Below are 172081 nucleotides of genomic sequence, written 5' to 3'. Positions count from 1 at the left end.
GTCCCAAGAAACGATGTCAGCCGGCAAACAACCTTGCAAAACCGCAGAAAAACAGGCGTTTATGGATGGGCACTAGTCTAGGAGGCGGACCGCTTTTCAGCGGCCGACCCTGTTCCCTCCATGCGTGATGGCGCGGTCGCCAACGCGCGAAATTCCGTCCCCGTAACCACCTTTTCGGTTCCGCATAGCATGAGCGGGAGGAGGAGATATCGTGCTCCCGCTCCCGCTTCAGCCTTTTCGCCGATCAGTCCGGCCGGCCGACGCTGGCATAGGTGAAGCCGTGCCGGGCGATCTCGTCCTTGCGGTAGATGTTGCGCAGATCGACCAGCAGCGGCGTGCTCATCGTCCGTTTCAGCCGCTTGAAATCCAGCGCCCGGAATTCGTTCCACTCGGTGACGATCACCAGGGCATCCGCTTCCGCCGCCGCATCATAGGGGTCGGTCGCATAGTCCAGGCCCTCGATAACCTTTCGCGCGTTCTCCATGCCCTCCGGATCGTAGCCCGTGACATGGGCCCCCGCATCCTGCAGCGTCTGGACGATGGCGATCGCCGGGCTGTCGCGCATGTCGTCGGTGTTCGGCTTGAAGGTGAGGCCGAGCACGGCGATCTTGCGGCCGCGCACGTCGCCGCCGAGCGCGGTGATCACCTTGCGGCCCATCGCCCGCTTGCGGTTGTCGTTGATGGCGACGGTGGTTTCGACCAGCCGCACCGGACTGTCGTGGTCCTGTGCGGTCTTGACCAGCGCCAGCGTGTCCTTCGGGAAGCACGAGCCGCCGTAGCCGGGACCGGCATGCAGGAACTTGGCGCCGATGCGCCCGTCGAGCCCTATGCCGCGAGCCACGTCCTGGACGTTGGCGCCCACCTTTTCGCAAAGATCGGCCATCTCGTTGATGAAGGTGATCTTCATCGCCAGGAAGGCGTTGCCGGCATATTTGATCAGTTCCGAGGTGCGGCGCGAGGTGAAGACGAGCGGAGCCTGGTTCAGATACAGCGGGCGATAGACTTCGGTCATCACGTCGCGGGCGCGCTGGTCGTCGTCCGCAAGGCCGATGACGATTCGGTCGGGCCGCTTGAAATCATCGATCGCCGCACCCTCACGCAGGAACTCCGGATTGGAAACGACGGCAAAGTCCGCTTCCGGATTGGTCTCGCGGATGATCCGTTCGACCTCGTCGCCGGTGCCGACCGGGACGGTCGATTTGGTGACGATGACGGTGAAGCCATTAAGGTTGGCAGCGATCTCGCGTGCGGCGGCATGGACATAGGAAAGGTCGGCGTGGCCATCGCCGCGGCGCGACGGCGTGCCGACGGCGATGAAGATGACGTCGCTGCCGGATACGGCGGGGGCGAGGTCGGTGGTGAAGTGCAGGCGTCCTGCAGCAACGTTGCTGGCGACCAGATGTTCGAGCCCCGGTTCGAAAATCGGGATCTCGCCCTTCTTAAGCGCCGCGATCTTGCTCTCGTCCTTGTCGAGGCAGACGACGTCGTGGCCGAAATCCGCGAAACAAACGCCGGAAACGAGGCCGACATAGCCGGCGCCAATCATCGTAATCTTCATCCGCTCTTCCTTTGTTGTTGGGTCCTTATTGAGCCTTGGGAGCTACGCATCCATTGATAGGCAAATAGGACCGTTTTTCGACCTGCAAATGACAGGGGAGTTTTCCGATGCGACAAATCGCTCGGTTGTCCTCAGGCAGTGGCCGCTGCAGGGCGATAATATTGCTCATACCATTCGACGAAACGGGCGACGCCTTCCTCGACGTCGATGGTCGGCTTGAAGCCGGTCAGCGCCTCCAGCAGATCTGGCGACGCGTAGGTCCGCGGCACGTCCCCCATCTGCATCGGCAACATGTTGCGCACAGCCGGCCTGCCGACGGCCTTCTCGACAGTCTCGACGAAGGTCATCAACTCCACCGGCTGGCCGCCGCCGACATTGACGACGCGAAACGGCGCCTGTCGGGAAAGCGTGTCCTGCGCCAATTCCGGGCTGACGCGATTGGCTTCGCAGGGCGCCACGTGGGAAAGCCGCAGGATGCCTTCGACCAGGTCGTCGATATAGGTGAAGTCGCGGCTCATCCGGCCCTCGCCATAGATATCGATCGGCCGGCCGTTGAGGATAGCATCCACGAACTTGAAGAGCGCCATATCGGGTCTGCCCCATGGGCCATAGACGGTGAAGAACCGGAAGGCGGTGGCCGGCACCTTGTAGAGATGGGCGTAGCTGTGAGCCATCACCTCCATCGATTTTTTCGTCGCCGCATAGAGCGTCATCGGCTCATCGGTCCGATCGGCCTCGGCAAAGGGTATCTTCTCGTTGGCGCCGTAGATCGACGAGGTCGATGCTAGCATCAGGTGCTTTGGGCCGATCGCCCTGGCAAGCTCGAGGACATTCCAGGAGCCGATGAGGTTGGCGTCCACATAGGCCTTCGGATTTTCAAGGCTGTAGCGGACGCCCGCCTGTGCGGCCAAATGGATGATGACCTCGGGTTCCGCAAGCTCTGCAGCGCGGTCGAGCGCGGCGCGGTCCTCGAGCATCGCCGTGACAGCCTTGAACCCGTTGGAACGCTCCAGGATTGCGTGACGGCGCTCCTTGAGCGTCACGTCGTAATAAGGCGTCATGCCGTCGAAGCCGACCACGAAATGCCCGTCGTCTATCAGCCGCTTGGCGACATGGAATCCGATGAAGCCTGCGGTGCCGGTGATGAGGTAACGCACGGAAATGACCCCAGCTTTCTTGAACTTGATCGTTCATACGAAGAAAGCCTGTCAATGGAAAGACGAAACCGTCACTCCGGCTCACCGTCGAGTTGCTGCTGAAGGGCTGTGAGCACGGACATCGCATGGCCGGAATACTGGCTGATCCACCGGTCGTGAATGGCTTGTATAGGCAAGGCGTTCAGGTGGTTCCATCGTTCCCGCCCTTCGCGCCTGACAAGAACCAGATTTGCCTCCTCCAGCACTTTCAGGTGCTGCATCACGGTGCAGCGGTCGAGATCGGAAAATTGCTCGCACAGCATGCCCGTCGTGCGGGGCGCCTCCTTCAGCGCATCGAGAATCTGTCGGCGCAGGCCATTGGCCAGCGCCTTGAAAACCACCTCATCCTTCGAATCAATTGACATGTTATATTTTTATAACATATTATGCTCGAAGACAATCGAGAGGAGGTCGTCATGGCTTTCGAATTTCGTGTGAACGGGCGGATTGCCCGTCCCGTCGAGGAAGTCTTCGACGCGGTCGTCAATCCCGACAAGCTTAGCCGCTACTTCGTGACGCTCGGCGGCATCAGCGGCCCCCTGGCCGCCGGCGCCACCGTGACCTGGTGGGGAGAAGTCCCGGTCGAGGTGGAGGCCGTCGAGCCCCATGAGCGGATCGTCTTCCGCTGGGGCGCGATGGTTGCGAAGGAAGAGTCCCCATACCAGACGCGCGTGGAAATGCGCTTCCAGCCGCTCGAGGACGGCGCCACCATGGTGACCATCGCCGAAAGCGGCTGGCGCGAAAACGATCAGGGGCAGAAGAGCTCGTACCTCAATTGCGAGGGCTGGTCGCAGATGCTCGCCTGCATGAAGGCCTGGGTCGAGCACGGCATTAACCTCCGAGAGGGCTACTATGTCAGCGAGCTCTCCGGCAAGCCGGCACTCGAGCCGCAGTTGTAGGAGGATCGCGTGATGCCAATGGAGATAAAGGGCGGCATCAACATCGCGATGAAGGTGCCGAGCCATGAATACGAGGCTGTGCTGGCCTTCTACCGTGACGTCGTCGGCCTGCCGCCATTCGATGAGAAGCAGCCCGCCAAGGGCTTCATACTCGGCCCGAACCGACTTTGGATCGACGAGATGCCGCATTTGAGTCAGGCGGAAGTCTGGCTGGAACTGTTCGCGGACGACCACGCAGCGGCATTGAGCCATCTCCTCGCGAATGGTGCGGTGCGCTGCGATGCCGTCGAGGATCTGGGCGAAGGCTTCCGGGGCGGCTGGGTGATGAACCCCGCCAATGTCGTGCATCTCGTGCGCGAGCCGGACGCCTGGTAGCGCTTCAGAATGCCAGCGGCGCCTCTTCGGCGGGCATCTGCATGGAGGCATCGATTGGCGGCATTGCCGGCTCCATTGGCGGCTGCGCCTGGATCACCACGACTCGAGTGCCTTCCGGCACGCGGTTGTAGAGATCAATTACGTCCGGATTGAACATCCGGATGCAGCCGCTCGAAACGGCCTTGCCGATCGACCAGGCCTCGGTCGTGCCATGTATCCGGAACAGCGTGTCCTTGCCATCCTGATAGAGATAGAGCGCCCTCGGCCCGAGCGGATTGGTAAGGCCCGGGTCCAAGCCTCCGGCAAGCGGGCCATAGCGCTCCGGCTCGCGCGCGACCATGTCGGACGTCGGAATCCAGCGCGGCCATTGCGCCTTGCGGCCAATGCGGGCCTCGCCGGCAAATTCCAGCCCCGCCTTGCCGACGCCGATCCCGTAGCGCAGCGCCATCCCGTCGCCCTGGACCAAATAGAGGTATCGGTTCGGCGTGTCGACGACGATCGTGCCCGGCGGCTCGTAGGTGGGATAGGGAACTTGTTGGCGCAGGAAGCGGGGGTCGACCTTGCTGATGTCGGTGGCAGGCAGGGGGAACGCCTCGTCCGGGTGAGGTCCGTACATTGCCGTGAAATAGGGATCCGGTCCCCGCGGCCGGGGCGGCTGCGCGCTGCTCGTCGCACACCCCGCCAGCGAGGCTAGAATTAGAAGGAGCGTGATAGGCTGGGCGAGGCGGGACACACACATACTCCAAACAATCCTGGTGGTTGTCCGTCGAGATCGGCAGCCGGCTTCGGGCCGCGATTCGGCTGGACAATGATAGAATTGTAGTGCGGCGGAGAGGTCGCGGAAAGGGCGACAGTGGCGGGTCCGACGCGGCCGATGACGCGCCATCTTCGCTTGATCCGGTTTCCGGAGCGGGTGTATGCCTTTTCCATGCAATGGAGCGATCAGGCCATCATTCTCGGCATCCGGCGGCACGGCGAGAGTTCTGTCATCGCCGAGGTCATGACGTCCGCGCATGGGCGGCATCTGGGGCTCGTGCGCTCCGGCCGCTCGCGAACGATGCAGCCGGTGCTGCAGCCGGGCAATTCGGTGGAAGTCACCTGGCGAGCCCGGCTCGATGAACATCTTGGCGAGTTCCGCATCGAGCCGCTCGAATTGCGCGCCGCGAGACTGATGGAGGCGGCGACCTCCGTCTACGGCATCCAGGCGCTCGGCGCGCTGTTGCGGCTGCTGCCGGAGCGCGATCCGCATCCGCATCTATACGAGGCGCTCGCCGTCATCGTCGATCACCTCGAGGACCCGGCCGACGCCGGCGAATTGTTCGTGCGCTTCGAACTGGCGGTCCTGAACGATCTCGGCTTCGGCCTCGATCTTTCCGAATGCGCCGCGACCGGCGGCCGGGCCGAACTCGTCTACGTGTCGCCGAAAACGGGCCGCGCCGTCAGCCGTGCGGCGGGCGCCCCCTATGCGGAGCGCATGCTCACACTTCCGGATTTCCTGTCCGGAGGAGTCACGGCGGCCGATCACAACGGCCTCGCCGCCGCCTTCCGCCTCACGGCCTATTTTCTCAACCGCCACGTCTATGAACCGCGCGGGGTCGATGTCTCGTCCGCGCGCGACGGTTTCGTCCATGCGACCTTGAAGGCGCTGAAGCCGGTCCCTCCCTCGACGGCATGAAATCCCACAGGCGCCGCACACGTTCGTGCGGCGCCTGTGTCGGTGAACTGCCTTAGCCGATCTTGCCGCCGCCCTGCTTCGTCACGGCGACTACGGCCGGGCGCACCGGCATGTCGTCACGGAAATCGGGCCAGCGCGTTGCCGGCTTCTCGTAAGTGGCAAGGCCGGCATCGCCCGGATGCTGAACGGCGAGGAAGAAGGTGTCGCTCGTCAGGTTGAAGCTCGGGCCGCACATTTCCGCGCCGACCGGCACCCGGAAGAACAGCTTCGACGTGCCGCGCCCTTCGCCTTCCGTTTCGACCGCCCAGACACCATCGGTGCGTCCCGTCTCCTTCTCGTTGTTGCCGTCGGTCGATACCCACAGGCGGCCGTCGGCGTCGATCGCGCAATTGTCCGGCATGCCGAACCAGCCGTTCTTCGTCGTCGCGGTGGAGAAGGAGGCGCCGACCTCCGCAACGCTGGGATCGCCGCATTTCAGCAAGATGTCCCACTTCGATTTCGTCGAAGCGAAATCGCCATCCGTTTCGGAGATCTCGACAATGTGGCCGAAGGCGTTCTTGGCACGCGGATTGGCAGCGTCCGCCTCTTCCTCCTTGCGCTTGGTGTTGTTGGTCAGCATGACATAGACCTTGCCGGTCTTGGCATTCGGCTGGATGTCTTCCGGCCGGTCCATCTTGGTGGCGCCGAGCGCATCGGCGGCAAGCCGCGTGTTGATCAGCACATCGGCCTGCGAGGCGAAGCCGTTTTCGGCCGTGAGCGGACCTTCGCCATGGATGATCGGCATCCAGGTGACCGTGCCGTCCTCGTCGAACTTCGCCACGTAGAGCGTGCCTTCATCGAAGAGGTCCATGTTTGCGGCGCGGTCATTCGGATTGTAGGTGCCCTTCGTCACGAACTTGTAGACATAGTCGTAACGCTCGTCGTCGCCGCTATAGAGAACGACGCGGCCATCCTTGTTGACGATCGATTCGCAGCCCTCGTGCTTGAAGCGTCCGACTGCGGTGCGCTTCTTCGGCACCGAGGTCGGGTCGAGCGGATCGACCTCGACGACCCAGCCGAAGCGGTTGGCCTCGCTCGGATCCTTCGATACATCGAAGCGATCGTAGAACTTCGACCACTCATATTGGCCGCCGGGCGCGCCGAGACGCTTCAGCTGCTTGAATTCCGGATGATCCTCGGCGAGCTCGCCACCGAAATAGCCGTTGAAGTTTTCCTCGGCCATCATGTAGGTGCCCCAGGCGGTGACGCCGCCGGCGCAATTGTTGATGGTGCCGAAGACTTTCTTGCCGGTCGGGTCGGCTACGGTCTTGACGCGGTCATGGCCGGCCACCGGGCCGGAGAGCTGCATTTCGGTATTGGCCGTAATGCGACGGTTGTACTTGCCGTCGAGAACCGGCTGCCACTTGCCGTCGACCTTGCGGATCTCGATGACCGTACCGCCATGGGCGGCCATTTCAATATCGACCAGTTCCTTGGTGTATTCGCCGAGAACGACCTTGTCCTCTTCCTTGCCGTCCTCCGTCACCTTTTCGACGCGGGCAAAGTTCGGGAACATGATCTCGGCATTGGTGTATTCATGATTGACGACCAGCAGGCCGTGGTCGGGGCTGCCATCGAGCGGAATGAAGCCGACATAGTCGTTGTTGTAGCCGAACTGGCGGCCCTGCGCTTCGGCGGTCTGCTTGAGCGGATCGAAGTCCGGGCTGTCGGCGAAGATCTTGTCGCCCCAGCGCAGCAGGATGTCGGCGTCGTAACCTTCGGCGACGTGATGCTTCTCGTCGACGCCGGCTTCGATCTCCTTGAAGTCGAAGCGCGACGTGCTCTCGGCCCGGGCTTCATCGGCCGAAAGCAGTGCAAACGGGCTGACCGTCGTCGAAATGGCGGCGACCGCAAGGGATCCGCCAAGGAACGACCGGCGCGAGAAGCGGCGGTTGATGATGTCGCCCATGGTCGGGTTGTTGGAACAGTTCTGGCCTATGTCTTCCAGTTCCTCCCTCTGTTCCGTCAGCGTCTTGAATTCGGTTTCTTCCGTCGAGCCGAGATGCTTGTCCATGGTCATTCTCCCCATTTGAACAATCGAAGCGCCGCCTTTGGTCGGCGTCCATTGTCGCTCTATCAGCTAGCCCATGACAGTTCTGCGACAGTTCGATGAAGAGCTTGCTGCTCCTTCTCCGCCGAAAGACATTTTCCCTGCGCAAAGAACCTTCGAGAAAGGGGAAGTTCAAGCGAGATGTCTCCGCTGGCATTCCGCGATAACTTATGCGAATCGTTCACCAGTCGTCGTGGTGTCGGGGGACCCATGCTTGAGCTTATCGCCCTGGTTGCCTTTGTCCTGGCGCTTGCCGCCTTTCTCGGCGGCCGCCGGACCGCAGACCGGCTGGACGCCGAAATCGAGAGTCTGAAGGCGGAGATCGCCCGACTCGCGACGCAGGCCCCTGAAGAGGTTGCGCCCCATCCTGAGGCATCTGCGCGAACGGAGGCCGAGGCAGCGACTGTGCCAGAGGTCGGCGAAGAGGCGGTGCAGGGGCCGTGGTCGCAGGCGCGCGAGGGGGCGCAGATTTTCGGCAGTGCCCCGGCGGGCGCCGAGACGGGCAGCGAGTCTCCCGCTGCAGCGACTGCCGAACCCGCAGCCGCGCGGTCTGCGGAGAGCCTCGAGAGCCGTATCGGCGGACGCTGGCCTGTCTGGGTCGGCGGACTTGCGCTGGCGCTAGGTGGCTTTTTCCTGGTGCAGTACTCGATCGAGGCCGGGCTCCTGAGCCCGGCGGTCCGGCTCACGCTCGCTGCGGTCTTTGGACTTATGCTCGGGGTCGCCGGTGAAGTGATCCGGCGCCGGGCGGTGCCGACGATTGCCGATCGGTTCCGCAATGCGATGATTCCCGGCGTGCTGACCGCAGCCGGTGCCGTTACGCTGTTCGGCGTCGTCTATGCGGCCCATGGCATCTACGACTACATTGGGACGGCGTCGGCCTTTGCGCTGCTAGCGCTCATTTCGCTGGCGACCGTCGGTCTCTCGCTGCTGCACGGTCAGGCGCTCGCCGGTCTTGGTCTTCTTGCCTCGCTGCTGACCCCTCTCTTCGTCTCCAGCGGCGAGCCGCGGCCATGGGTGCTGTTCGGGTTTCTCTCGGTCGCCTGGCTCGCGACGCTTGCCGCCTCGCGCCTGCGCCGCTGGACAATCGTGCCGACGCTCGCAAATGCCGGCCTCGGCCTGTGGGGGCTGGCCTATGTCGCGTTGGCCGCGCCTTTCGAGGCCCCGCCGGTCACCGCCGCACTTTTGATCATGCTCGTCGGCGTCGGCCTGATCTGGCCCGGCGACGCAGAGCGCGAGAGCCGTGCAATGACAGAGACAAGCGGATCGCCAGCCGCGCCTCCGGGCCCTTGGGAGACGCTCTTCACGCCGCCCCACGCGGCGATCTCGCTGTCGGCGGCAATCGTGGCGGCACTCCTTGCGCTTCTCTTTATCAGCCCGGCAGTCGAGGCGGCACGATTCCCGATCATCGAATTCGTCGTCGTCACCGCGGGTCTCGCCGGCATCGGCGCCCTGCGGGCCACTGCGGCCTATCCGGCGCTGCTCGCGTCTCTTGCTGCCGTCGTCGGGACGTGGACGCTGACCGCCCTCAGCGGCGTCCTCGCCTATTTCGACCCGACATTGGCGTCGCCGGAGATCATCGTTCCCGGGCGGGCGGCCATGCTGACGGCGGTGATGCTCGCGGCGCTCTTCCTGCTGCTCGCCTCGGCCGTGCTTTCGCGCCTCGCCGAGCATCGACAATTTGCCATTCTTTGGGCCGGTATCGCTGCCGTCGTGCCCGGCGCTCTCATCGGCATGTCGTTCCTGATGACCGGCAACTTCGCCTTCGACCTGCCGCACGGGCTTTCCGCCTTTGCGGGCGGTCTGTTCCTCCTTGGCCTCGTCGAATGGCTCTCCCGCCGCAACGCCGAGGGACGCGAACTCGATCTTGCGGCGGGACTGCTCGGCTTGGGCTCGCTCGGCCTCTTCGTCATCGGCCTGCATGCCTGGACCGACGGACTGGTGACGACGCTTGCAATCGCGTTCCTTGGCGCCAGCTACACCTTTGCCACCCGCCTTCGCACCTGGCCGGTCCTGCCCTGGGTGACCGTTGCCGCCGCCATCGTCGTCCTGGCGCGGATCGCCTGGGAGCCGACGATCGTCGGCCCCGGCAGCCTTGGAACGACGCCGGTCTTCAATGCACTCCTGCCGGGTTACGGCGTTCCGGCACTGCTGCTTGTCGGCTGCGCCTATTTCCTGCGCGCTTCTGGGGATTTGCGCGTGCGCAACCTTTTGCAGGCGCTCGCGAGCCTCTTCGTGCTGCTGACGCTCGCGATCCTGGTGCGCCATGCGATGAACGGCGGCGTTCTCAACAGCGCCGTTCCGACCCTTGGCGAGCAGGCGATCTACACGCTGCTTGCGATCGGGGCTTCCGGCATCTTCATGACGCTCGACGGCAGATCGCCAAGCCCGGTGTTCCGGTACGGTGGAATGGCGCTCGGCGTGCTGTCGATGCTGTCGGTGCTCTCGGCGCACCTTGTCGGGCTTAACCCCTATTTCAGCGGCGAGCTGCTCGGCGGAATTCCGTTCTTCGACCTGCTCTTCATCGGCTATCTGCTGCCCGCCATCGGCTATGCCGGCCTCGCCTGGTATGCCCGCGGCAGGCGCCCGCAGCCCTATGTCGTGGCGCTTGCCGTCAGCGGCGCCGTGCTTGCCTTCGCCTGGGCCACCTTGAGCGTGCGCCGCTTCTGGCAGGGCGAAAGCGTGGCCGACTGGAAAGGCTTCCTGCAGGGAGAGACCTACACCTATTCGGTGGTCTGGCTGGTGCTTGGCGTTCTGCTGCTCGTTGTCGGCTCACGCTTCAACGCGAAGAGCATCCGCATCGCCTCGGCCGTGCTGGTCTTCATTGCCGTGCTCAAGGTCTTTCTCGTCGACATGTCGAATCTCGAGGGCTTCCTGCGGGCACTCTCCTTCATCGGCCTCGGCGGCGTGCTGATTGGCATCGGGCTCTTCTACCAAAAGATCCTTTCCAGCAGCGGCAACGGTGCGGCTGATCCGCCGGACGCAGTTTCGACTGCGACCAACAATATGGGCGAGGGGGCAACCCGGGCATGACGCACCTCGCCGCCCTGGCCGCCGCTTTCGCGCCGCATGAGGAGCTTGCCGGCGAGCTTCTGCCGCATGCATTCTCCAGCGGCGATGGGTCCCACGACGCCGCTCACCTCATCCGCGTCTGGAAGAATGCGGCCCGCATACAGGCGGAGGAGGGCGGCGACAGTCGGCAACTCGCGGCCGCCGTCCTGCTGCACGATTGCGTCGCCGTCGAGAAGAACTCACCTTTGCGGGCTGGCGCGTCGCGGCTCGCCGCGGAAAAAGCGTGGCAAATTCTCGACGGCCTCGGCTGGCGCACGTCGGAAATTTCCGCCGTCGCCCATGCCATTCTGACCCACAGCTTCTCGGCCAATATTGCGCCCGAGACGCTGGAAGCGAAAATCCTGCAGGATGCGGATCGGCTTGACGCCATCGGCATGGTCGGCGCCGCCCGCTGCTTCTACATTGCCGGCCGGCTGGGAAGCGGGCTCTACGATCCGCTCGACCCCTTGGCGGAGGACAGGTCGCTCGACGATAAGGCCTTTGCGATCGATCATTTCGAGACGAAACTCTTCCGCCTCGCCGACGGCTTCCAGACTCCGGCGGGACGTCGTCTCGCCGTGGAGCGGCAAACCCGGCTGCGCAGCGTGCTTGCCATGCTGCTCGATGAAATCTAGACCGATTTCAGTACGTTGCGGTCGCGCGATGAATCAGATCGCGAACCGTCTGAATCGATCTCTGAACTTGGAAGACGCGATGAAAGTTACCGGTCTCAACATTCATCCCTTGAAAAGCGGTCGCGCCGTGCCGCAGACGGCAGTGACCGTCAGTCTCGACGGGCTAGCGGGCGACAGGCGGTTCATGGTGGTCGAGCCTGATGGCCATTTCATCACCCAGCGCGAATTGCAGGCCCTTGCCCAGGTCGAGGCGACGCCTATCGAGGGCGGCCTGCACCTGAAGATGAACGGCAACGAACTGTCCGTGCGCTTCGATCCGGATAGCCGGCTCGACGTGCGCGTCTGGTCGAGCGACGTGAATGCAGCCGTTGCCGGCGGAGACGTGAACGAGACGCTGTCGGCCTGGTTCGGCCGGCCGGTGAAGCTCGCGCATATGGACGAGGAGGCGGAGCGCTTCGTCGGCGCCGAATGGGCCGGCACCGCCGCGCCGGTCGGCTTTGCCGACGGCTTTCCGGTGCTGATTACCACGACCGGCTCGCTTACAGACCTCAATCGCACGCTTGTCGAGAAGGGCCAGCAGCCGGTCGGCATGGAGCGCTTCCGCACCAACATCCTCATCGATTGTGACGAGCCCTGGGCCGAGGACCTTTGGGAGACCCTGGAAATCGCCGGTATTGCCTTCGATCTCGTCAAGCCCTGCGCGCGCTGCATCATGACCACCCAGGACCAGACAACCGGCGAACGCATCGGCGGCAACCCGATCCAGGGACTGGCGGAAAAGCGCATGTCCGCGGACCGCCGGGTGCCGGGCGTGCTCTTCGGCTGGAACGCCGTGCCAAGGGGCGAGGGAACCATCAGGATCGGCGACGAAGCCAAGGTCGTACGCCGGCGGCGTGAACGCTGGCCGATGAAGCTGCGCGGCGTCGAATGACGCTGCTCCGAGTGGAGAAATGCGCCTGCAGGCGGCCATCAATTCCTGTGAACGGATCGTCAATTTAATTGGCTTGGCTCAAATTGAGAGCCGACATAGCATGCGCCCTCAACAAACGGAGCTTCTATGTCTGCTGCCACTCAGAGCGCCGCTCATTCCGTCCATCACCATCATCATCTGCCGTGGCTGATCATCGCTGCCGGTTCGATGATCGCCATGCTGACCTTCGGTCCGCGTTCGGCAATGGGATTCTTTCAACTGCCCATGCTCGCCGACCGCGGCTGGGATCGAACCACCTTCGGCCTCGCCATGGCCATTCAAAATCTCTGCTGGGGTCTCGGTCAGCCTTTCTTCGGTGCCCTGGCCGATAAATTCGGCACATGGCGCATGCTGGCTCTCTCCGGTCTCCTCTATTCCAGCGGACTGGTCATCATGGCCTTTGCCGACGCGCCGATCTGGCTGCATGTCGGCGGCGGCGTGCTCGTCGGTCTCGGTGTCGCCTCCGGTTCCTTCGGCATCGTGCTGTCTGCCTTCGCGCGCAATGTCGCGCCTCACCAACGCGCACTCGTCTTCGGCATTGGGACGGCGGCGGGTTCGGCCGGCATGTTCCTGTTCGCGCCGCTGAGCCAGGGGCTCATCTCCGCCTATGGCTGGTCCGACAGTCTTGTCTATCTCGGTTTTTTGATGCTGCTGGTGCCGCTCTTCGCCATTCCGTTGCGCGGCAATGCCACCTCCGGACGGCATTCGGAAACACTTTCCAAGCAGACCGTCGGCGAGGCATTGAAGGAAGCATTGGGGCACAGGAGCTATCTATTGCTCGTCTCGGGCTTCTTCGTCTGCGGCTATCAGGTCGCCTTCATCACCGCGCATTTCCCGGCCTACCTCGGCGACATCGGCATCGATGCCCGTTATGCGGTGATCGCGCTCGCGCTCATCGGCTTCTTCAACATCATCGGTTCGCTGTCGGCCGGCTTCATCAGCCAGCGCTATTCGAAGCCTTATTTCCTGGTGTGGATTTACCTCGGCCGCTCCGTTGCCGTTGCCGCCTTCCTGCTTCTGCCTCAGTCACCGACATCGGTCGTCATCTTCTCGGTAGTCATGGGTCTGCTGTGGCTATCCACGGTGCCGCCGACAAACGCCCTTGTCGCGGTCATGTTCGGAACGCGCCACCTTGGCTTGCTCGGCGGCGTGGTCTTCCTCTCGCACCAGATCGGCTCATTCCTCGGCGTCTGGATGGGAGGCTATCTCTACGACCGCCTGGGTTCTTATGATCCGGTCTGGTGGCTTGGCGTCGCGCTCGGCGTCTTCGCGGCGATCGTCCATTGGCCGATCGAGGAGAGGGGCGTCGCGCGTCCGGCCATGGCTTGAACAAGATGTCGCGCCCGGAATGTCTCGGGTGCGACATTCGAGCCTTGAAATCTGTCACAAAACTTTCTAAATCAGTCGCCGCGGCTCAGCCGCTTTTGTTTTGAACCAATTATGCTCACATTGAGCATAATTGGTTAGGCCGGAAGCCCGGCGAGAGAGGAGAGCTCGATGACCAATCTTGACCTTCGCATGAAGGCGTCTGCTGCGCCGGTATTCATTAGCGCCGCGGCACGCTTCGGCGTTATCGAAAAGCCGGACCTCGCCTTCACGCCGGCGATCGCCCGCGAGACCGAGCATCTCTACGAGAAGGTCAAGGACTTCATCCCCCCATTCGAATGGGCCGCCTATGCGCCCTATGTGCATGCGATCAACCGGCTGAAGAAGGAGCGCAACGCCGTCATTCTGGCGCACAATTACCAGACGCCGGACATCTTCCACTGCGTTGCCGACATCGTCGGCGATTCGCTGCAGCTCGCCCGCGACGCCACCAAGGTCGATGCCGAAATCATCATCCAGTGCGGTGTCCACTTCATGGCCGAGACGTCGAAGCTGCTCAATCCGGAAAAGACCGTGCTGATCCCCGACGCCAAGGCCGGCTGCTCCCTGTCCGAATCGATCACCGGCGCCGATGTGCGCCTGCTCAAAGAGCGCTATCCCGGCGTGCCGGTCGTCACCTATGTCAACACTTCCGCCGACGTGAAGGCGGAGACCGACATCTGCTGCACCTCGTCCAACGTGCTGGCCGTTGTCGAGAGCCTCGCATCCGACACGGTGCTCTGCATTCCGGACGAATATCTGGCGATGAACGTCGCCCGCCAGACCAACAAGAAGATCCTGACCTGGAAAGGCCATTGCGAAGTCCACGAGCGCTTCACGGCGGCCGAGCTGCTCGCCTACAAGGAGGCCAATCCGGGCATCGAAATCATCGGCCACCCGGAATGCCATCCGGACGTGATCGAAGTCTGCGACTTCTCCGGCTCCACCTCGGGCATGATCAACTATGTCAAAGACAAGCGGCCGCAGCGGGTGCTGCTCGTCACGGAATGCTCTATGGCCTCCAATATCCAGGCGGAAGTCGAAGGCGTCGATTTCGTCAAGCCGTGCAACCTCTGTCCGCACATGAAGCGCATCACGCTGCCGAAGATCCTCGACAGCCTGCTCAACATGGCGGAAGAGGTTCTGGTCGATCCGGCGATCGCCGACCGCGCCCGCCTCGCGGTCGAGCGCATGGTGAACCTCAAGCAGTAATCGCGCCCGGGCACCCGTGCAGGCCGTTGGAGGAGTTACCGAGCCATGCTGACCGATCATTTCCGCCCGCAGTCTTTCAACGGGATCGATGACATCGTCATCGTCGGCGGCGGCCTTGCCGGGCTTTTCTGCGCCCTGAAGCTTTCGCCGCGCCCCGTAACCATCCTCGCCGCCGCGCCGATCGGCCACGGCGCCTCCTCCGCCTGGGCCCAGGGCGGCATCGCCGCGGCGATGAGCACGGGCGACACTGTCGAAAAACACGTCGCCGACACGGTCGCCGCCGGTGCCGGCATCGTCGACGAGAAGATGACCCGGATGATGGTCGCCGAAGGTCCGGCGCGCATCCACGACCTGCTTGAATACGGCGTGCCCTTCGACCGGGATCTCGAGGGCAAGCTGATCCTGTCGCGCGAGGCTGCGCATTCTGAGCGGCGCATCGTGCGCGTCAAGGGCGACATGGCCGGCAAGGCGATCATGGAGGCGCTGATCGCCGCGGTACGCAACACCCCGTCGATCCGCGTGATCGAAGGCTACGTCGTCGAGGAACTGGTGCGCGAGGGCCGCTTCATCTCCGGCGTCGTGGCTCGGCCGGATGCCGGCCAGTCGAAGACCCGCGTTTCCTTCCCGGCCCGCGCCGTGGTGCTTTGCTCCGGCGGCGTCGGTCACCTTTACGCGGTCACCACCAATCCGTGGGAAGCTTGCGGCCAGGGCGTCGGCATGGCGGCACGGGCAGGCGCCATCATCGCCGATCCGGAATTCGTGCAGTTCCACCCAACGGCGATCAATATCGGCAAGGATCCGGCGCCGCTCGCGACCGAGGCTTTGCGCGGCGATGGGGCGATCCTCGTCAATTCGAAGGGCCGCCGCTTCATGCTCGATATTCATCCGGATGGCGAGCTTGCGCCGCGCGACGTCGTATCCCGCGGCGTCTTTGACGAAGTGAAGGCCGGGCGCGGCGCCTTTCTCGACTGCACCAAGGCGGTCGGCAAGCATTTCCCGGACATGTTCCCGACCGTCTACGCTTCCTGCATGGCGGCCGGCATCGATCCCGTGACGCAACCGATCCCCGTCGCGCCGGCGGTCCATTACCACATGGGCGGCGTGTTGACGGACGGGGAAGGCCGCACCTCGATCGATGGCCTCTGGGCGGCCGGCGAGGTGACTTCGACCGGCGTGCATGGCGCCAATCGGCTTGCCTCCAACTCCCTGCTCGAGGCGGTCGTCTTCGCAGCCCGGATTGCCGAAAACATCAAGGGCACGCTCCCGGCGCCGAAGCTCACGGAATGGGGCGACAATGCCGGCGAGAACGACGACCCGGTGACCGTCGAGGACAGCCCACCCTTCAAACGGCTGCGCGGGCTGATGAGCGAATGCGTCGGCGTCGTGCGCACGCGCGAAAGCCTGCTGCACGCGATCCGCGAGATCGCCGAACTGGAGCGGGTCAATACGCGGCTGCGCTTCGCCAATATCATCACCACCGCGAAGCTCATCGCCGTCGCCGCCCTGCAGCGGGCCGAAAGTCGCGGCGGTCATTTCCGCGCCGATTGCCCGGCCGAACGCCCGGAATGGCAGCGGCGCACCTATCTGACGCTCGCGCAGGCGGAGCGCCTCGCCGCCGAGGCAGCCGAGACGGAGCCGGCTTGAAGCCGCTGCCGTCACTGCCGCGGAAACAACGACGAAACCCGGAAAGAAGATCATGACCGTCGCCCTCCGTCCGGAACTGCCCGCTCTTCTTGTCGAAGAGCAGGTGAAATCAGCGCTTCTCGAAGACCTCGGCCGAGCTGGCGACATCACCACTTTGGCGACCATCGGCCCCGAGCTGACGGCGACAGCAAATATGAGCGTTCGTGAGGCAGGCGTCGTCGCCGGGTTGGAACTGGCGCGCACGGCCTTCCGTCTCGTCGATCCTTCGATCCGCTTCGAAGCGCTGGTTGCCGACGGTGACCGCGTCGCACTGGGCACCGCGGTCGCGCGGATCTCGGGCCGCGCTCGCGGCGTGCTTTCGGCGGAGCGGGTCGCGCTCAATTTCCTCATGCACCTCTCGGGGATCGCCAGCTATACGGCGAAGTTCACCGACGAGATCGCTCATACGAAGGCCAAGGTCTGCTGCACCCGCAAGACCATCCCCGGCCTTCGCGCGCTGGAGAAATACGCCGTTCGCCTGGGCGGTGGGTCCAATCATCGCTACGGCCTCGATGACGCGGTGCTGATCAAGGACAACCATGTCGCGGTCTCCGGCGGCGTCGCCGGCGCCATCCGTGCGGCCCGCGCCTATTGCGGTCACCTGGTCAAGGTCGAGGTCGAGGTGGACGGTCTGGCGCAGATGCGCGAGGCGCTGACCGCCGCCCCCGACGTCATCCTGCTCGACAATATGGGTCCGGATCTCTTGCGCGAGGCGGTGGCACTCAATGCAGAACATTGGCGGCTGGATGCCGCCGCCTATCCCGGCGATCTGCGCCGGACCCGACTCGAGGCATCCGGCAATGTCAGGATCGAGACGATCCGGGCGATCGCCGAGACGGGCGTCGATTTTATCTCGACCTCGAAGATCACCATGGCGGCGCCGACCCTCGACGTCGGGCTGGACATTTCGATCTGACGTTAACAGCCAACGGGCCATCCTCCGAAATTGCCGTTGGAACGAGATGAGCAACCGCGCGTTGCTTCTCGAACCGACAGCGAGGAAGGAAGATGATGATCAGGCTGATAATCGCGCTTGCCGCCACGGGACTAGCGGCCGCCGCCTCGGCGCAACAATCGTCGCAGACAGCGACGGCGGAATTCGTCGGCAAGGACGGCACGGACATCGGACGGGCCACGTTGACGTCAGGTGACAAAGGTGTGCTGATCGAGATGGAGGTCAGCGGTCTTCCCAAGGATACATGGGTGGCTTTCCACGTTCACGAAATGGGACGATGCAACGTGGCGGACGGTTTCGAGTCTGCCGGCAAGCATTTTGTCGACGGAAACGAGGGCGCCGAGCACGGCTTTCTCGCGGCGCACGGCCCGCATGCCGGCGACATGCCCAACCAATATGTCGGTGCGGACGGTGTGCTGCGCACGCAGATATTCAACAGCTTCGTCTCGCTTGACGACAAGGGGACGGCCATTCGCGGCCGCGCTCTGGTTGTCCATGCGCGCTCGGACGACAATCGCAGCCAGCCGGCAGGAGATGCCGGCGACCGGCTCGCCTGTGCCGTCATCAAATAGTGCATGTCGCCCAAAAGTGTGCAGCGGTTTTGGGGTAACGACATGCGCAAAAGCAATTCATCGTCCGCCCACCTTGAGGCCGGGCGCCGGGCGCTCGTCGAGAATCTGCCGGCGGAAGCGGAAGAGCGCGGCCGGCCGGCCACCGGTGGAGGCAAGGGTGCCTCCCGTCGGCTCGACGAGTTCCGCGCCCTCGACCAGCCGGCGGAAATTCTGTTTGTGCAGGTGTCGGCCGGAGATCGCCTCGACCGTCGCCTGAAGGTCGGTAAGGGTGAATTCCGGCGACATCAGTTCGAAGACCACCGGACGGTATTTGATCTTGCCGCGCAATCGGGCGACCGCGGTCGCGACGATGCGGCGATGGTCGTGTCGCATCGCCAGTCCGGCGGCCGGCTTCTCCGACCCGCTGCGATGGCCGTCGATCACCGCTTCACGCACCAAGCCGGCTTCGTAGAGCAGTTCGTAGCGCTCCAGCACGCGTTCCTCGTCCCATGGGAAGTCGTCGAGGCCGAAGGCCAGCCGCACGCGCGACCGGCGCTGCGCGCTCGCAGCCGATCTCTCATCGCCGTCAAGTCCGGCCTCCCAGCGGGCGAGTGCCGGCAGGATCGTCTGGTCGAGCACCTGAGGTCGTCCCTGCCGCCAGTCTTCCCACGGCAGATATCCATACCAGTCCCGCCAATGGGCGCCGGCCTCCGCCAGCCTTTCGTTGTTTTCCGCATCGGTCCGCGTCAGCGCCAGATAGCCGACCGAGACCATGTGCTTGCCTTCTTCACCCGGCAGGCGCTGGCGACCGCGGTCGCCGAAGGTGTAGAGCTGCTCGATATAGCCGAGCTTCAGCGCCGTCCGCTTTTCGACGCGGGCGCGCAGGCTCTCCTCGAAGGTGCGGTGGCGGGCTGGATCGAAGGGGCCGAAGGGCAGGCTGTCGCGTGCGTCGCCGTCTGTTTCGCTGACCGCGAGGATGCGCGGGCTGCGGTGAACGACGGCGACGATCACCGCGTTGAGGCCGATCTCGACGGTATTCGGGACGCCGTCAACCTGCATGACGCTGGTTTTCCGGAAGGAGAGGCAGCAGGAAGGGGGCATTGCCGTCGGCATCCGCGCCGCGGCCGATCGCCCGCACCGCGGCGACGAGCCTCCCCTGTCGCGACAGCGCCTCATCGCCGATCTCGACGATCCGTGCATTCGGCGTGGCGAAGGGCGAGGCGAGCCGCAGGCGCCTGGCCAGCGCATCGTCGTCCTGGTCCGCCTCGACGGCGAGTGCCGCGATCAGCGCCGCGGCGGGCGAGCGCGAGACGCCCATCCAGCAATGGACGAGCAGCGGCCGGGAGCGGTCCCACCTGCGGGCGAAGTCGATGATTTGAGCGACATGCATTTCCTGCGGCGCGATCAGGTCGCCCGTTCCGGCGAAGCTGATGTCGTTGACGCCGATCGTCAGATGCTTGTCCCGATCGATAATGCCGGGGCGGTGAAAATCCTGTCCCTTGGCCACCAGGCTGAGCATTTCCCGGCAACCGTGGCGAACTGCCATTTCCGCAATACGGCCGAGCGGCGAGACGACGATGCCTTCCATGTCAGGCCTCCTGGCTCAACTTGGCGCGCTCCGCCTCGAGAAACGTGAAGCGCTCGGAGAAAAGCCGTTGTGCATCAACCGCCGGCAGCGGGGCGATCAGCAGCGTCTCGCGCGTGACGCCGCGTGGCTGGCCGAAGAACTTGCGCGCTTCCTCCGGCGAGAAGCCGGCAAGTTCGGTCGCTTCGAAATAGGCGGCGACGCGATCGGCTTTCTTGATCCGCTCCTTGAGCTCCTTGGGCGTATGGGGCGGCAGGCCGAAGCGCAGATGGACGGCGCTCTCGAGCCGTTTCTCCACAGCCTTGTATCCGCCGCCGACCACCGCCTTGAAGGGCGAGATCATGTCGCCGATCACATATTCGGGCGCATCATGAAGAAGCGCCATCAGGCAGTCGGCCGCGTTGCAACGATTGGTGCGGCGAAAGATATCCTCGACAAGCAGACTGTGCTGGGCGACGGAAAAGGCGTGGTCGCCGGTCGTTTGACCGTTCCAGCGCGCCACCCGCGCAAGGCCGTGGGCGATATCCGAAAGCTCGACGTCGAGCGGCGAGGGATCGAGCAGATCGAGCCGCCGGCCGGAAAGCATCCGCTGCCACGCGCGCGCATTCATCATACGCTCGCCTCGTCCGCCTCGGCGGGAAAGGTAAGGCCGGTCCACCCGGGCAGTGTCAAGGTAACCGGTACATCGGCGGCGAGGATGGGATCGCCCTTGGCGATCGCTTCGCCGGCCTTGTCGACGCGGACGATCGCCAGCCCCGCCTTGTCCTGGACGGTCCCAAGCGAGCCGATCGGGCGGCCGCCGATCGAAAGGCTCGTGCCCGTCGGCGGGAGTTCGGCTTGGCCGGAAACGATGACGACACGCCGCCGCGCCGTGCCGCGATGCTGCATTCTCGAGACGACCTCCTGGCCGACATAGCAGCCCTTGCGGAAGGAGAGGCCGCCATTCAGATCCATCAGCACGTCGTGCGGAAAGGCATCCTGCAGCGCGTAGTCCCGCTCCGAAACGGCGATACCAGCTTCGATCCGCAGCCGGTCGTAATCAGCGACGCTTGCGTCCGCTCCGGCGACTTCGCGATAGAGGCGGAACACGGACATGCCTGCCTTCTCGAACCGCTGGTCGCGATAGCTGCCCTCGGGCCGTTCCTCCCCGAAGACGACCGCCACCGGGGAGGGAGAGAGGAGAGAGAGTTCCACTGCCGACCGCAGCTTGTACAGCGTCAGTCGCTTCAACAGCGCGTCGGCCTGGCCGCGGGAGGTTTCCAGCCGCAACGTCCCTCCATCGCGCGAGATCAGGAAGTCGAAAAAGATCTTGCCCTGCGGCGTCAGCAGCGCACCTGGTCTCACTTCGTCTGCGGCCAGTGCGCCGAGGTCGGTGGTGACCAGCCCCTGCAGCAATGCTTCAGCGTCCTTGCCGAAAACGCTGATCAGCGCGCGATCGTCGAGGCGAAGTTTGGGCATGGTTTCGAATCCCGTTCTCTTTGACGAAGAGGTAGGATTTCCGCTGTTGAAGGGCAAGCGCGCAAAGCGGGATGAGGAAAAGTGCGAAGCGGTTTTCCGCCCGCATCCCGCGCGTGAGAAATATTCAATCGCCGGCGACGAAGAACTTCCACTGTCCGTCCGGAGCGATCCCGACGCGGTAGAAGTTATAATTGCCCAATTCTTCCATGCCGGCGAAATCACCGGCGGTCACCAGCCGGAAGAGGTCGACCTTTTCCGGAGGGGTCAAGGAAGACAATGGCTTTTCGGCGAAATAGGGCCAGACATAGGCTTCCTCCGAGGTGCCCTTGTCGGCAAGGACGAAGCCGGTCGAAAGGACATCGAGCAGGATCGCGAGGATTTCGACACCATCCTGGTCGCCGGACAAACCCTTCAGAATTGCGATCGGGTCTTCATCGCCGCCGCTGCCACTGACCTGGGTCTGGGTTGGCCCTTTGCCGAGCAGGGGGCGGAGCCGCTCGATGTCGCCGGAGGCGGCTGCCTCGACGATCAGTTCGCGCATGCGGGCGACCGGTGCGGGAATTTTCGAGACATCGGACAGAACCTCGACCGGCTGGACCACTTCCGGCACGGCGTCCTTGGTCTCGGTCGCGGCCTTGTCGACGAGCGGATCCGGCATCGGAATTTCAAGCGGCACTTCCGTTTCGGCCTCGGGCGTCTCGGCCGGCGCCGCGTTTTCAGCGCTGTCGGTCGGAGCAGGAGCGCCATTGAGCTCGCTCAAGGCGAATGCAGCCGGCGCCGCCATCGGGGCACAGAAAGCAGCGCCCGCCAGCAACAGCATGACGAGGCGCACCGCTCTGGCACGGCCTGCAAGGTTCCGGGTCATGGGCAGTCCTGATGCTATTGGATTGACCGCTGTGGCGAGAACTCTCCGGCGAGCATGCGCTCGCGAAGCGAATTCAGCATGGCCTCGGCGCCGTCTTCGCCATGCAGCCGAATGGTTTCTCGCATGGCCAGCGCTATCGCCGCGTCGGCAATGATTTCCGGCTCGATCCCATCCGCCATGCCGTCCGCCCAGGCTTCGTTCTGGTGTTCCAGGGCCGCCTGCATTTTCTCGTGAACGATCATGTCGTCGATGTCGGTCAGGCTTGGTTCCATCATTCGTTCCATGCGGCTTCCATCACGTGCAGTTGGTCAACCTAGCGCCTCTCCGCTGAACCGCAACTGAACGGGCAGACAGGCCGGTTACTTCTTACCACTCTCTTAACGGACTTTAGCAGCCTTTTCCCGAAACGACACGGGCCGGCGGAAAAAGAGGTTAATATCTCCCTAATTTCCAAAGCGCGCGGCGATTTCGGAAGCGAGTGTTGCACCTTCGGCACGGTATCGCTCTTCGGCGAGCGTCGCGGGCTCCGTGCAGGTCGTGTAGACCGAGGCGAAGGTTCTGTACCCGCGGTTGAAAGCGGCCGTCATGCGCTCGCGCCGCTTCGGCTCGTCGGCAGTCTCCTTGTCGATCAATTCCTGCATCGAGCGGCGCCAGCTGTCTTCGGGCTGGTTGAGGCAGAGATTGCGCAGATAGTGGACCGATCCGATGATTTCCGCCAGACGGACGAGGCGCTGCTCATAGGGCGGCTGCTTGTCTTCGACCGGGGGCGGAGCAGCAGTCTGCGTGTCCTGAGGGGCAGGGGCTGCCTCCTGTGCGGCCGCCCCGGCCGCGACCGCGAGGGCGGTGCCGGCCAGGACAAGTCGGAAGATGAAGGGCGCAGGGATCATGGGTCCATCAAATCCGAATCGGCGCCGCTTGCAAGGGCGTCGCGGCTCGGGCGGATCGACGGCCGAATGCCGGGCAGTTTTTCCACACCCAGTTTTTCCACGCAATGGCGGACGCTCTCCGGGATGGGGAGCGCGAAGATCTCCTCCGGCGTGAACCAGCCGACGTCTGCCGCATCGTCCGCGGCAACGGCGTCGCAATCCGGATCGGCCTCGACGGTGAAGACGGAGAGCAGGAAATGCCGGCTTTCCGCGTGGCTCGGAACCAGGTCGTAGGTCTCGAAAAGTACCGGGTCGCGGCCGCAGATACCGGTCTCCTCGGCAAGTTCGCGCAGGGCGGTCTCGGCAGGAGTCTCTCCTGGCTCCGCCCGGCCGCCCGGAAAGGCATACATGTCGGCCGATGGCGGATTGGTCCGGCGGACGAGCAGATAGCGTCCATTCCGTTCGATGATGGCGGAGGAGGCGAGTTGGGGCTGGCGGGTCATCGTGGCAGCTATATTCATATGTCGTTGACCCATACTACGTGAAATGCCACACCCATGTCATGTGCGGACGTTTTGCGCTTACGGCGAGCCCGGAAGAATTGCTGGAACTGTTTGGCCTGCTGAAGGTGGAAGACTTTCCGGCGAGGTTCAACATCGCGCCGACCCAGCCGATCCTCGTCGTCGTTGCTTCCGAGCGGCCGGAGCCGGGCAGCAACCTGCCCGACCGAAAGGCCATGCTTGTCCGCTGGGGCTTCACTCCAGCTTGGGTGAAGGATCCGCGCAGCTTTCCCTTGCTCATCAATGCCCGCGCCGAAACCGCGACGGAAAAGGCCGCCTTCCGCGCCGCGATGCGCCACCGCCGCATTCTGGTGCCAGCCTCCGGCTTCTACGAATGGCATCGCCCGCCGAAAGGCAGCCGTGAAGCCTCGCAAGCTTATTGGGTCCGACCGAAGAAAGGCGGCATCGTCGCCTTCGCCGGTCTCATGGAGACCTGGTCGTCGGCCGATGGATCGGAGGTCGATACGGCCGCCATCCTCACCACCGGCGCGAACAAAACGGTCCGGCAGATCCACGATCGCATGCCCGTGGTGGTCCCGCCGGAGGAATTTTCCCGCTGGCTGGACTGCCGGACGCAGGAACCGCGCGACATTGCCGACCTCATGAGTCCGGCGCCCGAGGATTTCTTCGAGGCGATACCGGTATCCGACCGGGTCAACAAAGTCGCGAATGCCGGACCCGATCTCCAGGAAGAAATCACGCCCGTCGCATCGCTTCCGGCGGTAAGAAATCCTGCCGACGAGCGCGATGGAGACAATGGACAGCTGACGCTCTTTTAGAGCGCGCTCCGCTCTGGCAGGGGACGCTTGGCGGGTTTCTTGCCGGCAGGTTTGGCTTTGGCCTGTAGCGCGGCGGCGAGTACGGCCTTGAGGCCGACCGGCCGGTATTTCGCCACGAGATCGGCTGCCGCTGGTTTGGAGCCGGGTGTCTTGGCGGGTTTCATTTCATGTTCTCCTTGATGCTTCCCTAGATCGGAAACGCTTCGTCTTCCCTTTTGTGCCCGAAAACGGCGTTTCTCCTTGTTCCGCGGGAAACACGCATCCGATGCTGCACGAAGGTGCAGCGCGAATCACGTTTCCCGCCCGATGATCCGGTCGAGCCAAATCGTGACAAATCCATGGCCGCGGTGTTGCGCTCTTGCCCACCTTTGCTTGCATGCGGCTCGCCTCTTGACCGGCGTCATGCGACGCGCGATAAGGATCGCCATGGAAACGGTTATCTGCATTATTTGCCGGAAGATTATTCGCTAGCGATCCGCTGGCCCTGGCCGTTTTCGTCTCCCGAAATCCAAGATGACAAACGTGCGGGCCGGCCCGGGCGTATAGTGTTACGGTTGCATGCAGTCTTGGAGAATTGGGATGGGCGGAATGCCGACTTTGAAGCTGTACAACACGCTGACGCGGGAAAAGGCCGATTTTCGGCCGATCGACCCTCAGAACGTCCGCATGTATGTCTGCGGCCCGACCGTCTACGACTATGCCCATATCGGCAATGCGCGGCCGATCATCGTCTTCGACGTGCTGTTCCGGTTGCTTCGCCATGTCTATGGCGAAAGCCACATCACCTATGCGCGCAATATCACCGACGTCGATGACAAGATCAATGCGCGCGCCCTGCGCGACTATCCCGGCCTGCCGCTAAACGAAGCGATCCGGCGCGTCACCGAGAAGACCGAGACACAGTTCCTCGAGGATGCCGCGGTGCTCGGCTGCCTCGATCCGACGGTTCAGCCGCGCGCCACCGAGAGCATCCCGCAGATGGTCGAGATCATCGAGAAGCTCCTCGCCAAGGGCCATGCATACGAGTCCGAGGGCGAGGTGCTTTTCGACACGAAGTCGATGGCGGACTACGGGCAGCTTTCCAAGCGCAACCTCGACGAGCAGCAGGCCGGTGCCCGTGTCGCGGTCGAGGCGCACAAGAAAAATCCAGGCGACTTCGTGCTCTGGAAGCTCTCGCAGGAGCACGAGCCCGGATGGGAGAGCCCTTGGGGGCGCGGCCGGCCCGGCTGGCACATCGAATGTTCGGCGATGAGCGTCCGCTATCTCGGCGAAGTCTTCGACATCCACGGGGGCGGGCTCGACCTGATCTTCCCGCATCACGAGAACGAGATCGCCCAGTCGCGCTGCGCGCACGGCACGAGCGTCATGGCCAATGTCTGGATGCACAACGGCTTCCTGCAGGTCGAAGGCCGCAAGATGTCGAAGTCCGAAGGCAATTTCGTCACCATCTACCAACTCCTGCACACGGAGACGTTCGGCGGCCGCAAATGGCCGGGCGAAGTGCTGAGGCTCGCAATGCTGATGACGCACTACCGCGAGCCGATCGACTTCTCGATCAAGCGGCTCGAGGAAGCCGAGCACCTGCTCTCCAGGTGGCCCGCGCTGGGCGAGGCGACCGGCGAGGCGGACGCCTCGGTCGTGGCTGCACTGGTGGACGACCTCAACACCGTCGCCGCGATCCAGGCGCTGCATGCGCTGGCGCAGAAGGCGTCGGCGGATGCACAATATCTCGGCGTCTTCGCCGCAAGCGCAGCGCTGATCGGCGTGCTGCCGAAGGAGATCGAACTCGATGAAGCCGTCGTAGAGGAGATCGACGGTCGCGTGCGGGCCCGGCTCGAACTCCTGAAGACGAAGAACTACGCCGAAGCTGATGCGATCCGCGCCGATCTCCTGGCCCGCGGCGTCCAGCTCAAGGACGGCAAGGATCCGGAAACCGGCGAACGGGTGACCACCTGGGAAGTGAAACGATCGCAGGTCTGATCGTTGCCCGGCACCGGCGAACGAGGAGGAAGACATGGCTGACGAAATCCATACCGGCGGATGCCAATGTGGTGCGGTCCGCTTCCGCGTCGAGGGCAAGCTCGGCGATGCCTCGGTTTGCCATTGCCGTATGTGCCAGAAGGCGAGCGGCAACTTCTATCTGCCGCTCGTTTCCGTACGGGGCGCGAAAGTCGCCTGGACACGCGGGCAGCGCAAGCGCTTCCAGTCGTCCAACGCGGTTTGGCGCGGCTTCTGCGGCGATTGCGGTACGCCGCTCACCTTCGAGGCGCCGGACGGGATGGCTTTGGCCATTGCCTCTTTCGATAGCCCGGAAGGCATCGCCCCGACCATTCAGTGGGGGACCGAGGCGAAATTGCCCTATGTCGACCACGTGCCAGCCCTTACCGGCGAGGAGACGATGAACGATCTCGACGAGGCTTCTTACCTCGCCGATCTTGTTTCCTATCAGCATCCCGATCATGACACCGACACCTGGCCTCCGGAGGAGAGACGATGAGTGACGCCATGCGAACTGGAGGCTGCCAGTGCGGTTCGGTCCGTTTCCGCATCCGCGGCAAGCTCGGACGCCCCTCGATCTGCCATTGCCGGATGTGCCAGAAGCAGTTCGGTTCGTTCTTTTCAGCCTTGGTGACCGCGCCGAAGGACGGCGTCGAATGGACGCGCGACGAGCCGAGCTATTTTCAATCCTCGGTCAACATCGATCGCGGCTTTTGCCCGAAATGCGGCACTCCGCTGACCTATCGGCATCCCGGCGGCCTGGAAATCGCGATCGGCGCCTTCGACGACCGCTCCGATCTCGCGCCGCGGATTCAGGTCAACTACCAGGCACGCCTGCCTTGGGTCGAAACGATCTTCGACCAGCCGGTCCATGACGATCAGGACTATTATTCGCGGCAGGAACAGATCATTTCCTTCCAGCATCCCGATCACGAGACGGAGCAGTGGCCGGCGTCCGGGGCCTGGACATGATGATCCGGCGCATCTTCACGGGCGGCTGCCAATGCGGCCAGGTGCGTTACCGCGCCGAGGGCACGCTCGACGATCCGCATATCTGTCACTGCCGCATGTGCCAGAAGGCGGCGGGCAATTATTTCCTGCCGCTTGCCAATATCGCGCGCGAGGATTTCAGCGTCACACGCGGTCAGCCTTCCTGGTTTCGATCCTCCGATCTGGTGCGGCGCGGCTTCTGCCGCAATTGCGGGACGCCGCTGTTCTACGACATGCCGGACGCGGGCTTCCTGAACATCGCACTGGGTTCGCTCGACGATCCCGACGACGTCCAACCCATCTATCAGTCCGGGGTCGAGTCCCGCATGATGTGGTTTGCGCACCTGCAAAAACTTCCCGAAAGGGACACGGACGACGGCAGCGTAGAGGCCGCCGCGCGCCATCTGCGCGTGCTGGGATCGAGCCGCCAGCACCCCGATTTCGACACCGTTCACTGGCCACCCGAGGAAGACCTGCTGTGAGTGCTGCGCTCAGAACTCTCTATCCGGAAATCGAGCCTTATGCCTCGGGTCATGTCGAGGTCGGCGACGGCCATGTGATCTACTGGGAAAGGGTGGGCACGCCCGGGGCGAAGCCGGCCGTCTTCCTGCACGGCGGTCCCGGCGGGACGATTTCGCCGAACCATCGCCGCCTCTTCGATCCGGCGCTCTACGATGTGACGCTGTTCGATCAGCGCGGCTGCGGCAAGTCGACCCCGCATGCCGAGACCGAGGCCAATACCACCTGGCATCTCGTCGCCGATATCGAGCGGCTGCGGGAAATGGCCGGTCCCGAAAAATGGCTGGTCTTCGGCGGCTCCTGGGGTTCAACGCTGGCGCTCGCCTATGCTGAAAAGTTTCCCGAGCGCGTCTCCGAGCTGGTCGTCCGGGGTGTCTATATGCTCACCAGGGCCGAACTCGACTGGTACTATCAGTCCGGTGTCTCGGAGATGTTTCCGGACAAGTGGGAACGCTTCATCGCCCCGATACCGCCGGAAGAACGGCACGAGATGATGCGCGCCTATCACCGCCGCCTGACGAGCAACGATCGCGCGACGCGGCTTGCCGCGGCTAAGGCCTGGAGCATCTGGGAAGGCGAGACGATCACGCTTCTGCCGGAGCCGGCGACCAGTAACCGTTTCGAAGAAGAGGAGTTTGCCGATGCCTTTGCGAGGATCGAGAACCATTTCTTCGTCAATGCCGGCTGGCTCGAGGAAGGGCAATTGCTGCGCGACGCCCACAAGCTCCACGGCATTCCTGGGGTGATCGTCCATGGCCGCTATGATATGCCGTGTCCGGCCAGATACGCCTGGCTGCTGCACAAGGCATGGCCGGAGGCCGAATTCCATCTGCTCGAGGGGGCGGGCCATGCCTATTCCGAACCGGGCATTCTCGATCGCCTGGTCCGCGCGACCGACAAATTCGCCGGAAAGACCGAATAGCGGGATGATTACAACCCGCGCTGTTTTCTAGACTCGCATTTTGGACCGAGCCATGACCAAGGAACGCATCTATCTTTTCGACACGACGCTTCGGGACGGGCAGCAGACGCCCGGCATCGACTTTTCCGTCGAGGACAAGATCGCGATTGCGGCGATGCTCGACGAATTCGGGATGGACTATGTCGAGGGCGGATATCCGGGGGCAAATCCGACCGACACGGAGTTCTTCACGAAAAGGCGTACGCAGCAGGCCGCCTTCGTCGCCTTCGGCATGACCAAGCGTGCGGGCGTCTCCGCCTCCAACGACCCGGGCCTCAATGCGCTGCTGGCGGCGAAAAGCGATGCCATCTGTCTCGTCGCCAAGAGCTGGGACTACCATGTCGAGGTGGCGCTCGGCTGTTCCAACGAGGAGAACCTCGAGAATATCCGCGCCTCCGTCGAGGCTGTGGTCCCCTCCGGCCGCGAGGCGATGGTCGACTGCGAGCATTTCTTCGACGGCTACAAGGCGAACCCGGCCTATGCGATCGCCTGTGCGAGAACGGCGCTCGAGGCCGGGGCGCGATGGGTGGTGCTCTGCGACACCAATGGCGGCACGCAGCCGCCGGAAATCCGTGAGATCGTTTCGGCCGTGATCGCCGCGGGGGTGCCGGGCGCCAATCTCGGCATCCACGCCCACAACGATACCGGCCAGGCGGTGGCCAACTCGCTCGCCGCGGTCGAAGCCGGGGCGCGGCAGATACAGGGAACGCTGAACGGCATCGGCGAGCGCTGCGGCAACGCCAATCTGGTGACGCTGATTGCGACGCTTGCGCTGAAGAAAGCCTATTCGAATCGCTTCGAGACCGGCATCGATGCCGACAAGCTGCAGGAATTGACGACGCTTGCCCATGCCTTCGACGAACTCCTCAACCGTTCGCCGGACCCGCAGGCGCCCTATGTCGGCGCTTCGGCCTTCGCCACCAAGGCCGGCATCCACGCCTCGGCGCTTCTGAAGGATCCGCGCACCTACGAGCATGTCGCGCCCGAGTCGGTCGGCAATCTGCGCAAGGTCATGGTCTCCGACCAGGGCGGCAAGGCAAACTTCATCAACGCGCTCAAACGGCGCGGCATCACTGTCGCCAAGGACGATCCGCGGCTCGACAAGCTGATCGAAATCGTCAAGGAGCGCGAGGCGACCGGCTATGCCTATGAGGGCGCCGATGCGAGCTTCACGCTGCTCGCCAGCCGCATTCTCGGCACCGTGCCGGATTTCTTCCATGTCGAAAGCTTCCGGGTGATGGTCGAGCGCCGCTTCGATGCGAACGGCCATCTGAAGACCGTGTCGGAGGCCGTGGTCAAGGTCATCGTCGACGGGGAAGTGATGATGTCGGTCGCCGAGGGACATGGCCCCGTCAATGCGCTCGACCTTGCTCTTCGCAAGGACCTCGGCAAATTCCAGTCCGAGATCGCCGATCTCGAACTCGCCGACTACAAGGTGCGAATCCTGAACGGCGGCACCGGGGCCGTCACCCGCGTGCTGATCGAATCGACGGACCGCACCGGCGCGCGCTGGTGGACCGTCGGTGTTTCCGACAACATCATCGACGCCTCCTTCCAGGCGCTGATGGACAGTATCGTCTACAAGCTGCTGAAGAACCGCGACCGGGTCGGGCTGATCGCGGCGGAATAGCGTCGCCCCACCTTCAATCCCGTTCACGCATCGGTTCACGGAAATGAATTGGTGCATCACCGTTCGTTGGAGTAGGACGCAGGGAGAGAGACGGCCGATCTCCGCTGATGGCTGGCCGTCGATTGGCACCGGAGTCGCATTGCTCCGGTCGAGTTTTCAGGATCAGGATCATGGCAGAGCCGAATGCGAAGCAGCCCGCCGAGAATACCGATTCCGCGAGAGGCTTCGCCTTCGCGCTGACGGCCTATCTGCTCTGGGGTTTCCTGCCCTTCTTCATGAAGGCGGTGGCACACATCCCTGCGCCCGAAGTCGTCGCCCACCGCATCGTCTGGTCGGTGCCGCTCGCCGGTCTCGTGCTTCTGTGGCTTGGCCGCACGCAGGAGATCAAAACTGCGCTACGCTCGCCGCGAATGCTGAAAATGGCCACACTGACGGCCGCCCTCATCACCGTCAACTGGGGCATCTATGTCTGGGCGATCGGCGCCGGCCGGGCGATCGAGACGGCACTCGGCTATTACATCAACCCGCTGTTTTCGATTTTCCTTGGCGCGCTGCTGCTCAAGGAAAGGCCGAATCGGGCGCAGATGGTGGCGATCGGGCTCGCCGCGCTTGCGGTCGCCGTGCTCGCCTTCGACGCCGGCGGCCTGCCCTGGGTGTCGATCGGGCTCTGCATCTCCTGGGGCTTCTACGCCTTCTTTCGCAAGACGCTGCCGATCGGACCGAACCAGGGTTTCTTCCTCGAAGTGCTGCTGCTCAGCATCCCGGCGGTCGGCTACATCATCTGGCTCGAGGCGACAGGTCAGGGGCATTTCGGCGATACGACCATGGCCGACGTCGTCCTCTTGCTGTCCTGTGGGCTGGTCACCGCCGTGCCGCTGATGATCTATGCCAATGGCGCCAAGCTCCTCAGGCTCTCGACCATCGGCATCATGCAATATATCGCTCCAACGATGATCTTCGTGATCGCCGTCTTCGTGTTTCACGAACCCTTCGGCGTCGCGAAGCTCATCGCCTTTGCACTGATCTGGGCAGCACTCTTCATCTATTCCGGAGCGATGCTGGCCGAAAGCAGGGCGCGTCGCGCCGCACAGCCGACCCCCGCGGAGTAAGTCAGAGTCTGGAGATGATCTCGCTTTCGCCCTCGCGACCGTTCGCGGCGGCGGAGGCGAGGATGCCGGGAACGATGTCTTCGACCCGGTCGATCACCAATGGCTGAACCAGGTGGGCCGTGTGGACGAAACCCTGCTCGCGCATGTGCGTCAGCAGTTCGAGCATCGGCGCCCAGAAGCCGTTGATATTGCCGAACACCATCGGCTTGCGGTGGCGGCCGAGCTGCGCCCAGGTCATGATCTCGACGATTTCCTCGAGCGTGCCGATGCCGCCCGGCAGCGCTATGAAGGCGTCCGCCCGCTCGAACATCGTGTGCTTGCGCTCGTGCATGTCGCCGGTGACGATCAGCTCGTTGAGCTGGCCGAGCGAGTGGCGGGTCGCTTCCTTGTCCATCAGGAATTCGGGAATGATGCCGGTGACGTGACCGCCGGCCGAAAGCACGCCGCTCGCCACGGCACCCATGATGCCGCGCGTGCCGCCGCCATAAACGAGCTGCAATCCGTGATCGGCAATCGATTTGCCAAGAAGACGCCCCGCTTCGATATGTGCGGGATCGCGTCCTGGCTGCGAACCGCAATAGACGCAGACGGATCGAATCGGAATAGGCTGGTTGCTCATCGGGGCAAAAGACATTGCAGCGCAGCACCGGTCAAGGAAAATGCACGAAAATTTGCCGCACAGTTTCTCGCCGGCGCAGTCGAAACTTGTGCTTAACTACAGGAAACGTTAGCAATTTCAGCAATACATTGAAGAATTCGGACGGGCGACCGCCGTTGCGCTATAATGTGGCAATGGCTTGCGTGTTGTAAGTCGACGAAGGGGCATGTGCGGAGCAGCGCTCCGTTCCTGTGGAGAGTGGCATGATCAAGAACAAGGCCAGCTGGGTGGCCCTCGGTGTGCTGGCGATTGCGACCGCATTGATGGTTTTCGTGGTTCAGCCGAACCTCGATTTGAACGACGACAAGGATCAGGCCGCGCAACCGGCGGCAACCGGCACGGAGACCGCGGGGACAGCGCCGGCCGCCAGTGCTCCGGGCCCCGCACAAGATGCGGCCACGAAGCAGGCAGTCGCCACGGCCGGCGGCACCGCACCCGGTGCGGCCGATTTGACTGTCCCTGGCTTCGATCTCCTGCGGGTGGAACCCGACGGGTCGACCGTCGTCGCCGGCCGCGCTGAGCCGGGCACGAAGCTCGAAATTCTGAGCGGCAACGCCGTTGTCGGCACGGCCGATGTCAACGCCGCCGGGGATTTCGCCGCAGTCTTTGACAAGCCGCTTGCCGCAGGCGACCACCAGTTGACGCTGCGAAGCGTCGGCACCGACGGCGCCAGCAAGATCTCCGAAGAGGTTGCGACGGTTTCCGTGCCGAAGGAGCCGGGCGGGCAACTGCTGGCGATGGTGTCGAAACCGGGCGAGGCGAGCCGGGTGATCACCACGCCGAAGGCGGAATTCAAGCCGACCGAAACTGCCGCCGCGCCCGCCACGCAGAACGGCGCGACGGAGGCGGTGCCCGCGACGCCGGCCCCCTCCAATACCGTGCCGGGGCTTCAGGTGACGGCCGTGGAGATCGAAGGCAGCAAGATGTTCGTTGCCGGCAACGCGAAACCCGGAGCGCTGGTGCGCATCTATGCCGACGACACGCTCGTCGGCGAGATGAAGGCGGACGACAAGGGACATTTCGTGGTCGACGGTTCGGTTGACCTCACCGTCGGCAGTCACATCATCCGTGCGGACATGATGAGCGAGGACGCCACCAAGGTGGCGATGCGCGCCTCAGTGCCCTTCGACAGGCCGGCCGGCACGCAGGTCGCCGCGATTGCCGGTTCCTCCTCGGAACACGCTGCGCCAGGTCTCGATAGCCTGAGGACGGAGGCAGGCAAGGCGCTCACCCTGCTGAAGGGGCTTTTCGCCGATGGCAAGCAGCCCTCCGCCGAGCAACTGGCCGCTGCTCGTTCGGCAACGGAATTTGCGCTGAAGTCACTCTCCGAATTCAAGCCGGCCGAGAGTGCGGACGCTGCCCAGACGGCGGCGGCGGCCGAGGCTTCGAAGGCAGCCGCCGAGGCCCTGAAGCTTCTGCGCACTTCGCCGCAGGACCCGCCAGGCATCGTCGCGACGCTTGGCAAGGTCGACGGGGTCATCGGACCTGCCTTGCCGCAACGGCCGGCTGGGACTGGACTGGTGGCCGCCGCCAGGCCCCAGGCGACGGCGAGCGAGGCGTTGGAGCCGCCGAAGCCCGAGAGCGCGGCGAAGGCCGCAACGCCGCCTGCGAACGACCAGGTCGCCGCGTCCTCGCCGGCTGAGGCGCAGCCTGCAACGATCGAGCAGGCGCCGCTCAAGGAAAGCAAAGAATCGGTGATCATTCGTCGCGGCGACACGCTCTGGCAGATTTCGCGTCGCGTCTATGGCGCGGGCGTACGCTACACGACGATCTATCTCGCCAATCGCGAACAGATCGACAATCCCGATCTGATCCGCCCCGGACAGGTGTTCGGGGTGCCCAACGAGGCGCTCTCCGACGACGAGTCGCGCGAGATCCATCGCAAGCGCGTGAGGCGCGAATAATATTCCGTCTTCCAACCGCAGTTCCATTGCGATCGTGCGGGGGTGGACCTATCTGTAAGGAAGGCGGCGTCTTCAAGGACGCCGCTTTTCATTGGTCGGTCAGGGTCGCGGACGAGTTCGCGCGGTATCCTGACCCTTCGGTTGACTGACGTCGGGGGTCGCGTGCATTCGGCATCGCCGCGATCCGGAAGCATCGGAAGCAGATACATTTGACACCTACGCGCCAGAAGAAGACGGTTTCCGCCGATGCCGCCAATCCATTGGGTACGATCGCCAATCTCTGGCCTTATATGTGGCCGGATGATCGTCCCGATCTCAAGTTGCGCGTTGTCTGGGCGACGATCATTCTCGTCGCCGCCAAGATTGTCCTCGTCCTCGTTCCCTATTTCTTCAAGTGGGCGACCGATGCGCTGAACAACAAGCCGGATGCGCTCGGCTTCCTGCCGCAATTCCTGACCGGCGCCGTCATGCTGGTGCTCGCCTACAATCTGGCCCGCCTGCTGCAATCCGGTCTCAACCAATTGCGTGACGCCCTTTTTGCGAGTGTCGGCCAGCACGCGGTTCGGCAGCTGGCCTACCGAACCTTCGTCCACATGCATCAGCTGTCGCTGCGCTTCCATCTGGAGCGGCGTACGGGCGGGCTGTCGCGCATCATCGAGCGCGGCACTAAGGGCATCGAGACGATCGTTCGCTTCACGATCCTGAACAGCGTCCCGACATTGATCGAGTTTCTGCTGACCGCGGTGATCTTCTGGTGGGGTTACGGCTTCAGCTATCTCGTCGTCACCGCCATCACCGTCTGGCTCTATATCTGGTTCACGGTCCGCGCCAGCGACTGGCGCATCGCCATCCGCCGGTCGATGAACGACAGCGATACCGACGCCAACACCAAGGCGATCGATTCGCTGCTCAATTTCGAAACGGTCAAATATTTCGGCAATGAAGACATGGAGGCGAAGCGCTTCGACAAGTCGATGGAGCGCTACGAACGTGCCGCGACGCAGGTCTGGACCTCCCTCGGCTGGCTGAACTTCGGCCAGGCACTGATTTTTGGGGCCGGCACGGCGGTGATGATGACGATCTCGGCGCTTGCCGTGAGAAGCGGCGAGCAGACCATCGGCGATTTCGTCTTCATCAACGCGATGCTCATTCAGTTGGCTATTCCGCTGAACTTCATCGGCTTCGTCTATCGCGAGATCCGCCAGGGGCTGACGGACATCGAACACATGTTCGACCTTCTCGACGTTGAAGCGGAAGTGGTCGATCGGCCGGATGCGAAGGAACTCGCGATCGGGCGCGGCGCGATCCTCTTCAAGGACGTGCATTTCGCCTATGATCCGGCTCGTCCAATCCTCAAGGGAATTTCCTTCGAGGTGCCTGCCGGCAAGACGGTGGCGGTCGTCGGTCCGTCCGGGGCCGGCAAGTCCACTTTGTCTCGGCTGCTCTATCGCTTCTACGACGTTCAGCGGGGATCGATCACCGTCGATGGTCAGGATGTGCGCGACGTTACCCAGAAGAGCCTGCGATCCGCGATCGGCATGGTTCCCCAGGATACGGTGCTCTTCAATGACACGATCGCCTATAACATCCGCTACGGCCGGGTGGCGGCCTCGGATGCCGAAGTAGAGGCGGCCGCCGAAGCGGCGCAAATCGCCGACTTCATCCGCGGCTTGCCGGAAGGCTACCTGGCAATGGTCGGCGAGCGCGGGCTGAAGCTTTCGGGCGGCGAGAAGCAGCGCGTGGCGATCGCGCGGACGATCCTGAAGGCGCCGCCGATCCTGATCCTCGACGAGGCGACCTCCGCGCTCGACACGAAGACGGAGCAGGAAATCCAGGCGGCCCTCGATATCGTATCGCGCAATCGCACCACGCTGGTGATCGCCCATCGCCTGTCGACCGTCATCAACGCCGACGAGGTCATCGTGCTCAAGGACGGCGTCATCGCCGAACGGGGCACGCACGGCGAATTGATCGACCGCGACGGCCTCTACGCCTCGATGTGGAGCCGCCAGCGCGAGGCTACACAGGCCGAGGAGCAGTTGAAGCGGGTGCGCGAACGCGATGATCTCGGCATCGTCGACCGCGGCGCGCCGGCGGCCTGAGCAGGGTCACTGCAGGCCGCGTCGTCGCAACCGCCATTTGCCGTTCGCCGTTGCCGGGTGTGCGAAATCGCGCTAGTTCACGTTCCGCGTCATATCTGGAGTAAGTTGATGAGCTTGATCGAAACGGTCCGCAACACGCTGGTGCCGGTGCACAAGGAAGGCTATCGCTTCATTGCGATCTTCTTCGTCGTTTCCCTGATCCTTGGCTTCCTTTGGGAGCCGCTGATGTGGATTGGCTTTCTGTTGACCGCCTGGTGCGCCTATTTCTTCCGCGATCCGGAGCGCATGACGCCGATCGACGAAGATCTCGTCATCAGCCCGGCCGACGGGCGCGTATCGTCGATCGCCACAGTCGCCCCGCCGGAAGAACTCGGGCTCGGCGCGGAGCCGATGCTCCGCATTACGGTGTTCATGAACGTCTTCGACTGCCACGTGAACCGCGCGCCGATGAGCGGCACCGTCAGGCGAATTGCCTATCGGGCCGGCAGTTTCCTGAATGCCGAACTCGACAAGGCGAGCCTGGACAACGAACGCAACGGCCTTGTCGTCGAAACGAGCCACGGCGCCATCGGCGTCGTCCAGATCGCCGGCCTGGTGGCGCGGCGCATTCTCTGCTGGACGACGGAAAATGCCTCGCTGGAAGGGGGCGAACGCTTCGGCCTCATCCGGTTCGGCTCGCGCCTCGATGTCTTTCTCCCGCAAGGCGCGCAGCCGCGCGTCAGTCTCGGTCAGAAAACCATCGGCGGAGAGACCGTAATCGCTGAATTTGGCTCGTCGAAGGGGCCGGTCATCAGCCGACGCGCGTGAGGAACCGACATGGAAAATCCCCGGCAGGAAGAAACGGCAGAGATCCCCGAAGCGGCGACCGACACGAACGACGGGCATGACAAGGCCCGCGGCCCGCGTCTGCGGGAAATCCCGCTGCGCCTGATGGTCCCGAACACGATCACCGTCCTGGCGATTTGTGCGGGCCTTTCCGGCATCCGCCTGGCCTTCGAGAACCGCTTCGAACTGGCCGTCGCGATGGTTCTGCTCGCAGCCTTCCTGGATGGCATCGACGGGCGCGTGGCGCGGCTGCTGAAGGCGACGTCGAGCTTCGGGGTGCAGATGGATTCGCTCGCCGATATCATCAATTTCGGCGTCGCCCCGGCCCTTGTCCTTTACGTCTTTCTGCTCGACCAGGCGCGTTCGGTCGGCTGGATCGCGGCGCTGATCTATGCGATTGCGGTCGGCTTGAGACTTGCCCGCTTCAACGTCATGGCCGAGCGCCCCGTCAAGGCGGCCTGGCAGTCGGAATATTTCGTCGGCGTGCCGGCTCCGGCCGGCGCCATGCTGGTGCTGCTGCCGGTCTATATCGGTCTCCTGGGGCTGGCGCCCGGCAGGATCTTCGCCTTGATCGCGGCGTTCTATACCGTGCTGATCGCCTTCCTGCTGGTCAGCCGCCTGCCGGTCTGGTCCGGCAAGTCCGAAAACCGCGTTCGCCGTGATCTGGTGCTCCCGGCCATCCTTGTCGTCGTCCTCTACGTTGCGACTTTGATGACCTACACCTGGGAGACGATGGTCGTGACGGCAGTCGGCTATTTGCTTACCCTGCCGTTCGGGGCGCGCTCCTGGCAGCGGAAATATGGTGACTGGCCTGCCGGCCAGGGAAATGATGGCCTGCCAGGGGACACCGACTGACCGCAAATGCGTTTCGAAAAGCCACCGCGAGACACCGCGGTGGCTTTCTTTGTGGGACACGCGCTGAAGCGGATCACTCCGGCAGGCGGTAGTCGACGATCTTCTTTTCTCGAACGATGAAGAGCTTGCCGGTTTCGGTCTGATCCGGACTGAAGAGGGGCATCAGCGCGGCCGCGACCTCGGAGGGGTGCGGCACGGTCGCGGGATCCTCGCCCGGCACGGCCTGGGCCCGCATGGCGGTGCGCGTCGCACCCGGATCGACGCTGAGGATGCGCAGCGGCAGGCGCTGCGTCTCGTAGGCCCAGGTGCGCGCCAGTGCCTCGACAGCCGCCTTGGAGGCGGAGTAGGGGCCCCAGAAGGGTTTGCACTTGTGCGCAGCACTCGATGACAGGATAAGCGCGCGGCCGGCATCGGATTTGACGAGCAGGGGCTCGAGCGAGCGGATCAGGCGCCAGGTGGCGGTGACGTTGATCGTCATCACCGTGTCGAAGACCTTGGCCTCGACATGGCCGATAGGCGAGATCGTGCCGAGCACGCCGGCATTGGCCACCAGGATGTCGAGCTTGCCCCAGCGTTCGTTGATGGCGCCGCCGAGCTTGTCGATCGCGGCCATGTCGGCAAGGTCGAAGGGGACCAGCGTCGCCGATCCGCCCACCGCCTTGATGGCGTCGTCCAGCTCCTCCAGGCCGCCGACGGTGCGGGCGCAGGCGATGACATGGGCGCCGGCCTTGGCAAGTTCGAGGGCGGTGAAATAGCCGATACCGCGCGATGCGCCGGTGACGACGGCGATCCGGTCTTTCAGATTGAGCGTCATGTTGGTGTCTGGTTATCCGTTGCTGGCAAGAACCGAAAGTTTGCGGACGTTACTCGCGCCTTCCTGATCGAGCAGGCGGGTCGGATAGTCGCCGGTAAAGTAATGGTCGGTGAACTGCGGCGCCTGCGGATCGCGCGGGGCGCCGCCGACGGCCTGATAGAGACCGTCGATCGACAGGAACTCAAGCGAATCCGCGCCGATGAAGCGGCACATGGAAGCGAGGTCGGCATGCTGGTTGGCCAGCAGCTTGTCGCGATCGGGAGTGTCGATGCCATAGAAATCGGGATGGAAGATCATCGGGCTGGCGACGCGGATATGCACTTCGCGTGCGCCGGCCTCGCGGATCATCTGGACGATCTTGACCGACGTCGTTCCACGCACGATCGAGTCGTCGACAAGCACGACACGCTTGTCCTTGATCATGGCGCGATTGGCCGAATGCTTCAGCTTGACGCCGAAGGCGCGGATCTGCTGCGTCGGCTCGATGAAGGTCCGTCCGACATAGTGGTTGCGGATGATGCCGTACTCGAAGGGAATGCCGCTCTGCTGCGCATAGCCGAGCGCGGCCGGGGTGCCGCCGTCGGGGACGGGGACGACGACATCCGCGTCGACGGGCGATTCCTTGGCGAGATTTATGCCCATGTTCTTGCGCGCCACATAGACGCTGCGGCCGCCGACGACCGAATCCGGACGGGCGAAATAGACATATTCGAAGAGGCAGAGCCGTTCGGGCCGTGGTGCCTCGGGCTTGCGCGCATCGATCAAGATCGAGCCGTCCGGCTGGATCTCGCAGATGACGACTTCGCCATTCTCGATATCACGGATGTACTTGGCGCCGATGATGTCGAGCGCACAGGTTTCCGAACAGAAGATCGGCTTGCCGTCGAGTTCGCCCATGACCAGGGGGCGGATACCGATCGGGTCGCGCGCGGCGATCAGCTTGGTGCGCGTCATCGCCAGCATCGAATAGCCGCCTTCCATCTGGCGGATGGCGTCGATGAAACGGTCGGAGGAGGAGGTCTGCTTCGAGCGGGCGATCAAGTGAAGGACGACTTCGGTGTCAGATGTCGACTGACAGATGGCGCCGTCGGCAATCAGCTGGCGCCGCAGCGTCAGGCCATTGGTGAAGTTGCCGTTATGGGCGATGGCGATGCCGCCGACTTCGAGTTCGGCAAAGAGCGGCTGGACGTTGCGCAGCGCCACCTCGCCGGTCGTCGAGTACCGCGTGTGGCCGATGGAGACAAAGCCTGGCAGCTTGGCGAGCGTCGCCGGGTCGGTATAGTGGTCGCCGACGAGGCCCATGCGCTTTTCGGTATAGAACTGCTTGCCGTCGAAGGTGACGATACCCGCGGCTTCCTGGCCGCGATGCTGGAGCGCATGCAGCCCAAGAGCCGTCAGCGTGGCTGCATCCGGATGTCCGAGAATGCCGAACACGCCGCATTCCTCATGCAGCGTATCGCCATCGAGTTCGTCGTGGATTTCACTGGATCTGAGATCGTTCATCACAGTCGCCTTTGCTCCGTGCCGGTGCGCATATCGTGATCAGGCTGCCAGACGTCAAGCGATCTTAGCCGAAATGCCTGGCAAGCGTTATTTCCAAATGGACAAAGCCCGCACAGCGGGCTTTGTTGCAAATTTCCTCGTTTCCTTTAGCCGTTCGTCGCCGGCGTTTCCTCGGCGGGCGACTGTTCGGTGGCGGCCGGCGGAGCATCGCTTTCACCTTCGCCCGTCGTGTCCTTGCCGCGCAGGCGGTCGAGAATGGTAGCGTCCGCCTCTTCCGGCAGCAGCGCGACCAGCTTGTTGCCAAGATTGTCGAGCAGCGGCTTCGACTTCGCCTGGGTGACCCAGATCGGCTGCTGCGGCGGCGCCACGAGCCAGTTGAAGAACAGCATGGCGACGACGACGAGGAGGATGCCGCGTGCGGCACCGAAAAGGAAACCGAGCGTACGGTCGAGCGCGCCGATGCGGCTGTCGATGATGAAGTCGGCGATCCGCATGGTGACGAAGGAAATGATGATCAGCGCCACCAGGAAGATCACCGCGGCCGAGCCGATCATCGCGACCGTGTCATTGGTGGTGTATTGCTTCGCATAGGGCAGGAGGTACGGATAGAGGAAATAGGCCGCCGCCGCCGCACCAACCCAGCTCGCGACCGAAAGGACCTCGCGCGAGAAGCCGCGCACCATGGCGAGGATGGCCGAAAACAGTGCGACGCCGAGAACGATACCGTCGAGAATTGTAATGGGCATGTTGTCCTTACTCCGACCCCGTCTTGACTCGGGTCTTACCAAGCTTATCCGCCGCAGGCCCCGTCTGCACGCGCCCGGATCATCTTTCCACCGCTTGTCGACGGCGTCGCGCCGCAAGCGCGTTTCGGTGCCACCCGATCCTTCATTCTGCCTCGTCCGTCTGTTGCAGGGCGCGCCGCGATCCGGCGATGCGCGCCACCAGGTCCGGCAGGCTTTCCATCTCGCTCCAGCGGCCATTGCCGCTCTTCGCCAGGTCGGCTGTTGCAGACGGCAATACGGCCTGGGAAAAACCGAGCTTCTCGGCTTCCTTGAGACGTTGAGCGGTATGCGAAACCGGCCGGACTGCGCCCGACAAGCTGACTTCGCCGAAATAGACGCAATCGGCCGGAAGAGCAAGCCCGGCGAGCGACGAAACCAGCGCGGAAGCGACGGCAAGATCCGCCGCCGGCTCGGAAATACGGTACCCTCCGGCGACATTCAGATAGACGTCGTGCTGCCCGAGCCGGACGCCGCAATGGGCCTCCAGCACCGCAAGGATCATGGAGAGCCGCGCCGAGTCCCAGCCGACGACCGCCCGTCGCGGCGTGCCGAGCGAGGTCGGTGCGACCAGCGCCTGCACCTCGACAAGCAGCGGCCGGGTTCCTTCCATGCCGGCAAAAACCGCGGCACCGGGCGATTTCTCGTTGCGTTCGCCGAGGAAGAGCTCGGATGGATTGGCAACTTCGCGCAGGCCTTGGTCCGACATCTCGAAGACGCCGATTTCATCGGTCGGCCCGAAGCGGTTCTTCACCGTCCGGAGGATACGATAGTGATGGCCGCGGTCGCCCTCGAAATAGAGGACGGCGTCGACCATGTGCTCGACGACCCGCGGCCCGGCGATCTGGCCCTCCTTGGTGACATGCCCGACGAGCACGACCGCCGTGCCCGTCTGCTTGGCGAAGCGGATCATCGCCTGCACGCCGGTGCGCACCTGCGTCACCGTTCCAGGGGCTGAGTCGACCGTGTCGCTCCAAAGCGTCTGGATAGAGTCGATGATGACGAGATCCGGGCGCTTGCCTTCCGAAAGCGTCGCCAGGATGTCCTCGACATTTGTTTCGGCGGCGAGCAGCACGTCGCTGTCGGCGGCGCCGAGCCGCTGGGCACGCAGGCGCACCTGGGCCACTGCCTCTTCGCCCGAGACGTAGATCACTCGATGCTTGCGGCGCGAAAGCGCTGCCGCCGCCTGCATCAGCACGGTCGACTTGCCGATGCCGGGATCGCCGCCGACAAGTAGCGCCGAGCCGCGCACGAAGCCGCCGCCGGTAACGCGGTCGAGTTCGGATATGCCGGTCTCGATGCGCGGAGCCTCCTCGATCTCGCCGGAAAGCGTGGTGAGTGCCACCGGCCGTCCCTTCTTCGGCGCGCGCGTGGGACCGCCGCCGATGCCTCCCATCGGGTCTTCCTCGACGATGGTATTCCACTCGCCGCATCCGTCGCACTTGCCGACCCAGCGGGAGTGCACGGTGCCGCAATTCTGGCAGACGAACTGGGTGCGGGTTTTCGCCATCGGGATCAGCTTTCGGAAAGTTACAAGAGGCAGGGGGGCGGTCCGTCTCCGCCTCGGGAGAATCACTTCGAGCGGTCACATAATGACGCGAAATGCCGATTGAAAGGGTGATTTTCGATGCCGCCTGAAACGACGATCAGGCACCGCACACATAGGTTCGGCAATAGCGGTGTCCGAGGCTCGTCAGCAACTCGTAGCCGATCGTACCGCCGGCCCGCGCCACATCGTCGATGGCGACGTTTCGACCAAAAAGCTCGATATAGTCTCCGGCACGCACCGCCCGTTCCGGCAGGTCGGTGACGTCGAACAGGCTGAGATCCATCGTGACCCGTCCGACATGCGGAACCTTCCTGCCATGCAGGAACCCGAAGGCACCCGACGGCATCGCCTGCCTCAGCGTGACCCCGCCGCCCGACACCGAGCGGTGATAGCCGTCGGCATAGCCGATTGCCACGGTTGCGATGCGGCTGTCGCGCGTGAATCGCGCCGAAGCCCCGTAGCTTGCCGTTCCGCCCGACGGGACAGTGCGCAGCTGCAGGATGCGCGCTTCTGCGGTCACCACCGGCTTCATCGGGTTGACGGCATCGTTGACCGCTTCGCCGCCATAGACCGCGATGCCCGGACGGGTGAGGTCGAAATGGTAGTCTCCGCCGAGGAAAACGCCGCCGGAATTCGCAAGGCTGGCCGGCACGCCTTCGAAGGCTGCCGCCACTTCGCGAAAACGCTGCAGTTGATAGAGGTTCATCGGATGTTTCGGATCATCGCCGCAGGCAAGATGGCTCATCACCAGCACGGGCGAGAAACTCGCCGGGCGCGCCGGATCGTGAGCCAGCGCTACGGCCTCTTCGACCGACAGGCCGAGCCGGTTCATGCCGGTATCGACATGGAGGACGCAAGGATGGTCGCCCCGCTCGGAAAGCGCCGCCATGAAGCCGGCAAGCTGCTCCTCCGAGTTGATGATCGGCACGAGGTCGTTGGCGAAGAAAAGCTCCTCATTGCCGGGCCACATGCCGGCGAGAATATAGATGCGGGCGTCGGGCAGGAGCGGGCGCAGTTCCGCGCCTTCCTCGGCATCCGCGACGAAGAAATCGCGTGCGCCGGCCGCGTAGAGCGTCGGCGCCGCATGCGCGACGCCGATACCATAGGCATCGGCTTTGAGCACGGCGGCGGCACGGGCCTTGCCCGAGCGCTCGTTCATCGCCCGCCAGTTGTCGGCGAGTGCTGTCAGGTCGATGGTGAGGCGGTTCGAGGCAGCGAGGAATTCGGGGCTGTGCATGGGAGAACTCTTGCATGGGCGATATGTGAGCAATACATCCAAGCGCCCCGTGCCGCAAACCTCTTCGGGCTGACCGCCGACCTCGCGAAAGCTGAGCACTTTTGTGCAAGACGAAAAATCTCGGCACCGTTAGGATCGGCCGATGCATACGATTTCCCAGGAAGAGGCCATCGAGGCCATGCCGCTCAAGGGAGCCGAGCAGACCCGTTTCTGGCGGGATGCGCGGTTCAAGGGCATGGAATGCCTGAGCGCGACATTCATCACGCACGAGTTCGCGCCGCATGCGCATGAAACGTTCAGCATTGGTGCCATCGAGGCGGGTTCGCAGATCAGCACCATCAAGGGCGAGCGTTCGCAGACGGGGCCGGGAGACCTCTACCTGATCAATCCCGACGAAACCCATGACGGGCATCCGGGCAATGACGGCTATCGCTACAGGATGATATACCCGTCCGTGGAGCTGTTCGTCGAAATTCTCGAAGATATCACTGGCCGTCCGTTCCGTGGCACGCCGTGCTTCTCGCGTCAGTGGCTGACGGACCTCGAGCTTGCAGCCGCCTTCCGGCATGCACATCAGCTGCTGGAAGGAAAGACAGGCGCGCTCGAGGCGGACGAGGGCATGTTCGGATTTCTGGCGACGCTGTTCGAGCGGCACGGCAGCGCGATTATCGTTCCGGTGCGCAAGCGCGAGAGTTCCGCGGTTCACCGCGCCCGCGACTATCTGCTCGAAAATTATTCGAGCGACATCGGCCTCGACGAGCTTGCGAAGGTCGCCGGCCTCAGCCGCGCCCATCTAATCCGGGCGTTCCGCAAGGAGTTCCACATCACGCCCCATGCCTTCCTGACCGACAAGCGGGTGCGCGAAGCAAGGACGCTCTTGCGAGAGGGCTGGTCGCCGGCCGACACCGCCTATCATTGCGGCTTTGCGGACCAGGCGCACTTCACCCGCCATTTCAAGGCGCGCACCGGCGTGACGCCGGGGGCCTTCCGCATCGGCTGATCACTTTCGTTCAAGACCGGCCGCCGCCGTCCGTTCTATGAGCTCTCCGCAAGTCAATGCGGAGATGACGGACGTGAGAAGTGCATCGATATCTCAGGACTTTCTCGGCGGCATGAGGGCGATGTCGCCGCTGACCGTAGCGGTGATGCCGATCGGCCTGGTGTTTGGTGCCGTGGCCGCAAGCAAGGGCCTGAGCAGCCTTGAAGCGACGCTGATGAGCGCCCTTGTCTTTGCCGGCGGATCGCAATTCGTCGCCATGGACATCTGGACGCATCCGGCCTCCTGGGGCGCGCTCGCCTTTTCGGCGCTGCTCGTCAATATCCGTCACGTGCTGATGAGCGCTTCGCTCGGCACGAAGATGCCGGCGTTTTCCGGCCCGGCGAAATATGCCGCGATGTTGCTGCTCGCTGATGAAATTTGGGCCATGGCCGAGGTCCGCGCCGGTCAGGCACGGCTGACACCCGCCTGGTATGCGGGTCTCGCCGTACCGTTCTATTGCGTCTGGGTTCTTTCGAGCGTGGCGGGCGCTGCCGCCGGCGCGCTCCTCGGCGACCCGAGGGCGATCGGCCTGGATTTCGCATTCCCGGCCGTATTCACTGTCTTGGTGATGGGCTTCTGGAAGGGGCGCGATACCGGCGCGGTGCTCTTTTCCAGCGCCGCGGCGGCGGTCTTTGCTCATCAATTCCTGCCGGGCGTCTGGTACATCGCGGCCGGTGCCGCCGCCGGCGTTGCCGCAACGCTTCTCACGAGCCGGCGCCAGGAGGTCTGCGCATGACGCTCGATCCCGATACGCTCCTCGCCATCATCGCAATGGCCGCAGCTACGGTGCTGACCCGCATCGCCGGGCTCCTCGTCATCCGCTTCGTCGCGATCGGCCCGCAGCAGAAGCGCGCCCTGGAGGCGATCCCTCCTGCCGTGCTGATGGCAGTCATCGCCCCGACGGCTCTCGTGACCGGGCTGGCCGAGACGCTGGCGACCGTTGCGACGGCGCTCGCCGCCATGCGACTGCCGCTGCTTGCGGCCGTAGCCATTGGCGTCTTAGTCGTAGCGATCGCAAGAGCGCTGATCGGGGCGTGAAATCGCCCCTCACGCGCTCTGCCCGCAGTCGGGGAAATGGTCGGGCGGGTTGAGGGGCCCAATACGCTCAATGCTCGTACTGCGTGAACGACGAATCGGCCAGGTCGGTGAAACGGGTGAATTCCGACTGGAAGGCGAGCTTCACCGTGCCGGTCGGGCCGTGACGCTGCTTGGCGATGATCACGTCAGCCGTCCCCTTCACCTGCTCCATCTTCATCTTCCACTCTTCGTATTTAGGGTCGAACTCGTCGCGCGGCTCCATGTTCTTCACATAGTATTCCTCGCGGAACACGAAGAGCACGACGTCGGCATCCTGCTCGATCGACCCCGATTCACGCAGATCCGAAAGCTGCGGGCGCTTGTCCTCTCGGCTTTCCACCGCGCGCGACAGCTGTGACAGCGCGATGATCGGTACGTTTAGCTCCTTGCCGAGCGCCTTCAGGCCGGTGGTGATTTCGGTGATCTCCTGCACCCGGTTTTCGCCCGATTTCTTTGAGCCGCTCATGAGCTGCACGTAGTCGACGACGAGCACGTCGAGACCACGCTGGCGCTTTAGGCGGCGGGCGCGGGCTGCGAGTTGGGCGATCGAGATGCCACCGGTCTGGTCGATATAGAGCGGCACCTTCTGCATCATCTGCGAGCAGGCGACGAGCTTCTCGAAATCGGCTTCGGAGATATCGCCGCGGCGGATCTTCGAGGAGGACACTTCGGTTTGCTCGGAGATGATACGCGTCGCAAGCTGTTCGGAGGACATTTCGAGCGAGTAGAAGCCGACGACGCCGCCGTTTTTCGCCTTGAAGGAGCCGTCCGGCTGCACTTCCGGTTCGTAGGCCGCGGCGATGTTGTAGGCGATGTTGGTCGCAAGCGAGGTCTTGCCCATGCCCGGGCGGCCGGCCAGGATGATCAGGTCCGAGCGCTGCAGGCCGCCCATCTTGCCGTCGAGCGAATGGATGCCGGTGGAGATGCCAGAGAGGTGTCCGTCGCGTTCGAAGGCCTGGCCGGCCATGTCGATGGCGAGCGCCACTGCGTCGTTGAAGGACTGGAAGCCGCCATCGTAACGGCCGGTCTCCGCGAGTTCGAAGAGGCGCCGTTCAGCGTCCTCGATCTGGCTCTGCGGCGGCATGTCGAGCGGCGCATCATAGGCGATGTTGACCATGTCTTCGCCGATGGTGATCAGCGAGCGGCGGAGCGCCAGGTCGTAGATCGCCCGGCCGTAATCTTCGGCGTTGATGATCGAGACGGCTTCCGCGGCAAGACGCGCGAGATATTGCGCGACGGTCAGATCGCCGACCTTGTCGTCGGCCTTGAGGAAGGTTTTGACCGTAACCGGGTTGGCGGTCTTGCCCATGCGGATGATTTCGCTGGCGACCTCGAAGATCTTGCGATGCAGCGGCTCGTGAAGATGCACCGGCTTGAGGAAATCGGAGACACGATAGAAGGCGTCGTTGTTGACCAGGATGGCGCCGAGCAGCGCCTGTTCGGCTTCCAGATTGTTCGGCGCCTCGCGGTAATGCTGGTCCGCCTGATCCTTGGGCAAGGGAGCGAGCTTTCGCGCTGCGTCGTTCATGGTAGGTCCGTATCCGCCTCTGAAATCCGTGAGCCAACCGGTTTGCTGCCTGCCCTCCACCAAGTCTAGTGTAGCTGTGCAACAGTGCCGGAGCTTGCGACTCCGCCTTGGAATTTTGGCGGTTGTGCACACTGATTCACAGGGCGCGCGGGTAGACCCGAAACATGCCGCGCCGGGCGTTGCGCCAAGGCCGAGGGCAGCCGCAAATCTATCTGATTCGCTTTCCCGCGTCGTCCAGCATTACAGCGCCGCGCCTCTATTCAGACGCGCAAAGGTCGCTGTAGCTGGCCCCATGCTGTCGCGTGGCGGCAAAAGAAAAGCCCGGATCGCGGGGATCCGGGCTTCTCGCTCAGCGCTGTCGCTGAAGCTTATTCTTCTTCGCCTGCGAACTCGGCTTCCGGGTTGAAGAAGTCTTCCGGCTTCAGGGCGTCTTCGTCGACGCCGTAGATGGCCTCGGCGGAGGTCAGGCTTTCGCCCTTGGCCTGACGCTCGGCTTCTTCGGCCGACCGGGCGACGTTGATCTCGATGACCACGTCGACTTCCGCGTGCAGGTGCAGCGTTACCTTGTGAACGCCGATCGCCTTGATCGGCTGGTTGAGGTTGACCTGGTTGCGGTTGATGTTGAAGCCTTCGGCAGCCAGGACGTCGATGATGTCGCGCGCGGCAACCGAGCCGTAGAGCTGGCCGGTTTCGCCTGCCGAGCGGACGATCACGAAGGACTTGCCGTCGAGCTTGTCGGCGACCTTCTGGGCTTCCGACTTGCGCTCGAGGTTGCGGGCTTCGAGCGTTGCACGCTCGGATTCGAAGCGGGCCTTGTTGGCGGCGTTGGCGCGCAGCGCCTTGCCGAGCGGCAGCAGGTAGTTACGGGCAAAGCCGTCGCGAACCTTTACGGTTTCGCCCATCTGGCCGAGCCTGGCGATGCGTTCGAGGAGAATGACTTCCATGTTGAGTTTCCTTTTCAGTTTGGCATTGTTCGTTGGTTAGCTTTTCCCCGTCGGCGTGACCGCGATGGTGCGTCGCGTGTCGGTCAATCCGGACAGGAGGAAGAAGACCGCCGGGATCGTGAAAACGAGCACCGACAGATAGGCGATCCACAGCACGGGAAGCCGCCAGGACTTGCCGCGCGTACGGAAATGGAAGGAGGCGAAGCCCGAGAGCAGAAAGCCCGCCCCGAACGTGCCGCAGACGAGGGCGCCGATCGCCGCCGGTGCGCCGCCGAGAAACGTGAGGATCAGGCCGCCGAGGAAGACGAAGATGGCGTTGCGGTGCATCCTCAGCGAAGAGGGGATGTCCTCCCGCGGCCGCAGGGACTTTCCCGACATCTGGACGATCCGGGTGGCAACGTAATAGGCGGCAAACAGCATGACGACCCAGAGCGCGCCCTGCACCAAAGGCAGCGCCAGCGTGAACATCGATTTGAACTGGGAAATCGTGGCCGCGTCAGGATTGTAGAGCGGTTCCTGGGCCTTCACCGCCTCGACGAGCATGTCGACCATCAGGTCAGAGACGCTGGAATCATATCCGACGATCGTGGCGACGATGATCATGCCGAGGGTGACGAGCCCGGCGAGATGGCCGAGGATATCGGAGAGCGGATACCAGGCAAGCGCGCCCTCAGGGCCGCCGAGTTCGGAGGCAGGCCGCGCCAGATTGGCGAGATGGCTGAGCCAGGCCGCCGGAACGAGCGTTACGACGAGGATGAGCAGCGCGAAATAAGGCGAGACCAGACTTGCCGCCGTCGCTCCGGCCACGATGATCGCGGTGAGCGCTGCGGTATTGCCCCAGCCGAGGCCGGCAATCAGGATCGGCAGTGCGGAAGCGGCATAGAGAACGATTGCCAGGGACGACTGCGTGTTCGCGCCCATCGACAGAAGGGCGGCGGTAACGCCGGCAAGCGCGCCGGTGATCAGCGATGTCCTGTTCCAGTTCTTCAACGTTCGCTGTCCTGCTTCAAACGCAGTTAGGGGCGCGCTCATGGCTGCCCCAACATGGGATTTGGCGCATTGCGCGCCGGTTCCGATCCGCGCCCACCGCGGAAGGGAGGCGTCAAGGCACTCACCCGAAGGAAGCGCCTCGACGCAGAGTCCGTTACCGTTGAGTCAGGCGACCAACGGAGAGAGAGGGCCTTACGATACGACGTAGGGCAGCAGGCCGAGGAAGCGTGCACGCTTGATCGCCTGGGCGAGTTCGCGCTGCTTCTTCTGGGAAACGGCCGTGATACGGGAAGGAACGATCTTGCCGCGCTCGGAAATATAGCGCTGCAGGAGGCGAACGTCCTTGTAGTCGATCCGCGGAGCGTTTGCGCCCGAGAAGGGGCAGGTCTTGCGGCGACGGTGGAAGGGGCGGCGTACCGGAGCGGAAGAAACTTCAGCCATTGTCTTTATCTCCTAGGCTTCGGGTTACGCGCGGTCTTCGCGCGGGCGGCGCGGACGGTCGTCGCGATCGCCACGATCCGGACGCGGACCACGGTCACCGAAACCACCACGGTCCGGACGGTCGCCGTCGCGGCGCGGACGGTCGTCGCGGTCGCGCTTCTGCATCATCGCGGACGGGCCTTCCTCGTGCTTCTCGACGGCGATCGTCATGTAGCGCAGGACGTCTTCGTTGATGCGCATCTGGCGCTCGACTTCGTGGACTGCCGGTGCTGGAGCATCGATATCCATGAGGACGTAGTGAGCCTTGCGGTTCTTCTTGATGCGGTAGGTGAGGGACTTCAGGCCCCAGTTCTCGACCCGGCCGACCTTGCCGCCGTTCGATTCGATGACACCCTTGTACTGCTCGACGAGGGCGTCGACCTGCTGCGGCGTGATGTCCTGCCGAGCGAGGAATACGTGTTCATAAAGAGCCATTGTGGCTTGCCTTTCTTGCGTTAATCAGCCCGGACCTCGGCGGCTAAGCCTCAACGACTGTTCTTATGGGCTCGGACGAGCCGGCAAGAAAGTGTTGTATCGAGACGGTCGAGAGCGGAGACACGGGAGGCCGGAACAGCTTGTCGTTCCTGGCGGCCTCCGAGCAAGGAAGCCGGCCCTCCGTTCAGCCACCAGCCAGAAGACCGGGCGTTTCGAACAGCGCGCTTATACGGATTTTCAGCCGAAATGCAAGGCGCGATCGGAAGATCCTGCGTCGGGCCGAAATCTTAGGGAATGTTCGCAGCGCCAAGTTGCGGAACATTCGGCCCACTTCCCTGTTGGCCCGGCAGTCGTAAACTGCAGGAGACGACAATGCACCATACCGATCCGAAGATGCAGGAGTGCATCGAAAATTGCCTGGTCTGCTACCGCGCCTGTCTTTCGACGGCAATGAGCGATTGTCTCGAGGCGGGCGGCAAGCACACCGAGCCCGATCATTTCCGGCTGATGATGGTCTGCGCCGAGATATGCCGGACCTCGGCGCACTTCATGCTGATCGGAACGCCCCATCACCGGCACGTCTGCAGCGAATGCGCGGAGATCTGTGCCGAGTGCGCGGCTGACTGCGAACGCATCGGCGACATGGCCGAATGCGTCGATGCCTGCCAGCGCTGCGCCGAAAGCTGCCGTCAGATGGCCGCCTGACGCGGGATTGCCTGGAATGGGAAGACGGCGTCGCTTAGATCGGCGCCGGATAGAGCCGGTGGAGACGGCGAATTCCATTCAGCACATCCTGCGACAGCGTCACGTCGGCGGCGCCGATGTCGGTCTTGAGCTGCGGGATTGATGTTGCGCCGATGATGACGGACGCCATGAAGGGGCGCGTCAGGCAAAAGGCGAGCGCCATCTGCGCCGGATCCAGGCCATGCTCGCGCGCCAGCGCCACATAGGCGGCGACCGCCGGCTCTTGGTGCGGCGTGAAGCGTCCGCCGAGGTCGCCATTGATCGACAGGCGCGAGCCGGCGGGCCTTGCCCCGTCCAGATACTTGCCCGTCAGCAAACCGGCTGCGAGCGGTGAATAGGCAAGCAGTCCGACATCCTCATGGTGCGAGAGTTCGGCGAGATCGAGGTCGAAGGCGCGGTAGAGCAGGTTGTACTCGTTCTGGATGCTGGCGATCCGCGGCAGGCCATGTCTCTCGGAGAGATCGAGCATCTTCATTGCGCCCCAGGCGGTGTCGTTCGAAAGCCCGATGGCGCGGATCTTGCCCGCCTTCACTAGATCGCCGAGCTTGTCGAGAATGGCCTTCAGATCGGCGGCGACATGCTCCTTGTCCTGCCGCGATGGGTCGTAGGACCAGGCATTGCGGAAGTGGTAGTGGCCACGATTGGGCCAGTGCAGTTGGTAGAGATCGACATAGTCGGTCTTCAGCCGCATGAGGCTGGCGTCGAGTGCTTCGTCTATCCCTTCAGGCGTCATCGGACCGCCGTTGCGGATATAGGGACGGCCGGGGCCGGCGACCTTGGTGGCAAGCACCACGTCGTCGCGCCGGCGGCGGCCCACCAGCCAGTCGCCGATGATCCGCTCGGTATTGCCGTAGGTTTCCGCCGAAAGCGGCGTTGTCGGATAAAGTTCGGCGGTGTCGATGAAGTTGACGCCGCGTTCGACCGCATAGTCGAGCTGCCCGTGGGCTTCGATCGGTGTGTTCTGCGAACCCCAGGTCATCGTGCCGAGGCAGATTTCGGAAACCTTGATGCCGGTGCGGCCGAGCGTATTGTAGCGCATGAAGCGACGTTCCTTGTATTGGCGGATGCGCGCCGGCGGGAGGAGAAAGGCACGCTGCCCTCGAATAGGGTGCTGCCGCAACCTGGAGGATATCGAGCCGGTGCGGCGGTGCGGGCAAACTTAAGCCTTGCTTGACGAAGATCAAGGGCAAAAGCCGGCAACGAGGGGGCGGCGCGCTTGACTCGCCGTTCAGGAATGTGAATGGAGAGAAACCCGGTGGGGTAAGGATACTGTGGCGCCGGCGCCCGCATTCCGCTCACACCGAGAAAGCAGATTGCGACGGGCCGGACGATCGTCCGTCGAAATCCAGGGAAGGGCACGCCTGATGAGCATTGCATTCACGTTCCCCGGTCAGGGCAGCCAGGCTGTCGGCATGGGCAAAGAACTGGCGGAAGCCTTTCCGGAGGCCGGAGCCGTCTTCGCCGAGGTCGACGACGCGCTCGGCGAAAGGCTTTCCGACGTCATGTGGAACGGCCCTGAAGAAACCCTGACGCTGACGGCGAATGCACAGCCGGCGCTGATGGCCGTTTCGATGGCGGTCATCCGGGTGCTCGAGACGAAGGGCCTCGATCTCAGAAGCAAGGTCTCCTTCGTCGCCGGACATTCGCTCGGCGAGTATTCGGCGCTCTGTGCGGCCGGAACCTTTTCGATTGCCGACACGGCGCGGCTCCTGCGCATCCGCGGCAATGCGATGCAGGCGGCCGTCCCGGTCGGCAAGGGCGCGATGGCCGCGATCATCGGCCTGGAGCACGACGATGTCGAAGCGGTCTGTCGCGAAGCGTCATCGCTTGGCGCCTGCCAGATCGCCAATGACAATGGCGGCGGACAGCTGGTGATTTCGGGCGAGAAGCAGGCGGTGGAAAAGGCCGCCGCACTCGCCTCGGAAAAAGGCGCCAAGCGCGCGCTTATGCTGCCGGTCTCCGCACCTTTCCATTCCGCTCTGATGGAGCCTGCCGCCGAAGCCATGCGCGAGGCCCTTTCCAAAGTCGAGAAGCGCGATCCGGTCGTGCCGGTCGTCGCCAATGTGCTCGCCGCCCCAGTCAACGATGCGGGCGAGGTCGCCCGGCTGCTCGTCGAGCAGGTCACCGGCCAGGTCCGCTGGCGCGAGACGGTAGAATGGTTCGCCGCCAATGACGTGACGACGCTCTACGAGATCGGCTCGGGCAAGGTGCTGACCGGACTTGCCCGGCGGATCGACAAGACCGTCAACGGCATTGCCGTCAATACGCCTGCCGACATCGACGCGGCGCTTGCCGCCCTTCTGGCCTGACGCCCCAATCGCCCATTGTAAAAGGGAGAAATCCATGTTCGATCTTTCCGGCCGCAAGGCTCTCGTTACCGGCGCATCCGGTGGCATCGGCGAGGAAATCGCCCGCATGCTGCACGCCCAAGGCGCAATCGTCGGTGTCCACGGCACCCGCGTCGAGAAGCTCGAGGCGCTCGCCAACACTCTTGGCGAGCGGGTCCAGATATTCCCTGCAAATCTTTCCGACCGCGCCGAAGTCAAGGCGCTTGGCGAGAAGGCGGAGACCGAGCTCGGCGGGGTGGATATCCTCGTCAACAATGCCGGCATCACCAAGGATGGCCTTTTCGTCCGCATGAGCGACGAGGACTGGGACAATGTTCTGGAGGTCAACCTGACGGCCGTGTTCCGGCTGACCCGCGAGCTGACGCATCCGATGATGCGCCGGCGCTTCGGCCGCATCGTCAACATCACCTCCGTCGTCGGCGTGACCGGCAATCCGGGCCAGGCCAACTACTGCGCGTCGAAGGCCGGCATGATCGGCTTCTCCAAGTCGCTCGCCCAGGAGATTGCCACCCGCAACGTCACGGTCAACTGCGTGGCCCCGGGCTTCATCGAGAGCGCCATGACCGGCAAGCTGAACGACAAGCAGAAGGAAGGCATCATGGCAGCGATCCCGATGCGCCGGATGGGAAGCGGCGCCGAAGTCGCTTCCGCCGTCGCCTATCTCGCCTCCAACGAAGCGGGCTACGTCACCGGCCAAACCATTCATGTCAACGGCGGCATGGCGATGATCTGACCCGCTTTTTCGGTGGCCGGCTGATGCAGCCTGCTGCCTGCCGCCGGACGTCCGGTCAGTGCCTTCGCCCATCGATGCCAAATGCCTGAAATTCAATGTTGAGCAAGCGAATGTCGGGCATTTTCGGACTTTGCGGCAGACTTAAACCGTGTTAATCGGGCCATGACTGTGCGCAGTCGACCGGTCCGGCCAGGTTGTCCGGCAGCCCCTGCTGCCACGGGTTTCCCGCGGTTTCGGTTGAATGGATTGCCCGGTGGGCCATCTTGGTCTATCAGGCGGGAACGAGTACCGGCGCCAAGAATGGCGCCGCAGAGAAAAACGAAGGTCGAGGAACTCCGACATGAGCGATATCGCAGAACGCGTGAAGAAAATTGTTATTGATCACCTTGGCGTCGATGCCGAAAAAGTTAGCGAAGGCGCAAGCTTCATCGACGACCTCGGCGCGGACTCGCTCGACACCGTCGAACTGGTCATGGCCTTCGAAGAAGAATTCGGCGTCGAAATCCCGGACGACGCGGCGGATTCGATCCTGACCGTCGGCGACGCCGTCAAGTTCATCGAAAAGGCCCAGGCCTAATCGTCGCTGCGGCCTGAAGGCCGCCCGGCGGGCCGCAAGATCGCGGCCCGTACAGCCCTGGGGATGTGGGCTGGCCCGCCGCGATTGCGGGTCGCGATCAGCAAAGCGCTCCCGCCTTTCCCTCTGATCGTCAAAGCTGCAAGGGATGCAGGGATCGGGCTCGTCGCACGCGTACCGGTTCGGCTCCGGAATGGAACGTTCAGGGTGGATCATGGGCATGAGACGTGTCGTTATCACCGGTACCGGCATGGTATCTCCTTTGGGTTGCGGAACCGAGGTTAGCTGGTCGCGTCTTGTTGCCGGCGGCAACGCGGCGCGCAAGGTCACCGAATTCGAGGTCGAGGACCTCCCGGCCAAGATCGCCTGCCGCATTCCCTTCGGCGACGGCTCCGACGGCACCTTCAATGCCGACGACTGGATGGAGCCCAAGGAGCAGCGCAAGATCGATCCCTTCATCGTCTACGCGATGGCCGCCGCCGACATGGCGCTGGCGGATGCCGGCTGGAAGCCGGAAAGCAATGAGGATCAGATTGCCACCGGCGTGCTGATCGGCTCCGGCATCGGCGGCCTCGAAGGCATCGTCGAAGGCGGCTACACGCTGCGCGACAAGGGGCCGCGCCGGCTTTCGCCCTTCTTCATCCCCGGCCGCCTGATCAATCTTGCTTCCGGCCAGGTTTCCATCCGCCACAAGCTGCGCGGCCCGAACCATTCGGTTGTCACGGCCTGTTCGACCGGCGCGCATGCGATCGGCGACGCAAGCCGCCTGATCGCGCTCGGTGACGCCGACGTGATGGTGGCGGGCGGCACCGAATCGCCGATCTGCCGCATTTCGCTTGCGGGCTTTGCCGCCTGCAAGGCGCTCTCGACGCAGCATAACGACAATCCGGAAAAAGCATCCCGTCCCTATGATGCCGATCGCGACGGCTTCGTCATGGGCGAGGGCGCAGGCATCGTCATCCTCGAGGAGCTTGAGCACGCCAAGGCGCGGGGCGCCAAGATCTATGCCGAGGTGGTCGGCTACGGCCTTTCCGGCGACGCCTTCCACATCACCGCTCCGTCGGAGGACGGCGACGGCGCCTACCGTTGCATACAGATGGCGCTGAAGCGCGCCGGCCTGACAGCCGCCGACGTCGACTACATCAACGCGCACGGCACATCCACTATGGCCGACACGATCGAACTCGGAGCCGTCGAGCGGCTGGTCGGGGGCAGCGCTTCGAAGATCTCAATGTCTTCGACGAAATCGGCAATCGGTCATCTGCTCGGGGCTGCGGGCGCGGTCGAGGCCATTTTCTCGGCGCTGGCGATTCGCGACAATATCGCCCCGCCGACCCTCAATCTCGACAATCCGTCGGTCGAGACGAAGATCGACCTGGTGCCGCACGTTGCCCGCAAGCGCGAGATCAACGTCGCCCTGTCGAATTCCTTCGGTTTCGGCGGCACCAATGCTTCGCTGGTGCTGCGCCGCTACCAGGGCCACTGAGGCTGCCGGACGGCCTGCGGTAGCGCGAGCAAAAAACGGTTCGCGCTACCTGTATCGTCGGGTGTTTATCCCGCATTTTGCCGCAATGCTCGCTACAAGCTGTCGGCGGGACACGTCGCGTCGTCGTCGCCCCGATTGGTTACGTTCGCGCAAGGCAAAACCGGCATTGTAGACTATGCATTGCTCTGACACATTCGTGCACGTTTACGCTTGCCGCCGGTCTAAGCCGAAATTCGCGCCGGCGAAGCTCAATTGAATTTGCGGATTTCGGATTCGGGAAAATCGTGAGCGACTCAAACGATAACAGCGCGGCGCAGTTCGGCCGCAATGAAACCGGGAGCAACGGGCCGATCATTCCGAAGTCGGCGAGCGAGGCGCTGAGACCCGAGCGGGTGCCGGAGCCGCCGAAACGTTCCCGGAAAGCACGCAGCCAGGTCGTCATCTTCCTCAATTTCCTGATGACCGTGGTGGTTTTCGTCGTGCTGGCGGCGGCGGGCGCCGTCTACTACGCCATGCATGAATACGAGAAGGCCGGCCCCTTGCAGGCGAACCAGAACTTCATCGTGCGCAGCGGCGCCGGCATTATCGAGATTGCCGAGGGGCTGGAGCGCAACGGCATCGTCACCGACGGCCGCGTATTCCGCTTCGTCTCCGAGGCCTATCTCGACAATCAGACGCTGAAGGCCGGCGAATACGAAATCAAGGCGCATGCCTCGATGCAGGAGATCATGGAACTACTGAAATCCGGCAAGTCGATCCTCTATGCCGTGTCTCTGCCGGAAGGGCTGACGGTGAAACAGATGTTCCGCAAGCTTGCGGACGACCCGGTGCTCGCCGGCGATCTGCCGACGGAACTGCCGGCCGAGGGGTCGCTGAAGCCGGACACCTACAAATTCACACGCGGCACCAAGCGGGCCGAGATCGTCCAGCAGATGGTTGCAGCACAGAAGGCGCTGGTCGAGCAGATCTGGGATAAGCGTGATCCAGAGCTGCCGGTTTCGTCGGTCGACGAGTTCGTCACGCTCGCCTCCATCGTCGAGAAGGAGACGGGCCGCGCAGACGAACGGCCGCGCGTCGCCTCCGTGTTCATCAACCGTTTGGAAAAGGGCATGCGCCTGCAGTCGGATCCGACGATCATCTACGGCATCTTCGGCGGAGAGGGCAAACCGGCCGACCGGGCGATCCTGAAGTCGGACCTGGAAAAGGAAACGCCGTACAACACCTATATCATCAAGGGACTGCCGCCGACGCCGATCGCAAATCCGGGCAGGGCGGCGCTGGAAGCGGTAGCCAACCCGTCGCGCACGCCCGAGCTCTATTTTGTCGCCGACGGCACTGGCGGCCACGTCTTCGCAGCAACCCTCGAAGAGCACAATGCGAATGTGCGGCGGTGGCGAAAGCTCGAGGCCGAAAAGGCGGCCGAGGCGGCGAAGGCGGCTGCGGATGCCGCCACGGTGCCCGAGGCGCAATAAGACAGGCTGCATTGTGGACGATCAGCGGACGGCGCGGATATCCCTTGCGGGATGCCGCGCCGTCGCCCTATTGCTTCTGCACGAAAGCGCCGTGCGTCCTTGCGGACGCACAAAGTCTCTGTAGCCTAGAAACGCTGCGTGCTCTGTCCTCGTCTGCGAGCGATCGAAGGAAGCACTCGGCAGCGAATGGAGGAAACCATGCCGCTCCAATCGATGACCGGCTTCGCAAGGAGGGAGGGGAGCAGCGGCCGCTATCGCTGGGCCTGGGAGTTGCGCTCGGTCAATGGCAAGGGGCTCGATGTGCGGCTGCGCCTGCCGCAGGGGCTGGAGCGTTTCGAGCCGGACTGTCGGCGCCTTGCTCCGCAGTATTTCTCCCGCGGCAACCTGCAGATCGCCCTATCGGTCAGCGGCGGCGAGACGGCCGTCGACGCCGTGATCAATCGGGGTGCGCTGGACGCCGTCCTGAAGCTGCGCGAGCAACTGGGCGACCTCGTCGATCCGGCGCCGCTGAGATTCGATACGCTTCTGTCGCTCCGCGGCATCATCGACCTTCGTGAGCCGGAGGAAAGCGAAAGCGAGCGCGCCGCCCGCGACACCGACATCGTTAAGGGGCTGGAGTTGGCGCTCGCCGACCTGATGGCCATGCGTGAGGAAGAGGGGGCCGCGCTCGAAAAGGTTCTGCTGATGCAGGTGGACCGCATCGAAGAGCTGACGACGACGGTGGAGAGCGACCCCTCGCGCAGCCCTTCGGCCATTGCCGCGCGATTGGCGCAGCAGATCGCGCTGATCATGGACAATGCCTCCTCGATCGACCGTGAGAGATTGCATGCCGAGGTCGCACTGCTCGCCACCAAGGCTGATCTCCGGGAAGAGATCGACCGGCTCCGCGCGCATATCGCCGCCGCCCGCGAGCTTCTGACGAAAGGCGGCCCGGTCGGACGCAAGCTCGATTTCCTTGCACAGGAATTTAACCGGGAATCGAATACGATCTGTTCGAAGTCCAATGCCGCCGTCGTCTCGGCCGCGGGCATCGAATTGAAGGTTGTGATCGATCAGTTCCGCGAACAGGTTCAGAATCTGGAGTAAGACATGAAATCGGCGACTGCTTCGCCCATCAGGATACCCCGTCGCGGATTGATGCTCGTGATCTCGTCGCCCTCTGGCGCGGGCAAGTCGACCATCGCGCGTAACCTGCTCGAAGCCGATCCGGAGCTGAGCATTTCCGTGAGCGTGACGACGCGTGCGAAGAGATTGAGCGAGATCGAAGGCCGGCACTACCATTTCAAGACGATCCGCGAATTCGAGGCCCTGAGGGCGACGGATTCGCTGCTCGAATGGGCCGAAGTGCACGGTAATTTTTACGGCACGCCCCGCGACGCCGTCGAGGCGGCGATGGCTGAAGGGCGTGACATGCTCTTCGACATCGACTGGCAAGGTGCGCAGCAATTGCAGGAAAAGATGGCGGGCGACGTTGTCTCGATCTTCATCCTGCCTCCGTCCATGGCCGAGCTGCAGTCGCGCCTGCACCGGCGTGCCGAGGACACCGAGGAGGTGATCGCGACCCGGCTCGCCAACTCGCGTGCGGAGATCGAACACTGGCGGGAATATGACTATATCGTCGTCAACGACGATCTCGACCGCGCCTTCTCCTCGGTCCGCTCGATCATCGAAGCGGAGCGCCTGCGCCGCGACCGTCGCCCCGGCCTGTTCGAATTCGTCAATGGGCTTCTAACGGAAAACCCGTTCTAAGTCCTTCGTGCCGGCTCACAGGCAATTCGCCAGACGGCAGAATTCTTCGATCGTCAGCGTCTCGGCCCGGCGTTGCGGGTCGATGCCGGCCTTGCCGAGCAGCGCTTCGCCGCCGAGCGGCTTGAGACTCTGGCGCAGCATCTTGCGGCGCTGGCCGAAGGCCGCCTGCGTGACTTTCTCGAGAGAGGAGACGACACAGGGAATCGGTGTTTCGTTCGGTTCGAGATGCACGACCGTGGAGGTGACCTTCGGAGGAGGGGTGAAGGCCTGCGGCGGCACGTCGAAGGCGAGGCGCGCCTTGGTCCGCCAGCCGCAGAGGACGCCGAGGCGGCCATAATGATCGTCGTCGGCGCCTGCGACGATGCGCAACCCGACTTCCCGCTGGAACATCAGCGTCATCGACTGCCAGAAGGGCGGCCAGCGCTCCGGCAACAGCCAATTGACGAGAAGCTGCGTGCCGACATTGTAGGGCAGGTTGGCGATGATGCGTACCGGGCCGTCGGCGAGGCTCTCGAAATCGACCTTCAGGGCGTCACCTTCGACGACGTCGAGCCGGTCGGGATAATGGGCGCCGATTTCGGCAAGGGCCGGCAGGCAGCGCGAGTCTCGCTCAATCGCCACGACCTTCTTGGCGCCGAGCGCCAGGATCGCGCGCGTCAGCCCTCCGGGGCCGGGACCGACCTCAATGACGGTGACATCGTCCAGCGGACCGGCGGTGCGGGCGATCTTCTGGGTGAGGTTCAGGTCGAGCAGGAAGTTTTGCCCGAGCGCCTTCTTCGCATCCAGCCCATGGCGCTGGATGACGTCGCGAAGCGGCGGCAGACCATCGAGAGCTGCCATCAGCTTCGAGCCTTTCCGGCATTTGCCGCAAGTTCTCCGGCAAGCCGCAAGGCCGCCTGCAGGCTGTCCTCGCGGGCAATTCCCTTGCCGGCAATCGCAAAGGCGGTGCCGTGGTCCGGCGAGGTTCTGATGAAAGGTAAGCCAAGCGTCACATTGACACTCTCGTCGAAACCGAGCGCCTTGGCCGGGATCAGGGCCTGGTCGTGATACATGCAGATCGCGACGTCATAGGTCTCCCTTGCCCGGTCGTGAAACATGGTATCCGCCGGAAGCGGTCCGACGACGTTGAGACCTTCGCCGCGAAGCCGGTCGACGACCGGGCGAATGACCGCCTCGTCCTCAAGACCGAGCGCGCCGCCTTCGCCGGCATGCGGGTTCAGTCCGGCGATTGCAAGGCGAGGCGTCTTCAATCCGAAGCGGCTCGTGAGGTCGGCGGCGGTTGTCGTGCAGGTCCGGTAGATCAGATCCGGCGTCAGGGCGGCGGGAACATCCTTGAGCGGGATATGGATCGTCACGGGAACGGCGCGCAGCTTCGGCCCCGCGAGCATCATCACCGGCAGGACTGCGGTTCCGGTCGCCTTCTCCGCCAGATCGGCGAGGTATTCCGTATGGCCGGGGAAGCGGAAGCCCGCCTCGTAGAGAACGGCTTTCGCGATGGGATTGGTCGTCACGGCTGATGCCTCACCGGCGACGACGAGTTGGACGGCGACATCGATCGCACCGGTGACGGCAGCGGCATTCCCCGCGCTCGGCTCGCCGGCGACAACGGGAGTGGGACACTGCACCGGCAATACCGGCAGCGCGTTCGCGAAGACGGTGGCGGCGTTGAGACAATCGGTCTCCTCGATCGGCACGGTGATCCCGAGCGCCTTGGCGCGTGCCGACAGCACTGCCGGGTCGCCGACGAAGAGGAAAGGCGCAGTCGCCTGCGCCTCCCGCTTTGCCCAAACGGCAAGAGTGATGTCCGGGCCGATACCGGCCGGGTCACCCATCGTCAGGGCGACCGGCCTGCCGCGCGTGTCGTTCATGACGGCCCGTCTTATTTGTTGACGATCTGCGCCTTGGAGCGCAGTTCCTCGAGATATTTTTCGCTGTTCGGATCTTCGCCGCCGGCTTTCTTCTTACCGATGTCCTCGGCCCGGAAGACGACTTCAGCGGCGGCGTCGTCATTGACCTGGCGCTTCTTGCAGATTGCGAGATATTCGACGCCCTTTTCGGTGACCCGCGTGCCGGTCGTCATGCCGTCGCCCGCCTTTTCGACGAGCGGCTTCCAATCCTCCGGCAGCTGCTGGGCAAGCACGCGGCCGAGACTGCGGATCGACACGTCACGATAGTTCGCCGCGAAGACCTTCGACGTCTCGCAACCGGGGAACTTCGCGCGCGAGGCATTGGCTTCGGCCTGGCGCTTGGCGGTGATCGCGCCGCGCTTCTTTTCCGGTATGACGAAGATGACCTGCTGCAGGAAGTATTCGGTGGTGACCGGCTTGTCGCCGCCGCCTTCCATCATGCGCTTGACGAGGTCGCCACCGGAGAGGCGGGTGGCGCTGCCATAGCGGAAGTTGACGACCCGCGGCCAGCTCATCTGGACAGCAATATACTGCTTGAAATGCTCCATCCCGACGCCGGATTGGTCGAGAATCTTGCCGAGCTGCTCGGCCGACAGCTTGTTGCCGGCGGCAAACCGCGCATAGGCGGCGTCGACCTCCTGAGTGCTCACCGATTGCTGGACTCGTGCGATCTCGGCGCGCTTCAGCACCTCGTCGACCAGTTGCTTCTTGGCTTCGGCCGCGCCGCCGCCCTGGCGCTGCAGGCGAAGGAACGCCACGCGCTTGGCGATATCACCCGAGGTGATAACGGTATTGTTGACGATCACACTCACTCCGCTCGCAGCCTGAACGGCCGCACCCGAAGCAATGCTCAGCACCCCGGCGACCGCCAGGGCGGAGAGCGCCTTCACGATCGAGAATTTCCCGCCCATCATCGTTCCCTGCTCATCCCGCGTCGATTGCCAGCAGCCGTTGCCACAGCCTCAACCGTCCGCCTTCCCACTGTCAATTTGTGGGAAATGCATAATACATGCGGCTAAACAATGACAAGAGCGCATGATCAATCGAGCCCGCCGCATTTATGCGGCGGGAAGACGTCGCTCAAGATTAAAGAGGGAACCGGGAAGTCTCAGAAGTAGTCGAGCTCTTCGAACCTGGTCTCGCCCACATTGATGTCGCCGAGCGTACGGAAGCTGATGCGGGCACCGATCGACCAGTCATTGGCGACCGTGCTGTCCGTATCCCGCTCCGACTTGTAGACGATCGAGAACAGCGTGTCCTGATCGTCATAGGTCAGTCCCAAGCCATGGCGGGTTACGACGCCCTCATTGATGTCATAGGTCACCCCGCCGAAAACCGACCAGTAGTCATGGAACCGGTAGGCGGCAGCCGACTGGATCTCGTCCTGGTCGAAGGCCGAGCCGTAGAGCGGCTGTGCCTCGATGCGCGTATAGGTGAAGGCGGCCTGCCATGTCAGACCGAGATAGCCCACCGTCGCATCGGCACGACGCAGGCTGAAGTCCTCTTCGTCCAGACGGCCGGAGAGACTTGCCATCAAACCCGAAGGCGCGTCGACGCCGAACATCGCCACGTAGTCGGATCGATCGCTTTCCAGGCCCGAATCGGCCCCAGCCTTGACGAGATCGTCCGTTGCGAAGGAGTTGAGGCCGCCGAGGTGGAACGATTGCCCGGCAATGGCGCGCAGGCCGTAGCCGTTGTCGAAGCTTCCGGTGTAGCGGAGGCCGACATTGGCACGGGTTCCGCCCTCGATCCGATCGAAACCGGAAAACTTGTCGCGATCGAAGAGATTGGTCGCGTCGAAGACGAAGCTCTGGGCGTCTTCGTTCGGCAGTGCGCCGGCATATTGTTCGTTCGGCCGCGCATAGATCTGTGCGATCGGCTCCAGCACATGGCTGCTCGTTTCGCCGGCGAAAAGGATCGGGTAACGCGCCTCGAGACCCGCGGTGAGCATGCTCCGCGTCACCGCATCGCTGCTTGTGAAATCGCCGGTGTAGCCGACGGGGTCGTCGACATTGACGCCAATCGCGTCGCCGCGTGCCGCAAGCAGCGGCGTCAGCGCCAGCCCACCGGGCGCGATGAAGGTTCGTTTCCATTCAAGTTCGCCGGTCAGGCGATGCGAGGTTCCCTCGAGCCCGCGGAAGCGGTCGACGCCGAAAACCGTAGTATTGCGGTCGAGCCGGTTGCGCTTGACGTTCGTGAAGTTGAAGTCGGCGTTGAGTTCGCCGCCCAGCACTGGCTCGGGCGCCGTGTAGGAATAGTCGAGGACCTGCGCGATCGGCTGCTGGTTTTCCGCAATGCTATCCGGATCGGCATCCTGTATGTCGAAATAGAACGCGCGCAGGTCGAAATAATTGCGCTTGCCGAGGCCGGACAAGTAGGCCTGGTTGACATAGGTCGTGCCGTCGAACGACGAAAGATCATAGGTCTTGGCGAAGTTGTTGTCCGATTGGACGAGAACGTTCCAGCCGAAGGTCCAGCGCGGATTGATCTCGAATCGGCCCTTGGACGCCACCATGCCGCGTGCGGTTTCCTGCGCATCGACCGTTCCAGGCGTGAACTGGTCCCGGTCCATCTGGCTGATGCCGGCCACGTTCAGCGTATGCATGCCGTTGTGGAACCGCTGGCGGAACTCGCCTTCTAGCAGGAAGCCCTGGCGCGTCAATCCGGTCGCTGTGACGGTCGCGTCCATATAGGGCGAGATCGCCCAATAATAGGGGATGCCGACGCCGGCGCCGAGTTTCTGCGCGTAGCGGAATGTCGGGAACAGGAAGCCGCTCTTCCGTTTGACGGTGTGGTCGGGAATTTCCATCACCGGTATGTAGGCGATCGGCTTTCCAAAGAGCTCGAAATAGGCGTGCTCAAGCCGGATCGTGCGGGTGCGGCCGTTCTGAATGACACGCTGCGCCTTGATGTGCCACAGCGAGCGGTGTTCCGGCTTGGTCGAGCAGGGCGTACAGGCAGTATAGACCGCCTTGTTGAGAATGAATTCTTCGCCGTTGCGGCGTTCACCGCTTTCGGCCGCGAGCCGCGTCAGGTCGGTCGTCTCGATCCGCAACGCCGTGACGAAACCGTCGCCGAAATCGTCGGTGACGTCCATCTTGTCGGCATAGACGACATTGCCGCCGGGTTCGATCAGCTGGACTTCGCCGGTCGCAAGGATGCGGCCGCTCTTTTGATTGTACTCGACCTGGCGGGCCACCATCTTGTAGCCGCCATACTCGATCTGGACGTTGCCGCGCACGGTGACGATCTCCGTGTCGCGGTTGTAGACCAACTCATTGGCGGTCAGCAGGAGCTTTGCGTCGGCCGGGATGTTCGGCTGCAGCTCATCGATTCGGGTGGAGGTGTCCTGCGCCATGGCCGGCGCATGCATTCCGATGGCAAGCGCATGCAGCGCCACGCCTGCAAGGAGGGCGGCGTTGATAAGCTTCATAGGTCCGCGGTTGCCTGCCGCCACTAGCCATCCTCCTGATGCAATAGAATCGTCGAGCCCAGCGCCATCGCTACAACAACTGGCAGCCAGGCTGCAACGAAAGGAGGCACGATACCGCTGCTCCCGAATGCTTTGACAAGCACGGTGACGACATAAAGCACGAAGCCTGAGAGGATTCCACCGAGAATTACGGAGCGCGATTGGTTGAACCGGCTAAATTTTAGAGACACGCAGGCGGCGATCAGAGTCATCGCAACGAGAAGCAGTGGCAGCGATAGGAGCGAGTGTAGCTGGGTCTCCATGGCGTCGGTCGAGAAGCCGAAGGATCGGGCCACTTCGATTTTGTGCGGCAGGTCGAAAAACTGAATGGAATCAGCCTTTGCCAAGCGTTCCTGAACGAAATCGGCTTTCAGATTGGTGCGAAGTCGTACCGTTTCCAGACGGCGGGGCAGGCGTCCGTTGCCACTTTCGGTGACCCCGTTAAGGAGCCAGTAACCATCTTCGAGTTTCGCCGATTTGGCATCCTGCCGCAGGATGATGGTTCCCTGTGGATCAAAGTGGATGACGGTGACGTTGATGAGCTCCGTGCCGCCGTTCTGGACGGACCGGGCGCCGATGATCGTGTCCGTGCCGTCATAGATCTGGCGAAGCCACGGAATCGAATTGGATTGCGCCGAGCGGGAGGAACCCCATTCCGCCTCCAGCGCTTCGGCCTTTTTTGTTCCCCAGGCGGCAAGCGGGTTGAGCGCGGCGACGGCGAGAACGCCGAAGAGAAAAGCGCCCAGCACGAAGGGTCTCAGGAACTGCCACACGGAGATACCGGCGGCCCGCGTGACGACCAGCTCGTAGCGGCGGTTGAGCGAGATCAGTGCAGCCATGGCGGAAAACAGGGCCACGAAGGGTACCGTCTGCTGCAGGATGGTCGGGATGCGGAACGTCGTCATCAACAGGGCGCCGCTGACCGTGTAATGCGGCAGGGCCGACATGCGGCTGGAGAGCTCGCTGAAATCGATGATGAAGATCAGCGCGAAGATGCCGACCAGGAACCAGAATGTGGTGACGATGTAACGCTTGAAGAAATAGCGTCCGAGGGTGTTGAGGATCATGACGCCTGTTCCCCGTCAGCGCCGGCCGGCCGCGCGAGCCGAAGCCGCAGCATGAGGTCGGTGAATTTTTCCTTCCACGTCATGGGTATGTCGAGGCGGCGGTTGCTGGCGAGCTGGCGGATCGCCAAGGCGCCGGTCACAAGCGGCACCAGATACATGAGCGGTACGAACCAGATCGAATCTTCCGCACTGTTGCCGGCGTAGAAGGTCATCCAGCGGACGACGAGGGCGGCGCCCACGGCACTGATCGTCGGATGAACGCGTGCCTCCCGGTGCGAGCGGGCATCGCTGCTGACGACGAGGGCGATCAATCCAAAGAGGAGCGGGTAGGTCCATTCGGTAAGGCGCCGATGCAGTTCTGCCGTGAAGGTCAGCGGCGAGCGCTTGTAGGAAGGATCTTCCGGATCGGGATCGATGAGATAGAAGAGGTCTCGATCCTTGGCCCGGATGGTGGCCTCGCCCGCCGCCCTGGTCATGTCGGTAAGATCGAAGGCATAGGAATCGAACTTGATGACCGAGACGCCGCCGTCCGGCAATTTGCGGTGGACCTCGCCGTCCTTCATCACCAGTGCCGAGCGCTCCTCGTCAACGGCGCCCTCGCGCGCATAATAGACGAGTTCGAAATTCGGATTGCGCGAATCGGCGACGAAGATGCCGTGCAGGACGCCGCCGCTGCGCCGTGCGGCGACCTGCACGTAAAGCCCGTCGGTGATCTTCCGGAAGGCGTTTTCCTGCACGACCGAGGAAAGCAGGTCGGCGTGCGCCGTCGCAATCATCTTGCGCACGGCAACCCGCGAATAGGGCTCGACGAAATTGTCGATGACGAAGGATAGGACGCTCAGCCCGACGGCGAGATAAATCACCGGCCGGATGACCGACATGCGCGAGCTGCCGGCGGCGTTGAGCACCGTCAGTTCCGAATCGGTGTTCATCACGCTCAGCGTCTGGGTGACGCCGATCAAAAGCGCGAAGGGCAGGATGATCGGGACCACCGAAGGCAGGATCAAGGTTGCGAGCTTGAGGAAGGCGAAGATCGACTGGCCGCTGTCGGTGACGAGGTTGACGTTGCTCAGCGCCTGCGTGGTCCAGACGATGCCGAGCAGCGGCAGGAGCGTTGCCAGGAACATGATCATGGCGCGCCGGAAGATGTAGCGTTCGATCAGCTTCATACCCGTTTCCGACCCAAATCCTGCTCTTCATTCGAGCCGTTCATGCGTTTACGAGCCTCGTATTCGCGTTCCGGCCGAACCGGTCTCCGTTTCCCGCCTTGAAACACAGAGTCTCGAACAACAGGGATAATATAAGGCGAAGAACTGCGGTTAACCGCATGTAAACATGTGCGGGCATCTTGCCAAGCGCTTCAAAAGCGAGAAGGGTGCGCGCCACGGTTTTGAACATGGTCGGCGTCGCGAATGTCCGCCACTGTAGCCGTCCGGTAACAGCCGGACGGAAGCCCACCAGAAATGCCGGAGTTCCTGTATGCCGATGAAGTTCGAGTTCACTTTCAGCAAATCCCACCGCCCGACCGGGGGCTCAGCAGTCCTCCTGCAGGTCGCCGGCGCGAAGGAACCGGCCGGTGCCGCTGTCGTAGATCCCGAGGGGGTGCTGCCGAAGGCGGCGAAGATCGGCAAGTTTACCGGCAAGGCGCTTTCCACCCTCGACATCGTCGCCCCGCATGGCTCGCCGGCGGATCGGATCATTCTTCTCGGCCTTGGAGACACCGCGGCGCTCACGAGCCACGACTGGCTGAAAGCCGGCGGTGCCGCGGCCGCGAAGCTGCGCAAAGCCGAGAAGGCGACCATCTTCATCGATGCGCCGGACGCCGAGGTCACCGGTAAGGCGGCGGCCGACTTCGCCCTCGGCATGGAAATGAACGCCTATGTTTTCGACAGCTACAAGACACGCAAGTCCGACGACGATTCGAAGTCTTCTCAGAAAGTGGTGAAGGTCACCATCGTCACCGGTATGGTCATCGCCGCCAAGAAGGCATTCGCCATCGTCCAGGCGGTCGGCGAGGGCGTCTTCCTGGCGCGCGACCTCGTCAATGAGCCCGCCAATGTGCTCGGCCCGGTGGAGTTTGCGGCCCGTGCCAAGGAACTGGAGAAGCTCGGCGTCGAGGTCGAGACCTTGACCGAGCGGGAAATGAAGAAACTCGGAATGGGTGCGCTCCTCGGCGTCGCGCAAGGATCTGCCCGCCCGCCGCGGCTGGTCGTGATGCAGTGGAAGGGCGGCAAGGCAAAGGACAAGCCCATTGCCTTCATCGGCAAGGGCGTCGTGTTCGACACTGGCGGCATCTCGATCAAGCCTGCGTCCGGCATGGAGGAAATGAAGGGCGATATGGGCGGTGCCGCCGCCGTCACCGGTCTCATGCATGTGCTTGCAGCCCGCAAGGCGGGCGTCAATGCCGTCGGCATCATCGGGCTTGTCGAGAACATGCCGGACGGCAGTGCGCAGCGTCCGGGCGATATCGTCACGTCCATGTCCGGCCAGACGATCGAGGTGATCAACACCGATGCCGAAGGCAGGCTCGTTCTCTGCGACGCGCTCTGGTATTGCAACGAGCGCTTCAAGCCGAAGGCGATGATCGATCTGGCGACGCTGACCGGCGCGATCATGGTGGCGCTCAGCAATCACTATGCCGGCTTGTTCTCAAACGACGATCGGCTCGCCGAGCAACTGCTGAAGGCCGGCACGACCTCGCAGGAGCGCCTGTGGCGGATGCCGCTCGGCAAGGAGTTCGACAAGATGATCGACAGCAAGTTCGCCGACATGAAGAACACTGGCGGACGCTACGGTGGTTCGGTGACGGCGGCGCAATTCCTGAAGCGTTTCGTCAAGGACACGCCCTGGGCGCATCTCGACATCGCCGGCACGGCGATGGGTTCGCCGACCGATGAGATCAACCAGTCCTGGGGCTCCGGCTTCGGTGTGCGTCTCCTCGACGAGTTGGTCCGGGCCAACTACGAATCCTGATTGCCTGCTGCATGTTCCCTTAGATCCTAGCCGATTTAAGGGAACATGCAGCAATTCAAGGTGCTACAGCGACCTTTGCGTCGTCTGATAAGACGCGCGGCGCTGTAACGGGCTGCGGGAGAGATCGGCATGACCGAAATTCTTTTCTATCACCTGACGGAATCGAAACTCGAGGACGCCCTGCCGCCGCTCCTGGACAGGAGCCTCGAGCGAGGCTGGCGGGTGGTGGTGCAAACGGTCGATGCGGAAAGGCGCGATGCACTCGACACGCATCTCTGGGTCTATCGCGACGACAGCTTCCTTCCGCACGGCACGGATGCGGGTGAGTTTGCCGCCGAGCAACCGATCCTGATCGTCGCCGACAAGGTCAATCACAACGGGTCCACTGTGCGCTTTCTCGTTGACGGCGCCGAGCCGCCGCCCGTTTCCGATTACGAGCGCGTCGTCTTCATGTTCGACGGCTATGACCAGGAGCAACTCGAGGCGGCGCGCGGCCAATGGAAGCGGCTGAAGGGCGAGGGGCACAATCTCACCTATTGGCAGCAGAACCGCGACGGGCGTTGGGAGAAGAAGGCCTGATTGCGCACGTCAAGTGGATGAGGGGCAATCCCATTAGTCGTGGAACGCTTCCACGAATTTCCGTCGGCCGAGCATGAAGGCGTCGGCGACGTGCCGGAGCGGCGACAGGTCGACGTCCGACCGGCCCTCCTGGATGATCTCGGCGAAACGGCGATAGAGCATCGGATATTCCTGCTCCGGCTCGTCATGGACGATCTTGCCGTCGACGGCAAGCTTGGCGCCACCTTCGGAGAGAACCATCTCGCCGGCTTCCGTGTCGGCAGTAATGTCCCAGCTCTGCTTGCCCGTCTGGCGCCAGTCGAACTCGGCCGAAACGTCGAGCTTCTGGGCATCGCTGAAGGCGATCGAGGCGGCGATCGGCGCGTCGCGGTTCTCGGGGAATTCAAGCGTCGCCGAGGCTATGAAGATCGGCCGCGGGAGGATATGGGTGATGATCGACAGGGCATTGATGCCCGGATCGAAGACGCCGAGCCCGCCGGCCGCCCAGATCCATTCCTGGTTCGGATGCCAGTGGCGGACATCCTCCTTCCAGATGATCCTGGCATTGCGGATTGTCGTCGACGCCAGAAAGGCCTTGGCGGCTTCGACCGCCGGTGCATAGCGCGAATGCCAGCTGGCGAAGAGCGAACGGCCCTTGGCCGCCGCCAGCGCCTCCAGGTCCGCGACCTCGCTCAAGGTCGCGCCCGGCGGCTTTTCGAGGAAGACGTGCTTGCCGGCCTCGAGCGCGGTGCGGGCCGCTTCATAGCGGTATTGCGGCGGCATGCAGAGCGACACCGCGTCGATCGCCGGTACTGCTTCGAGCATTGCTTCGATCGACTTGAAATTGTCGATGCCGTCGACCGTTCCATGGCGGCTCGCCGCCGCGATCAGTTGATAGTCGGCATTCTTGGCAAGCGCCGGCAGATGCTGATCGCGCACGATCTTGCCGACGCCGACAATGGCAATTCGAATGGGGGACATGGGTGCTTCGCTCTTAATTAGTATGACTTATTGCCGCCCCTTGTAGCAGATTGAGGGCGGGGGGCAAGTTAGCTTGAAACAAGCTGGCACCTCGGGGCACAAGATGCAAACAAATCTGTTATGCCTCGGATGACGATGGTCTTGCACCCTCATTATTCGGAGCACAGTCGAGGATTTGCCATGCCGAACATCCGCCGCGCGACGCGCGCCGAGCTTGACACGATCATCGACTGGGCGGCGAGGGAGGGATGGAATCCCGGCCTGGAAGACGCAAATGCGTTCTGGGCCGCCGATCCGGAAGGTTATTGGGTTGCGACCGAAGCGGAGACTCTCGCCGCCGCCATCTCCCTCGTGCGGTATGGCACCCACTATGCCTTTTTAGGCCTTTATATCGCCGATCCGGCCTTTCGGGGCCGGGGGATCGGCTTCGCTCTTTGGCAGCGAGCGATCGCCAGCACCGCAGGCCGCGTCATCGGCCTCGACGGAGTGGTCGCGCAGCAGGACAACTACCGAAAATCGGGCTTTGCCCGGGCGCATGCAAATGTCCGCTATGGCGGTTCTGTCGACGTGTCCGAACCGCCGGGCACCCATCTGATCGATGTGGCTCCAGTTCATGTCGCAGCCCTGACCGACTATGACCGCCGCTTCAATCCGGCGCGCCGTGACGCTTTTCTGTACGAGTGGACGAAGCAGTTGCCGACGCGGCGAAGTGTGCTTCTCCTAAGGGATGGCGCGATCACCGGCTACGGGACGATCCGCGCCTGCCGCGAAGGGTTGAAGATCGGCCCGCTCTTCGCCGACAACGAGACGGGTGCCGACCTCATCTTCCGCAAGCTGGCTGCGGGAGCAAAGGGGCAGCGGATCTACCTCGACATTCCCGAACCGAACGCCTCGGCGAGGGCGCTTTGCGAACGCTACAACATGAAGCCGGTTTTCGAGACGGCGCGCATGTATCGCGGACCGGCGTCGGACCTGCCGCTTCCACGAATTTACGGGATTACGACCTTCGAACTCGGCTGATCCGCAGGCCGATCGCGCTCTTTCGACCGTAGCACGGTCGACATATCTTTCTCGCCGCAATTATAAAACGTGAATGTTTTCGATTTCCAATTGGAGCGTACTACGGTCAATGACAGCGGTGCATTCTAGAGATAGATCGGATCGCCCCTCTTCCTGCGTCCATAGATCGAACCGAATGGACCAAATTCGCCCCTCGGAATTTGCCACAGCGATGGCATCAATGTCCAAGAATGCTTCGTCAGGAGGCAAGACCAGTGTCCGGCCATATTCCTCTACTGCTCGTCGCATCAAGTCAGCAGACAGACGAACTCCCCGTGAGCGCGCTTCAGCGGCAACAAAATCCCGATCGACAAGCCAGGTAACTACTTGCTTGATAAGTGTAACGACGGTCCAATGTGCTCATCGTCTGTTCTTCCGTATGCGCCAATTCGTGCCTTGTGTAACGCCATAGAGCCGCCGATCTCGTCTATCGAGCTAACCGGCCATCGCCTGCTCGTATTCGGCCGAAAGCTCGAGCCATTGCTCTTCGGCCTCGGCGAGCTTTGTTGCCGCCTCCGCCCGTTCCCTTGCGCGTTGAGCCGCCTTTGCAGGCGCTTTCTCGTAGAGCGTCGGGTCGGCCAGTTCGGCATCGAGCGTCTGAATCAGTTTCTCCAGTTTCCCAGTCAAGGACTCGATCTCGTTTATCTTTTTCCGGAGCGGCGCGAGCGACGCGCGCCTGTCGGCATTGGCCTTGCGCTGGTCGGCCTTCGACAGGCTTTCGTCCGAGCCGTTGGTCCTCTGCTTTTCGTCCTTCGCCTTGGGGCCGCCGACGATGACGCTTCGATAGTCCTCGAGGTCGCCGTCGTAGCTCGTCACCGTTCCGTCCCGCACCAGCCACAATCGGTCGGCGGTCGCTTCGATAAGGTGGCGGTCATGCGAGATCAGGATGACCGCGCCGGAATAATCGTTGAGGGCGGTGATCAGCGCGTTGCGGCTGTCGATGTCGAGATGGTTGGTCGGCTCGTCGAGGATCAGGAGGTTCGGCTGATCGAAAGCGGCGAGCCCCATGAGGAGCCGCGCCTTCTCGCCACCGGAAAGGTCCTTGGCGGGGGTGTCCATCTTTTCGGTGGATAGTCCCATCTGTGCGACGCGCGAGCGGACCTTTGCTTCCGGCGCATCCGGCATGCGGCGGCGCACATGTTCGACGGCGCTTTGTGTCGGGATCAAATCGTCGAGCTGATGCTGGGCGAAGAAGCCGGTTTTCAGGCCCGGAGCGATACGCACCTCGCCGGCCTCTGCCGCAAGGCGGCCGGAGATGAATTTCGCGAAGGTCGACTTGCCGTTGCCGTTGGAGCCGAGCAGCGCAATGCGGTCGTCCGCGTCGATGCGCAGGCTAAGCCTTTTCAGGATCGGCTTGCCCGGCTCGTATCCGACCGCACCGCCCTGGATCGCGACAATGGGCGAGGCGACCTGCTTCTCCGGATCGGGGAAGGAGAAGCCCTGGACATGATCCTCGATGACGGCGGCGACAGTGCCCATGCGTTCGAGCGCCTTGATGCGGCTTTGTGCCTGGCGGGCCTTGGATGCCTTCGCCTTGAAGCGATCGATGAAACTCTGCAGATGCTTGCGGGCGGCTTCGTTCTTGGCCTTCGCTTTCATCTGAAGTTCGTCGGCTTCCGCCTTCTGCCGCTCGAACTGGTCATAGGAACCGCGATAGAAGGTGAGCTTCTTCTGGTCCAGGTGAACGATGGCGTTGACGGCCGTGTTCAACAGGTCGCGATCGTGGCTGATGATGATCACCGTATGCGGATAGCGGCGGATGTAATCCTCGAGCCACAAGGTACCTTCGAGATCGAGATAGTTGGTCGGCTCGTCGAGCAGCAGCAGGTCCGGCTCGGAAAAGAGCACGGCTGCAAGCGCCACGCGCATGCGCCAGCCGCCGGAGAAGGAGGAGGCCGGACGCTGCTGCGCCTCGTGATCGAAGCCGAGTCCGGCAAGAATGCTCGCCGCCCGCGCTTCCGCCGAATGGGCGCTGATATCGGCAAGCCGCGTCTGGATGTCGGCGATCCGGTGCGGGTCGGTGGCGATTTCGGCCTCTGCCAGAAGGGCGGCGCGTTCCTTGTCTGCCTTCAGCACGATTTCGATCAGCGGCTCGTCCGTTCCCGGTGCCTCTTGCGCCACCTGGCCGATCCGAGCGTTCCTCGGCACGGAAACACTGCCGGCCTCAGCGGCAAGTTCGCCGGTGATGATCCGGAAGAGCGTCGACTTGCCGGCGCCGTTGCGTCCGACGAGACCGGCCTTCGTGCCCGCCGGAAGCGTCACGGAAGCGTTTTCGATGAGAAGACGGCCCGCGACGCGGGCGGAGAGGCCGGTGATCTGGATCATTGCGGCCTTTTGCCCCGAGTTTTATCCGAAGGCAAGGGTCAGGGGATGAGCGTCGTGGGCAGCCGATAAGTCTGAGGGCGGCGTTTTCAAGAGGCTATTGTTATCGATTCCTGGACGACGTGTTCCGATAATCAATACTTCCACTCCTCATCATGAGGCCCCACATCTATCCCCGAAGAGCCCAGCAACCGCTCTTCCGATCATCTGGCTCGGATCGAGCGCCATCGGCACGGCCGCCGCGTTCGAGAAGACTTATCCGTTCACAGGTGGTCGCGACCAACCCATCGTTCAAGAGAACGACTGATCAGGAGTGTTGAACATGAGAAACGCAGTCCACACAGCTCTCGCCGCCGCCCTTGTCGCCACTGCCGTTCTTGGCGGCGCTTCTGCTGCCTTTGCCGGCGGCAGCTATTACGAAGGCATCAGCGACAAGCCGCTCTTTACGGAACGCGCCCCGAAGGCAGGCGGCGAGGCCGCGGTTAGCCACACCAGCGGGTCCATCGACCGTACCTCCACTGGGTCTGTCTCCGACTACGCCGTGCAGCCGAAGCTGGTCCGTGGCGGAGAAGGTGAATATTATTAAGGTATTAGCCGGTAACGCGGAATCGATAGTGTAGCATTCGTCCTCCCAGGCAGACTGCTCTTCCCATGGCCCGGTCCCCTTTGCGGGGCCGGGCCATCCTCGTCGCCATTTGCTATGATTTCGCCCGGCGCCGGATCTGCGTGCCGCGTTTTGTCGCGGACCTTCCTGCGCAAGACCCCATATTAGTTCGGCGCTTATACTTGACGACGAGAGTCAGCAATAATATGCCGCCTCGCTAAAATGGAGGTGGCTTTGGGCGCTGGCGATTTGTCGATATTCCCGTTCGGTGTTGCGCATCTGGCTGCCCAGGGCGAGAGGCCGGCCCTCGTGTTCCCGGACGGGAAGGTCATCAGCTACCGGGAACTGGCCGCCCGCGTCGATCGGCAGGCATCCCAATGGCGGGGCGAGCGCGGACTGGTGATGCTCGAAGCCGATCTCTCGGAGCACGCGATCGTCGCCTATCTTGCCGCACTCGATGCCGGTCACGCCGTCGCGCTGCAGGGGCCGTCCGCCACGAGCGCCGATCGTGAGATCTTCAAGCCGGATTTCTGCCGTCGAAGGATGGATGGACGCTGGCGCACGGAGCGGCTGGAGGGCGACCGGGTCGTTCCCCATCCCGATCTCGCCGTCCTGCTCTCGACCTCGGGAAGCACCGGCCAGGGAAAATATGTCCGGCTGTCCAGGATGAATATCGAGGCCAATGCACGTTCAATTGCCGAATATCTCGGCCTCAGAACCTCGGACCGGACGTGCCTCGTTCTGCCGCTTCACTATTCCTACGGTCTGTCCGTCTTGAACGCTCACATCACAGTCGGCGCGAGCATTTACATCCCCGGCGGATCCATTCTCGACGAGGGTTTCCTCGACGGACTTGCCGAAAGCGGCTGCACCAATCTGTCCGGCGTTCCCTATTCCTACGAGCTTCTGGAAAGGGTGGGCTTTCGCGAGCGGACATTTCCGCGGTTGCGATTCATGACCGTGGCCGGCGGACGCCTGCCGGCCGAGAAGGTCCGTCTCTACAACGATCATCTCACTGCAAATGCCGCATCCTTCTTCGTGATGTACGGCCAGACGGAGGCGACCGCCCGCATGGCCTATGTGCCTCCGGATCGGCTGCGGGGCAGGGAGGATCGGATCGGCGTCGCAATACCCGGCGGCAGCCTGACGATCGAGGATGAAAGCGGGCGACTGATCACCGATACGGAGGAAGCCGGCGAGCTCGTCTATCGCGGCGCCAATGTGATGATGGGCTATGCCAGTGCGCTGGCCGATCTCGTTCGAGGCGCCGAGCTTTCCGAATTGCGAACCGGCGATCTGGCGGTACGCGACGCCGACGGGTTCTTCCGCATCGTCGGACGGACGAAGCGCATATCGAAGATCGCCGGGCTGAGGATCGGCCATGACGGTCTCGAAGCGGCTCTCGAGCGGCACGGTATCGCGGCCGCCGTCATCGGCGATGATGCCGAAATCCGCGCCTTCTTCGTCGGGGAATGCGACCCCGATGATGTCCGCCAACTGCTCGTCGCCGCAAGCGGCTTGACCCTCCTGCAGGTAGGGGCGACGCGCATCGACGCGCTGCCGCGCCTGGCGTCCGGCAAGGTCGATTACGAGGTTCTTCGCCAGGTGAGACGGGGCGCCGGCGGGGCCTCCGGCGCGGAAAGCATCGAAGCCCTGTTCGAGCAGACTTTCTATCCGCAAAAGGTTCGCCCCGAGGACAGCTTCCTGTCGCTCGGCGGGGATTCGCTCCGCTTCGTGCAGCTGTCGATGGGCCTTGAGAAGATCCTCGGCGAGGTTCCCGAAGCCTGGGAGACCATACCGGTCAAGACATTGGCGGTCATGGTTCGCCAGGAGCGCAAGGCTCCGCAGATCGGCACCGACTTCTTGATTCGGGCGCTGGCCATTCTGCTCGTCGTGCTTCACCACGAGACGCTCTGGCCGATCCCGGGCGGGTCGGCGACAATGGTCATCCTCGCCGGATTTGGCCTGGCGCGGTTTCAAAGTGGCGCGCTCCTGTCGGGCTCGCTCGGGCAGCTGTTGCGGCCGCTCGCCCAGATTCTCGTCCCCTACTATTTGATCGTCGCAGCTTACGCTCTTGCCTGGGGAGAGGTGCCCTGGGCCTCGGTCTTCCTCGTCGGCAATTTCGGTCTCGCCGATCCCGACAGGCACAGCATGGTGCCGTATCTCTACTGGTTCATCGAGGCCTATTGCCAGATGGTGCTGGTCTTTGCCGCTCTGTTCGCCGTGCCGTCCGTCAGGCGCTTCGCCGCGGTGCGGCCCTTTGCTGCTGGCATGGCGCTGCTCGCCGTCGCTTTTGCCGCCCGGATGACGCTGCCTGAGCTCTGGGAAATCGGCAACCGGCAGATATTCACGCTTCCCTGGATCTTTCACCTGGCCGTCGTTGGCTGGTGTGCGGCACTGGCCCGAACCTGGACGCAGCGGCTCGCGATTATGGCGGCAGGAACGGCGATCTATCTGTTTCTCGGCCTCTATGAGGGGGTCTGGATCGGCACGAGGATCAAATATCTGCTGCAGATCGTCGTGCTCGCGGCGCTCTTATTCCTGCCGCGCATCCGCCTGCCGCAATGGGCAGTGCAGCTTGTCCTGCCGCTCTCCGCGGCAGGCTTTCATGTCTACATCCTGCACCGCTTCGTGCCGGAGCTATTGCTTGCGCCGATGCAGCCGTTCCTCCCGCCACTTGCTTTCTCGCTCGGATCGATTGTCGGCGGCGTCGCTTTGGGGATCGCGGTCTGGTCGGGGCAGCGCCACTTGGTCAAATGGCTCATCCGCGCCCGGGTGGGTTCGCTCCCGACGGCTTGGTCGGCTGCATTCAAGGACCGGCTCTCCTCAGGCCGCCCACTTCTTCCCCTCGCTCCACAGGAAGAAGGCCAGGTCCAAGGTCAGTGACGGCCGTCCGAGCGCGGTCAAGATCGCATGCGCCTGTCCGCGGTGATGGGTCTGGTGGTTGAAGAGATGGGCGAGCGCCGGAGCGATCTTCTGGCTGATCTCGCCGGGCCTGCTGAGCGGCGAGTAGGTGAAGTGCGCGTCGAGCCGCGCCTCGTCGAGGCTATCGACCCAAGCGATGATGCGCTCGTCCTCCGCGATCCGCGCCGCCGTCAAGGCCGAGAATTCGTCATGCAGAATCGCGTCGAGCCTCGTGGGTGCGTCGCCCTCCTTGGTGAACCGCTTCATCCAGATCCGGTCAGCGACGAGGAGGTGATTGAGCGTTCCATGCAGCGAGCCGAAGAACGCGCCCTTGTCCTGCCGGTACTCCTGATCGGAGAGTTCGGCCGCGGCAGCGTAGAGCAGCCGGTTGGCCCAGCGATTGTAGTCGGCAAACATCCGGTAATGGTCGAGCATCATCTTCTCCCTTGCTGTCCGGCCAGCCTAGCGCGAATTGATATTCGCGTGTCGAATGCAACTCATGAAAATTACTGATTTGATCGCCCGGGCTCGCTCTCCTCTTATGCGTCGAACGATGTTCAGAACAGGAGGGGACATGACCCGCACACTTTATGCGCTCTGTGGTACCGACCGGACGCGCCCGTTTTCGCCGCATGTGTGGAAGACCAAGCTTTCGCTCGCGCACAAGGGACTTGGTTTCGACGTGGCGCCTGTAGGCTTCACCGAAATCCCGAAGCTCGAGCAAGGGGTGACGAAGATCGTCCCGCTGCTCCGCGACGGCGACAAACTCGTGAGCGACAGCTTCGACATCGCCCTCTATCTGGAGCACGCCTATGCCGACCGCCCAACGCTGTTCGGCGGCGAGGGCGGCAAGGCAATGGCCCGCTTCGTCGAAGGCTGGTCGCAGATGACGTTGCATCCCGCGATCGGCCGCATCGCCATCCTGGATATCCATGACAGCCTCGAACCGGTGGATCAGACCTATTTCCGGCAGAGCCGCGAGCAGCGCTTCGGCAGGTCGCTGGAGGCGACCGCGGAGGCGGGAAAAGCGGATATCGAAACTTTCTCGATGAAGCTCGAACCGCTTCGCCACATGCTGAAATTCCAGCCCTTCATCGGCGGCGATGGGCCACTCTTTGCCGATTACATTGTCTTCGGCGCCCTGCAATGGGCGCGGATCGTCTCGCCGCATCGTCTGCTCACCGCCGGCGACGTTGTTTCGGACTGGTTCGAGCGTTGCCTCGATCTCTACAATGGCCTCGGCCGTTCCGTGACAGCGGCGTGAAACTGTCGCCGGCTCAGGCGAATCATCCGGCGCCCCCTTGTTTTGCGCGGCATTGGCGGCTAATGAACCGCCACTTTCTCAAGAGCAAGGGAATTGAGCCAATGGCGATTGAACGTACCTTTTCGATGATCAAGCCGGATGCGACGAAGCGCAACCTGACCGGCGCCATCACCAAGATGCTCGAAGACGCCGGCCTGCGCGTCGTCGCGTCGAAGCGCGTCTGGATGAGCCGCCGCGAGGCTGAAGGCTTCTACGCCGTCCACAAGGAGCGTCCCTTCTTCGGCGAACTGGTCGAGTTCATGTCCTCCGGCCCGACCATCGTCCAGGTTCTCGAAGGTGAGAACGCCATTGCCAAGAACCGCGAAGTCATGGGCGCCACCAACCCGGCCAACGCGGACGAAGGCACCATCCGCAAGGTTCACGCACTGTCGATCGGCGAAAATTCGGTTCACGGTTCCGATGGCCCGGAAACGGCTGCCGAAGAAATCGCCTACTGGTTTGCGGGCACCGAGATCGTCGGCTGATCTGCTTTCTTCGTTTCGCGCTCTAAAGGCTTGAAACGGTTCTTCGAAACCGGGGCGGAGACGCCCCGGTTTTCTTATGTCGGGCAGGCGGACGTGTCGAAATTCGTCGGCGCCAGCCCGTTCCGGAAGACTTCCGGGTTCTTGTCATAGGCCGGCCCGACGACCAAGGGTCTTGCCGGCATGACGCTCTGGTCGACATCGGAAATAACCGTCGTTTCCAGCTTCTGCAGCGTCGCTCCGTCCGGCCCCTTGACCTCGATCGTCACCGCATAGGGCCTCTCCTTCCTGACGCAGGTTATATCCGGACTTTCCAGCACCACCTTGTCGAGCTTCGGGAAGAGCTCGCGCGTCAGCGTCAGCGGTTCGCCGCCGGCCGGGTTCTCGAAGCTTGCCACGACGATGCTGCCGTCGGGCAGCGGCTGCGTCTTGTTGAGCGTGACCGTGTAGGTGGCGTAGGCGAGCCGGTAGTTGAAGACGAACATCTTGCCGGTCAGCTTCAGCGGATCCGGTCCGGTTTCGCGCTGGCAGCCGGCAAGTGCGGCCGCGACCAAGGCGATGGCGATGGTGTTTTTCATGGCTGCGTTTCCTGTTTGGAACGGCGGTAGTGGCGTTTGGCCTTCGTGCGGTTGCCGCAAACCGCCATGTCGCACCAAGTCCTGCTCCTGTTGCGGCTGCGGTCGAGGAACAGCCATTCGCAGTTCGGGCAAATCTTCAGGCGGTCGGGCTCCGGATTGGCAACGAGGCTGAGCGCCGAATGCGCCGTCGCGACGTCGAGGGCGATGTATCCGCCGCCATCCCCCGGCTGGCGCACCACCGCTGCGATCGCCTCCAATAGATCGGCAAGAAGCTCCGGCCGGTCTTCGGCCCGCACCACCGCCCGGAAGTGCCGGTCCGCCGCCTCGCGCAGATCGATCAGCGACGACCGCCTTTCAGGCCCGATCGGGCCGAGCCTGCCGAACCGCTGCCTCTCGGAGCCATGGAGATCGGCTGCTTCGGCAAAGCTGTCGATTGCCGTTTGATCCGCAAAACGATCGATGCGACGCTGCGGGTCGAAGCGCAGAACCACCGAATTGGCGACATCCAGCGCCAATGCGCCGCCCGAAAATCGATGCGCGGTCCAGGTGAAGCTCATGCGAAAATCCTAACTAGTAAAACTCATTTTACCAGTTATATTGGTTCTGTCACTAGAGCCGCAGAGCAAAGTTCGTTGCGCTTTCTGGCCTCCGCGTTTCGCGATTGAATTATGGCGGTTTCGTTCTTGGATCGTCTAGATCCCGATCGCCGCGACCGACCGGATATATCATGGCCTATTTCCTTCAGCAGATCGCCAATGCCGTTCCCGTGGCGGCGCTCTATGCGGCACTTGCCTTCGGTTACGCAATCGCCTTCGCCGTCACGCGGCGGGCCGACCTGACCTATGGCGCGCTCTTCGCCTTTGCCGGGCAGATGTTCGTGCTGTTTGCGGATTTCGGCTGGAACCGGCTGTGGCTGGTGCTGCCTGCGGCCCTCGGCGTCGGCGCGGCGGCGGCGCTGAGCTTCGGTCTTGGCGCGGGGCTGGTCGCCGGACGCTACGTGATGCGGCCGCTGGCATTCTCCTCGGCAAATGCGGTGGTTGTCGCCTCGCTCGGCAGCCTCATCGTGCTCATGGAAACGGCGCGTCTCGCATCGGATACGAGGAGCCTTTGGCTGCCGCCTTTCTTGAATCAGGTTATCGTCTTCTGGCCGGACACGGAATTTCCGGTGACGCTGACGGTCGTGCAACTGCTGAACACGGCGCTGATGGCGGCGCTCGTCGCCGCCGGTCATTGGCTGCTGACGCACTCCTATTTCGGGCGATACTGGCGGGCGGTCTCCGAGGACCGTGAGGCCGCCGCCCTCTGCGGCGTCGATCCGTCGACGGTCTACATTGTCGCCTATGGTGTCGCGTCCCTGATCGCCGCCTTCTGCGGCATTCTGGCTGCCTCATACTACGGCAACATGGACTTCGGCATGGGGCTGACCTTCGGCGTCAAGGTCCTGTTCATCGCGGCGATCGGCGGCCAGGCGGCGCCACTCTACGCTGCCCTTGGCGCAGCCGGCGTGGGGCTCCTGGAAACCCTGTGGAGCGCCTACGGGCCGATCCTCTGGCGGGATTTCGCGATCTTCGGCTTTCTGGTCATTGTGCTCGTCGTGACGCGGCGGGAAAAGGTCATCCCGTGATCATCGCCGTTCAGCGGCTCCAACGGTCGCGCGCCGCGTCGTCGGCATCCTTGGCGCTGACCCATTCGCCGGCGCTGCCATCGGCGCGGTGTTCCTTCTTCCAGAAGGGCGCCGAGGTTTTCAGGAAATCCATGATGAAATTGGCGCCGTCGAAGGCGGCCTGCCGATGCGGCGAGGCGGTGACCACCAGCACGATGTTCTCACCGGGCTCGATGCGGCCATAGCGGTGAATGGCCGTCGCGGCCTGCAACCGGAAGCGCTGCACCGCCTCGTGGCAGATGCGGCCGATTTCGGCTTCCGCCATGCCCGGATAATGTTCGAGTTCGAGCGCGTTCAGAGACCCTGCCTCGTCGCGGCAGAGGCCCAGGAAAGTGACCACCGCACCGATATCCGCCCGGCCGCGGGTGAGTGCAGCGACTTCGGCTGCAAGATGGAAGTCGTCGCGTTGCACACGCACCCTGACCGAAGCGTCCATCGCCTCAGCCGCCTGTCATCGGCGGAAACAGCGCGATCTCGCGGGCGCCGGCGATCGGCTCGCCGTGATCGACATGTTCCTGGTTGATCGCCGCGCGGATGACGTTCTGGTGTTCGAGCGCCGATTCGTATTCGGCGCCGAGCGTCTTCAGATGCGCCAGCAGATCGCCGACGGTGACGACGCCGGCCGGGAGATCCAGCGTTTCCTCACCCTTGCCAATGCGCTCGCGCACCCAGGAAAAATAGACGAGGTTAACCGTGTTCATTCGTTGACCACATGCTTCAGGCCGGCGCGGAAGTAGTCATAGCCGGTGTAGAGCGTGATCGCCGCGGCAATCCACAGAAGGACGATACCGGCTTCGGTAATATAGGGCACGATCTTGTCGCCGGCGGGACCGGCGAGCAGGAAGGCGATCGCCACCATCTGGATGGTGGTCTTCCACTTGGCGATCCGCGTCACCGGGACGCTGACCTTCAGCGCGGCGAGGTATTCACGAAGCCCCGAAACGAGGATCTCGCGGCAAAGAATGATGATCGCGGCCCAGATCGACCAGCCGGCAATGGTGCCGTCCGCGGCGACCAGCAGCAGGATCGATGCGACCAGCAGCTTGTCGGCAATCGGATCGAGCATCCGGCCGATATTCGAAGTCTGCTTCCATATGCGCGCAAGATAGCCGTCGAAGAAATCGGTGACCGAAGCGGTGACGAACAGCACCAGAGCGGTCCATCGGGCGAAATCGGAACTGTGCAGCCGCCCCTCGATGAAGAAGCAGAGCACGATCAGCGGCACGATGAGGATACGGAAGTAGGTCAGCAGATTCGGGATGCTGTAAGCAATGGGCGTTGGCATGGACTCGGTTTCTCTGGACACGACAATCCCCATTTCCCGCGGGTCATCGATGCGATTTTATTGTTCGGATGGCATCGGGCAAGCGCCAGCTCTTCCCAGACCCTCCGGTTTCAGGTGTACAGAATGACTTTGCGACCACAAGGTCAACAGGTCATTGCGCCACTCCTTCATATTTGGCGGATTTCGCCTGAACGCAGTCTGAATTGCGCCGCCGCTGCGCTTATTTGGCATCCTCATGAAAATGCTCGTAGACGAGGCGGGCCACGGTCTCCGAAATGCCGTTGACGGCCATCAGGTCGTTGATGCCGGCGCGGGAAACCGCCTTGGCGGTGCCGAAATGGGTAAGAAGCGCTCGTTTGCGGGTCGGGCCGATGCCGGCGATTTCGTCGAGCGGGTTCTTGACCATCTCCTTCTTTCGCCGCGCCCGGTGCGAGCCGATCGCAAAGCGATGCGCCTCGTCGCGTAGCCGCTGGATGAAATAGAGCACCGGATCGCGCGGCGGCAGCGTGAACCCGTCCCCGCTTTCGGCAAAGAAGCGTTCGCGACCGGCGTCCCGGTCGACGCCCTTGGCGACGCCGATCGCCGCCACGCAGTCCTCGACGTCGAGTTCCTTGAGGATGGCGCGAACGGCCGTCATCTGTCCCTGGCCGCCATCGATAAGGATGACGTCCGGCCAGGCCGGGAAGGCGGCCTCTTCGCTCGCTTCGGCCGATCGGTCCGGCTTGCCTTCCTCCTTCAACAGGCGCGAGAAGCGCCGCGTCATCACCTCGCGCATCATGCCGAAGTCGTCGCCCGGAGTGATGTCCGTCGATTTGATGTTGAACTTGCGGTACTGGCCTTTGACGAAGCCCTCGGGGCCGGCGACGACCATGCCGCCGACCGCATTGGTGCCCATGATGTGCGAGTTGTCGTAGATTTCGATGCGGCGCGGCGTGTAGGGCAGCTTGAAGGTATCGGCGAAGCCCTCGAGCAGGCGTGACTGGGAGGCTGTCTCCGCAAGCTTGCGGCCATGCGCCTCCCGCGCATTGGCCTGCGCGTGCTCGACGAGGTCCTTCTTCTCGCCGCGCTGCGGCACGAGAATCGACACCTTGTAGCCGGACTTCTCGCTCAACGCCTGGGCAAGCAATTCCTGCTCGTCGACCGCCTCGCAAAGCAGGATCTGCCGCGGGCAGGGCTTGTCGTCGTAGAACTGGGCGAGGAAGGCGCTGAGCACCTCGGCGGCGGGGAGCGACGGGTCGGCCTTCGGAAAATAGGCGCGGTTGCCCCAATTCTGGCCGGTGCGGAAGAAGAACACCTGGATGCAGGAAACGCCGCCCTCATGGTGAATGGCGAAGACGTCCGCCTCCTCGACGCCGGCCGGGTTGATCCCCTGATAGCTCTGCACATGGCTGAGCGCCGCCAAGCGGTCCCGGTAGAGCGCCGCCCGCTCGAAGTCGAGACTTTCCGACGCTTCGGCCATCGCCGCGGCGATCGTCGCTTTCACCGCCTGGCTCTTGCCGGAGAGGAAGTCCTTCGCCTCACGCACGAGCTCGGCATAGTCCGGATCGCTGATCTCGCCCGTGCAGGGCGCCGAACAACGCTTGATCTGGTAAAGCAGACAGGGGCGGGTGCGCGTTTCAAAGACGCTGTCCGTGCAGGTCCTCAGAAGAAAGGCTCGCTGCAGCGAGTTGATCGTCCGCCCGACCGCGCCGGCGGAGGCGAACGGCCCGAAATAGTCGCCCTTGCGGCTGCGCGCGCCGCGGTGCTTGTAGAGCGCCGGCGCCCGGGTGTCGCCGGTGACGACGATATAGGGAAACGACTTATCGTCGCGCAAAAGCACGTTGAAGCGCGGCCGCAGGCGCTTGATCAGGTTCGCCTCGAGCAGCAGCGCCTCGATCTCCGTCCGCGTCGTCACGAACTCCATGTTCGCCGTCTCGCGGACCATGCGGGCGATGCGATTAGAGTGGCCGCGCCCTTGTGCGTAGTTGCTCACCCGCTTCTTCAGGCTGCGCGCCTTGCCGACATAGAGCACGTCGCCGGCCTCGTTGAACATCCGGTAGACGCCCGGTCCGTTTGGCAGCAGCTTGACGAAGGCCTGGATCAGTTCGGCCCCTTTGAGCCCCTGCGTTTCCGCCTTGCTCTCCGCCCATTCTAGCGCCGGCGCCGGCCGCTCGCTCTCGGCAACCTCGACGAGGTCGTCTTCGTCATCGGTTTCGCTGCCATCATAGAGGATGCCGCCGTCGGTGGGCGTCCGCCCGTTCATTCCACTATCTCCCGAATATCCGGCGTCTCCCAGGCGAGGTGCTGGCCGCCGTCGAGCGCGATCATCTGTCCGGTAACCGATGGCGTCTCGAAAAGGAAGCGGATCGCGCGTCCGAATTCATCGAGGGCAGGTCCGCGCCTGAGAATCAGCGCGTTCACCTGCGCTTCGAAATCGCACCGGTCCTGCCGCTCGTTCGGCAGCGTCGGGCCCGGTCCGATGCCATTGACGCGGATGTCGGGCGCCAGCGCCTGCGCCATTGTCTGGGTTGCCGTCCAGAGCGACGACTTGGAGAGCATATAGGAATAAAAGCGTGGATTTGGAGACCAGACGCGCTGGTCGATCACATTGACGATAAGGCCGGAAACATCGCCCGGACGCTGCCGTGCGAAGTCGCGGGCAAGCAGGGACGGGGCCCGCACATGCAGGGCGAAGTGCCGCTCCCAGACATCCTCGTCGAACTCTTCGAGACTATCCTTGTTGAAGACCGATGCATTGTTGACGAGAAGATCGAGCGGGCCGAGCCGTGAGGTCGCCTGTGCGATCAATACCGATGCCGCCCTCACATCGGTGAGGTCCGCCTGAAGGGCGATAGCTTTTGCGCCGGCTTTTCTCAGGTCTGCCGCCAGCGCCTCGGCCTCGGTCATGGAGCCGTTCGCATGGATGGCGACCGCAAAGCCCTGTGCTGCGAGATCCTCAACTATTGCCCTGCCAATACGCCGGGCGCCGCCTGTAACCAGCGCCGCCTTCAATGTCCTTTTCAACGTTCTTTCCCGTTCTGCGAATCCTGTTCCGGTCGGACAAAGATATAGGCAGGAAAGGCCGGGCTGAAAAACTCCCCGGACGATTCATTTCGGAAAAATTAACGTGAGCGGCGTATTTTGAAGTATCTTTTATGCTTATAGTATATCTTTGGTTAATCTTCAATTATGGTTAATAAATCCTCTGTGTCATCAAGGCAACATCAAAGTTTGGACGCGGCTACGCCACTAAAATTTCACATTTTAGCTCTTGAGAATCCGCATTTTCTGTCCAATTTCCGGTCAACCGGACGGGTTGATTGTAGATACCCGGTGTCCCGATAAAGCACGCCAACGAGATGCTTCGGAACGCCGGTCTGAAAGGAGAATAGTATGCGTACCCTCACCACCACTCTCATGGCTTCGGCCATTGCCCTGGTAACCTTCCAGGCAGCTCATGCCGCTGACGCCGTCGACGAGGTTCCGGCTGCTCCGGCTGCCGAATATACCGAGCCGGCAGTAAAGAACTGGTCCGGCGCCTATGTCGGCGGCACGGCCAATTGGCATCACGGCGAAGCCGATGCCACCGGCGGCAACACCTCGGCCGGGTTCGGCGGCGGTCTCTACGGCGGCTACAACGTCCAGGACGGCCAGATGGTCTACGGTGGTGAAGCCGACGTCAACTATGCCGGCAACGACTCCCACTCCAGCGGTCGCCGCGTGAAGCAGGGCGTCAACGGCTCGCTTCGCGGCCGCGTCGGTGTCGATATGAATCCGGTGCTGGTATACGGCACGGCCGGTCTCGCCCTTGGCAACGCCAAGCTCTCGACCCCGGCGGGCTCCGACGACAAGACCCTCGTCGGCTGGACGGCTGGTGCCGGTGCCGAAACCTTCGTCACCGACAACGTCACCGCCCGCGTCGAATACCGCTACACGGACTACGCCTCCAAGGACTTCCGCACCGGCGGCTCGACCGTCTCCTCCGGCTATGACGAACACAGCGTCCGCGTCGGTATGGGCGTCAAGTTCTGAGCCATCTAAACAAATCAAAAAAGGCCGGGGCGACCCGGCCTTTTTTGTACCCTTAATTCAGGCCTTGAATTTGGGATAGTCGGGAAAGTGCTTCTCGAACTTGGCCGGCCAGTTCTTGAGCTTCGGCCGCCCTTTCTGCCATTCGCCGGCAAAGCGCAGCTCGATATAGCGCAGCATCGCGGCGAGCGCGAAATGCCCCGCATTCAGCTTGCCGCCGGTCTTCGGCAGATGGGCTTCCAGATGGTCGAGCCCGCGCTCGACCTTTTCCCATTGCCGGTCGATCCAGGGCTGATGCACCTTTTCCGGCGGATGGAAGCGCTTTTCGTAGACGATCGCCAGCAGGCTGTCGCAGATGCCGTCGCAGAGCGCTTCTAAGATCTCGACCTGGGTGCGCTTCTCGGCGTTCTTCGGATAGAGCCCGCCTTTGGTCTCGCGGTCGAGGAAATGCATGATCGCCCGGCTGTCGTAGATCGACCGGCCATCGGCCGTAATCAGCGTCGGGATTTTTCCAAGCGGATTGCTGTCGACCAGTTCCGGCGGATTGGCATTGGTGTCGGTGAGCACGCTTTCCGCAGCGATTCCGAGATGATGGGCAGCCATCCGGACCTTGTTGGAATAGGGCGAGGCGGGCGAGTAGAGTATCTTCATTCGTCTTTCCGTTCTTATGGTGCGGCGGGGAGTAGCACCGCGTCTCGTCGGCAGGCGCGGCGATCTATTTCAGGGCAGGCCCTGAAACGCAATTCCCTGTCGAAGCAGACCCTGATTTCCTCGATCAGCGGGCCCTCGCAGGTCACGGCGATCATGTCTTTCGCCATGCCGGGATTCTTCGTCGTGAAAGCGGTCTCGATCGATCCCACGGAAAGGTCTCGCGAACCCTCCGTGGGGGTAAACTCGGCAGGAATGGCAAGCCGCTCGCGGGCCGCCCGTGTCACGGCGAAATAATCCGCCTGGCTGAGGCCGGAGCAGGTGCCGTGTTTGCGCCATTGATGGCCGATCAGGCCCATCGACGGAACGATGTCGAGATATTGCCGGCCGAGCGACTCAGGGACCCGGTCGGATTGTCGCGTCGGGCAAAACTGCGGATAGTCGCGTTCATTCTGCGGCCACAGGCCGTGGACGATCAGTCCGCTGCCGCGCTCGCATTGTTCGGATTTCCCCTGAGGGTCATTGCTTCGGCACCAGGTCGGGGACCAGGAGAGCGAAAGCACATAGAAGTCGAAGCCCTTGCCGAGCGGAACGCTCGCCGATGCGGCACCCGCCGGGGCGTCCACCCCGGCGCCGGGTATCTTGTCGCTTTCGCCGCTACAGCCGGCGACCGCCAACAGGGCTACGGCCGCTAGAAGCCGGTTTCTTGCGGCAATCAACGAAGCGAAGAACAATGGGCGCCGTAGACATACCAGGGATCGAGGCCGCCGACGCAGAACTCGACATTGGAGCCGACGCCGGCAAACCCCCAGGGCCGCTCGATGAGGTACCAGAGCGGCCTCCGGACCCCGTCGCTCATCACCGCTGTCGCGTAGCAATATTCACGTTCGACCAGGTGCGTGTAGTCGCGCGGCTCGAAGCGGTTCTGGCCCATGTCGCGGATTTCGGCGATCGCGAGATTGGCATGAAGATAGTTTGCCGCCTTGTAGTCGAAGCGGCGCGTGATGAAGCCCAGCACCGACGGGTTGCCGCAAATGCCGATATTGTAAGCCTGCGGGGCGACGGGCACCGCGGCCAAATCCGCGGCGGCGGCACTGGTGACCACACCGGCGGTGAGGGAAAGCGAGGTCAGAAGCATTGCGGCAAGCTTGCAAATCATGGCTACCTCCCTGAATCGTCTGGAGAGATTGAAGCCACTCGGCGTTGCCCGTCAAGGCCCTCGGTTGAGAGCTGTTTCTCCGCGCAGCCAGAAGCAGCGTGCCGATGCGAAGCGATCCTGACGAAGCCGTTCCTTCAGGAAGGGGAGCAGGATGTCGAGCTCATCCTTGAGCGTATAGGGCGGATTGACGATGACGAGGCCTGAGCCTGCCAGTCCGGTGATGTCGCGATCGCTGCGGACCGAAAGCTCGGCGCACAGCATTTTGGGAATCTCCAGCGCTTTCAGCGCCTCATGAAATTCCTTGACGGGCGCACCCTTCTTCAGCGGATACCAGAGGCAGTAGAGACCGCCGGTAAAGCGGCGATAAGCCCTGGCGAGCCCCTCGGCCAGCCGCTCGTATTCGCCCTCCTTCTCGAAGGGCGGATCGACGAGAACGAGGCCGCGCTTTTCCTTCGGCGGCAGGTGCGCACCGAGGGCCAGCCAGCCGTCGAGCCGGGTGATACGGCTCTGGAAATCGCCGTCGAAAAGCCGGTGCAGCGTTTCATAGTCATCCGGATGCAGTTCCATCGCCGAGAGCCGGTCCTGCGGCCGAAACAGCATGCGGGCGAGCTTCGGCGAGCCGGGATAGTGGGTGATCCCGCCATCCCGCCCACTATGAGGATTGAGATCGCGCACGGCCGCGAGATACGGCTCGAGAATGGCGGCCACGGGGACAGGGAGTTCGGCGTCGACCAGCCTTCCGATGCCGTCGCGCCACTCGCCGGTTTTTTGTGCCTGGTCGCTCGACAGGTCATAGAGCCCGATGCCGGCGTGGGTATCCAACACCCGGAAAGCTTTGTCCTTCTGTTTGAGATAGGTGACGAGCCTGGCCAGCACCGCGTGCTTCAGGACATCGGCGAAATTACCCGCGTGATAGATGTGCCGATAGTTCATAAAAGCCGCCGATGGCTGCGATCAATTGTTTCGATGGATGACGAATGGGACTTTGAGCCCCCTGGCGGATGCCATATAGAAAAGCCATGAACGTTGCGACCCCCATCAGAGCAGAAAAATCGGTCGGCCACTCGGTCTGTCCGCATGACTGTCCCTCGGCTTGCGCGCTGGAAGTGGACCTGACCGCCGAGGGGCGGATCGGGCGCGTCCGCGGCGCCGCTGCCAACAGCTACACGGCCGGCGTCATCTGCGCCAAAGTCGCGCGCTATGCCGAGCGCATCTACCATCCCGGCCGGCTGATGGTGCCGCAGCGCCGTATCGGCGCGAAAGGCGAAGGGCGCTGGCAGGAAATCTCCTGGGAGGCGGCACTCGACGAGATCGCCGAGCAATTCGTCAGGGCCGAGCAGGAGCACGGCTCGGAAGCGGTCTGGCCCTATTTCTATGCCGGCACGATGGGGCAGGTGCAGCGCGATTCCATTGAGCGCCTGCGCCATGCCAAGCGCTATTCCGGCTTCTTCGGCTCGATCTGCACCAACATGGCCTGGACCGGTTTTACCATGGCGGCCGGAGCCCTGCGCGGCCCGGACCCGCGCGAAATGGCCAAGTCCGATTGCGTGGTGATCTGGGGCACCAATGCGGTGGCAACCCAGGTCAACGTGATGACCCACGCGGTCAAGGCCCGCAAGGAGCACGGCGCCAAGATCGTCGTCATCGACGTATACGACAACCCGACCGTCAAGCAGGCCGACCTGGGCCTCATCCTGAAACCCGGCACCGATGCCGCGCTAGCCTGCGCCGTCATGCATGTCGCCTTCCGCGACGGCTACGCGGACCGTGCCTATATGGCGGAGTTTGCCGACGACCCGGCTGGACTCGAGATGCATTTGAAGGCACGCGGGCCGGAATGGGCCTCGGCGATTACTGGGCTCTCCGTCGAGGAAATCGAGACCTTCGCGAAGCTCGTCGGGACGACGCCGAGAACCTATTTCCGTCTCGGCTACGGCTTCACCCGCCAGCGCAACGGCGCTGTCGCGATCCACGCCGCGGCATCGGTCGCCACCGTGCTCGGCTCGTGGAAGCACGAGGGCGGTGGCGCCTTTCATTCCAACAACGACATTTTCAAGCTCGACAAGCGCGAGCTCGTTGGTACCGCTCTCCACGATCCCGACATACGCATGCTCGACCAATCGCAGATCGGCCGCGTGCTGACCGGCGATGCCGAGGCCCTGCGCCAGCGCGGGCCCGTTACGGCGCTGCTGATCCAGAACACCAATCCGGTGAACGTCGCGCCCGAGCAGAGGCTGGTGAGGCGGGGCTTTCTGCGGGACGACCTCTTTGTCGCCGTGCACGAACAGTTCATGACCGATACCGCGCGGCTTGCCGATATCGTGCTGCCGGCAACGATGTTCCTGGAGCATGACGATCTCTACCGCGGCGGTGGACACCAGCACATTCTGCTCGGCCCGAAAGTCGTCGAACCGCCGCCGACTGTGCGCACCAATCTCTTCGTCATCGAAGAACTGGCAAAGCGCCTCGGCGTCGCCGATCGCCCGGGATTCTGGCTGTCGGAGCGGCAGCATATCGACCGGTTGCTCGCCAATTACGACATCGGCTACGAGGAAATGAAGGAGCGGAAATGGCTTGATTGCCAGCCCGCCTTCGAGGAAGCGCATTTCCTCAAGGGATTCGGGCATCCGGACGGCAAGTTCCGCTTCAAGGCGGACTGGACCGGAACGCCCGCGCCGAACCGTCCGCCGAAGTCGATGGGCCTGCAGGGACCGCACGGCGGCCTTCCCGAGTTTCCCGACCATGTCGATCTGATAGAAGTTGCCGACGAGCGGCATCCGTTCCGCCTGGCGACTTCGCCGGCGCGCTCCTTCCTGAACTCGACCTTTTCCGAGACGCCCTCTTCGATCGAGAAGGAGGGGCGACCGGAGGTCATGATCCATGCGGAGGACGCCGCCGCGCTCGGCATTGCCGACGGCGATATCGTCAGGCTCGGCAATGATCGCGGCGAGATCAGCCTTCATGCCAGGATCGGCGGCGGCGGGCGCCGCGGCGTCGTGATTGCCGAGGGCCTCTGGCCGAACGGCGCCCATCTCGACGGCGAGGGGATCAATGTCCTGACCGGCGCGGATGCGGTGGCGCCCTATGGCGGCGCTGCCTTCCACGACAATCGCGTGTGGATGCGCCGGGCCTGAGCAGTCATGTTCGACACGCGCAGCATGCGTGTGAAACGCTTTCATCAAGGATCACCCATGACGAAACATGAAGACCCGCGCATCCGGATTCTCGACCGCCGGTCTCTCTGGACGGGTTTCATCAGCCTCGAGCAGGTCACTCTCGAGCAACAGATGTCCGACGGCAGGACTGCCCGCCTCGTTCGCGAGGTGCATGACCATGGCCGCGCAGCCACGATTCTGCTTTTCGACCCGGAGCGCCAGATCGTCGTGCTCGTCCGCCAGTTCCGTCTTCCCGTCCTGCTGCAAGGGGAGCCTGCTTTTCTGGTCGAGACGCCGGCGGGCCTGCTCGACGGCGAGGCGCCGGAAGTTGCGATCTGCCGGGAAGCGATGGAGGAGACCGGCTATCGCATCGAGAGCGCAATGCATCTCTTCGACGCCTATATGAGCCCGGGTTCGATAACCGAACGGACAAGTTTCTTCCTCGGCCGCATCGATACATCCAAGAAGGTGTCAGCCGGCGGCGGGCTGGCGCATGAGGGCGAAGACATCGAGGTGCTTGAAATTGCCCTGGACGAGGCCGTTGCAATGATCGGCAACGGGGAAATCTGCGACGCCAAGACGATCATGCTGCTGCACTGGGCCATGCTGAACCGGGCGGCGTTGGCAGCTTAACCCATTGAAACAGAATACATTACCAATAATTCACTTTTTGTGCGCACCGGACTGCGGTAAATCGCTCGTGTCTTCTCCAACGACACGGGCGATCCATGACGTCCTCTTCCTCCCTCCCCGAAATTGAAGCGCAGAAAGACACGGCCGAGGTCGGGTGGCGGCCATTTCTGAGGCGCAACCAGCGCTATCTTTCCGCCTTGGGCACCCTCGCGATGATCGCGCTCTTCGGAGTGGCGATTTTTCATCTCACTGCCGAAGTGCAGTATGAAGATGTGGTGGCGGCACTGGCGGGCACGAGCTGGAGCGCGGTCGCAACCGCCATCCTGTTCACCGGGCTGAGTTTTCTTGCGCTTACCTTCTACGACGTCGGCGCGCTCGACTATGTCAAACGCAAGCTCCCCTATGTCGACGTCGCCCTGACGGCGGCCTGTGCCTATGCCGTGGGCAATACCGCGGGTTTCGGACCCTTGAGCGGCGGCGCAATCCGGTATCGCTCCTATTCGCGTCTCGGCCTGGAGCCGGATGATATCGGCCGGGTCATCGCCTTCGTCACGCTCGCCTTCGGCCTCGGGCTTGCCGCCGTCGGCTCTCTGAGCCTGCTCGCCGTTGCCGAATATGTCGCGCCGCTGATGGGGATCGAGCCGTTCTGGCTGCGGGGAATTGGCGTGCTCGTCCTTGCCGCCATGCTCGCGGTCATGGTGGCGGGGCGGAGCGGCCATGAGGTGAGCATTGGCCGCGTCACCCTGCGTCTGCCGGATACCAGGACCTCGTCGCGGCAGTTTCTGGTAACGGCGCTTGATCTCGCGGCCTCCGCGACGGTGCTCTATGTGCTGCTGCCGTCAGGCACGATCGGCTGGCCGGCATTCCTGGCGATCTATTCCGTCGCGGTTGGCCTCGGCGTGCTGAGCCACGTCCCGGCCGGGTTGGGGGTTTTCGAAACAGTGATCGTCGCAACCCTCGGCCGCGCGGCCGATGTCGATGCGGTCCTCGGCGCGCTGGTCCTTTACCGCGTGATCTACCATGTGCTGCCGCTGCTGATCGCCATCGTCGTGATCATCGGCGTGGAACTCCGCCAGTTCGCCGGCCACCCCGCCGCGTCCAGCCTGCGCCGTGCCGGCGGCCGGATGGCGCCGCTGCTGCTTGCGACACTCGCTCTCGTGCTCGCCCTTATGCTGGTCCTTTCGAGCGTCACGCCGACGCCGGATGAGAACCTGGCCTTCCTCGCCAACCATGTCGCCCTGCCGATCGTCGAAGGAGCGCACTTCCTGGCGAGCCTGCTGGGCCTGGCGCTGGTCATCGTCGCGCGCGGACTGGCACTGCGGCTCGACGGTGCCTGGTGGGCATCGGTCGTCATCGCGCTGACCGCGCTTCTGCTCTCGCTTGTCAAGGCGGTGGCGCTCGTCGAAGCAGGCATGCTCGCCTTCTTCATACTCGGCCTCATCGCGAGCCGCCGGCTTTTCGTCCGTCCCGCTTCGCTGTTCGGGCAGGCGCTGACAGCCCCCTGGCTTATGGCGATGGGCGTCATCTGCCTCGGTGCCTATGTCGTTCTGCTTTTCGTCTATCGCAACGTCGACTACAGCCATGAGCTCTGGTGGCAATTCGAGTTTTCGGCGGAGGCGCCGCGCGGCCTGCGCGCGCTGCTGGGCGTGACGATCGGCGCGACCGCCGTAGCGATCTGGAGCCTCATGCGGCCGGCCACTACGGTTGTGGCACCCGCATCCGAGGAGGAGCTCGAGCGCGCCATCGCCGTTCTCGATGCCCAGGACATGTCGGATGCCAACCTGGTGCGGATGGGCGACAAGAGCATCATGTTTTCGGCCGATGGCCGCGCCTTCATCATGTATGGGCGCCAGGCGCGCTCCTGGATTGCACTCTTCGACCCTGTCGGGCCGCTCGATGCATGGCCGGATTTGATCTGGCAGTTCATCGAGACGGCGCGCTCCAACGGCTGCCGCGCTGTCTTCTACCAGGTCTCGCCCAAGGGCTTAGCTTATTACGCCGATGCGGGCTTGAGGGCCTTCCGTCTCGGTGAGCTCGCGGAGGTCGACCTCATGCGCTTCGAGATGAAGGGTGGCAAATGGGCAAACCTGCGCCAGCAGGTGAGCCGCGGCCAGCGGGATGGGCTGGAATTCTCGCTGGTGGAACCCGCCGATGTGCCGGCGATCCTGCCGGAACTTGCGGAGATATCCGATGCCTGGCTTGCGCACCACAGCGCACGCGAGAAGGGCTTTTCGCTCGGCGCCTTCGATCCGGATTATCTTGCGGAACAGCCGGTGGCGATCCTCAAATGCGACGGCCGCATCGTCGCCTTCGCGAACATCCTTGTTACCGGCACCAAGGAAGAGGGCTCCGTGGACCTGATGCGCTTCTCGCCGGAGGCGCCCCGGGGTGCGATGGATTTCCTGTTCGCGCAGCTGATGGAATATCTGAAGGCGCAGGGCTATCGGCGCTTCAATCTCGGCATGGCGCCGCTCTCCGGCATGTCGTCTCGCCGGCTGGCGCCGGTCTGGGACCGCGCCGGGCGGACCTTCTACGAGCACGGCGAACGCTACTACAACTTCAAGGGGCTGCGCGCCTTCAAGTCGAAGTTCCATCCGCATTGGCAGCCACGATATCTTGTCGCAAGCGGGGGGCTCAATCCGATACTCGCCCTGATGGACGCGACGTTCCTGATCGGCGGTGGCCTCAAGGGAGTTATAAGGAAATGACACTCATGGGCAAAGTTTGGAAAACCGCGATCTTTGCGGCCCTTGTCCTCGGGGCGGCCAAGCTCCCGGCCGCGGCCGAGGACGCGCCCAAGTTCGACACGGGGATGATCCCGTCGCCGCATATCCTGTTCCCCAGGCAAGAGGCGGCAGGACTCGTCGTGCTGCTTTCGGATGCCGGCGGATGGACTGCGATGGAGGCGGCGGCGGCTCGTGCACTGTCCGATGAAAAAGCGATCGTCATCGGCATCGACCTGAAGGCCTATCTGGCGTCCCTCGCCAAGGACGACGGCGATTGCATCTATACCGTCTCCGACATCGAATCCTTGAGCCAGCAGGTGCAGCGCGCGGCGGGTAGCGGCGCCTATCGCCCGCCGGTCGTGGCCGGTGTCGGCGCCGGCGGCGCAATGGCGCTGGCGATCGCGGCGCAATCGCCCGCCGCAACGATCGGCAGGACGCTTGCAGTCGATCCGGAAGAGGGTATCACTCTGACGAAGCAGCTCTGCACGCCGGCGGAGAAGAGCCGGAAGAACGACCGCATGGTGTACGGCTTGACCGACGGAGCCTTGCCCGACCCGGTGGCCGTCACCTTTTCTCCGGCAGCGTCTGCGGCAGGTCGAGACCATGTCGCTGCGCTTGTCGAGAAGCATCCGGAAATCGAGACCGACGATACGGACGACGAAGCCTATAAGGCGCTTTCCGACGCACTGTCGGATTACCTGGGCGAGGATGACGAAACGGACAATCCGTTCGGACTGCCGCTGACGGTCCTCGACGCCAAGCCGAGCCGCGATACGATGGCGGTGATCTATTCCGGCGATGGCGGCTGGCGCGATATTGACAAGGAGGTCGGCAATGTCCTGCAACAGCAGGGCGTTCCCGTCGTCGGCGTGGATTCGCTACGTTATTTCTGGGCCGAGCGCCAGCCGCAGGAGAGCGCCAACGATCTTCAGCGGATCATCGGCTATTACGGCAAGCGGTGGAATGTCCGCAACGTGCTCCTGATCGGCTATTCCTTCGGCGCCGATATCCTGCCGCGCACCTACAACCTGCTGCCTGCCGCCGAGCGGGCGCGGGTTCGCCAGGTGAGCCTCATGGCGCTGTCGCACCAGGCAGACTTCAAGATCTCCGTCCTCGGTTGGCTCGGCGCAGAAGGCGCAGGCAGCGCCGGCGACCCGGTCGACGACATCAAGGCGATCGATCCGTCGCTCGTCCAGTGCTTCTACGGAACCGAGGAGGAAGACGACGCCTGCCCGGACCTGAAGCCCGCCGGCGTGGATGTTGTCGCCATCGAAGGGGGCCATCATTTCGACGAGGACTATCCGGCCCTGACCCGGCGTGTCCTCGACGGCCTCGACAGCCGGCTCGCTCAGGCGAAGTGAGCCGGCGCTTCCAATAGACCACCCCTCCACAGTTGATCGGGAGCTGGGCGGTCTTGGCCGCACAAGATGAGACATTCGCTGGCCGCTGGGGTATGATTGGGTCGGCCTGGAATTCTAGCACCCCGAGAGTGGCAGTACACGAAGACTGGGTGGTCACATGAACGATCCGACGGTGCACAGACGTTTGACGGCCATCCTCGCTGCAGACGTTGTGACGTACAGCCGCCTCATGGGCCAGGACGAGGCAGGCACTCACGCGGCATGGAAATCGCACCGCCGGGAACTGATCGACGCCAAGATAGCTGAGCATGAGGGTCGCATCGTGAAGCTCACGGGCGACGGATTCCTGGCGGAATTTCCAAGTGTTGTAAATGCAGTCACCTGCGCGGCCACGGTCCAGCGAGGTATGCTGGAACGCAATGCGGGTGTGCCGCAGCGCAGCCGGATAGAGCTTCGGATGGGCATCAACCTCGGGGACGTGATCGTCGAGGGCGATGACATATTCGGGGATGGCGTCAATGTGGCGGTTCGACTTGAAAGCATAGCGACGCCCGGCGGCATCGCGGTCTCTGCAGCCGTTCGAGATAACGTCGGCAACCGGCTCGATCTTCGATTCGAGGATATGGGCGAGCAGGCGCTCAAGAACATCGACCGTCCGGTGCGCGCCTATGGCATTACCTTGGACTTTGCTACGGCTCTCCGAACGACCGGTTCGGATGCTAGCCAGCAAGATCCTTGGGAGATCGAAAAGCCGTCGATCGCGGTTCTGCCTTTCAACAACATAAGCGGTGACCCAGAGCAGGAGTATTTCAGCGATGGGATCACCGAGGACATCATTACCGATTTGTCGAAAATATCCGGCCTGTTCGTCGTCGCCCGCAATACTGCTTATACATACAAGGGCAAACCGGTGAAGGTGCAGCAGGTGAGCCAGGATCTAAGGGTCAACTTTATCCTGGAGGGAAGCATCCGCAAGGCCGGGTCGCGTGTGCGCGTCACCGCGCAGCTTGTGGAGGGCAAGGGTGGTGGTCATGTATGGGCCGACCGCTACGACCGTGATCTCACCGACATATTCGCCCTGCAGGACGAGATCACCCATACCATCGTCGATCATCTAAAGGTCAAGCTGCTGCCAGAGGAGAAGAAAGTCATCGGTCGAGTGCCGACGGGGAATTTCGAGGCCTATGCGTATTACCTCAGGGGTCGGCATTTCCTGCACTGGCACTGCAAATCGCATTACGTGCTTGCGAAGCGCATGTTCGCAATGGCTGTCGAACTCGACCCGCTTTATGCGCGGGCCTATGCGGGAATCGCGGACTGCGATTCCTTCCTCTTCCTTCACTATAACGCCGATGTCTCGATTGACGGCATTCTGGCGACGAGCGCCAAGGCGCTGGACCTTGAGAGCGGCCTGGCAGAAGCGCATGCTTCACGTGGCCTCGCCCTCTCGCTTCGCGAGCGGCATTCGGAAGCGATGGCAGAGTTTGAGCAGGCGATCGCTCTCGATCCCAATCTTTTTGAAGCCTACTACTTTTATGCCCGCGCCTGCTTCACTCAGGGGAAGCTGGATGAAGCGGCCCGGTTTTTCCTGCGCGCCGCAGAACTCAAGCCGGATGATTACCAAGCCTTGCTTGTGCTCGTTAACATTCTCCGATCGCTCGGGCGCGATCAGGAAATGAGGATGGCGGCACGGGAAGGTGTTGCGCGGGCCGAGCGTGAGCTCATGCTGCGTCCGGAGAATGCGAGACCCGCCTATTTGGGGGCCTTGGGCCTCACGGCGCTTGGAGACCACGACCGTGCTAAGGAATGGGCAGGACGTGCCTTGGCCATCGATCCCGACGATCGTCTGGCGAAATACAACGTGGCCTGCTTTTACTCGCTCGAGGGCGAACATGAACGGGCAATCGACCTGCTCGTGGAGCTTCTCCCGCGCGCCACCCACGAAACAAAACGATGGGTGAAGTACGACTCGGACCTCGATCCGATCCGAGGACATGCGCGCTTCCTGAAGGTCCTGGAACTCCTCGGGTAAGAGACTTTGCCCCGTTTCAAATCGTTGGAGAAATCAGAGCGCCAGAGGCATCGCAGACCCCGTGGCTGACGGCCCGCCCATCATGCATCGTGACCTTGCCCTCGGAGACCAGCCGGAGCGCCAGCGGATAGGTCTTGTGCTCGACCGTCAGGACGCGCGCGGCGAGCGTCTCCGGTGTGTCGCCGGCAAGGATGGGGACGGCGGCCTGGGCGATGATCGGGCCGTCGTCCATGCCCTCGGTGACGAAGTGCACGGTGCAGCCGGCGAGCTTCATACCGGCTTCGAGGGCGCGCTGATGCGTATACAGCCCCGGGAACAGCGGCAGCAGCGACGGATGGATGTTGAGGATCCGGCCCGCGTGGCGATTTATGAAGGCGGCGGACAGCAGCCGCATATAGCCGGCAAGGCAGATGATGTCCGGCTGCAGCCGGTCGAGCTCGGCGAGGATCGCCGCTTCGTGCTCCTCCTTGCTTTGGAAGTCCTTGCGCACGAACGAGGCTGTGGCGATGCCGAGCGCTGCCGCCTTGGCAAGGCCGCCGGCTTCCGCCTTGTCGGAAATGACGGCAATGATCTCGGCCGGGAAATCCGGTTCGGCCGCGGCTTTCGCCAGCGACAGCATGTTGGAGCCGCCGCCGGAGATGAAGACGACGACCTTTTTCTTCCTGGCCGGGGACAGACTCATAGGGCGAGGCTGCCCTTGTAGATCGTGCCGGCGGCACCCTCTTCGCGCGCCACCATGCGGCCGAGCGGGAAGACCGTTTCGCCTTCACCGGCGAGCACCGCCGCGACCCTGTCGGCTTCCGCTGCCGGAGCGACGGCGATCATGCCGACACCACAATTGAAGGTGCGCAGCATCTCGTTGGCGGCGACGCCGCCGGTCTTGGCCAGCCAGGAGAAGACCGCCGGCGGCTTGACGGCGTCGAGGTCGATCTCGGCGGCGAGATGCCTGGGCAGCACGCGCGGAATGTTTTCCGGGAAGCCGCCGCCGGTGATGTGCGCCAGCGCCTTGATCGCGCCGGTCTCGCGGATCGCCTTCAGAAGCGGCTTCACATAGATGCGGGTCGGGGTCATCAGCGCTTCGGCAAGCGTCCCCTCGCCAAAGGGCGCCGGCGCGTCCCAGGCGAGACCCGAGAGGGCGACGATCTTGCGCACCAGCGAATAGCCGTTCGAGTGCACGCCGGAGGAGGCAAGGCCGAGGATGACGTCGCCTTCGGCAATGTCGCCTGCCGGCAGCAGCTGTCCGCGCTCGGCCGCACCGACGGCAAAACCGGCAAGATCGTAGTCGCCGCCCGAATACATGCCCGGCATTTCCGCCGTCTCACCGCCGATCAGCGCGCAGCCTGCCTCGCGGCAGCCGGCGGCGATGCCGGCGACGATTGCCGCCCCCTGGTCGGGATCGAGCTTGCCCGTGGCGAAATAATCGAGGAAGAACAAGGGTTCGGCGCCCTGCACGACGAGGTCGTTGACACACATGGCGACGAGGTCGATGCCGACCGTGTCGTGTTTGTCGGCGTCGATGGCGATCTTGAGCTTGGTGCCGACGCCGTCATTGGCGGCGACAAGGACCGGATCTCTGAAGCCGGCCGCCTTGAGGTCGAAAAGGCCGCCGAAGCCGCCGATCTCGCCGTCGGCTCCGGGACGCCGGGTCGAGCGCACATGCGGCTTGATCTTTTCGACCATCAGGTTGCCGGCATCGATATCCACACCCGCGTCGCTATAGGTGAGGCCGTTCTTTCCCGACTGGCTCATGCTCGTTCTCCAAGGCTCGTCGTATTTTGCGGATGCGATTGGCACGGTAAGCTAAGGAGTGCAAGCGGAGAGGCCGGGCCTTGCGGCCTTTTTTCACGTTTTTGCCTTCGGCTCATCGCCTTCAGGCGTGAACCGAGCGGATTGAAGGCAGTCGGGCTTGACCTGCGCGCGCGCCGCACCCTATCTCGTCGGAAGAGACGCGGGGGCGCCGGGCGACGGACGGGACGGGAAACACCATGGGCAATCGGATCAGCGGTTTAGGACTTCAGCGCCAGATCTTCTTCTGGCTGCTCGTGCTCGCCGCCTTCATCGCCTTCCTGATGGTTTTCAGTTCCATCCTCCTGCCGTTCCTCGCCGGCATGGCGCTTGCCTATTTCCTCGATCCGGTCGCCGACCGGCTGCAACGGCTTGGCCTCAGCCGCCTGATGGCGACGATCGCCATTCTCGTCGCCTTCGTCCTTCTCTTTGCGCTGTCGCTGATCATCGTCATCCCGCTGATTTTCACCCAAGCGGCCGATTTCATCCAGAAGATGCCCGGCTATGTCGCGAGGCTTCAGGCTTTCGTCGCGGATACCACTCAGTCGACCCTCGTGCCGGACTGGCTCGAGGCTCAAATGGCGACGATCAAGGAGAATTCCGCCAAGCTTCTCGAGCAGGGGGCGGTCTTTCTCGGCACCCTGTTCCAGCAGCTCTGGAATTCAGGCATGGCGCTATTGGATATCCTGTCGCTCTTCATTATCACGCCGGTGGTCGCCTTCTATCTGTTGCTCGATTGGGACCACATGGTCGAGAAGGTGGATAGCTGGGTGCCGCGCGACCATGTCGATATCGTGCGCCAGATTGCCCGCGACATGAACACGACGATCGCCGGCTTCGTTCGCGGCCAGGGTTCACTATGCCTCATTCTCGGCCTCTATTATGCGGTCGGCCTGTCGCTTGTGGGCCTGAATTTCGGCCTGCTGATCGGCTTCTTCGCCGGCATGATCAGCTTCATTCCCTATGTTGGGTCGCTCGTCGGTCTCGTTCTTGCCGTCGGTGTGGCGATCGTCCAGTTCTGGCCGGATTATATCTGGATTCTGCTCGTCCTTGCCGTCTTCTTCACCGGCCAGTTCCTCGAGGGCAACATTCTCCAGCCCAAGCTGGTCGGCAAGAGCGTTGGGCTTCATCCCGTTTGGCTGATGTTCGCGCTGCTTGCCTTCGGCGCGCTGTTCGGTTTCGTCGGCCTGCTCGTCGCCGTTCCGGCGGCTGCCGCGGTCGGCGTGCTTGTCCGTTTCGGCATCCAGCGATACCTTGATAGCGACCTCTATCATGGGCATAGGGCGGCCGCGAACCAGCAGTCGGAGGGCCAGGAGCCCAGCCGACCGATGCCGTCCTCCAGAGCAAAGCATGACAAGACGTCCTAACGAACAATTGCCGCTCGTCTTCGGTCACGACCCGTCAACCGGCCGGGAGGACTTGCTTGTTTCCGATCGCCTGAGTGCGGCCATTGCGATCGTTGACCACTGGCCGGCTTGGCCGTCGCCGGTCGTCATCATCGCCGGTCCGGTCGGTTCCGGGAAGTCGCATCTCGCCAGCATTTGGCGAGAGGCGTCGGGTGCTGAGCCGATCCACCCCGTTGCCGGCTCGGATGCCGCCGACGTTGCGGCTTCGAGGCCGGTGCTTTTCGAGGATGTCGACCGAAAGGGCTTCGACGACACGGCGCTGTTCCATGTCATCAACAGCGTCCGCCAGAACGGTACGGCGCTTCTGATGACCTCGCGGCTATGGCCGATGTCCTGGCCGGTGACGCTTCCCGATCTCAAGTCGCGCCTCAAGGCCGCCACCGTCGTCGAGATCGGCGAACCCGACGACGAACTCCTGACGCAGGTCCTCTTCAAGCTTTTTGCCGATCGCCAGCTGCTCGTCGACGAGCGTTTCGTGGCCTATATAGTCAATCGGATGGAGCGGTCCCTTGAGGCTGCGCAGACGATCGTCGAGCGGATGGATCATCTGGCGCTTGCCCGCGGCACGCGGCTGACGCGGGCCCTTGCGGCGGAAATCTTGGAAGAACTTGCAATTGCCCGCCGGCCCGATTGACTGTCACAGAACCGTCGTCAAAGTGGGATAGCTCGTTCATCCGGAGCAATGGGGTCTGATGGGAATGGATAACGCGACGTCTGCAATCACCGAACACAAGGCGCCCGCGGAGCAAATTGATCTTCTGACGAGCCCCGAGCGCTTCATCAACCGCGAATTCTCGTGGCTTCAGTTCAACCGACGGGTCCTCGAGGAGACGTTGAACACGGCGCATCCGCTCCTGGAGCGCGTTCGCTTCCTGTCGATTTCGGCTGCCAACCTCGACGAATTCTTCATGGTCCGCGTCGCCGGTCTCGAGGGCCAGGTGCGATCGGGCGTTTCGTTGCGCAGCCCGGACGGCAAGACGCCGGCCGAACAGCTCGACGAGATCCTGAAAGAGATCGACAATCTCCAGATGGAGCAGCAGGCCTCGCTCGCCGTCCTCCAGCAATATCTTGCCAAGGAAGATATTCTGATCGTGCGTCCGGCGTCTCTTTCGGCGCAGGACAAAAGCTGGCTCGCCAATGAATTCGACCAGTCGATCTTCCCGGTCCTGACGCCGCTTTCGATCGACCCGGCGCACCCGTTCCCGTTCATTCCGAATCTCGGCTTCTCCATCGGCCTGCAACTCGTCAGCAAGACCGGCCGTGAGCCGATGACGGCGCTGCTGCGCCTGCCGGTGGCGCTCGACCGTTTCGTCCGCCTGCCGGACGTCAAGAACGTCATCCGGTACATCACCCTCGAAGATGTCGTCGGCCTGTTCATCGACCGCCTGTTCCCGGGCTATGAGGTTCAGGGTTCGGGTACGTTCCGGATCATCCGCGACAGCGATATCGAAGTCGAGGAAGAGGCGGAAGATCTGGTGCGCCTGTTCGAGACGGCGTTGAAGCGCCGTCGCCGCGGGTCGGTGATCCGCATCGAAACCGATTCCGAAATGCCCGCGTCGCTGCGCCAATTCGTCGTGCACGAGCTCGGCGTGCCCGATAATCGCGTCGCCGTTCTGCCCGGACTGCTGGCGCTCAACACGCTTTCCGAAATCACCAAGGCACCGCGCGAGGACCTTCGTTTCGAGCCCTACAATCCGCGCTTCCCGGAACGCGTCCGCGAGCATGGCGGCGACTGCCTCGCCGCGATCCGCGAGAAGGACATGGTGGTCCACCATCCTTACGAGTCCTTCGACGTCGTCGTGCAGTTCCTGCTCCAGGCGGCACGCGATCCGGACGTGCTGGCGATCAAGCAGACGCTTTACCGGACCTCCAATGACAGCCCGATCGTGCGCGCGCTTATCGATGCCGCCGAAGCAGGCAAGTCGGTCACCGCGCTTGTCGAGCTCAAGGCCCGCTTCGACGAGGAGGCGAACATTCGCTGGGCACGCGACCTTGAGCGCGCCGGCGTCCAAGTGGTCTTCGGCTTCATCGAATTGAAGACCCACGCGAAGATGTCGATGGTCGTGCGCCGGGAAGAGGGCAAGCTCAGGACCTATTGCCACCTCGGCACCGGCAATTACCACCCGGTCACGGCGAAGATCTATACCGACCTGTCGTTCTTCACTTGCAATCCGGTGATCGCCCACGACATGGCGAACATCTTCAATTTCATCACCGGCTATGGCGAGCCGGAGGCGGGGATGAAGCTGGCGGTCTCGCCGCATACGATGCGACCGCGCATCCTCAAGCACATCGACGAGGAGATTGCACACGCCGAAGCGGGTCGGCCGGCGGCCATCTGGATGAAGATGAACTCGCTCGTCGATCCGGAAATCATCGATGCGCTCTACAGGGCAAGCCGTGCGGGCGTCGAGATCGATCTCGTCGTTCGGGGCATCTGCTGCCTGCGGCCGCAGGTCCCCGGGCTTTCTGAAAACATCCGTGTCAAGTCCATCGTCGGCCGCTTCCTCGAGCATTCCCGGATATTCTGCTTCGGCAACGGCCACGGCCTGCCGTCGGAAAATGCGCTTGTCTATATCGGTTCGGCGGATATGATGCCGCGCAACCTGGACCGGCGGGTCGAGACGCTCGTGCCTCTCATCAACCGGACTGTGCACGAACAGGTTCTTTCGCAGATCATGCTGGGCAATCTCATCGACAACCAGCAGAGCTACGAGATCCTTCCGGACGGCACCTCGGGCCGCATGGAAGTTGGCAAGGATGCCGAGCCGTTCAACGCGCAGCATTATTTCATGACCAACCCCAGCCTTTCGGGCCGGGGTGAGGCTCTGAAGTCCAGTGCACCGAAGCTGATTGCCGGCTGGAAAAGCGGTTGGCGCAAGTAAACTGGAACCGCATGGTCGAATCTGAAGCGCAGGGGCGTCTGCCCGGCATCCGCCCGGTGTCCGTTGTGGACATCGGTTCCAACTCCATTCGTCTCGTCGTCTACGAGGGGCTCAGCCGTGCCCCGACGATGCTCTTCAACGAGAAGGTCATGTGCGGCCTCGGCAAGGGCATCGACGCTACCGGCCGGATGGAGGAGGAGAGCGTTCAGCGGGCGCTGAAAGCGCTGCACCGGTTCCGTGCGCTGTCCGACCAAGCCCGCGCCACCAAGATGTATGTGCTGGCGACGGCAGCCGCGCGCGAGGCCTCGAACGGCGCGGCCTTCATCGAGAAGGCGGAAGCCATCCTCGATCAGAAGGTTCGGATCCTCACCGGCGAGGAGGAAGCCTATTATTCGGCCATGGGCGTCGTCAGCGGCTATCACGATCCAGATGGCATCGTCGGCGACCTTGGCGGCGGCTCGCTAGAACTGGTCGAGGTCGAGGGCCGACGTATCGGCAACGGGATCACCTTGCCGCTCGGCGGCATCCGCCTCTTTGAGCACAGCAACGGCTCCCTGAGCCGGGCGCGCACCTGGGTGCGAAAATTCATGAAGGGGGCGGATGTTCTGGGGCGGGGAACCGGGCGCACATTCTACGCCGTCGGCGGAACCTGGCGCGCGATCGCCAAGCTGCAGATGGAAATGCGTGACTATCCGCTGCACATGATGCAGGGCTATGAGATCTCCTATGACGAGGCGATGGCGATCCTGGCCGAGGTGATCGAGCCCAAGTCCCTGAAGCCCTCCGCTTTCGCGACGATTTCCAAGAGCCGCCGCAGCCTCTTGCCGTTCGGCTCCGTGACGATGCAGGAGGCGATCTCGATCATGAAGCCCGAGCGTATTTCGTTTTCGGCGCTTGGCGTTCGTGAAGGTTACCTCTACTCGCTCCTTTCCGACGAGGAACGCCTTCAGGACCCGTTGCTTACCGCTGCCGACGAGATCGCCATCCTGCGCGCCCGCTCCCCGGAACATGCGCGCGAGCTTGCCGAGTGGACCGGGCGGATGGTGCCGCATTTCGGCATTGAGGAAACCGAGGAGGAGCGCCGTTACCGCGAGGCCGCCTGCCTGCTGGCGGATATCAGCTGGCGCGCGCATCCGGACTATCGCGGCCTGCAGGCGTTGAACATCATCGCCCACTCCGCGTTTACCGGCATCACCCATGCCGGCCGGGCCTATATTGCGCTCGCCAACTACTATCGTTTCGAGGGGCTCAACGACGACGGCGCCACCAGCCCGCTCGCCGGCATCACCACGCCGCGCCTGCTCGAACTGGCAAAGCTGCTCGGCGGCCTGTTGCGGGTTGCCTATCTCTTTTCCGCCTCCATGCCGGGCGTCGCTCGCCATCTTACTCTTCGGCCCTCGACGCGGCCGGAGGTCGATCTCGAATTCGTCGTGCCCGCGGCCTATCTCGATTTCGAGGGCGAACGCCTCGATGGCCGCCTGCAGCAACTGAGCCGGCTGACGGGCAAGAAGCTCGCTTTCCATTTCGAGAGCTGAGCGGTCGCAAGCGCCTCGTTTCAGATGGTGGGAACGGTCGCGCGCGGGTCTCCATGCGCGACCGTTAGGGTTATTCGGCCTTCAGGAACTCGCCGACTTCGAGCAGAACGAATTCGTTGTCGTCTGCCTTGTCGAGCGCACGCCCGGCAGAGAAGGGCAGGTTGTTATCGTTGCCGACGATGACATGCGTGTCGTCGACCCGGTCGACGTTCTCGATGGTGACGAAGGGCATGTCGTAATAGCCGTCGCCGCCGCCCTGGCGCTTCTTGTTGTCCGGATCGGCGATCTTCAGGAGGTCGATGTAACCGATCTTGCGCACTGCCTTGCCGACGTTTTCATCGTCCATCGCGATCTTGTAGACGCGCTTCAATTTGGACCCAACCGCGAAGCAATCCGGCTTGGGATCCTTGGAATCCGCACAGGCCTTGTCGGCGGTGCCGGCGCCGTTGTCGCGTTCGATCACCAGCGCCGTCTTTTCGTCGAGCATGTTGAAGTCGCCGATCGCCTCGCCGCCTTCGGCGAGCGGATAGAGCCAGCTGCGCCCGGTCCAGGTTTTGGCTGCGGCGTCGAGCTCGACGATGCGAAGCGCCGGACGGCCATCCGCCTGTTCCACAGTTTCGCCGTCGGTCCAGATCGGCCCCTCGAGCAGGCCGTAGAGTTTCGCGCCGTCTTTGGACAGCGCCAGACCTTCATAGCCGCCGGAGCGCTTGAGGTTGAAAGCGGGTGTCTTCTTCGACGGGTCCGCCTGCAGCGTCAGCGTCGGATTGTCGGGCGACAGCACCGGCTTGCCGTCCACCATCGTCGGAGTCACGTCGGTCAGCTTGCCGGCCGTGTCGAACTTCAGCAAATAGGGACCGAATTCCTCGCCCACCCAGAAGCCGTCGGCGACCGGCTGGATCGACTCGACGTCGAAGTCTCCGCCGGTGAGATAGCGCTTGGCAGAGCCTTCCATGACGATCGGGAACGGAGCCTTGCGGTCGGGATCGGACAGGAAGACGGTTTTCAAGGCTTCGACCTTGCCAGCGTCCCAGTCGATTTTCAGGTGATGCAGCATCAGCATCGCGTCGGTTGAATTGAGCTTGTTGCCGAAGCCATTGTCCGAAAGGCTCCAGAAAGTGCCGTCCGGCATCGCCTTGATGCCGGAAAAGCCCTGCATCGGCTGACCGTTGAACGGGAGAGACAGGCCGGTCGGGCGGACGCCGTCCTTGCCCGGCACGCTGCCGAGCTCCGTCGCGCGCTTGCGGTCGGCGGTCGAGAACTTGCCCGAAGTCATGAGGTATTCCGCCGCATCCGCAGGCGCGGCAATGATCGTATTGGCCGGCAGGACCGCATGGGCCTTCAGCGTCGCCGGAAAGGCCTTTTCATCGGCGAGCGCGGTGGTCGCCGACAGGAGCGTCAAGGCAGCGGCGAGGATGGATTTCGTCATCAAATTCACCTGGGTTCGAGCTGTGTCGCTTCCCGATAGGCGGCTTTGATGACGGCGAGTTGACGCTTCTCTGACAGGCGGGTGAAGCTTTGATGACGGCCATACCAGCCGCCCAGGGGAGCGAAGGTGGTGCGTCCCGGCGCGCGCTACAGTTGCACGGCGCGCAGCGAGAATACCCCGAGTTTCTGGCCGCGTCCCTTGATCTCGTGCTCTCCCAGGTCCTCGCTTCTGACGAAGGTCGGCAGGCGCATGCGCCGCAACAGATCGGCGGAAATCAGCACCTGCCGATCGAGTGTTCGGCAGAGTCCTTCGAGGCGCGCCGTCGTGTTCACCGTGTCTCCGAAATAGGTGATCTTGTGCCTGTCGATGCCGATTTCGGCGGCAACGATCGTTCCTCCGTGGAGGGCCGCGCGCAGGCGTGGGACCTCGCCGTACACCTTGTGCCAGCGGGAGGCGGAAGCTTGGACCTAGTCGAGAATGTCGAAGACGCAGCGAATGACGGCGGCGTCGGCCACGGCTCGGTCGAAAGGCCAGGTGATGACCGCGGCGTCGCCGATATAGTCGTCAATGGAGCCGCGATAGCGCAGCACCGGATCGGCGAGCTCCGCAAACAGCTTTCCGAGGTATTCCTGCATCTTGAGGTCGCCGAAGCGCTCGGCATAGGCGGTCGAGCCGGCGACATCGACAAACAGGAATACGCGTTCCTCCTGCACCGGCTTGCGGTAGCGTCCCATCAGCAAGCTCAGGAAGACGTCGCGGCCGAGCAGTTCCCGCACCCGCAACACGAAAATGATCGGACCGGAAACGACGAGCGCATAGACGAGCACATTGAAGGAGGGCACCATCGCCTCGCTCCAGGACTGCTGCAGCACGCCCGTTACCTTCAGCACCACCCCCGCCGCGACGAAGCCGAGATTCTCGACCGCGAAATAGACGGCGATCGAGGACAACAGAAAGGCTGGTGTCGGAAGGCTGTGGATCGCCCTGTAGAGGCGGCGCAGGATGATGCGGCGTTCAAAGGCAAGGACCGGCATGCAGATGAACACTGCAAAGGTCGCGCCGATCAGCGCACCGTCGCCATAGACGACCCACGCATAGGCCACGCCGCTGCCAGCGAGGACCAGAAGCAGGAAAATGAATTCGAGCGTGGAAAATCTCCAGCGCATGAGCGATGGCCTCGGGAATCGAAACAGCGGAAGGATCGCCGCGCCTGCGGAAGTCTCATTCGCGGCAGTGCGAACACCTGATCCGTTGAGTCGGATCAGCATTTCAATTCGTCTGGCTAAGACCGGATTCGGGCGGAAAGGTGTTGGCGGCGGCCGCCGTTCAACCGCCGATTTCCATCGCCTCGATCTTCTTTCCGACGAAGCGGAGAGCCACTTCGCCGTTGATAAGCTTCAGGGCCATCTCGCCGAAAAGCTCCCGGCGCCAGCCGTGCAGCGCGGCGACGTCGGCCCTTTCGCCTTCGGCGGCGATCCGATCGAGATCGTCGCCGCTGGCGATGATCTTGGCCGCCACGCCCTCCTTTTCGGAGATGAGCTTCAGGAGCACTTTGAGCATTTCGCCCGCTGCCGCAGCGCCCTCCGGCGCGTGGTTCTGGCGCGGCAGGCGGGGCAGATCAGTCTTCGGAATCGCCAGAGCCTCGGTGACCGCCTCGATAATCGCGGTCCCGGGAGCCGAACGCTCCCAACCCTTCGGAATGGTCCTCAGTCGGCCGAGTGCTTCCGCATCCTTCGGCTGCTGCTGGGCGATCTCGTAGATCGCGTCGTCCTTGATGATCCGGCCGCGCGGTACGTTGCGGGCCCGCGCTTCACGCTCGCGCCAGGCGGCGATCTTCTGCAGCACTGCCAGCTCGATCGGCTTTCTGACGCGCATCTTCAGGCGCTGCCAGGCATTCTCCGGATGGAGATCGTAGGTCTCGCGGTTCTCCAGAATGGCCATTTCCTCGGCGAGCCATGAGGAGCGTCCTTCGCGCTCGAGCTCCGCTTTCAGGTAATGATAGATATCCCTGAGATGCGTCACATCTGCCAGCGCGTATTCGAGCTGCTTGTCGGTGAGCGGCCTGCGGCTCCAGTCGGTGAAGCGCGACGATTTGTCTATCTGCACGTTCTTGATGCGGCTGACGAGCTGGTCATAGGAGACGCTGTCGCCGAAGCCGCAGACCATGGCAGCCACCTGCGTGTCGAAGAGCGGATGCGGAATGAGGTTGCCGAGATGGTGGATGATCTCGATGTCCTGACGGGCCGCGTGGAAGACCTTGACGATATCGGCATTGGCCATCAGCGCGAAGAAGGGTGCCAAGTCGATCCCGGGCGCCATCGGATCGACGATCACCGCCGTATCGGGGCTCGCCATCTGGATCAGGCAGAGTTCAGGCCAGAACGTGGTCTCGCGCAGGAATTCCGTATCGATCGTAATATAGCTTGAACGGGCCAGCTCATTGCAAGCGGCCTCCAGTTCTGCTGTCGTCTGAATCATCGTGGCTAAAATCACTGTGGCGAAAATGAGGCTTGAGCCTTCCCTCTATCGTTTCGCTGCGGCTGTCACAATCGAAATTGTCAGATAATTTTGAAATAGCCGGTCATCCCGGTCTTTTGATGTTCAATTATGTGGCAGTGGATCACCCAGTCGCCGGGATTGTCGGCAACGAGCGCCACCTCCGCCTGTTCGTCCGGCAGGAGCAGGATCGTGTCGGTCGGCGGCGGCAGGAAGCTCCGCTTGTTGGAGCTGAGGATGCGGAAGCTCAAGCCATGCAGGTGGATCGGATGCGCATGCGGGGTGCGATTGGCGATCTCGAGCACATAGCTTTTGCCGAGTTTCAGCTCCTCGATGGGCGCAATCGGATCGGGCGTGTCGCCCGGCCACGGAACCTTGTTCAGCGCCCAGAAGGTGAAGCCGAGCGATCCGCAGATCGACGGCGTCGCCTTGTGTTCTGCCGTCGCGGTGAGCTCGAGCGGAATCCGCGTTGCCGTCGACAGGTCGGCTTCGGCGACCGGATTGGCGGGGAGGGGAGCGACGTCGCGATGATGCCGTTTCAGGGAAGGCCCGGCGGCCCGGAAGCTTGCGATCGTCCAGGGATTCGAGCCGCGGAAATTGCCGAGCGTCGCGCGCGCCCCTTCGCCATCGGGCATGCGCAGGACGAGATCGACGCGCTGCCCCGGCCCGATATCCATGCGGTCGAGCAGGAACGGATGTTCGACCGGGTTGCCATCGAGCGCGACCACCTTCGCCTCTGCGCCCTCCACACCGATCGTATAGATGCGCGTCACGTCGGTCGCCACGATCCTGACCCGAACGAGCCCGCCGGCAGGAGCGTCGTACACGGGCTCCTGCTGCCAATTGGCGGTTCTGACCGTTCCATAGGTGCCGCCGCGCGCCGCGTGCCGCGGCTTGAAAGGATCGATGTATTTGCCCCCGGCACCAAGCCGCCAGTCGCGGAGATTGAGGACGATTTCAGCGTCGAAGTTCGGGTCCGCCGGGTTCTCGACGACGATCACGCCGGTGAGGCCGTGGCCCATCTGCGTCAGCGTGTTGCAATGGGGATGGTACCAGAAAGTGCCGGCGTCGGGCGGGGTGAAGAGATAGTCGAAGTGGTCGCCGGGATACACGTAGGGCTGGGTCATTTCCGGCACGCCGTCCATCGCATTGGCGATCCGCAAGCCGTGCCAGTGAACTGTTGTCGGCTCGTCGAGCCGATTCACCAGCCTTGCCGCATAAGCTTCGCCCTTGCGCATCCTCAAGACCGGCGGCAGGGCGGCATGGGGCGCATCGCCGAGCCCGTAGGTCATCACAGGCGTGACGCCGTCGACCGTGATTTGCGCCTGCGCAAGCTGCGCCGTCAGCACCTGCGGTCCGGGAGTCGTTCCGGCGCGTGCGGCAAGTCCGGCGCCGAGCGCAAAGGCGCCGCCGAGTGCAGCCGAGGCCTGGAGAAAAGTGCGGCGGCTCAGCATCGGGGTCATGGCGTCCACATTCGAAAAAAGGCGGGCCGCGGAGCCATGGTGTTGCCCGCAGCGTTCCGGGAATTGCGCCGTTTTAAACCTGATCTTCACGTTCAGCAATTCGATCTGATCGCGCATCTTGCCGCAGGTGACCTTGCTGCGGATGGCTACCGCCTACCAGCTTGTTGAAGAAGGACGAGGTGCGCAGCAGATTGCGGAACGGCATCGCACGCTCGCCGGCCGGCACCGCCTCCCGCGCCGTCATGCGCTGCAGCGTGTAGAGCATGAAGAGAAAAAGGATCACCGCAGTATAGATGAAGAGCGCCCGCGGTCCGAAGAGATCAAGCATGAAGGAGGCGAAGAGCGGTCCGATGATCGCCCCGAGCGACCAGAAGAACAGCATGCCGGCGGAGACCAGCGCATGCTGGCCTTCGGCGGCGTGGTCGTTGGCATGGGCCGAGCAGAGCGAATAGAGCGGCATGGCGAACGCGCCGAAGGCGAAGATGCCGGCAAAATTCAGCCATTCGTCGCTGCCGGCGCCGAAGGCGAGGAAGAGACCGGCGACAAGTGAGCCGAAAGTGGCGATCAGGATGATCAGCCGCCGGTCGATCTGATCCGAATAATGCCCAAGCGGATATTGCAGCACGACGCCGCCGATGATGCCGGCGCTCATGAAGGTCGCAATGGCGGTCACCGAAAGCCCGATCTCCTGCGCATAGATCGGCCCGAGCGAACGGAAGGCGGCATTGGTCAGCCCCACGACGATGCAGCCGATAGTGGCGAGCGGCGAGATGTTCCAGAGCGCCTTGACGTCGAAGCGGATCGCCTCCGGCGCGACAGGGCTCGACCGGTCGGCAAAGGAGATTGGTACGAGCGAGAGCGTCAGCGCCATCGAGATGATGGCGAAGAGCTCGAAGCCGCCGATCCCAACGCCGGGAATGAGATATTGCGCGGCGGTCACCGAGCCGAGATCCACAAGGCGGTAGATCGACAGCGTGCGGGCCCGGTTGGCATTGGTGACGCTGGCGTTCAGCCAGCTTTCTACCGTTGCGAAAAGGCCGGCGAAGCAGATGCCGGCGACGAGCCGCATCAGGAACCAGAAGCCCGGTTCGATGACGAGGACCATCGCGATTGCTGCCGCCGAGGCGATTGCCGCCATTGCCGAGAAGGTACGTATATGACCGATCGCTCGGAGGATGCGGGTGACATAGACGCAGCCGATGGCGAAGCCGATATTGTAGCCGGCGCCGACGAGGCCGATCAGCGACGTCGAAAAGCCTTCCTCGAGCGCGCGCAAGGATATGAAGGTGCCCTGCAGTCCGTTGCCGCCGATCAGAATGCCGGCGGTTAGGAGGAGAGGGATGAGGGGGCGAATCTGGGACATGGCGCACCCGGCTTTACGGCGGCGACTCGTGGGGCGGGTGGGTCTTCCACTGTGTACCCGATACGCGATAGGGGAAGACAGTCGCGATTTGTGACCTTTTCTGGTGTCATGTCCGCCGAGACGCACCTAGTCGGACAACGTTGCGTTGGCAGGCGCCCATTGGACGGGCGGCGGGAGCGCCGCGGCCTTGACAAATCCGGCGCATCATGCGCTTTTCCGCCCGACTTTGGCTATGCCGCCGCGCCCGCCTTGGCGAGCCTCGCGCGGCCTTCTGCAATTCCAGGACCAGACGATGCACCGTTACCGCAGCCACACCTGTGCCGCTCTCCGCAAGTCGGATGTCGGCTCCACCGTTCGCCTTTCCGGCTGGGTTCACCGCGTCCGCGACCACGGCGGCGTGCTCTTCATCGACCTGCGCGACCATTACGGCATCACCCAGGTCGTCGCCGATCCGGACTCGCCGGCCTTCAAGATGGCGGAAACCGTGCGCGGTGAATGGGTCATCCGCATCGACGGAACCGTCAAGGCTCGCACCGACGAGACCGTCAACAAGAACATGCCGACCGGCGAGGTCGAGCTCTATGCCCGCGAGATCGAAGTCCTTTCGGCCGCCAAGGAACTGCCGCTGCCGGTCTTCGGCGAGCCGGAATATCCAGAAGACGTGCGCCTCAAATACCGCTTCCTCGATCTCCGCCGCGAGACGCTGCACAAGAACATCGTTAAGCGCACCGAGATCATCTCGGCCATGCGCCGGGGCATGACCGAGATCGGTTTCACCGAATATACGACGCCGATCCTGACGGCCTCGTCGCCGGAAGGCGCGCGCGACTTCCTGGTGCCGAGCCGCATTCACCCCGGCACCTTCTACGCGCTGCCGCAGGCGCCGCAGCAGTACAAGCAGCTGCTGATGGTCGCCGGCTTCGACCGCTATTTCCAGATCGCGCCCTGCTTCCGCGACGAGGACCCGCGTGCCGACCGGCTGCCGGGCGAATTCTACCAGCTCGACCTGGAGATGAGCTTCGTCGAACAGGAAGACGTCTGGGACACAATGGAGCCGATGATCCGCGCGATTTTCGCGGACTTCGCCGGCGGCAAGCCGGTCACCGAAAAGTTCCAGCGCATCCCCTATGACACGGCGATCCGCAAATACGGTTCCGACAAGCCCGATCTCCGCAACCCGATCGAGATGCAGGACGTCACCCAGCATTTCGCCGGCTCCGGCTTCAAGGTCTTCGCCAACATGATCGCCTCCAACCCGAAGGTGGAGATCTGGGCGATCCCGGCCAAGACCGGCGGCAGCCGCGCCTTTTGCGACCGCATGAACGCCTGGGCCCAGAGCCAGGGTCAGCCAGGCCTCGGCTATATCTTCTGGCGCAAGGAAGGCGAGAAGCTCGAAGGGGCAGGCCCGCTCGCCAAGAACATCGGCGAGGAACGCACCGATGCGATCCGCACGCAGCTCGGCCTCGAGGATGGCGACGCCTGCTTCTTCGTCGCCGGCGAGCCGGCCAAGTTCTACAAATTCGCGGGCGAAGCCCGCACCAAGGCCGGCGAGGAGCTGAACCTCGTCGATCGCGACCGCTTCGAACTGTGCTGGATCGTCGACTTCCCGTTCTATGAATGGAATGAGGACGAGAAGCGCGTCGACTTCGCCCATAACCCGTTCTCGATGCCGCAGGGCGGCCTTGAGGCGCTCTCGGGCGACGACCTGCTGTCGATCAAGGCGTTCCAGTACGACATGGTCTGCAACGGCTTCGAAATCGCATCCGGCTCGATCCGTAACCAGTCGCCGGAGCTGATGGTCAAGGCCTTCGAGAATGTCGGCCTCAGCCAGGCGGATGTCGAAGCGCAGTTCGGCGGTCTCTACCGCGCCTTCCAGTACGGCGCCCCGCCGCATGGCGGCATGGCCTTCGGCATCGATCGCATCGTCATGCTGATCGTCGGCGCCAAGAACCTGCGTGAGATCTCGCTGTTCCCGATGAACCAGCAGGCCGTCGATCTGTTGATGGGAGCACCGTCGCCGGCAACGCCGGCGCAACTGCGCGAACTGGCGATCCGGCCGATCCCGCAGAAAAAGGACTGAGCTCCTTCGAGAGACAAGAAAACCCGGCGATGACTGAACTGACCCCACAAAGTTGGACATCCAACTTCGGGGGGCAGTTCAGACCTCGCCGGGTTTCTCTTTTGGGCGGCCACTTCGAGGACGAAGTACGAATCTTCATCCCGTTCGGGATGAGAGCTCCGTCAATTGAGGCCGTTTGATTTGAGCGGGACGAGGCGGAGAGGTTCCTCATCCCGCTCTGGCTCGGGGAGTGGCGAGCCTCAGATATTCGCGAGCAACTCGTTGATGCGGGACTCCATGTCGGCAAGGGCGGCGTCGATCTCCTTCTGGCCGGTAATCGCCGCATTCATCTCCTGGCCGATGATGTCCTGGATTGCGAACTGGCGCTGCACGGTCGACGGCAGCGGCGTGCCGAGTGTTGCGATGGGCGCGATCGTATCGCGATGCGGCAGCTTCTTGAACGCGTCCGACTCGAGCACGGCCTTCACCGCCGGAAGGTGGCCGGTACGTGACCATTCGTAGTCATTGTCGTTGAAGAACTTCAGGAACTTGCCGATCGCCGCCTCTTCCTCCGGGGTGCGGTCTTTCTGCGAAACGGCCCAGCTGTGGCCGTCGGCATATTGGGCCTTTTTGCCGGAGAAAAGCTGCGGATAAGGGTAGACCGCGTAGCCGCCGGCGTTGAGGGCGGTACCGGATGTTTCCGAGGAGGCGGTGTAGTCGCCGATCACCCACGTACCATTCAAATGCACGCCGCCTTCGCCTGCGAGAAAGGCATTGATGCTGGCGGCGTAGTCCAGGTCTTTCGTGGTGTCGTCGTTGTCGTAGATCGCCTTGTACATCTCGAGGACCTTCTTGGCCTCGGCCGTGTTCATCTTCACCTGCTTGGGATCGGCAAAGAAATCGGAATCCTGCTGGAAAAGATAGGTGTAGAGGTTGCGCGTATAGAGCGCGACTTCATTCGCGAGATTTTGGACGAAATAGGGCTTGCCCGTCTTTTCCTTGAACTGCTTGGCCTGTGCCATGAGTTCGTCGACGCTCGCCGGCAGCTTCGGCGTGCCGTCGGCATTGACGAGGCCGGCCTTTTTGAAGAGGTCCAGGTTGACGTGGAACAGCATAGTCCAGTTGTCGATCGGCAAGCCATGGATCTTGCCGTCCTTGGTGACGCCGCTGAGGCTCGCGTCGGTGAAGTCCGAGGGCGAGACGCCAACCGTTTTCAGGAGATCGTCAAGCGGCATCAACAGGCCCTTGGACTGGTAGTCGCCGAGCACGGAGTGGTGGACGGTGACGATGTCCGGCGGGTCGCCGGCCGCAAACTGCGCCGTCAGCTGGTCGTAGCCCGGCCATTCGACGGTGGTCACGATCACATGCACATCCGGGTTGTCGGCGTTGAACTTGTTGATCAGCGAGGTGATGATGCCGCATTCCCCGACGGCCTTGCTGACGTCGGTATTGGTGCCGAACTCCGCGTCGCAGGCGCCGAAGAAGCGCTGCACGGTAAGTTCGGTTGCCGCCAGGGCAGGCGTCGCGACGGCGAGCGCGAGCGCCGAGGCGGCCGCCAGCATGTACTTCCTCAGGCTATGTGTCATGTTCATCTCCTCCTCATGGGGCCTCGCCCCTGGCTTGGCTCCCCTCCCAGAGAGCCGGTTGCAACACTATGGGTGGTGGCTTCAGCGAACCGCGGCGCCGGAGACGGCCGTCACGATGTATTTCTGAAAAAACAGGTAGAGAATGAGGATCGGCGCGCCTGCAAAGACCGCCTGCGACATCAGGAATCCGAGTCCTTCCGACTGTGCGAAGTTCGTCTGCGTCGAAGCGATCCCGATCGTCAGCGTGTACATTTCCTTTTTGGTGCCGGAGATCAGCGGCCAGAAATAGTCGTTCCAGGACGACAGGAAGGTGAAGATACCGAGGGTGGCCTGCGCCGGGATCGTCAGGGGTAGCAGCACCTTCCAGAAGATCTTGAAGCGGCTGGCATTGTCGAGCAGCGCGGCCTCGTCGAGCTCCTTCGGTATGGCGCGGAAATATTGCGTCATCAGAAACACGCCGAAGGGAGCGGCCAGGCCCGGCAGGATCAGCCCGTGATAGGTGTTGTGGAATTTCAGCCAGCTGAAGAGCTGATGCCGGGCGATCAGCACCGCCTGTTCCGGAACAGCAAGGCCGAGCAGCACGATGATGAACAGCGCATTGCGGAACGGAAAGTTCAGCCGCGCAAAGCCGTAGCCGGCGAGCGACGACAGGATCAGCGTCATGACGGTAAGGCCGCCTGACACGATCAGGCTGTTCAGGATCCAGCGGAAGACCGACGACGTCGCCAGGATGTTGATGTAGTTGTTGATCGTATAGGGCGCATGGAAGACGGAATTCATGTCCGTCATCAGTTCCTTGTTGTCCTTGAGCGACAGCGCGATGACCCAAGCGATCGGTGCCATCATGATCAGCGCAAGAACGATCACCAATATGAGAATGATGCGGTCGCCGGTCGAGCGACCAACGATGCCCGAGGACGTGGAACTCATCCTTCCTCTCCTCTCCGGCGAGAGATGAAATACTGCGCCATGGCGGCGAGCATGATCAGGATGAAGAGAATTTCGGACGCGGCGGCGCCGAGGCCGAGATCCCACTTGGTAAAGGCGGCCTCATAGATGTAGAGCACGATCGGCTTCGAGACATTGTTCGGGCCGCCCTGCGTCATCAGCCGCGCCTGTCCGAAGAGCTGGAACTGCAGGACGATCTCGATGATGATCACAAGGACGAAGGTGCGCCGGATCGAGGGCAGGGTGATGTGCCAGAGCGTTCGCCAACGGCTTGCATTGTCAAGCGCCGCGGCCTCGTAGATTTCCTGCGGCACCTGTTGCAAGGCCGAGAGAAAGAGCATCATCGGCAGCCCGATGCACCACCAGACCGTCGCGATGGCAATTCCGATCATGGTCAATTTAGGGTCGGACAGGAAGGCGGGCGCGGTCGCTCCGAACCAGCCGTAGATCGTCGCCGGCAGGCCGAAATTGCCGATGAAGACGATGCGCCAGATGAGCGTCACTATCGTCACGGAGAGGACCGACGACGAGAAGTAGACGGCGCGGAGCGCGGCCGCCGACCTCGTCTTGCGATTGAGGGCGAGTGCCAGCATGAGGCCAATCAGGGCGAGGGCAGGGACGGTCAGGAAAACAAAGTAGAAGGTGTTGCCGACCGACTGGATGAAGATCTTGTCCCGGAAGAGCCGAAAGTAGTTATCGACACCGACGAACCGCCCGATGCCGAAGGCGTCGGCCTTGTGAAGGCTGAGCCATATGCTCCAGAAGAGCGGCACGACGAGAAGCGTCACGAACAAGAACAGATAGGGCGCGACGAAAACCGCGTTGCGCCAGAGCGGGGCATTGATGTTCTGCACCGCCTGCCGTGTTGCCGCCTTGGCGGCCGACGCGCTGCCGGAAAGGGTCGCCTCAGCCATGGCCGACGCCCTCATTGTGCCAGGCTCTGCCTTCGGCGTCGAAGAGGTGTGTGCGGGCGCCATCGAGCGCCAGGGCGACTTCGTCGCCGATCGCGACGCGGCTGTTGCCGACATCCTCGGCGATGATGACGCTTCCGCCCTCAAGACGCGTATAGAGCAGCGTGCGGTCGCCGAGACGCTCGATCACCTCGACTTTGCCCGTCGTCGTCGCAGCGGTTCCGTTGGCGAGTTTGACGGCCTCGGCGCGGATGCCGAGCGAATGCTCGCTGCCATTGATGCCGTCGAGGCGGATTGCCGTCTGCAGCTCGGTACCGTCCGGCAGCCTTGCGCGCGCGAAGCCGTTCTCGCCTGACAGGCCGATCGGCAGGAAATTCATCGTCGGAGAACCGACGAAGGTGGCGACGAAGCGGCTTGCCGGCCGCGAGTAGATCTCCATCGGCGTGCCGATCTGCTCGATCTTCCGGTTGTTCATGACGACGATGCGATCGGCGAGCGTCATCGCCTCGATCTGGTCGTGCGTGACGAAGATCATCGTCGATCTGACCCGGTTGCGAAGCTGGGCAAGCTCGACGCGGGTGCGCACGCGCAGCGCCGCATCGAGGTTCGACAGCGGCTCGTCGAACAGGAAGGCCTTTGGCTCCTTGACGATGGCGCGCCCGATCGCGACGCGCTGGCGCTGGCCGCCGGAAAGCTGGCCGGGCTTGCGTTCGAGGAGGTGGCCGATTTCGAGCATGCGCGCGGCTTCTGCGACGCGCGCGGAAATGACCTCGGCCGGCAGGCTTATGTTGCGGAGGCCGAAGGCCATGTTGTCGGCCACCGTCATGTGCGGATAAAGCGCGTAGCTCTGGAAGACCATGGCGATGTCGCGCTGGCCCGGCGGCAGATTGTCGATGCGCTCGCCGTTGATCGAGATGGTTCCGTCGTCGACGCTGTCGAGCCCGGCGATCATCCGCAGGAGCGTGGACTTGCCGCAACCCGACGGGCCGAGAAAGACAATGAATTCGTTGGCCTTGATCGTCAGCGACAGTCCGTCGAGCACGGTCAGCGAGCCGTAGCGCTTGCTGACATTTCGGATTTCGATATGGGCGGTCATCCGGCGGCTCCGACCTTGGTCTCAGAACCGCAAAGACCAATTGCGACGCTCGGCCGGCCCGCCCCAAGACGGCGGCTTCTCCCGCCGGGCAGCGAGACCAGATTGATCAACGATAGTGCCAAAACAGAAGCCCTTGCTCCCATCTTCTCCTCCCAGCGGCACGTCGAAGCTGTGTCGCGACGTTAAATCATACAATTCATCTGTCAAGGCATTTCCGATACATATCGGAAACTATGATTTGTACCGTTACGCTTTCAGACGGATCATCCGGTAGGACAGCGGCGCGATCTTCAAGCCGAGCCTTCCGTCCGCGAAGGCGGCGCCTTCTCCTTTTTTCGGCACCACATTGTCGGGCTGGTCGGCGCTGTTGGTGATGTTGATGTCGGAATGGGCGAGCACCTGATCGTCGATGATCTTCATCGTGCCGAATTCGAGGAGGCTGACGTCGAGGTCGATCGCTTCGCTGCCATTCCGGTTGACGATGAAGAACGTGACGGCGTTTCTGTGTGCATCGTGGACGGCGGAAATATCGAGATAAGGAACCTCGCCAAGGCCATCGACCCTATAGGTCGGGCTGTCGACCAGCAGCTTGAGCGCCGTTCCGCGGCCATAGACCGAAGCGAAATAGTAGGGATAGAAGATCGTCTGGCGCCAGGCCGGACCACCCGGCACCGTCATGATCGGGGCGATGACGTTGACGAGTTGCGCCATGCAGGCGATCTTCACCACGTCGGCGCGATTGATGAAGGTGTTGAGTATGCAGCCGACCTGTAGCACGTCCTCGAAATTATAGTCGTCCTCCAGCAGCGCCGGCGCATGCGGCCAGCCATGGGCGCCGGCAAGGGTCGCCTTGTCGCGCTCCTTGGAGTGGTACCAGACGTTCCATTCGTCGAAGGAAATATAGACGTCCTTGGTCGAGCGTTTCTTCGCCTTGATGTAGGAGATCACGCCGGCCACCGTGCCGATATAGTGGTCGAGCTCGATGCTGCGCGCGAGGTAGTTGGCCGTGTTCTTGGCACGGTTCTCGAAATACATGTGCAACGAGATGAAATCGACCTCATTGTAGGTGTGGTCGAGAACGGTCGCCTCCCATTCCGGGTAGGTGGGCATATGCGCATTGGAGGAGCCGCAGACGACGAGTTCGAGCGAGCTGTCGAAGGCGCGCATCGCCTTGGCGGTCTCGTGCGCCAGCCTGCCATATTCGTCGGCCGTCTTGTGGCCGATCTGCCAGGGGCCGTCCATCTCGTTGCCGAGGCACCAGAGCTTGACGTCCCAGGGCTCCTCGCGGCCATTGGCGCGGCGCTTGTCGCTCCATTCGCTGCCGCCCGGGTGGTTGACGTATTCGAGGAAGTTGCGGGCCTCGTCGAGCCCGCGCGAGCCTAAATTGACGGCGAGCATCATCTGGGTATTGGCAGCCGCGCACCAATCAGCGAATTCATGGATGCCGACCTGGTTGCTTTCCGAGGTGTGCCAGGCGAGGTCGAGGCGCGTCGGGCGGCTCTCCTTCGGGCCGATTCCGTCTTCCCAGTTATAGGCGGAAACGAAGTTGCCCCCCGGATAGCGGACGATCGGCACATTGAGTTCCCTGACGAGCTCGATCACGTCCCGCCGCATGCCGTTTTCATCGGCGGTCGGATGATCGGGTTCGTAAATGCCGGTATGGACGGCACGGCCAAGGTGCTCAATGAACGACCCGTAGAGACGCGGATCGATCTCCGAGATCGTGAACTTGCTGTGCACCGTTACCGCGGCCTTCATGGCTTCCTCCACTGCATCCTGATTTGTGATTTATATCATAAATTGGGATGAGTAAAACGGAAGCCACGGCGGAGGTCAAGTAGCGATATTCTGTAGCACGGGGTGAGCCTCACCGTGTCTTCAGGCGCAGCAGGATATCCTGATCGTAATTGCCGAAGCCTCGGCCGAAGATGTTGATGCCGCCGGGATGGCGCGCGTCGTCCCGGACGCCGATGCGAAGCCGGATCGAATGATGTTGGTCGAGCCTTAGCTCGGCGAGCTTGACATTGGAAATGCGCAGACCGTCGACAAAGGAGCCGTCGTCATTGATCCGAAAACTCTTCAGCTTGCCGTATTGCGAGCCTTTGAGCTTCCACCAATCCGGGGTTAAAACGCCGCGTTTGTCGCCGAAATCGCCCGGGGAAGTCCAGGTGCCGATGTCCACTCCATTGATCGTTAGGGTGATATCGGACGGCCAATCGGCGCTGGTTCCCGGCACCTCGGAGCTCAGTTCCATGACGAACTCGACCTCGCGAATGCCGGTGTTCGCCAGGCGCGCATTGTTCGGGAACTGATACTCGACATAGCCGCGTGTAAACCAGATCAGCGCCGCCTTCATCCGGTCGGGATCGAGAAACGTGTCGGGTACATCGAGCAGTCCGACGATGCCGTCGGCCGAGCAGAGGCCGCAAGGGGCGGTCACTTCGAAGCTCGTATAGAGTCCCAGCGGCATCGACACTTCGATCGCGTCCGGTTCAGTTTCCTTGATTTCCTTCTTGAAGACGACGAGGACCTCGTCATAGACGCTGTGGCAGACCTTCTGGTTTCCCTTCCGCGCCCTCTGCGTCTCCGTCCGGATGAGCCCCGCCTCTTCCAAAATCTGCACGTTGGTTGAGACGCTCGACTGCGGCAGATCAAGGACATCCGCAATCTCGTTGACGTTCAGCGGTCCCTTTTCGTGCAGCAGCTTCAGCATCGAGACTCTTGCCGGCGACGCGAGCCCTTTCAGTACGGGCATGCCTTCCTCGGGGTCGACGACAAGAAAGTTACGGCTCATGGGGTTCCGATCGGCTGGACTGAAATGCAATTGGATAATGCATATCAAAATATCTGATCTAATCAACCGCCAGCAACGTGTCGCCGGACACTTGCGATCGCAAGCCACGCTTTCTCGGTTCGTAAAGGCGGGAAATGCGCCGCCCTTGGCAGGCGCTGAGCGGAGTCGGGCCGTCGGATGGCGCCGACGCCCCGGGGCCGTCGCCCTGCGACGACGCCCGCGCCGGCGCTGGTTAATTCGGCAATTAGAAATCCATGCCCGGGGCAGGGGGCATAGGCATCTGTCCTTCTTTCTTCGGCTTCTCGGCGATCATCGCTTCCGTTGTCACCAGAAGACCGGCGACGGAGGCTGCGTCCTGCAGTGCCGCGCGCACGACCTTGGCCGGGTCGATGACGCCCATCGCGAAGAGGTCGCCGAATTCCCCCGTCTGGGCATTCCAGCCATAAGAGAAGTCGGTCTTTTCGCGCAGCCGTCCAACGATGATCGAGCCCTCGGCGCCGGCATTCTCGGCAATCTGGCGCACTGGCGCCTCGATGGCGCGACGGACGATCTCGACGCCGACACGCTGGTCGTCATTGACCGTCGGCACGTTGCCGAGCGCGTTGACGACACGCAGCAGTGCCACGCCGCCGCCCGGCACGATACCTTCCTCGACGGCGGCACGCGTCGCATGCAGCGCGTCGTCGACACGGTCCTTCTTTTCCTTGACCTCGACTTCCGTCGAGCCGCCGACGCGGATCACCGCGACGCCGCCGGCGAGCTTGGCAAGCCGCTCCTGCAGCTTTTCGCGGTCATAATCGGAGCTGGTTTCGTCGATCTGCGCCTTGATCTGCGCGACGCGGCCGCTGATATCCTCCTTGGCGCCGCCGCCGCCGACAATGGTGGTCGCGTCTTTCTCCACCATGATGCGTTTTGCACGGCCTAGACTTTCCATCGTGACGTTTTCGAGCTTGATGCCGAGGTCCTCCGAAACGACGGTGCCACCGGTCAGGATGGCGATATCCTCCAGCATCGCCTTGCGCCTGTCGCCGAAGCCGGGCGCCTTGACGGCGGCGATCTTCAGCCCGCCGCGTAGCTTGTTGACGACGAGCGTCGCAAGGGCTTCGCCCTCGACGTCTTCGGCGATGATCAGCAGCGGCTTGCCGGCCTGGATAACCGCTTCGAGAATCGGGATCATCGCCTGCAGGTTGGAGAGCTTTTTCTCGTGGATGAGGATGTAGACATCCTCCAGCTCCGCCCGCATCTTGTCCTGGTTGGTGATGAAATAGGGCGACAGGTAGCCGCGGTCGAACTGCATGCCCTCGACGACCTCGAGTTCGATTTCCGCGGTCTTGGCCTCTTCGACGGTGATGACGCCCTCGTTGCCGACCTTCTCCATCGCCTCGGCAAGATAACGCCCGATCTCCGCGTCTCCATTGGCCGAGATCGTCGCCACCTGGGCGATCTCTTCATTCTTGGAGACTTGGCGCGCCTTGCCCTTCAGTTCGTAGACGAGCGATTCGACCGCAAGGTCGATGCCGCGTTTGAGGTCCATCGGGTTCATGCCGGAGGCGACCGCCTTTGCGCCTTCCCGGACGATCGCCTGCGCCAGCACCGTCGCGGTCGTCGTGCCGTCGCCGGCAACTTCGCTCGTCCTCGATGCGACCTCGCGGAGCATCTGCGCGCCCATATTCTCGAACTTGTCCTCGAGTTCGATCTCCTTGGCGACGGAGACGCCGTCCTTGGTGATCCGGGGCGCGCCGAAGGCCTTGTCGATGACGACATTCCGCCCCTTGGGGCCGAGGGTGACCCGGACCGCGTTGGCCATTATGTCGACGCCGCGCAGCATCCGGTCGCGGGCATCGGTGTTGAACTTGACATCTTTGGCAGCCATGTATCCCTCCCTCAACACGATAAATCAGGTACTTATTCGCCCGGCCCGCAGCGCCGGACCTGATAGCCGCCGGCACCTGCGGGCAGCGGAAGCTTCGCCGTCACTCCTCATCGACCTCGGGTGTCAGAATGTCGATCAGGGCGGCAACCCGGCCGGCCGGAAGATGGCGGCCCTCGCCGATCAGGGCCTCGTCGTTGTTGACCCAGGCAATCGCTTCGGCAAGTTCACTCGCGGTCGCGCCCGTCGCCAGAAGTTCGGCCATCAGGGTTTCATCGACCGGGCCGAGAATGGCGGTGATATCCGAATGCTTCAGTCCCATTGCGTCCTCCTTCCGGGTTTCTTCGGTAGGGAATGCACAAACTGCCGGCTGTCGAGATAGATAGGCCGGCGCATGCGAGCATCAAGCGCTGCATCATAACATCGATCGCGGTGGCAAAAAAAAGCCCGGCGAGACATTCGCCGGGCTCGCATTCGAAAGCCGCACGCGTTGCGTCGGCTCGCAGCGCTTTAAGCGTCAGTCGTTTGCCGTCACCTTGACGCCGAGAACCGAGGGGATGGTGTTCGGCGCGCCCATCGCGGCACCCATGATCATCGGGAACGGTACGGGCTTTTCCGGTTCGGCGCTGATCGTCAGGCTCTTCGGCGCGTCGAGATAGGCATTGACCGCCGCCGATATCTGGTTCTGCAGTTCCGGCAGGTTCAACTGCGCCATCATGATCGGCACCAGGCCCTTCAGCGACTGCGCCATCTGCTCGCCGGTGACGCCCTGCTGGCTGCCGGCATAGTCGAGCGCCTTCTTGGTGATTGAGGCGTCGTCGAAGCGGATCGAGGCGCTGTTGAACGTCAGTTGCTGCATGAGGCCGAGCATCGCAAGGCCCATTGCCTGGTTGGCCTCTTCCTTGTTCGGATTAGCTTGCGCGGCCTTGTTCGCCTCCTGGAGCGACTTCAGGAACTGGAGCGTGTAGCCGGAAAAATCCATGGCGATGTTCAGCCGGCCGACATTCTTGAAGTCGAGAGCGTATTCATCGACGGCGAGATTGCCGCTCTCCAGCTCCCAGCTTCCCTTCATCGTCACCTGGCCGTCGATCTGCTTCAGGCCGAGCTTGTCGATCGCGTCCTTCGCCTTGGCATCCTCGACCTCGGAGAGATCAGCGTACAGTCCCGCCATCGTCGCGTCGAAGTCGAACCCCGCGTCGTTTTCCTGCCGGCTCAAATTGCTCTCGATGCTGGCGATCTTGAAGACGTCCTTGCCCTTGACCTTGACTTCTACCGGCCCCGTGCCGAAGGACTCGTAGAGCAGAATGTCGTCGATCGTGCCGCCCGACGCATTGCCGGGAATGGAGAGGCCGCCGATCGCAATGTCCTTGACGGAGGCGCTGTCCTCCTTTTCGGTCACATTGACATCTGCGAAGGAAACCGTTTCGGCGTAGTAGCCTCCGTCATCGGTCTCCTTGACGCCTTCGAACGTCACATCGCCTATTGCGACCGATTCGCCTGGCTGCGCCACGACCTGCAGCTTGACGCCGCTTGCCGTCACGTCGTCACCGTCCGCTTCCGCCTTGTCAAAGGCGAGCGACGTGCCGTTCACCTCAAGCGCGGCGCTCAGTTTCTTCATCATGTCCGCGCCGTCCAGCGCGAAGGCCGGGCTGGCGAGCGTGAGGAGGGCGGCGCTGGCCATCATCAGACGGATCTTGCGCGTATGCATCATTGCGTTGTTCCTTGTGAAAAATGTTGGATTGCTGGTGTTTCCAGGGCCTGCTGCGGTGATTTCTGGCGGTCGTCGCGGAGCTCAAAGGAAGGGCTACGCGGCAGCACCGAACTGCGACGCTGCCTCCCACCCACGAGCTCTTGCATTGATCCCCATCCTCAACCCACCGAATTGCAGTGCGACCCTAATACGAAACCGGGCGAATTTATATCGCCGAGTCGAATGACGGATGTTCCCCGCGGATCATGCTTTCCGGAAAATTACCTGCGGAAATCCATGGCTGCAACCCGAGGTTTAGGCAAGTGTCTGAGGCGCGTTCTCCACAGCGTGGTAGGCCGCGATTCTTGCCGCGGCGAGCCGGTTGCGGTAGCAAGGATGCATGGGACAAAGCCTTTTGCCGCCTTCTGGCGGAGACGACAACATTCAACCGGTTGACCTCAAGGCGGCGCTCGAAGAGCGCTATCTCGCCTATGCGCTGTCGACCATCATGCATCGCGCGCTGCCGGACGTCCGCGACGGATTGAAGCCGGTCCATCGCCGCATCATTCACGCGATGAGCGAGATGGGCTTGCGACCCAATTCCTCGTTCAAGAAATGCGCGCGTATCGTCGGCGACGTGATCGGTAAGTTCCACCCGCATGGCGACCAGTCGGTCTATGATGCGCTGGTCAGGCTCGCTCAGGACTTTTCGCAGCGCTACCCGGTCGTCGACGGGCAGGGCAACTTCGGCAATATCGACGGCGACAACGCCGCCGCCTATCGTTACACCGAAGCGAAGATGACCGAGGTCGCGGCCCTCCTGCTCGAGGGCATCGACCAGGATGCCGTCGATTTCCGCCCGACCTACAATGAGGAGGACCAGGAGCCGGTCGTCCTTCCCGGCGCCTTCCCGAACCTTCTCGCCAATGGCGCGTCGGGCATCGCCGTCGGCATGGCGACGTCCATCCCGCCGCATAATGCACATGAGCTTTGCGATGCGGCGCTCTACCTGATCCGCCATCCGAAGGCGACGGTGGAGGACTTGCTGTTCGACCCGGCCAATCCGCAGCGCGGCGGCATCGAGGGGCCGGATTTTCCGACCGGCGGCATCATCGTTGAAAGCCGCGCCAGCATGCTCGAATCCTATCGCGCCGGTCGCGGCGGCTTCCGCGTCCGCGCCCGCTGGAGTGTCGAGGACCTGGGGCGCGGCGGCTATCAGATCGTCGTCACGGAAATTCCCTATCAGGTTCAGAAGTCGCGGTTGATCGAAAAGATCGCCGAGCTCCTGATAGCGCGTAAATTGCCGCTCCTCGAGGACATCCGCGACGAATCGGCGGAAGACGTCCGTGTCGTGCTGGTGCCGAAGAGCCGCTCCGTCGACGCTAACATCCTGATGGAATCGCTGTTCAAGCTGACCGAACTCGAAAGCCGCATTCCGCTCAACATGAACGTGCTGTCGATGGGCCGCGTTCCGCGCGTCATGGCGCTGAACGAGGTGCTGAGCGAGTGGCTGGCGCATCGCCGCGAGGTGTTGCAGCGGCGCTCCCGCCACAGGCTTGCCGCGATCGACCGGCGGCTCGAGATCCTCGGCGGCTATCTCGTCGCCTATCTCAACATCGACGAGGTTATTCGCATCATCCGCGAGGAGGATGAACCGAAGGCGGTGATGATCGAGCGCTTCTCGCTGGCCGATCTCCAGGCCGAAGCCATCCTCAACATGCGGCTTCGCTCGCTGCGCAAGCTCGAGGAGTTTGAGATCCGCACCGAATTCGACGCACTGTCGAAGGAGAAGGCTGAAATCGAGGCGTTGCTCGCTTCCGATGACAAGCAGTGGCAGGCGGTCGCCTGGGAAATCGGCGAGGTGAAGAAGAAGTTCGCCAAGGCGACCGAGCTCGGCAAGCGCCGCAGCACCTTTGCCGATGCGCCCGAGGCGGATGTCGAAGCCATCCAGCAGGCGATGATCGAGAAGGAACCGATCACCGTCGTCATCTCGGAAAAGGGCTGGATCCGCGCCCTCAAGGGGCACATCTCAGACACGTCTGCGCTGCAGTTCAAGGACGGCGATGCGCTGAAGGTGGCGTTCCCGGCCCAAACGACCGACAAGATCCTCGTCTTCACCACCGGCGGCAAGGTCTATACGCTTGGCGGCGACAAGCTGCCGGGCGGCCGCGGCCATGGCGAGCCGTTGCGCATCATCGTCGATATGGAAAACGATCAGGACGTGCTGACGGCGCTCGTTCACGATCCGGTCCGCAAGCTCATCGTCGCGTCCGCCGCCGGCAACGGCTTCGTCGTCACCGAAAGCGACATCGTTGCCAATACCCGCAAGGGCAAGCAGGTGATGAACGTGGTGATGCCGGACGAGGCAAAGCTCGTCGTGCCGGTCAAGGGCGACCACGTTGCCGTCGTTGGCGACAATCGCAAGATGCTGGTCTTCCCGCTGGTGCAGATACCCGAAATGGCCCGCGGCAAGGGCGTGCGCCTGCAGCGCTACAAGGACGGCGGCGTTTCCGACATCCGCTGCTTCAGCATGGCCGACGGGCTGACCTGGGAAGACAGCGCCGGCCGTGTCTTCACGAAGACCAGGGACGAATTGATCGAGTGGCAGGGCGACCGCGCCGGTGCCGGCCGCATCGTGCCGAAGGGCTTCCCGCGGAGTGGCAGGTTCAGCGGCTGACCGCCGGATCTGGCCCGTGGATCGTTCGTTCGGCTGCTTGCTTATCCACAGCTTCCAGGTCTTTTCCGCCAGCCGCTGCAACTCTTTGCTGTTTCCTTAAATCGGCCGCGATTTGCCCAATGATGCGGCGGAGAGAGGAACGCGATGATTTCGGCCCTTGACGATACCTTGTTGGCACTTGCCGATCCCACACGCCGCCGCATATTCGAAGTTCTGTTTGCCGGTGAAAGCTCCGTTGCGGAAGTGGCCACTGCGATCGGCGCCGAACAGGACGAGCTGTCGAATCACGTGGTGATTCTGGAAGAGGCGGGGCTGATTACCCGCCGGCGTCAGGGCAACGGAGAGTTTATCGCCGCCGATCCGACCCCTTTGGAGGTCGCGGCGGAATGGATCAACACCAATCGCGAGCTTTGGGCGATGCGGTCGCAGATCGAGGAGACAGGGCCTGCTCCGGCAAGCCCGCAGTAACCGGCAGGCAAATCGCCGTCACCCGGTGAACGGCAATTCCTCACAGGGAATCTCGGCCTTTGCCGCCTTGCTGCGCATCTGCCAGAGCGAATGGCCGAGCAAAGCGAGGATCAGGATGGCGCCGCCGACGAGCGTCTGGAACGTGGGCATCTCGGAAAAGACGATCCACACCCAGATCGGCGCCAGGATCGTTTCGAGCAGGTAGAACATCCCCACCTCCGGTGCGGAAAGATAACGCGGCCCCGTCGCCAGGCAGAAGAAGGCGACGGGAATCATCACCAGCCCGTTGAAGAGGATATAGCCAGGCGCGGCAATGGCGAATCCGCTCGCCGGCAAGAGCGTGAGCGCCGCGAGCGCCGGGAAGATCGCCGTCGCCAGCGGCACCAGCGCCATGTCCCGTCCGCTGGCACGGCTGATGGTGATGGCACTCGCCAGCAGGAAGGCCGAACAGGCGGCCATGGCGTCGCCGAACAGGTGCCCACTTTCCAGGCCGTCCTGCACGATGACCCCGACGCCGAGGAGCATGATCGCCATTGTGAGCAATGTGGCGTTGGAGGGACGCTCCTTCAGGAAGATCCAGGACAGGATCGCCGCGAACATCGAGGTGAAGGCGAGGATAAAGACGACGTTTGCCGTCGAGGTGTTGAACACCGCGAGCAGGAAGGTGAAGGAATTGATGCCGTAGAACAGCCCGGCGATCAGCCCGGCCTTGCCGTGGATCAGCGCGATACGGCGGCCCAGCACGCGGTTGATGAACAACCAGGCGGCAATCGCCACCGCGAAGGTCGACAGGCTGCGCACGGCGAGGATCGACCAGACTTCACCGTCGGCCGAACGGATCAGCGGGATGTCGAAGGAAAGCGCAAGGCCGCCGAGGCCCGTGATGGCAAGACCGCGTCGGTGCCGCGCGGCGTCGGAGGAGGGGGTCAAGTCTTAATCCGTGGCGGTTTCGGGGAGGTCTTGGCCGCCAGCATAACGCTCCCACCCGCGGGCCATAAGGTGCTCCTGCGGCAAAAACTTTGTCTTATACCCCATTTTGCGGGAGCCCTTGACCCAGTAGCCGAGATAGACATGCGGCAGGCCGCGTTCCTTCGCCCGACGGATATGGTCGAGAATCATGAAGGTGCCGAGCGAACGGTTTGCGAGACTGGGGTCGAAGAAGGAATAAACCATCGACAGCCCGTCGCCCATCCGGTCCGTGAGCGCCGTGGCGATCAGCGGACCTTTGGCTTTCTCGCTGATGCCGTCGCCCTCGGCCCGCAAGCGGTATTCGATGATTTTCGTGTGCACATGGGTGTCCTCGACCATCATCGCGTAGTCGAGCACCGACATGTCCGACATGCCCCCCCTCTGGTGCCGGCAGTCGAGATAGCGGCGGAATAGGTTGTACTGCTCGCTCGATGGTTCCGCAGGATATTCGGTCGAAACCACATCCTGGTTGGCCGCGAGCACACGACGCATCGACCGGGTGGGCATGAACTCGTTGGCAAGGATGCGCACAGAAATGCAGGCGCGACAGGTCTCGCAGGCCGGGCGGTAGGCGATGTTCTGCGAGCGGCGGAAACCGCCCTGGGTCAGAAGATCGTTCAGCTCCGGCGCGCGCTCGCCCACCATGTGCGTGAAGACTTTCCGTTCCATCTCGTTCGGCAGGTAGGGACAGGCTGCCGGCGCGGTCAGATAGAATTGCGGAGACTGTGTGGTCTGCGTGTTCATCGAGCGCGGGGATCACTCTTCGCGAGGTTACTCTGCAATAGGATGGCCGAAGAATGAAAAACGTCAACACACGCGTTCGGCGAGGAACGAGCAAGTGCCGACAATTTCTGGGGACGTCGATACCGCTTGGCCAGAATTCAATTCGGCGTTGAAAAAGGTCTTATCGCCCGCCACCGTCAGTACATGTCGCGGCGGACGCCGACGGTGCCGATCAGAAGATCGTGCAGCAACCTGCCGCGATCCGTGAACAGTCCGATCAGCAAGACGAGCGGCGTCAGCAGCGCATTGGCGATCCAGAAGATCGCGAGGTGTATGATCGCGGTCAGGAAATCCAGCGGCCGGCCATCCGTCCGGGCGATCGCGACGCCCATGATTCGCATGCCGAGCGATGCCTGCTCGCGGCCGCCGACGGTAAGCCCGAAATAGAGCATCGCCACCAGCGCGAAGAGCACCGGATAGAGGAAGAATCCGAGGCCGAGCGTCAGGATGCCCAGAAAGAAGACGACGACCGCAGCCGGAATCCACAGGAGCGCGACGATCAGGTAATCGATAATGAAGGCGAACACCCGGCGCGACAGGACACCCTGGTAAGCGCGCCAATCCTGGCTAGGAAGTCGGAGTTCCTGGTTGTGCATGCTCATGTCAGCCTCGCCTCGTTTCGATCACATATGGGGACCGGATTCGACAAAACAATGCGTCTGTCGTGCGAACCGGCCGCTCATCGCTTTGCCAGGATCTTTGCCACTTCGACGGCGAAGTAACTCAGAATGCCGTCACATCCGGCGCGCTTGAAGGCAAGCAGCGTCTCGAGCATGATGCGCTCGCCGTCGATCCATCCATTCGCCGCCGCCGCCTTGATCTGCGCGTATTCGCCCGAGACCTGGTAGGCGAAGACCGGCAGGCCGAAGGCTTCCTTCATCCGCCAGCAGATGTCGAGATAGGGCAGCCCGGGCTTCACCATCAGCATGTCGGCGCCTTCCTCGACGTCGAGCGCGGCGTCGCGGATCGCTTCGGTGCCGTTGGCCGGATCGATGTAATAGGTCTTCTTGTCGCCCTTCAGCAGCCCGCCGGTGCCGATCGCCTCGCGATAGGGGCCATAGAAGGCGGAGGCGAATTTCGTCGCATAGGACATGATGCCGACATTGTGGTGGCCTGCCGCATCGAGCGCCTCGCGGATGGCGCCGACCCGCCCATCCATCATTTCGGAAGGTGCGATGATGTCTGACCCGGCATCCGCCTGCATCACTGCCGCACGCGCCACCGCTTCCACCGTCTCGTCATTGACGATTTCGCCGCCGCGCAGGATGCCGTCATGGCCGTGGCTGGTGAAAGGATCAAGCGCCACGTCGGTGATGACGCCGATATTCGGAACGGCGCTCCTGATCGCCCGCGTCGCCTGATTAATGAGGTTGTCGGCGGCAAGGCTGTTCGATCCGGTTTCGTCGCGCAGCGCCATCTCGATGTTCGGGAAGGTGGCGACGGCGGGAATGCCGAGATCGGCCGCCTCCTTCACCGCCTCGACGGCCTTGTCGACGCTCATGCGGTTGACGCCGGGCATCGCTTCGATCGGCTGAATGATGCCGCTGCCCGGCACGATGAAGATCGGCCAGATCAGGTCGTCCACGGTCAAGCGGTTCTCCTGCACCAGGCGGCGCGTCCAGTCCGCTTTTCGGTTGCGGCGCATGCGACGGTGTCCGGTGATCCTGTCCACAAGATTTGTCCTGTCGTTCATCGCCCCCGCTTCCTTCTTCTTTCACTGCGTCGATCGAAGGCGGTTTATCACGCGCCTCGGCTGATTGAAAACAGCGCCGCGGGAGGAGGGGCTGCGGCATTTCCCCCCGCGGGTGAGCCGCTCGGGCGGACTCTCCTGCTTTGCGCTGGTGGATTGCCGGCACTCGGCCTATCTTGCGGGCCATGCTTCACGATTCTGCTCATGTCCCGAAGCCATCGCTCACCGAAGTGCTGTTCGGTTGGTTCCTGCGACTGGTCTCGGCCTCCTGCTTCTGGTTTGCGTTGAACTACTGGGCGATGCTGATCGGTTTTTCCCACGGTGGCGCCGGGCGTTTCGATTTGCTGGCGCCTGAGTGGCGCGCTGCCGCGACGGCGCTTGCCGTCCTTTATCCGGTCGCTGCCATCGGGCTCTGGCTGCTCGTCTCCTGGGGGCCGGTTATCTGGGTGCTCGCGGCGGCAATAGAACTCGCCATGCTCGAGTTCTCTCCCGGCATGCTCGGCGCACGTCCGCTGCTCCTCTTGCTCCACGGGGCCGTCGCGGTGACCTTCGTTCTTTTCCGTGCGGCGCTCTTCTGGCAGCGCTGGCGCCAGGCGCGACAGGTAAGGGTTGATTCACCCTGAGACAGGCTCCTCGGATGGTAAGTTCATGTTAAGGCTGCGGTTTAAGTAGAATTTTATACGTATTCGATAGGGTCTCACTCAAGGCGGGAAGACAAAGAAACACCGCCAAACGAAACAGTGAGGCACGAAAATGAACACCAAGATGAAGCCGCAGGTAGCTGCACCCCGGGACCCACAGAAAGAGACGATCCGTGGTCTCTACATGGAATCCCTTCACCTCGTCGAGCGTCTGCATCGCCGTCTGCTCGACGTCATCAAGGACGAGTTCGACCGGCAGGGCCGCAGCGACGTCAACGCCGTTCAGGCGCTGCTGCTGTTCAACATCGGCAACTCCGAACTGACCGCCGGCGAGCTTCGTTCGCGTGGTTACTATCTCGGTTCCAACGTTTCCTACAACGTTAAGAAGCTCGTCGATCTTGGCCTCATCAACCATCAGCGCTCCCGCATCGACCGTCGCTCGGTGCGCATCAGCCTGACGGAAGAGGGCCAGGAGATCGCCGAGACCGTTGCGAAGCTCTACGAGCGCCATATCGGTTCTATCCACAAGGTCGGCGGCATCGGTTCGGATGAGTTCACCCAGATGAACAAGCTCCTGCAGCGCCTCGATCGCTTCTGGAACGACAGCATCATGTATCGCCTGTAATTGCGGGCATGCCCCTCCAGTTCCAAGGGTCGGGCGCAATCCCTGCGTGTCCGACCCTTGCTGGCTTTTCTCCATCGAGTTGATCCGTATGACCCCGCCACGCCGCCTGCGCAGGAAGGCCCAGACACGAATTGGCCATATTGCTATGACAGCGACGCATTCGATGCGGCAGGTACGCGACGATTCGTGGTCGCCTGCTGGGAGAGGCTCTCGCTCGCTCTATCGTGAAGGTAATGTGAGAGCCGGGTGGCACGCAGGTTTACGTTTGTTAACCACGTTTGTGCTAGGGCTCGGGCAGCGCGCGTTGTAGCGCTTTCAGATGGTAGGGACTATGTCGAAAAAGAACGGAATTGATGCATTCTCGCGCCGCGCGTTTCTGCGTTCGGCCGCTACGCTCGGTGCCGCCGCATGGGCGGGCTCCGCGAGTGCTCAGGACGCCCTGGGCGAGCTCATCAATTCGCCGCGCCGCGGCTCCTGGGATGACCAGTTCGACGCCAAGGCCTCGCGCACAGCAACGGCAGTCCTCTCCAACACGCCGGTTTTCGGCCCGCAGACGATCGGCAATGTGCAGCAGGCGATCTTCGATTATCAACAGATCGTTGCCGCCGGCGGCTGGCCCCAGGTTCCGCAGACCGGCGTCAGGCTCGAGCTTGGCGTCACCGACTCCTCCGTGCAGCAACTGCGTCAGCGGCTGATGGTCTCCGGAGACCTGCCGCAGTCGGCCGGTATTTCCTCTTCGTTCGACTCCTACGTCGACGGCGCAGTCAAACGCTTCCAGGCGCGCCACGGCCTGCCGGCGGATGGCGTGATCGGCGAATATTCGTTCAAGGCACTGAACGTCGACGCCGCGACGCGGCTTGCCCAGCTTGAGACCAATCTCGTGCGACTTCAGTCGATGTCGGGCGATCTCGGCCGGCGCTATGTCATGGTCAACATTCCCGCCGCCTATATCGAGGCGGTCGAGAATGGTCGCGTCGTGCTGCGCCACACTGCCATCGTCGGTAAGATCGACCGCCAGTCGCCGATCCTCAACTCGAAGATCTACGAGGTCATCCTCAACCCCTACTGGACCGCGCCGCGCTCGATCGTCCAGAAGGACATCATGCCGCTGATGCGCAAGGATCCGACCTATCTCGAGCGTAACGCCATCCGCCTCATCGACGGCAGCGGCAACGAGGTGTCGCCTGAAACCGTCGACTGGAATGCGGAGAAGGCACCGAACCTAATGTTCCGTCAGGACCCCGGCAAGATCAACGCCATGTCCTCGACGAAGATCAACTTCCACAACGAGCACGCGGTCTACATGCACGACACGCCGCAGCAGGGCCTGTTCAACAAGCTGATGCGCTTCGAATCTTCGGGCTGCGTACGCGTGCAGAACGTCCGCGACCTCTCCACCTGGCTGCTCAAGGAAACGCCAGGCTGGTCGCGCCAGCAGATCGAGTCGACCATCAAGTCGGGCGTCAACACGCCGATCAAGCTTGCCGAAGAGGTGCCGGTCTATTTCACCTACATCACCGCCTGGTCGGCAAAGGATCGCGTCGTCCAGTTCCGCGACGACATCTACCAGCGCGACGGCGCGGCGGAGCTCGCCCTCCAGACGACGAGCGGAGTCGAGCAATCGCCGGGCCCGATCGACGCCGACGCCTTGCCGCAATAAGCAAAGTCCCCGCGTTCAATTGTAAAGGCCGCGCATCTCCAGAATGCGCGGCCTTTTGCATGATTGGGCGCCCGCGGTATTTGGGCGCGGCGGATCGTGGAAATGACGCAAACCGCACAGCGGATATTGCTCTCGGCGTGCGAGGAAGCTAAAGGAACAGCCACCCTTGAGAGGAGCCCCGCGCCCATGCTTCCACAGTCCAATGACGTCTTCTTCACCCGCTCTCTCGCCGATAGCGATCCGGAAATCTTCGGTGCGATCGAGAAGGAGCTGGGCCGCCAGCGCCATGAGATCGAGCTGATTGCCTCCGAGAACATCGTCTCGCGCGCGGTCCTGGAAGCCCAGGGCTCCATCATGACCAACAAATATGCCGAGGGCTATCCGGGCAAGCGCTATTATGGCGGCTGCCAATATGTCGATATCGCCGAGGAACTGGCGATCGAACGCGCCAAGAAGCTCTTTGGCGTCAACTTCGCCAACGTGCAGCCCAATTCCGGTTCGCAGATGAACCAGGCAGTCTTCCTGGCGCTCCTGCAGCCGGGTGACACCTTCATGGGCCTCGACCTCAACTCCGGCGGTCACCTGACCCATGGTTCGCCGGTCAACATGTCGGGCAAGTGGTTCAACGTCGTATCCTACGGCGTGCGCGAAGACGATCACCTGCTGGACATGGACGACGTCGCCGAGAAGGCCCGCACGCACAAGCCGAAGCTGATCATTGCCGGCGGCACTGCCTATTCGCGCATCTGGGACTGGAAGCGCTTCCGCGAGATCGCCGACGAAATCGGCGCCTGGCTGATGGTCGACATGGCGCACATCGCCGGCCTCGTCGCCGGTGGCCAGCATCCGTCGCCTTTCCCGCACTGCCATGTCGCGACGACCACGACGCACAAGTCGCTGCGCGGTCCGCGCGGCGGCATGATCCTCACCAATGACGAGGACATTGCCAAGAAGATCAACTCGGCCGTCTTCCCTGGCCTGCAGGGCGGTCCGCTGATGCATGTGATCGCGGCCAAGGCGGTCGCGTTCGGCGAGGCGCTGCAGCCCTCCTTCAAGGACTATGCGGCACAGATCGTCAAGAATGCCCGCACCCTTGCCGAAACCCTGAAGTCCAACGGCCTCGACATCGTTTCCGGCGGTACCGACAACCACCTGATGCTCGTCGACCTGCGCAAGAAAAACGCGACCGGCAAGCGCGCCGAGGCCGCTCTCGGCCGCGGCTACATCACCTGCAACAAGAACGGCATCCCATTCGATCCGGAGAAGCCCTTCGTCACCTCGGGCGTTCGTCTCGGCGCACCGGCCGGCACCACCCGCGGTTTCAAGGAAGCGGAGTTCAAGGAAATCGGCGAGCTGATCGTCGAGGTTCTTGACGGCCTCAAGGCCGCCAACTCCGACGAGGGCAATGCCGCCGTCGAGGCCGCCGTCCGCGAAAAGGTGGTGAAGCTTACCGACCGCTTCCCGATGTACGGCTACATGTGATCGGAAGGTTGCATGCGCTGCCCCTATTGCGGTTCTGAAGACAGCCAGGTGAAGGATTCCCGTCCTGCCGAGGACGGGAACGCCATTCGCCGCCGCCGCATCTGCCCGGACTGCGGCGGCCGGTTCACGACCTTCGAGCGGGTGCAGCTGCGCGAGCTGATGATCATCAAGAAGACCGGTCGGAAGGTGCCTTTCGACCGGGACAAGCTGTTGCGATCCTTCGAGATCGCGCTGCGCAAGCGCCCGGTCGATCGCGATCGTATCGAGCGGGCGGTATCCGGCATCGTCCGCCGTCTCGAAAGCTCCGGCGAAACCGAGATCCCCTCGGAAGAAATCGGTCTCCAGGTGCTCGAAGCCTTGAAGAGCCTCGATGACGTCGCCTTCGTGCGATACGCATCCGTCTATCGGGATTTCTCCCACGCCGAGGATTTCGAAAAGGTCATTGCCGAGATCAGCGCCAAGATCGCGCGCGATCCGAGCGAGTAGCTCTAGCGGAGAAGCGCATGGGCGGGCCGACGCGTGAGGACGAGAGATTCATGGCGGCGGCGCTACGCCTCGCCCGCCGCAATCTTGGTCTGACCTCGACAAATCCTTCCGTCGCTTGCCTTGTCGTCAAGGACGGAACGATTGTCGGGCGGGCCGTGACCGCGCCGGACGGACGTCCGCATGCCGAGACGCAAGCACTCGCCGATGCCGGCGAGCAGGCGAGGGGAGCGACCGCCTATGTCACCCTCGAGCCCTGTTCGCATCACGGCAGAACGCCGCCCTGTGCCGATGCGTTGATTGCCTCGGGTGTTGTCCGCGTGGTTGTCTGCCTTCTCGATCCCGACGAACGGGTTGCCGGTCGCGGCGTGGTGATGCTGCGCGACGCCGGCATCGAGGTCGATATCGGCGTGCTTCGCGATGAAGGGGAACGGGTGCTCGAAGCCTATCTCATGCGCCAGCGCATGAAACGCCCATATGTGACTCTGAAGCTTGCAGTTTCCGCAGACGGGATGATTGGCCGAAAGGGCGAGGGGCAGGTCAGGATCACCGGTGTCGTCTCACGCGTCCAGGTCCAAGTATTACGAGCCGAAACGGATGCGATCCTCGTCGGCGTCGGTACCGCAAGTGCCGACGACCCGGAACTCACGGTGCGGCTGCCGGGGCTTGAAGAGCGCTCGCCCGTTCGGATCGTTCTTGACCGCCGTCTCGATCTGCCGATGAATTCGAAGCTGGTGCGCTCGGCGCGTGATGTTCCGCTGATCGTCGTCGCCGGAGAGGGTGACTATGCTGCCCGCCGCGCGGCTCTCGAAGCCGCGGGCGTCGAGGTGCTGAACGCCGACACCGTCTCCGATCTCTTGACCGCTCTCGCCTCGCGCGGCATTTCCTCGCTTCTGGTCGAAGGCGGGGCGCGGGCGGCGCGCCAATTTCTCGATGCGGATCTCGTCGATCGCATTCTGCTTTATTCGGGGCCGTCGACCCTTGGCGAAGACGGCATTCGATCCCCATTTGATCGGACGACCGTACCCGCGGGTTTCTCGCTCAAGCGCAGCGCCCGCTACGGCGACGATATTTTCGAGGATTACGAAAGAGATACCGGATGTTCACAGGCATAATCACCGATATCGGCACCGTGGCGAAGATTACGGCGCTCAAAGAGGGCATCAAGCTTCGCGTCGCCACCAATTATGATCCGAAGACGATCGACATGGGCGCCTCGATCGCCCATGCTGGCGTGTGCCTGACGGTGACGGCACTGCCGGAGACCGGCAGCAACGAGCGCTGGTTCGAAGTCGAAGCCTGGGAAGAAGCCTTGCGGCTGACGAGCATTTCGGGCTGGCAGGAGGGGACGCGTATCAATCTCGAGCGCTCGCTGAAGATCGGCGACGAACTCGGCGGCCACATCGTCTCCGGCCATGTGGACGGCCAGGCGGAAATCCTCGCCGTCGAGGCGGAGGGCGATGCGGTACGCTTCCGGCTCAGGGCACCGGAGCATCTCGCCCGCTTCGTCGCGCCGAAGGGTTCTGTGGCGCTCGACGGCACGTCGCTGACGGTCAATCGGGTCGATGGCGCCGCGTTCGACGTGCTGTTGATCCGACATTCACTCGAGGTCACCACCTGGGGTGAACGCCAGGTCGGCGATTTCGTCAATTTCGAGGTCGATACGATGGCCCGCTATGCGGCGCGGCTTGCCGAGTTTCCCGCTCAGCAGGGGGAATGATTGTCCACGGAGCGGAGCCATCTGATCTAAACGGTCAGGACGTCCTCTATTCTGATCGGAAGGGTGCGCACGCGCTTGCCGGTCGCATGGAAGACTGCGTTGGCGACCGCCGGGGCCATGCCGACGAGGGCGATCTCGCCAAGCCCCTTGACGCCGAGCGGATTGACGTGCGGGTCGACTTCTTCGACGAAATGCGCCTCCAGCTTCGGGATATCCAGATTTACGGGCACGAGGTAGTCGGCCATGTGGGCGTTGACCGGGCGCCCGTCGCGCGGATCGAGGACGGTCCGCTCCATCAGCGCCATTCCGATGCCGCCGATCATGCCGCCGGTGCACTGGCTTGCTGCGAGGCGCGGATTGACGACGCGGCCGATACCATAGGCGCCGACAGCGCGGCGCACGCGGATTGTCCCGACGTCCGGATCGACGGCGACCTCGACGAACACGGCTCCGAAGGAATGCATCGAATAGCGTTCGGCAACGTCCGGATCACGTTGCGAAGAGGCTTCCGCCTCGATCGGCTTCCCGAGGCTCGACACGATATCTCCATAGGACTGGCCGGGCGACGGGTCGCCACGACGACGCAGCCGGCCTCCGGTCCATTCGATCGCATCGACCGCCCCTCCGAAGACCGTCAGTCGCTGGTCGGCAACAGCCTGTCGTACAGCCTTCTCCTGCACAGCGATGCAGGCGGCGCGGATTGCCGAGCCAACGGAAGCCATCGTCCATGAGCCGCCATGGGAGGGAGCAGGCGGATAATCCGAGCGGCCGAGGCTGAAGCGCACCTGTTCCACCGGCAGGCCGAGCGTTTCGGCGGCGACCTGTGTCATCGACGTATAGGTGCCGGGACCCATGTCGCTCGCCGCGACGGCGACTTCGGCAGTGCCGTCGGGGAGCAGGCGCACGCTTGCGCTGGACGGCGCGTGGTAAGCCGGATAGGTGGCTGACGCCACCCCCATGCCGATCAGCAGACGGCCGTCGCGCATGGAGCGCGGCTCCGGAGTTCGGCGTGACCAGCCGAAGTGGCCCGCGGCCACGTCGTAGCACGTCATCAGCGAGCGGCTGGAAAAGGGCTTGTTGTCGCTCTCGTCGATTTCAGGTTCGTTACGCCGGCGCAGTTCGATGGGATCGAGGCCCAGGCTGTAGGAAAGTTCATCCAATGCGCATTCGAGCGCGAAGATGCCGCTTGCCTCGCCCGGTCCGCGCATGTGGTTCGGCGTGCCGATGTCGAGCTGCCGCAGCCTGTACCGCGTGCGCACATTCGGGCAGGAATAGATGTAGCCGCTGGCGCTGGTGAGCGCCTCGGTGAACTGTTCGTAGCGGCTGGTTTCGCCAGCGCCTTCATGGATAAGGCTTGTCAGCCTGCCGTCTGCATTTGCACCGATTGCGATCCGCTGAAGCGTGCGCGGGCGGTGGCCGGTGGTGAAGAACATCTGCTTACGCGTCAGCACGAGCTTGACCGCTCGCCCAGTCTGCCGCGCTGCCATGGCAGCAAGGGTTACGTGCGGCCATGTCCTGAGGCTCGTGCCGAAGGCGCCACCGATGAAGGGACAGATCACCTGCACGTTCTCGGGAGGAATGCCAAATATCGCTGCGATCTCCGCCTGTTCGTTGACCACGAACTGGCTCTTGCTCCAAAGCGTCAGGCGGTCGCCGCTCCAGGCAGCGATCGTCGCATGCGGCTCCATCGGATTGTGGTTCTCTCGCGCAATGTCGTAGGTCTCGTCGACCATCACGGGTGCGCCGGCCAGCATCGCGTCGGCGTCGCCGCGTGAAGTGTCGGCGTGTCGCGCCCCTTCCGGGACGATCGCCTCCACTGTCGGGTCCGCGGGATCGACGATTGGCCGCTCCGCTTCGTAGGCGAGCTTCAACGATGAGGCGGCCCGTTCGGCCCGGTCGAGCGTGTCGGCAACGACGATTGCCACCGGTTGACCGTAAAAGCGCACGCGGTCGTCTTGCAGCACATGCAGCCGCTCGCCGACAGCCGGGTCGATGTAGCTCTTATGCTCGCCATAGGGCAGGCGTGGTGCGTTCCGGTGGGTGATCACCGCAATGACGCCGGGCATGGACTCCACCATGGCGCTGTCGACACCGGCGATACGGCCGAGGCCGGCAGTGGCGCTGACGATCACCGCATAGACCTGGCCCGGCTGATTGAAATCCGCGGCGTACCGCGCACTCCCGGTCACCTTGGCGCGTCCGTCCACTCGCGGCAGCGGTTTTCCGATGACACGCGTTGTCATGCGACTTCTCCCGCCAATTCAAGTGCCCGGACGATCGTCCGTGGCAAGAGCTCCATCTTATAATGGTTGTCTCTCAGCGGCCGGGCCTCTCGCACCGCCAACTGGGCGGCCGCCTCGAACGCCTGGCGCTGTGGCGGCTTACCCGCCAGCGCCTCCTCCACGGCGCGCATGCGCCACGGCCGTGTCCCCACGCCGCCGGTGGCAATCCGCGCTTGACGGATCTGGCCGCCCTCAATGTCCAGTGCGACCGCTGCCGAGACGAGCGCGAATTCGTACGAAGCCCGATCGCGCACTTTCAGATAGCGCGCGCGACGGCTATAGGCGCCCGCTGGGACCTGCACGTCAATGATGAGTTCGCCGGGCAGCAAAGTGTGTTCGAGATGCGGCGCGTTGCCCGGTAGACGGAAGAGGTCCTCCACCGGAAAGCTGCGCTCCCCCTGCGGACCAAGGACCCGCATTGTCACATCGAGAGCGACAAGAGCGACCGCGAGGTCGGAAGGATGCGTTGCAATGCAGTGATCGCTCGTGCCGAGGATGGCATGGCCGGCATGGAGGCCGTCGAGCGCCGAGCAGCCCGAACCCGGATCGCGCTTGTTGCAGGGAGCGTCGAGCATCCGGAAATAGGGACAGCGGACGCGCTGGAGCAGGTTGCCGCCGATCGAGGCCATGTTCCTGAGTTGCGGCGAGGCGCCCTCGATCAGGCTTTCGGCGATAAGTGGCTGCCGGGCTTGCACCTCCGGGTGAGCCGCGACATCAGCCATCCGGGCGAGTGCGCCGATCACGAGAACGTCGTTCTCCACGCGGATTTCCGCCAGCGGAAGTGCGTTGATGTCGACGAGCCGTTCGGGGCGCTCCACCTCCTCGCGCATGAGATCGATGAGGGTCGTGCCGCCGGCGATATAGCGGGCGCCGGCAGCGGCGGCGGCGATCGCCTGTTCGGCGTTCCGCGCCTTTTCAAGAGTGAAGGGGATCATGGTCAGCTCCTCTCCGCAGCATCCGCTATCGCCGCGACGATTCCGGGATAGGCGCCGCATCGACAGATATTGCCGCTCATCCAGAACTGGATTTCTTCAGGCGAGCCGGCGTGGCCTTCGGCGATACAGCCGACGCCCGAGATGATCTGGCCGGGGGTGCAGTAGCCGCATTGCAGCCCCTCATGCTCGATGAAGGCTGCCTGGAGCGGATGAAGTTCCCCGCCCGCGGAAAGACCTTCGATCGTTGTGATCTCGGCGCCGTCGTGCATGGCGGCCAGCGTCAGGCAGGAAACGACTCGCCTACCGTTGAGAAGAATGGTGCAGGCACCACAGGCACCCTGGTTGCAGCCCTTTTTCGTTCCGGTGAGGTCAAGCGTTTCGCGCAGGACATCAAGCAGCGACTGGCGAGGATCGAGTTCGAGTTCTCGTGCATCGCCGTTGACGATCAAACGGACCCGTTCGAGTGCCTCGCTGGTCTGGCCTGAGGCAGGGGCGGGCTGGGCGGAGGCATCGGGAATCGTCGCGAGCGAAGCGGCGCCTCCGGCCAATTGCAGCACCGCCCGGCGCGATACGATTACGGTCGGGAAGGGACGTGAAGCTGCTTCTGCATTTCTTGATGGTGGTTCCCGATCGATCATCAGATCCTCCTCAGAATGCCGTGGAACGGCGGCGATCCTATGAACATGCACGCCTGGACCGCGATGTCCCGCGGCTCTCGGATGAAAAAGCTATTCGTTTCCTTGACGCCCGCCAGTGATCCGAGTGCTGTTTTTTGTACGAGAGTGCTGTCTCCGAGCCGTGCGAAGAACCGCCGATAGCAGCACATAAGCCAGAGGCTCGATTTGCTACGCGAGACGCAGGCGGCGCCAATGGCCTGGCGTTACATTCATGGCTTTGACAAAACTGCGGGTGAGATGACTTTGATCCGTAAAGCCGCAGCGACTTGCGATCTGCTCGATTGGCAAGTCTGAATTGATAAGGAGTTCCTGTGCGCGTTCTATGCGTCGGCCGAGCAGCCACTGCAGAGGAGACGATCCTGTCGTGGCCTTGAAGGCGCGGGCGAAATGACTGCGCGAGATCCGACAGGCGCGGGCGAGTTCATCAAGGCCGATCTTTCCGTCCAAATGGGCCAGCAACATCTCCTTTGCCTGGCGTTCCTGCCACGGTGCCAGTCCTCCTATCGGACGCGCGACGGCAGGATTCTCTGCATAGTGGGTGGTGAGATGCGTGAGCAGCGCCAAAGCGATGTAATCGACAAAAAGGCGGCTCGTCGTCTCTGGGCGCTCGAATGCAGGTGCAAGGCATGCTCCGAGATTTCTGATGACGTCATCGCTGAAGGCCACGCCGTTGGCCGTCCGAAGCTCGCCCACCGATTTCATATCGTGCTCATGCTCGAACTGCCGAATCGCCTCACGCGGCGCGTACATGGAGACGCAGTCCACGGTGCCATGTGTCACCGAGGCATGCTCCTCGTTCAGATCGAGAAAGAGAAACTGCCCTCGATTTAGCGGCATCATGGACACCGGCTTTCCGTTCACCCAATAGGGAATTGCGGGCAGTTCGCGCCGCTGAAGACAAAGCAGATAGCCGTTGCTTGTGTCCATTCGGACGGGCGCTGCCGCTTCCGAGCCGTCCCAACAGTGCCGACTGCCGGAGATTTCTGCCAGCTGTAGATAACGGGTGGTGAGAGTAGGAGGCTGATCCAGCCCCACGAACCTGCCCAAGCGCTGCCCAACTTTCCCACTCATTGGCCGCCCCCCGCCGCAGTCGAGCTGCAGGCGGACTATACTCTTCCGGTCGCACAATTGAAAAGTGTCTGGAGAAATCCAACGGCATGGGTAAGAGGTCAGGCTTCGCACTGGCCCCGTGGACGATCCCGGGTCGAAAACGACCCGGGATCATTCACAGAGTGGACATAGGCAAGAACCGGACATGCTTGCCTAGCCTGCTCTGTCTGGCGCCCGTTTCAGCGTACGTAGATCGTGAGGCCGCCGTCGGCGGCTTCCTCGGCGCCGGCGATGTTGTTCATCTCGACATTTTGTGCCTTCAGCTTGGTAGCCAGCGGCTTGTTGGCTTCGACTGCGGCAAGCAGGGCGGCACGTTGCTCCGCCGATGCCTCGTCGATCCACATCCGGGTCTGGTTCTCCTCCTTCAACGTGTCGACGTCGACGATCCTGACATTGTCGCCCTTGAAGGCGCGAACGCTTTGGTCGATGTGGCTCGGCCAGTTCATCTTGGCGTCGGTGGCATAGGTGATGCCGCCGAAGCTCAATGTGGAGAGGGCGGCGATGACGGAAAAAGTCGCAATGCGGTTCATTGTCATGCTCCTTTGGTTTGCGGCCGCTGCCCGAACCGGCAATCGAACGCATGACCCGTTACGATTGCCAAGCGTCCTGACGAGCTCCGCATGGCCAGCACGAGCCGTTTGCGGGTGGGACCATCCGCAGCGAAGGGGTGCTGGACTGTTTCGACTGGTTGAGGCGGCGTTTGCCCCTTTTTGCTGTCGGGTGCCGCGCCGTGCCAACGATTAGGAAACTGGGCCGGAATGTGGCCGTTTCCATGGCGTAAGCCGCTGAAAAATAATTAAAAATCGTTCATGTTCGCCGATTTGAGGAGGCTGGCGAAAATGCAAGCGGCCGAAGTCCGGCGTTCACACTGCGCCCGTCAACCGCCGTTCGAACATGAGCATCGACCTGCCGTGATAGGTCGTACGCCAGAATTCCCTGAAGCCGTGCTTGAGCGCGACCCGGATCGAGGCCTCGTTGCCGGGCTCGATGATGCAGGTCTTTCTGAGGGCGGGGAACTCTCGGTCGCCCCAGGCCAGCGCGGCGGAAACGGCCTCCGACGCAAGGCCGCGGCCGTGGCTCTTTGGAGAAAGCGCCCAGCCCGTCTCCATCGTTCCCTCGAGCGATGGTGTGATCTGGCGGTGGGGGTCATGGAAGCCGGCCTCACCGATGAACGCACCGCTCTCCTTATCCTGGAGAGCAAAGAAGCCGAAGCCGAAATAATGCCACATGCCGACCTGGCGCAAAAAGCGCGTCCAAGACTGTTCACGCGTGTAGGGAATGCCGCCGGCGTAGCGCGTCACCTCTTCGTCCGAGAAGAGCGCGTTGTAGGAGGGAAAGTCGTCCCGCCGATAGGGACGCAAGAGAAGCCGCTCGGTCTCGATCACGGGCACACGATGCATTTTCACTCCGGTTTGGCTGATGGGGGAAATGGTATCGGATCTTGGACCTGAGCTCCGGGCTCGCCGTCCCAATAGTCGACAGCGGATTGCGGGCGGCCGATAAAGTCGAACGAAGTCTCGCCCGTGCCGGCCCGCCGGGTTCTCGCCAGGAACTTGCCGGAATCGGGATATTCGCAGATTTCCGTCGCCGCCATCGTGGAGATAGACAGATATTTGAGCGGCAGCGTCCCGGTATTGATCAGGTGATGGGCCGTTTCGGGGCCGCCCGCCGGTGCGCCGAGCACGTCGCCGGGCCCGACGGCATAGCGTTCCGCTCCGAAGCGGTATGTGCCTTCTCCGTCAAGAATAACGAACAGTTCTTCCTCGACATGATGGTTGTGAAAGGGGCAGCCGGATTTGCCGGGCGGCACTTCTCCATAGCTGATGCCGAGCTCCTTCAGGCCGAGAAGCGCGCCGAAGGAAGCGTCGCGCGATTCGAAGAAGGAGCCGCGGCGCCAGTGGTCGAGTGCGAGCGCCTTGAGGCTGACGATCGGCTTTCTGACTTCCGTCATGGCTCTCCTCCCGGCCGCGGCGGTCTTCCGCAGCGTGAACAGCTTCACCTTGCAGAATCGCTCGCAATATACTTGAGGTTTTAAGGCTAGTATATGCCGGAACTGTCGTCGGCGTAGTCCGAAGGGTAGCATGGCGTGGCAAATGGCTTCCCGATGGAGGAATTTGCTTGCCATTCTGTGCAGGCCGTGGTTTGACCGCCGCCTGCGTCCGGCCAAGGCCGGCCGATATTCTCAAGACAGGTGACCCATGGCGAAGACCGAGCCCGTCCGCATCCTGATTGTGGAAGCGCGCTTCTATGACGATATGGCGGATGCAATGCTCGACGGAGCGAAGCATGCCCTCGACGCAACTGGTGCGACCTATGATATCGTCACGGTCCCAGGGGCGCTGGAAATCCCCGCGGCGATCGCCATGGCGCTCGACGGTGCCGACGAAGGCGGCACCGAATACGACGGTTTCGTCGCCCTCGGCATGGTGATCCGTGGAGAGACCTACCATTTCGACATCGTCGCCAACGAGTCGGCGCGCGCCCTGATGGATCTTGCCGTAAGCGAGAGCCTTGCGCTCGGCAATGGTATTCTGACCGTGGAGAATGAGGAGCAGGCCTGGGCGCGGGCCCGCCGGTCGGAAGGCGACAAGGGCGGCTTTGCGGCGCGCGCCGCGCTCACCATGATCGAACTGAAAAACAAGCTGAGTGCAGAACAGTGACGAACACCCCCTCGGATCAGCCGCTGAAGCAGGTCAACCAGCGCGGGGCGGCGCGCCTTGCGGCCGTTCAGGCGCTCTACCAGATGGAAGTCGGCGGAACCGGCGTGCTCGAGATCGTTGCCGAGTTCGAGGCGCATCGCCTCGGCCAGGAACTTGACGGCGAGACCTATCTCAAGGCGGACGCCTCCTGGTTCCGCTCGATCGTCTCCGGCGTCGTGCGCGACCAGCGCAAGCTCGACCCATTGATCGGATCGGCCCTTCAGGACGATTGGGCGCTGTCGCGGCTTGATTCCACCGTGCGCGCCATCCTGCGCGCCGGCACCTTCGAACTGCTCGAGCGCAAGGACGTCCCGGTTCCGGTGATCGTCACCGAATATGTCGAGATCGCCAAGGCCTTCTTCGAGGACGAGGAGCCGAAGCTCGTCAACGCCGTCCTCGACAGGATCGCCAAGCAGATCCGCGGCGAGCGGCGGAAATAGCCCTGATGCTTGTTGCGGCTGCGGAAGACATCGGAACGGTTCTTCGCGAGGCCCGCCGCAACGTCCTTTTGCTGACTGTGGCCCAGGCGCTGCTCGGCGTCATCGGACCGATCAGCTTTGCCGTCGGCGGCGTTGCCGGCCATCAATTGCTCGGCGACGACAAGTCGCTCGCGACCGCGCCCCTGACGGCCTTCAATGTCGGCATGGCGCTGGGCGTCATCCTGGTGGCGATCCTGTCGCGAATGATCGAACGGCGCTTTGCCTTCATGATCGGCGCGGTGATTGCGGCGATAGGCGGCATTGTTACCGCCGCGGCTTTGTTCCGCGAGAGTTTCTGGCTGTTCGCCACCGGCCTCGCCATGCTCGGCTCCTCGAACGGCTTTACCCAAAAGCTGCGTTTCGCCGCCGCGGATGCGTCGCCTTCCTTCTACAAGGCGAAGGCGATTTCCTGGATTCTGGGTGGCGGCATTCTTTCGGCTGTCCTTGGACCGCAGATCGTCATCTTCGCCGGCGACTACTTCGCACCGGTGTGGTTTGCCGGTGCTTTCGTCGCTTTGATACCCATCTGCCTCTGCGCCCTTTTCTTCTTCATGCCGCTGCGCCTGCCCGAAGCGAGGGCGGCGGCGTCAGTGCAAGCGGCCCCACCCGCCCGGCCGCTCCGCGAGATCGTCGGCAGCCAGCGCTTCCTGACCGGGATGGTCTGCGGCATCTCCTCCTACGCGCTGATGACCTTCATGATGACCGGCGCTCCGGTCGCCATGGTCGTCGGCTGTGGCTTTTCGAGCGATCTCGCCACACTCGGCATCCAATGGCACGTGCTTGCCATGTTTGCTCCAAGCTTCGCCACCGGCTGGCTGATGAGCCGCTTCGGCGCGGAGCGCGTCGTTGCCTGCGGGCTCTTGCTGCTCATGGGCTGTGCCGCCGTCGCCCATCTAGGCATCGAGCTCTGGAATTTCTGGGGCGCACTCGTTCTCCTTGGGCTCGGTTGGAACTTCGGCTTCATCGGCGCGACGGCGATCGTCGCCCAGAGCTACCGTCCGCACGAGGCCGACAAGGTCCAGGGATTCCACGACGTGATTCTCTTTTCCACGGTCGCCGGCTCGTCCTTCGCCTCCGGCAAGGTTCTGGCGTCCTACGGCTGGGACATGCTCAATGCCGTCATTTGGCCGGTTGCGGGGCTTTGCCTTGTGCTTCTCTTTCTCCTGATGCGCGCAAGCAAGAGAGCTCCAGCCTGAAGTAGCCCTCCCTCGGCAGGAAACCTGCGCCCCGCGGCCCGATGTTTTCGCATTTTCAGGGGCTTGACGATCCATCTTCGCAACCGCACTCTGGCCGCGCCGTGGGAGCACGCCGCTTGAGGAGGCGCGTGCGATTCGCGGAAATGAGGGGCCGGCGGCAGGGAGTTGAGGCCGCGGGTTTTAACGGAGGATAATGCGAAATGACCATATTGTTGGGCGTTATCGCATGCGGGTTGCTTTCAGTGGCCTATGCCATCTGGGCGACACAGTCGGTGCTGGCCGCCGACCAGGGGAATGCCCGCATGCAGGAGATCGCAGGTTTTATCAGGGAGGGGGCACAGGCCTACCTCGCGCGTCAGTACACAACCATTGCCATCGTCGGTGTCGTCGTCTTCATTGCCGCATGGGTTCTGCTCTCGAGTGCGGCCGCCATCGGGTTCCTGATCGGCGCGGTGCTCTCGGGCGCGGCCGGCTTCATCGGCATGCATGTTTCGGTCAGGGCCAATGTCCGCACGGCCCAGGCCGCATCGGTCAGCCTCGCCTCCGGTCTCGACATTGCGTTCAAATCCGGTGCCATCACCGGTCTTCTGGTGGCCGGTCTCGCTCTGTTGGGCGTCTCGGTCTATTACTTCATACTCACAGTCGGCCTCGGCCATGAACCGGCCGGGCGCGAGGTTATCGATGCGCTCGTCGCACTTGGCTTCGGCGCCTCGCTGATCTCGATCTTCGCCCGTCTCGGCGGCGGCATCTTCACCAAGGGCGCCGATGTCGGCGGTGACCTCGTCGGCAAGGTCGAGGCCGGCATTCCCGAGGACGATCCGCGCAACCCGGCGACGATCGCCGATAATGTTGGCGACAATGTCGGCGATTGCGCCGGCATGGCCGCGGACCTCTTCGAGACCTATGCGGTCTCCGTGGTGGCGACCATGGTGCTCGCATCGATCTTCTTCGCCGGTGCGCCGGTGCTCGCGACGGTCATGACCTATCCGCTGGCGATCTGCGCCGCCTGCATCATCACTTCGATCATCGGCACCTTCTTCGTCAAGCTCGGCACCAACGGCTCGATCATGGGCGCTCTCTATCGAGGACTGATCGTAACCGGTGCACTGTCGATCCTCGGCCTCGGTGCGGCGACGTCGTTGACGATCGGCTGGGGTTCGATCGGAACCGTTGCAGGTCAGGACGTCACCGGCTGGGCGCTGTTCATCTGCGGCATCATCGGCCTCGTCGTCACCGCGCTCATCGTCGTGATCACCGAATACTATACCGGCACGAACAAGCGGCCGGTGAACTCGATCGCGCAGGCTTCGGTGACTGGCCACGGCACCAACGTCATCCAGGGCCTTGCCGTTTCGCTCGAATCGACCGCCTTGCCGGCGATCGTCATCGTCGGCGGCATCATCACCACCTATCAGCTCGCCGGTCTTTTTGGCACGGCGATCGCCGTCACCGCCATGCTGGGTCTCGCCGGCATGATCGTGGCGCTCGATGCCTTCGGCCCGGTCACCGACAATGCCGGCGGCATTGCCGAGATGTCGCACCTGCCGCCCGAGGTGCGCAAGTCGACCGACGCCCTGGATGCGGTCGGCAACACGACCAAAGCGGTGACCAAAGGCTACGCCATCGGCTCTGCGGGGCTCGGTGCACTGGTGCTGTTTGCGGCCTATTCCAACGATCTCGCGTTTTTCGCGGCGAATGGCGACAAGCATCCCTACTTCGCCGACGTCGGCACGATCTCGTTCGATCTCTCGAACCCTTATGTCGTCGCCGGCCTGATCTTCGGCGGTCTCATTCCCTATCTCTTCGGCGGCATTGCCATGACCGCCGTCGGCAGGGCAGGGGGCGCCGTGGTCGAGGAAGTGCGCCGTCAATTCAAGGAGAAGCCGGGAATCATGGAAGGCAAGGATCGGCCGGACTATGGCCGCGCCGTCGACATGCTGACCAAGGCGGCGATCCGCGAGATGATCATTCCCTCGCTTCTGCCGGTGCTGGCGCCGATCGTCGTCTATTTCGGCGTGCTGCTGATTTCCGGCTCGAAGGCCTCGGCCTTCGCGGCGCTCGGTGCCTCGCTGCTCGGCGTCATCGTCAACGGCCTGTTCGTGGCGGTCTCGATGACGTCCGGGGGTGGCGCCTGGGACAATGCGAAGAAGAGCTTCGAGGACGGCTTCGTCGATAAGAACGGCACGCGCCACATGAAGGGCTCGGAGGCGCACAAGGCTTCGGTCACCGGCGATACCGTCGGCGATCCCTACAAGGACACGGCCGGTCCGGCCGTAAACCCGGCGATCAAGATCACCAATATCGTGGCCTTGTTGCTGCTCGCCGTTCTCGCCTGACGGAACAATTCCAAACGGAAAAAGCCCGCGGAACTCGGTTCCGCGGGCTTTGTCTTGAAAGCTATTTCGTCAGTTGTTGCCGAAGTTCTTGAACAGGTTGCGTGCCGCGGCTTGTCCGGCACCAGGACCGGTCAAGAGCTGGCCGAGGAAGCTCGTCTCCTTGCCGCCCGTCGGCGTCGTGCGCGACAGCATGTCGAAGACCTTGCCGTCCTTCATCGTATAATGAGCAAGCTGGCTGACGACGCCTTCCTTGTCGAAATAGACGGCGAGGATCGATTGGTCGATCAGCTTCGGCTTCATGAAGGCGACCGGGCGCTTGCGCTTCTGCGAGATGTAGTAGAACACCTCGTTGTCGAAGGTCGCGGTCGTCGACGGGGTGCCGAGCGACAGCAGCACCTGTTCGCGGCTCGACCCGACGGGAACCAGATTGAGGGTCTCCTGATCGACGACATAGCCCTGGTGCAGGACTTCACCGACATTGGCTGCCTGGCAGCCGGCAAGCACTCCAGTGCATAGGGAAGCCACGACCACGGCACGGCCAAGAACTTTCAGGTTTGTTGTCAGATACCGCTTCGTCAACGACTGCTCCCCTTGGAGTAACGATGGCATATGCGCCATTGCAATTCGTGCCTGCTTCGGTAAACCAGCTTCGGCTATCATGCAATAACGTCATGGGCGCGTGCCCACGGATTCGAGAAAGCCACGGCTGGGCTTTGTTATGATTTTTGGACTGTTCAAGAAAAAAAGCGGCAACATTGCGATTGTGGAGCGCCAGTATGGACTTCTGACCGCGGCGGCGCGCCAGCCGTTTCTCTATACCGACCTCGATGTGCCCGATACGGTGATGGGTCGTTTCGAGATGTTGTCGGCGATCCTGATTCTTTATTTTCGTCGGACCCGGGCCTCGGCCCGCACCGGCCAGGAAATCGCCCAGGAGATCGTCGATGCCTTCTTCGAAGATGTCGACCACTCAATCCGCGAGCTTGGCGTCGGCGACGCCGGCGTGCCGAAAAAGATGAAGAAGTTCGCCGGCATGTTCTACGGCCGCCTGGAGTCCTATGCGACGGCGCTCGACGGCGGCGACAGGCAGGCGCTAGCTGACGCATTGCGGCGCAACTTTCATCCACAGCAAGACGATGCGCCGGCGATGACAGGCCTGGCGCGCTATCTCATGTCCGTTGAAGCCGCACTCGCGAAAGTCCCGGAAGAGCAGGTCGAAACGGGGCAATTGCGCGTACCGCCGGCAGGGAGCCAATAGGCGTCCACAGAGTGGCATCTGGCGCATCGGTAAGGACGCGCGCGGCGCTGCAGGAAGGATCTAGTCATGAAGCACGAAGGCAAACCGGCATTTTCGTACCCGGTAAGGGTAGGGCACATCTCGGCCAATCCGGTCAGCGTGCATCTGTCAGCCAATGACGCGGAGCGGCGGGCGCTGGCGGAACTTTGGAAGGTCAATGAGGTCCGCTCGCTGGTCGCGGACCTGCAGATCGGACGCTGGAAGAAGGATGGCGTGAAGATCAAGGGCGAGGTGCGGGCCGAGCTCGTCCAGACCTGCGTCGTCACGCTGGAGCCCGTCATTGCGGGGATATCCGAGCCAATCGAAGCGATCTTCGTGCCGGAGGGCTCACGCCTAGCGCGCCAAGCCGACAACGACGGCGGCGAGATGATCCTCGACCCGGGCGGTCCGGACATTCCCGATACCTTCACCGGCGACACGATCGACGTGGGCGTGGCCGTCAGCGAGCATGTGGCGCTTGCGATCGACCCTTATCCCCGCAAGGACGGGGCCGTCTTCGGCGAGCGCATCGAAAGCTCAGCGGCCGATGACAAGCGGCCCAACCCGTTCGCGGTCCTGAAGGATTTGAAAAAGGATTGAAACGGAATCGGCCGGGCTTACAATTCGGTTGTCACGCAGGCGAAAAGCAGTATTTTGGCCCGACTTCAGCCGAGGGGGCCGTGGTGCCGACGCGCTGCATGCTGGCCCAAGTGTCAGAAGGAAGGACGAATCGCCGTTGCGTAAGAGCTGCGCAGGGGCGGAATGCGTCGCGTGGCGGGAAGAAGGGATAAGACACGCGTGGTCAGAATTTCACTTGACGTTATGGGGGGCGACTATGGTCCGGAGGTCGTCATCCCGGGTGCCGCCAGGGCGCTCGAACGTCACCCGGACATAAAGTTCGTCCTGTTCGGCCAGGAAGCGCGCTGCGCCGAACTCTTGGCCAAGTACCCGAAGCTCCGGGCAAGCAGCACTTTTCACGATTGCGAGATCGCCGTCGGCATGGACGAGAAGCCAAGTCAGGCGCTGAGGCGCGGCCGCGGCAAGTCGAGCATGTGGAAGGCGATAGACGCCATCAATGCCGACGAGGCGGACGTGGTGGTCTCGGCCGGCAATACCGGTGCGCTGATGGCCATGTCGGTCTTCTGCCTTCGCACCATGCAAGGCATTCAGCGTCCGGCGATCGCCGCCATCTGGCCGACGCTGAAAGGCGAGAGCATCGTGCTCGATGTCGGCGCGACGATCGGCGCGGACGCGCAGCAACTCATGGATTTCGCCTTGATGGGCGGCGCCATGGCCCGCGCCCTCTTCGAGGTCGAACGTCCCTCCGTCGGCCTGCTGAATGTCGGCGTCGAAGAGATCAAGGGCCAGGAAGAGGTCAAGGAAGCCGGCAGGCTCATCCGCGAGGCCAATATCGAGGGCATTGAATATTACGGTTTCGTCGAGGGCGACGACATCGGTCGCGGCACCGTCGACGTCGTCGTTACCGAAGGCTTTTCCGGCAATATCGCGCTGAAGGCGGCCGAAGGCACGGCCCGGCAGATCGCCGAATATCTGCGCTCCGCCATGTCGCGCACCCTTCTCGCGAAGATCGGCTATGTCTTCGCCAAGGCTGCCTTCGATCGGGTGCGCGAGAAGATGGACCCGCGCAAGGTCAATGGCGGCGTGTTCCTCGGGCTCAACGGGGTGGTCATCAAGAGCCACGGCGGCACGGATGCGGAAGGCTTCGCCGCCGCGATCGACGTCGGCTACGATATGGTGAAGAACGGCCTGAAGGCCAAGATCGAGGCCGACCTCGCCCGCTATCATGGCGCCGAGCCGACCAAGGCCCTGCCGCCGGCATGATTGAAGAGGTTTGATTAGATGATCCGTTCTGTCGTTCGCGGCTTCGGTGCAGCGCTGCCGAAGCGAGTGATGACCAATAAGGAAATGGAATCCAAGGTCGAGACGTCCGACGAATGGATCGTGCAGCGGACCGGCATTCGCCAGCGCCACATTGCCGGCGAGGGCGAAACCACCGCCTCGCTCGGCGAGGGGGCGGCGCGCGCGGCGCTCACGAGGGCCGGCATGACCGCCGATGATCTCGACCTGATCATCGTCGCGACCTCGACGCCCGACAACACTTTCCCGGCGACGGCCGTCAATATCCAGAACCGTCTCGGCATGCGCCACGGGGCGGCCTTCGACCTGCAGGCGGTCTGTTCCGGCTTCGTCTATGCGGTCGCGACGGCCGACGCCTATATCCGCGGCGGCCTTGCGAAGCGCGCCTTGGTGATCGGCGCCGAAACCTTCTCGCGCATTCTCGACTGGACCGACCGCACCACCTGCGTGCTCTTCGGCGACGGCGCCGGCGCGATCATTCTCGAAGCACAGAAGGGCGAAGGAACGAATGCCGATCGCGGCGTGCTGACGGCGCAATTGCGGTCCGACGGCATGCATGGCGACAAGCTCTATGTCGACGGCGGCCCTTCGACCACCGGCACCGTCGGCCATCTCCGCATGGAAGGGCGCGAGGTCTTCAAGCATGCGGTCGGCATGATCACCGACGTGATCGAGGCCGCCTTCGAGGCCACCGGAACGACGGCCGACGACGTCGATTGGCTGGTGCCGCATCAGGCCAATCGGCGGATTATCGACGGGTCGGCGAAGAAACTCGGCATTCCAAACGAAAAGGTTGTGGTGACCGTCGATCTGCATGGCAACACATCCGCCGCATCCATCCCGCTCGCGCTCGACGCTGCTGCTTCCGACGGGCGCATCAAGAAGGGCGACCTGGTGATGCTCGAAGCCATGGGCGGTGGATTTACCTGGGGCTCCATTCTCATCCGCTGGTAAAAAAATTGAATGACGGCAGGCGCTTGACCGAAAAAGGCAAGGGCAATAGTCTTCCATCGCTGATCGGCGTGCCAAATATCGGTGGGGGAAGATGAGCGGAAAAACAGTTACGCGAGCAGATTTGGCTGAGTCGGTATTTCGCAAGGTCGGTTTGTCTCGGACGGAGTCTGCCGAATTGGTGGAGACCGTCATCGACGAGATTTGCAACGCAATCGTGCGTGGCGAGAGCGTGAAGCTGTCTTCGTTTGCAACCTTCCAGGTGCGCGACAAGAACGAGCGCATCGGTCGGAACCCGAAGACGGGCGAGGAAGTGCCGATCTCGCCGCGCCGGGTCATGACGTTCAAAGCCTCAAACGTGCTGAAACAGCGGGTCTTAAAGGCGCATCTCAGCCGGAAGGCCAAGCAGAAGCAGGTCGGAACGGGCTCCTGAGGCGCGGCCGCAATCACAAATGTGGTTGAAAACCCATCCATAAGCCATTGAAATGGGTCTGATTCGTGCGATCATCGCGCGACGATCCAGTGATTGCGGCTGCTTCCTTCGCATGAATATGGAGATGGGGACGAGATGGAAAAAAGCCCGGACGCTTTCCGCACGATAAGCGAGGTCGCAGACGAACTCGACCTGCCCCAGCATGTGTTGCGGTTCTGGGAAACGCGTTTCCAGCAGATCAAGCCGATGAAGCGCGGCGGCGGCCGGCGCTACTACCGGCCCGAGGACGTCGATCTGCTCAAGGGCATTCGCCACCTGCTTTACGACCATGGCTATACGATCAAGGGCGTGCAGAAGCTTCTGAAGGCGAATGGCAACAAGTTCGTCGCCGCCATCGCCAGCGGCGATCTCGCCACCGTCGAGGCGCTCGCGGCTTCCAGCCACGAAGAGCCGCCGGCGCCGAAGGTTGGCGTCGCCGAGGAGGATCAGATCGTCGGCCGCCCTAAGGCGCCGGCCAGCCGGCGCTTCTTCTCCTTTGGCGCCAGCAGCGACGATGCGGAGATTTCGCTTGGCAAGACCTCCGTCAGCAAGGAGGACAGGGCGCTGCTGCAGGAAGCGCTTTACGACCTTCTGGAGTGTAAGCGCCTGCTCGATCAGGTGCGGTGACGCGAGATCATCGCACCATTAGCACCGGAACCGTCGGTACATCGATCATTGCTTTCGTCACACCGCCGAACACCCTTTCACGAATGCGCAAATGTCCGTAGGCGCCCATCACGATCAGGTCGGCCGCCATGTCGAGTGCGTGCTGGTTGAGAATGTCCTCGACCCGGCGTCCGGCGCTGGGCAGCCGGTCGACCGTCACGTTGATCCCGTGACGAGCCAAGTAGGCCGCGGCGGCAAGCTCGGGCTCGATGCGACCCGCAAACTCGGAACCGAGACCGAGCGTGAATGGGGACGCGTTCTCGACATGCCGGCGGAGCTCGTCAGCCGGGTCGACCGGCTGTGGGGGAACTGAGTCTGGGAGAACTGTGATGATTGTTTCCGCCAGTGTCTCGGTACGGTTGTTGGACCCGTGATCGCGGTGTTCAATAGGCCGTCGCCAGGAGCAAGGGGTCCGCATAGAACAGAGCAGCATGGCCGCCCCCGAGAAGCCACACCGTCAGGGCAGCCGTCGAAGCGGCTGCGAGGGCAAGCGGCGCGTCTCCTCTTATGCGTGTGCGGCCGGAGATAATCGCGGCGAAGGGCAGGATCGACGTTGAAGCGGCCTCTTGCGACCATTTTTCCCCGAGCCGTCGGCGGGCGCGTTTGTCCAGCATCGGGATGCTGGCGAGCGCGAATACGGCGAAGCCTCCGAAGAGAATGAACGATCGCAGGTCACCATTGGCGACGAGATGGCCGAGCGCCCAGAGGGCGAAGCCCCACAAGACCGGATGCCGGGTGATCGCGACGACCGCACCGGGCGCCGCGCCCTGGCGGATCGAGGCCGACAGCGGGTTGACGCTGAAGAGCCCGGCGAGCACCAGAAAGACGCCGACCGGGGCGGCCATCAGCGTCACCCAGGCCTGCCAGGCCGCCGGTTCCCAAAGGGGAACATAGTCGGCGCTCAGCGCCGAGTAGAACACCCAGCCGAGAACCAGGATGGAGACGAGCGAATAGAGCGAGAAATAGGTGGCCCTGCCGAGCATGCCGATCAGCCGCTCGCGGATGGTGGGCGTCGCCGGAATGGAGTGGAGCACCAGAAAGACGAACAGCGCCAGCAGAAACTCGGCCATGGCATTGCCTCATCGTAGGATAATTGGGTGAGCGGCCCCCGCCCATCCCCGCACAATTCTAATTTGGTGTCTTGGCCCTAAATTCTCGGCCTCGTTGTCCTTCATTTCCTTATCGCTCGATGAACAGCACCGCAGCGCAGGCGACGGATGCCAGCACGGCAGCAAGCGTACCGGTGCGCTGCAGAACACCCATTCGATAGAGCACCAGCGCGAAGATGATGATGATCGGGGTGGCGACCGAGAGGCCGATTTGTGCGTCGTTCATGGCAGTCTCCGTTTTTCCGCTGGAGCATAGCGGGACGGCTCGGCTGGTCTTTGATCGGGAGCAAAGAACCGCCGGCTGTTTTTTCCTATCCGCTCAGTAACCGATGCGGAGATGCGGCATGGAACAGGCTATGGCGGCCGTCGAAGAGGAAGCCGATACGTTCATCCTCTGGGTGTTGATATGGAGCGAGCTTGCCGCTTTCGGCATTCTGATCGGCGCCTTCCTGGTGGCAACGATGATCGCGCCCCAGCATTTCGGCTTCGCGCGGCTGCACCTTAAACCGGGACTGGCCGCTCTCAACACGCTCGTCTTGCTGACGAGCGGATGGCAGGCGGCGATTGCGGCAGGGAAGGGCGTGTCCGTCGCCAGGCGGCGTCGGGCACTCGTGGTCGCGGCGCTTCTTGGCTTCGCCTTCGTAAGCATCAAGATCTACGAGTACAGCGCCGAAATCCGCTTTGCCGGCGAAGCGGCGTTCCGCTCCTTCTTCGAGCTCTATTTCCTCCTGACCGGCTTTCACCTTGTCCATGTCGGCTTTGTCGGCGTCCTCCTCCTGCTCGTCGCCTGGAGACCGCGTCCGGCCAATGTCGATCTTGTGACCACCCTCTGGCACGTGATCGATCTCGTCTGGATCGTCATGTTTCCGATCGTCTATCTGGTTTGAACGCGATGAGCGACCGCAGCCCCCGACAGCTGAAGAAAACCTGGTTGGTCCTGATCCTGTTGGTTCTCGCGGGTCTGCCGTTCTCGCTCAAGCTTCAGAGCTCTGCGGCCCCGCTGGTCTTCACGCCCGCCCTTCTGACGTTCGCGGTCCTGAAAGCGCGACTCGTCGTTCTGAATTTTCTGGGTCTGCGTTCCGGTCCCGCAGCCCTGCGGCGCGGCCTTATCGCCTGGCCGCTCTTCTTTGCGGTGGCCGCTGCGGCAAAAGCGCTCATCGTCGCCGTTTCGTTGAGCGGTTGAAAAGCTCTCCGCCGCTTGTTTGCCGAAACGCAAAGACCGCCCGCGCCCAAACCTTAGAAGAGATCGCGTTACCGGTGGACGAGGGGACTCCGCGGCCGACCGGCGGAAACTGCTGAGGCCGGCGCATTGCGGCCTGCCGGAATCGAAAGGACCATGGGATGGCAGAACGCCTTACCAAGACAGGGGCACGCAACGTCTTCTACGGCGGCTCCATCTTCTTCTTCGCGATCTTTGTCGGCCTCACGGCCCACAGCCACTACTACATGAAGACCGAATCCACCGACGAAACGACGCTGACGGACTCCGTCGCGCGCGGCAAGCACGTCTGGGAGAAGAACTCCTGCATCAACTGCCACACCCTGCTCGGCGAAGGCGCCTATTTCGCGCCGGAGCTCGGCAACGTGTGGAAGCGATGGGGCGGCGAGTCGGATCCGGAAGGCGCGCGCGAGACGCTGAAATCCTGGATGGCCGCGCAGCCTTCCGGTGCCGAAGGGCGGCGGCAGATGCCGCAGTTCAACCTCACCGAGCAGGAACTGAACGACCTTGCCGACTTCCTCGAATGGACGAGCCGGATCAAGACGCAGAGCTGGCCTCCGAACGAGGCAGGCTGAGACGGCGGGACAAGGAGAAAAGACATGAAATATCAAACGCAAAGGGTCGCGATGCTGTATTTCTACGGCGCGCTCGGCCTGTTCCTCGCGCAGGTTCTGTTCGGCGTGCTCGCCGGCACGATCTACGTGCTGCCCAACACCCTCTCCGAACTGCTGCCTTTCAACATCGTCCGCATGGTGCACACCAATGCGCTGATCGTCTGGCTGCTGATGGGCTTCATGGGGGCGACCTATTACCTGCTGCCGGAAGAGGCCGAGACGGAACTCTACAGCCCGAAGATCGCGATCGCCCAGTTCTGGACCTTCCTGGTGGCCGCGGCCGTTGCGGTCGTCGGGTACCTCTTCCACATCCATGAAGGCCGGGAATTCCTCGAACAGCCCTTCGCGATCAAGGTCGGCATCGTCGTCGTCGCGCTGATGTTTCTCTTCAACATCACCCTGACTGTCTTGAAGGGCCGCAAGACGACCGTCACCAACATCCTGATCTTCGGGCTCTGGGGTGTGGCGATCTTCTTTCTCTTCGCCTTCTACAACCCGATCAATCTCGCGCTCGACAAGATGTACTGGTGGTATGTCGTCCATCTCTGGGTCGAAGGCGTCTGGGAGCTGATTATGGCCTCGGTTCTGGCCTTCCTGATGATCAAGCTCAATGGCATCGACCGCGAGCTCGTCGAGAAGTGGCTCTACGTCATCGTCGGCCTGGCGCTCTTCTCCGGCATCCTCGGCACCGGCCACCATTACTACTGGATCGGCGCGCCGGGCTACTGGCAGTGGATCGGGTCGTTGTTTTCGACGCTCGAGGTGGCACCTTTCTTCACCATGGTGATCTTCACCTTCGTGATGACGTGGAAGGCCGGCCGCAAGCATCCGAATAGGGCCGCGCTCCTCTGGTCGATCGGCTGCTCGGTGATGGCCTTCTTCGGCGCCGGCGTCTGGGGCTTCCTGCACACGCTGTCGTCGGTCAACTACTACACCCACGGCACGCAGGTCACCGCCGCGCACGGACACCTTGCCTTCTTCGGCGCCTATGTGATGCTCAACCTTGCCGTCATGGCCTATGCGATCCCCGAGATCCGCGGCCGGGCGCCCTATAACCAGTGGCTGTCGATCGTAAGCTTCTGGGCGATGTGCAGCGCCATGTCCGTCATGACCTTCGCGCTCACCTTTGCCGGCGTCGTCCAGGTCCACCTGCAGCGCGTCCTCGGCGAGAGCTTTATGGCGGTGCAGGACCAGCTCGCCCTTTTCTACTGGGGTGCGCCTCGGCTCCGGCGTGGTCGTGCTCGTCTCGGCGCTGATGTTCATCTGGGCCGTGCTCGTGCCGGGCAAGAGCCGGAGCCCGGCCCTCAACCAGACCGCTCAACCCGCGGAATGATGCGAAGCGGCCGGCCCGTGCGGCCGGCCGCCCCGCCCGAAACCCGATATCGGAGCCTTCCATGAACATCACTCTGAAAAACCCGCTGAAGGCGGACTGCGACATTCCGGCCTATTCTCCCTCGGGCCAGGAATGCGCGCTCTTCGAAAACGCATGGATCCGCCAGCTGCCGCTGCTCTTGAAGGGCCCGACCGGCTGCGGCAAGACGCGCTTCGTCGCGCACATGGCGGCACGGCTCGGCCTACCGCTTGCAACGGTCTCGTGCCATGACGACCTCGCCGCCGCCGATCTGACCGGCCGCTATCTCCTCAAGGGCGGCGACACCGTATGGGTCGACGGACCCTTGACTAAGGCGGTGCGCGAAGGCGGCATCTGCTATCTCGACGAGATCGTCGAGGCCCGCAAGGATGTAGCCGTCGTGCTTCATCCGCTCACCGACGACCGGCGCATCCTGCCGCTGGAGCGGACCGGCGAGGTGCTCGAGGCGCCGCGCGGCTTCATGCTGGTCGTCTCCTACAATCCCGGCTACCAGAACCTCTTGAAAACCCTGAAGCCGAGCACGCGCCAGCGCTTCGTCGCCATCGAATTCGACTTCCTGCCGAGAGACCGCGAGATCGCCGTCGTTTCTGAGGAGAGCGGTCTCGACGAAGCACGCGTCGCGCCGTTGGTCGATCTTGCGCATCGTCTGCGAAGCCTCAAAGGGCATGATCTCGAGGAGGGCGTCTCAACACGCCTGCTCGTCTATTGCGCCAGCCTCATCGACAGCGGGCTTGCACTGCGCGACGCCGTTCTCGCGACGATGATCGAACCGCTGACGGACGAGCCGGACGTCAAGGCGGCGCTGATCGAGATTGCAGACGCGGTGATCCGCTGAGGATAAAGATAATGCTGGACTTCCTCGAACTCGAAGAAACGGTCGGCCGCGCCTGGCACCGCTTCATCGGCAACACGCGCACCTGGCCGCGCTTTCCGGACGAGGCCGTCCGGCTCGAAGACGTCCAGGCCGTGCTCGCGGTCTATTTCCGCGGGCTCGGCGGCGAGCGGGCGGTGCAGATCGCGCCCGCACGCGGCCGCACCTCGGCGCACCGGCTGCGCTTGCGCCAGCGCATGGGTCTGGGTGAGGAAAAGCTGGTGCAGCCGGCCCGCGACCATGCAACGCTGATGCTGCCGGCCGAGATCGATCTCTTTCCCTTGCGGCGCCTCAACCGCGACCTCTATTTCTGGTTGGCGGCGATGATGGCGGTGATGCCGCTTTCGCCAGTCAACGCCGCCGACCCGCTTTCGCGCGACTTGGCGCTCCTTTCCCGAGCAGACCAGACGGTGACGTCGGTGCTCGCCACCTATCCGGCGATGCGCCCGCGCTATCGCCGCCTCTCAAGAGCGGTGCTCAATGTCCGGCAGCGGCGCTCGCTTCCGGCCGTCGAGCAGCATGTCGAAAACCGCATTCTCTATCTGTTGAGGAAGGGCGCCGGGCTGAGCGACGACGTGCTGCCTATCATCTTTCCGCAGAAGGCGCCGCCCGGTTATCTCCAAATGCTGCCGGTGCCGCTGTGGCCCGACGCTCTCTCGCGCGAGGTGACGGAGGGTCGCCGTGAGGACGAGCCCGCCCGCGGTGGCAGCGGAGCGGAGGGAGCGGAGACGACACGCCACGTCGCCACCCGAGAGGCTCAACGGCAGTCGGAGCGTAGCCCCTTTATCCTCAACCGCTTCGAGAAGATCCTTGCCATGGCCGAGATGGTCAATGTCGACCGCCCGGCGGACGACAGCGACGACCATGATGCACAGGCCGCCGACGAGCTCGATGACATGACGCTCGGCGAACGCCAGGGCAGGCCGGCGGCGCGCTTCCGCTTCGATCTCGACCTGCCGCCGGAAGCGCTCGACCGGACGCCGCTGACGGCCGAGTTCACCTATCCCGAATGGGACTATCGCAGCGCTAGCTACCTCAAGGATCATTGCCGGATCCTGGCCGCGCCCGCATTCTCGGATGGTGTCGCCGGCGGGACGGACCCGGCGACGAAGAGCCTGATCCGCCGCGTGCGTCGCCAGTTCGAGATCCTGCGGCCGCGTCACGAGATGCTGAGGGCGCAGATCGACGGCGCCGATCTCGATCTCGATGCGGTGGTGCGCGCCCGCACCGACCTCATGGCCGGCGGCCAGGGGAGCGACCGCATCCATATGATGAGCCGCCCGCAGGCGCATGATCTTGCGGTAACGATCCTTGTCGACGTGTCGCTGTCGACCGACGCCTGGTTCGACGATCTGCGGGTTCTCGACGTCGAGAAACAGGCGCTTCTGGTTCTGGCGCACGGGCTCTCGGCCTGCGGCGACAGCCACGAGATCTTGACATTCACCTCGCGGAGGCGCGACTGGGTGCGGATCGAGACGGTGAAGGCTTTCGACGAGGCGATGAGCATGACGGTGGAGTCGCGCATTGCTGCGCTGAAGCCCGGCTACTACACCCGCATCGGCGCCGCGATCCGCCACGCAGCGGCGGGTCTCCTCAAACGGCCGAACCGCCGCAAGCTGCTGCTCGTCCTGACCGACGGCAAGCCGAATGATGTCGATCATTACGAAGGACGATTTGCGCTCGAGGACAGCCGTCGCGCCGTAGGCGATGCCCGCCGCTCAGGCGTCAACGTGTTCGGGGTGACGGTGGATCGCGAGGCGAAATCCTATGTGCCGGTGATCTTCGGCCAGAACGGCTACGCCGTCGTCAGCCATATCGGCAGACTGCCACAGGCCCTACCGGCGATCTATCGCGGTCTTGTAAGCTAGACGGGGGCAGGTCGCGATAAGGGAGGCCCGGCATGCGCGTACATGCGGGGACTTCTGTCTGGAGCAAAACCGGATCGCGGGACCGCCGGGTATCAGTCTCGCGATTCGGCGGATGAGGTCATTGCGCAGATTTCAACCATTCGGCCGTCAAATGCTAAGGAATGCGGTCGCGCGGTCAACTCGGCTGCGACGGCCGTGTTGCGCCCAATTGCGGTCATTGCGCCAATCACAGACTGTACCCTTGGGGTGGCGCAAGCGTGGTCAATTCCCTGTCGTCGGCATAGCTCATGCGCACGGGGCGAGTTCCGGGTTTGGCTCCTGTCACAGCGTCTATGCCAATCGGTTCGATCTCGCGATTGTCGACTCAGACTGGCAGCCCGGCCTTTCTCCGCAAGCTCTTGTCGAATGCGGATTCGGGGACGAAACGGCGCAGCAAGCGGACTTGGCCGGCCAGTTTTCCCGAGGTGTAACGTCTTCTCGGCGCCTTATCCGTTGCCGCTTTGACAACCGTCTCCGCCACGACCCCAGGGTCGTCGCCTGCTTCGACCGCCTTGCGCATCTGCACTTCCATTTCAGCGCGCACCGCATCGTAGACAGCAAGCGAGCGATCGGGCTTGGTCAGATTTTCTTCGAAGGCGGTACGGGTAAAGGCGGGCTCGACCAACGCGACCCGAATTCCGAACGAGCGCAGTTCGTGATCGAGCGATTCGGAGTAGCCCTCGACGGCATGCTTGGTCGATGCATAGAGAGCATTGTAGGGCGACGGGATCAGCCCCAGAATGGAGCTTATGTTGATGATCCTGCCCTTGCCCTGACTCCGCATGGTTGGCAACACCGCGTTGGTGACGCGCAGCACGCCGAAGACGTTCACGTCAAACAGCGCCTGTGCCTGGGCAGTCGAGGACTCCTCTGCGCCGCCGAGCAGGCCAATGCCGGCATTGTTGACGAGCAGATCTATGCGTCCGGCCTCGGCCAGCACCTGATCGATCAGTCTCGCCACGGACGTATCGTCGGTTACGTCACAGGTCAGCATGGTGACGCCGTCAGATCTTTCGGCGGCCGCACGACGGCTGGTTCCGAAGACACGAAAGCCCGCGCGCTGAAGGGCTCTGGCGGTAGCGCGCCCGATGCCGGTCGATGCCCCAGTCACCAGGGCGACACCAAGATTGGCTTTGTTCATGGAGATTTACTTCCTTCTTTGGGCTGGATTTCGTTTGGTGTCGTTTGCGAAAAAAGGAATGGCCGGAAGTGAGACTTCATTCATGGAGCTCTCCGGCGGCCGCCAGCTTGTCCGTCCAGCGTCGGAACAAGGCGCTGGCGTTGACACCTCCGAAGCCGAAGCCATTGGAGATCGCGTAGTCCATCGCCGTTGGCCGAGCCCGGTTCGCGACGAAGTCAACCCCGTCGCCGGCCGGATCTGGAGCGTTCAAATTGAGTGTTGGCGGGGCTACCTGATCCCTCAGCGCCAGAACCGTGAAGATGGCTTCAAGCCCGCCGGCAGCTCCGAGGAGATGTCCGGTCGCCGACTTCGTTCCGCTGACGGCCACGCTGGAATCGGTGCCGAAGACCCTCTTGATCGCCGCGATTTCTCCGAGGTCGCCAACTGGTGTGGAGGTCGCATGCGCATTGAGGTGTGCAATCTCGCGCGGCGAAATTCCGGCCTGGGCGATTGCGATCTCCATCGCTCGGCGCGCACCATCGCCGTCCTCGGGACCGGAGGTGACGTGGTGGGCATCCGCTGTCGTGCCGTAACCGACGAGCTCGGCCAGCGGTTTCGCACCGCGCGCAAGCGCGTGGCTCAATGCCTCGATGACCAGGATGCCGGCGCCTTCGCCCATGACGAAGCCGTCACGCAACATGTCGAAGGGACGCGAGGCCTGGTCAGGTGTGTCATTGAAGCCGGTCGAAAGAGAGCGTGCCGCGGCGAAACCGCCGAGACTGACGATATTCATGCATGCTTCCGTTCCGCCGCACACCGCGATGTCGGCTTCATTGGCGCGGATAAGGCGAGCCGCATCGCCGATCGCCTGAATGCCGGCCGCACAGGCGGTCACCGGTGCGCCGATCGGCCCTTTGAAGCCGTGACGGATGGAGATCTGTCCCGCTGCCAGGTTCACCAGGAAAGACGGCACGGTGAACGGTGAAAGACGCCGGACGCCGCGCTGATCAACCGTTCGCACCGCCTCAGTTATGGCCGGAAACCCGCCGATGCCCGACGCGATGATCGTGGCGGTGCGAGCCCGGTCATCTTCCGAGACCGGCTTCCATCCCGCCTGAGCAAGCGCCTCTTCTGCCGCCGCCATCGCGAAGAGAATGAAGCGGTCGACCTTGCGCTGATCCTTTTCGGCAAAGACCGTATTCGGATCGAAGCCACCTTCGGGGTCTTCGTCCAGGGAGGGCACCGTTCCACCGACCTTTGCCGGCAGGTCTCTCACGATATCGTCCGGAAGACGTCGGATGCCCGAACGCCCGGATAGAAGCCGAGACCAGGAAGTCGTCACGTTGGCTCCGAGGGGGCTTACTGCTCCCATCCCTGTGATGACGATACGACGCATGTGATCTCCAACTGTCATTTTGTTTCATCCGTCTGCATGCGGTGCAGACGCTGGATCGGCATCATTTTGGCAATCGTCTCGTTCGGATGTTCTCGGGCCGTGCACAGGGCGAGCGGGCAAGAATCCGCGAACCCAACGTGCGAACGCATGACGCCATTGGCGGAAGTGCACATCTCACATGTCTCTTGCGGAGGCGGCGATCCGCCGAACTTCGTCCGCGGCTGCCTCGAGAAAGCGCTGCGACATCTCTTCGTCATTCAAGATACGAGAGATCGTCACGGCACCCACCATCAGCGACAGCATCGCCATGGCCCTGCCATGGCCTTTTGGACTTTCCGCCTTCGGCATCAGTTCGTTGAGGATCTGCAGATGTGCTTGAATGCCATCCTGGAACGGGGCTCTCACCTCCTCGGTTTGACGCGCCGCATCAGCACCAAGTGCCACCAAGGGACAACCGTCGCTCTTCTCTTCGCGGTGGCCAGTCGACAGGTAGAGCTCGATAACGGCCTCAAGGGGATCAGGGCTTGCCGCAGCAATAGCCGACCATCTGCGGGTCGCGTGCTCCATCGCCCGCCTTGAGGCCTGTGCCGCAAGATCGTCCTTGGATTCGAACTGCTTGTAGAATCCGCCCTGGGTGAGGCCGGCCCCCTTCATCAGATCCTTAAGTCCGATGCCATCAAAGCCGTGCTCTCGAAAAAGCCGGCTCGCCACGTTGATGACCGCTTCGCGATTTGCCTCCGCCTGGGCTCGGCTAACTCTCATGATCGACCTCCAATTAGATTTCACTTGACATCTATACCACTTTTAGATTTAGATCGCAATCTAATTAAAGCGGCGGCCGTCAACAAGGGTCATCTGACATGAAACGCAAATTTTTTCTCACATCGATAGGCCTTGTGGCTGTAGCCGGCGGCGCGGCATATGCGTTCGTCTTCGACACCTCGGCACACGACGCGGAGGCCGCGGATCCGCGCGCCGCGCCACCATTTGTGAGAATGGTGGAAGCCACAAGACCGGAAAGAGCCGAGCGCGCCTTTACAGGTACAATCGCCGCCCGCGTGCAGAGCAATCTTGGCTTTCGCGTACCTGGCAAGATCGTTGAGCGACTGGTCGACGTCGGTCAGCAGGTCAAGGCGGGTCAAGCGCTGATGCGCATCGATGAAACCGATTTGCGTCTTGCGCTGACTGCCAAGCGCAATGCGGTTGCCGCGGCCCGGGCGGTCCTCGTTCAGGCAAGCGCGGACGAGAGGCGCTATGCCTCTCTTGTCAAAGGTGGAGTCGCCGCTACTCCCCAACGTTACGAGCAGGCCAAGGCAGCGTTGGATACGGCTGAGGCGCAGCTTGCCGCCGCGGAAGCGGAAGCCAAAGTCGCAGAAAACGAGGCGACCTACTCGGTCCTGGTGGCCGATGCGAACGGAACCGTGGTCGCGACGCTCGGCGAACCCGGACAGGTCGTCGCGGCGGGTCAGCCGGTGGTTCAGCTGGCGCATGCAGGCCCGCGCGAGGCCCTGGTCGCGCTTCCCGAAACCCTTCGTCCCGCGATCGGATCGGAAGCCGAAGCAAGTGTCTATGGAAGTGACGGGCGGCGGGCAAGAGCGCACCTGCGACAGATCTCGGATGCCGCCGATCCTCAGACCCGCACGTACGAAGCGCGTTACGTGCTCGATGGCGACGCCGCCTCGGCGCCGCTTGGTGCGACAGTTACGATCAGCATCCTCAACAGAGAAAGGCAGTCGGAGGTCGCGGTGCCGGTCGGCGCCGTGTTGAATGACGGCAGCCGCACGGGGGTTTGGGTTGTCGACCAATCTTCTTCCATCGTGCGCTTTGTTCCGATTGAGATCAAACAGCTCGGTCAAGAAACAGCGTCTGTCACCGGCATCAAGATTGGAGATCAGGTAGTCGCCCTCGGAGCGCATCTCCTCAAAGATGGTGCGCCCGTCAGGACCGAGCTTCAGGCAGAGGTAGCCAACCAATGAGCTTCAATCTTTCCGCACTCGCGGTTCGCGAGCGAGCCGTCACTTTGTTCTTCATCGTTCTGCTGGCTGCCGCAGGCGTCTATGCCTTCGTCAAGCTGGGACGTGCAGAGGATCCCTCCTTCACCATCAAGACCCTGACGGTCACGGCGGTGTGGCCAGGCGCCACGGCGCGCGAAATGCAGGATCTTGTCGCGGAGCCGCTCGAAAAGCGCATCCAGGAACTGACCTGGTATGACCGTGTCGAGACAATGACCCGACCCGGCTACGCCTTTCTGACCGTCACCCTGAAGGACAGCACGCCGGCCACGGCTGTCGAAGAGGAGTTCTATCAGGCGCGCAAGAAGTTGGGGGACGAAGCACGCAACCTGCCTGCTGGCGTCTTCGGTCCCTTCGTCAACGACGAATATTCGGACGTGAGCTTCGCCCTTTATGCGCTAAAGGCCAAGGGTATGCCCATGCGCGAGCTTGTGCGGCAGGCAGAGGCGATCCGTCAGGATCTTCTGCACGTGCCGGGTGTTAAAAAGATGAACATTCTGGGGGAGCGGCCGGAACAGATCTTTGTCGAGTTCTCGTATGCCAAGCTCGCCACCCTTGGCATTTCAGCACAGGACATCGCCGCCGCTTTGCAAAGGCAAAACACCGTCACTCCGGCAGGCTCGATCGATACGCGCGGGCCGCAGGTTTTTATCCGTTTCGATGGCGCCTACAACAGTGTGCAGGCAATTGCCGACACGCCGATCGTCGCTGCCGGACGCACGTTGAAACTCTCTGATTTCGCGGAGGTGCGGCGCGGCTATCAAGACCCCCCGACCTACATCATCCGCCATGAAGGCGAGCCGGCCATCATGCTTGCTGCGGTGATGCAGCAGGGCTGGAACGGGCTCGAGCTCGGAAAGGCGCTCGAAGAACGATCTGCCGCGATCGCACAGACACTGCCGCTCGGTATGACGCTCGCCAAGGTCAGCGATCAGGCCGTCAACATCGACGCTGCGGTCGGCGAGTTCATGGTGAAATTCGCCATGGCGCTCGGAGTTGTGTTGCTCGTGAGCCTGCTCAGCCTCGGTTGGCGTGTCGGGATCGTCGTAGCGCTCGCCGTTCCGCTCACGCTTGCCGTCGTGTTCCTCATCATGTTGGAAACCGGCCGGTTCTTCGATCGCATCACACTCGGCGCGTTGATCCTGGCGCTGGGCCTTCTCGTTGACGACGCCATCATCGCCATTGAGGTGATGGTGGTAAAGATGGAAGAGGGCATGGATCGCATCAAGGCGGCCGCTTATGCCTGGAGCCATACGGCAGCGCCCATGCTGTCCGGTACACTCGTGACAATCATCGGACTGATGCCGGTTGGCTTTGCCAGATCAACCGCCGGCGAGTACGCCGGCAATATCTTCTGGGTCGTGGGTTTTGCGCTAATCGTTTCCTGGGTCGTCGCAGTCATCTTCACGCCCTACCTCGGCGTCAAGATGCTGCCGGCGATCAAGCCAGTCGAGGGCGGCCATCACGCCATCTACGACACACCGAATTACCGGCGCCTGCGGGGTCTCATCAAGTTCGCCGTGCGCCACAAGTTCATCACATGCGCGGTCGTCGGCATCGCTATGGCCATTTCGGTTGTTGGAATGGGAGGGGTGAAACAGCAGTTCTTCCCGACGTCGGATCGTCCCGAAGTGCTGGTCGAAGTCCGGATGCCCGAAGGTACTAGTATCGAGACGACGACAGCCGCGGTCGAGAAGGTTGAAAGCTGGCTGCAAAACCAGCCCGAGGCAAAGATCGTCACCAGCTATGTCGGGCAGGGCGCGCCCCGCTTCTTCTTTGCGATGGCGCCGGAATTGCCGGACCCCGCTTTCGCCAAGATCGTTGTGCTCACCCCCGATTCTCACGCACGCGAGGCTTTGAAGCAGCGCCTTAGGGCTGCCGTTTCGGACGGACTAGTTCCCGAAGCCTACGTCCGTGTCACGCAGCTGGTGTTCGGTCCGTATACCCCGTTTCCGGTCGAGTTTCGCATTATGGGGCCGGATCCCAAGCAATTGTACCAGATCTCTGAGAAGGCCCTCGACATCATGAAAGGCGTACCGGACGTGCGTCAGGCAAACCGCGATTGGGGCAATCGTACGCCTGTGCTTCGCTTTGTCCCCGACCAGGACCGGCTCAATCTGATTGGCCTTTCGCCGGCTGAGGCAGCCCAGCAGATACAGTTGCTGCTGAGCGGCATTCCGGTGACGCAGGTTCGCGAAAACATCCGAAACGTCCCCGTTGTCGCACGCAGTGCTGGCGAGAGCCGCCTCGATCCGGCGAGGCTCGCCGACTTTTCGCTGATGAGCAGGGACGGCCGTCAGGTTCCGCTCGATCAGATCGGCCATTCCGAAATCCGGTTTGAGGAACCGATCCTGAAGCGTCGCGATCGAACGCCGGTCGTCACGATCCGATCGGACATTAACGAGGCGACGCAGCCCCCGGAGGTTTCCCAGCAGATCATGAAGGCACTGCAGCCGCTGATCGCCTCGCTCCCGGTCGGATATCGCATCGAGATGGGTGGAAACATCGAGGAATCTCTCAAGGCCAATGTCGCGCTGGTCAAAATCTTCCCGGCCATGATTGCCGCCATGCTGATCGTCATCATCCTCCAGGTCCGCAGCCTGTCAACGATGACCATGGTCATGTTGACGGCGCCGCTCGGTCTTGCCGGGGTGGTTCCGGCGTTGCTTTTCTTCAATCAGCCCTTCGGCTTCAATGCCATTCTCGGACTGATAGGGCTGGCCGGCATCCTGATGCGCAACACGCTGATCCTGACCGAACAGATCAAGGAGAACCGTGCTGCCGGCCTCGACGATTATCATGCGGTCATCGAGGCGACGGTGCAGCGGACACGCCCGGTTATCCTGACCGCACTTGCCGCCGTGCTGGCCTTCATTCCCCTCACGCACTCGGTCTTCTGGGGGTCCATGGCCTATACCCTGATTGGCGGCACGGCGGTCGGCACGGTGCTGATCCTGCTCTTCCTTCCGGCGCTCTACGCCGCGTGGTTCCGGATCAAGCCGACGGCAGATGAGATCCATCAGCAGCCGACGGAGGAGCCGAAAGCGCGCATAGCGCTGGCGGCCGAGTAGACCCCGGCCACCGCTGAGACCGTTCAAGCCGCCGCGCGCCGGCCTTGACTGAACACGAGACCGGGCCGGCCGCGATCTCAGCGCTTGCAGATGATCGTCCGGGGGTGGGTCCGGCAGATTCGTTTATCCGCTCTGGAGGCATTCATGAATTATCCGGGCCGACCGGTGACTTATACCGACAGGATGCGTGCGCGCATCCTGGATGTGGCGGAGGAGTACTTCCACCGCATTGGTCATCATAAGACATCGGTGGCCGACATCGCCTCCAAACTCGGCATGAGTCGAGCCAACATCTACCGCTTCTTCTCTTCCAAGGATGCGATCACCGAGGCCGTCTGCGGCCGGGTTGTGAACCGGGCCGCCGAGGTGGCCCTTGCGATCGCGAGCAGGAACGTGTCGGCCTCGGAGAAGCTCCGGCGGGTCCTGAGCGCGGTTCACCACTACAACATGATGCAGTTGACCGAAGAAAAGCACATGCATGACCTTGTTGCCACGGCCATGCGGGAGAACTGGGTGGTGATCAAGGCGCATGACGAGCGGATGATGACGATCTTTGAGGCGATCATCCGCGACGGCGTCGAAGCGGGCGAGTTCGCGGTCGAAGGTCCCGCCGAGACAGCGCGTGCGCTCAAGTCCGCATTCATGCCGTTCTTCCACCCGATTCTGATCGAGCACTGCGTTCGACGCGGCGAAGACACTGAAGCGGCCCTGCGCGAGCAGTTCCGCTTTATCCAAAAGATGCTCGGCCAGTCGGACTATGCCCGCCGACCAGCCGAATGCGGATCTAGCGGCCTCAAGCCAGACGACGAGAACTGAACCGGTATGATGCAGACAAAAGGCTAGCTGTCTTTGATCCTGACCGCGAGGATTACCTCGAGCATGGGTGTCGGAATCTCGTCCAGCCGGGCGTCGTCCAGTCGGCCAAACATGGAGAGCAACATTGACCATTACCATTACCGCCTTTGAACGGTCGCCCGACCGCGGCAAGGGTCTGGCGCGCGACATGCGCGTTCGCTGGGCGCTTGAGGAAGTGGGCCAACCTTACGATGTTCGTCTGCTTTCGTTCAAGGCGATGAAGGAACCCGCGCATCTCGCCCTGCATCCTTTCGGGCAGATACCGACCTATGAACAAAGCGATCTTGTCCTGTTCGAGTCCGGGGCGATCGTGTTCCATATCGCGGAGCGCCATGCGGGCCTGCTGCCAGGCGATGCGAATGCCCGAGCGCGCGCGATCACATGGATGTTTGCGGCGCTCAACACGGTGGAACCGCCGATCTTCGAACGCGACCTCGCAAGGATTCTGGAGCGTGACAAGCCTTGGTACGAACAGCGCCTGAGTGTCCTCGAGGACAGCATACGGAAACGGCTGGGCGGCCTCTCCAGTCGCCTTGGTGATGCGGACTGGCTCGACGGTGCATTCAGCGCCGGCGACCTGCTGGTGGTGTCGGTGCTACTTAGATTGAAGGGATCGAATCTATTGGAGGAATACCCGAACCTCTCCGCCTATCTCGCCCGCGGCGAAGGGCGGCGCGCATACAAGCGTGCTTTCGACGCTCAGTTGCGGTTTTCACCGCCTCATCGACGGGCTGACAAAGGCCGCTTAGGGTCGAGGACGTGTGAAAACGCGGGTGCGTGACTGTCAATGACTGCTACTTTTTTCGCGTGTCGTGACGGCGCGCGCTG

The 172081-nt window shown here is 62.9% G+C and carries 160 protein-coding genes and 4 pseudogenes; 83 read left to right on the top strand and 81 right to left on the bottom strand.

The window, feature by feature from the left end:
- Positions 1-244: 244 nt before the first annotated feature.
- The 3 genes from rkpK to ATC00_RS06185 form a co-directional block, all read right to left on the bottom strand.
- The gene (gene rkpK / locus ATC00_RS06195) at positions 245-1558 is read right to left on the bottom strand and encodes a UDP-glucose 6-dehydrogenase (RefSeq protein ID WP_064252280.1); all 1314 of its coding nucleotides are present in this window, start codon (positions 1556-1558) and stop codon (positions 245-247) included.
- 131 nt (positions 1559-1689) lie between these two features.
- Positions 1690-2715, bottom strand: a complete 1026-nt coding sequence (locus ATC00_RS06190; RefSeq protein ID WP_064252279.1) for an NAD-dependent epimerase — start codon at positions 2713-2715, stop codon at positions 1690-1692.
- Between the two features lie 71 nt (positions 2716-2786).
- Complete coding sequence (locus ATC00_RS06185; protein ID WP_037379661.1) at positions 2787-3119, bottom strand: ArsR/SmtB family transcription factor; 333 nt, start codon at positions 3117-3119, stop codon at positions 2787-2789.
- A gap of 51 nt (positions 3120-3170) precedes the next feature.
- Here ATC00_RS06185 and ATC00_RS06180 point away from each other — a divergent pair, with 51 nt between their 5' ends.
- A complete protein-coding gene (locus ATC00_RS06180; RefSeq protein ID WP_037379991.1) occupies positions 3171-3653 on the top strand; it encodes an SRPBCC domain-containing protein in 483 nt (160 codons plus the stop codon).
- Between the two features lie 12 nt (positions 3654-3665).
- Positions 3666-4028 (top strand): VOC family protein, encoded by a 363-nt coding sequence (locus ATC00_RS06175; protein ID WP_064252278.1) that lies wholly within the window; start codon positions 3666-3668, stop codon positions 4026-4028.
- Positions 4029-4032: 4 nt separating this feature from the next.
- Here the strand turns inward: ATC00_RS06175 and ATC00_RS06170 are convergent, their stop codons facing one another.
- Positions 4033-4767 carry a L,D-transpeptidase gene (locus tag ATC00_RS06170; protein WP_037379663.1) on the bottom strand — a complete coding sequence of 245 codons (735 nt, stop codon included), beginning with the start codon at positions 4765-4767 and terminating at the stop codon, positions 4033-4035.
- 189 nt (positions 4768-4956) lie between these two features.
- On the opposite strand from ATC00_RS06170, the gene recO reads away from it, so the two are divergent.
- Complete coding sequence (recO, locus tag ATC00_RS06165) at positions 4957-5703, top strand: DNA repair protein RecO (RefSeq protein WP_173827765.1); 747 nt, start codon at positions 4957-4959, stop codon at positions 5701-5703.
- A gap of 52 nt (positions 5704-5755) precedes the next feature.
- On the opposite strand, the gene ATC00_RS06160 is transcribed toward recO, so the two are convergent.
- Entirely contained in the window at positions 5756-7756 is a 2001-nt protein-coding gene (locus tag ATC00_RS06160) for a PhoX family protein (RefSeq protein ID WP_064252277.1), read from the bottom strand.
- Positions 7757-8002: 246 nt separating this feature from the next.
- Between ATC00_RS06160 and ATC00_RS06155 the strand changes: the two genes are divergently transcribed.
- From ATC00_RS06155 to ATC00_RS06120, 8 genes are all read left to right on the top strand, one after another.
- Entirely contained in the window at positions 8003-10822 is a 2820-nt protein-coding gene (locus tag ATC00_RS06155; RefSeq protein ID WP_037379667.1) for a DUF2339 domain-containing protein, read from the top strand.
- Positions 10819-11475 (top strand): HD domain-containing protein, encoded by a 657-nt coding sequence (locus ATC00_RS06150; protein ID WP_037379670.1) that lies wholly within the window; start codon positions 10819-10821, stop codon positions 11473-11475. Before ATC00_RS06155 ends, ATC00_RS06150 begins: the two co-directional genes overlap by 4 nt.
- Before the next feature lie 79 nt (positions 11476-11554).
- Complete coding sequence (locus ATC00_RS06145) at positions 11555-12406, top strand: MOSC domain-containing protein (protein ID WP_037379994.1); 852 nt, start codon at positions 11555-11557, stop codon at positions 12404-12406.
- A 126-nt stretch (positions 12407-12532) separates the two neighbouring features.
- Positions 12533-13774: an MFS transporter gene (locus ATC00_RS06140; protein WP_064252276.1), complete on the top strand. Its 1242-nt coding sequence runs from the start codon at positions 12533-12535 to the stop codon at positions 13772-13774.
- 168 nt (positions 13775-13942) lie between these two features.
- Complete coding sequence (nadA, locus tag ATC00_RS06135; protein WP_064252275.1) at positions 13943-15022, top strand: quinolinate synthase NadA; 1080 nt, start codon at positions 13943-13945, stop codon at positions 15020-15022.
- Between the two features lie 45 nt (positions 15023-15067).
- Positions 15068-16666 (top strand): L-aspartate oxidase, encoded by a 1599-nt coding sequence (locus tag ATC00_RS06130; RefSeq protein WP_064252274.1) that lies wholly within the window; start codon positions 15068-15070, stop codon positions 16664-16666.
- A 52-nt stretch (positions 16667-16718) separates the two neighbouring features.
- On the top strand, positions 16719-17621 hold the full coding sequence (nadC, locus tag ATC00_RS06125; protein WP_064252273.1) for a carboxylating nicotinate-nucleotide diphosphorylase: 903 nt from the start codon (positions 16719-16721) through the stop codon (positions 17619-17621).
- A gap of 95 nt (positions 17622-17716) precedes the next feature.
- Positions 17717-18232: a superoxide dismutase family protein gene (locus tag ATC00_RS06120; RefSeq protein WP_037379997.1), complete on the top strand. Its 516-nt coding sequence runs from the start codon at positions 17717-17719 to the stop codon at positions 18230-18232.
- 57 nt (positions 18233-18289) lie between these two features.
- On the opposite strand, the gene ATC00_RS06115 is transcribed toward ATC00_RS06120, so the two are convergent.
- The 8 genes from ATC00_RS06115 to ATC00_RS06080 form a co-directional block, all read right to left on the bottom strand.
- Positions 18290-19270: an NUDIX hydrolase gene (locus ATC00_RS06115; protein ID WP_132075208.1), complete on the bottom strand. Its 981-nt coding sequence runs from the start codon at positions 19268-19270 to the stop codon at positions 18290-18292.
- Entirely contained in the window at positions 19260-19799 is a 540-nt protein-coding gene (locus ATC00_RS06110) for a tyrosine phosphatase family protein (protein ID WP_037379686.1), read from the bottom strand. Before ATC00_RS06110 ends, ATC00_RS06115 begins: the two co-directional genes overlap by 11 nt.
- A gap of 1 nt (position 19800) precedes the next feature.
- Positions 19801-20409, bottom strand: a complete 609-nt coding sequence (locus ATC00_RS06105) for a YfbR-like 5'-deoxynucleotidase (protein ID WP_037379688.1) — start codon at positions 20407-20409, stop codon at positions 19801-19803.
- Positions 20406-21254, bottom strand: coding sequence for a CAF17-like 4Fe-4S cluster assembly/insertion protein YgfZ (gene ygfZ, locus ATC00_RS06100; RefSeq protein ID WP_064252272.1), 849 nt, complete (start codon positions 21252-21254; stop codon positions 20406-20408). The genes ATC00_RS06105 and ygfZ overlap by 4 nt, the downstream gene beginning before the upstream one ends.
- Positions 21255-21378: 124 nt before the next feature.
- On the bottom strand, positions 21379-22119 hold the full coding sequence (locus tag ATC00_RS06095; RefSeq protein ID WP_064252271.1) for a hypothetical protein: 741 nt from the start codon (positions 22117-22119) through the stop codon (positions 21379-21381).
- A 14-nt stretch (positions 22120-22133) separates the two neighbouring features.
- Positions 22134-22403: a hypothetical protein gene (locus ATC00_RS06090; protein ID WP_018239227.1), complete on the bottom strand. Its 270-nt coding sequence runs from the start codon at positions 22401-22403 to the stop codon at positions 22134-22136.
- A 159-nt stretch (positions 22404-22562) separates the two neighbouring features.
- Positions 22563-23006, bottom strand: a complete 444-nt coding sequence (locus tag ATC00_RS06085; RefSeq protein ID WP_037379693.1) for a TIGR02301 family protein — start codon at positions 23004-23006, stop codon at positions 22563-22565.
- Positions 23003-23488: an NUDIX hydrolase gene (locus tag ATC00_RS06080; protein ID WP_037379696.1), complete on the bottom strand. Its 486-nt coding sequence runs from the start codon at positions 23486-23488 to the stop codon at positions 23003-23005. Before ATC00_RS06080 ends, ATC00_RS06085 begins: the two co-directional genes overlap by 4 nt.
- Before the next feature lie 59 nt (positions 23489-23547).
- Here ATC00_RS06080 and ATC00_RS06075 point away from each other — a divergent pair, with 59 nt between their 5' ends.
- Positions 23548-24324, top strand: a complete 777-nt coding sequence (locus tag ATC00_RS06075; RefSeq protein ID WP_064252270.1) for an SOS response-associated peptidase — start codon at positions 23548-23550, stop codon at positions 24322-24324.
- On the opposite strand, the gene ATC00_RS32885 is transcribed toward ATC00_RS06075, so the two are convergent.
- Positions 24321-24488, bottom strand: a complete 168-nt coding sequence (locus tag ATC00_RS32885) for a hypothetical protein (RefSeq protein WP_162843159.1) — start codon at positions 24486-24488, stop codon at positions 24321-24323. The genes ATC00_RS06075 and ATC00_RS32885 overlap by 4 nt on opposite strands.
- Before the next feature lie 415 nt (positions 24489-24903).
- On the opposite strand from ATC00_RS32885, the gene cysS reads away from it, so the two are divergent.
- From cysS to rarD, 7 genes are all read left to right on the top strand, one after another.
- Complete coding sequence (cysS, locus tag ATC00_RS06070) at positions 24904-26304, top strand: cysteine--tRNA ligase (RefSeq protein WP_064252269.1); 1401 nt, start codon at positions 24904-24906, stop codon at positions 26302-26304.
- 34 nt (positions 26305-26338) lie between these two features.
- Positions 26339-26821: a GFA family protein gene (locus tag ATC00_RS06065; protein WP_064252268.1), complete on the top strand. Its 483-nt coding sequence runs from the start codon at positions 26339-26341 to the stop codon at positions 26819-26821.
- Positions 26818-27294: a GFA family protein gene (locus ATC00_RS06060; RefSeq protein ID WP_037379700.1), complete on the top strand. Its 477-nt coding sequence runs from the start codon at positions 26818-26820 to the stop codon at positions 27292-27294. Before ATC00_RS06065 ends, ATC00_RS06060 begins: the two co-directional genes overlap by 4 nt.
- The gene (locus ATC00_RS06055) at positions 27294-27794 is read left to right on the top strand and encodes a GFA family protein (protein ID WP_037380000.1); all 501 of its coding nucleotides are present in this window, start codon (positions 27294-27296) and stop codon (positions 27792-27794) included. The genes ATC00_RS06060 and ATC00_RS06055 overlap by 1 nt, the downstream gene beginning before the upstream one ends.
- Entirely contained in the window at positions 27791-28753 is a 963-nt protein-coding gene (gene pip, locus ATC00_RS06050; RefSeq protein WP_064252267.1) for a prolyl aminopeptidase, read from the top strand. The genes ATC00_RS06055 and pip overlap by 4 nt, the downstream gene beginning before the upstream one ends.
- 52 nt (positions 28754-28805) lie before the next feature.
- Complete coding sequence (gene cimA, locus ATC00_RS06045) at positions 28806-30422, top strand: citramalate synthase (protein WP_064252266.1); 1617 nt, start codon at positions 28806-28808, stop codon at positions 30420-30422.
- Between the two features lie 170 nt (positions 30423-30592).
- Complete coding sequence (gene rarD, locus ATC00_RS06040; RefSeq protein WP_037379706.1) at positions 30593-31531, top strand: EamA family transporter RarD; 939 nt, start codon at positions 30593-30595, stop codon at positions 31529-31531.
- A 1-nt stretch (position 31532) separates the two neighbouring features.
- Here the strand turns inward: rarD and ATC00_RS06035 are convergent, their stop codons facing one another.
- A complete protein-coding gene (locus tag ATC00_RS06035; RefSeq protein ID WP_412458380.1) occupies positions 31533-32165 on the bottom strand; it encodes an LOG family protein in 633 nt (210 codons plus the stop codon).
- Positions 32166-32392: 227 nt separating this feature from the next.
- Here ATC00_RS06035 and ATC00_RS06030 point away from each other — a divergent pair, with 227 nt between their 5' ends.
- The 4 genes from ATC00_RS06030 to ATC00_RS06015 all read left to right on the top strand — a co-directional run bounded on the left by ATC00_RS06030 (position 32393) and on the right by ATC00_RS06015 (position 37875).
- Positions 32393-34093 carry an Ig-like domain-containing protein gene (locus ATC00_RS06030; RefSeq protein WP_064252265.1) on the top strand — a complete coding sequence of 567 codons (1701 nt, stop codon included), beginning with the start codon at positions 32393-32395 and terminating at the stop codon, positions 34091-34093.
- A 209-nt stretch (positions 34094-34302) separates the two neighbouring features.
- Positions 34303-36195 carry an ABCB family ABC transporter ATP-binding protein/permease gene (locus tag ATC00_RS06025; protein WP_064252264.1) on the top strand — a complete coding sequence of 631 codons (1893 nt, stop codon included), beginning with the start codon at positions 34303-34305 and terminating at the stop codon, positions 36193-36195.
- A gap of 108 nt (positions 36196-36303) precedes the next feature.
- The gene (locus ATC00_RS06020) at positions 36304-37002 is read left to right on the top strand and encodes a phosphatidylserine decarboxylase (RefSeq protein WP_064252263.1); all 699 of its coding nucleotides are present in this window, start codon (positions 36304-36306) and stop codon (positions 37000-37002) included.
- A gap of 9 nt (positions 37003-37011) precedes the next feature.
- Positions 37012-37875, top strand: a complete 864-nt coding sequence (locus ATC00_RS06015; protein WP_037379715.1) for a CDP-alcohol phosphatidyltransferase family protein — start codon at positions 37012-37014, stop codon at positions 37873-37875.
- 73 nt (positions 37876-37948) lie between these two features.
- Here ATC00_RS06015 and ATC00_RS06010 read toward each other — a convergent pair whose 3' ends face one another.
- The 5 genes from ATC00_RS06010 to alr all read right to left on the bottom strand — a co-directional run bounded on the left by ATC00_RS06010 (position 37949) and on the right by alr (position 43760).
- A complete protein-coding gene (locus tag ATC00_RS06010) occupies positions 37949-38689 on the bottom strand; it encodes an SDR family NAD(P)-dependent oxidoreductase (protein WP_064252262.1) in 741 nt (246 codons plus the stop codon).
- Positions 38690-38701: 12 nt separating this feature from the next.
- Complete coding sequence (gene purF, locus ATC00_RS06005; RefSeq protein WP_064252261.1) at positions 38702-40192, bottom strand: amidophosphoribosyltransferase; 1491 nt, start codon at positions 40190-40192, stop codon at positions 38702-38704.
- A gap of 146 nt (positions 40193-40338) precedes the next feature.
- Positions 40339-40938, bottom strand: coding sequence for a CvpA family protein (locus ATC00_RS06000; protein WP_037379721.1), 600 nt, complete (start codon positions 40936-40938; stop codon positions 40339-40341).
- Between the two features lie 142 nt (positions 40939-41080).
- Positions 41081-42484 carry a DNA repair protein RadA gene (radA, locus tag ATC00_RS05995; protein WP_037379723.1) on the bottom strand — a complete coding sequence of 468 codons (1404 nt, stop codon included), beginning with the start codon at positions 42482-42484 and terminating at the stop codon, positions 41081-41083.
- A 136-nt stretch (positions 42485-42620) separates the two neighbouring features.
- Positions 42621-43760 carry an alanine racemase gene (gene alr / locus ATC00_RS05990; protein ID WP_064252260.1) on the bottom strand — a complete coding sequence of 380 codons (1140 nt, stop codon included), beginning with the start codon at positions 43758-43760 and terminating at the stop codon, positions 42621-42623.
- A gap of 142 nt (positions 43761-43902) precedes the next feature.
- On the opposite strand from alr, the gene ATC00_RS05985 reads away from it, so the two are divergent.
- From ATC00_RS05985 to ATC00_RS05975, 3 genes are all read left to right on the top strand, one after another.
- Positions 43903-44760 (top strand): AraC family transcriptional regulator, encoded by an 858-nt coding sequence (locus tag ATC00_RS05985; RefSeq protein ID WP_064252259.1) that lies wholly within the window; start codon positions 43903-43905, stop codon positions 44758-44760.
- 121 nt (positions 44761-44881) lie between these two features.
- On the top strand, positions 44882-45535 hold the full coding sequence (locus tag ATC00_RS05980) for an AzlC family ABC transporter permease (RefSeq protein ID WP_153045175.1): 654 nt from the start codon (positions 44882-44884) through the stop codon (positions 45533-45535).
- Positions 45532-45837, top strand: a complete 306-nt coding sequence (locus tag ATC00_RS05975) for an AzlD family protein (RefSeq protein WP_064252257.1) — start codon at positions 45532-45534, stop codon at positions 45835-45837. The genes ATC00_RS05980 and ATC00_RS05975 overlap by 4 nt, the downstream gene beginning before the upstream one ends.
- Positions 45838-45904: 67 nt before the next feature.
- Here ATC00_RS05975 and ATC00_RS05970 read toward each other — a convergent pair whose 3' ends face one another.
- The 5 genes from ATC00_RS05970 to rpsF form a co-directional block, all read right to left on the bottom strand.
- A complete protein-coding gene (locus ATC00_RS05970; protein ID WP_064252256.1) occupies positions 45905-47404 on the bottom strand; it encodes a replicative DNA helicase in 1500 nt (499 codons plus the stop codon).
- 368 nt (positions 47405-47772) lie between these two features.
- A complete protein-coding gene (rplI, locus tag ATC00_RS05965; RefSeq protein ID WP_037379733.1) occupies positions 47773-48348 on the bottom strand; it encodes a 50S ribosomal protein L9 in 576 nt (191 codons plus the stop codon).
- A 36-nt stretch (positions 48349-48384) separates the two neighbouring features.
- Positions 48385-49338 (bottom strand): YybS family protein, encoded by a 954-nt coding sequence (locus tag ATC00_RS05960; RefSeq protein ID WP_037379735.1) that lies wholly within the window; start codon positions 49336-49338, stop codon positions 48385-48387.
- 192 nt (positions 49339-49530) lie between these two features.
- Positions 49531-49779, bottom strand: a complete 249-nt coding sequence (gene rpsR / locus ATC00_RS05955) for a 30S ribosomal protein S18 (RefSeq protein ID WP_012707461.1) — start codon at positions 49777-49779, stop codon at positions 49531-49533.
- 24 nt (positions 49780-49803) lie between these two features.
- Entirely contained in the window at positions 49804-50253 is a 450-nt protein-coding gene (gene rpsF / locus ATC00_RS05950) for a 30S ribosomal protein S6 (RefSeq protein WP_064252255.1), read from the bottom strand.
- A 372-nt stretch (positions 50254-50625) separates the two neighbouring features.
- Here rpsF and ATC00_RS05945 point away from each other — a divergent pair, with 372 nt between their 5' ends.
- Complete coding sequence (locus ATC00_RS05945) at positions 50626-50958, top strand: four-helix bundle copper-binding protein (RefSeq protein ID WP_064252254.1); 333 nt, start codon at positions 50626-50628, stop codon at positions 50956-50958.
- Positions 50959-50992: 34 nt separating this feature from the next.
- Here the strand turns inward: ATC00_RS05945 and ATC00_RS05940 are convergent, their stop codons facing one another.
- Entirely contained in the window at positions 50993-52036 is a 1044-nt protein-coding gene (locus tag ATC00_RS05940; RefSeq protein ID WP_064252253.1) for an aldo/keto reductase, read from the bottom strand.
- A gap of 325 nt (positions 52037-52361) precedes the next feature.
- Here ATC00_RS05940 and fabD point away from each other — a divergent pair, with 325 nt between their 5' ends.
- The 7 genes from fabD (at position 52362) to gmk (ending at position 59359) form a co-directional block, all read left to right on the top strand.
- Positions 52362-53306 (top strand): ACP S-malonyltransferase, encoded by a 945-nt coding sequence (fabD, locus tag ATC00_RS05935; protein WP_064252252.1) that lies wholly within the window; start codon positions 52362-52364, stop codon positions 53304-53306.
- Positions 53307-53340: 34 nt separating this feature from the next.
- Positions 53341-54078 (top strand): 3-oxoacyl-[acyl-carrier-protein] reductase, encoded by a 738-nt coding sequence (gene fabG / locus ATC00_RS05930; RefSeq protein ID WP_064252251.1) that lies wholly within the window; start codon positions 53341-53343, stop codon positions 54076-54078.
- Positions 54079-54418: 340 nt separating this feature from the next.
- Positions 54419-54655 carry an acyl carrier protein gene (locus ATC00_RS05925; RefSeq protein WP_003531676.1) on the top strand — a complete coding sequence of 79 codons (237 nt, stop codon included), beginning with the start codon at positions 54419-54421 and terminating at the stop codon, positions 54653-54655.
- Positions 54656-54872: 217 nt separating this feature from the next.
- Positions 54873-56138, top strand: coding sequence for a beta-ketoacyl-ACP synthase II (fabF, locus tag ATC00_RS05920; RefSeq protein WP_064252286.1), 1266 nt, complete (start codon positions 54873-54875; stop codon positions 56136-56138).
- 284 nt (positions 56139-56422) lie between these two features.
- On the top strand, positions 56423-57610 hold the full coding sequence (gene mltG / locus ATC00_RS05915) for an endolytic transglycosylase MltG (RefSeq protein ID WP_037379752.1): 1188 nt from the start codon (positions 56423-56425) through the stop codon (positions 57608-57610).
- Positions 57611-57808: 198 nt separating this feature from the next.
- On the top strand, positions 57809-58696 hold the full coding sequence (locus ATC00_RS05910; protein WP_037380004.1) for a YicC/YloC family endoribonuclease: 888 nt from the start codon (positions 57809-57811) through the stop codon (positions 58694-58696).
- A gap of 3 nt (positions 58697-58699) precedes the next feature.
- Positions 58700-59359: a guanylate kinase gene (gmk, locus tag ATC00_RS05905; protein WP_037379753.1), complete on the top strand. Its 660-nt coding sequence runs from the start codon at positions 58700-58702 to the stop codon at positions 59357-59359.
- Between the two features lie 15 nt (positions 59360-59374).
- On the opposite strand, the gene rsmA is transcribed toward gmk, so the two are convergent.
- From rsmA to lptF, 6 genes are all read right to left on the bottom strand, one after another.
- A complete protein-coding gene (rsmA, locus tag ATC00_RS05900) occupies positions 59375-60199 on the bottom strand; it encodes a 16S rRNA (adenine(1518)-N(6)/adenine(1519)-N(6))-dimethyltransferase RsmA (RefSeq protein WP_037379755.1) in 825 nt (274 codons plus the stop codon).
- The gene (pdxA, locus tag ATC00_RS05895; protein ID WP_037379756.1) at positions 60199-61227 is read right to left on the bottom strand and encodes a 4-hydroxythreonine-4-phosphate dehydrogenase PdxA; all 1029 of its coding nucleotides are present in this window, start codon (positions 61225-61227) and stop codon (positions 60199-60201) included. Before pdxA ends, rsmA begins: the two co-directional genes overlap by 1 nt.
- A gap of 11 nt (positions 61228-61238) precedes the next feature.
- Entirely contained in the window at positions 61239-62180 is a 942-nt protein-coding gene (locus ATC00_RS05890) for a SurA N-terminal domain-containing protein (protein WP_037379758.1), read from the bottom strand.
- Between the two features lie 194 nt (positions 62181-62374).
- Complete coding sequence (locus tag ATC00_RS05885) at positions 62375-64723, bottom strand: LPS-assembly protein LptD (protein WP_064252250.1); 2349 nt, start codon at positions 64721-64723, stop codon at positions 62375-62377.
- The gene (gene lptG / locus ATC00_RS05880; protein ID WP_037379763.1) at positions 64723-65805 is read right to left on the bottom strand and encodes an LPS export ABC transporter permease LptG; all 1083 of its coding nucleotides are present in this window, start codon (positions 65803-65805) and stop codon (positions 64723-64725) included. The genes ATC00_RS05885 and lptG overlap by 1 nt, the downstream gene beginning before the upstream one ends.
- Positions 65802-66974 (bottom strand): LPS export ABC transporter permease LptF, encoded by a 1173-nt coding sequence (gene lptF / locus ATC00_RS05875; protein WP_037379765.1) that lies wholly within the window; start codon positions 66972-66974, stop codon positions 65802-65804. Before lptF ends, lptG begins: the two co-directional genes overlap by 4 nt.
- Positions 66975-67284: 310 nt before the next feature.
- Here lptF and ATC00_RS05865 point away from each other — a divergent pair, with 310 nt between their 5' ends.
- Entirely contained in the window at positions 67285-68778 is a 1494-nt protein-coding gene (locus ATC00_RS05865; protein WP_064252249.1) for a leucyl aminopeptidase, read from the top strand.
- A 129-nt stretch (positions 68779-68907) separates the two neighbouring features.
- Positions 68908-69357 (top strand): DNA polymerase III subunit chi, encoded by a 450-nt coding sequence (locus ATC00_RS05860; RefSeq protein ID WP_064252248.1) that lies wholly within the window; start codon positions 68908-68910, stop codon positions 69355-69357.
- Positions 69358-69390: 33 nt separating this feature from the next.
- Here the strand turns inward: ATC00_RS05860 and ATC00_RS05855 are convergent, their stop codons facing one another.
- Positions 69391-70317: a Gfo/Idh/MocA family protein gene (locus tag ATC00_RS05855; protein WP_064252247.1), complete on the bottom strand. Its 927-nt coding sequence runs from the start codon at positions 70315-70317 to the stop codon at positions 69391-69393.
- Between the two features lie 180 nt (positions 70318-70497).
- Here ATC00_RS05855 and ATC00_RS05850 point away from each other — a divergent pair, with 180 nt between their 5' ends.
- Entirely contained in the window at positions 70498-71337 is an 840-nt protein-coding gene (locus tag ATC00_RS05850) for a GNAT family N-acetyltransferase (RefSeq protein ID WP_064252246.1), read from the top strand.
- Positions 71338-71397: 60 nt separating this feature from the next.
- Here ATC00_RS05850 and ATC00_RS34180 read toward each other — a convergent pair whose 3' ends face one another.
- Positions 71398-71712: a DUF7668 domain-containing protein gene (locus tag ATC00_RS34180; RefSeq protein ID WP_420066861.1), complete on the bottom strand. Its 315-nt coding sequence runs from the start codon at positions 71710-71712 to the stop codon at positions 71398-71400.
- A gap of 99 nt (positions 71713-71811) precedes the next feature.
- Positions 71812-73701 carry an ABC-F family ATP-binding cassette domain-containing protein gene (locus ATC00_RS05845; protein ID WP_064252245.1) on the bottom strand — a complete coding sequence of 630 codons (1890 nt, stop codon included), beginning with the start codon at positions 73699-73701 and terminating at the stop codon, positions 71812-71814.
- Positions 73702-74020: 319 nt separating this feature from the next.
- Here ATC00_RS05845 and ATC00_RS05840 point away from each other — a divergent pair, with 319 nt between their 5' ends.
- Entirely contained in the window at positions 74021-74284 is a 264-nt protein-coding gene (locus ATC00_RS05840; protein WP_064252244.1) for a hypothetical protein, read from the top strand.
- 240 nt (positions 74285-74524) lie between these two features.
- Positions 74525-77188, top strand: a complete 2664-nt coding sequence (locus ATC00_RS05835) for an AMP-binding protein (protein WP_064252243.1) — start codon at positions 74525-74527, stop codon at positions 77186-77188.
- Here ATC00_RS05835 and ATC00_RS05830 read toward each other — a convergent pair.
- Positions 77129-77641: a DinB family protein gene (locus ATC00_RS05830; protein WP_064252242.1), complete on the bottom strand. Its 513-nt coding sequence runs from the start codon at positions 77639-77641 to the stop codon at positions 77129-77131. The two genes, ATC00_RS05835 and ATC00_RS05830, sit on opposite strands and share 60 nt — an antisense overlap.
- A 139-nt stretch (positions 77642-77780) precedes the next feature.
- Here ATC00_RS05830 and ATC00_RS05825 point away from each other — a divergent pair, with 139 nt between their 5' ends.
- Together ATC00_RS05825 and ndk are read left to right on the top strand one after the other, a co-directional pair.
- Positions 77781-78470 carry a glutathione S-transferase family protein gene (locus tag ATC00_RS05825; RefSeq protein ID WP_064252241.1) on the top strand — a complete coding sequence of 230 codons (690 nt, stop codon included), beginning with the start codon at positions 77781-77783 and terminating at the stop codon, positions 78468-78470.
- Positions 78471-78571: 101 nt separating this feature from the next.
- Positions 78572-78994: a nucleoside-diphosphate kinase gene (gene ndk / locus ATC00_RS05820; protein ID WP_012707487.1), complete on the top strand. Its 423-nt coding sequence runs from the start codon at positions 78572-78574 to the stop codon at positions 78992-78994.
- A gap of 74 nt (positions 78995-79068) precedes the next feature.
- On the opposite strand, the gene ATC00_RS05815 is transcribed toward ndk, so the two are convergent.
- Together ATC00_RS05815 and ATC00_RS05810 are read right to left on the bottom strand one after the other, a co-directional pair.
- Positions 79069-79569 carry a hypothetical protein gene (locus ATC00_RS05815; protein ID WP_064252240.1) on the bottom strand — a complete coding sequence of 167 codons (501 nt, stop codon included), beginning with the start codon at positions 79567-79569 and terminating at the stop codon, positions 79069-79071.
- A complete protein-coding gene (locus ATC00_RS05810; RefSeq protein WP_037379785.1) occupies positions 79566-80126 on the bottom strand; it encodes a CGNR zinc finger domain-containing protein in 561 nt (186 codons plus the stop codon). The genes ATC00_RS05815 and ATC00_RS05810 overlap by 4 nt, the downstream gene beginning before the upstream one ends.
- Before the next feature lie 170 nt (positions 80127-80296).
- Between ATC00_RS05810 and ATC00_RS05805 the strand changes: the two genes are divergently transcribed.
- A complete protein-coding gene (locus ATC00_RS05805; RefSeq protein ID WP_037379788.1) occupies positions 80297-81193 on the top strand; it encodes a branched-chain amino acid ABC transporter permease in 897 nt (298 codons plus the stop codon).
- A gap of 10 nt (positions 81194-81203) precedes the next feature.
- Here ATC00_RS05805 and ATC00_RS05800 read toward each other — a convergent pair whose 3' ends face one another.
- The 5 genes from ATC00_RS05800 to ATC00_RS05780 all read right to left on the bottom strand — a co-directional run bounded on the left by ATC00_RS05800 (position 81204) and on the right by ATC00_RS05780 (position 85520).
- A complete protein-coding gene (locus ATC00_RS05800; protein ID WP_037379790.1) occupies positions 81204-81668 on the bottom strand; it encodes a molybdenum cofactor biosynthesis protein MoaE in 465 nt (154 codons plus the stop codon).
- Positions 81669-81672: 4 nt separating this feature from the next.
- Entirely contained in the window at positions 81673-81933 is a 261-nt protein-coding gene (gene moaD / locus ATC00_RS05795) for a molybdopterin converting factor subunit 1 (protein WP_037379791.1), read from the bottom strand.
- The gene (pgsA, locus tag ATC00_RS05790; protein WP_037379793.1) at positions 81930-82517 is read right to left on the bottom strand and encodes a CDP-diacylglycerol--glycerol-3-phosphate 3-phosphatidyltransferase; all 588 of its coding nucleotides are present in this window, start codon (positions 82515-82517) and stop codon (positions 81930-81932) included. The genes moaD and pgsA overlap by 4 nt, the downstream gene beginning before the upstream one ends.
- Positions 82518-82737: 220 nt before the next feature.
- Positions 82738-84759 (bottom strand): excinuclease ABC subunit UvrC, encoded by a 2022-nt coding sequence (uvrC, locus tag ATC00_RS05785; RefSeq protein ID WP_037379794.1) that lies wholly within the window; start codon positions 84757-84759, stop codon positions 82738-82740.
- A complete protein-coding gene (locus ATC00_RS05780; protein ID WP_037379796.1) occupies positions 84756-85520 on the bottom strand; it encodes an SDR family oxidoreductase in 765 nt (254 codons plus the stop codon). Before ATC00_RS05780 ends, uvrC begins: the two co-directional genes overlap by 4 nt.
- 369 nt (positions 85521-85889) lie before the next feature.
- On the opposite strand from ATC00_RS05780, the gene ATC00_RS05775 reads away from it, so the two are divergent.
- Complete coding sequence (locus tag ATC00_RS05775; RefSeq protein ID WP_037379798.1) at positions 85890-86528, top strand: outer membrane protein; 639 nt, start codon at positions 85890-85892, stop codon at positions 86526-86528.
- A 57-nt stretch (positions 86529-86585) separates the two neighbouring features.
- Here the strand turns inward: ATC00_RS05775 and ATC00_RS05770 are convergent, their stop codons facing one another.
- Genes ATC00_RS05770 through ATC00_RS05755 form a run of 4 tightly spaced genes read right to left on the bottom strand, consistent with a single transcriptional unit; the run spans position 86586 to position 89265 of the window.
- Entirely contained in the window at positions 86586-87176 is a 591-nt protein-coding gene (locus ATC00_RS05770) for a glutathione S-transferase (protein ID WP_064252239.1), read from the bottom strand.
- 14 nt (positions 87177-87190) lie between these two features.
- Positions 87191-87907, bottom strand: a complete 717-nt coding sequence (locus ATC00_RS05765) for a ribonuclease T2 family protein (RefSeq protein ID WP_037379802.1) — start codon at positions 87905-87907, stop codon at positions 87191-87193.
- A complete protein-coding gene (locus tag ATC00_RS05760) occupies positions 87889-88332 on the bottom strand; it encodes a hypothetical protein (RefSeq protein ID WP_037379805.1) in 444 nt (147 codons plus the stop codon). Before ATC00_RS05760 ends, ATC00_RS05765 begins: the two co-directional genes overlap by 19 nt.
- Positions 88333-88383: 51 nt before the next feature.
- Positions 88384-89265 carry a 23S rRNA (adenine(2030)-N(6))-methyltransferase RlmJ gene (locus tag ATC00_RS05755; RefSeq protein WP_064252238.1) on the bottom strand — a complete coding sequence of 294 codons (882 nt, stop codon included), beginning with the start codon at positions 89263-89265 and terminating at the stop codon, positions 88384-88386.
- A 68-nt stretch (positions 89266-89333) separates the two neighbouring features.
- Between ATC00_RS05755 and ATC00_RS05750 the strand changes: the two genes are divergently transcribed.
- The 5 genes from ATC00_RS05750 to ATC00_RS05730 all read left to right on the top strand — a co-directional run bounded on the left by ATC00_RS05750 (position 89334) and on the right by ATC00_RS05730 (position 98239).
- Entirely contained in the window at positions 89334-91466 is a 2133-nt protein-coding gene (locus ATC00_RS05750; RefSeq protein WP_064252237.1) for a molybdopterin oxidoreductase family protein, read from the top strand.
- 57 nt (positions 91467-91523) lie between these two features.
- Positions 91524-92120: an NUDIX domain-containing protein gene (locus ATC00_RS05745; RefSeq protein ID WP_064252236.1), complete on the top strand. Its 597-nt coding sequence runs from the start codon at positions 91524-91526 to the stop codon at positions 92118-92120.
- A gap of 95 nt (positions 92121-92215) precedes the next feature.
- Positions 92216-94828, top strand: coding sequence for a bifunctional lysylphosphatidylglycerol flippase/synthetase MprF (gene mprF, locus ATC00_RS05740; protein WP_064252235.1), 2613 nt, complete (start codon positions 92216-92218; stop codon positions 94826-94828).
- On the top strand, positions 94825-96207 hold the full coding sequence (locus ATC00_RS05735; protein WP_064252234.1) for a virulence factor family protein: 1383 nt from the start codon (positions 94825-94827) through the stop codon (positions 96205-96207). Before mprF ends, ATC00_RS05735 begins: the two co-directional genes overlap by 4 nt.
- Before the next feature lie 157 nt (positions 96208-96364).
- Complete coding sequence (locus tag ATC00_RS05730) at positions 96365-98239, top strand: adenylate/guanylate cyclase domain-containing protein (RefSeq protein ID WP_082912065.1); 1875 nt, start codon at positions 96365-96367, stop codon at positions 98237-98239.
- Positions 98240-98255: 16 nt separating this feature from the next.
- Here the strand turns inward: ATC00_RS05730 and purN are convergent, their stop codons facing one another.
- Both purN and purM read right to left on the bottom strand, forming a co-directional pair.
- The gene (gene purN, locus ATC00_RS05725; protein WP_064252233.1) at positions 98256-98921 is read right to left on the bottom strand and encodes a phosphoribosylglycinamide formyltransferase; all 666 of its coding nucleotides are present in this window, start codon (positions 98919-98921) and stop codon (positions 98256-98258) included.
- Positions 98918-99988 (bottom strand): phosphoribosylformylglycinamidine cyclo-ligase, encoded by a 1071-nt coding sequence (gene purM / locus ATC00_RS05720; RefSeq protein WP_037379819.1) that lies wholly within the window; start codon positions 99986-99988, stop codon positions 98918-98920. The genes purN and purM overlap by 4 nt, the downstream gene beginning before the upstream one ends.
- Before the next feature lie 236 nt (positions 99989-100224).
- On the opposite strand from purM, the gene ATC00_RS05715 reads away from it, so the two are divergent.
- From ATC00_RS05715 to ppx, 4 genes are all read left to right on the top strand, one after another.
- Positions 100225-101391, top strand: a complete 1167-nt coding sequence (locus tag ATC00_RS05715; protein ID WP_037379820.1) for an AI-2E family transporter — start codon at positions 100225-100227, stop codon at positions 101389-101391.
- Entirely contained in the window at positions 101375-102064 is a 690-nt protein-coding gene (gene hdaA / locus ATC00_RS05710) for a DnaA regulatory inactivator HdaA (protein WP_037379822.1), read from the top strand. Before ATC00_RS05715 ends, hdaA begins: the two co-directional genes overlap by 17 nt.
- 64 nt (positions 102065-102128) lie before the next feature.
- Positions 102129-104315: an RNA degradosome polyphosphate kinase gene (locus tag ATC00_RS05705; RefSeq protein WP_132075465.1), complete on the top strand. Its 2187-nt coding sequence runs from the start codon at positions 102129-102131 to the stop codon at positions 104313-104315.
- Between the two features lie 11 nt (positions 104316-104326).
- Entirely contained in the window at positions 104327-105850 is a 1524-nt protein-coding gene (gene ppx, locus ATC00_RS05700) for an exopolyphosphatase (protein WP_037379825.1), read from the top strand.
- 70 nt (positions 105851-105920) lie between these two features.
- Here the strand turns inward: ppx and ATC00_RS05695 are convergent, their stop codons facing one another.
- From ATC00_RS05695 to ATC00_RS05675, 5 genes and pseudogenes are all read right to left on the bottom strand, one after another.
- Entirely contained in the window at positions 105921-107276 is a 1356-nt protein-coding gene (locus ATC00_RS05695) for an esterase-like activity of phytase family protein (RefSeq protein WP_064252232.1), read from the bottom strand.
- A 146-nt stretch (positions 107277-107422) separates the two neighbouring features.
- Positions 107423-108442, bottom strand: a pseudogene (locus ATC00_RS05690) (adenylate/guanylate cyclase domain-containing protein).
- A gap of 160 nt (positions 108443-108602) precedes the next feature.
- Positions 108603-109754 carry a ribonuclease D gene (gene rnd / locus ATC00_RS05685; protein WP_037379826.1) on the bottom strand — a complete coding sequence of 384 codons (1152 nt, stop codon included), beginning with the start codon at positions 109752-109754 and terminating at the stop codon, positions 108603-108605.
- Between the two features lie 80 nt (positions 109755-109834).
- Complete coding sequence (locus ATC00_RS05680) at positions 109835-111235, bottom strand: multicopper oxidase family protein (protein ID WP_064252284.1); 1401 nt, start codon at positions 111233-111235, stop codon at positions 109835-109837.
- Between the two features lie 73 nt (positions 111236-111308).
- Positions 111309-112598 (bottom strand): MFS transporter, encoded by a 1290-nt coding sequence (locus ATC00_RS05675; protein WP_037379828.1) that lies wholly within the window; start codon positions 112596-112598, stop codon positions 111309-111311.
- Positions 112599-112890: 292 nt separating this feature from the next.
- On the opposite strand from ATC00_RS05675, the gene aspS reads away from it, so the two are divergent.
- Positions 112891-114678, top strand: coding sequence for an aspartate--tRNA ligase (gene aspS / locus ATC00_RS05670; RefSeq protein ID WP_064252283.1), 1788 nt, complete (start codon positions 112891-112893; stop codon positions 114676-114678).
- Between the two features lie 239 nt (positions 114679-114917).
- Here aspS and ATC00_RS05665 read toward each other — a convergent pair whose 3' ends face one another.
- The 9 genes from ATC00_RS05665 to ATC00_RS05625 all read right to left on the bottom strand — a co-directional run bounded on the left by ATC00_RS05665 (position 114918) and on the right by ATC00_RS05625 (position 125573).
- The gene (locus ATC00_RS05665; protein WP_064252282.1) at positions 114918-116243 is read right to left on the bottom strand and encodes an extracellular solute-binding protein; all 1326 of its coding nucleotides are present in this window, start codon (positions 116241-116243) and stop codon (positions 114918-114920) included.
- An 81-nt stretch (positions 116244-116324) separates the two neighbouring features.
- A complete protein-coding gene (locus tag ATC00_RS05660) occupies positions 116325-117173 on the bottom strand; it encodes a carbohydrate ABC transporter permease (protein ID WP_064252231.1) in 849 nt (282 codons plus the stop codon).
- Positions 117170-118105 carry a carbohydrate ABC transporter permease gene (locus ATC00_RS05655; RefSeq protein WP_064252230.1) on the bottom strand — a complete coding sequence of 312 codons (936 nt, stop codon included), beginning with the start codon at positions 118103-118105 and terminating at the stop codon, positions 117170-117172. Before ATC00_RS05655 ends, ATC00_RS05660 begins: the two co-directional genes overlap by 4 nt.
- Positions 118098-119198 carry an ABC transporter ATP-binding protein gene (locus tag ATC00_RS05650; protein WP_064252229.1) on the bottom strand — a complete coding sequence of 367 codons (1101 nt, stop codon included), beginning with the start codon at positions 119196-119198 and terminating at the stop codon, positions 118098-118100. The genes ATC00_RS05655 and ATC00_RS05650 overlap by 8 nt, the downstream gene beginning before the upstream one ends.
- Positions 119199-119444: 246 nt before the next feature.
- Positions 119445-120956: an arabinosylfuranosidase ArfA gene (gene arfA / locus ATC00_RS05645; protein WP_064252228.1), complete on the bottom strand. Its 1512-nt coding sequence runs from the start codon at positions 120954-120956 to the stop codon at positions 119445-119447.
- A 109-nt stretch (positions 120957-121065) separates the two neighbouring features.
- Entirely contained in the window at positions 121066-121992 is a 927-nt protein-coding gene (locus tag ATC00_RS05640) for an ArsR/SmtB family transcription factor (RefSeq protein WP_064252227.1), read from the bottom strand.
- A gap of 244 nt (positions 121993-122236) precedes the next feature.
- Positions 122237-123865, bottom strand: a complete 1629-nt coding sequence (gene groL, locus ATC00_RS05635; protein WP_064252226.1) for a chaperonin GroEL — start codon at positions 123863-123865, stop codon at positions 122237-122239.
- 100 nt (positions 123866-123965) lie between these two features.
- Positions 123966-124184: a hypothetical protein gene (locus ATC00_RS05630; RefSeq protein WP_037379841.1), complete on the bottom strand. Its 219-nt coding sequence runs from the start codon at positions 124182-124184 to the stop codon at positions 123966-123968.
- Positions 124185-124379: 195 nt separating this feature from the next.
- Positions 124380-125573 (bottom strand): hypothetical protein, encoded by a 1194-nt coding sequence (locus tag ATC00_RS05625; RefSeq protein ID WP_037379843.1) that lies wholly within the window; start codon positions 125571-125573, stop codon positions 124380-124382.
- A gap of 379 nt (positions 125574-125952) precedes the next feature.
- Between ATC00_RS05625 and parC the strand changes: the two genes are divergently transcribed.
- Positions 125953-128229, top strand: coding sequence for a DNA topoisomerase IV subunit A (gene parC, locus ATC00_RS05620; RefSeq protein ID WP_064252225.1), 2277 nt, complete (start codon positions 125953-125955; stop codon positions 128227-128229).
- Positions 128230-128373: 144 nt separating this feature from the next.
- The gene (locus ATC00_RS05615) at positions 128374-128697 is read left to right on the top strand and encodes an ArsR/SmtB family transcription factor (RefSeq protein WP_037379846.1); all 324 of its coding nucleotides are present in this window, start codon (positions 128374-128376) and stop codon (positions 128695-128697) included.
- 18 nt (positions 128698-128715) lie between these two features.
- Here the strand turns inward: ATC00_RS05615 and ATC00_RS05610 are convergent, their stop codons facing one another.
- From ATC00_RS05610 to hemB, 4 genes are all read right to left on the bottom strand, one after another.
- Positions 128716-129627 carry a DMT family transporter gene (locus ATC00_RS05610; RefSeq protein ID WP_064252224.1) on the bottom strand — a complete coding sequence of 304 codons (912 nt, stop codon included), beginning with the start codon at positions 129625-129627 and terminating at the stop codon, positions 128716-128718.
- Between the two features lie 3 nt (positions 129628-129630).
- Positions 129631-130410 carry an arginyltransferase gene (locus tag ATC00_RS05605; protein WP_037379849.1) on the bottom strand — a complete coding sequence of 260 codons (780 nt, stop codon included), beginning with the start codon at positions 130408-130410 and terminating at the stop codon, positions 129631-129633.
- 176 nt (positions 130411-130586) lie between these two features.
- Complete coding sequence (locus ATC00_RS05600) at positions 130587-131051, bottom strand: RDD family protein (RefSeq protein ID WP_064252223.1); 465 nt, start codon at positions 131049-131051, stop codon at positions 130587-130589.
- A 77-nt stretch (positions 131052-131128) separates the two neighbouring features.
- Positions 131129-132142, bottom strand: coding sequence for a porphobilinogen synthase (gene hemB / locus ATC00_RS05595; RefSeq protein ID WP_037379853.1), 1014 nt, complete (start codon positions 132140-132142; stop codon positions 131129-131131).
- Between the two features lie 182 nt (positions 132143-132324).
- Between hemB and ATC00_RS05590 the strand changes: the two genes are divergently transcribed.
- The 7 genes from ATC00_RS05590 to ATC00_RS05560 all read left to right on the top strand — a co-directional run bounded on the left by ATC00_RS05590 (position 132325) and on the right by ATC00_RS05560 (position 138750).
- Positions 132325-132762, top strand: a complete 438-nt coding sequence (locus ATC00_RS05590) for a DUF6163 family protein (RefSeq protein WP_037379854.1) — start codon at positions 132325-132327, stop codon at positions 132760-132762.
- 130 nt (positions 132763-132892) lie between these two features.
- Positions 132893-133405, top strand: a complete 513-nt coding sequence (gene ldtR, locus ATC00_RS05585) for a transcriptional regulator LdtR (RefSeq protein ID WP_064252222.1) — start codon at positions 132893-132895, stop codon at positions 133403-133405.
- Between the two features lie 331 nt (positions 133406-133736).
- Positions 133737-135065, top strand: coding sequence for a L,D-transpeptidase family protein (locus ATC00_RS05580; RefSeq protein ID WP_037379856.1), 1329 nt, complete (start codon positions 133737-133739; stop codon positions 135063-135065).
- 186 nt (positions 135066-135251) lie between these two features.
- On the top strand, positions 135252-136547 hold the full coding sequence (gene glyA / locus ATC00_RS05575; RefSeq protein WP_037379858.1) for a serine hydroxymethyltransferase: 1296 nt from the start codon (positions 135252-135254) through the stop codon (positions 136545-136547).
- A 12-nt stretch (positions 136548-136559) separates the two neighbouring features.
- Positions 136560-137033 (top strand): transcriptional regulator NrdR, encoded by a 474-nt coding sequence (nrdR, locus tag ATC00_RS05570; protein ID WP_026612571.1) that lies wholly within the window; start codon positions 136560-136562, stop codon positions 137031-137033.
- 17 nt (positions 137034-137050) lie between these two features.
- Entirely contained in the window at positions 137051-138145 is a 1095-nt protein-coding gene (ribD, locus tag ATC00_RS05565) for a bifunctional diaminohydroxyphosphoribosylaminopyrimidine deaminase/5-amino-6-(5-phosphoribosylamino)uracil reductase RibD (protein WP_064252221.1), read from the top strand.
- The gene (locus ATC00_RS05560; RefSeq protein WP_037379861.1) at positions 138130-138750 is read left to right on the top strand and encodes a riboflavin synthase; all 621 of its coding nucleotides are present in this window, start codon (positions 138130-138132) and stop codon (positions 138748-138750) included. Before ribD ends, ATC00_RS05560 begins: the two co-directional genes overlap by 16 nt.
- A 26-nt stretch (positions 138751-138776) precedes the next feature.
- Here ATC00_RS05560 and ATC00_RS05555 read toward each other — a convergent pair whose 3' ends face one another.
- The 7 genes from ATC00_RS05555 to ATC00_RS05520 all read right to left on the bottom strand — a co-directional run bounded on the left by ATC00_RS05555 (position 138777) and on the right by ATC00_RS05520 (position 145705).
- Positions 138777-140993, bottom strand: coding sequence for a xanthine dehydrogenase family protein molybdopterin-binding subunit (locus tag ATC00_RS05555; protein WP_037379862.1), 2217 nt, complete (start codon positions 140991-140993; stop codon positions 138777-138779).
- Positions 140990-141967, bottom strand: a complete 978-nt coding sequence (locus ATC00_RS05550) for an FAD binding domain-containing protein (protein ID WP_064252220.1) — start codon at positions 141965-141967, stop codon at positions 140990-140992. Before ATC00_RS05550 ends, ATC00_RS05555 begins: the two co-directional genes overlap by 4 nt.
- Before the next feature lie 2 nt (positions 141968-141969).
- The gene (locus tag ATC00_RS05545) at positions 141970-142605 is read right to left on the bottom strand and encodes a (2Fe-2S)-binding protein (RefSeq protein ID WP_064252219.1); all 636 of its coding nucleotides are present in this window, start codon (positions 142603-142605) and stop codon (positions 141970-141972) included.
- Between the two features lie 207 nt (positions 142606-142812).
- On the bottom strand, positions 142813-143715 hold the full coding sequence (locus ATC00_RS05535) for an AraC family transcriptional regulator (RefSeq protein ID WP_037379866.1): 903 nt from the start codon (positions 143713-143715) through the stop codon (positions 142813-142815).
- A gap of 218 nt (positions 143716-143933) precedes the next feature.
- Positions 143934-144284 carry a hypothetical protein gene (locus ATC00_RS05530; protein ID WP_037379868.1) on the bottom strand — a complete coding sequence of 117 codons (351 nt, stop codon included), beginning with the start codon at positions 144282-144284 and terminating at the stop codon, positions 143934-143936.
- A gap of 333 nt (positions 144285-144617) precedes the next feature.
- Positions 144618-145154, bottom strand: coding sequence for a GNAT family N-acetyltransferase (locus ATC00_RS05525; RefSeq protein ID WP_037379869.1), 537 nt, complete (start codon positions 145152-145154; stop codon positions 144618-144620).
- A 2-nt stretch (positions 145155-145156) separates the two neighbouring features.
- A complete protein-coding gene (locus ATC00_RS05520; protein WP_064252217.1) occupies positions 145157-145705 on the bottom strand; it encodes a cupin domain-containing protein in 549 nt (182 codons plus the stop codon).
- Positions 145706-145952: 247 nt separating this feature from the next.
- On the opposite strand from ATC00_RS05520, the gene ATC00_RS05515 reads away from it, so the two are divergent.
- From ATC00_RS05515 to ATC00_RS05500, 4 genes are all read left to right on the top strand, one after another.
- Positions 145953-146414 carry a 6,7-dimethyl-8-ribityllumazine synthase gene (locus ATC00_RS05515; protein WP_037379872.1) on the top strand — a complete coding sequence of 154 codons (462 nt, stop codon included), beginning with the start codon at positions 145953-145955 and terminating at the stop codon, positions 146412-146414.
- On the top strand, positions 146411-146893 hold the full coding sequence (gene nusB / locus ATC00_RS05510; RefSeq protein ID WP_037379873.1) for a transcription antitermination factor NusB: 483 nt from the start codon (positions 146411-146413) through the stop codon (positions 146891-146893). Before ATC00_RS05515 ends, nusB begins: the two co-directional genes overlap by 4 nt.
- A 5-nt stretch (positions 146894-146898) precedes the next feature.
- The gene (locus tag ATC00_RS05505) at positions 146899-148128 is read left to right on the top strand and encodes an MFS transporter (RefSeq protein ID WP_037379875.1); all 1230 of its coding nucleotides are present in this window, start codon (positions 146899-146901) and stop codon (positions 148126-148128) included.
- A 200-nt stretch (positions 148129-148328) separates the two neighbouring features.
- Complete coding sequence (locus ATC00_RS05500) at positions 148329-150464, top strand: sodium-translocating pyrophosphatase (RefSeq protein WP_064252216.1); 2136 nt, start codon at positions 148329-148331, stop codon at positions 150462-150464.
- 69 nt (positions 150465-150533) lie between these two features.
- Here the strand turns inward: ATC00_RS05500 and ATC00_RS05495 are convergent, their stop codons facing one another.
- Positions 150534-151043, bottom strand: a complete 510-nt coding sequence (locus ATC00_RS05495; RefSeq protein WP_082912059.1) for an outer membrane protein assembly factor BamE — start codon at positions 151041-151043, stop codon at positions 150534-150536.
- 139 nt (positions 151044-151182) lie between these two features.
- Here ATC00_RS05495 and ATC00_RS05490 point away from each other — a divergent pair, with 139 nt between their 5' ends.
- The 6 genes from ATC00_RS05490 (at position 151183) to ATC00_RS05465 (ending at position 155668) form a co-directional block, all read left to right on the top strand.
- On the top strand, positions 151183-151722 hold the full coding sequence (locus ATC00_RS05490) for a ubiquinol-cytochrome C chaperone family protein (RefSeq protein WP_037379878.1): 540 nt from the start codon (positions 151183-151185) through the stop codon (positions 151720-151722).
- A 66-nt stretch (positions 151723-151788) separates the two neighbouring features.
- Entirely contained in the window at positions 151789-152340 is a 552-nt protein-coding gene (locus tag ATC00_RS05485; protein ID WP_064252215.1) for a YceD family protein, read from the top strand.
- A gap of 198 nt (positions 152341-152538) precedes the next feature.
- The gene (gene plsX, locus ATC00_RS05480) at positions 152539-153582 is read left to right on the top strand and encodes a phosphate acyltransferase PlsX (protein WP_064252214.1); all 1044 of its coding nucleotides are present in this window, start codon (positions 152539-152541) and stop codon (positions 153580-153582) included.
- Between the two features lie 18 nt (positions 153583-153600).
- Positions 153601-154572, top strand: a complete 972-nt coding sequence (locus ATC00_RS05475) for a beta-ketoacyl-ACP synthase III (protein ID WP_064252213.1) — start codon at positions 153601-153603, stop codon at positions 154570-154572.
- A gap of 91 nt (positions 154573-154663) precedes the next feature.
- A complete protein-coding gene (locus tag ATC00_RS05470; RefSeq protein WP_037379886.1) occupies positions 154664-155002 on the top strand; it encodes an integration host factor subunit alpha in 339 nt (112 codons plus the stop codon).
- Positions 155003-155137: 135 nt separating this feature from the next.
- Positions 155138-155668, top strand: a complete 531-nt coding sequence (locus ATC00_RS05465) for a MerR family transcriptional regulator (RefSeq protein ID WP_037379888.1) — start codon at positions 155138-155140, stop codon at positions 155666-155668.
- Positions 155669-155675: 7 nt separating this feature from the next.
- Here ATC00_RS05465 and ATC00_RS30805 read toward each other — a convergent pair.
- A pseudogene (locus tag ATC00_RS30805) lies at positions 155676-155897 on the bottom strand (universal stress protein); the annotation flags it as partial.
- On the opposite strand from ATC00_RS30805, the gene ATC00_RS30800 reads away from it, so the two are divergent.
- On the top strand, positions 155877-156020 hold the full coding sequence (locus tag ATC00_RS30800; RefSeq protein ID WP_327289486.1) for a hypothetical protein: 144 nt from the start codon (positions 155877-155879) through the stop codon (positions 156018-156020). The pseudogene ATC00_RS30805 and the gene ATC00_RS30800 sit on opposite strands and share 21 nt — an antisense overlap.
- A 70-nt stretch (positions 156021-156090) precedes the next feature.
- Here the strand turns inward: ATC00_RS30800 and ATC00_RS05455 are convergent, their stop codons facing one another.
- Both ATC00_RS05455 and ATC00_RS32880 read right to left on the bottom strand, forming a co-directional pair.
- On the bottom strand, positions 156091-156777 hold the full coding sequence (locus ATC00_RS05455; RefSeq protein ID WP_037379892.1) for an NnrU family protein: 687 nt from the start codon (positions 156775-156777) through the stop codon (positions 156091-156093).
- A 109-nt stretch (positions 156778-156886) separates the two neighbouring features.
- The gene (locus ATC00_RS32880) at positions 156887-157042 is read right to left on the bottom strand and encodes a hypothetical protein (RefSeq protein ID WP_082912057.1); all 156 of its coding nucleotides are present in this window, start codon (positions 157040-157042) and stop codon (positions 156887-156889) included.
- A 118-nt stretch (positions 157043-157160) separates the two neighbouring features.
- Here ATC00_RS32880 and ATC00_RS05450 point away from each other — a divergent pair, with 118 nt between their 5' ends.
- From ATC00_RS05450 to ATC00_RS05425, 6 genes and pseudogenes are all read left to right on the top strand, one after another.
- Positions 157161-157703, top strand: a complete 543-nt coding sequence (locus ATC00_RS05450; RefSeq protein ID WP_082912055.1) for a cytochrome c oxidase subunit 3 — start codon at positions 157161-157163, stop codon at positions 157701-157703.
- Between the two features lie 5 nt (positions 157704-157708).
- Complete coding sequence (locus ATC00_RS05445) at positions 157709-157999, top strand: cytochrome C oxidase subunit IV family protein (RefSeq protein WP_064252212.1); 291 nt, start codon at positions 157709-157711, stop codon at positions 157997-157999.
- A 158-nt stretch (positions 158000-158157) separates the two neighbouring features.
- Positions 158158-158610, top strand: coding sequence for a c-type cytochrome (locus tag ATC00_RS05440; protein WP_037425241.1), 453 nt, complete (start codon positions 158158-158160; stop codon positions 158608-158610).
- Positions 158611-158634: 24 nt separating this feature from the next.
- Positions 158635-159982: pseudogene (locus ATC00_RS05435) on the top strand (cbb3-type cytochrome c oxidase subunit I).
- Between the two features lie 61 nt (positions 159983-160043).
- Positions 160044-160856 carry a CbbQ/NirQ/NorQ/GpvN family protein gene (locus ATC00_RS05430; protein WP_064252211.1) on the top strand — a complete coding sequence of 271 codons (813 nt, stop codon included), beginning with the start codon at positions 160044-160046 and terminating at the stop codon, positions 160854-160856.
- Between the two features lie 11 nt (positions 160857-160867).
- Positions 160868-162760 (top strand): nitric oxide reductase activation protein NorD, encoded by a 1893-nt coding sequence (locus ATC00_RS05425; protein ID WP_064252210.1) that lies wholly within the window; start codon positions 160868-160870, stop codon positions 162758-162760.
- 364 nt (positions 162761-163124) lie between these two features.
- Here ATC00_RS05425 and ATC00_RS05420 read toward each other — a convergent pair whose 3' ends face one another.
- The 3 genes from ATC00_RS05420 to ATC00_RS05410 form a co-directional block, all read right to left on the bottom strand.
- On the bottom strand, positions 163125-163940 hold the full coding sequence (locus ATC00_RS05420; RefSeq protein ID WP_064252209.1) for an oxidoreductase: 816 nt from the start codon (positions 163938-163940) through the stop codon (positions 163125-163127).
- Between the two features lie 76 nt (positions 163941-164016).
- On the bottom strand, positions 164017-165315 hold the full coding sequence (gene fabF, locus ATC00_RS05415) for a beta-ketoacyl-ACP synthase II (protein ID WP_064252208.1): 1299 nt from the start codon (positions 165313-165315) through the stop codon (positions 164017-164019).
- 174 nt (positions 165316-165489) lie between these two features.
- Positions 165490-166077, bottom strand: coding sequence for a TetR/AcrR family transcriptional regulator (locus tag ATC00_RS05410; RefSeq protein ID WP_064252207.1), 588 nt, complete (start codon positions 166075-166077; stop codon positions 165490-165492).
- 98 nt (positions 166078-166175) lie between these two features.
- On the opposite strand from ATC00_RS05410, the gene ATC00_RS05405 reads away from it, so the two are divergent.
- From ATC00_RS05405 to ATC00_RS05390, 4 genes and pseudogenes are all read left to right on the top strand, one after another.
- Positions 166176-167291 (top strand): efflux RND transporter periplasmic adaptor subunit, encoded by a 1116-nt coding sequence (locus ATC00_RS05405; protein ID WP_064252206.1) that lies wholly within the window; start codon positions 166176-166178, stop codon positions 167289-167291.
- On the top strand, positions 167288-170398 hold the full coding sequence (locus ATC00_RS05400; protein WP_064252205.1) for an efflux RND transporter permease subunit: 3111 nt from the start codon (positions 167288-167290) through the stop codon (positions 170396-170398). The genes ATC00_RS05405 and ATC00_RS05400 overlap by 4 nt, the downstream gene beginning before the upstream one ends.
- 90 nt (positions 170399-170488) lie before the next feature.
- Positions 170489-171214 carry a TetR/AcrR family transcriptional regulator gene (locus ATC00_RS05395; RefSeq protein WP_327289479.1) on the top strand — a complete coding sequence of 242 codons (726 nt, stop codon included), beginning with the start codon at positions 170489-170491 and terminating at the stop codon, positions 171212-171214.
- 124 nt (positions 171215-171338) lie between these two features.
- Positions 171339-171988 (top strand): annotated as a pseudogene (locus ATC00_RS05390) (glutathione S-transferase family protein).
- Positions 171989-172081 lie beyond the last annotated feature (93 nt).

Origin of the sequence: Sinorhizobium americanum, assembly GCF_001651855.1 — a bacterium.
GTDB classification, from domain to species: domain Bacteria; phylum Pseudomonadota; class Alphaproteobacteria; order Rhizobiales; family Rhizobiaceae; genus Sinorhizobium; species Sinorhizobium americanum.
The sequence above is the reverse complement of the archived record's forward strand: the minus strand, read 5'-3'. Positions and strand labels throughout refer to the sequence as shown.

Coding starts and splice junctions, on each gene's coding strand:
- rkpK (WP_064252280.1), bottom strand. CDS start 1,558: ATGAAGATTACGATGATTGGCGCCGGCTATGTCGGCCTCGTTTCCGGC.
- ATC00_RS06185 (WP_037379661.1), bottom strand. CDS start 3,119: ATGTCAATTGATTCGAAGGATGAGGTGGTTTTCAAGGCGCTGGCCAAT.
- ATC00_RS06180 (WP_037379991.1), top strand. CDS start 3,171: ATGGCTTTCGAATTTCGTGTGAACGGGCGGATTGCCCGTCCCGTCGAG.
- ATC00_RS06175 (WP_064252278.1), top strand. CDS start 3,666: ATGCCAATGGAGATAAAGGGCGGCATCAACATCGCGATGAAGGTGCCG.
- ATC00_RS06170 (WP_037379663.1), bottom strand. CDS start 4,767: ATGTGTGTGTCCCGCCTCGCCCAGCCTATCACGCTCCTTCTAATTCTA.
- recO (WP_173827765.1), top strand. CDS start 4,957: ATGCAATGGAGCGATCAGGCCATCATTCTCGGCATCCGGCGGCACGGC.
- ATC00_RS06160 (WP_064252277.1), bottom strand. CDS start 7,756: ATGGACAAGCATCTCGGCTCGACGGAAGAAACCGAATTCAAGACGCTG.
- ATC00_RS06155 (WP_037379667.1), top strand. CDS start 8,003: ATGCTTGAGCTTATCGCCCTGGTTGCCTTTGTCCTGGCGCTTGCCGCC.
- ATC00_RS06150 (WP_037379670.1), top strand. CDS start 10,819: ATGACGCACCTCGCCGCCCTGGCCGCCGCTTTCGCGCCGCATGAGGAG.
- ATC00_RS06145 (WP_037379994.1), top strand. CDS start 11,555: ATGAAAGTTACCGGTCTCAACATTCATCCCTTGAAAAGCGGTCGCGCC.
- ATC00_RS06140 (WP_064252276.1), top strand. CDS start 12,533: ATGTCTGCTGCCACTCAGAGCGCCGCTCATTCCGTCCATCACCATCAT.
- nadA (WP_064252275.1), top strand. CDS start 13,943: ATGACCAATCTTGACCTTCGCATGAAGGCGTCTGCTGCGCCGGTATTC.
- ATC00_RS06130 (WP_064252274.1), top strand. CDS start 15,068: ATGCTGACCGATCATTTCCGCCCGCAGTCTTTCAACGGGATCGATGAC.
- nadC (WP_064252273.1), top strand. CDS start 16,719: ATGACCGTCGCCCTCCGTCCGGAACTGCCCGCTCTTCTTGTCGAAGAG.
- ATC00_RS06120 (WP_037379997.1), top strand. CDS start 17,717: ATGATCAGGCTGATAATCGCGCTTGCCGCCACGGGACTAGCGGCCGCC.
- ATC00_RS06115 (WP_132075208.1), bottom strand. CDS start 19,270: ATGCAGGTTGACGGCGTCCCGAATACCGTCGAGATCGGCCTCAACGCG.
- ATC00_RS06110 (WP_037379686.1), bottom strand. CDS start 19,799: ATGGAAGGCATCGTCGTCTCGCCGCTCGGCCGTATTGCGGAAATGGCA.
- ATC00_RS06105 (WP_037379688.1), bottom strand. CDS start 20,409: ATGATGAATGCGCGCGCGTGGCAGCGGATGCTTTCCGGCCGGCGGCTC.
- ygfZ (WP_064252272.1), bottom strand. CDS start 21,254: ATGCCCAAACTTCGCCTCGACGATCGCGCGCTGATCAGCGTTTTCGGC.
- ATC00_RS06095 (WP_064252271.1), bottom strand. CDS start 22,119: ATGACCCGGAACCTTGCAGGCCGTGCCAGAGCGGTGCGCCTCGTCATG.
- ATC00_RS06090 (WP_018239227.1), bottom strand. CDS start 22,403: ATGGAACGAATGATGGAACCAAGCCTGACCGACATCGACGACATGATC.
- ATC00_RS06085 (WP_037379693.1), bottom strand. CDS start 23,006: ATGATCCCTGCGCCCTTCATCTTCCGACTTGTCCTGGCCGGCACCGCC.
- ATC00_RS06080 (WP_037379696.1), bottom strand. CDS start 23,488: ATGACCCGCCAGCCCCAACTCGCCTCCTCCGCCATCATCGAACGGAAT.
- ATC00_RS06075 (WP_064252270.1), top strand. CDS start 23,548: ATGTGCGGACGTTTTGCGCTTACGGCGAGCCCGGAAGAATTGCTGGAA.
- ATC00_RS32885 (WP_162843159.1), bottom strand. CDS start 24,488: ATGAAACCCGCCAAGACACCCGGCTCCAAACCAGCGGCAGCCGATCTC.
- cysS (WP_064252269.1), top strand. CDS start 24,904: ATGGGCGGAATGCCGACTTTGAAGCTGTACAACACGCTGACGCGGGAA.
- ATC00_RS06065 (WP_064252268.1), top strand. CDS start 26,339: ATGGCTGACGAAATCCATACCGGCGGATGCCAATGTGGTGCGGTCCGC.
- ATC00_RS06060 (WP_037379700.1), top strand. CDS start 26,818: ATGAGTGACGCCATGCGAACTGGAGGCTGCCAGTGCGGTTCGGTCCGT.
- ATC00_RS06055 (WP_037380000.1), top strand. CDS start 27,294: ATGATCCGGCGCATCTTCACGGGCGGCTGCCAATGCGGCCAGGTGCGT.
- cimA (WP_064252266.1), top strand. CDS start 28,806: ATGACCAAGGAACGCATCTATCTTTTCGACACGACGCTTCGGGACGGG.
- rarD (WP_037379706.1), top strand. CDS start 30,593: ATGGCAGAGCCGAATGCGAAGCAGCCCGCCGAGAATACCGATTCCGCG.
- ATC00_RS06035 (WP_412458380.1), bottom strand. CDS start 32,165: ATGTCTTTTGCCCCGATGAGCAACCAGCCTATTCCGATTCGATCCGTC.
- ATC00_RS06030 (WP_064252265.1), top strand. CDS start 32,393: ATGATCAAGAACAAGGCCAGCTGGGTGGCCCTCGGTGTGCTGGCGATT.
- ATC00_RS06020 (WP_064252263.1), top strand. CDS start 36,304: ATGAGCTTGATCGAAACGGTCCGCAACACGCTGGTGCCGGTGCACAAG.
- ATC00_RS06015 (WP_037379715.1), top strand. CDS start 37,012: ATGGAAAATCCCCGGCAGGAAGAAACGGCAGAGATCCCCGAAGCGGCG.
- ATC00_RS06010 (WP_064252262.1), bottom strand. CDS start 38,689: ATGACGCTCAATCTGAAAGACCGGATCGCCGTCGTCACCGGCGCATCG.
- purF (WP_064252261.1), bottom strand. CDS start 40,192: ATGAACGATCTCAGATCCAGTGAAATCCACGACGAACTCGATGGCGAT.
- ATC00_RS06000 (WP_037379721.1), bottom strand. CDS start 40,938: ATGCCCATTACAATTCTCGACGGTATCGTTCTCGGCGTCGCACTGTTT.
- radA (WP_037379723.1), bottom strand. CDS start 42,484: ATGGCGAAAACCCGCACCCAGTTCGTCTGCCAGAATTGCGGCACCGTG.
- alr (WP_064252260.1), bottom strand. CDS start 43,760: ATGCACAGCCCCGAATTCCTCGCTGCCTCGAACCGCCTCACCATCGAC.
- ATC00_RS05985 (WP_064252259.1), top strand. CDS start 43,903: ATGCATACGATTTCCCAGGAAGAGGCCATCGAGGCCATGCCGCTCAAG.
- ATC00_RS05980 (WP_153045175.1), top strand. CDS start 44,882: ATGTCGCCGCTGACCGTAGCGGTGATGCCGATCGGCCTGGTGTTTGGT.
- ATC00_RS05975 (WP_064252257.1), top strand. CDS start 45,532: ATGACGCTCGATCCCGATACGCTCCTCGCCATCATCGCAATGGCCGCA.
- ATC00_RS05970 (WP_064252256.1), bottom strand. CDS start 47,404: ATGAACGACGCAGCGCGAAAGCTCGCTCCCTTGCCCAAGGATCAGGCG.
- rplI (WP_037379733.1), bottom strand. CDS start 48,348: ATGGAAGTCATTCTCCTCGAACGCATCGCCAGGCTCGGCCAGATGGGC.
- rpsR (WP_012707461.1), bottom strand. CDS start 49,779: ATGGCTGAAGTTTCTTCCGCTCCGGTACGCCGCCCCTTCCACCGTCGC.
- rpsF (WP_064252255.1), bottom strand. CDS start 50,253: ATGGCTCTTTATGAACACGTATTCCTCGCTCGGCAGGACATCACGCCG.
- ATC00_RS05945 (WP_064252254.1), top strand. CDS start 50,626: ATGCACCATACCGATCCGAAGATGCAGGAGTGCATCGAAAATTGCCTG.
- ATC00_RS05940 (WP_064252253.1), bottom strand. CDS start 52,036: ATGCGCTACAATACGCTCGGCCGCACCGGCATCAAGGTTTCCGAAATC.
- fabD (WP_064252252.1), top strand. CDS start 52,362: ATGAGCATTGCATTCACGTTCCCCGGTCAGGGCAGCCAGGCTGTCGGC.
- fabG (WP_064252251.1), top strand. CDS start 53,341: ATGTTCGATCTTTCCGGCCGCAAGGCTCTCGTTACCGGCGCATCCGGT.
- ATC00_RS05925 (WP_003531676.1), top strand. CDS start 54,419: ATGAGCGATATCGCAGAACGCGTGAAGAAAATTGTTATTGATCACCTT.
- fabF (WP_064252286.1), top strand. CDS start 54,873: ATGAGACGTGTCGTTATCACCGGTACCGGCATGGTATCTCCTTTGGGT.
- ATC00_RS05910 (WP_037380004.1), top strand. CDS start 57,809: ATGCCGCTCCAATCGATGACCGGCTTCGCAAGGAGGGAGGGGAGCAGC.
- gmk (WP_037379753.1), top strand. CDS start 58,700: ATGAAATCGGCGACTGCTTCGCCCATCAGGATACCCCGTCGCGGATTG.
- rsmA (WP_037379755.1), bottom strand. CDS start 60,199: ATGGCAGCTCTCGATGGTCTGCCGCCGCTTCGCGACGTCATCCAGCGC.
- pdxA (WP_037379756.1), bottom strand. CDS start 61,227: ATGAACGACACGCGCGGCAGGCCGGTCGCCCTGACGATGGGTGACCCG.
- ATC00_RS05890 (WP_037379758.1), bottom strand. CDS start 62,180: ATGATGGGCGGGAAATTCTCGATCGTGAAGGCGCTCTCCGCCCTGGCG.
- lptG (WP_037379763.1), bottom strand. CDS start 65,805: ATGATCCTCAACACCCTCGGACGCTATTTCTTCAAGCGTTACATCGTC.
- lptF (WP_037379765.1), bottom strand. CDS start 66,974: ATGAAGCTGATCGAACGCTACATCTTCCGGCGCGCCATGATCATGTTC.
- ATC00_RS05865 (WP_064252249.1), top strand. CDS start 67,285: ATGCCGATGAAGTTCGAGTTCACTTTCAGCAAATCCCACCGCCCGACC.
- ATC00_RS05860 (WP_064252248.1), top strand. CDS start 68,908: ATGACCGAAATTCTTTTCTATCACCTGACGGAATCGAAACTCGAGGAC.
- ATC00_RS05855 (WP_064252247.1), bottom strand. CDS start 70,317: ATGTCCCCCATTCGAATTGCCATTGTCGGCGTCGGCAAGATCGTGCGC.
- ATC00_RS05850 (WP_064252246.1), top strand. CDS start 70,498: ATGCCGAACATCCGCCGCGCGACGCGCGCCGAGCTTGACACGATCATC.
- ATC00_RS05845 (WP_064252245.1), bottom strand. CDS start 73,701: ATGATCCAGATCACCGGCCTCTCCGCCCGCGTCGCGGGCCGTCTTCTC.
- ATC00_RS05840 (WP_064252244.1), top strand. CDS start 74,021: ATGAGAAACGCAGTCCACACAGCTCTCGCCGCCGCCCTTGTCGCCACT.
- ATC00_RS05835 (WP_064252243.1), top strand. CDS start 74,525: ATGGAGGTGGCTTTGGGCGCTGGCGATTTGTCGATATTCCCGTTCGGT.
- ATC00_RS05830 (WP_064252242.1), bottom strand. CDS start 77,641: ATGCTCGACCATTACCGGATGTTTGCCGACTACAATCGCTGGGCCAAC.
- ATC00_RS05825 (WP_064252241.1), top strand. CDS start 77,781: ATGACCCGCACACTTTATGCGCTCTGTGGTACCGACCGGACGCGCCCG.
- ndk (WP_012707487.1), top strand. CDS start 78,572: ATGGCGATTGAACGTACCTTTTCGATGATCAAGCCGGATGCGACGAAG.
- ATC00_RS05815 (WP_064252240.1), bottom strand. CDS start 79,569: ATGAAAAACACCATCGCCATCGCCTTGGTCGCGGCCGCACTTGCCGGC.
- ATC00_RS05810 (WP_037379785.1), bottom strand. CDS start 80,126: ATGAGCTTCACCTGGACCGCGCATCGATTTTCGGGCGGCGCATTGGCG.
- ATC00_RS05805 (WP_037379788.1), top strand. CDS start 80,297: ATGGCCTATTTCCTTCAGCAGATCGCCAATGCCGTTCCCGTGGCGGCG.
- ATC00_RS05800 (WP_037379790.1), bottom strand. CDS start 81,668: ATGGACGCTTCGGTCAGGGTGCGTGTGCAACGCGACGACTTCCATCTT.
- moaD (WP_037379791.1), bottom strand. CDS start 81,933: ATGAACACGGTTAACCTCGTCTATTTTTCCTGGGTGCGCGAGCGCATT.
- pgsA (WP_037379793.1), bottom strand. CDS start 82,517: ATGCCAACGCCCATTGCTTACAGCATCCCGAATCTGCTGACCTACTTC.
- uvrC (WP_037379794.1), bottom strand. CDS start 84,759: ATGAACGGGCGGACGCCCACCGACGGCGGCATCCTCTATGATGGCAGC.
- ATC00_RS05775 (WP_037379798.1), top strand. CDS start 85,890: ATGCGTACCCTCACCACCACTCTCATGGCTTCGGCCATTGCCCTGGTA.
- ATC00_RS05770 (WP_064252239.1), bottom strand. CDS start 87,176: ATGAAGATACTCTACTCGCCCGCCTCGCCCTATTCCAACAAGGTCCGG.
- ATC00_RS05760 (WP_037379805.1), bottom strand. CDS start 88,332: ATGATTTGCAAGCTTGCCGCAATGCTTCTGACCTCGCTTTCCCTCACC.
- ATC00_RS05755 (WP_064252238.1), bottom strand. CDS start 89,265: ATGAACTATCGGCACATCTATCACGCGGGTAATTTCGCCGATGTCCTG.
- ATC00_RS05750 (WP_064252237.1), top strand. CDS start 89,334: ATGCCATATAGAAAAGCCATGAACGTTGCGACCCCCATCAGAGCAGAA.
- ATC00_RS05745 (WP_064252236.1), top strand. CDS start 91,524: ATGACGAAACATGAAGACCCGCGCATCCGGATTCTCGACCGCCGGTCT.
- mprF (WP_064252235.1), top strand. CDS start 92,216: ATGACGTCCTCTTCCTCCCTCCCCGAAATTGAAGCGCAGAAAGACACG.
- ATC00_RS05735 (WP_064252234.1), top strand. CDS start 94,825: ATGACACTCATGGGCAAAGTTTGGAAAACCGCGATCTTTGCGGCCCTT.
- ATC00_RS05730 (WP_082912065.1), top strand. CDS start 96,365: ATGAACGATCCGACGGTGCACAGACGTTTGACGGCCATCCTCGCTGCA.
- purN (WP_064252233.1), bottom strand. CDS start 98,921: ATGAGTCTGTCCCCGGCCAGGAAGAAAAAGGTCGTCGTCTTCATCTCC.
- purM (WP_037379819.1), bottom strand. CDS start 99,988: ATGAGCCAGTCGGGAAAGAACGGCCTCACCTATAGCGACGCGGGTGTG.
- ATC00_RS05715 (WP_037379820.1), top strand. CDS start 100,225: ATGGGCAATCGGATCAGCGGTTTAGGACTTCAGCGCCAGATCTTCTTC.
- hdaA (WP_037379822.1), top strand. CDS start 101,375: ATGACAAGACGTCCTAACGAACAATTGCCGCTCGTCTTCGGTCACGAC.
- ATC00_RS05705 (WP_132075465.1), top strand. CDS start 102,129: ATGGATAACGCGACGTCTGCAATCACCGAACACAAGGCGCCCGCGGAG.
- ppx (WP_037379825.1), top strand. CDS start 104,327: ATGGTCGAATCTGAAGCGCAGGGGCGTCTGCCCGGCATCCGCCCGGTG.
- ATC00_RS05695 (WP_064252232.1), bottom strand. CDS start 107,276: ATGACGAAATCCATCCTCGCCGCTGCCTTGACGCTCCTGTCGGCGACC.
- rnd (WP_037379826.1), bottom strand. CDS start 109,754: ATGATTCAGACGACAGCAGAACTGGAGGCCGCTTGCAATGAGCTGGCC.
- ATC00_RS05680 (WP_064252284.1), bottom strand. CDS start 111,235: ATGACCCCGATGCTGAGCCGCCGCACTTTTCTCCAGGCCTCGGCTGCA.
- ATC00_RS05675 (WP_037379828.1), bottom strand. CDS start 112,598: ATGTCCCAGATTCGCCCCCTCATCCCTCTCCTCCTAACCGCCGGCATT.
- aspS (WP_064252283.1), top strand. CDS start 112,891: ATGCACCGTTACCGCAGCCACACCTGTGCCGCTCTCCGCAAGTCGGAT.
- ATC00_RS05665 (WP_064252282.1), bottom strand. CDS start 116,243: ATGACACATAGCCTGAGGAAGTACATGCTGGCGGCCGCCTCGGCGCTC.
- ATC00_RS05660 (WP_064252231.1), bottom strand. CDS start 117,173: ATGAGTTCCACGTCCTCGGGCATCGTTGGTCGCTCGACCGGCGACCGC.
- ATC00_RS05655 (WP_064252230.1), bottom strand. CDS start 118,105: ATGGCTGAGGCGACCCTTTCCGGCAGCGCGTCGGCCGCCAAGGCGGCA.
- ATC00_RS05650 (WP_064252229.1), bottom strand. CDS start 119,198: ATGACCGCCCATATCGAAATCCGAAATGTCAGCAAGCGCTACGGCTCG.
- arfA (WP_064252228.1), bottom strand. CDS start 120,956: ATGAAGGCCGCGGTAACGGTGCACAGCAAGTTCACGATCTCGGAGATC.
- ATC00_RS05640 (WP_064252227.1), bottom strand. CDS start 121,992: ATGAGCCGTAACTTTCTTGTCGTCGACCCCGAGGAAGGCATGCCCGTA.
- groL (WP_064252226.1), bottom strand. CDS start 123,865: ATGGCTGCCAAAGATGTCAAGTTCAACACCGATGCCCGCGACCGGATG.
- ATC00_RS05630 (WP_037379841.1), bottom strand. CDS start 124,184: ATGGGACTGAAGCATTCGGATATCACCGCCATTCTCGGCCCGGTCGAT.
- ATC00_RS05625 (WP_037379843.1), bottom strand. CDS start 125,573: ATGATGCATACGCGCAAGATCCGTCTGATGATGGCCAGCGCCGCCCTC.
- parC (WP_064252225.1), top strand. CDS start 125,953: ATGGGACAAAGCCTTTTGCCGCCTTCTGGCGGAGACGACAACATTCAA.
- ATC00_RS05615 (WP_037379846.1), top strand. CDS start 128,374: ATGATTTCGGCCCTTGACGATACCTTGTTGGCACTTGCCGATCCCACA.
- ATC00_RS05605 (WP_037379849.1), bottom strand. CDS start 130,410: ATGAACACGCAGACCACACAGTCTCCGCAATTCTATCTGACCGCGCCG.
- ATC00_RS05600 (WP_064252223.1), bottom strand. CDS start 131,051: ATGAGCATGCACAACCAGGAACTCCGACTTCCTAGCCAGGATTGGCGC.
- hemB (WP_037379853.1), bottom strand. CDS start 132,142: ATGAACGACAGGACAAATCTTGTGGACAGGATCACCGGACACCGTCGC.
- ATC00_RS05590 (WP_037379854.1), top strand. CDS start 132,325: ATGCTTCACGATTCTGCTCATGTCCCGAAGCCATCGCTCACCGAAGTG.
- ldtR (WP_064252222.1), top strand. CDS start 132,893: ATGAACACCAAGATGAAGCCGCAGGTAGCTGCACCCCGGGACCCACAG.
- ATC00_RS05580 (WP_037379856.1), top strand. CDS start 133,737: ATGTCGAAAAAGAACGGAATTGATGCATTCTCGCGCCGCGCGTTTCTG.
- glyA (WP_037379858.1), top strand. CDS start 135,252: ATGCTTCCACAGTCCAATGACGTCTTCTTCACCCGCTCTCTCGCCGAT.
- nrdR (WP_026612571.1), top strand. CDS start 136,560: ATGCGCTGCCCCTATTGCGGTTCTGAAGACAGCCAGGTGAAGGATTCC.
- ribD (WP_064252221.1), top strand. CDS start 137,051: ATGGGCGGGCCGACGCGTGAGGACGAGAGATTCATGGCGGCGGCGCTA.
- ATC00_RS05560 (WP_037379861.1), top strand. CDS start 138,130: ATGTTCACAGGCATAATCACCGATATCGGCACCGTGGCGAAGATTACG.
- ATC00_RS05555 (WP_037379862.1), bottom strand. CDS start 140,993: ATGACAACGCGTGTCATCGGAAAACCGCTGCCGCGAGTGGACGGACGC.
- ATC00_RS05550 (WP_064252220.1), bottom strand. CDS start 141,967: ATGATCCCCTTCACTCTTGAAAAGGCGCGGAACGCCGAACAGGCGATC.
- ATC00_RS05545 (WP_064252219.1), bottom strand. CDS start 142,605: ATGATCGATCGGGAACCACCATCAAGAAATGCAGAAGCAGCTTCACGT.
- ATC00_RS05535 (WP_037379866.1), bottom strand. CDS start 143,715: ATGAGTGGGAAAGTTGGGCAGCGCTTGGGCAGGTTCGTGGGGCTGGAT.
- ATC00_RS05530 (WP_037379868.1), bottom strand. CDS start 144,284: ATGAACCGCATTGCGACTTTTTCCGTCATCGCCGCCCTCTCCACATTG.
- ATC00_RS05525 (WP_037379869.1), bottom strand. CDS start 145,154: ATGCATCGTGTGCCCGTGATCGAGACCGAGCGGCTTCTCTTGCGTCCC.
- ATC00_RS05520 (WP_064252217.1), bottom strand. CDS start 145,705: ATGACGGAAGTCAGAAAGCCGATCGTCAGCCTCAAGGCGCTCGCACTC.
- ATC00_RS05515 (WP_037379872.1), top strand. CDS start 145,953: ATGGCGAAGACCGAGCCCGTCCGCATCCTGATTGTGGAAGCGCGCTTC.
- ATC00_RS05505 (WP_037379875.1), top strand. CDS start 146,899: ATGCTTGTTGCGGCTGCGGAAGACATCGGAACGGTTCTTCGCGAGGCC.
- ATC00_RS05500 (WP_064252216.1), top strand. CDS start 148,329: ATGACCATATTGTTGGGCGTTATCGCATGCGGGTTGCTTTCAGTGGCC.
- ATC00_RS05490 (WP_037379878.1), top strand. CDS start 151,183: ATGATTTTTGGACTGTTCAAGAAAAAAAGCGGCAACATTGCGATTGTG.
- ATC00_RS05485 (WP_064252215.1), top strand. CDS start 151,789: ATGAAGCACGAAGGCAAACCGGCATTTTCGTACCCGGTAAGGGTAGGG.
- ATC00_RS05475 (WP_064252213.1), top strand. CDS start 153,601: ATGATCCGTTCTGTCGTTCGCGGCTTCGGTGCAGCGCTGCCGAAGCGA.
- ATC00_RS05470 (WP_037379886.1), top strand. CDS start 154,664: ATGAGCGGAAAAACAGTTACGCGAGCAGATTTGGCTGAGTCGGTATTT.
- ATC00_RS05465 (WP_037379888.1), top strand. CDS start 155,138: ATGGAAAAAAGCCCGGACGCTTTCCGCACGATAAGCGAGGTCGCAGAC.
- ATC00_RS05455 (WP_037379892.1), bottom strand. CDS start 156,777: ATGGCCGAGTTTCTGCTGGCGCTGTTCGTCTTTCTGGTGCTCCACTCC.
- ATC00_RS32880 (WP_082912057.1), bottom strand. CDS start 157,042: ATGAACGACGCACAAATCGGCCTCTCGGTCGCCACCCCGATCATCATC.
- ATC00_RS05450 (WP_082912055.1), top strand. CDS start 157,161: ATGGAACAGGCTATGGCGGCCGTCGAAGAGGAAGCCGATACGTTCATC.
- ATC00_RS05445 (WP_064252212.1), top strand. CDS start 157,709: ATGAGCGACCGCAGCCCCCGACAGCTGAAGAAAACCTGGTTGGTCCTG.
- ATC00_RS05440 (WP_037425241.1), top strand. CDS start 158,158: ATGGCAGAACGCCTTACCAAGACAGGGGCACGCAACGTCTTCTACGGC.
- ATC00_RS05430 (WP_064252211.1), top strand. CDS start 160,044: ATGAACATCACTCTGAAAAACCCGCTGAAGGCGGACTGCGACATTCCG.
- ATC00_RS05425 (WP_064252210.1), top strand. CDS start 160,868: ATGCTGGACTTCCTCGAACTCGAAGAAACGGTCGGCCGCGCCTGGCAC.
- ATC00_RS05420 (WP_064252209.1), bottom strand. CDS start 163,940: ATGAACAAAGCCAATCTTGGTGTCGCCCTGGTGACTGGGGCATCGACC.
- fabF (WP_064252208.1), bottom strand. CDS start 165,315: ATGCGTCGTATCGTCATCACAGGGATGGGAGCAGTAAGCCCCCTCGGA.
- ATC00_RS05410 (WP_064252207.1), bottom strand. CDS start 166,077: ATGAGAGTTAGCCGAGCCCAGGCGGAGGCAAATCGCGAAGCGGTCATC.
- ATC00_RS05405 (WP_064252206.1), top strand. CDS start 166,176: ATGAAACGCAAATTTTTTCTCACATCGATAGGCCTTGTGGCTGTAGCC.
- ATC00_RS05400 (WP_064252205.1), top strand. CDS start 167,288: ATGAGCTTCAATCTTTCCGCACTCGCGGTTCGCGAGCGAGCCGTCACT.
- ATC00_RS05395 (WP_327289479.1), top strand. CDS start 170,489: ATGATCGTCCGGGGGTGGGTCCGGCAGATTCGTTTATCCGCTCTGGAG.